Annotated in this window: 203 protein-coding genes, 5 pseudogenes and 1 riboswitch (2 of these 209 cut by a window edge); of the genes and pseudogenes, 121 read left to right on the forward strand and 87 right to left on the reverse strand. The window is 64.6% G+C overall.

Annotated features, from left to right (window positions below):
- From NXY83_RS18240 to NXY83_RS18265, 6 genes are all read right to left on the reverse strand, one after another.
- Window positions 1-118, reverse strand: the 5' end (the start) of a protein-coding gene (locus NXY83_RS18240; RefSeq protein WP_258803624.1) for a methylenetetrahydrofolate reductase. Its footprint begins 719 nt before the window's first position; the window shows 118 of its 837 coding nt (coding positions 1-118); its start codon is at window positions 116-118; its stop codon lies beyond the left edge, outside the window.
- A gap of 343 nt (window positions 119-461) precedes the next feature.
- Window positions 462-956, reverse strand: coding sequence for a MarR family winged helix-turn-helix transcriptional regulator (locus tag NXY83_RS18245; protein ID WP_258803625.1), 495 nt, complete (start codon window positions 954-956; stop codon window positions 462-464).
- Window positions 957-1263: 307 nt separating this feature from the next.
- Window positions 1264-1860 carry a DUF1990 family protein gene (locus NXY83_RS18250; protein ID WP_309484099.1) on the reverse strand — a complete coding sequence of 199 codons (597 nt, stop codon included), beginning with the start codon at window positions 1858-1860 and terminating at the stop codon, window positions 1264-1266.
- Between the two features lie 152 nt (window positions 1861-2012).
- On the reverse strand, window positions 2013-2828 hold the full coding sequence (locus NXY83_RS18255) for a thymidylate synthase (RefSeq protein ID WP_258803626.1): 816 nt from the start codon (window positions 2826-2828) through the stop codon (window positions 2013-2015).
- 150 nt (window positions 2829-2978) lie between these two features.
- The gene (locus NXY83_RS18260) at window positions 2979-3611 is read right to left on the reverse strand and encodes a DsbA family protein (RefSeq protein ID WP_258803627.1); all 633 of its coding nucleotides are present in this window, start codon (window positions 3609-3611) and stop codon (window positions 2979-2981) included.
- A 120-nt stretch (window positions 3612-3731) separates the two neighbouring features.
- A complete protein-coding gene (locus NXY83_RS18265) occupies window positions 3732-4337 on the reverse strand; it encodes an NAD(P)-dependent oxidoreductase (protein ID WP_258803628.1) in 606 nt (201 codons plus the stop codon).
- A gap of 86 nt (window positions 4338-4423) precedes the next feature.
- Here NXY83_RS18265 and NXY83_RS18270 point away from each other — a divergent pair, with 86 nt between their 5' ends.
- Window positions 4424-4819 (forward strand): winged helix-turn-helix transcriptional regulator, encoded by a 396-nt coding sequence (locus NXY83_RS18270; RefSeq protein WP_258803629.1) that lies wholly within the window; start codon window positions 4424-4426, stop codon window positions 4817-4819.
- A gap of 147 nt (window positions 4820-4966) precedes the next feature.
- On the opposite strand, the gene NXY83_RS18275 is transcribed toward NXY83_RS18270, so the two are convergent.
- Entirely contained in the window at window positions 4967-5446 is a 480-nt protein-coding gene (locus NXY83_RS18275) for a MarR family winged helix-turn-helix transcriptional regulator (RefSeq protein ID WP_258803630.1), read from the reverse strand.
- A 103-nt stretch (window positions 5447-5549) separates the two neighbouring features.
- Between NXY83_RS18275 and NXY83_RS18280 the strand changes: the two genes are divergently transcribed.
- Complete coding sequence (locus tag NXY83_RS18280; RefSeq protein WP_397427607.1) at window positions 5550-5744, forward strand: hypothetical protein; 195 nt, start codon at window positions 5550-5552, stop codon at window positions 5742-5744.
- A gap of 77 nt (window positions 5745-5821) precedes the next feature.
- Window positions 5822-5959: pseudogene (locus NXY83_RS18285) on the forward strand (cysteine desulfurase); the annotation flags it as partial.
- A gap of 259 nt (window positions 5960-6218) precedes the next feature.
- On the opposite strand, the gene NXY83_RS18290 reads toward NXY83_RS18285, so the two are convergent.
- Window positions 6219-7169 (reverse strand): helix-turn-helix transcriptional regulator, encoded by a 951-nt coding sequence (locus tag NXY83_RS18290; RefSeq protein WP_258803632.1) that lies wholly within the window; start codon window positions 7167-7169, stop codon window positions 6219-6221.
- A gap of 174 nt (window positions 7170-7343) precedes the next feature.
- Between NXY83_RS18290 and NXY83_RS18295 the strand changes: the two genes are divergently transcribed.
- From NXY83_RS18295 to NXY83_RS18305, 3 genes are read left to right on the forward strand one after another with little or no spacing between them, the layout of a single operon-like run.
- On the forward strand, window positions 7344-8387 hold the full coding sequence (locus NXY83_RS18295) for a carbon-nitrogen hydrolase family protein (protein WP_258803633.1): 1044 nt from the start codon (window positions 7344-7346) through the stop codon (window positions 8385-8387).
- The gene (locus NXY83_RS18300; RefSeq protein ID WP_258803634.1) at window positions 8380-9129 is read left to right on the forward strand and encodes an MBL fold metallo-hydrolase; all 750 of its coding nucleotides are present in this window, start codon (window positions 8380-8382) and stop codon (window positions 9127-9129) included. Before NXY83_RS18295 ends, NXY83_RS18300 begins: the two co-directional genes overlap by 8 nt.
- The gene (locus tag NXY83_RS18305; RefSeq protein WP_258806328.1) at window positions 9083-9499 is read left to right on the forward strand and encodes an MBL fold metallo-hydrolase; all 417 of its coding nucleotides are present in this window, start codon (window positions 9083-9085) and stop codon (window positions 9497-9499) included. The genes NXY83_RS18300 and NXY83_RS18305 overlap by 47 nt, the downstream gene beginning before the upstream one ends.
- Window positions 9500-10513: 1014 nt before the next feature.
- Here NXY83_RS18305 and NXY83_RS18310 read toward each other — a convergent pair.
- From NXY83_RS18310 to NXY83_RS18345, 8 genes are all read right to left on the reverse strand, one after another.
- Entirely contained in the window at window positions 10514-10972 is a 459-nt protein-coding gene (locus NXY83_RS18310) for a MarR family winged helix-turn-helix transcriptional regulator (protein ID WP_258803635.1), read from the reverse strand.
- A 157-nt stretch (window positions 10973-11129) separates the two neighbouring features.
- Window positions 11130-11657, reverse strand: a complete 528-nt coding sequence (locus NXY83_RS18315) for a gluconokinase (RefSeq protein ID WP_309484100.1) — start codon at window positions 11655-11657, stop codon at window positions 11130-11132.
- Window positions 11654-12883, reverse strand: coding sequence for a D-mannonate dehydratase ManD (manD, locus tag NXY83_RS18320; RefSeq protein WP_258803636.1), 1230 nt, complete (start codon window positions 12881-12883; stop codon window positions 11654-11656). Before manD ends, NXY83_RS18315 begins: the two co-directional genes overlap by 4 nt.
- Window positions 12880-14340 (reverse strand): mannitol dehydrogenase family protein, encoded by a 1461-nt coding sequence (locus NXY83_RS18325; protein WP_258803637.1) that lies wholly within the window; start codon window positions 14338-14340, stop codon window positions 12880-12882. The genes manD and NXY83_RS18325 overlap by 4 nt, the downstream gene beginning before the upstream one ends.
- Window positions 14337-15743, reverse strand: coding sequence for a glucuronate isomerase (gene uxaC, locus NXY83_RS18330; RefSeq protein WP_258803638.1), 1407 nt, complete (start codon window positions 15741-15743; stop codon window positions 14337-14339). The genes NXY83_RS18325 and uxaC overlap by 4 nt, the downstream gene beginning before the upstream one ends.
- 9 nt (window positions 15744-15752) lie before the next feature.
- Complete coding sequence (locus NXY83_RS18335; RefSeq protein ID WP_258803639.1) at window positions 15753-18197, reverse strand: beta-glucosidase family protein; 2445 nt, start codon at window positions 18195-18197, stop codon at window positions 15753-15755.
- 451 nt (window positions 18198-18648) lie between these two features.
- Window positions 18649-20295, reverse strand: coding sequence for an FAD-dependent oxidoreductase (locus NXY83_RS18340; RefSeq protein ID WP_258803640.1), 1647 nt, complete (start codon window positions 20293-20295; stop codon window positions 18649-18651).
- 98 nt (window positions 20296-20393) lie between these two features.
- On the reverse strand, window positions 20394-21173 hold the full coding sequence (locus NXY83_RS18345) for an SDR family NAD(P)-dependent oxidoreductase (RefSeq protein ID WP_258803641.1): 780 nt from the start codon (window positions 21171-21173) through the stop codon (window positions 20394-20396).
- A gap of 100 nt (window positions 21174-21273) precedes the next feature.
- Here NXY83_RS18345 and NXY83_RS18350 point away from each other — a divergent pair, with 100 nt between their 5' ends.
- From NXY83_RS18350 to NXY83_RS18375, 6 genes are all read left to right on the forward strand, one after another.
- Entirely contained in the window at window positions 21274-21876 is a 603-nt protein-coding gene (locus tag NXY83_RS18350; RefSeq protein WP_258803642.1) for a TetR/AcrR family transcriptional regulator, read from the forward strand.
- 338 nt (window positions 21877-22214) lie between these two features.
- Complete coding sequence (locus tag NXY83_RS18355) at window positions 22215-23783, forward strand: ABC transporter substrate-binding protein (RefSeq protein WP_258803643.1); 1569 nt, start codon at window positions 22215-22217, stop codon at window positions 23781-23783.
- A 67-nt stretch (window positions 23784-23850) separates the two neighbouring features.
- Entirely contained in the window at window positions 23851-24792 is a 942-nt protein-coding gene (locus NXY83_RS18360) for an ABC transporter permease (RefSeq protein ID WP_258803644.1), read from the forward strand.
- Complete coding sequence (locus tag NXY83_RS18365; RefSeq protein ID WP_258803645.1) at window positions 24789-26576, forward strand: dipeptide/oligopeptide/nickel ABC transporter permease/ATP-binding protein; 1788 nt, start codon at window positions 24789-24791, stop codon at window positions 26574-26576. The genes NXY83_RS18360 and NXY83_RS18365 overlap by 4 nt, the downstream gene beginning before the upstream one ends.
- Entirely contained in the window at window positions 26576-27439 is an 864-nt protein-coding gene (locus NXY83_RS18370) for an ATP-binding cassette domain-containing protein (protein ID WP_258803646.1), read from the forward strand. Before NXY83_RS18365 ends, NXY83_RS18370 begins: the two co-directional genes overlap by 1 nt.
- Window positions 27436-28947 (forward strand): glycoside hydrolase family 43 protein, encoded by a 1512-nt coding sequence (locus tag NXY83_RS18375; RefSeq protein ID WP_258803647.1) that lies wholly within the window; start codon window positions 27436-27438, stop codon window positions 28945-28947. The genes NXY83_RS18370 and NXY83_RS18375 overlap by 4 nt, the downstream gene beginning before the upstream one ends.
- On the opposite strand, the gene NXY83_RS18380 is transcribed toward NXY83_RS18375, so the two are convergent.
- Window positions 28944-29570 carry a TetR/AcrR family transcriptional regulator gene (locus tag NXY83_RS18380; RefSeq protein WP_258803648.1) on the reverse strand — a complete coding sequence of 209 codons (627 nt, stop codon included), beginning with the start codon at window positions 29568-29570 and terminating at the stop codon, window positions 28944-28946. The genes NXY83_RS18375 and NXY83_RS18380 overlap by 4 nt on opposite strands.
- On the opposite strand from NXY83_RS18380, the gene NXY83_RS18385 reads away from it, so the two are divergent.
- A complete protein-coding gene (locus NXY83_RS18385; protein WP_258803649.1) occupies window positions 29569-29973 on the forward strand; it encodes a hypothetical protein in 405 nt (134 codons plus the stop codon). The two genes, NXY83_RS18380 and NXY83_RS18385, sit on opposite strands and share 2 nt — an antisense overlap.
- On the forward strand, window positions 29966-31009 hold the full coding sequence (locus tag NXY83_RS18390) for a LacI family DNA-binding transcriptional regulator (protein WP_258803650.1): 1044 nt from the start codon (window positions 29966-29968) through the stop codon (window positions 31007-31009). Before NXY83_RS18385 ends, NXY83_RS18390 begins: the two co-directional genes overlap by 8 nt.
- Before the next feature lie 89 nt (window positions 31010-31098).
- On the opposite strand, the gene NXY83_RS18395 is transcribed toward NXY83_RS18390, so the two are convergent.
- The 5 genes from NXY83_RS18395 to NXY83_RS18415 all read right to left on the reverse strand — a co-directional run bounded on the left by NXY83_RS18395 (window position 31099) and on the right by NXY83_RS18415 (window position 39693).
- A complete protein-coding gene (locus NXY83_RS18395) occupies window positions 31099-32313 on the reverse strand; it encodes an MFS transporter (protein ID WP_258803651.1) in 1215 nt (404 codons plus the stop codon).
- A 247-nt stretch (window positions 32314-32560) separates the two neighbouring features.
- Window positions 32561-34354: a beta-glucuronidase gene (uidA, locus tag NXY83_RS18400; RefSeq protein ID WP_258803652.1), complete on the reverse strand. Its 1794-nt coding sequence runs from the start codon at window positions 34352-34354 to the stop codon at window positions 32561-32563.
- Window positions 34355-34358: 4 nt separating this feature from the next.
- A complete protein-coding gene (locus NXY83_RS18405; RefSeq protein WP_258803653.1) occupies window positions 34359-37424 on the reverse strand; it encodes a glycoside hydrolase family 2 TIM barrel-domain containing protein in 3066 nt (1021 codons plus the stop codon).
- The gene (locus tag NXY83_RS18410) at window positions 37421-38458 is read right to left on the reverse strand and encodes a Gfo/Idh/MocA family protein (protein WP_258803654.1); all 1038 of its coding nucleotides are present in this window, start codon (window positions 38456-38458) and stop codon (window positions 37421-37423) included. The genes NXY83_RS18405 and NXY83_RS18410 overlap by 4 nt, the downstream gene beginning before the upstream one ends.
- Window positions 38455-39693, reverse strand: a complete 1239-nt coding sequence (locus tag NXY83_RS18415) for a family 1 glycosylhydrolase (RefSeq protein ID WP_258803655.1) — start codon at window positions 39691-39693, stop codon at window positions 38455-38457. Before NXY83_RS18415 ends, NXY83_RS18410 begins: the two co-directional genes overlap by 4 nt.
- Window positions 39694-39882: 189 nt before the next feature.
- Between NXY83_RS18415 and NXY83_RS18420 the strand changes: the two genes are divergently transcribed.
- The gene (locus NXY83_RS18420; protein WP_258803656.1) at window positions 39883-41886 is read left to right on the forward strand and encodes a hypothetical protein; all 2004 of its coding nucleotides are present in this window, start codon (window positions 39883-39885) and stop codon (window positions 41884-41886) included.
- A gap of 318 nt (window positions 41887-42204) precedes the next feature.
- Here the strand turns inward: NXY83_RS18420 and NXY83_RS18425 are convergent, their stop codons facing one another.
- A complete protein-coding gene (locus NXY83_RS18425) occupies window positions 42205-42783 on the reverse strand; it encodes a TetR family transcriptional regulator (protein ID WP_258806332.1) in 579 nt (192 codons plus the stop codon).
- A 53-nt stretch (window positions 42784-42836) separates the two neighbouring features.
- Between NXY83_RS18425 and NXY83_RS18430 the strand changes: the two genes are divergently transcribed.
- From NXY83_RS18430 to NXY83_RS18445, 4 genes are read left to right on the forward strand one after another with little or no spacing between them, the layout of a single operon-like run.
- A complete protein-coding gene (locus NXY83_RS18430; RefSeq protein WP_258803657.1) occupies window positions 42837-43184 on the forward strand; it encodes an SDR family NAD(P)-dependent oxidoreductase in 348 nt (115 codons plus the stop codon).
- Window positions 43185-43240: 56 nt separating this feature from the next.
- A complete protein-coding gene (locus tag NXY83_RS18435) occupies window positions 43241-43420 on the forward strand; it encodes a hypothetical protein (protein WP_258803658.1) in 180 nt (59 codons plus the stop codon).
- Window positions 43369-45225, forward strand: a complete 1857-nt coding sequence (locus NXY83_RS18440) for a flavin-containing monooxygenase (RefSeq protein WP_258803659.1) — start codon at window positions 43369-43371, stop codon at window positions 45223-45225. The genes NXY83_RS18435 and NXY83_RS18440 overlap by 52 nt, the downstream gene beginning before the upstream one ends.
- Window positions 45222-46259 carry an SMP-30/gluconolactonase/LRE family protein gene (locus NXY83_RS18445; RefSeq protein WP_258803660.1) on the forward strand — a complete coding sequence of 346 codons (1038 nt, stop codon included), beginning with the start codon at window positions 45222-45224 and terminating at the stop codon, window positions 46257-46259. The genes NXY83_RS18440 and NXY83_RS18445 overlap by 4 nt, the downstream gene beginning before the upstream one ends.
- 400 nt (window positions 46260-46659) lie before the next feature.
- Here the strand turns inward: NXY83_RS18445 and NXY83_RS18450 are convergent, their stop codons facing one another.
- Window positions 46660-47490, reverse strand: a complete 831-nt coding sequence (locus NXY83_RS18450) for a hypothetical protein (RefSeq protein ID WP_258803661.1) — start codon at window positions 47488-47490, stop codon at window positions 46660-46662.
- 266 nt (window positions 47491-47756) lie between these two features.
- On the opposite strand from NXY83_RS18450, the pseudogene NXY83_RS21120 reads away from it, so the two are divergent.
- Window positions 47757-47888: pseudogene (locus NXY83_RS21120) on the forward strand (IS630 family transposase); the annotation flags it as partial.
- A 214-nt stretch (window positions 47889-48102) separates the two neighbouring features.
- Here NXY83_RS21120 and NXY83_RS18455 read toward each other — a convergent pair.
- A complete protein-coding gene (locus NXY83_RS18455) occupies window positions 48103-50118 on the reverse strand; it encodes a PKD domain-containing protein (protein ID WP_258803662.1) in 2016 nt (671 codons plus the stop codon).
- Window positions 50119-50439: 321 nt separating this feature from the next.
- On the opposite strand from NXY83_RS18455, the gene NXY83_RS18460 reads away from it, so the two are divergent.
- The 5 genes and pseudogenes from NXY83_RS18460 (at window position 50440) to NXY83_RS18475 (ending at window position 56089) form a co-directional block, all read left to right on the forward strand.
- Window positions 50440-51045, forward strand: a complete 606-nt coding sequence (locus NXY83_RS18460) for a TetR/AcrR family transcriptional regulator (RefSeq protein WP_258803663.1) — start codon at window positions 50440-50442, stop codon at window positions 51043-51045.
- A 786-nt stretch (window positions 51046-51831) separates the two neighbouring features.
- Window positions 51832-51969: pseudogene (locus NXY83_RS21125) on the forward strand (TetR family transcriptional regulator); the annotation flags it as partial.
- A 15-nt stretch (window positions 51970-51984) separates the two neighbouring features.
- Entirely contained in the window at window positions 51985-52431 is a 447-nt protein-coding gene (locus tag NXY83_RS18465) for a TetR family transcriptional regulator C-terminal domain-containing protein (RefSeq protein WP_258803664.1), read from the forward strand.
- Between the two features lie 570 nt (window positions 52432-53001).
- On the forward strand, window positions 53002-55698 hold the full coding sequence (locus tag NXY83_RS18470) for a glycoside hydrolase family 3 C-terminal domain-containing protein (RefSeq protein WP_258803665.1): 2697 nt from the start codon (window positions 53002-53004) through the stop codon (window positions 55696-55698).
- A 175-nt stretch (window positions 55699-55873) separates the two neighbouring features.
- A complete protein-coding gene (locus tag NXY83_RS18475) occupies window positions 55874-56089 on the forward strand; it encodes a hypothetical protein (protein ID WP_258803666.1) in 216 nt (71 codons plus the stop codon).
- 451 nt (window positions 56090-56540) lie between these two features.
- Here the strand turns inward: NXY83_RS18475 and NXY83_RS18480 are convergent, their stop codons facing one another.
- The 3 genes from NXY83_RS18480 to NXY83_RS18495 form a co-directional block, all read right to left on the reverse strand.
- A complete protein-coding gene (locus tag NXY83_RS18480) occupies window positions 56541-56966 on the reverse strand; it encodes a PDDEXK nuclease domain-containing protein (RefSeq protein ID WP_309484101.1) in 426 nt (141 codons plus the stop codon).
- 631 nt (window positions 56967-57597) lie between these two features.
- A complete protein-coding gene (locus tag NXY83_RS18490; protein WP_258803667.1) occupies window positions 57598-58923 on the reverse strand; it encodes an MFS transporter in 1326 nt (441 codons plus the stop codon).
- A 256-nt stretch (window positions 58924-59179) separates the two neighbouring features.
- Complete coding sequence (locus tag NXY83_RS18495) at window positions 59180-60130, reverse strand: GlxA family transcriptional regulator (RefSeq protein ID WP_258803668.1); 951 nt, start codon at window positions 60128-60130, stop codon at window positions 59180-59182.
- A 134-nt stretch (window positions 60131-60264) separates the two neighbouring features.
- Between NXY83_RS18495 and NXY83_RS18500 the strand changes: the two genes are divergently transcribed.
- From NXY83_RS18500 to NXY83_RS18510, 3 genes are all read left to right on the forward strand, one after another.
- Complete coding sequence (locus NXY83_RS18500) at window positions 60265-60903, forward strand: isochorismatase family protein (protein WP_258803669.1); 639 nt, start codon at window positions 60265-60267, stop codon at window positions 60901-60903.
- Window positions 60904-61019: 116 nt separating this feature from the next.
- Entirely contained in the window at window positions 61020-61376 is a 357-nt protein-coding gene (locus NXY83_RS18505; protein ID WP_258803670.1) for a DMT family transporter, read from the forward strand.
- The gene (locus NXY83_RS18510) at window positions 61373-61693 is read left to right on the forward strand and encodes a DMT family transporter (protein WP_258803671.1); all 321 of its coding nucleotides are present in this window, start codon (window positions 61373-61375) and stop codon (window positions 61691-61693) included. Before NXY83_RS18505 ends, NXY83_RS18510 begins: the two co-directional genes overlap by 4 nt.
- Window positions 61694-61925: 232 nt before the next feature.
- Here NXY83_RS18510 and NXY83_RS18515 read toward each other — a convergent pair whose 3' ends face one another.
- A complete protein-coding gene (locus NXY83_RS18515; protein WP_258803672.1) occupies window positions 61926-62111 on the reverse strand; it encodes a hypothetical protein in 186 nt (61 codons plus the stop codon).
- A 413-nt stretch (window positions 62112-62524) separates the two neighbouring features.
- On the opposite strand from NXY83_RS18515, the gene NXY83_RS18520 reads away from it, so the two are divergent.
- Window positions 62525-63715, forward strand: a complete 1191-nt coding sequence (locus NXY83_RS18520) for a rhamnogalacturonan acetylesterase (protein ID WP_258803673.1) — start codon at window positions 62525-62527, stop codon at window positions 63713-63715.
- Window positions 63716-63821: 106 nt separating this feature from the next.
- Here NXY83_RS18520 and NXY83_RS18525 read toward each other — a convergent pair whose 3' ends face one another.
- On the reverse strand, window positions 63822-64601 hold the full coding sequence (locus NXY83_RS18525) for an SDR family NAD(P)-dependent oxidoreductase (protein ID WP_258806340.1): 780 nt from the start codon (window positions 64599-64601) through the stop codon (window positions 63822-63824).
- Between the two features lie 83 nt (window positions 64602-64684).
- On the opposite strand from NXY83_RS18525, the gene NXY83_RS18530 reads away from it, so the two are divergent.
- Window positions 64685-65278 (forward strand): TetR/AcrR family transcriptional regulator, encoded by a 594-nt coding sequence (locus tag NXY83_RS18530; protein ID WP_258803674.1) that lies wholly within the window; start codon window positions 64685-64687, stop codon window positions 65276-65278.
- A 135-nt stretch (window positions 65279-65413) separates the two neighbouring features.
- A complete protein-coding gene (locus NXY83_RS18535) occupies window positions 65414-65890 on the forward strand; it encodes a sensor histidine kinase (RefSeq protein ID WP_258803675.1) in 477 nt (158 codons plus the stop codon).
- Between the two features lie 79 nt (window positions 65891-65969).
- Here NXY83_RS18535 and NXY83_RS18540 read toward each other — a convergent pair whose 3' ends face one another.
- Complete coding sequence (locus NXY83_RS18540) at window positions 65970-66581, reverse strand: NADPH-dependent FMN reductase (protein WP_258803676.1); 612 nt, start codon at window positions 66579-66581, stop codon at window positions 65970-65972.
- 228 nt (window positions 66582-66809) lie between these two features.
- Here NXY83_RS18540 and NXY83_RS18545 point away from each other — a divergent pair, with 228 nt between their 5' ends.
- Complete coding sequence (locus NXY83_RS18545; RefSeq protein ID WP_258803677.1) at window positions 66810-66965, forward strand: hypothetical protein; 156 nt, start codon at window positions 66810-66812, stop codon at window positions 66963-66965.
- Between the two features lie 133 nt (window positions 66966-67098).
- Window positions 67099-69762 (forward strand): Tat pathway signal sequence domain protein, encoded by a 2664-nt coding sequence (locus tag NXY83_RS18550; protein ID WP_258803678.1) that lies wholly within the window; start codon window positions 67099-67101, stop codon window positions 69760-69762.
- A gap of 89 nt (window positions 69763-69851) precedes the next feature.
- Here the strand turns inward: NXY83_RS18550 and NXY83_RS18555 are convergent, their stop codons facing one another.
- A complete protein-coding gene (locus tag NXY83_RS18555; protein ID WP_258802807.1) occupies window positions 69852-71120 on the reverse strand; it encodes an IS110 family transposase in 1269 nt (422 codons plus the stop codon).
- Window positions 71121-71524: 404 nt separating this feature from the next.
- Between NXY83_RS18555 and NXY83_RS18560 the strand changes: the two genes are divergently transcribed.
- Complete coding sequence (locus NXY83_RS18560) at window positions 71525-72160, forward strand: SRPBCC family protein (protein ID WP_258803679.1); 636 nt, start codon at window positions 71525-71527, stop codon at window positions 72158-72160.
- 169 nt (window positions 72161-72329) lie between these two features.
- On the forward strand, window positions 72330-73292 hold the full coding sequence (locus NXY83_RS18565; protein ID WP_258803680.1) for an SRPBCC family protein: 963 nt from the start codon (window positions 72330-72332) through the stop codon (window positions 73290-73292).
- A 103-nt stretch (window positions 73293-73395) separates the two neighbouring features.
- Here the strand turns inward: NXY83_RS18565 and NXY83_RS18570 are convergent, their stop codons facing one another.
- Together NXY83_RS18570 and NXY83_RS18575 are read right to left on the reverse strand one after the other, a co-directional pair.
- Window positions 73396-75390, reverse strand: a complete 1995-nt coding sequence (locus tag NXY83_RS18570; protein WP_309484102.1) for a rhamnogalacturonan lyase — start codon at window positions 75388-75390, stop codon at window positions 73396-73398.
- Between the two features lie 181 nt (window positions 75391-75571).
- On the reverse strand, window positions 75572-76078 hold the full coding sequence (locus NXY83_RS18575) for an Lrp/AsnC family transcriptional regulator (RefSeq protein ID WP_258803681.1): 507 nt from the start codon (window positions 76076-76078) through the stop codon (window positions 75572-75574).
- Between the two features lie 91 nt (window positions 76079-76169).
- On the opposite strand from NXY83_RS18575, the gene hisC reads away from it, so the two are divergent.
- The 3 genes from hisC (at window position 76170) to NXY83_RS18590 (ending at window position 78502) form a co-directional block, all read left to right on the forward strand.
- Window positions 76170-77264 carry a histidinol-phosphate transaminase gene (gene hisC / locus NXY83_RS18580; protein WP_258803682.1) on the forward strand — a complete coding sequence of 365 codons (1095 nt, stop codon included), beginning with the start codon at window positions 76170-76172 and terminating at the stop codon, window positions 77262-77264.
- Window positions 77261-77935 (forward strand): YitT family protein, encoded by a 675-nt coding sequence (locus NXY83_RS18585; protein ID WP_397427526.1) that lies wholly within the window; start codon window positions 77261-77263, stop codon window positions 77933-77935. The genes hisC and NXY83_RS18585 overlap by 4 nt, the downstream gene beginning before the upstream one ends.
- A gap of 228 nt (window positions 77936-78163) precedes the next feature.
- Entirely contained in the window at window positions 78164-78502 is a 339-nt protein-coding gene (locus NXY83_RS18590) for a YgdI/YgdR family lipoprotein (protein WP_258803683.1), read from the forward strand.
- Between the two features lie 34 nt (window positions 78503-78536).
- On the opposite strand, the pseudogene NXY83_RS18595 reads toward NXY83_RS18590, so the two are convergent.
- Both NXY83_RS18595 and NXY83_RS18600 read right to left on the reverse strand, forming a co-directional pair.
- Window positions 78537-79471: pseudogene (locus NXY83_RS18595) on the reverse strand (threonine/serine dehydratase).
- 1 nt (window position 79472) lies between these two features.
- Window positions 79473-79742 carry a hypothetical protein gene (locus NXY83_RS18600; protein WP_258803684.1) on the reverse strand — a complete coding sequence of 90 codons (270 nt, stop codon included), beginning with the start codon at window positions 79740-79742 and terminating at the stop codon, window positions 79473-79475.
- Window positions 79743-79963: 221 nt separating this feature from the next.
- Here NXY83_RS18600 and NXY83_RS18605 point away from each other — a divergent pair, with 221 nt between their 5' ends.
- Entirely contained in the window at window positions 79964-80578 is a 615-nt protein-coding gene (locus NXY83_RS18605) for a thymidylate kinase (protein ID WP_258803685.1), read from the forward strand.
- Window positions 80579-80654: 76 nt separating this feature from the next.
- Here NXY83_RS18605 and NXY83_RS18610 read toward each other — a convergent pair whose 3' ends face one another.
- Both NXY83_RS18610 and NXY83_RS18615 read right to left on the reverse strand, forming a co-directional pair.
- On the reverse strand, window positions 80655-81488 hold the full coding sequence (locus NXY83_RS18610; RefSeq protein WP_258803686.1) for a hypothetical protein: 834 nt from the start codon (window positions 81486-81488) through the stop codon (window positions 80655-80657).
- 104 nt (window positions 81489-81592) lie between these two features.
- The gene (locus tag NXY83_RS18615; RefSeq protein WP_258803687.1) at window positions 81593-82432 is read right to left on the reverse strand and encodes an IclR family transcriptional regulator; all 840 of its coding nucleotides are present in this window, start codon (window positions 82430-82432) and stop codon (window positions 81593-81595) included.
- A 175-nt stretch (window positions 82433-82607) separates the two neighbouring features.
- Here NXY83_RS18615 and NXY83_RS18620 point away from each other — a divergent pair, with 175 nt between their 5' ends.
- Both NXY83_RS18620 and NXY83_RS18625 read left to right on the forward strand, forming a co-directional pair.
- On the forward strand, window positions 82608-83906 hold the full coding sequence (locus tag NXY83_RS18620; RefSeq protein WP_258803688.1) for an MFS transporter: 1299 nt from the start codon (window positions 82608-82610) through the stop codon (window positions 83904-83906).
- Window positions 83907-84194: 288 nt separating this feature from the next.
- Entirely contained in the window at window positions 84195-85415 is a 1221-nt protein-coding gene (locus NXY83_RS18625; protein WP_258806344.1) for an N-acetylglucosamine-6-phosphate deacetylase, read from the forward strand.
- Between the two features lie 86 nt (window positions 85416-85501).
- On the opposite strand, the gene NXY83_RS18630 is transcribed toward NXY83_RS18625, so the two are convergent.
- Window positions 85502-86077 (reverse strand): TetR/AcrR family transcriptional regulator, encoded by a 576-nt coding sequence (locus NXY83_RS18630; RefSeq protein ID WP_258803689.1) that lies wholly within the window; start codon window positions 86075-86077, stop codon window positions 85502-85504.
- 22 nt (window positions 86078-86099) lie between these two features.
- Between NXY83_RS18630 and NXY83_RS18635 the strand changes: the two genes are divergently transcribed.
- The gene (locus NXY83_RS18635) at window positions 86100-87263 is read left to right on the forward strand and encodes an MFS transporter (protein WP_258803690.1); all 1164 of its coding nucleotides are present in this window, start codon (window positions 86100-86102) and stop codon (window positions 87261-87263) included.
- Window positions 87264-87361: 98 nt separating this feature from the next.
- A pseudogene (locus NXY83_RS18640) lies at window positions 87362-89025 on the forward strand (DUF222 domain-containing protein).
- 59 nt (window positions 89026-89084) lie between these two features.
- On the opposite strand, the gene NXY83_RS18645 reads toward NXY83_RS18640, so the two are convergent.
- Window positions 89085-89963 (reverse strand): Rieske 2Fe-2S domain-containing protein, encoded by an 879-nt coding sequence (locus tag NXY83_RS18645; protein ID WP_258803691.1) that lies wholly within the window; start codon window positions 89961-89963, stop codon window positions 89085-89087.
- Window positions 89964-90117: 154 nt separating this feature from the next.
- Window positions 90118-90417, reverse strand: coding sequence for a putative quinol monooxygenase (locus NXY83_RS18650; RefSeq protein WP_258803692.1), 300 nt, complete (start codon window positions 90415-90417; stop codon window positions 90118-90120).
- Window positions 90418-90939: 522 nt separating this feature from the next.
- On the opposite strand from NXY83_RS18650, the gene NXY83_RS18655 reads away from it, so the two are divergent.
- A complete protein-coding gene (locus NXY83_RS18655) occupies window positions 90940-91350 on the forward strand; it encodes an Hsp20/alpha crystallin family protein (protein ID WP_258803693.1) in 411 nt (136 codons plus the stop codon).
- A 136-nt stretch (window positions 91351-91486) separates the two neighbouring features.
- Window positions 91487-93670, forward strand: coding sequence for a glycogen debranching protein GlgX (gene glgX, locus NXY83_RS18660; protein ID WP_258803694.1), 2184 nt, complete (start codon window positions 91487-91489; stop codon window positions 93668-93670).
- Between the two features lie 28 nt (window positions 93671-93698).
- Here glgX and NXY83_RS18665 read toward each other — a convergent pair whose 3' ends face one another.
- The gene (locus tag NXY83_RS18665) at window positions 93699-94730 is read right to left on the reverse strand and encodes an Lrp/AsnC family transcriptional regulator (protein WP_258803695.1); all 1032 of its coding nucleotides are present in this window, start codon (window positions 94728-94730) and stop codon (window positions 93699-93701) included.
- A 139-nt stretch (window positions 94731-94869) separates the two neighbouring features.
- Between NXY83_RS18665 and NXY83_RS18670 the strand changes: the two genes are divergently transcribed.
- From NXY83_RS18670 to NXY83_RS18715, 10 genes are all read left to right on the forward strand, one after another.
- Complete coding sequence (locus tag NXY83_RS18670) at window positions 94870-96102, forward strand: M20 metallopeptidase family protein (protein WP_258803696.1); 1233 nt, start codon at window positions 94870-94872, stop codon at window positions 96100-96102.
- A 60-nt stretch (window positions 96103-96162) separates the two neighbouring features.
- The gene (locus NXY83_RS18675; RefSeq protein WP_258803697.1) at window positions 96163-97452 is read left to right on the forward strand and encodes an MFS transporter; all 1290 of its coding nucleotides are present in this window, start codon (window positions 96163-96165) and stop codon (window positions 97450-97452) included.
- A 244-nt stretch (window positions 97453-97696) separates the two neighbouring features.
- Window positions 97697-98497: a hydroxypyruvate isomerase family protein gene (locus tag NXY83_RS18680; RefSeq protein ID WP_258803698.1), complete on the forward strand. Its 801-nt coding sequence runs from the start codon at window positions 97697-97699 to the stop codon at window positions 98495-98497.
- Window positions 98498-98542: 45 nt separating this feature from the next.
- The gene (locus NXY83_RS18685; protein ID WP_258803699.1) at window positions 98543-99421 is read left to right on the forward strand and encodes a 2-hydroxy-3-oxopropionate reductase; all 879 of its coding nucleotides are present in this window, start codon (window positions 98543-98545) and stop codon (window positions 99419-99421) included.
- A gap of 172 nt (window positions 99422-99593) precedes the next feature.
- Window positions 99594-101372: a glyoxylate carboligase gene (gene gcl / locus NXY83_RS18690; protein ID WP_258803700.1), complete on the forward strand. Its 1779-nt coding sequence runs from the start codon at window positions 99594-99596 to the stop codon at window positions 101370-101372.
- A 2-nt stretch (window positions 101373-101374) separates the two neighbouring features.
- Window positions 101375-102571: a glycerate kinase gene (locus NXY83_RS18695; protein ID WP_258803701.1), complete on the forward strand. Its 1197-nt coding sequence runs from the start codon at window positions 101375-101377 to the stop codon at window positions 102569-102571.
- Window positions 102564-103907: an allantoinase AllB gene (gene allB / locus NXY83_RS18700; RefSeq protein WP_258803702.1), complete on the forward strand. Its 1344-nt coding sequence runs from the start codon at window positions 102564-102566 to the stop codon at window positions 103905-103907. Before NXY83_RS18695 ends, allB begins: the two co-directional genes overlap by 8 nt.
- Before the next feature lie 9 nt (window positions 103908-103916).
- The gene (locus tag NXY83_RS18705; protein ID WP_258803703.1) at window positions 103917-104597 is read left to right on the forward strand and encodes a winged helix-turn-helix domain-containing protein; all 681 of its coding nucleotides are present in this window, start codon (window positions 103917-103919) and stop codon (window positions 104595-104597) included.
- A gap of 81 nt (window positions 104598-104678) precedes the next feature.
- Entirely contained in the window at window positions 104679-105158 is a 480-nt protein-coding gene (gene bcp, locus NXY83_RS18710; RefSeq protein ID WP_258803704.1) for a thioredoxin-dependent thiol peroxidase, read from the forward strand.
- Between the two features lie 80 nt (window positions 105159-105238).
- Window positions 105239-105811: a GNAT family N-acetyltransferase gene (locus NXY83_RS18715; RefSeq protein WP_258803705.1), complete on the forward strand. Its 573-nt coding sequence runs from the start codon at window positions 105239-105241 to the stop codon at window positions 105809-105811.
- A gap of 50 nt (window positions 105812-105861) precedes the next feature.
- Here the strand turns inward: NXY83_RS18715 and katG are convergent, their stop codons facing one another.
- The gene (gene katG, locus NXY83_RS18720) at window positions 105862-108156 is read right to left on the reverse strand and encodes a catalase/peroxidase HPI (protein ID WP_258803706.1); all 2295 of its coding nucleotides are present in this window, start codon (window positions 108154-108156) and stop codon (window positions 105862-105864) included.
- Between the two features lie 403 nt (window positions 108157-108559).
- The gene (locus NXY83_RS18725; RefSeq protein WP_258803707.1) at window positions 108560-108988 is read right to left on the reverse strand and encodes a hypothetical protein; all 429 of its coding nucleotides are present in this window, start codon (window positions 108986-108988) and stop codon (window positions 108560-108562) included.
- Between the two features lie 298 nt (window positions 108989-109286).
- On the opposite strand from NXY83_RS18725, the gene NXY83_RS18730 reads away from it, so the two are divergent.
- The 7 genes from NXY83_RS18730 (at window position 109287) to NXY83_RS18760 (ending at window position 115251) form a co-directional block, all read left to right on the forward strand.
- On the forward strand, window positions 109287-110396 hold the full coding sequence (locus NXY83_RS18730; RefSeq protein ID WP_258803708.1) for a PP2C family protein-serine/threonine phosphatase: 1110 nt from the start codon (window positions 109287-109289) through the stop codon (window positions 110394-110396).
- Window positions 110393-112360 (forward strand): glycosyltransferase family 2 protein, encoded by a 1968-nt coding sequence (locus tag NXY83_RS18735; RefSeq protein WP_258803709.1) that lies wholly within the window; start codon window positions 110393-110395, stop codon window positions 112358-112360. The genes NXY83_RS18730 and NXY83_RS18735 overlap by 4 nt, the downstream gene beginning before the upstream one ends.
- Window positions 112350-112682 (forward strand): STAS domain-containing protein, encoded by a 333-nt coding sequence (locus NXY83_RS18740; RefSeq protein ID WP_258803710.1) that lies wholly within the window; start codon window positions 112350-112352, stop codon window positions 112680-112682. Before NXY83_RS18735 ends, NXY83_RS18740 begins: the two co-directional genes overlap by 11 nt.
- Window positions 112675-113100, forward strand: a complete 426-nt coding sequence (locus tag NXY83_RS18745; protein ID WP_258803711.1) for an ATP-binding protein — start codon at window positions 112675-112677, stop codon at window positions 113098-113100. The genes NXY83_RS18740 and NXY83_RS18745 overlap by 8 nt, the downstream gene beginning before the upstream one ends.
- A 367-nt stretch (window positions 113101-113467) precedes the next feature.
- A complete protein-coding gene (uraD, locus tag NXY83_RS18750) occupies window positions 113468-113965 on the forward strand; it encodes a 2-oxo-4-hydroxy-4-carboxy-5-ureidoimidazoline decarboxylase (RefSeq protein ID WP_258803712.1) in 498 nt (165 codons plus the stop codon).
- Window positions 113962-114300: a hydroxyisourate hydrolase gene (uraH, locus tag NXY83_RS18755; protein WP_258803713.1), complete on the forward strand. Its 339-nt coding sequence runs from the start codon at window positions 113962-113964 to the stop codon at window positions 114298-114300. Before uraD ends, uraH begins: the two co-directional genes overlap by 4 nt.
- Before the next feature lie 141 nt (window positions 114301-114441).
- Window positions 114442-115251 carry an IclR family transcriptional regulator gene (locus NXY83_RS18760; RefSeq protein ID WP_258803714.1) on the forward strand — a complete coding sequence of 270 codons (810 nt, stop codon included), beginning with the start codon at window positions 114442-114444 and terminating at the stop codon, window positions 115249-115251.
- Between the two features lie 125 nt (window positions 115252-115376).
- Here the strand turns inward: NXY83_RS18760 and NXY83_RS18765 are convergent, their stop codons facing one another.
- Window positions 115377-116606 carry an aromatic ring-hydroxylating oxygenase subunit alpha gene (locus NXY83_RS18765; RefSeq protein WP_258803715.1) on the reverse strand — a complete coding sequence of 410 codons (1230 nt, stop codon included), beginning with the start codon at window positions 116604-116606 and terminating at the stop codon, window positions 115377-115379.
- A gap of 283 nt (window positions 116607-116889) precedes the next feature.
- Here NXY83_RS18765 and NXY83_RS18770 point away from each other — a divergent pair, with 283 nt between their 5' ends.
- From NXY83_RS18770 to NXY83_RS21130, 3 genes are all read left to right on the forward strand, one after another.
- Window positions 116890-117246: a bifunctional 3-phenylpropionate/cinnamic acid dioxygenase ferredoxin subunit gene (locus tag NXY83_RS18770; protein WP_258803716.1), complete on the forward strand. Its 357-nt coding sequence runs from the start codon at window positions 116890-116892 to the stop codon at window positions 117244-117246.
- A gap of 57 nt (window positions 117247-117303) precedes the next feature.
- Window positions 117304-119811: a GcvT family protein gene (locus tag NXY83_RS18775; protein WP_258803717.1), complete on the forward strand. Its 2508-nt coding sequence runs from the start codon at window positions 117304-117306 to the stop codon at window positions 119809-119811.
- 116 nt (window positions 119812-119927) lie between these two features.
- The gene (locus NXY83_RS21130) at window positions 119928-120272 is read left to right on the forward strand and encodes an IS3 family transposase (RefSeq protein WP_397427527.1); all 345 of its coding nucleotides are present in this window, start codon (window positions 119928-119930) and stop codon (window positions 120270-120272) included.
- Here NXY83_RS21130 and NXY83_RS18785 read toward each other — a convergent pair.
- The 3 genes from NXY83_RS18785 to NXY83_RS18795 form a co-directional block, all read right to left on the reverse strand.
- Complete coding sequence (locus NXY83_RS18785) at window positions 120181-122535, reverse strand: FdhF/YdeP family oxidoreductase (protein ID WP_258803718.1); 2355 nt, start codon at window positions 122533-122535, stop codon at window positions 120181-120183. The two genes, NXY83_RS21130 and NXY83_RS18785, sit on opposite strands and share 92 nt — an antisense overlap.
- A 154-nt stretch (window positions 122536-122689) precedes the next feature.
- Window positions 122690-123310 carry an MBL fold metallo-hydrolase gene (locus tag NXY83_RS18790; protein WP_258803719.1) on the reverse strand — a complete coding sequence of 207 codons (621 nt, stop codon included), beginning with the start codon at window positions 123308-123310 and terminating at the stop codon, window positions 122690-122692.
- The gene (locus NXY83_RS18795) at window positions 123307-124413 is read right to left on the reverse strand and encodes an S-(hydroxymethyl)mycothiol dehydrogenase (protein ID WP_258803720.1); all 1107 of its coding nucleotides are present in this window, start codon (window positions 124411-124413) and stop codon (window positions 123307-123309) included. Before NXY83_RS18795 ends, NXY83_RS18790 begins: the two co-directional genes overlap by 4 nt.
- Window positions 124414-124725: 312 nt before the next feature.
- Here NXY83_RS18795 and NXY83_RS18800 point away from each other — a divergent pair, with 312 nt between their 5' ends.
- From NXY83_RS18800 to NXY83_RS21145, 8 genes are all read left to right on the forward strand, one after another.
- On the forward strand, window positions 124726-125040 hold the full coding sequence (locus tag NXY83_RS18800) for a hypothetical protein (protein WP_258803721.1): 315 nt from the start codon (window positions 124726-124728) through the stop codon (window positions 125038-125040).
- A 58-nt stretch (window positions 125041-125098) separates the two neighbouring features.
- Window positions 125099-126769 (forward strand): amidophosphoribosyltransferase, encoded by a 1671-nt coding sequence (gene purF / locus NXY83_RS18805; protein WP_258803722.1) that lies wholly within the window; start codon window positions 125099-125101, stop codon window positions 126767-126769.
- Window positions 126766-127923 carry a phosphoribosylformylglycinamidine cyclo-ligase gene (gene purM / locus NXY83_RS18810; RefSeq protein WP_258803723.1) on the forward strand — a complete coding sequence of 386 codons (1158 nt, stop codon included), beginning with the start codon at window positions 126766-126768 and terminating at the stop codon, window positions 127921-127923. The genes purF and purM overlap by 4 nt, the downstream gene beginning before the upstream one ends.
- Before the next feature lie 142 nt (window positions 127924-128065).
- Complete coding sequence (locus NXY83_RS18815) at window positions 128066-129316, forward strand: MFS transporter (protein ID WP_258803724.1); 1251 nt, start codon at window positions 128066-128068, stop codon at window positions 129314-129316.
- 253 nt (window positions 129317-129569) lie between these two features.
- A complete protein-coding gene (locus tag NXY83_RS21135; protein ID WP_397427609.1) occupies window positions 129570-130100 on the forward strand; it encodes a YsnF/AvaK domain-containing protein in 531 nt (176 codons plus the stop codon).
- 691 nt (window positions 130101-130791) lie between these two features.
- Window positions 130792-131073, forward strand: a complete 282-nt coding sequence (locus tag NXY83_RS18825; protein WP_258803725.1) for a hypothetical protein — start codon at window positions 130792-130794, stop codon at window positions 131071-131073.
- A 175-nt stretch (window positions 131074-131248) separates the two neighbouring features.
- The gene (locus tag NXY83_RS21140) at window positions 131249-131626 is read left to right on the forward strand and encodes a helicase associated domain-containing protein (RefSeq protein ID WP_397427528.1); all 378 of its coding nucleotides are present in this window, start codon (window positions 131249-131251) and stop codon (window positions 131624-131626) included.
- Between the two features lie 156 nt (window positions 131627-131782).
- Entirely contained in the window at window positions 131783-132100 is a 318-nt protein-coding gene (locus NXY83_RS21145) for a helicase associated domain-containing protein (RefSeq protein ID WP_397427610.1), read from the forward strand.
- A gap of 465 nt (window positions 132101-132565) precedes the next feature.
- Here the strand turns inward: NXY83_RS21145 and NXY83_RS18830 are convergent, their stop codons facing one another.
- Window positions 132566-132799 (reverse strand): DUF3073 domain-containing protein, encoded by a 234-nt coding sequence (locus NXY83_RS18830; RefSeq protein WP_050053419.1) that lies wholly within the window; start codon window positions 132797-132799, stop codon window positions 132566-132568.
- Window positions 132800-133074: 275 nt separating this feature from the next.
- On the opposite strand from NXY83_RS18830, the gene NXY83_RS18835 reads away from it, so the two are divergent.
- Window positions 133075-133719 carry a septum formation family protein gene (locus tag NXY83_RS18835; RefSeq protein WP_258803726.1) on the forward strand — a complete coding sequence of 215 codons (645 nt, stop codon included), beginning with the start codon at window positions 133075-133077 and terminating at the stop codon, window positions 133717-133719.
- A 31-nt stretch (window positions 133720-133750) separates the two neighbouring features.
- Here the strand turns inward: NXY83_RS18835 and clpB are convergent, their stop codons facing one another.
- The gene (gene clpB, locus NXY83_RS18840; protein WP_258803727.1) at window positions 133751-136393 is read right to left on the reverse strand and encodes an ATP-dependent chaperone ClpB; all 2643 of its coding nucleotides are present in this window, start codon (window positions 136391-136393) and stop codon (window positions 133751-133753) included.
- Between the two features lie 235 nt (window positions 136394-136628).
- Between clpB and NXY83_RS18845 the strand changes: the two genes are divergently transcribed.
- Window positions 136629-136964, forward strand: coding sequence for a YciI family protein (locus NXY83_RS18845; protein ID WP_258803728.1), 336 nt, complete (start codon window positions 136629-136631; stop codon window positions 136962-136964).
- Between the two features lie 9 nt (window positions 136965-136973).
- On the opposite strand, the gene NXY83_RS18850 is transcribed toward NXY83_RS18845, so the two are convergent.
- Genes NXY83_RS18850 through NXY83_RS18865 form a run of 4 tightly spaced genes read right to left on the reverse strand, consistent with a single transcriptional unit; the run spans window position 136974 to window position 140128 of the window.
- Complete coding sequence (locus tag NXY83_RS18850; RefSeq protein WP_258803729.1) at window positions 136974-138032, reverse strand: sulfate/molybdate ABC transporter ATP-binding protein; 1059 nt, start codon at window positions 138030-138032, stop codon at window positions 136974-136976.
- Window positions 138029-138895 carry an ABC transporter permease gene (locus NXY83_RS18855; protein ID WP_258803730.1) on the reverse strand — a complete coding sequence of 289 codons (867 nt, stop codon included), beginning with the start codon at window positions 138893-138895 and terminating at the stop codon, window positions 138029-138031. Before NXY83_RS18855 ends, NXY83_RS18850 begins: the two co-directional genes overlap by 4 nt.
- Before the next feature lie 37 nt (window positions 138896-138932).
- A complete protein-coding gene (gene modA / locus NXY83_RS18860) occupies window positions 138933-139721 on the reverse strand; it encodes a molybdate ABC transporter substrate-binding protein (protein ID WP_258803731.1) in 789 nt (262 codons plus the stop codon).
- The gene (locus NXY83_RS18865; protein WP_258803732.1) at window positions 139718-140128 is read right to left on the reverse strand and encodes a TOBE domain-containing protein; all 411 of its coding nucleotides are present in this window, start codon (window positions 140126-140128) and stop codon (window positions 139718-139720) included. The genes modA and NXY83_RS18865 overlap by 4 nt, the downstream gene beginning before the upstream one ends.
- Window positions 140129-140244: 116 nt before the next feature.
- Between NXY83_RS18865 and NXY83_RS18870 the strand changes: the two genes are divergently transcribed.
- From NXY83_RS18870 to NXY83_RS18880, 3 genes are read left to right on the forward strand one after another with little or no spacing between them, the layout of a single operon-like run.
- Window positions 140245-141114 (forward strand): DUF4031 domain-containing protein, encoded by an 870-nt coding sequence (locus tag NXY83_RS18870; RefSeq protein WP_258803733.1) that lies wholly within the window; start codon window positions 140245-140247, stop codon window positions 141112-141114.
- Complete coding sequence (locus NXY83_RS18875; protein ID WP_258803734.1) at window positions 141111-141932, forward strand: 2-phosphosulfolactate phosphatase; 822 nt, start codon at window positions 141111-141113, stop codon at window positions 141930-141932. Before NXY83_RS18870 ends, NXY83_RS18875 begins: the two co-directional genes overlap by 4 nt.
- Window positions 141933-141980: 48 nt before the next feature.
- Window positions 141981-142367 (forward strand): VOC family protein, encoded by a 387-nt coding sequence (locus tag NXY83_RS18880; protein WP_258803735.1) that lies wholly within the window; start codon window positions 141981-141983, stop codon window positions 142365-142367.
- A 22-nt stretch (window positions 142368-142389) separates the two neighbouring features.
- Here NXY83_RS18880 and NXY83_RS18885 read toward each other — a convergent pair whose 3' ends face one another.
- Together NXY83_RS18885 and NXY83_RS18890 are read right to left on the reverse strand one after the other, a co-directional pair.
- Window positions 142390-142791: a YccF domain-containing protein gene (locus tag NXY83_RS18885; RefSeq protein WP_258803736.1), complete on the reverse strand. Its 402-nt coding sequence runs from the start codon at window positions 142789-142791 to the stop codon at window positions 142390-142392.
- Window positions 142792-142887: 96 nt separating this feature from the next.
- Entirely contained in the window at window positions 142888-143499 is a 612-nt protein-coding gene (locus tag NXY83_RS18890) for a phosphoribosylanthranilate isomerase (RefSeq protein ID WP_258803737.1), read from the reverse strand.
- A gap of 102 nt (window positions 143500-143601) precedes the next feature.
- Between NXY83_RS18890 and NXY83_RS18895 the strand changes: the two genes are divergently transcribed.
- From NXY83_RS18895 to NXY83_RS18925, 7 genes are all read left to right on the forward strand, one after another.
- A complete protein-coding gene (locus NXY83_RS18895; RefSeq protein ID WP_258803738.1) occupies window positions 143602-144213 on the forward strand; it encodes a HutD/Ves family protein in 612 nt (203 codons plus the stop codon).
- 88 nt (window positions 144214-144301) lie between these two features.
- Window positions 144302-144832 carry a ferritin gene (locus NXY83_RS18900; RefSeq protein WP_258803739.1) on the forward strand — a complete coding sequence of 177 codons (531 nt, stop codon included), beginning with the start codon at window positions 144302-144304 and terminating at the stop codon, window positions 144830-144832.
- A 101-nt stretch (window positions 144833-144933) separates the two neighbouring features.
- A riboswitch (guanidine-III (ykkC-III) riboswitch) is annotated at window positions 144934-144999 on the forward strand.
- Window positions 145000-145008: 9 nt separating this feature from the next.
- Window positions 145009-145332, forward strand: coding sequence for a DMT family transporter (locus NXY83_RS18905; RefSeq protein ID WP_258803740.1), 324 nt, complete (start codon window positions 145009-145011; stop codon window positions 145330-145332).
- The gene (locus NXY83_RS18910) at window positions 145332-145736 is read left to right on the forward strand and encodes a DMT family transporter (RefSeq protein WP_258806345.1); all 405 of its coding nucleotides are present in this window, start codon (window positions 145332-145334) and stop codon (window positions 145734-145736) included. The genes NXY83_RS18905 and NXY83_RS18910 overlap by 1 nt, the downstream gene beginning before the upstream one ends.
- 9 nt (window positions 145737-145745) lie before the next feature.
- Complete coding sequence (locus NXY83_RS18915) at window positions 145746-146384, forward strand: nucleoside/nucleotide kinase family protein (protein WP_258803741.1); 639 nt, start codon at window positions 145746-145748, stop codon at window positions 146382-146384.
- 53 nt (window positions 146385-146437) lie between these two features.
- Window positions 146438-147433, forward strand: coding sequence for an aldo/keto reductase (locus NXY83_RS18920; protein ID WP_258803742.1), 996 nt, complete (start codon window positions 146438-146440; stop codon window positions 147431-147433).
- A gap of 36 nt (window positions 147434-147469) precedes the next feature.
- Window positions 147470-148120 carry an MBL fold metallo-hydrolase gene (locus NXY83_RS18925; protein ID WP_258803743.1) on the forward strand — a complete coding sequence of 217 codons (651 nt, stop codon included), beginning with the start codon at window positions 147470-147472 and terminating at the stop codon, window positions 148118-148120.
- Between the two features lie 69 nt (window positions 148121-148189).
- Here NXY83_RS18925 and NXY83_RS18930 read toward each other — a convergent pair whose 3' ends face one another.
- A complete protein-coding gene (locus NXY83_RS18930; RefSeq protein WP_258803744.1) occupies window positions 148190-150097 on the reverse strand; it encodes a DEAD/DEAH box helicase in 1908 nt (635 codons plus the stop codon).
- Between the two features lie 376 nt (window positions 150098-150473).
- On the opposite strand from NXY83_RS18930, the gene NXY83_RS18935 reads away from it, so the two are divergent.
- The gene (locus NXY83_RS18935) at window positions 150474-151220 is read left to right on the forward strand and encodes a class I SAM-dependent methyltransferase (protein ID WP_258803745.1); all 747 of its coding nucleotides are present in this window, start codon (window positions 150474-150476) and stop codon (window positions 151218-151220) included.
- A gap of 5 nt (window positions 151221-151225) precedes the next feature.
- Here the strand turns inward: NXY83_RS18935 and NXY83_RS18940 are convergent, their stop codons facing one another.
- Window positions 151226-152611, reverse strand: a complete 1386-nt coding sequence (locus NXY83_RS18940; RefSeq protein ID WP_258803746.1) for an MFS transporter — start codon at window positions 152609-152611, stop codon at window positions 151226-151228.
- 13 nt (window positions 152612-152624) lie between these two features.
- The gene (locus NXY83_RS18945; RefSeq protein WP_258803747.1) at window positions 152625-153959 is read right to left on the reverse strand and encodes an MFS transporter; all 1335 of its coding nucleotides are present in this window, start codon (window positions 153957-153959) and stop codon (window positions 152625-152627) included.
- Between the two features lie 414 nt (window positions 153960-154373).
- On the opposite strand from NXY83_RS18945, the gene NXY83_RS18950 reads away from it, so the two are divergent.
- Both NXY83_RS18950 and trmB read left to right on the forward strand, forming a co-directional pair.
- Window positions 154374-154574: a hypothetical protein gene (locus NXY83_RS18950; protein WP_258803748.1), complete on the forward strand. Its 201-nt coding sequence runs from the start codon at window positions 154374-154376 to the stop codon at window positions 154572-154574.
- Window positions 154575-154610: 36 nt separating this feature from the next.
- The gene (gene trmB, locus NXY83_RS18955) at window positions 154611-155534 is read left to right on the forward strand and encodes a tRNA (guanosine(46)-N7)-methyltransferase TrmB (RefSeq protein WP_258803749.1); all 924 of its coding nucleotides are present in this window, start codon (window positions 154611-154613) and stop codon (window positions 155532-155534) included.
- Window positions 155535-155651: 117 nt separating this feature from the next.
- On the opposite strand, the gene NXY83_RS18960 is transcribed toward trmB, so the two are convergent.
- Together NXY83_RS18960 and NXY83_RS18965 are read right to left on the reverse strand one after the other, a co-directional pair.
- Entirely contained in the window at window positions 155652-156119 is a 468-nt protein-coding gene (locus NXY83_RS18960) for a hypothetical protein (protein ID WP_258803750.1), read from the reverse strand.
- Window positions 156120-156121: 2 nt separating this feature from the next.
- Window positions 156122-157699, reverse strand: a complete 1578-nt coding sequence (locus tag NXY83_RS18965; RefSeq protein ID WP_258803751.1) for a hypothetical protein — start codon at window positions 157697-157699, stop codon at window positions 156122-156124.
- Window positions 157700-157937: 238 nt separating this feature from the next.
- On the opposite strand from NXY83_RS18965, the gene NXY83_RS18970 reads away from it, so the two are divergent.
- Window positions 157938-158744: a DUF1206 domain-containing protein gene (locus NXY83_RS18970; RefSeq protein ID WP_397427529.1), complete on the forward strand. Its 807-nt coding sequence runs from the start codon at window positions 157938-157940 to the stop codon at window positions 158742-158744.
- A 54-nt stretch (window positions 158745-158798) separates the two neighbouring features.
- Here NXY83_RS18970 and NXY83_RS18975 read toward each other — a convergent pair whose 3' ends face one another.
- Window positions 158799-159458, reverse strand: coding sequence for an anti-sigma factor family protein (locus NXY83_RS18975; protein WP_258803752.1), 660 nt, complete (start codon window positions 159456-159458; stop codon window positions 158799-158801).
- Window positions 159455-159952: a sigma-70 family RNA polymerase sigma factor gene (locus NXY83_RS18980; RefSeq protein ID WP_258803753.1), complete on the reverse strand. Its 498-nt coding sequence runs from the start codon at window positions 159950-159952 to the stop codon at window positions 159455-159457. The genes NXY83_RS18975 and NXY83_RS18980 overlap by 4 nt, the downstream gene beginning before the upstream one ends.
- 173 nt (window positions 159953-160125) lie before the next feature.
- Here NXY83_RS18980 and NXY83_RS18985 point away from each other — a divergent pair, with 173 nt between their 5' ends.
- Window positions 160126-160686, forward strand: a complete 561-nt coding sequence (locus NXY83_RS18985; RefSeq protein WP_258803754.1) for a COG4315 family predicted lipoprotein — start codon at window positions 160126-160128, stop codon at window positions 160684-160686.
- Window positions 160687-160742: 56 nt separating this feature from the next.
- Here the strand turns inward: NXY83_RS18985 and NXY83_RS18990 are convergent, their stop codons facing one another.
- The 3 genes from NXY83_RS18990 to NXY83_RS19000 all read right to left on the reverse strand — a co-directional run bounded on the left by NXY83_RS18990 (window position 160743) and on the right by NXY83_RS19000 (window position 163032).
- Window positions 160743-161555, reverse strand: a complete 813-nt coding sequence (locus tag NXY83_RS18990; RefSeq protein WP_258803755.1) for a hypothetical protein — start codon at window positions 161553-161555, stop codon at window positions 160743-160745.
- Window positions 161548-162126 carry an RNA polymerase sigma factor gene (locus NXY83_RS18995; protein WP_258806348.1) on the reverse strand — a complete coding sequence of 193 codons (579 nt, stop codon included), beginning with the start codon at window positions 162124-162126 and terminating at the stop codon, window positions 161548-161550. The genes NXY83_RS18990 and NXY83_RS18995 overlap by 8 nt, the downstream gene beginning before the upstream one ends.
- Before the next feature lie 216 nt (window positions 162127-162342).
- The gene (locus NXY83_RS19000; RefSeq protein ID WP_258803756.1) at window positions 162343-163032 is read right to left on the reverse strand and encodes a protein tyrosine phosphatase; all 690 of its coding nucleotides are present in this window, start codon (window positions 163030-163032) and stop codon (window positions 162343-162345) included.
- Between the two features lie 148 nt (window positions 163033-163180).
- Here NXY83_RS19000 and NXY83_RS19005 point away from each other — a divergent pair, with 148 nt between their 5' ends.
- Window positions 163181-163804 carry a DUF5655 domain-containing protein gene (locus NXY83_RS19005; protein ID WP_258803757.1) on the forward strand — a complete coding sequence of 208 codons (624 nt, stop codon included), beginning with the start codon at window positions 163181-163183 and terminating at the stop codon, window positions 163802-163804.
- A gap of 173 nt (window positions 163805-163977) precedes the next feature.
- Here the strand turns inward: NXY83_RS19005 and NXY83_RS19010 are convergent, their stop codons facing one another.
- Window positions 163978-164838: a DMP19 family protein gene (locus NXY83_RS19010; protein WP_258803758.1), complete on the reverse strand. Its 861-nt coding sequence runs from the start codon at window positions 164836-164838 to the stop codon at window positions 163978-163980.
- A 225-nt stretch (window positions 164839-165063) separates the two neighbouring features.
- Here NXY83_RS19010 and NXY83_RS19015 point away from each other — a divergent pair, with 225 nt between their 5' ends.
- The 4 genes from NXY83_RS19015 to NXY83_RS19030 all read left to right on the forward strand — a co-directional run bounded on the left by NXY83_RS19015 (window position 165064) and on the right by NXY83_RS19030 (window position 174511).
- Window positions 165064-168621 (forward strand): DEAD/DEAH box helicase, encoded by a 3558-nt coding sequence (locus tag NXY83_RS19015; RefSeq protein WP_258806349.1) that lies wholly within the window; start codon window positions 165064-165066, stop codon window positions 168619-168621.
- A 202-nt stretch (window positions 168622-168823) separates the two neighbouring features.
- A complete protein-coding gene (locus NXY83_RS19020) occupies window positions 168824-169813 on the forward strand; it encodes a family 43 glycosylhydrolase (RefSeq protein ID WP_258803759.1) in 990 nt (329 codons plus the stop codon).
- A gap of 229 nt (window positions 169814-170042) precedes the next feature.
- Complete coding sequence (locus tag NXY83_RS19025) at window positions 170043-173591, forward strand: discoidin domain-containing protein (RefSeq protein WP_258803760.1); 3549 nt, start codon at window positions 170043-170045, stop codon at window positions 173589-173591.
- A gap of 278 nt (window positions 173592-173869) precedes the next feature.
- The gene (locus NXY83_RS19030; RefSeq protein ID WP_258803761.1) at window positions 173870-174511 is read left to right on the forward strand and encodes a class I SAM-dependent methyltransferase; all 642 of its coding nucleotides are present in this window, start codon (window positions 173870-173872) and stop codon (window positions 174509-174511) included.
- 74 nt (window positions 174512-174585) lie between these two features.
- Here the strand turns inward: NXY83_RS19030 and NXY83_RS19035 are convergent, their stop codons facing one another.
- Entirely contained in the window at window positions 174586-175050 is a 465-nt protein-coding gene (locus NXY83_RS19035; protein WP_258803762.1) for a hypothetical protein, read from the reverse strand.
- Window positions 175051-175280: 230 nt separating this feature from the next.
- On the opposite strand from NXY83_RS19035, the gene NXY83_RS19040 reads away from it, so the two are divergent.
- Window positions 175281-175481, forward strand: coding sequence for a hypothetical protein (locus NXY83_RS19040; RefSeq protein ID WP_258803763.1), 201 nt, complete (start codon window positions 175281-175283; stop codon window positions 175479-175481).
- Between the two features lie 9 nt (window positions 175482-175490).
- Here the strand turns inward: NXY83_RS19040 and NXY83_RS19045 are convergent, their stop codons facing one another.
- Window positions 175491-175700 (reverse strand): hypothetical protein, encoded by a 210-nt coding sequence (locus NXY83_RS19045; RefSeq protein WP_258803764.1) that lies wholly within the window; start codon window positions 175698-175700, stop codon window positions 175491-175493.
- Window positions 175701-175904: 204 nt separating this feature from the next.
- Between NXY83_RS19045 and NXY83_RS19050 the strand changes: the two genes are divergently transcribed.
- The 3 genes from NXY83_RS19050 to NXY83_RS19060 all read left to right on the forward strand — a co-directional run bounded on the left by NXY83_RS19050 (window position 175905) and on the right by NXY83_RS19060 (window position 178931).
- Window positions 175905-176915: a LacI family DNA-binding transcriptional regulator gene (locus NXY83_RS19050; protein ID WP_258803765.1), complete on the forward strand. Its 1011-nt coding sequence runs from the start codon at window positions 175905-175907 to the stop codon at window positions 176913-176915.
- A 133-nt stretch (window positions 176916-177048) separates the two neighbouring features.
- On the forward strand, window positions 177049-178182 hold the full coding sequence (locus NXY83_RS19055; protein WP_258803766.1) for a Gfo/Idh/MocA family protein: 1134 nt from the start codon (window positions 177049-177051) through the stop codon (window positions 178180-178182).
- Complete coding sequence (locus NXY83_RS19060) at window positions 178182-178931, forward strand: ThuA domain-containing protein (protein ID WP_258803767.1); 750 nt, start codon at window positions 178182-178184, stop codon at window positions 178929-178931. The genes NXY83_RS19055 and NXY83_RS19060 overlap by 1 nt, the downstream gene beginning before the upstream one ends.
- Before the next feature lie 60 nt (window positions 178932-178991).
- Here the strand turns inward: NXY83_RS19060 and NXY83_RS19065 are convergent, their stop codons facing one another.
- Genes NXY83_RS19065 through NXY83_RS19080 form a run of 4 tightly spaced genes read right to left on the reverse strand, consistent with a single transcriptional unit; the run spans window position 178992 to window position 184780 of the window.
- Window positions 178992-180902 carry a DUF2264 domain-containing protein gene (locus NXY83_RS19065; protein ID WP_258803768.1) on the reverse strand — a complete coding sequence of 637 codons (1911 nt, stop codon included), beginning with the start codon at window positions 180900-180902 and terminating at the stop codon, window positions 178992-178994.
- Between the two features lie 16 nt (window positions 180903-180918).
- A complete protein-coding gene (locus NXY83_RS19070) occupies window positions 180919-181635 on the reverse strand; it encodes a ThuA domain-containing protein (RefSeq protein WP_258803769.1) in 717 nt (238 codons plus the stop codon).
- A complete protein-coding gene (locus NXY83_RS19075) occupies window positions 181632-182783 on the reverse strand; it encodes a LacI family DNA-binding transcriptional regulator (RefSeq protein WP_258803770.1) in 1152 nt (383 codons plus the stop codon). The genes NXY83_RS19070 and NXY83_RS19075 overlap by 4 nt, the downstream gene beginning before the upstream one ends.
- The gene (locus NXY83_RS19080; protein WP_258803771.1) at window positions 182780-184780 is read right to left on the reverse strand and encodes a heparinase II/III-family protein; all 2001 of its coding nucleotides are present in this window, start codon (window positions 184778-184780) and stop codon (window positions 182780-182782) included. The genes NXY83_RS19075 and NXY83_RS19080 overlap by 4 nt, the downstream gene beginning before the upstream one ends.
- Before the next feature lie 157 nt (window positions 184781-184937).
- Between NXY83_RS19080 and NXY83_RS19085 the strand changes: the two genes are divergently transcribed.
- The 8 genes from NXY83_RS19085 (at window position 184938) to NXY83_RS19120 (ending at window position 194029) form a co-directional block, all read left to right on the forward strand.
- The gene (locus tag NXY83_RS19085) at window positions 184938-185951 is read left to right on the forward strand and encodes a hydroxyacid dehydrogenase (protein ID WP_258803772.1); all 1014 of its coding nucleotides are present in this window, start codon (window positions 184938-184940) and stop codon (window positions 185949-185951) included.
- A 52-nt stretch (window positions 185952-186003) separates the two neighbouring features.
- Window positions 186004-187284, forward strand: coding sequence for an ABC transporter substrate-binding protein (locus NXY83_RS19090; RefSeq protein WP_258803773.1), 1281 nt, complete (start codon window positions 186004-186006; stop codon window positions 187282-187284).
- A gap of 9 nt (window positions 187285-187293) precedes the next feature.
- Window positions 187294-188217, forward strand: a complete 924-nt coding sequence (locus NXY83_RS19095; RefSeq protein ID WP_258803774.1) for a carbohydrate ABC transporter permease — start codon at window positions 187294-187296, stop codon at window positions 188215-188217.
- The gene (locus NXY83_RS19100) at window positions 188217-189149 is read left to right on the forward strand and encodes a carbohydrate ABC transporter permease (protein ID WP_258803775.1); all 933 of its coding nucleotides are present in this window, start codon (window positions 188217-188219) and stop codon (window positions 189147-189149) included. Before NXY83_RS19095 ends, NXY83_RS19100 begins: the two co-directional genes overlap by 1 nt.
- A 26-nt stretch (window positions 189150-189175) precedes the next feature.
- A complete protein-coding gene (locus tag NXY83_RS19105; RefSeq protein WP_258803776.1) occupies window positions 189176-189868 on the forward strand; it encodes a hypothetical protein in 693 nt (230 codons plus the stop codon).
- Between the two features lie 19 nt (window positions 189869-189887).
- On the forward strand, window positions 189888-191639 hold the full coding sequence (locus NXY83_RS19110; RefSeq protein ID WP_258803777.1) for a glycoside hydrolase family 35 protein: 1752 nt from the start codon (window positions 189888-189890) through the stop codon (window positions 191637-191639).
- Between the two features lie 61 nt (window positions 191640-191700).
- Window positions 191701-193461 (forward strand): alkaline phosphatase D family protein, encoded by a 1761-nt coding sequence (locus NXY83_RS19115; protein ID WP_258803778.1) that lies wholly within the window; start codon window positions 191701-191703, stop codon window positions 193459-193461.
- A 193-nt stretch (window positions 193462-193654) separates the two neighbouring features.
- A complete protein-coding gene (locus tag NXY83_RS19120) occupies window positions 193655-194029 on the forward strand; it encodes a cupin domain-containing protein (protein WP_258803779.1) in 375 nt (124 codons plus the stop codon).
- On the opposite strand, the gene NXY83_RS19125 is transcribed toward NXY83_RS19120, so the two are convergent.
- Window positions 193995-194483 (reverse strand): hypothetical protein, encoded by a 489-nt coding sequence (locus tag NXY83_RS19125; protein WP_258803780.1) that lies wholly within the window; start codon window positions 194481-194483, stop codon window positions 193995-193997. The genes NXY83_RS19120 and NXY83_RS19125 overlap by 35 nt on opposite strands.
- A gap of 22 nt (window positions 194484-194505) precedes the next feature.
- Window positions 194506-196455, reverse strand: coding sequence for a primary-amine oxidase (locus NXY83_RS19130; RefSeq protein ID WP_258803781.1), 1950 nt, complete (start codon window positions 196453-196455; stop codon window positions 194506-194508).
- Window positions 196456-196577: 122 nt separating this feature from the next.
- Between NXY83_RS19130 and NXY83_RS19135 the strand changes: the two genes are divergently transcribed.
- The 3 genes from NXY83_RS19135 to NXY83_RS19145 all read left to right on the forward strand — a co-directional run bounded on the left by NXY83_RS19135 (window position 196578) and on the right by NXY83_RS19145 (window position 199343).
- Window positions 196578-197162, forward strand: a complete 585-nt coding sequence (locus NXY83_RS19135) for a TetR/AcrR family transcriptional regulator (RefSeq protein ID WP_258803782.1) — start codon at window positions 196578-196580, stop codon at window positions 197160-197162.
- On the forward strand, window positions 197159-198256 hold the full coding sequence (locus NXY83_RS19140) for an alanine racemase (RefSeq protein ID WP_258803783.1): 1098 nt from the start codon (window positions 197159-197161) through the stop codon (window positions 198254-198256). Before NXY83_RS19135 ends, NXY83_RS19140 begins: the two co-directional genes overlap by 4 nt.
- Before the next feature lie 124 nt (window positions 198257-198380).
- Window positions 198381-199343: a helix-turn-helix domain-containing protein gene (locus tag NXY83_RS19145; RefSeq protein ID WP_258803784.1), complete on the forward strand. Its 963-nt coding sequence runs from the start codon at window positions 198381-198383 to the stop codon at window positions 199341-199343.
- 6 nt (window positions 199344-199349) lie between these two features.
- Here the strand turns inward: NXY83_RS19145 and gdhA are convergent, their stop codons facing one another.
- Window positions 199350-200687 (reverse strand): NADP-specific glutamate dehydrogenase, encoded by a 1338-nt coding sequence (gene gdhA, locus NXY83_RS19150; RefSeq protein ID WP_258803785.1) that lies wholly within the window; start codon window positions 200685-200687, stop codon window positions 199350-199352.
- A 171-nt stretch (window positions 200688-200858) separates the two neighbouring features.
- On the opposite strand from gdhA, the gene NXY83_RS19155 reads away from it, so the two are divergent.
- Window positions 200859-201548: an AmiS/UreI family transporter gene (locus tag NXY83_RS19155; protein WP_397427530.1), complete on the forward strand. Its 690-nt coding sequence runs from the start codon at window positions 200859-200861 to the stop codon at window positions 201546-201548.
- On the opposite strand, the gene NXY83_RS19160 is transcribed toward NXY83_RS19155, so the two are convergent.
- From NXY83_RS19160 to glyA, 8 genes are all read right to left on the reverse strand, one after another.
- Complete coding sequence (locus NXY83_RS19160; protein ID WP_258806352.1) at window positions 201545-203020, reverse strand: APC family permease; 1476 nt, start codon at window positions 203018-203020, stop codon at window positions 201545-201547. The genes NXY83_RS19155 and NXY83_RS19160 overlap by 4 nt on opposite strands.
- A gap of 294 nt (window positions 203021-203314) precedes the next feature.
- Entirely contained in the window at window positions 203315-204211 is an 897-nt protein-coding gene (gene purU, locus NXY83_RS19165; RefSeq protein WP_258803786.1) for a formyltetrahydrofolate deformylase, read from the reverse strand.
- Window positions 204212-204214: 3 nt separating this feature from the next.
- Entirely contained in the window at window positions 204215-205630 is a 1416-nt protein-coding gene (locus NXY83_RS19170; RefSeq protein WP_258803787.1) for an L-serine ammonia-lyase, read from the reverse strand.
- Complete coding sequence (locus NXY83_RS19175) at window positions 205630-206280, reverse strand: sarcosine oxidase subunit gamma (protein ID WP_258803788.1); 651 nt, start codon at window positions 206278-206280, stop codon at window positions 205630-205632. Before NXY83_RS19175 ends, NXY83_RS19170 begins: the two co-directional genes overlap by 1 nt.
- Window positions 206273-209218: a sarcosine oxidase subunit alpha family protein gene (locus NXY83_RS19180; RefSeq protein WP_258803789.1), complete on the reverse strand. Its 2946-nt coding sequence runs from the start codon at window positions 209216-209218 to the stop codon at window positions 206273-206275. Before NXY83_RS19180 ends, NXY83_RS19175 begins: the two co-directional genes overlap by 8 nt.
- Entirely contained in the window at window positions 209215-209625 is a 411-nt protein-coding gene (locus tag NXY83_RS19185; protein WP_258803790.1) for a sarcosine oxidase subunit delta, read from the reverse strand. Before NXY83_RS19185 ends, NXY83_RS19180 begins: the two co-directional genes overlap by 4 nt.
- A 28-nt stretch (window positions 209626-209653) precedes the next feature.
- Window positions 209654-210874, reverse strand: coding sequence for a sarcosine oxidase subunit beta family protein (locus NXY83_RS19190; RefSeq protein ID WP_258803791.1), 1221 nt, complete (start codon window positions 210872-210874; stop codon window positions 209654-209656).
- Window positions 210871-212211: a serine hydroxymethyltransferase gene (gene glyA, locus NXY83_RS19195; RefSeq protein ID WP_258803792.1), complete on the reverse strand. Its 1341-nt coding sequence runs from the start codon at window positions 212209-212211 to the stop codon at window positions 210871-210873. Before glyA ends, NXY83_RS19190 begins: the two co-directional genes overlap by 4 nt.
- Before the next feature lie 124 nt (window positions 212212-212335).
- On the opposite strand from glyA, the gene NXY83_RS19200 reads away from it, so the two are divergent.
- Window positions 212336-213004, forward strand: a complete 669-nt coding sequence (locus tag NXY83_RS19200; protein ID WP_258803793.1) for a GntR family transcriptional regulator — start codon at window positions 212336-212338, stop codon at window positions 213002-213004.
- 37 nt (window positions 213005-213041) lie between these two features.
- On the opposite strand, the gene NXY83_RS19205 is transcribed toward NXY83_RS19200, so the two are convergent.
- Window positions 213042-213419 carry a VOC family protein gene (locus NXY83_RS19205; protein ID WP_258803794.1) on the reverse strand — a complete coding sequence of 126 codons (378 nt, stop codon included), beginning with the start codon at window positions 213417-213419 and terminating at the stop codon, window positions 213042-213044.
- A gap of 81 nt (window positions 213420-213500) precedes the next feature.
- Entirely contained in the window at window positions 213501-214601 is a 1101-nt protein-coding gene (locus tag NXY83_RS19210; protein ID WP_309484103.1) for an ROK family protein, read from the reverse strand.
- A gap of 196 nt (window positions 214602-214797) precedes the next feature.
- Between NXY83_RS19210 and NXY83_RS19215 the strand changes: the two genes are divergently transcribed.
- From NXY83_RS19215 to NXY83_RS19245, 7 genes are read left to right on the forward strand one after another with little or no spacing between them, the layout of a single operon-like run.
- Complete coding sequence (locus NXY83_RS19215) at window positions 214798-216075, forward strand: ABC transporter substrate-binding protein (protein WP_258803796.1); 1278 nt, start codon at window positions 214798-214800, stop codon at window positions 216073-216075.
- Between the two features lie 39 nt (window positions 216076-216114).
- Window positions 216115-217053 carry a carbohydrate ABC transporter permease gene (locus NXY83_RS19220; protein ID WP_397427531.1) on the forward strand — a complete coding sequence of 313 codons (939 nt, stop codon included), beginning with the start codon at window positions 216115-216117 and terminating at the stop codon, window positions 217051-217053.
- Window positions 217050-217940 carry a carbohydrate ABC transporter permease gene (locus NXY83_RS19225; protein WP_258803797.1) on the forward strand — a complete coding sequence of 297 codons (891 nt, stop codon included), beginning with the start codon at window positions 217050-217052 and terminating at the stop codon, window positions 217938-217940. Before NXY83_RS19220 ends, NXY83_RS19225 begins: the two co-directional genes overlap by 4 nt.
- A 47-nt stretch (window positions 217941-217987) precedes the next feature.
- Window positions 217988-219706 (forward strand): glycoside hydrolase family 13 protein, encoded by a 1719-nt coding sequence (locus NXY83_RS19230; RefSeq protein ID WP_397427532.1) that lies wholly within the window; start codon window positions 217988-217990, stop codon window positions 219704-219706.
- A 48-nt stretch (window positions 219707-219754) separates the two neighbouring features.
- Window positions 219755-220663, forward strand: coding sequence for a polyphosphate--glucose phosphotransferase (ppgK, locus tag NXY83_RS19235; protein ID WP_258803798.1), 909 nt, complete (start codon window positions 219755-219757; stop codon window positions 220661-220663).
- Window positions 220647-222566 carry an alpha-amylase family glycosyl hydrolase gene (locus NXY83_RS19240; RefSeq protein ID WP_258803799.1) on the forward strand — a complete coding sequence of 640 codons (1920 nt, stop codon included), beginning with the start codon at window positions 220647-220649 and terminating at the stop codon, window positions 222564-222566. Before ppgK ends, NXY83_RS19240 begins: the two co-directional genes overlap by 17 nt.
- A 38-nt stretch (window positions 222567-222604) precedes the next feature.
- Window positions 222605-223462 carry a prephenate dehydratase gene (locus NXY83_RS19245; protein WP_258803800.1) on the forward strand — a complete coding sequence of 286 codons (858 nt, stop codon included), beginning with the start codon at window positions 222605-222607 and terminating at the stop codon, window positions 223460-223462.
- Here NXY83_RS19245 and NXY83_RS19250 read toward each other — a convergent pair.
- Window positions 223444-225351, reverse strand: a complete 1908-nt coding sequence (locus NXY83_RS19250; protein ID WP_258803801.1) for an FAD-binding monooxygenase — start codon at window positions 225349-225351, stop codon at window positions 223444-223446. The two genes, NXY83_RS19245 and NXY83_RS19250, sit on opposite strands and share 19 nt — an antisense overlap.
- 257 nt (window positions 225352-225608) lie before the next feature.
- Here NXY83_RS19250 and NXY83_RS19255 point away from each other — a divergent pair, with 257 nt between their 5' ends.
- Together NXY83_RS19255 and NXY83_RS19260 are read left to right on the forward strand one after the other, a co-directional pair.
- Window positions 225609-227072, forward strand: coding sequence for a fumarylacetoacetate hydrolase family protein (locus tag NXY83_RS19255; RefSeq protein WP_258806358.1), 1464 nt, complete (start codon window positions 225609-225611; stop codon window positions 227070-227072).
- Window positions 227065-227415: the 5' portion of a GntR family transcriptional regulator gene (locus NXY83_RS19260; protein ID WP_258803802.1), read on the forward strand. Its footprint extends 336 nt past the window's final position; the window shows 351 of its 687 coding nt (coding positions 1-351); its start codon is at window positions 227065-227067; its stop codon lies beyond the right edge, outside the window. Before NXY83_RS19255 ends, NXY83_RS19260 begins: the two co-directional genes overlap by 8 nt.

Here is a 227415-nt window from a genome sequence, read left to right on the forward strand (position 1 = left end):
CTTTGATGCGCTGGGCATGATCCTCATTTCCGAGGAACGCGATGTTGATCGGTGTTCCCGGTGGAATGTCAGCCTTGGCGGCCTCGACTTGCGCGATGTCTTTGGCCGCAACTTCCAAGGCGTAAGGTCCATCGGACTGGGTGGCGGATCGGCAGTGGCTGTCGAGGCTAGACATCCCCCTCACCTGGCTTTTCTGAGAAGAAGCAGTTCAGCTTGACAGAGCAGAATCCGACGGCAGCCTGGGCCATGAGGATGACCGCACAAGTGGACATAAGAGCAGGGAAGCTCGCCCTATCAACAATCTCCAAATTGGCTCCTCTCAGGGATGTCTTTGCCATGGGTGTCTTCTCCTGAAATGTTGGGTGGGCAAGGAGTACCTGCCCGTCGCCGGTTAAGACGACAGGCTGAAAGTGAAAGGAGGCCACGGCCCTCACCGCAACCAGCGGCCCGGACCTGTTCGGTCAGGACGAACTGACCGCGCCTGCGGCCGGCTGCTGTCCCTTTGTGGCAGCGATAAGACGCGTCATCGCTTCATGCAGCTGAACCACATCTTCGCGTTCCAGCCCCAGTTTCCGCATCATCGTCTCGGGAACGGACAAGGCCTCAGCCCTGAGCGCGGCCCCCGCGGCAGTCAGTTCGACCGCGAGGGATCGCTCGTTACCTGCGGCCCTGCGACGGGAGATGAAGCCGGCGGACTCCAGCCGGCGAAGCAGCGGGGAGATCGTCGCCGGTTCGAGGTCGAGTTCGTCGCTGATTTCGCGTACGGACCTGGGACTTTTTTCCCACAGCGCCAGCATCACCAAGTACTGCGGGTGGGTCAGCCCCATACGTTCAAGCACGGGCTTATAGGCGGCTACCACGCTCCGGGAAGCCACTGTCAGGGCGAAGCACAGTTGCCTCTCCAGCAGCAGGTCCTCCTCGGCAGCGGGCGCCGCAGCCGGTTTGATGGTCGTCATGGTCATCACGTCTCCATAGGTTAGAACCCTAACTGTTAGCCTACACGAGGACGTCATGCGTGGTGTTGGACTCTTGAGAGCTCACTCGCCTCGGAGGTCCTCCTCATCTCACCAGACCACCCCGAACCTGGTTTAAGGTCGGTGGTTAGTACATTCAGGCCGGGGCCAGCCGGTGTAGGTCTCGGCGAGATAGGCCTGGCCGTGGCGCGGGGACACCGACGGAGTTGAGTTCGCCGAGAAGCATGGCCACCTATGAAATACGCTCCGCCCGGTTCTTTTTCGGGGAACGGATGCAGTTTCTTTGGGTTCAGGAGATTGGTCCGGCAAGGGCCTTGATATAGGAGTTCCGGATTCCTGTGCGTAGCAGGAGCACCATGGGGTGGGCGAAGAGCCAGAGGCCCTTTCCGGGACCGCTGAGTGAGCGCAGGGTGAACCAAACCGAGTCGTCAGGATTTCGTTTGACGATGAACGCCGCTTCGCCGCTGACCGGGTGTCCTTTCTGGGTTCCGAACGCGAATCCCTTACGGGCAGGTTCGTCGATCGTGTAGACGACACGGACGGGCATCTTCAATCGAAGCGGGCCGAAGCGCTTTTGAAGCAGGACTTCCATTCCTTCCCGGGCCAATTCAGGAGTAGGTTCTGCAGCATGCGGAGCTGGGTGGGCTCCGGGGTGCGGCTGCGGAGGATGAAAGGGTAGGACTGTATAGCCGGATTTGCGTTGGATGCCCCAGGAAAGTGTTTCCTTCCATGCGTGCTCCCACCGCCGTTGGCCGGATCCGATCTGAATCCGTTCTTCATTGGCCCGGTAGCCGCGGCGCATGGGACTGGGTGCGTCCGTTCTCTTCGTGGCACCAATTTCGGTGTAGTTGTATGGGCGGACTTGTTTTTTACTCGTTGTTGACATCCTGTTCCAGGGTCGGGGCCAACCAGCCAGGTTGTGACCCGATTTCGTTTGTTCCTCTTCAGGGCTTTCCGGGCCCGGCGGTGCTGGCTTCGCTGTAGTGGCCGTGCCCCCGGTTCACCCAGTCCGTGCAACGGTTTCTGGTGGAGGGGTGTTCACACTGCCACCGGCGCGGCTATGGCTGGGTGATGGCGGTAGCCCAGAAGCTGGAGGTCCTCCCAGGTGTAGTCAAAAAGGGTGTCCGGACGGCGGCGGAAGGACAATCGAGGCGATGGGAACGGGGCACGCAGGATTTGCTCCCGGACCTGATCGATGTGGTTGTCATAGATGTGGCAGTCCCCGCCGGTCCAGATGAATTCTCCGGCGGCAAGGCCGAGTTGATGGGCGATCATCTCGGTAAGCAGGGAGTAGGCGCCGATGTTGAACGGCACTCCGAGGAACAGGTCTGCGCTGCGTTGGTAGAGCTGGCAGCTGAGCCTGTCGGGGCCGGAGGGCGCTGGCTCTACGTGGAACTGGAAGAGGGTGTGGCATGGGGGTAGGGCCATGCCGGGGATTTCAGCGACGTTCCACGCGGAGACGATGTGCCGGCGGGAGTAGGGATCGGCTTTGAGGGAGTCCATTACTGCTGCGATTTGATCGATGTGCTGGCCGTCCGGGGCGGGCCAGGACCGCCATTGCACCCCGTAGACGGGGCCGAGCTCACCGTGTGGGTCTGCCCATTCGTCCCAGATGCTTACCCCTTGGTTCTGCATCCACTGGATGTTCGAATCCCCACGGAGGAACCACAGCAGTTCCACGGCAACGGATTTGAAATGCACCCGCTTGGTAGTGACCAGGGGAAAGCCCTGGGTGAGATCGAACCGCAACTGTCGTCCGAACACGCTGCGCGTGCCGGTGCCGGTGCGGTCCGATTTGTGGGTGCCCTGGGCGAGTACCTCTCGGAGCAGATCCTCATAAGGGGTGGGGATCATCGGCACTTCCCTCCATCGGAAGTTGTACAGGCGAGAGGCTGCCCGCCTGTGAGCGGGATCGGAAATAAAAGCACGGTTGTGGACTGATGCAACTGCTGATGCCTGATACCGGAACCCAGTTACCGTCGTCCTTCCAAGAACGGTGGGAGCTCAGCTGGGCTGGGCTTCCTGCAGGTCTTTTAGTGCCTTGCGCAGTTGCTGGGCCGAGTAGACCGGGCTACCTATTTTCACCGGACCTGCAGCTGTGTGCATGAGGAGGGTGGGGTAGCTGTGGATTCCGAGATCTGCAACGCGTTCCTGTTCCGATAATGCCTTTTCCCGGGTGCCGGGATCGGTGTAGAGCTTTTCCACAAGGTCCGGATCCAGGCCTTCACGGGTTGCGATGGTGCGGTATGTTCCTGTTTCGGAGAGGCTGAGTCCGTCGATGTAGAACGCGTGCTGCATGGCTGCTGCCATGTCCAGGTCTTTGCCGCCCGATGCTTCTTTCAGCGCGACCAGCCCTGTCCCGGCGTCGTCGGAATCCATGTGCAGGGTTCCGTCTGAGAGAACTGTTCCGTAGGCTTCACCGAAGCGGACTCCGGTGAGGGCTGCAATCCGCGCATTGGCCCCGGGGATGTGCGGCAGCGCACCGATGGGGCCGGCGTGGTGGCCGCTGAAGAGGCCGCCGCTGATGACCTCAATGTCGATGCCTTCGTCCTGGGCCAGTTCGTGCAGTGCCGGGGCGAAGCCGTAGCACCAGCCGCAGTAGGCATCGAAGACGTAGGTCAGTTTGGTGGAAGTCATGGTGGTCCTTTGCATAGGTGTTGAGGTTTACCGCGCGGCGTACCGTGCGGCCAGAACGTGCGGCCAGAAGATGATCTGCCCGCACGGCACTGCTTAGCTGTGGGTGTTTAGTAAGCCGCTTCAGTTGGCGGCGGTGAACCGGGCGTTGCGGTAGGCCGGGCGCTCAATTTCGTCGAGCATGGCCACCGCGTAGTCCTGGGTGGAGATGCTGTCCCCGGCCGGGGAGTCCTTGGCAGTGTTGTACGTACCGGTGCGTTCGCCGGGCTGGATGACAGGGGCCGGTGCGAGCATGGTCCAGTCCAGGTCTGCCGGGGCTTCCCTGATGGCGTCGTAGGCTGCACCGAGGGTGAGGGCCTCGGCCTTGTAGGCTTCGGGGAACTCAGGGGTGTCAACTAGCCGGGTACCGTTGATTTCCAGGGCACCTGCGCCGCCCACGACCAGCAGGCGGGTGCCGCTGGCGTTGGAGTAGGCGGTCTTCATCGCGGTGAGCCATTCCCCGTGGTCTCCGCCGGTGCGGCTGGGGCCAGTGGCCAGGACGACAGCGTCGTGTTCTTCTGCGACAGCGGCAAAGGTTGCCGCGTCTGCCAGGTCAGCTGCCTGGACCTGGGTGCCGGCAACTTCTGCCCCGCGGCGGGAAACGGCCGTCACCTCGTGGCCTCGGGTCAGCGCTTCGCTGACAATCTGGCTGCCGACCATGCCGGTGGCTCCGTAGACTGCGATCTTCACGTGTTCTCCTCGTGGTTGATGTCTTGGTGATACCCCTTTATAGTATTTATTAGATACTGATAGCTTCAAAGGAACTGAGTACCCAAATGGATACCAATAGCAGGACAACCAACATCCTTGATCCTGACTGCCCCTCCCGGGTGATTTTCCAACGCATCGGTGATAAGTGGGCGTCACTGATCATCCAGGTCCTCGCCGATGGCCCCGTGCGGTTCACTGCGTTGAAGAACATGGTCAACACCGTGACGCCGAAGGTGCTGACGCAGAGCCTGCGTGCACTGGAGCGCGATGGGCTCGTCACCCGCACCGTGCATCCCACGGTTCCGCCAAGGGTCGATTATGAGTTGACCGAAACGGGCCGGTCCCTGCTGGTGCCGTTGGCCCAATTACGTGCCTGGGCTGAGAGCCACGTGCCCGAAATCCTCAAGGCACGGGACGAGTATGACGACTCCCGCGACGAGGAACTCCTGGCCGGCCGCTGACAACAGCAGCCTCCCCTGCCCACGGGCAGAAACCAAGTAGTATCTGAATTCCGACGTTTGATAGGTGCACGCCACTGCCCCGGCCAGGCCACCTTGCGTGCCGTTAGACGGCGAACGCCGCCGCCGGGGGTAGCTGAAACTATCCAGCTAGTCTGCAGTGCCTTGGCCGCGGCTCGCCTTTGTAGCGTCGATGAGCCGCGTCATCGCCGCGTGGAGTTGCATGACATCCTCCCGGTTGAGGCCGAGCCTTTGCATCATGGTCTCCGGCACGGACAGCGATTCGGCCCGCAGGGCAGAACCTGCTGCTGTCAGCTCGACGGCCAGTGCGCGTTCGTTTCCCGGTACCCTCCGGCGTGTTATCAGGCCGGCGGTCTCGAGGCGGCGAAGGAGCGGCGACAGCGTCGCCGGCTCGAGATCCAGCGCACCGCTGATCTCCCGAAGCGATTGCGGGCTTCTCTCCCACAGGGAGAGCATCACCAGATATTGCGGATGGGTCAGGTTGAGCCTTTCCAGGACGGGCTTGTAGGCGCCAACCACGCTCCTGGCCGCGACGCTTATGGCGAAACACAGTTGCTTCTCAAGCAGAAGGTCGTTCTCAGTCCCCTGCCGACTTGCTACCTCAGTCATCATTGCTCCAATCATTAGCCCTCTAACAATTAGTGTACTATTGATGTATTCGACAGGCACACGGAAGTCAGGTGAAAGAACAGTGAGTTTCGTACACAAGTTCATGAACGCCACAGGCAAACTGCGGGCAGTCTTCGGTCCCGCCAACAAGAGCGCGATCGACCACGACATGACCGAAGAGAACCAGGAACTGCTCGAGAAGCGCCAGGCTGAAACCCAGCAGTGGGAGACCCTCCGCCGTCCGGACGGCAGCACCTACGTCGTGCCCAAGAACCCTGACGATAAGTCGCTGAGGTGACGTTAGCAGCGACCCCATCCCTGCAGGCAGGAGCGCGTGAGGCAGCCGATGCGACGGCCGCAATAAATGCCGGAGGCATCGATAACGCCGAAGTGCTGCGCATCCGCGGCCAGTTTCCTGCTCTGGACCAGGAGGTCAACGGCAAACCCCTGATCTACCTGGATTCCGGCGCCACCTCCCAGAACCCCTTCCCGGTCATTGAAGCTGAGCGGGCGTAATACCAGGAACGCAACGCCGCCGTCCACCGTGGGGCGGCCTATCGAGTACCAGCGACCGGCGGTGGCTGAGACTGAACAGGTTCTCGGACCGTAGACGTTCTATGCCAATTCCCCGGCTGTTGGAGCCGAACCCGTTACGGCGCTGCGGCAGGTCCGAGCATCAACTGTTATGCCCACGTCATCCAAGATGACGTTGGCATGACCATAGACGGCACCAACACCCGCTTCTTGCCGCTGGAAGGCTTCTCGTCCGAGCCTAGTCTGCAGATGCCACGGGGGCGGCTGCCCGTGCGGCCGTAAGTGGCCATTGTGTGGGAGTGCACTGGTAGACGCGTGTAAAAGCCCGGACAAAGGTGGATGTGTCGCGGAATCCACACGCGATCGCAATGGATCCCACGCTCTGGCGGGTTTGTGCCCTCGCAGCGAGGAGGGCGGTAGCGCGTTCCATGCGCCGGCGCCGTACGTACGCCGCCGGCGTTTCCCCAATCGCCGCGAAGACTTCGTGGAGCTTGCGGACGGAGACGTTCTCTGCGCTGGCCAGTCGTTCAACCGAAAGATCCGGGTCAGCGAGACAGCGCCTGATGTACCCCTTCGCGGATTCCAACAAGGTCTCATCATCGCTCCACGAGGTCCGCTGGAGTCCCGCGAAAGAGCGCAGGGCGAGCGAGAGTAAATCAGTACTGATGTGCCCTAACTCAACTCGTGCACGGTCATCCATCTGGCCGCGGCCAGCCATCAATCCAGCGGCATAACCGCTGAAAGCAGCCATGCCGGGGACGGATTGGTCGATTGTCCGCCCGCAAAGGTCCGTGACAAACCGGTCCTTTAGCCCCAGAAGCCGGCGTGGAACGCGAAGGACGATCAGGTCCTGCCCTGATTGCGGCTGGTCCAACAGATAAGGATGGTTGATTTCGTAAAGGGCTGCCGTTCCAGGAACCAGAACAGCAGTCCGCCCGTGCTGCTGGACAGCCCCGGTCGACTGCAGCTGCAGCGACATGAGAATGTCGTCACCATCATTCCGGCGGGCCAAACGTTCGGGACGCTCCACCCGCAGAGGCCCCGACTGGACCCGCGCCAGAGATACCCCGCCGGAGAGGGCAACGGACTCAAGATGTGCGACGAAACCGGGTCCGGGGGCCGTGCACAGCAGCGGTACGAATGCCCGGCTCGCTGCATCCTGCCAAGCCAGAACATCAGTAACGGTCACGTCCGTCATTGCGTCCCTCCGACTACCCAGCACGAGCACGACACGAGCACCTGTTTCAGCAGGGGAAGTCTGAACCTGCAGGAATAGTAGATGGGCCTGCAGAAATTGCCAACGTTTTTAAGTGATCCCCATCATAAATTTGGAAGCACCATCTAAGCATAACGAGGAGTATTGATGAGCGAGAAGGTGCGGGTTGCTGCCGTTCAGGCCGAACCGGTTTGGCTGGACATTGACGGGACGGCGGAAAAGACCGTCCACCTGATTGCCGAGGCCGCAGCCGGGGGAGCCGACTTGGTCGCGTTCCCGGAAACGTGGATCCCCGGCTACCCCGTGTTCCTCTGGTCCTACCCGGTGTACGAGCAGATGGAGTTCGTCGCCCGTTACCACGCCAATTCACCCACCATAGACGGGCCTCAGCTAGCCAAGATCCGCGAAGCGGCTCAGCGGCACTCCATCACCGTCATCGTGGGTTTCAGCGAAAAAGACGGTGGCTCGCTCTACATGGCCCAGGCCCTGATCGGCCCCGACGGGGAGATCATCCAGCACCGCCGGAAGCTCAAGCCCACGCACGCCGAGCGGACCCTCTTCGGGGAAGGCGACGGCAGCAGCATCAAGGTCATCGACACGCCATTGGGCCGCCTCGGGGCGCTGCAGTGCTTCGAGCACCTCCAGCCGCTGACGAAATACGCCATGTACGCGCAGAACGAACAGATCCACGTCGCCGGCTGGCCCTGCCTCGGGATCCTGGGCAACGTGCCGGCCCTGAGCCCCGAATCCCTCATGGCCTGCTCCCAGACGTACGCCCTCGAAGGCAGCGCCTTCGTCATCACCGCCACCCAGATCATGTCCGATGACGGGGCCCGCAAATTCCCGACAGCAGACGGAGGACCCACGCCCGTCTACACAGGCGGCGGAGGCTACGCACGTGTCTACGGCCCGCACTCGGGCCTCATCACTGAACCCCTGGACCCCACCCAGGAAGGCATCGTCTACGCTGACATTGATCTGGCGGACATCGACCTGGCCAAGAACACCGTCGACCCCGCAGGCCACTACGCCCGCGCGGACGTCACGCGGCTGATCTTTGACGACACCCCCCGCACCCCGGTCATCCGCCGCAGCACCATGCCCAAGACGCCTGCTCAAACCGAGCCGGCATCCGACGCGGACATTCAGTGGGACGGAGCCTCAGAGACAGACAGGCCAACGCATGTGTGAGGCCCGAAGCACCGACAGAAGGGCGTTCCTGGGAGCGGCCGCAGCCACCAGCGCCCTGGCTCTCACTGTCGCCGCCGCTCCAGCGGCGACAGCCTCCGCACCTGCGGGGCAGTCAGCGCACCGGAACACGCGCTTCGCGGTGGTCCCCCTCGGGATTCAGGGTGGACCCCCGCCGGCCCCGGACCGGTCCGGGATCTCCACAGCACTGGTCGTTAACGGCAGAACATACCTGATGGACTGCGGGCGCGCTTCTCTCACCCAATTCGTACGCGCAGGGCTGGACGTGGCGTCGCTCAAGGCGATTTTCCTGAGCCACCTGCACGCCGACCACTGCATGGACCTCGGCAGCTACGCCGTCTCGGCCGCACAGTTTCCCACGCAGTACACGTACAAGGAACCGATCGACCTTTACGGGCCGGGCAGTGCCGGCACCCCGGCCGCTGACCTTGGTCCCGGTCCAAAGTGGGCGAATCCGGACCAGCAGACGCCAGGTACGGCAGAGCTTCTGCGCCTGGTCACCCAAGCATTCAACGGCTCGGCAAACTTCTTTATCGCTGAGCGGTTCATTGGGAACCCCGCGGAAATGATCCGTGCACATGAGGTCCATGTCCCCGAAGCGGCCGGCGCATCCTGGTCCAACCCGCACCCGGACACCGCGCCCTTCCCCGTGATGGAGGACGAAAACGTACGGGTCACTGGTTCCGCATGGAGCGGCCTATCCAGCACTTGCCTACCGGTTTGATACCGACCACGGCAGCGTCGTCTTCTCCGGCGATACGGCCGTCTCAAGCAACCTCATACGGTTGGCGCAGGGAGCTGACCTGCTGGTACACGAAGCTGTTGAGCTTGAATCCTCCGCCGCCCGCATGGGATGGAACGAGACCACTATGAAGCACATGCGCGAAGTCCACACCGACGTCGCCGAGATCGGCCGGATCGCCCGGGACTCCGGCGTACGCGCAGTGGCCCTGACCCACTTGGTGCCAGACGCCTTCGCGCACCGCGAATGGGAACAGGCCCTGAAGAACTCAGCCCGTAATGCCGGGTTCACCGGAGGGACACACGTATGCCAGGAGCTCCAGGACGTACCGTTGAGCCGCCTCCTGCGCTGACGACGCAGGCAGGATTTCCCAGCGCCATACGTCAGCGTTTCGTGCCGAGCTCACACCATTCCGGCGCGGGACCTAACGTGCCTTTCCGACCCGGCCGTTACAGACAATTTAGGGAGGACGATCATGGCCCGAGGGCGACCCCTGCTACGTCCACCGCGTACTGCGGAAGGTCGAAAGACAACATTCTTACCCCCCGGTGATGCCGGCTACATTCGGGACTGGACCATGCTCGCATCCGGAGAAAAGGTTGCCATCGTCCAAGATGAAGGACCTGAATTATCCGGTCGTGTTGATGCTGTAACTGAGGACGGACTAATCCTCTGGCTGCACCTGGATTCCGGCGCCGGACGCAAACTGTTTACGCGTACAGCGGGCGCACTCGTCTGGCGCCTACGGGAAAGCAGATAGCAACGGGCACGCAGAAAGTTAATGGCTCGGCCTGTCTACGCTGGCCTGTATCGCAGAGCGCGGCGTGTCCATCTTTTTGGCCTCGTGTGTACCCGGGCCCGGACTTCCGAAAATCTGGAGAATCGGGCACGGGTGTGCCCGTCCAGCTAGGGCACACCCCAACCTGACACACGGCTCCTTGCCTGGCCCTCCGAACAACCGAAATTGATCTACGTTTGAACGAGGAGTCCGGTCCCCCCGCCCACAGCCGGGGACAATTCTCATAGGTTATCCACCGCTACTGCTACCAGGGAGCTACCCCAACGGCTCCCACTTCCAGCCGGGGACAACCTGAATTGACCCCAGCCATGGACGGATCAGAGTCGCCACCAGTTCCGTCCGCGTGATCAGCAAGTACGGTTTGCCCTGCCGAGGCAGGTTGACGGAGTATCCGTTATCGGCTCTTAAAGTACGGGAGTAGAAGTAGCTGCTATAACTCCCGTTCCGCGGCGAATCTAGTGTTTCCCGGGTTAAAGGCTGACACTTGATGTGAGTGCAGATGGCTGTAGTCATGTCGACGTGCAGCAGTGAGCGGTGAGGCTGGGGTTTGCATTTTGGCTAAGGGCATTAGGCAGTGTCTTCCTGACGCCCGGGATCACTTCTTAGCGACTTAGTGAGTTGACGAAGGACGTCTGCCGCTCTCGTAGCATCGCCCTCGGTCCAGTCCAATAGATACTCCTGGAACATGGCTGACCGCTTGCCTTCCAGGTGCTCAAGCTTGTCCGCGCCCAGCGGTGTTAGGGCTACGACGTGGGCCCGGCGGTCATCAGGATCCTTCCTCCGGACCACCAAACCCTGTTCCTCCAACTCCGCGATTTGGCGGCTGAGAACTGGAGTACCAACACCAAGTCGCTCGGCGAGCCTGGTGGCCCGGCACTCCCCCTCATTTACGAGCCGAAGTACGAAGTGCAGTGCTGGGCCAATTCCTTCCCCTCGCGAGCTGGCGGAAGCGATGCAACGCACTGCCCGTTGGAGATCAAATATCTCGGACACCAGATTCGCTGCCGTGCCGGGGTTCAGTGTCATTTCGGTATTCCCGGAGGGCCGGGAAGAAGTCCGCGGACTCAATGGTTTAGTGTTTCGTGCTCAGCCGTTGAGTTGGAGGACCTGCTTGAAGAGTTCAGCGTGGTCTTCTGAAGCGGCCTTGGCTTCGCTGGTTTCTTCATGATCTGCTGTTGGGAGCTTATGCGGTCCCGCGAATCGATAAAGCCGCGGATACTACTTGCTGGATGGGTGCTGCGATGTCCACCACAACGCCAGCTTCGTCGGCCGCGAGTGGTTCCAGCGTGGCGAGCTGGGACTCAAGCAGCGCCGGCGGCATGAAATGCCCCGACCGGCCCTCAAGGCGCTGGCTGAGCACTTCCTTGCTGCCGTGCAGATGCAGGAAGACAGCGTCCGGAGCCTGCTGCCGGACGGCATCGCGGTAGCAGCGGCGCAGCGCGGAGCACGCCAGGACCATGCCGCCGTCGCCCGCGGTGGCCAACTGGGTGCCCACGGTGGCGAGCCACGGCCAGCGGTCCTCGTCCGTCAGTGGTACGCCGGCTGCCATCTTGGCGACGTTCTCCACCGGGTGGAGGGAATCGCCGTCAAGGAACGGGACGCCAAGCTCCCGTGCGACGAGGTCGCCGATGGTGGTCTTGCCGCAGCCGGAGACTCCCATCACGATGACGCGGAGCTTGGGCTGGCCGGTGTTGGGGTTGGAAGCGTTCACCAGTCGTGGACCGTTCCGTCGATGAGGCGGTTGTAGGGCAGGTAGGCCTGCTGGTAGGGGTAGGCCGCCGCGGCTTCCTCGTTGAATTCCACACCGATGCCGGGCTTGTCCCCGGGGTGCAGGTAGCCGTCCACGAAGGTCATGGACTGCTCGAAGACCTCGTTGGTCTTCTCCGAGTGCTGCATGTATTCCTGGATGCCGTAGTTGTGGATGGCCAGGCCCACGTGCAGCTGCGCGGCGAAGCCCACCGGGGAGATGTCGGTGGGGCCGTGGAAGCCGGACTTGATTTGGTACTGCGCGGCGAAGTCCATCACCTTCTTCAGGGGGGAGATCCCGCCGAAGTGGGTCGAGGCCGCGCGGACGTAGTCGATCAGTTGTTCCTTGATGAGGGTCTGGTAGTCCCAGACGGTGTTGAAGATTTCACCGATGGCCAGCGGGGTGGTGGTGTGCTGGCGGACCAGGCGCAGGCCCTCCTGATTTTCGGCCGGGGTGCAGTCCTCGAGCCAGAACAGGTCGTAGGGTTCTAGGGCCTTGCCGAGCTTGGCGGCCTGGATGGGCGTCATCCGGTGGTGGCCGTCGTGCAGCAGCGGGATCTCGGGGCCGAACTCGTTCCGGACGGCTTCGAACACGGTGGGCAGGTGCCGAAGGTAGGCGCGGGTGTCCCAGTCCTCCTCCAGCGGGAAAGTGCCCCGGCCGGCGGGTTCGTAATCGTAGCGTTCGCCGGAGGCCTGTGCCTGCGCGGCCACGCCGTAGACCGCTTTAATGCCGGGGACGGCGGTCTGGATGCGGATGGACTTGTACCCCAGTTCCAGGTGCTCGCGCACAGAATCAAAGAGGGAAGGTAGGTCCGCGCCGGAGGCATGGCCGTAGGCGCGCAGCCCGTTGCGGGACGCCCCGCCCAACAGCTGGTAGACCGGCATGCCGGCCATTTTGCCCTTGATGTCCCACAGCGCCATGTCGACGGCGGCGATCGCAGCCATCGTCACCGGTCCGCGGCGCCAGTAGGAGCTGCGGTAGAGGAACTGCCAGGTGTCCTCGATCCGGTGCGGGTCCTTGCCGATCAGCAGCTGCGCAACGTGTTCCTTTAGGTACGCGGCGACGGCGAGCTCCCGGCCGTTCAGGGTGGCGTCACCGATGCCGGTGACACCGTCCTCGGTGGTGATCCGGAGGGTCACGAAGTTCCGGGACGGACTGGTTACGAAGACGTCGGCGGCAATGATTTTCACAGCGAATCCTTTCGAGGGGAGGCAAGTGCCTCAGTTGAAGTGGAAGCGGGCTTGTCGAAGCTTTCCTGCAAGCTCTCGATGAGTTGGACCACGGCGTCGTTAGCGGCCAATGTGGGGTCCGCCAGGGCCAGCAGGGCACGGGTCCGGTTAGTGTCGGTGAGCAGGTTTGCGGCGTCCACGGCGTCAGCCAGCGGGTCTTGAAAGGATGTGCTTGCAGCGGTGTAGTCCATCCAGGCCGCGATCATGGACGCAGCGGCAGCACCGGACCTGCCGGCGGCGCGTTCCGCCTGGAGGGCCGGAACGGCGCGCATCCGCAGCTTGGTGCTGCCATCCATGGCGATCTGTGAGAGGTTGTGGGCAATCCTGGCGTTACTTAACCGCGCGAGCAACGCGGCACGGTAGGCGGGGATCTGCAGCTCCCCGGCGGGAAGGTTGGCCTCGGCCTCGTCCCAGAAAGCTTCCACCGCCTGGCGGCACACCGGGTCCGCCAGCGCCTCCGCTACTGTGCTGTGGCCGCGCAGTTGCCCGGCGTAGGCCAGCATGGAATGCGCGCCGTTGAGCAACCACAGTTTTCGGTTCTCATAGGGCTCGATGTCTGCCACGAAGAGGGCACCGGCGTCTTCCCAGCGGGGACGGCCGGCGGGAAACTGACCGCTCAGCACCCAGCTGGAGAAGGGTTCTGCCACTACGGGTGACGTATCGCGGTAGCCGCACGCGGCCTGGACGTCAGCCACATCCTCATCGGTGGTCCGCGGGGTGATGCGGTCAACGGAGGTGCTGACGAAGCTGACGTTGCTGTCGATCCAGGCGGCGAGCCCGGCATCCAGCGCACCGGCGAATCCGGCCACCGCCTGCCGTGCAACGGCGCCGTTATTGGAAAGGTTGTCGCAGCAGACCACGGCGATGGGCCCGGACCCGGCGTCGCGGCGGGCGGCGAGTGCCAGCACCAGCCTTCCCAGCGGCGTGGCCGCGGTTCCGTTGCCGGAACCCAGCAGCGCAAGGTCGGTGGCGACGTCGGGCGCTGCCGTGTCGAGCTTTCCGTCAGTGCCCAGGCCGTAGGCGGCCTCGGTGATGGTCAGCATGACCACGGCAGTGCCGGGCGCAGCGACGAGTTCGGCAAGCCGCTTTACGTCTGCGCCGTCCACCGCCTCGACGATGCTGCCAACCACCGTGAAGGAGTCGCCGGTCTCTGCCCGTTCCACCAGGGTGTACAGCCCGTCCTGGTCAGCCAGCGCGGCGGCGGCGTCGGGACGGCGGCCGGTGAAGGCGGCAATCCCCCACTCCGCGGCGTCCCCTGCCTGCTGGGTGTACCAGGCCTGGTGTGAACGATGGAAGGCCCCCAAGCCCAGGTGGACAATGCGGACCGGGGCTTTCGGGGCAGGGCGGAGTGCACGGCTCAGCCGCGGAAGTTCCGCGGCTGCAGCGGGCCGGGCAGGGGTTCGAAGTTCAGTGTTCACAGCTTGAACACCCGCCGGGGGGAGGCATCGACGATGTCGATAATGAGTTCGTGCGCGCGGTCCTCGCTGACCCGGTGTTCCGCTACGAGCCGGGCCAGGAACGATGCCTCGATCCGGCGGGAGGCGTCGTGCCGGGCCGGAATGGAGCAGAAGGCCCGGGTGTCGTCGATGAATCCGGAGGAACGCGAGAAGCCGGCCGTCTCGGTAACGGCGGAGCGGAACCGCAGCATCGCATCGGGGGCGTCCAGGAACCACCACGGCGCGCCCAGGTAGACGGACGGGTAGAACCCGGCCAACGGGGCGAGTTCGCGGGAGAACACGGTCTCGTCCAGCGTGAAGAGCACCAGGTGGAAGTCCTTCGCGGTGCCGAAGTCCTGCAGCACGGGGCGGATGGCCTCTGTGTAGTTGACCGCGAACGGAATGTCGTGCCCGGTGTCCGCGCCGAAGGCGTTGAACGTGGGCTCGTGGTGGTTGCGGTACGAACCTGGGTGGATGGTCATCACCAGGCCGTCCTCCACGGACATCCGGGCCATCTGGTACATCATGTGGGCTTCGAAGTCATTACGGTCCTGGGCGGTTGCCTTGCCGGAGCGGGCACGGTCGAACAGTTTCGCCGCAGCAGCAGGGTCCAGCTTGAGCGTCGCCGGGGTCAGCACGCCATGGTCCGCCGAGACGGCACCGTGCTCCACAAAATAGCGGCGCCGGTTTTCCAGCGCGGTGAGGTAGGCGCCATAGCCCGTGCCGCCGTCGCCCGCTGCCGCGATGAGCCGGTCCACGTTCTCCAACCACGACGGGTGGGCAATGTTCAGGTAGGCATCGGGGCGGAAGGTGGGCAGGACACGCCCATGAAAGCTCGGGTCCTGGGCGATGGCCTCGTGGCTTTCCAGCGTGTCCAAGGGATCATCCGTGGTGGCCAGGACTTCAATGTTGAAGTCCTTGAACAGCTCCCGCGGCCGGAAGCCCGGCTCCTGGAGCTTGGCGGCAAGGGCGTCATAACTGGCATCAGCCGACATCTCCCCCAGGTCTGTACCCAGCTTGAACACGGAATCGAGCTGGGTGCGCAGCCAGTAGCCCGAGGCCGTGCCTTCAAACAGCGGCCAGGATTCCACAAACGTCCGCCAGACCTCACGCGATGTGGGTGCCGACGTCGCTCCGTCGCGCAACCGGTCCATGGGGACCCCGCTGGCATGGATCAGCCGGGTGACGTAGTGGTCCGGACTGACCAGGAGGGCGGCAGGATCGGGGAACGGCGTGTTCTGCTCGATGACTGCGGCGTCAACGTGGCCGTGCGGGGAAATGATGGGCAGGTCCTGCACACGCTCCAGCAAGGAACGCGCGATGCTGCGCGTCCCGGGATCTGCGGGCAGGAGCCTGTCGGGGTGGGCGGCAATCGACTGTGACATTTCGTCAGCTCACTCAGCTCTCATTGCTTGAAGAACCCTAACCTCAGGAAAGTAACTACGGGTCGCAGAGACGTCTACAGGTTGGTCACCAAGAACCGTAAAGGAGCCATGAGCCCGGAGGTCGTCTGAGGCTGAGCCCACCCAAACTGAAACCTCTCCTGGCTCGACGACGAATCGGCCGTCGTGAGCAGTATGTCCCAGCTGCGAGCCCCGGACTTTATAACTGACTTCTGCCTCGTCGCCGCTTTCAAGTTCTATTCGCGCGAATCCTGCCAACTGTTGTGCAGGCCGGGTGATTCCCGTTCCCAGCAGGCCGACGTACAGCTGGGAAACTTCTGCACTGCGGATCGTTCCTATGTTCCTGACAGGGACAGTTATCGTAACTTCCTGCTCTGCAGTGATGGCCGCCGGCTCAATCCGCAGTTCACCGTATTCGAACTCCGAGTAGCTCAGCCCGTGCCCGAAAGCATACAGGGGGGTGCTTGGCATGTCGGCGTAGGCCTTGGCCATGTCGATACTTTCGCGACGGTAGCCACTGCCTCTTTTCTGCGCCTGATAGATCGGTACCTGCCCTGAGTGCCGGGGAATCGAAAATGGCAGCTTCCCTGAAGGAGCAGCAAGGCCAAAGAGTACGCGGGCGAGGGCCGTGGCGCCTTCCGGCCCTGGATAGTAGGCGGTCACCAGGGCGGGCAGGGCCTCATCCACGCCGGAGAGCCCGTAGGGGCGCCCCATATAGAGGACCGCTGCGGTAGGCTTCCCGACTGCGGTCACTTCCTTTACAAGCTGTACCTGCCGTGCGGGCAGGTCGATATTGGCGGAGTCCGTGCCCTCACCTTCCGTGGTTGTTCCGGAGAAAGCGCCCGCCCTGCCGCCAATGGCGAGGATGACCACGTCAGCTGTCGAGGCGGCAGCCACCGCCGCCTCAATGTCATGCGGATCTGAATCAAGAACACCTGTACCGGAAACGGCGACGACCTCCGCTTCTGGCATAAGCTGCCTCACTGCCTCAGCCAGGCTCTGGCTCCCATACTCTTCGCGAACAACCTTCTCCAGATCGAGGTTCTCCATGGCACTGACGCGCTCCTCGGCAGCTTTTCTCATTGCCTCGGGCATGCCATCGAGCGCCCCTTCCATCCCGACCATCCGTGACCGGCCGGTCATCATCCCCTTGATCATTTCCAAAGCCGTGGGATACGTGTAATTGGCGAAGTTGACCATCACAGAGTCCGCGTGCGGGCCAATGACCGCGATGCGGCGAACACCGCGGTCAAACGGCAACAGATTGTTTTCGTTCTTCAACAGGGTTACGGATTGGGCGGCCAGTTCCTCCGACAATTCACGGCCCTCCTTAGCCACCGCCCTCAGCCGGATTGGATCCTCATTCACAAAAGGATCCTCGAACAGTCCGAGTTCGAATTTATGGGTAAGAACCCTCAGAACAGCCCGGTCGACCAAAGTTTCATCGACCATCCCCTTTTCCACGGCCGCAGCCAGTGCCGGTCCGTAGCCGTAAGCACTCGGCAGTTCGACATCCAGGCCTGCGGTCAGTGACATCGCACCCGCCTCCTCCGGAGTTCGGGCCACCCGCTGCCGTTCAACCAGATACTGAATGGTGCGGTAATCAGCCACCACGGTCCCTTCAAAACCCAGCTTCTTTCGAAGCAGGTCCGTGAGCACGGCCGACGATGCTGCTACCGGAACACCATCAATCTCGGAATAGCTGTTCATGACGCTGCGAAGGCCAGCCAGGCGGATGGCAGCTTCAAAGGGCGTTGCGTAGACGTCGTAAAGTTCCCGCATGCCAAGTTGCGTGGCAGCAAGGTTCTGGCCTGCCTCCGTCATCGCATACCCCAGGAAATGTTTGGCTGTGGCCAGAACACCTTGGCGGAGATCCTCCCCCTGCAGGCCCTGCACAAAAGCCACGCCCATCGCCGAGACGAGCAGGACTTCTTCGCCATACGTTTCATGCACCCGGCCCCAGCGGGCGTCCCGCGCTACGTCCAGAACGGGTGCCAACCCCTGACGGATACCGAGTGACAGCATCTGCCGCCTGGTCAACTCTGCCATTTCACGGACTTTGGCCGGATTCCAGGTCGCAGCCAGACCGATAGCCGTAGGGAAAGAGGAGTGGCCTTCTGCAACAACACCATTGAGCGCTTCGTTGTGGAGGATGGCGGGAATTGCCAGGCGGGTGGAGTCGCGCAAAAACGACTGGATGTCATTGTTCATCTTGGCCAAACGCTCAGGTCCACCGCCTGCCATGCCTACACCGGAGATGTGGCCGATGCCCTGGCTGAGGTGCCGGCTCAGTTGCTCTTTGGCAATTCCGTCGGCTCCGAGAAGCGGCTGCGGCAGGATTCCTACGAGCTGCATGGATTTCTCCGCCAGAGTCATGCGGCCCAACAGATCCGCCGCGCGGTCGGCTACAGGGAGAGAGGGGTTCTGGTAAGTCATCGGGGACCTTTCGTTTGGCTCGCATATCCTCAGCGCGGCCATCAACGGGACCCGCCACCGAATATAGTATTGCGTTTCGAATTTCATCGTAGCATCTTATTGGCAATCGGTTTCCAGTTTCGCGGCCCTAATTTTGTCCCGCTTCTACAGGAGCCCTCCGGTCCCGCTCGCACGCCATGGGTGCCCGCGGGATGCCCGAGACGGTGAACCTGCCCGCAGTCGATGAACATCCCCAGGTAGGCACAAATCGCACTGCCTCAGGCGCAGCCGTCACAGGGCACGGCAGGAGCGCCCGAAGAGGGCGCCCTGACGTGGCTGGAGTTTCATCATGCCGTTCCCGAAAGCAGGGGCACGCCTTAGTGCACCGGGGCTGAACCAGGGCCCTGCACGCTGCGTCGAATTCGGTTGCTACAAACGAGAAGCCAGTCCCCTGGGTTGGTTCCCTCCCATTTCAGCCGGCTTGGCGGGCCATGTGGCGGGCCCCGCGGAGACCGAACACGACGGCGGGTCCGATGGTGGAGCCCGGGCCGGGGTACGTCCGCCCCATGACAGAGGCGGAGTTGTTGCCAGCGGAGTAGAGACCCTTAATGACCGTGCCGTCTTCGCGCAACGCGCGTGCATCACCGTCGGTGACAACGCCACCCTTGGTGCCGAGGTCTCCGATCACCACTTTGAAGGCGGTGAAAGGGCCCTTTTCGAGCGGGCCGAGGCAGGGGTTCGGATGAACTGTAGGGTCGCCATAGTAGCGGTCGTAGGCCGAGTTACCGCGGCCGAAGTCACCGTCAACACCGGCGCGAGCAAAGCCGTTAAACCGGTGAATGCTCGCCTCCAATCGAGTTGGATCCATGTCGAGCTTGGCGGCGAGCCCGGTGATTGTGTCCGCCTTGACCATGATCCCTGCATCCTTCATGGCCTTGTTGTTCTTCGGCTCGATCGCGAAAGTGCGCAGGTAGCGCCGGGCATGCCGCACATCGCCGACCAGCCAGTACGGGCCGTCCTTGTCGTGCACGAGCATGTGGTGTCCGAGGTCGACGTAGGACTCGGACTCGTTCACGAACCGGTCACCCCTGGCATCGAGGATGACTGAGTAAGGCAGTGCACGTTCACCGACTATGAAGGCGGGGCCGTGGCCGGGCGCTGCGGCGATTGATCCGCCCCACCATGCGTCGTCCATGAGCTCAAGTGCTGCGCCGTTGTCCTGCGCGATTTCGATGGGGCGCCCCAGGTTGCCGGGAGCGCCCGATGGGGCGCCGTCGATCCCGTGGTGCTTTTGGCGGAGGTCCTTATTGTGGTCAAAGCCACCGCCGGCCAGCATCACGCCGCGTGTAGCGCCGATGGTCAGGGGCTTGCCGTCCCGGGTGATCCGCACCCCTGCGACACGGCCGTCCTCGACGATGAGTTCCTGCAGCGGGGCATTCAGCCACAGGTCGGTACCTTGCTTCTGCACAACGACGTCAAGGAACGCACCAGCGAATCCTGCGCCGATGCCGGCAAGCTTTTTGCCGGTGGCCAGGCCGCCGAGGGCGCGGAAGACGAGCTGCGCCCCGCGGATGAAGCCGGAGGGTGTGGACCAGGCACGGCCCAGGAGCCATATGTCGTCGGTTTTAATCGGCAGCGCGGCGGGCGCCTGGCAGGTTTTCCACCAGTGGCCGATCTTTTTGATGTCGAACGGCTTCACCTCCAGGCCACGGCCGACCTTGCCGCCCGGGAGCTCGGGGTAGTAGTCGGGGTAGTCCGCCGCACGTTCGAACCTCACCCCGTACTTCTCCGCCGTGGTGACGAAGTCGGCGACGCCGTCGACGAACGCCTCCTTCCGGAGCCGTGTGGTGGCGCGCCCCTCCTCGCCGACCGTCGTCTCGAGGTAGGTCAGCGCCTCGTCGCGGGAGTCGCCGGCATGGTCCCGCTGCATGAGCGGGTTGTTCGGCAGCCACATGCCGCCCCCGGACATGGCCGTGTTGCCACCCCACTTGCCGGTGCTCTCCAGCAGGAGGACCCGCAGGCCCTCGTCCGCGGCACCCATTGCTGTCGCCAGTCCTGCGGCACCCGTGCCGACGATAATGACGTCATAGCTGTGGTCAAAAAGCGTTGACTCCGACATGCTTCTGCTCCTTCACTTGCTGGGCGCCGGTCTCGACTTGGGACTGGCTTTGGACACGGACGACGACGGAACCTCCCGCCGTCGTGCGCTTCAGTTCATTACAGGGCTGACCAGCCGCCGTCGGAGGCGAGGATGGCGCCGTTGACGTTGGTGCCGTCGTCGCTGAGCAGGAAGGTGATCGAGGCAGCCAACTGCGCGGCAGTGGCGGGGGTGGGGATGTTGGCCTGCATGAGCGGACCGAGGCGTTCGGCGGCCATCCGGGAACCAAAGTTCGCCACGATGCCGGTGATGGTGGGTCCGGGTGCCACTGCGTTGAAGCGGAGCCCCTTCGGGCCATAGATCACGGCAGAGTTCTTGGTAAGGCCAACGACAGCATGCTTGGAGGCAGTGTAGGCGGCGCCGGCGGCCGAGCCGCGGATGCCGGCCTCCGAAGAGACGTTCACCACAGAGCCCGAGCCTGCCTCAAGCATCAGCGGTGTCACCGCGCGGGTGAGGCGCATCAGGGCCGTGACGTTGATGCGGAAGACACGGTCCCAGAGTTCGTCATCCACCTCATGGATGGGGGCAAAGTTGTCCATGATCCCGGCCACGTTGGCCAGGGCATCCACTCGTCCTCCGGCGGCAGCAACGACGGCGGCAACGGTTTCCTCGGTGGAAATGTCACCGGCCACGGGCGTAAGGTCCAGGCCGCTGTTCTCTTCAACCAGTGCATCCAGGCGTTCCTTGCTGATGTCCGCGGCGATGACCCTGCCGCCCTCCTTCGCGACGCGCAGGGCAGTTGCCTGCCCGATCCCGGAGGCTGCACCGGTGACAATGACGGTTTTCCCTGCAAAACGGTTGCTGGTGATGGCTTCTTGCCACGTGACTTCGTTGCCCATGATGTCCTTCCAGACGGCTGATGTTGTGGATTTCGGCGATAGCCCGTGCAACCCACCTTATGACACGCTGTGTCACTATGGAAGGGTGAATACTGGTGGGATGCATTCGGATAACCTGATCACCCCCTCTCGCCCCCCGGGGCGGCCGGTGAGCGTTGATCCGGACGCTGTAGCAGCCCTTGCCCTGAAAATGTTTTCTGAACGCGGGTATGAGCAAACCTCCATGGAAGACATCGCCCGTGAGGCCGGGGTGGGGCGAAAAACCCTCTACCGCCATTTCGCGAACAAGGCGGAGTTGGTGTGGGGCGGAATGGGACCGGCGATCCAAGCCTCCGCACCCCTAATGGCTGCGTCTCCAGCCCCTAACATGACAGCCGAAGAGATCCTGGGGGGTCTTCGTGATGCGCTGATTGCCGGCGTGGACGCCCTTCCCGACCTAGCCGTCACGCGAGGACGGCTGCGGCTGATCTCGGAGCATCCGGAACTGATGAGCCGAAGCTACGAATTCCTCGCGGCACAACGCGACAGGACGCGCTCCTATCTGACCGCCCGCGGCATTCCGGAAACTACAGCACGATATTTGTGCGCCGCACTTATAGGCGCCTCATTTGAAGCCTGGCTGCAATGGGCCGCCGGCGACGATCCCGTACCTACAACCCATCTCCAGGCAGCACTGTCAGTCCTGCATCTGGACCCGGCCTGACTCATTCTCTCGGCCCAATCCCCCGCCTTCGAGCCGGGTTCCGAAGTCGAACCCGCATCCAGTGCCCCCTCATCACCCGCTCCACGGCTGACGCATGTACGCACTGACACTGGGTCCGGAACGAAAGCATGGCCGCAGGTACCAGAGCCGCACTTCCCCTTGAGCAAGCCGTTCAGTCGCCTCCAAAAAAAATTACAGCAATCGGTTGTCAGCACCCCGAAAGGATGTTTCACTAGTTCCAGTACGAAATTAGAAATACGTTACTAATTTCCGCGAGGCCCACTGCAGGCTGACACTTTGCGGTGCAGGCAACTCATTCCATGACCAAAGGAGTTCTTGTGAACACCCGTGTGATCCGACCTCGATTCCGTTCCGGGATCGCTACTTCAGTTGCAGCAGCTGTTTTGCTGGCGATGACTGCCTGCTCTGGCAGTCCCGCCCAGGAAGAGGCCGATTCCGGTTCGACCGGCGCCAACTCCAATGCCACTATGGCTCTGGCAGTCGCTGCGGCTCCGGCTTCTCTTGATCCCGCCCAGCTCCAGGAGGGTCAGCAGACCTATGTCTGGGGGTCAGTTTTTGACACGCTCCTTTACGTTGACAACGCGGGCAAACTTCAGCCCAACGCCGCGGAAAGCTGGAAGCTTTCCGAGGACGGCCTGACATTGTCCCTGACCTTGCGGGACGGGCTGACGTTCAGCAACGGTGATGCCGTGACCGCTAAAGACGTCGCGGGGACATTGGAGCGGACCCGGACCACGCCTGGCCAGCAGCAGGGCAAGCTGGCTTCCGTCGAGTCCATTGAAGCCCCGGACGAGAAGACCGTCGTCCTTAAGTTAAAGCAGCAGGACCCCTCGCTTCTTCACAACATGGCGCTGGCCGCGGGCGTCATCGGTGACCCCGAGACCCTCGACGACAAGACCAGCGCATTGAACCCGACGGGATCGGGCCCGTACACGCTTGATCAGAGCGCAACTGTCGCAGGCACCACCTACGTTTTGAACCGCCGCGACGACTACTGGAACGCCAAGGCGTACCCCTTCAAGACCCTGACTGTCCGGGTCATCCAGGACCGCACCGCTGTTTTCAACGCCTTGCAGGCCGGGGAACTTGATGCCGGAAACGTTGAAGCCCAGCAGGTCCAGCAGATTGAAGCCGCGGGCTTCAAAACCAAAAAGGTGGAAGCCACTGCGGTAGCCAACCTCGTTCTTGCTGACCGCGAGGGCACCATTTTGGAGCCCCTGGCCGACGAACGCGTGCGAAAAGCCATCAACATGGCTTTTGATCGGGAGAAGCTGGTCCAGCAGGTCCTGCGCGGATCCGGCAAGGCAACAGTGCAAATCTTCAACCCGAAGGGTGTAGCCTATGACGCCTCGCTGGAGGACACCTACAAGTTCGATCCGGCAGGTGCTAAGAAGCTGCTTGCGGAGGCGGGATACGCGGACGGGTTCGAAGTCACCATGCCGAGTACCGTGATTTCGAAGTCCTTCGAACCCCTTATCACTCAGCCGCTGGCTGACATTGGCATCAAGGTGAACTGGGAGCCGGTTCCGCCGCAGAATGCCGCCGCAGCTGTTTCCTCGAAGAAGTACCCGATGGTGTTCTTCATTGACGGACTCAACGTGGCACCGCGGGAACTTCAGAACAACTTTGGTGAGAACGGGTTCCTCAACCCCTTCGGCACCGAAGACCCCGAACTGACGGAGCTCATTTCCCAGGTCTCCCTTGAGTCCGATGAAGCCAAGGCCGCAGAGCTCTATAAGAAAATCAACGCACACATCGTAGAGAATGCCTTGACCTCGCCATTGTTCTACCTCGGCACCATCTGGGCGACCAAGGATGGCATCGAGTACCTCGGTGATGGCTCAAACACCATGAGCACTATCCGGGCGTTCGACACCACGAAGTGATAACGGAGAGCCCCGGGCGTAGTCGTCCGGGGCTCTTCTCCCCTGCTTACTCCTTTGAAGGACCGTCATGACCACCTATATTCTGCGTCGGCTTGGGACAGGACTCCTGCTCGCAATGCTGGTGACGCTGATCACCTTTTTCCTGCTTAGCCTCTCATTCGACGCGGTCGTCCGTGCCCGACTCGGAAGCGTCGCCACCCCCGAGTCCGTGGCTGCAATGACGGCCGAACTAGGCTTCGACCGTCCGGTACTGGTCCAGTACTTTGAATGGCTCGGCGGAGTTCTACGCGGTGACTTTGGTACATCGTTGTTCACCAGCGAACCCGTCGGTCCAGCGGTTGCTTCGCGGCTGGCCGTCACGTTGTCCATCGTGCTCGTGGCCCTGGCTATCACCGTCTTGATCAGTGTCACTCTCGGAGTCGTCGCAGCTACCCGAGGCGGCCTGGTGGACCGCCTGGCGCAGGCAGCGTCCCTGGTGGGTTACATCATTCCGGGTCTGCTCATTGCGATTGTGCTGGTTGTGGTTTTCGCTATCAACCTCCGAATGTTGCCTGCGACCGGGTATACCCCCTTCGATGTGAATCCGGGCAGATGGGCTGCCACCATCACCATTCCCGTCATCGTGCTCGTCATCGGCGGCGCCGCGAATATCACGGCCCAGGTCCGCGGCACGATGATCGACGAGTTGCGAAAGGACTATGTCCGGACCCTGCGTACCCGGGGAATCTCCACGCGGTCCATCGTTCTCAAGCATGCCCTGCGCAACGCCGCCGGGCCTGCTTTGACCGTGCTGTCCTTCGAGTTCATCGCCATGCTCGGTGGGGCGCTGATCATTGAGAAGGTATTCGCGCTGCCCGGGTTTGGCACGTTTGCGTTCAATTCCTCCTTGCAGGGGGACATCACCGTGATTATGGGCATCACGCTGTTCAGCGTTTTGCTCGTGGTCTGCATCAATCTCCTAGTCGACCTTGTGAACGGGTGGCTCAATCCGAAAGCGAGAATCTTTTGAGCGTCGAAGAACTCATCGTCGAACCGGTCCATACAGCTGCCCCCCGTAAGTCAGCCTGGCGGAAACTGCTCAAGGACCCCCAGGCTGTCATCACAGCAGGTCTGCTGCTGGTCATCACCCTGCTCGGAATCCTGACCCCGCTCCTGACCCAGCATGGGCCCAACGAGGCTTCGCTGGATGCCATCAACGCCCCCATGGGGACTGCCGGATACCCGTTGGGCGGGGACCAGAATGGGCAGGACATCTTTACGCGCCTGCTCCACTCCATCAACACCAGCATGATCTCCGGGCTGATCGGAACGAGCGTTGCCCTCGCAATCGGCGTGACCTTCGGTTTGATCGGTGGCTACTACGGGCGCAAGCTCCAAGGCGTCACCGAGTGGGTCTTCAGCCTCATCATGACGTTCCCCGGCATCCTCTTGCTGATCATTCTCATGCCTGTCACCAAAGGCGACTACCGCTCCACAATGCTCATTTACGGTGTCCTGCTGTCCCCCGGAATTTACCGGATCGTCAGGAACCAGGTCGTGGGGGTCAAGAACGAACTGTTTGTAGACGCTGCCAAGGTATCGGGCCTTTCAGATCTTAGAATCCTTGGCCGTCATGTCCTCTTCGTTGTCCGCGGACCCATCATTATCGCCGCAGCTTTCCTGGCCGGCTCAGCCATCACGTTGCAGTCGGGCCTGGCGTTCCTTGGCGTCGGTTCCAACACCATCCCAAGCTTTGGTGCGATGATCGCGGACGGATTCCTGAACCTGTATGAAGAGCCCACCCAGTTCCTCTGGCCAAGCCTGCTTCTGGGCGTGATCACCGCGTCAATGGTGCTGCTCGGGAACGCACTGCGTGACGCCTTCGAAGGCGTCCGGCCCAAAGCCGCAAAGCGTCTGACGGCGAAGGTCCAGGCAACACCATCGGTGCAGCAGGAGGCGGCCATCGACGAACCCCTGCTGCTGACCGTCAGGGACCTCGCAATCGCTTATCCCACACCTACAGGGGAACTCCGCGAAGTGGTCAACGGCGTTAACCTGGAGTTGGCTGCCGGCCAGACCTTGGGTTTGGTTGGTGAGTCCGGCTCAGGAAAGACGCAGACAGCCTTTGCCGTCCTCGGCGTCCTGCCTCCTGAGGCCGTTATCACCCGCGGATCAATAAAGTTGGATGGCCGTGAGCTTCTTGGCCTCAGCGAAGGGGAACTTCGCTCCCTCCGTGGTCGGTCCATCGCCTACATTCCCCAGGAACCGATGTCGAACCTGGATCCGTCCTTTTCGGTGGGGGCCCAGCTGGTCGAAGGTATCCGTGCATCCTCTGAGATGTCGGCCAAGGAAGCGAAGGAACGCGTGTTCGCGCTCCTGAAGCGTGTCGGCATCACGGACCCTGATCGGACCTTTCATTCCTACCCGCATCAGATTTCCGGAGGTATGGCCCAGCGGGTTCTGATTGCCGGAGCCGTGGCAAGCCGGCCGAAGCTGCTCATCGCCGACGAACCGACCACCGCTCTTGACGTCACCGTTCAGGCCGAAATCCTGGACCTCCTGCGTGACCTGCAGGCAGAACTGAACATGGCTGTACTCCTGGTCACTCACAATTTCGGTGTTGTAGCGGACATTTGTGACCGAATTGCGGTGATGCAGTACGGACAGATTGTGGAATCGGGAACTGCATTGGATATCTTCCACAATCCTCAGCACGCCTACACCACCATGCTTCTAGACTCCATTCTCGACGAGACCACGGTGCGTAAGGATGGCCCCATGGCCTTCCACAACCCGGTCGGAAAGCAGCACTGATGAGCACCCTGCTCGATGTAAACCAGCTGAGGGTTGCCTACCCGGGGCGCGGTTTCCGCGCCAAGCCACATGAGGTCCTGCACGGGGTTTCCCTGACGATCGGCGAAGGTGAGACTCTTGGCGTCGTTGGTGAATCCGGTTCAGGAAAAACCACCATCGGCCGCGCAGTACTGGGACTGGTCAAACCCAGCGGCGGCAAGATCACCTTCAGGGACCGGGACATCACCCATGTCAGCCCCAAGGAGCGCCGGGAGCTGTCCAAGGACATACAGGTAGTCTTCCAGGACCCCTACACCTCCCTTAACCCGTCCATGACCATCGGCGACATCCTCAGCGAGCCGCTCATTATTCAGGGCCGTACCCGGGTTGATGCGAGGACGCGTGTCAGGCTGCTCCTTGACCAGGTGGGGCTGCCAGCTGATGCCATCGAACGGCTCCCACGTGAGTTCAGCGGTGGCCAGCGCCAACGGGTTGCAATTGCCCGCGCCCTGGCGCCGGAGCCCAAGCTCATTGTATGCGACGAGCCGGTTTCAGCGCTTGACCTCTCCACCCAGGCGCGGGTCCTGGACCTTTTTATCGATATTCAGCGTCAAACCGGGGTGGCCTACCTGTTCGTCTCCCATGACCTTGCCGTGGTGAGGCATGTCAGTCACAGGGTCAGCGTCGTCTATAAGGGAGATATCGTCGAGACCGGGTCAGCTGAAGTGGTGACATCGGACCCTGAGCACCCCTACACACAGCGGCTCTTGCTCGCTGCTCCGATTGCCGATCCTGTGGCTCAGGAGAAAAGACGGGCTGAACGGCGCCGGCTCCTGGAGCTCCACCGCGAACAGGACCTGCAGGCAGGTGTTGTCCGCGCATGACCACAGAGCCGATTCTTCCCGGCTTCCACCCGGACCCGTCCATCTGCAGGCTAGGCGACGACTACTTTCTGGTGAACTCCAGCTTTGAATATTTTCCAGGCGTGCCCATCTTCCACAGCAAGAATCTGCTCGACTGGACGCAGATCGGCAACGTTCTGGATCGGGAGACCCAGCTGAATGTGCGCCCGGGCATCACGGGCGCCGGGGGAGGCATCTACGCACCAACGCTCCGGTACCACGACGGCGAGTTCTGGCTGGCCACAACCAACATCACGGACATCCGCCGCGGGCACCTTATTGTCCGCGCCAAGGACCCGGCGGGTCCATGGACTGAACCGGTATACACCACCGGCGCCGTGGGGGTTGATCCCGATTTGTCCTGGGACGGCGAGGGAACCTGCCACCTCACCTGGTCACACCCCATGGCCGGCATCTTCCATGCAACCGTAGACCCGGCCACCGGTGAGCTCCAGTCGACTCCACACGAATTGTGGAAAGGTACCGGCCTTGCCCATCCCGAGGGGCCGCACCTTTTCCAACGCAACGGCTGGTGGTACCTACTGGTCGCTGAAGGCGGCACCCACCACGGGCATTCGGTCTCAATCGCCCGCTCCCGCACCATCGAAGGCCCGTTCCAAGGACATCCGCAGAACCCAATTTTTTCTCATCGGAGCACCCCGCACGCTATTCAAAACACCGGCCACGCGGACCTGGTTGAGCGCACCGATGGCACTTGGGCGATGGTTTACCTAGGCGTGCGTCCGCGCGGTTCGTTCCCGAAATACCACGTCAATGGGCGGGAAACTTTTCTTGCCGGTGTGGACTGGGTGGAGGACTGGCCCGTGGTGAGGCCTGAAGCATTTGACCCACCGAGAGTCGAAACGTCGTTTCGCGACAATTTCTCCACGAATGAATTGCACCCTCGATGGATTTCTCCAGGTGTCAATCCTCGTTCTTTCACTACCCGGGACGGCGAATCCGGGCTGATTCTCTCCGAGGGCCGAGGGGTTGAGGAGACAGAGGCGGTCAAACTGCTGGCTGTAAGAGCCCGCGATCCGGAATGGACCGCCGTTGCGACAATTCCTGACGGTGATGCCGCCCTCGTGGTGCGCATCGATGATCAACATTGGGCCGGCGTTGAAAGATGCGGAAATCACCTAAAGGTGCGTCTGGTAGTGGGGCCACTCGATCAGGAACTGGCTGTCCAGGACGGCGTCTTTCCTGAGTCGCCGCTCGCCATCCGGTCCGTGGGACCGGAGGCCGGGCACCGGTTCCGCAGCGGCCCGGACACACTCGAGCTGGGGTACCTCAGAAACAACCAATTCTGCCGGCTTGCAAGTGTTGACGGCCGCTATCTCTCAACAGAGGTCGCCGGCGGCTTCACCGGGCGGGTCATCGGCGTTGAGGCGCTGGGTTCGCCCGCAAAAATCAGCAGCTTCGAGTATCAGGGGTTTCCCGCATCGGAAATCCGCGAAACCAGCCTTGAAACAACCGCAGCAACACCTTAGTCAATGCCAGGAATGAACGAACGGAGGAACAGGCGCACATGTCGTTTAATCCGTTCCGTGTCCCGGTCATACAGCCATTGAATTTGCAGTCCGTCAGTCAATGCAACGAACATAGCCGCCAGGTCTTCGGGGGCGATGTCGCTTTTCAGCTCACCACGTTCTGCCAATGCCGCGAACGCTCGGGTGTAGAGGCCTATGGAGCTGGCATAGCGTTGCCGATAGTAGTCATGGGCTGGATGGTCAGGAGAAGTGGCCTCCGTGGAGAGCGTACTGTGCAACTCGATCAGACCCGGCTGCAGGTCATTTGCAGCTACGGTCTTCAGCATTGCCTTTATGGCCGCGGTACTTGCCGGTACCGTCAGCACGTCCACCCCGCGCTCCAGAAAGAATTCCTTCCTTTTCTGGTCCCTGAGCTTCAGAACCCCGGAGAGCAGCTCGTCCTTATTGGCGAAGTGATGGAGGAGCCCGGTATGACTTATGCCGGCGCGCTGCGCCACTTCTTTCATGGTCAGGTTGTGGAAGCCCGTCTGCCCAAAGAGCTCGATGCACGTTTCAAGAATGCGCGACTGCAGAGCTGCGGTCTTCGCATACGGTCCGCGTTGTTTGGCCGTGGCCGTGGGCATGGTGATTCCTATCGTCGCCGTTTCTAACACCAAAATAGCATCAGGATTGAAATTTCAGTGGTACGCACTCGGTGGGATTGACAAACAAGCAACATCAAACGAAGCCGTTGCCTGGGGGCCGGCAAGGGAGGAAATGATGTGCACCAAAGAAAGCCCTGTAAAGAGTCCGGGCCAGCTGGATGGCTACTGGCAGCCCGTCGATGATTGGACACAGCTCCAGGACCGGTTCGTGGAAATCCACCGACGTGGCACCATCCTTGACCGCGGCCTAGTTGATGCCGTGACGAATGACGGCTCCATTCTGTGGCTCGCCCACGACGGGGCAGCCACCCGGCGTTTGATCCTTAAGCAGGATGGCGTTAACGCAAAGCTCCATGGGCCAGGGAGACTTTCGGGTGAGTGAAAAGATTGCGGCCGGTGAGAAGGCAATACGTCCCGCCCGTAAAGCCCAGCCCACAATTTACGACATCGCCCGCGCGACGGGCGTCAATCCGTCCACAGTGTCCAGAGCGTTAAGCAATCCTGGTCGGGTCAATGCCAAGACGGCTCAACGCATCAGGGATGCGGCGACCGCCATGGATTACAGGATCAATCCGATGGCCAGGGCGCTGCCCACGGGGATGACCAATACGGTAGGCCTCGTTATGTCCGACATTACGAATCCTGTCTACTTTGACCTTATTCGAGGCGCGGGGCGTGCCACAGAAGCCGAAGGCTACACCCTTGTCCTCGCCGAGTCGCAGGAATCCCCGGAGTTGGAAGCGCAAACCGTCCAGCGGCTTCTGGCCTCCGTTGACGGGCTGGTTCTGGTGGGTACCCGATTGCCGGAGAGCGATATCCGTGCCTCCGCAGGCCGCAAACCCGTCGTCCTGGTTAACCGTGCGGTGCCCGGGCTGCCCAGTGTCATTCCCGACGTTGTCCCGGGAATCAAACACGCGCTTGACCATCTTCACGGACTCGGCCATCGTTCTGTCGCCTTCCTGTCAGGCCCGGCCAACTCCTGGATGAACTCGCTGCGCTGGGAAGTGATCCTTGAAGAAGCCCTGGGCCGAGGCATGTCGATTGTTGAGATAGGTCCAGGCCAGCCCACTGTGGAAGGTGGCCACAAGGGACTGCGCCGAATCCGGGCAGCCGGCGCCACAGCGGTCCTTGCCTATAATGACCTTATGGCTCTTGGTCTGCTCACAGCCTGCCAGGAAGCGAACATCGCAGTACCGGAAGAGCTAAGCATCGTTGGATTCGATGACATCTTCGGTTCCGCGTTCACTTCTCCCCAATTGACCACAATCCGCACGCCTCTCGGCACAGCCGGCGAATACGCGGTCCGTCGCCTCGTAGAGAGCGTGCGGGGTAATGAGGAGCCTGCGCCCGTGGAACTGATGACGGAACTCGTGGCTCGCGGATCAACAGGCCGGATCCCGCCAGGGGCAAGGACCTAGCCCGGGGCTGGAGTGCTGCTTTGTTCTGGTTTAGGGGAGTCGGGGCGCCGGCATGAACGGCAACCGGTGAGTTGGTGGGTCCCGTGCTGTCAGCTATTAGTTTCGCGGACGCCGAGCACTGTTATCAGTCCGCCGACAAGGGCAAGGGCACCGGCGGCCAGGAACAGTAAGGTGTAATTCCTGTCGGTCCCCGTCGCCCCAATGGAGAGCAGGACGGGGGCCAGCCCGGGGGCCAGCGCGGCTGGAATCTTCTGTGAGAAGCTCGTTATCGCCATGAACTTTCCTGCTTGTGTTTCCCGGTGTGGGAGGACATCAAGGACGAGTGCCTGTCCTACCGAGATGAAGACTGCAATGCCCAGGGATGAGATCAAGGATCCTGCGATAAGGGTGATGAAGTCGTGCGAGAAGGCCGACACCACCGTGCCTGCCGCGTAAATTACGGCACCCACCAGAATAAAGGGTTGGCGGCGGTTGGCACGGTCGGAGAACCACCCGCCGCCTAATGCGCCGGCGGTCGAGCTGACGATGCTTGCAGCTGAGATCACCGCGATGACAGTCGTGACCTCCGCGACGCTGATGCCCAGCCGTTGGGCGTAGAAGAAAGTGGCGTAGCTGGTGGTGAAGGTCAGTCCGAGGAAGAACACGAAACGCCCCGCCCATGTCCAGGCAAACGCCGGATGCTCCTTGGGGTTGAAAACGAAACTTCTGAACACGCTTCCAATTGAAAGTGGGCCGGCTGAGGCGGCGCCGCGGGTGTCCTTTTCCGGAGCAAGGACGACGAAGGCGCCGACCAGAAGTGTTCCGATGGCAGCCGGGAGCAGGAACACCCATAATGCGTCAGCAGTAACCCGTCCGACGAGGATGATTCCGATGACAGGGGAAATCTGCATCGTTAGGCCCGTCAGGCCGGACACCTTGCCCCGCTGGACCCCAGGCAGGTTGTCAGCCTGGTAATTGCCTATGGACCCCACAGCTGTACCCCATCCGACTGTGGACAGGACCCAACCGGCACCAAGTACAACAACGTTCGGAGCGAACGCCATGAGCGGTATCGCGGCCAGCCCAAGTACTGTACCGATCACGGTAAACGGCCGTCGCCTGCCCCATCGGGACCGCATTCTGTCACTGAGGATGCCTGTGAGTGGTGCAGCGATCAGGGAGCACAGCGAACCAATGCCGAGCATGTATCCCAGGAACTCTTCCCGTCCCGGGGCAAGTTCGTTGAGCCTGAGGGCCAGGGAAAAGGCCATCGGCACGATCATCGCCATGCCACCGCCGAAGGTGGCCAGGACGAGCAAGGTCACCGTCGCCCGGCTTACAGGCTTCTGCGGATTTCCGGCAATGTCAGGTGTCGGTGCATCGGTGTCGGGAGGCGACGGCAACGCGACGTTCGATTTCGGAATCCGCCCTATTTCGGTCTCGAACGGCTCCGAACCTCCTGCCGCTTCCTCCTTAGGGACCAACGCGTTTACCCCCTCCCGTAAATGCGGCGACCTGACACGGGCGGACGACCACGCCCCGATTTTTTTCCACCCGTGTCCTGACGTCGTTCTAGTTGCTGGTTCCTGGCTTTTGGTTTTCGAGGCCCCGCCAGCGGGTCCGCAGTGCATGGGCCGCCGACTTGGGCTTACGGTCCCGGGTGAAGACGCCCTTCCTGTTCCCGTCAACGCGGTGGATGCCGTTGGACGTTTGGAAGTCTGCGAAGTTCCAGACCTGCTCCCCCACGAAGGACGGGATGCTGTCGAAGACCCGGTGGTTCATGTCCAGATAGTCGGCCTGGTACTCCTCCGTCCACGGCATGTCCCAGACAGAGTGGAGGCCCGGCAGGGTATCCGCGCCGTACTCCGCCATCATGATGGGCTTTCCAAACTTGTCAACCCACCCCTGCAGTTCGCCCTTGAGGTAGGTTTCGGCTGTTGCCAGGTCTCCGGTGGCTACGTACCAGCCGTAGTAGCGGTTGAGGCACATGACATCGAAGAGGTCTGCGATCCTGTCATTCTTGAATGTGGCGAACATGACAACTGCGTAGGTGACCGGGCGGGTTGGATCAAGCGTCCGGGTCAGTTCCACGAGCGGTGCGAAGTACTCCCTGGCGCCTTCTTCGTTGGACGATGGCTCATTTGCAATGCACCACATGACGACGCTGGGGTGGTTCTTGTCCCGGGCGATCAACTCGCGGATCGCCTGGGCGTGGGCGGCCTGGGTGTCGTCGTTGAAGGTTTCGGGGGAGAACGTAGGTGTTGTTGCTCCACCGGCAAGTCCTCCCTGCACGGCGAGGTTGAGCCCGACTGCGGCGGTCTCGTCGATGACGACGATGCCGTGGCGGTCTGCGAAGTCCATGACCTCCTCGGCGTAGGGGTAGTGGGAGGTCCGGAACGAGTTGGCGCCGACCCACTCCAGCAGTTGGAAGTCATGCACCAGGTACGCGTCATCATGGCCCTTGCCGCGCACGGGTGAGTCCTCATGCTTGCCAAAGCCTGTGAAGTAGAACGGCTCGCCGTTGATAAGGAACTCGGCGCCGCGCACTTCGACCGTTCGGACGCCAAAGGTTTGTGTGTAGCTGTCGATGACTTCGCCGTTGTCGACGATCTCCGCGACCAGGTTGTACAGGTAGGCGGCCCCGGGCTTCCAGAGGTTTGCGGCTTCGATGCGCAGGGTTCCGGCTGCTCCTTCAGCTTCCGCAACCTGGGTACCGGAGGCATCCAGCGCGCGGACCCGCACTGTCGAAGGGGCGGATGCTTGGACGTCGTACGTCACGACGCCGGTGGTGCCCTCAATATCGGTGACGACGGTGATGTCTTCAACCCGTTGCTGGGGCGCGCTGTAGAGCCAGACGGAGCGGGAAAGCCCGGCGTAGTTGTAGAAGTCGTGCAGGTATTTCTGCTGCCGCCGGCCATCCTGGGCTACCGTGATGGACCCTGGGGGGATGGTGATGTTTGTCAGTTCATTATTTACGCCGATGGTCAGACGGAACTCTTCCCCCGGAGCGACCAGGTCCGTGATGTCCATCTCGAATGGCGTGTAACCCCCAATGTGTTGTCCCACGAAAGAGTCGTTGACGTAAACACGGCCTTCATGGGTGGCGGCATCCACGCGCAGGAAGATCCGGTCTGAAGTCCATCTGCGGGGGACGCAGACTTTGCGCTGGTACCAGGCCCAACCGACGTGGTCGCGGATGGCGGAGTCAACGAAGAGATCGTTGTAGCTGGCAGGGACTGCGGCTTCAAGTCCGCTGTCAAGGGTGCCGGTCCAGGCCTGGGGCCTTGAGTCGCGTTCGATGTCGAACGCCCAGAGTCCGTCAAGCGAAATGAGTTCACGGGTGGGCGACATTTGCGGTTTAAGCATGAGGTTAGTCCTTCGAATTCTTGGCGGTTGTTGCGCCGGCCGGGTTGTCGAGCTTGAGCCGCCATTGCCAGGCGTAATCCTGCCCGTCGAGGCGGTGCTTGGGCAGGGTGTCGGGTCCGAGGAACACAGTCCCTACGCCCCGGTGAGCTGTATCGAGGTTGACGATGGTCTTCCCAGAGCGGGGCAGCTGCCAGTAATGGGTTGCTGATTCGAGTTCTTCGGTCGAATAACGGGATACGGTCATGTGTAAGTCAGTGGCGTGTTCCGTCTTTACGGTGCCTGCCGGACCCTTGAGCTGGAGTTCGCGCACTCCCCCGCGCGTGCCGTTGGATTGCGGGACGATGTAGGGCACAGCCAAGTCATCGATGCTGCTTTCCCAGGTTCCCAGAAGCGCAGATTGCGCTCGGTCGGGGTAGTTTTCCCACGGCCCGAGTCCCACCCAGCGTCCGTCCTCGAAGCCGTCGATAAGTTCGAACTCGATGCCGACGCGTAGACCGTCCCCTGTGGATTCCGGCAGGATGACGTGCTCATCGATGATCCAGTCGCCCTCGGCTGCTGCCGTGATGCTGCGGCGGTGGGTGACAACGTCATCACCAAAGGCAGTGCGATAGGTCCGGGTAACCACGGCACCCGCTCCCTGAAGCTTTACCTCTGTATCAACAAGGTCCAGGCGGAAGAAGCCGGAACGTACGAAGCGGTTATCGAGGGCAAAGGATCGGTCGTTGTCCGTGAGCGGGCGCCAGAGGCACAGCTCGGGGGCGCGGGTCAGCAGCGGATGTGAAAGTGACCCGTCGTCGTCGAGCTCAAGCTCGATCGGGTCGGCGAACGCCAGCTGGTGATGTTCGGCTTCCAGGATTACCTGGAGTACCGCTATTTCGGTGCCGGCCGGCGCCCAGAGTGTGCGCTCCTGCGTCCGGAGTGTCAACGTCACCGCCAATGCACCGGGCTCCCGTGCTGCTGCGCGTACGGGGGGCGGAAGTTCCAGTGCCGCGGTGGTGCCCGGAGCGGCGTCAGGGAGGTCGACGGCGGTTACGACGACGGGGCCGTCCGCCGTTTCGATCCGCACCTCGCCCCTTAGCCCGCGGAGGTCCGCGAACGCTTGGCGGTTGAGGATCTCCAGCCGCCCGTCACGGGCCGTTGCAGCGTCTGAGATGATCCTTACCGGGGCGAAAATGCCCCGCGCTTCGAAGAGGGCCGGCTTCGGAGTGAGGTCAGGAAAGACGATGCCATAGTTGAGGATCGCTCCGCTGTTGGGTTCGTCGCCGAAGTCGCCGCCGTAGCGGTAGTGGCCGTCGCCGTCGGGGTCCAATGAGTGGTCACGCCATCCCCAGATGAAACCGCCCTGCAGCCCCGGCAGTGATTCAAAGAGCCGCCAGTACTCGTCCAGCCCGCCCGTGGAGTTGCCCAGGGAAAAAGCGTACTCACACAGAATCAGTGGGCGGTCCGCCCGGGTGTCGTTGGCGTATGCCTCCAGGGCAGGGAATGAGCCGTACATTGGGCAGACAATGTCAGTTGCGGCGTGGCCGCCATGCCAATCGTTGGCTATGGCGCCTTCGTAGTGGACTGGACGGGTGGGGTCGGTCTTGCGGGACCAGGCAGCCATGGCGTCGTGGGCCGCGCCGTACCCTGTCTCGTTTCCCAAGGACCAGATGATGACGCTGGGGTGGTTGCGGTCGCGCAGCACCATCCGTGAGTAGCGGCGCATGAAGCTTGGGAGGAACAACGGATCGTCGGCGATCCCTCCGGCGAAGGCGTGTCCTTCGATGTCTGCCTCGTCTACGACGTAGAAGCCGATTTCATCGCACAGGTCGAGGAAGACCGGATCGTTCGGGTAGTGCGCTGTCCGCACAGCGTTGATGTTGTTGCGCTTCATCAACGAAAGCTCTGTCAGGAGGGACTCCCTTGTCATCACCCGCCCTGTGCGGGGGTCGACGTCGTGGCGGGCCACCCCTTGGATGAGGATGCGCTGGCCGTTGACGAGAAGATCGCGGCCCCGGATTTCGACGCGGCGGAAGCCGATACGGAGGCTTACCTCATCGGCAATCTTTCCCTCTGCATCAAGGAGGCGGACGACGAGATTTTCCAGGTGTGGTGTTTCAGCCGTCCAGGGTGCAACGTCCAGCCCCTTCCGCTCGAAGCGCGCCTTTCCGGCGGCCGTCTCGTGGGTGACTGTCTGGGCGAAGTTCCCCGCGATCGCGGCGAACCGTTCGGGCACTTCCGCGCCTGCAGCCCGGATGCTCAGCAGGTCCATAAAGTCGGACGGGAACCGGGGACTTGGTTTGCTGCCGCGTTCATCGGTGGGCTTGGGGAGGGTCATTGTCGCCCGCCGCGGGGCGATGGGCCGGGTATCCTCCCGGCCCAGGACTGCTATCTGCACAGACCAGTCGACTTTTGTCAGGTGGGCCAGTCCCGCGGTCTCGACATCAACCGTCAGCGACCCTTCGGCTGAGTCTGTGTCGTAGTCGGCGACCGCCACAACATCGGTGATGCGCACATCCGGCACCGTGTAGACAAAAACCGGCCGGGTGATGCCGGCCTGCCACCAGTGGTCCTGATCCTCGAGGTAGCTCTCGGCCGAAAACTTGGTGACCACGAGCACAAGCTCGTTCATGCCGTGGGTGACGTGTTCGGTGATATCGAATTCGGCCGCGAGGTGGGAGTCCGTGCTCAGTCCCACGGGGACGCCGTTAATCAGCACGCGAAGGGCTGACTCCGCTGCACCGACGTGCAGGACCGCCCGGCGTCCGGGCTCCGGGGACAATTTGAAGGTCCGTCGGTAGAGGCCGGTGGGGTTGCGCTTGGGAAGCTGCGGCGGGATCTCATCGAAAGGCATCGGCACGTTGGTGTAGTGCGGCGGGTCACTGGCCTCGGACATCGTCCAAAGGCCGGGCACCGTCGTCGTTCCCCACGTATCGCTGACCGGGGCGTCCGGCCGTTCCAGCAACTGGAAGTCCCATGTTCCATTGAGGTCAACATCAGCGGGACGTCGAAGCGAGCCCATCGGCAGCCGACCCACCGGATGCAGCCCCGAGAAATCAGCGGGGGCCGCTGTGAAGCCAGTGCTGGTCATTGCTTGTTGCTCTCCAGGGTTGGTGTGCCTGCTCCGATGGCGGCGCGGATCTTGTCCAGTGTGCGGAACACGGCGACCGTGTCCGCGGCCGTGTGTACCGGATGCTCTGTGAGTCCCGCAGCGATAGCATCGCTGACCCCCCGCAGCATGGGGATATAGCCATTGCCTTCACGGTCAAGGTCGATAGCCTCAGGCGCGTGGATAATGTTCTGCCAGGATCCGGTGTGCATCCTCAATGACGTGGTTGCCCAAAACGGGCCGGGGAGGACCATCCATCCTTTGGTTCCGCTGACCGAGCCGGCAAGGTCTGCGAACTCCAGGGTGGAGGCCGCGCACTGGGCGAAGCGCCCGTCGCTGTACTCAAGAGTGAAGTGCCCGGCGAGGTCCAGGCCATCGCTGCGGACCGTGCCTGCGGCGTGGACTGATTCCGGCGCACCGAAGACCATATGGGCCAGGGTCACGGGGTATATTCCCTGGTCCAGCAGGGTGCTCCCGCTGCGTTTGACGTCCCAGCGGCTGCCGCCGTCCTGTGGAAACGGCATGCCGAACATTGCCCGCAGGCTGCGGGGCTCACCGATGCTGCCCGCTGCAATTTCTTCCTGGAGCCGATTGAAGGCGGGGTTGAACTTCATCCACATGCCCTCCATGAGGAAGAGGTTCCGTTCCGCCGCGAGCTGGAACAGGTCCTCCACCTCGTTAGCGGTCATTGCCATCGGTTTCTCGACCAGGACGTGTTTGCCTGCAAGCAGCGCCTGACGTGTCATCTCATGATGAGTGGCGAAGGGCGTGGCGATGTACACGACATCAATCCCGGTATCAGCCAACAGCTCGTCATAGCTGTCCGCGGAGCGTGGGGCGCCGAACTGCTCGGCGAAGGCAGCAGCCTTGGACGCGTCCCGGCTGTGCACGGACAGGATCTCCGCGCCTGCACATTGCGTCAGGTCCGCGACCACGCTCGTTGAGATTCGTCCTGTGCCCACAATCCCCCAGCCCAGTGTGGCCTGCACGGTATCGGGGCTCTGGAGAGTCGTCATGACGCCACCGTCCCCGTGCTGACCTGCTGGTCCTGCGAGGAAATGGACCCGCTCTTGGCGACGTTCCCAAGCCATGCCAGGCTCGGTTTGGGGTGCCGCTCGAAGGTTGTCCGGTCCACGGCAATCAGCCCAAATGTTGGTTCCCAGTGGCCCCATTCATAGTTGTCCAGGGCACTCCAGTGCAGGTAGCCCCGGACGTCGACCCCGTCGTCCATCGCCGCGGACAGGTGCTGCAATGCCGTTTCCGTGTACGCGATGCGCCGCTCGTCATCAGCCGTTGCGATGCCGTTTTCGGTGACGAGGATCTGCACTCCACCGGTGACTTCCCAGGTGTGGCGCACGGCAATGCCAAGCGCGTCAGGCCGGTAAGCGTTGCCGACGATCGTGTTGTCAGGATGGGGCGGGTGGGGCACGATGCCGTCGGCGGTGACGTTCTGGCTGCTGTAGGACTGGACGCCGATGAAATCATCGCCACGGGCGCCTTCAAGGTAGAGGTCTTCGCGGACAAACTGCTTGGTGCGCAACATGTCCTCCCCGCCAGGCAAGGCTACCAGTGCCTGGTTCGCCACGGTCCATCCCACCGCGGCGCCGGTCCGCTCCCGCAGCAGGTCCCGGACGGCGTGATGGGCCTCGACAAGCCGGTACCCGACCTCAGGGTCAGGGTCTGGCAGGACCGGGCGGGCATCGCCGTCCACGGTTGGGCTTTGCCAATTTTTGTCCTTTTGCTGTTCCGCTGCCCGGCTCATCGTGGTCATCAGCGCGAGCATGTTGGGTTCGTTCATGGTGCAGATCCACTCAACGCCGTCGAGTATGCCGGCAGCGGTTTCGGCATATGCCGCGAACCGCTCGACCGCCCGCGGGCCCATCCACCCGCCTTCCTCGGCAAACCACCGGGGATTTGTGAAGTGGTGCAGCGTGATGACGGGCTTCAGGCCCATCCTGAGTGCTGTGTCGATCATGCGGCGGTAGTGGGCCAGTTCGGCGCTGGAAAAGTGGCCGGGAGAAGGCTCGATGCGCGCCCACTCGATTCCGAATCTGTAAGAGTTGAGGCCGGCATCAGACAGGAGTTGCATGTCTTCGGCGTACCGGTGATAGCTGTCAACAGCATCACCACTGCGCTCCATGCCAGCCCGTAGCTGCTCCCGCGCCCAGAAGTCACTGTTGACGTTGTTTCCCTCAATCTGGTGAGGGGCGGTGGAGGCTCCCCAAAGGAAGCCGTTCGGAAAGTTCGTCATTGTACGCACCGATCTGTCGGAATTGGGGTTCCAGACTTGGAAACCGATTGCCACTTGAAGAATGCTAGCATGAATATAGAAACGCGTCACTAGTTTCGAGGCGCCGTCCCAAAGCACTGCAGCGCAAAGGGAAAACCTGGCGGTTCGGCCCCAGCCGCAGGAACCCGACACCACGGAGGATTGACCGCAATGGAGCAAACCCAATCTGGCCACTTGTTGGCCCATCCCGGATTTGAAGCCCCGTACGTGGACATCGACGAGGAGCGTGAGCTGCCAGTACGGCACAGATACGTCCATGGCGGCTTCGAAGGGACTGGCACACGCTTCTCGGTCTACTTCCCGCCAGCACATGACTACGACGGTCGCTTTTTCCAACACATCACGCCCGTTCCCGACAGCGAGAACCTGGCCCAGACAGCGGTTGGGCGCGAAGACAAGATCAGTTTTGCTTTCTCCAGCGGCGCCTACTTCGTTGAGACCAATGGGGGCGGTCAAGACTCTTCACGTCCTGAACAGGACCGCGACCCAAGCATCTCCGCCTATCGCGCCAACGCCGCAGCGGCAGACTACTCCCGCATCCTGGCCGCCGAAATCTATGGGAGACACCGGCCGTTCGGTTATGCCTACGGCGGGAGCGGCGGAGGCTTCCGCACCATCGGCGGAGCGGAAAACACTACCGGAGTATGGGACGGTTTCGTTCCCTACGTCATCGGAAGCCCCATGGCCTTGCCCAACGTCTTCACCGTCCGCATGCATGCCCAACGCGTCCTTCGTCAGAAATTTGAGGTCATTGATGACGCCTATGATGCGGGCGGAAGCGGTGAGCCGGCGCTGGAGCTGACTCGTGAGGAACAGGACGCCCTTACGGAGGTCACCAAGATGGGCTTCCCCCCACGATCGTGGTTCGGCCACCGCACTATGGGTACCCACGCCTTCGGGGCCCTATTTGCCGGGCTACTAACCATGGATCCTGAATACTTCACCAAGTTCTGGACGACACCTGGCTATCTGGGCGCCGATCCTGAGGCCTCTGTCCACGGTGACAGATTGCAGTGGCAGGCTGAGGTCGCTGAACTTATCCGAGGGGGGACAACCTTGCGGAATCACGGACCACGGGGCGGCGTGGACCAGGCGTTCCGAGGTACGCAAACGACGCATGAGCAGGTCACTGCTGTTCGCCTGTCCTCGAACGCGCCTATCAACACTCAAAATGCCGAGCTGGTGGTCACTTCCGGGCAGGCAAAAGGCACTCGGATTTTCCTCGACCACGTTGAAGCTGATCTTGCCACGATCGGCAACCCAGAGGCAGGGTTGTTACTGGATGTTCTCAAGCGAGGCGACACCGTCCAGATCGACAACAGCAATATTCTTGCCGCACAGACTTACCACCGGCACCAGGTACCGGGCCCGGAGTACACCGTGTGGGACCAGTACCGCAAACCGGACGGCTCCCCAATCTATCCACAGCGTCCATTTCTTATCGGACCAGTGCTGGCCAAGGGGGCGTCCGGAACGCTCCAGACGGGGAAGTTCGAAGGCAAAATGATTGTCGTCGCCTGCTTGCTGGACCGTGAGGCGTTCCCTTGGCAGGCCGACTGGTATGCAAGCAAGGTTCGTGAACATCTGGGCGAGCAGTTCGATGGCCGTTTCCGCCTGTGGTACGTGGACCATGGCCTCCACGGGGATGGCGGAACTGAGGAAGAACACCCCACCCGCTCCATCCCCTACATTGGTGTCCTGCAGGAGGCTTTGCGGCAGCTCGCCGCGTGGGTTGAAAAGGATGAAGCCCCCGCAGCAGGTACGTCCTATGAAGTTGTGGACGGACAAGTAAGCGTGCCGCTTACTGCTGCCGAAAGAGGCAGTGTGCAGCCGGTTGCGGGGCTAACCGCGAATTCGCGCTCTCGCGCTGAAGTTTCTCCAGGGGCACCAGTTCTGCTGAGACTAACAGCAGACACGCCGCCCCGCTCGGGGGAGATCGTCGCAGTCGAGTGGGACCTTAACGGCGACGGCATTTACGACACTGTAGAAACAATCCAGCCGGCGACCCGGGTTGACCTCACCCGCACAGTTCGCTTCGAAGAACCTGGGACCTACTTCATGACTGCCCGCGTCACGTCGCAAGGCGAGGGACATCCCGACACCCTGTGGGCTAGGGTCGAGAACCTCGCACGAGCCCGCATCATCGTCAGCTGACCCAGCGCTTATTCTGCGGGGCCGTGCGGTTCCGGCTTCCTGCGTAGGCCGGGACTGCCTCCACTCAGTACTGACTACTAACGTCCCGCTCGGACCTTGGCTCGAGAGTGCCGTTGGAGGGCCCTCGTACGGGGTTGTCTCGCGCAGACCAGTGCCGGTGAGGAATCCCTTACCCCGATCCGAAACCCCGAGCTCCAGTCCCGTCAGCCTCATGCCGTAGAGGCTTGGCACCGGGGAGTCTCCTAACGGGTGCCCCGCGAGGAGGCATTAAGGTCTGGCGAACCAGGAAGCCTGGAAGCAGGCAAGCGGCTAGTTTTGCTACCTTTTTGCGGCAGCTTCAAGGCGTTCGAAAATGTTGTCGACGATGGCACGGAAATCGGCCTCTTCCCGCGGGGCCCAGTCCTCCCAGGCAACATCGACTGCAGCCAGGCCAGCGGCGGCGAGGACGCGGGCTGAAACGGTGTCACCCAGGTGCTCATCGAGCGCGGCAACCAACGCTTCAGTATTGGCGGCGCGTCGCTCCAGCAGACGCCGCTTCAAAGCCGGTTCACTGGCAATCAGCCGAAGCCGGGCGCGCAGGCGCTCTGGCTCGCTTGTTGCGGTGAGGACAACTGGTTCGATTGCAGCCCGGACCAGGTGCCAACCACTGAGACGCCTGCCTTCGGGCAGGTCCCGGAGAGCTGCAAGATAATCGATCTTTGCGCTCTCAACCGATGCGATCACCACATCTTCTTTGCTGCCGAAGTAGCGAAAGAATGTGGCCCGGGAAATTCCGGCTTCTCGGGCAGCGTCGTCAACCGTCACGGCCGCGTACCCGCGCTTGAGGAACACCTCAAGAACTGCCTTCGCCAGTTCCGCCCGAACCGCCTCGCGGGTTCTGTCCCGAATGCTTACCATCACGGTCCTAGTATAGAATGTGAGACGCAGTATCAATATAGATACCCCATCTCATGCCTCAGTTCCGTCTAGGGAGATTTACGAGTGCAGTCGCAGCCACTCTTGAAACGCCGCCCGTCCGTAAGCCCGTCCGACCGAAATCTGGTCATTGCTTCCCTCCGGGGCCAGGCCGCAGGACCGCCTATACCGCGTCCGAACACGCCGTCGCCGGCATTACCAAAAACTCCGCATTCGTCTACGGACCGTCCGGTATCCGCACCAACGCTGTCACCCCCGGCCTCACCGCAACCGGAATCGAGGGCACCATGTCCTCACCGTTTGCCCGCGAACGCCTTAGCCCCTTCATGACCCTTATCCCGCCCGTCGTGGACGCCGACCAGATGGCCGCCTCAATCACCTGACTTCTCAGCGACGACGCCGCGAACATCAACGGAATCGTCCTTACCTCCGACGGCGGTTGGTCAGTGCAGTAACCGCCGAAAATTCCACCACCCCTGACATCCACGACATCCACGACATCCACGACATCCACGACATCCACGACATCCACGACATCCACGACATCCACGACAGGAGAACACCACTATGGCCGCCAACCGCCAAACGAGTTCAGCCCGGGATTCCGCAGAGGACCTGAACGTCGAAGCCCTTCGCGCGAAGTACCGCCACGAGCGTGACCGCCGCATCCACCCTGACGGAGCAAGGCAGTACCGACGGGCAGCCGGCGAGTTCGGCTACTACGCCAAGGACCCCTACACACCGCGGACTGAACGCGAACCCAAGACAGACAGGGGCGAAGTCCTGGTCATCGGTGCCGGGTTTGGTGGTCTGCTCACCGCGTCACGCCTCCGCGAGCAGGGCGTGGACTCCGTGCGGTTGATGGACGAGGCGGGCGACGTGGGAGGTACCTGGTACTGGAACCGTTACCCCGGAATCCACTGCGACATCGAGTCATACGTCTACCTCCCGCTGCTCGAAGAGGTCGGATACATCCCGAAGTGGCGCTATGCGCCCGGGGAGGAGATCCGCCAGCACGCGATCGCCATCGCCGAGAAGTTCGACCTCTACCAGGACAGCCTTTTCCAGACTCGTGCCACCCGGTTGGAATGGCATCAAGAGGCAGAAGAGTGGATTGTTGAGACCGACCGCGGTGACCACTTCCGTGCACGGTTCGTTGTCACCTCCTCGGGGACCCTGACGCAGCCGAAGCTGCCGGGTATCCCCGGTATTGAGTCCTTCCGCGGGCACACTTTCCACACCAGCCGCTGGGATTACACCTACACGGGAGGCACACCTGACGGTTGCCTGACGGGCTTGGCAGACAAGCGCGTAGCGGTGGTTGGCACCGGGGCAACGGGCCTTCAGGTTATCCCGCATGTCGGGGCGGACGCGCAGGAATTGATCGTCTTCCAACGCACCCCCTCCACTGTGGATGTGAGGGACAACCGCCCCACCGACCCTGAATGGGCGGCATCCCTGAAACCAGGATGGCAGCGTGAGCGGATGGAGAATTTCCTCGCCGTCCTTGCCGGTGAGCCGGTCACAGAAAGCCTGGTCAAGGACGGCTGGACCGCCACCGCCAACCTGCAGCGAAAGATCCTTTCCGGCTCTGTGGACACCACCCTCCCGGCCGAGGAGCGGGAACGACGCGACGAAATTGATGACTTCCTCACGATGAACCGCCTTCGCGCCCGGGTGGAAAGCGTCGTCGAGGACCCCGCAACAGCCGAAGCCCTCAAACCTTGGTACCGGTACATGTGTAAGCGCCCCGGTTTCAGCGACACATACCTGCAGACCTTTAATCGGCCTAACGTCACGCTTGTCGACACTGCCGACACTGGCGGCATCACCCGCATGACCGAGAACACAGTCGTCGTCGGCGACACCGAATACGAAGTCGACTGCGTCATCTTCGCCACGGGCTTCGAGGTCGGCATATCGGGAGTCATGTCGGGGACCCTGCCCGTGATCGGCCGTGACGGGAGAACCTTGCTCGAAGCCTGGGCAAAGGGTCCACGCACGCTTCATGGCTTTTCATCGCATGGCTTCCCGAACCTGTTCCACCTCAGCGGCATCCAAAACGCCAACTCGGTTAACTTCGCCCACATACTCCTCGAACAGGCCGAACACATCGCAGCAGTCATCGGGCGGGGACGTGCCGTCGGGGCACGCTTCATCGAGCCCACCGCGGCAGCCGAGGAAGCGTGGGTGCGAACGGTTCAAGAAACCGCGATCGATAACAGGGCCTTCCAGGCCGAATGCACCCCCGGGTATTACAACGGAGAAGGCACCCGCTCCATCGCCGGCGCCTCATATAGTCCAGGACCAGTAGCGTTTCACCGACTCCTGCGCGAATGGCGCGAAGGTGACATGGCAGAGATCCTGTCCTTGGGGCAGGACGACTGCGTGCGGGTGAGCGAGACCGCAGGTGCCTCCCGGTGAGCCGCTTCCTACCCAAGGCGCGGACCCTGGCGCCCGCGGCCGCCCTCCTCCTGACAATGACCCTCGCCGCCTGCAGCGCCCCGCCCCCATCAATGGAGGCGGCGTCAAACAAAGAGGACACCTCCGTTCAACAAGCAAAACGCGTCATGCAGGTGACATCCGTCCACAAGGTGACCGGAATGACGCTGCTTGAGGGACCAACTTTCGGCCCCGACGGCAACCTCTACCTCGTTGACGTGACAGCGCCGCCCGGTGCGCCCAAGGTACTGAGAGTAGACACAACAGCGAAAACGGTAAGCACCGCCTACACGGACGACCGAAGCGCGCTCACATCCGCCCAGTTCAATCCCCGGAACGGGCGCCTGTACGTCACTGACTTCCTAAGCGGAGCAGTCCGAAGCATGACCGCGGACGGCGAGGACGTTCAAGAAATTTTCGTGGGACCTGTCGCAGGAATTCCAATGCAGCCCGACGACATCTCCTTCGATGCAGAGGGCAACCTCTACATCACCGACGCAACTGGTGCCCGTTCGCCGTACTGGGAAGCGAAGGGACGCCTTGTACGCATCGACGGCACTACGGCCGAGCCCGCAGTCCTGGCGGATAACCTCGAATCGCCGAACGGCATCAGCTTCTCTCCAGATGAAGCCTCCCTCTGGGTGAGCCTGAACACCGGCAACCGCATCGACCACCTCACCCTTACGGAAGGGGGCACAGCAGTCGCCACAGCCCACCCTGCCATCTATGCCTCCGCGGGAGCCTCCCAGGTGGACTCAATCGCTGTGGATGCAGAAGGCAACCTCTACGTGGGGCTGCACAACCGGCCGGCAGTACTCGTCTACGACGTCAACGGTCAGCTCTTGAAGACAATCTCCATGCCTGCGGAAGACACAGCTGGCCTCAGCTCAGCGACGAACATCGCCATCAAACCCGGTACAACCGAGGCCTACGTCACGGTCAGTGGCAGCGACGGCGGTTTCCTTTACTCCTTCAAAGCGCTTGCGAAAGGGACCCGCCAGTCGAACGGAGGTTGACCAAACAGAGCGCGCACACAAAGAGAAGGTATATGTAGCGGTGCTGCTCGACGGAAACCTGGAGGGGCTGGACTAAGAGGAAGACGCACATCAAGCAGCAGCTGCCCGGTTCTGACGCGCGACGTTCCGAAATGAATGCGGAGGCGCGGCTGGAACCACGCCCCTTGAAGTAGCCAATCGCTTCTTGGCTAACTAAAACCGTCCTAAGTGAGTGCCCGCTGCGGATTGTGCAGTGCAACCCACGGCGGGCTCCTCATTTTGGGCCTCATGTGGCTCAGCCCAACATGAGATTGAGGTACACCCCAAACTGACAGCGGGAATTGATTCTCCGCCCCGCTGGCGATCTACCTACAAGAAGGGGGAGACTGCTGACTGTTTCTCCCCAAGTCCGCACAAGAACTTAAAATCCGGCCGCCACCCGATTTAGGGCGATTAAGGATTGATCGCGCCGTACTGACGATTGGAAGATTCTGTCACTGACTTCGTCGCGGAGGATGCGGAACTGCGGGCCCTTGCCTTCGACGCTTCCGTCCAGGACATAGAAGACCGGGCCGGCGCCGGGACTTCCGGTTGGTCCGCAGTGGGTAACTGCGCCTGCGAAGGGGGACGTGGGCAGGTCGCTAGGGCTCAGGAGGTTGATTATGGCATCGCGCTCTGCCCAATTGACCGCCGCTGCCTGCACGCGAAGTGCGGTGGTCCGCCTGGATTGCCTGTGCAGTTTGCAGGCATCGCCGGAGCCACCTCCAGATCGGGCCACCGACGGCAGCTCCGGCACTTCAGACGTGGGGGTGAAGGACCACAAACGCTGCATGTCGCACGGGTGCCCTTCGCCTATACGGCCTCCCGGGCTGCAGACGACAACTCCGGCGCCGCCCGGCGCGATGACTTGGCCGAATTCTTCAAGGATCACTGTGGTGCCGAGAAGGTCCCCGTGCAGGATTGCCTCCCTTGACGTGAGAATCGATGAGAGATCGGTTGTGTGTACGACGCGGGTCACGGGTCCGAGTGCCGCGGCTGTTTTGGCGAGAGAGGCGACGGTGCCATGGTCGGAGACGCTGGTAACCTGCGTGATAACGTGAAAACCTTCTACAGCCAGCTCCACGGCACTGGCCTTCAGTCGCCTCTCGTTGTCGTCGGCGAGCAGGATGGTGCGGCCGATGCCGACGCGGCGGATAATTGCCGCCCCGATATTGTTTCTGCTGCCGATTAGGACCGCAACTTCCTTGTCCAACTCTCGTATTTCCTTTCTCAGGAACGCCTGTGCGTCCTCCCACATCTACGTTCCTGAAACGCTCAAGGCTCCCTTCCCGACCTTGAGCATCTCAGGCACTGAGGGCTGCTGAGGTGTGCCCTCGTGTCTAAAAAGCCGCCCGGCGGCCGGGTAGGGCCCGCATTTACGCCGGCCACCTGAGCTGATTGGGCGCCAAGCAGAGCCGGGCACAGCCAGTGGTTGTGCCCGGCTCCACGTCATGCGGATGGCTTTAGTCGTGGAATTGTCTGGCCAAGGTTGGTGACCAAGCCCCCTACGGTCTGGACGACAACTACCAAACCCACAAAGCCCCTGCTGTCAGGAACTGGCTTGCGGTCCACGGCCGCTTCCACATACACTTCACCCCGACCCATTCCTCCTGACCTGACCAAGTCGACGCTTCTTCGGCTTCGTCAGTCACGGAAGACGTCCTGCGACGCAGCGACCACCGCAGCGTCCAAGCGCTCGGGTCCGACATCCGCCACTGGGTCAAGGCATGAAACGAGAACCCGGAGTCCTTCATCTGGGCCAAGACAGCAAACAGATCCTGGAATCAATCGGACGACTGCTAAACCGAATTTCAGGCGCGGGACGCTAGTGGACTACGACGCGTATCCGGTCCAGGTTTTGGATCTGGGCGAATCCGCTGCTGGTGTCCCCGTTGCGTTCGGACTTCGCACGCAGTCCTGGGTAGTAGGTGCCGGGTTTCGTGTACGTGAAGGTGCCTTGGACCTCTGCTGCCTGTCCGGCCTTCCCGAGGGAGGCCGGTGCGAAGTCGCCTGTGCCCATGTAGTCCCAGTCGGCCGCGACGATCTTCCCGGTCTTGGGCGGGGCCTGGATCTTGGCGGTAAATGTGACGGGCTGGCCGGCTTTCACCTCGATGCGGGTCTGTCCTCCGGCTGTCAGGTCGACCACTGGCTGGATGCCGCCTCGGATGGCGGCGTTGGCCGGGACGCTGACCTGCCCGTCGTTTACCTCGTACTTGGTGGACTTGGGCGGCTCGATGCCCTTCTCGGCCCAAGCGCTCACGTCCCGCAGCGCCTGCTGAAGGCTGGGCCTGAAATCGATGATGCGTGCCGTGTAGTTTGGCCCCGACAAACCGGAGCCAACGACGGTATCGTCAAGGTGGTCGGCGTTGTCGTTGAACCACTGCCGAACGTTACTGTCATAGTTTTCGCCAAGCGCTTCCTTCATCCGCTGGGCGTACCAATCCCCGTGCCAGCTGAACGCGTCGGAATCGATGAGGCTGTTGACCATGATTACTTTACCGTTGACCTTGCCGGTGTGCGTTCCGCCGCCGGTGACACTACGGGTGACGAGAGGCCCGATTTCACGCGCCCGTTGAGGGTAGATGGGCGTTCCGTCCGCGGACCGGAATTGATCCCAGGCGTCGTAACCTGGCTCTGTGGGAACCTGATGGCGGTGGTAGGAGGACAGCGCGATAAACCAGCGGTTGTCCATCCTCAGGCTGTCGCCGGCGTCGATGCTGTTCAGGACCTTGGCGGGGGTCTCCTTGGCGATAGTAAAGATCTTGGTTGCAGGGTCCAGGGACCCGGAGACCCGCCCGATGACCGTGCCATCAGCGTCGTGAACTGTGTAGTCGAAACCAACAGGATCCTTGATGACGGGTACATTGTCCAGAACAAGGCTAGTCGGCACGTTCTGAGCGTCCCGGTTCACCTGGACGATGGTGGACGTGTGATCGGTCTTCGCTTCACGAATGACTTGGCCAAGAGCTGATTGTTCGGTCCCAAGATAGCCTGGCTTGCTCCAGAAATCGTCCGCATACGTTGGGTCAATGCCCCGTACCGTTGGCGCGAAGTGCTGCAGGCCCTGCGGGTGGGTCAAGCCGATGGCGTACCCGTAGTCTTCCCAAGCGCGCAGGGGCAGTCCCAATTTGCTCACTTCGTCAAGCGCCTGCCGCTCCGCGTCGTTCAAACCCGCATAGGGATCTCCGCTTCCGCCCGGGCTGACGGCATCGGCGATCTGGGGAGCCTTGTCCTTCAGCACAATCCGGGCGAATGATCTGCTGAAGTAGTTGTTGGTGATGGAAGTGGGCAGTCCGACAACGTACGGTACAGCACCGTCCCAGACGCCCACGGAGTTCTCGATCGCGCCGATGGTCTGGAGCGAGCCGCCGCTGCCCCCGTAGGCGTAACCGTAAATCTTCCCGTCGGATTTTCCGTAGTATTCAGCAGCCACGGTCTCGGAAAACTTGGCCGCCGCGGCGTCAATCCGGTATCCGGCACTGTTGCTGGTTTGAACGGCGTACCCGCCGCTGGAAGCGGCGAACGCGATTGTCTCAGCTGAAGCTTCCGGGCCTTGAAGGGGGTAGAGCTTCTGGAAGAACCTGCCCTCCCAGCTCTCCTTGGAGGGCAAGTAGATGTTGAACTTGGCATCCGTTCCCTCGAAGTGCCCGGACACCTTCCGATGCGGCACGGGAGTAGCGACGTCGGTTTCACTGTCGATGACCGGGCGGTTGAACTTGGGATCCACGCAATCCGCGGTGACCCACAATGGTCCGCCCCCGGCTGGTGATGCGCACTGTGGCGGGGTTACGGCTGCGGCGCCGGTCGCCGGCGCCAGCGAAACCGCTAGTGCAACGACCATGCCTGCCGCCGCCTGTTTCACATACCGCGCTGACTGCAGCTGTGGGCGGATAGCCGGGGAGGTAGTCCTGAGATGACAGTCAAAAACCATTGATACTCCTTATAAATGATGAACTGCGCTGTTCGATCCGAAGGTTGCGATACGCCAAGGGTCGTCGGTACAGAAACGGGCCGAGAGTGGCGCCATAGGCAGTAGCTAATGAAGCTGTTCAAGGAACACTTTGTCCGCTTTTGAGGTCATCCCTCATAGGGCGCTTGAAGCGACCAATAACAAGAAACTGTACGTCATGCAGTTTTTTGTGGCAAGGGCTAGACTTCCCACATGACTCGGCAAGGTTCATATCCAAAAGGCGTGGCGAAACGCGAAGAAATTATTGAAAAAGCATTGGAAGTCGTGGCCCGGGTTGGGTATAGCGGGGCCACGGTCCGGCACCTAGCCGATGCCGTCGGCCTGACGCAAAACGGCCTCCTGTACTACTTCGGCAGCAAGGAAAACCTCTTTGTCGAGATCCTCAGGCACCGGGACCGGCTCGATGAGGTAACGTACGGCAGCGGCGACAGCAATGTTGATATGGGCGGATCTGTAGCGCGGTTGATTCGGCACAGCAGTGACGTTCCCGGACTTGTGCAGTTGTATGCTGGGCTGGTCGCGGAGGCAACTTCGCCGGAGCACCCCGCGCATTCCTATTTACAGGAGCGCCATGATGCCTTCCGTGCTCGCGTCGCGGATGCAGTGCGGACGCTTCAGGACGCAGGAAACATGCCCCGTCACGTCGAACCTGAGAGCCTGGCCGTGGTGATGCTCGCGGTCATGGACGGCCTGCAGACCCAGTGGTTATATGACCCGAGCATCGACATGGCCGCGCAATTCCTTCGTTTCTGGAACCAGGTCAGCAGCCTTCCGGCCCCCGCCGATCGGAACCAGTAAGCCCCGGACGTAGCAGGCCTGAAATTTTATTTCGGGAATGCTACCGGCACCAGGGCTTGAGCACCTCCGCGGTCCGCGGGTCCTCCACTACGACATCTATCCCCACGCGGGATTCGGTTCATCGTGTCTCGGTCGGCCAGCTCGTCCTCCAGTTCGCGCTCTTAGGGGGACGGGCTTTCATCCACTGCACCGGAAGATTCTTTTTTTGGAGTTGGGTCGTCGCAGTCCAGCTGTCGTTCACAAGGCTCTCCTCCATCGGTTCCCCAGCCAGGACCGACCAAAAAGGTGCCCATCCGCTCCCGCTGCCACCCTGGCTGGAGTGACGCCGCGCAATTCGGCTCGGTGAGGCGGCAGCGGTGTTCCGGAAGCCGTACTTGCCGTCCTTGCCCATGTTTGCGGGATCAGCCGGGAGAGGGTCTACCAGTACCTGCGCCAAGCCACGTCCGAGTCGGTTCCTCCCCTGCCGGCACGGTTGTTACTGCTTAGCGGGCGTCGCCTAACTGACGGAAGATAAACCCCGGCCCTCGAAGAACGGACAGGTCCTGATGCCAGGGACTATCTGACTTCGCAAGCCATGGTGGTGTGAAAACCTTCGCTTGCCAAGGCTCGAAAAACTGTAGGGGAGGGCAAAGAAAAGGTCCTGGGAACGTGGAAGACTTGAATCTTCAAGCGGACAGGCAGGATGCGAAGCTCGCCGACGGCTCTCAGCAGGCATTCGGGGCCTGAATGGGCTTAGGCATTTAGCTCCGGCAAGAATGGGCATCATCGTGACGAGGGGAGCGACCGGTGGAAGCGGATAGGAAAAGAGGCAGGTATGCGAAGACAGTTGAGCGGCAAAAGGCGATCATACGGGCAGCGCGGGACAGCTTTGCCCAACACGGCGTCACTGGGTCGTCACTGCGAGACGTAGCGGAGCGGGCTGGAATTGCACACGCCAGCGTGCTTTATCACTTCCCCAGCAAGGACGAGTTGCTCCTGGCGGTACTCGCATCCAGCGATGAGGAAGAGTTGCAGCACAGCGCTTACACGGAGGACAACGCGGCGGGCGGCAAGACTTTCTTGCGCGACCTATTGCTCCGTCATCAGCAAAGGCCGGAGTTGATTCGTTTTTGGGCGGAACTCACAAGTGCTGCCTCTCGCACCGACCATGCCGCGCATGAATATTTCGTTACCCGCTATGAGGAAGGGCGCGCCAGGACGGTGGCTTTCCTGCAACGACTGCAAGATCAAGGTCGACTACGCAAGGGATTGGACCCCGAACATGCGGCAGTGCTTTTTTTGGCGATGCTTGACGGGATGCAGACTCAGTGGCTCCTCGATACCGGTCTGGACATCCTCAGCCCCCTCGATCAGTTCTTTGACCTCATCCTGGAGCCCGAGACGTAGCGGCAGAGCTCCGAGTTCACTCAGCAGCTGCATCTGACCAGTTCGAGAGCTCAAGGTAGCCAAAGCCCCGCACCCAGAGCCGAAGGCGGCATCAGCATCACGCACTCTCTGGCTTGTGGCCTAACCTGTTCTGCTAGTAAGCCCGGTGCCAATATTGACCAAGTGGTTGAATTTCGCGTCCGGGCGCTTTAGGATCGTCAACATTGTTCGACGTTGCACAACCACCCTGGAGCCCACATGTCTGTTGCTTGGTCTATTCGATTGGCCTCGGCTGCCACGTCGGCCCTTGTGCTGGCCGCCACCCTTCCTTTCGTGACATCCTCTGCTTCTGCCAGCACCAGCCCCTGCGGGGATGTTCTTCAACGGCCCTGGTGTGATGACTCCCTGTCGCCCGATGCACGCGCGGATCTGCTGCTGGCAGCTATGACCCAGGAGGAAAAAATTTCACTCCTGGCCGGTGACGCCATTACTCCCAGCGGCGCTCTCGGGGATACCCCGTTGGGGCAGATAGCTGGCGAGAGTGGTCACGCAGGCCAGAGCAACGGTGTGCCCAGACTCGGGATCCCTCCGATGTACTACACCGACGGACCAGCAGGCGTCAGGCAGGGAGAAGCAACTGCGCTGCCCAGCCCGCTCGGCCTCGCCGCTACCTGGGACCCCGGCCTGGCCAGCGCTTACGGAGCCGTGATAGGTGACGAGGCAAAGCACAAGGGCAACGACGTCGTTTTTGGTCCGACCGTAAATATTATGCGGACGCCCTTAAACTCGCGAACCTTTGAGTCATATGGAGAGGACCCAACCTTGTCCGGCCGGACAGCCGTGGGCTTCATCAACGGCTTGCAGGATCAGGGCGTGATGGCCAACCTCAAACATATGGCCGTTTACAACCAAGAGGGTTCCACCGGCGGTACGAGGTTCTCCTACAACGCCATAGTCGATGAGCGCACACTGCGCGAAATCTATTTGCCGCAATTCGAAGCAGCCGTGAAAGAGGCGAATCCTGCCTCCATCATGTGCTCGTATAACCGGGTTAACTATCAGTTTGCATGCGAAAACGAGCACCTGCTGAAAGACATCCTCAAGGGCGAGTGGGGCTTTCCCGGATACGTTTTGACCGATTACCTCGCCGCGAAAAGCACCGATGGCGGCCTGAACAACGGGCTGGACTTCGAACCGTATCCGGGTGTTTCCTACGGCCCTGCCGCCGTGAACGCAACTCTCGCCGCGGGTCTGTCCACCGTGGAAATCATGGAAGAGCATGTAAAGCGCATCCTGCGCACCATGTTCGATCATGGGATGTTCGACCGTCCTGCTTACGTGCAGGACGAGTCAAAGATCGATAAAGTAGCCCACGCCCAGGTGGCCGCCGAGGTTGAGGAAAACGCGCTTACCCTTTTGAGCAATAAGGGGGTACTGCCACTCAAGACGGCAGGGCTAGCGTCCGTAGCCGTCATTGGGCCAGGTGCCGATTCTGTCCCGGGCGGGGGCGGGTCAGCTACCACTGTCCCGTATTCCGTTGTGACACCTTTGGAGGGCATCACAAAAAGGGCCGGCTCCGATGTAGACGTCCGGCACGACGACGGCAGCGACCAGGCACGAGCGGCAAATGTGGCAAAGGAATCGGATGTAGCCGTCGTTGTGGTGACCAAAAAAACACGGGGATCACTGACCGATGACGCTTGCATTAGCCTGCAATGTTCCGCCACGGAGCCAGACCAGGACGCGCTGATCCGCGCAGTCGCCGCTGCCAATCCGAACACAATCGTTGTGCTCGAGACCCCCGGACCGGTACTCACTCCGTGGCGCAATGATGTTGCAGCGGTGCTTGAGGCATGGTACCCGGGCGGGGAGGCCGGAACAGCCCTTGCCCGCGTATTGTTCGGCGATGTCGATCCGGGAGGTCGGCTGCCAGTCACATTCCCGCAGAACGTGGATCAACTTCCAACGGCAGGCGACATCGAGAAGTACCCGGGCGTGGCTGAAAACGTGCACTACAAGGAGGGGGTGCTGGTCGGGCATCGCTGGTACGACGAAAACGGCTTCGAACCTGCCTTTGCCTTCGGCCACGGCTTGTCCTACACCACCTTCGACTACCGGGACCTTCAAATCACTCCGGCGAAGCCGAACACCGATTCGGTGGCTACCGTATCGGTCACAGTCACCAACACCGGCGACCGCCCAGGTATCGCGGTTCCCCAGCTCTACCTCGGCCTGCCCGATCCGAGTGCTGACTTGAAGCAACCGCCAAAGCAGCTCAAAGGCTTTGAAAAAATCGCTCTCACTCCCGGGGAGGCACGGCAGGTGAGCTTTCCGCTCAATGATCGTGCTTTCTCCTACTGGAGCACCGACCATGATGATTGGAAAGTTGCGCCCGGCTGCTACGCAGTAATGGCAGGCAACTCGTCCCGGGACCTCCAAGCGATCGGTGCTGCTGCACGCGGCGTCGGCACCGATTGCGGGCCTCACGTAATCAACCTTGATGCGCAGGCGGATCTCTCAGTAACGAATTTGGTTGCAGCTCAACACCGGCCGAAGGAGACTGTGCTTACCGCGACTTTAACCAACTCAGGTCCGTCGGACCTCAGCGGTGTTGTCGTGGAGTTCCGGGATGGTGACATGCTGATCGGGCGGACCACTCCGACTTCCGTGACCGGTGGTGCTACGCGGGACGTGTCTCTGGCCTGGGACAGTCGCAGCGCCAAGGGCGACCACGTAATTACGGCAACCGTGGATCCGGACGGGGACATCCCTGAATTCGATGAAAGCAACAACCAATTGGTGCGAACCATCACGATTCGCGGCAACAAGGTCACCAACGGCTCTTTCGAGCAATCGTCGAGTGGGAGCGCCCCTGACGGCTGGACTGGGACCGGATCAGGTGCCAGCTATAACCAGACCGGAGAGCACTCCACTGACGGAACGGACGCAGTGGGTATTACCAGCAGCCTGACAACAGGCGGAACCTGGAGCTCTGACCCTATCGAGGTAACTGCCGGTGAAAGCTACAGCCTGGCCATGAATACGAAGTCTGCGGCAACCGATCTGGTGCCACAGCTGAACGTGACATACCTTGATTCAACCGGATCCGTAGTGGGTGCGCCGCTGACAATAGCCCCAGATGGCGCAACCACAACAACATTTGGGGCCATCGGCCGCCTCACCGTCCCCAAGGGTGTCTCCCAGCTACGGCTCAGCCTGGGGACGGCCACTCCCAGCACTCTTGCTTCGCCGCAAACGGCTTGGGTAGATGAGATATGGATGTGGTGATGAATACACAACGGGGGTGATTTAAGCCGTAATCACCCCCCAAACTAAAGCACTTTCAGCCGTCAGCAGGATACGCCCGAGCGTGATCCTGCTGACGGCTCACCGTGCTATTGAGCTAATGGAAAGCCCCGGCAGCAAAACATTCCCCAACATCTAAGCCTAGGAAAGGTTTGATATGCCCAAGCACGCTATGGAACGCCGCGAAATAGTCGTCACCGATCCTGAGCTGTTGCACGAGATGCTCGAAGACGCAGAAGCCGCTCTCCGCCTCATCTCAAAGACTGAGAGAGCAGTTGGCATCCTGGTTACGCGTCACGACTCTTGTCGGTTCACTCTTGCACTCGATGAAGCGGTGCCATACGGCGAGACCCGCGAACTATCGCTTGTCTAGCTGACCACTTACAAGGCATGACCAAACCGGGTTGCCTCATGCCTGTTCGTCCAGTTGAGCACACCCCAACTTGTCGTCAGGCAGCAAGAAATGGAGCGTCAGAATAGGATCAGAAAGGCAGTTCCTGTATATGCCGAGCGCACGGTCTTAGGTTCAAACCTGACAGCCGACCCGCTGATGAACTTGCGCCCACGGGCGCTCGGCAACCTATTGCGCAAATTTCCATGACCGTCTGGACAGTTGGTTCGGCTGACCAGGGGACAATCCTGGTGGGTTATCCACCGCTACTGCTGCTGAGGGAGCTACCCCTAGGCTCCGCATTCCAGGCGTGGATAAACCGGATTGACCCCAACTGTGGACAGCTTGAAGTCACCGGGTTTAGGCGCACAGTCAGGAAGCGAAGGCCAGCCTTTGCGCATGCCCGGTCTACTTGTGGCTGCGTCAGGCTGGTTCAGTCCAGGGCAGCGGTTAGTGACTCTGGGTCGGGTAGCTCGTGTTGCAGGTCTGGTGGAAGCGCATCGTAGGTATATGAGGCTACGGCCATTGGTGGGGTGGCCCGACCGACGCTGTAGCGGAAGGTGTGGTCGTTCTTGCTGCCGCAGATGAGGATTCCGACGGTTTCGGCGTGGGCCTCGCGGCGTAGACGATCATCGACGAGGGCGATATAGAAGTTGAGTTTGCCGGTGTACTCTGGCTGGAATTTCTTGAGTTCGAGACGATGTAGCCGAGTTGTTCGACGTGGAAGAAGAGCAGGTCTATGTACAAGTCGTCGCCTCCGAAATCGAAGTGTGCTTGTCGGCCGAGGAACTCGAATCTGTAGGGTCTTTGGCGATCTGTTGTGCGAGCTCGGAGTCGTGCGCAACAAGCTGTTGCGCAAAGTTGGAGGGGACGGCTCCTGAACGTTCGAGGGTCTTGTTCACGATCATGTTCAGCAAATGTTTGGGGACCAGCCGTATTCGACGGCAGACAAGGCGTACCAGTCCGGGTGGCCGGGTCGAGTTGCTTATCAACGGAGATGTGGTCCCAGGGCAATTGGGCACCAGGCTGTTGCGCAATTGGTCCTCCGCTCCATGCATGGGACTCCCCTATGGCCAACCTCATGCTCTCCGTCATAGGGCCTTTCGCTGAACTCGAGCGCTCCATCACTAGGGATCACCAGCGGGAAGGCATCCCCTTTGCCAAGCGGGACGCCTGCAAGGGGCGGAGGCATGCGATGCGACGAAGATGACCACTTTGAGCCCAAGGCTAAATCTGCCCGCGGAGCCGTTGTCGCTTGGGCCGTGCCAGGTAAGACCAAAGGGCGACGCACGGATGCGGATCAGGTGATCCTGATCCGCATCCGTGCGTCGGTGTGCAATGCGTTCTCTCGGTGGATTCTATGGGGGCGCGCGCTTGTCAGCACGTTCTCCGGCTTCGGATCGTGCCCGTCGACTCCACGAGATGGGTCCGGCTTCGCGATGGCTTAGGGCCGGTCAGTTTACTTCCTTCCCGGGCTCCGGCTCTCCGCCTCAGCGCAGGGTCTTTTCCTTGGTCTCCGGTGCCCAGAGGACGGAGAGGATAAGTCCGAGCAGGGGGAAGGCCGATACCAGGAGCAGCGTGGCAGAGGTGCCCAGTTCTGCCAGGAGGAGCGGGAACAGGTAGGTGGCCCCAGCCGCGGAGATGCGGGAGAACGCTGCGGAGAAGCCCACGCCGGTCCCCCGGACACGGGTATCAAAAATTTCGCTGGGGTAGACGTACTGGATGTTGTTCGCTGCCGGGGCCATAAACAGGTAGAACGCGAAGAGGCCGACGGTCAGCCATAGTGGAGCGTTGCCGAACAGCCCGAGGGACAGCAGGGTCAGGAACATCAGGGCGAAGGTCCAGTTCACGAAGCCGCGCCTGGTGAGCTTGTGCAGCAGGTACAAACCGAAGACGGCACCGGCGAGTTGGACCACGTTGAGCCAGATTTCGACGGTTACGGCGTCGGTGACGCCCAGGCCGTTGAACACCGGGGTGAGGAAGGTGAAGATCGCAAAGAAGGGGCCGACCTGGCAGAACCAGAACAGTCCAGAGTACAGGTGGGGGCGCCAGGTCTGCCGGGTGAACAGGTCCGAGACCTTCGCATGCTTCTGTTCCAGCTTGACCTGGGGAACGACGTATCCCTCTCCGTAATGCTTAAGCACGACAGCTTCCGCCTCGTTGTCGCGGCCGCGGGCCTTCAGCCACATCGGGGACTCGGGCAAGCGGGAGCGCAGCACGAACACGATGAAGGCGGGGACTGCGCTGGTCGCCAGCAGCAGGCGCCAGTTGTCCCCCGACCAGAGCAGCCCGACCATGAAGGCGGCGACGAAACCGACCATCCAAAAGACGGCAAAGTTGCCCAGCAGCACGCCGCGGCCCTTTTTACGGGAAAACTCAGCCAGCACCGCGGTGCCGACGGCATACTCCACGCCGATGGCGAGGCCGAGCGCGAGGCGCAGGGCGACTAGATCCCAGACGCCGACCGCGAACAGCTGGAGCAGGGACAGCACCACGAAGGCGATCAGGTTCCAAGTGAACACCGGGCGGCGCCCGTACCGGTCGGCCAGGGAGCCGAAGATCAGCCCGCCGATGAAGACACCGATCAAGGCGCTGGAGGCGATCAGCCCCTGGCTCAAGGCGGTGAGGGCAAGTTCATTCTTCGCCAAGGCGATGCCGGAACCGATGATGCCGAGGACATAACCGTCGACTGCCGCGCCTCCCAACACGCAGGCCGTGGCCAGTGCATGGATTGGCTTGAAGGGAGCATCATCGAGCGGGACCTGCGCGCGCGCACTGGCCGACGCGGCGGTCGAAAGGGGCTGTGGGTGGGACATAAAGCGTCTCCTGGGGCGTTCGGGTGCGACACTGCACACTGAAATATCGGCAAAGCAACGACTAATATATCTGTTGGCGTTATGCAGGTCACAAGTGACCTTAATAGTGTCGACACATCGCAGTACTCTTCCGGCGACACGTCTCAGGATGCCCGTCGGAAACCGACTGCCAAAGTCGAGGTCAGCGTTCGCGGAGGGAAAAGAAGAAGCTGCCCATGGCTGCCATAGCCACGGGGCCGCGGGAACACGCCGCGCATTAGCCAAGCCGGGCGTCAAAGCGCCGCCTGTACTCCGTTGGCGTCGTGGAAAAGGCGGAAGCGAAGTTTTGCCGGAGTGTGACGGCGTTGCCGAATCCACAGTCCGCCGAGATCTGGTCTATCGACAGGTCCGTGGTCTCGAGCAGGCGCCGGGCTGCGTCAAGACGGCGGGCGCGTATCCATGCGGCCGGCGTTGTCCCCGTTGCTGTCCGGAAGGCGCGGACAAATGTACGACGGCTCAGGTGTGCCTGCGCGGCAAGACGGTCGATGGTCAGGGGTTCCCCCAGGCGGCCCAGTGCCCACTCGAGCAGCCGTGAGATCGGATCGTCGGTGGAGCGCTCCGGCACCGGCTGCTCAATGTACTGCGCCTGCCCACCCTCCCGGTGCGGCGCGATGACGAGGCTGCGTGCCACCTGATTTGCCGCCTCCGCTCCAAGTTTTGCGCGGACCAGGTGCAGGCAGGCATCGAGGGCGGAGGCGGTGCCGGCCGAGGTCAGCACATCACCGTGGTCGATATAGAGCACAGACTGGTCGAGCGGGACATCGGGGTGCCGCGCAGCAAGGGAATCGAAAGCCTGCCAATGCGTGACTGCACGACGCCCTGCAAGCAGCCCCGCGTCTGCCAGCGGAATCGCGCCGAGGCATAACCCTAGAACTGGCACCCCGCGACCATGCGCCCCTTGAAGCACCTGCCGCAGCGAATCGCTGGGGACGCGCCCGTCGTCGAACCATGAGGGCACCACCACCACGTCCGCTTCTTCCGCAGCCTCCGGGCCTTTTATCTCACCCAGCCGATAGCCCTCTGCGGTGGTGATCCCGCCTTCCCGATCAGAAAAGAGGACCGTCTTCCACCCGGCAAGACCTTGGCGGGCCACCTCGTCAAAAACCATCTGCGGCACGGCGAGGTGAAACATCGTCGCCCCATCGAAGGCGTACACCGCGATCCGCATGTTGCTCCTTCCGACGATCTTGGCCCGAATCCATCGTATATGCGCCTTCGTGCCACTGTTAGCAACCAATGGCAACGGGAAGACTGGAAAAGCGCCAAAAGACAGTCCAGCAACCATCAGGGAGAACCAAGAACATGAGCACCCTCCGCCGCGCCCTTATCCTCATTGACGTGCAGCAGCAGTACTTCAGCGGCCCCCTCGAAATCCAGTACCCGCCGCACCAGGAGTCCCTGCCCATGATTGCGGGAGCAGCTGACGCCGCCATCGCCGCCGGCATTCCCATTGCCGTGATCCAGCACTCGGCAGGTGAAGGTGCGCCGGTCTTTGCGCCCGGCACACCAGGCTTCGACCTGCACCCCGAGGTTGAACGCCGCAAAACCGCCGAATGGAAGTCGCTGGTCAAGCAGTATGGGTCCGTCTACGCCGGCACGGACCTCGCCGAATGGCTGCGGAAGCACGACGTCGACACGGTCACCCTGGCCGGCTACATGATCAACAACTGCGTGCTCGCCTCCGCCGTGGAGGCAGAGTTCCTCGGCTTCACCACCGAAGTCCTCTCAGACGCCACAGGCGCCATCAACCTCGCCAATGACGCCGGCTTCGCCGACGCAAACACCGTGCACACGACACTCCTCGCACTGCTGAACTCGAACTGGGCAGCGGTGGCCGATACTGATACATGGACCAACGCCCTGGACACCCGGCAGGCCCTCTCAAGGAGTGACCTCGGCAGCTCCGCGGTCGCGGGCTCCGAACTGGTCCTCCAGGCGTAGCCGGCCGCCCTGGCTTCCCGCCTGCTGTGCCGGGTGGGAAGCCGGGGAACACCACCGGCATTCGCGCTGTTCCATACAGGGGACCAAGACCGAAACGAATTTCAAGGACTGTTTACATGAAGTGGATTCTTCTCGCCGGCGCGATCCTGAGTGAGGTGACTGCTTCCCTTTACCTGAAAGCGGCCCTGGACAATCCTGCCTTCTTTGTGGTGGTTGTCGTCGGTTACTCCGCGTCCTTCGGCTTCCTCGCAGCGGTCCTCCGTAAAGGCCTGGGCCTCGGCGTTGCCTACGGCATCTGGGCTGCGCTGGGGGTAACACTCACCGTGCTGCTGGCCGCCCTCATCTTTGGTGAAGCGCTGACCCCCGTGATGATGATCGGAGTCGCCATGGTCATCGGCGGGGTGCTCTGCGTGGAACTCGGGTCCCATAAATCGCCGGAAGAAGAACCGATAAAAGAAATGGTTCGCTCATGATGTGGCTGTTGCTGGCAGGGGCAATCGTCACCGAGGTGACCGCCACCCTCTTCCTGCGCGTCGCTTCCACCGGCAAACGCCGCTGGTACATACCTGTCGGCGTCGGATACTTCCTGGCATTCACGCTCCTCACTCTGACCCTGAAACAGGGAATGAGCCTCGGAGTGGCGTACGGCATCTGGGCCGCCGCCGGCGTCGCACTCACCGCCCTTGCCAGCCGCGTCTTCTTTAAGGAGATGATCACCCCCGTGATGATGCTCGGACTCGGCCTCATCATCGGCGGCGTCCTGCTCATCGAGCTCGGCGCAGCGCACTAGAGGCGACGGCGGCAGGATCAGACCCGGATCCAGAGGTGGCGAGCGCCGGCTGGGCGGGACTTGAGTGGAAGCCCCCGCGCGAGTCAGGCTCCAGCGCGGGGGCTTCCTTTGCTTCCGTGTTGGGGTACTGGAAACAGCTAGAAATCTACCCGGCAGTAGGTCGGGTAGATTTCCATATCAGGCGACTTTGGTGAATCTTGATTCAACCTTGAGCGACGCCTGACACAGTTCCCTAATGGCTCGGCTCCTCGGTGGCGTCCGGGTCCTCCTCGGGCTCGAACGTGTTCGGCTCCGCATCGGCAGAGATGCCGATGCCATCGCCGCCCTTGGGGATCCCGCCGTCGTTCTTGCCTGGACTACCTGCAGCGCCCTCCTGAGGTTCGTCCTCGGGCAGGGAATCGGGTGAGTTGACAGTCATCGCTCCTCCTTCATTGGCCGGGCCTCTACGCTAACAGCCCGTAGCCGGAAAGGCGCCGGAAGAGCGCGATTTATTTACTGCGCGTCCCGGGCCGGCCCTGCCGCCTTCAGGACGACGTCCGGCGACAGTCCGGCCCGCGGCCAGCCTGCGGATGAGGCCGCAACAGGCCTGGAAGATTCCGGCTTCCGTAGAGGCTACAGGACAACTTCGGCTCACCTCCCCGTCATCCGGCTGCCGATACCAAGTCACCCAGCGTCGCAAACGATGACAGCAGCAAACAAAAGCAAACAAGAAACGAACAAAAAGTCTTGACTCCCAATGACACCCGCTGTTACAAATGCTGTAACGCTTTGCGATGAATCGATACAAAATCTCTTCGCCCCCCGAGAAGCGCCCCATCAAAGGAGATGACCATGCTCAGCAGCGCCCTAACCCCCGCCAGACCTGGCAAGACCGCCAAACGGACTGTCGCCGTCGGGCTGGCCGCCGCCGTCCTGCTCAGCGGCGCTGGACTGACCCTGGCCGCAGCCCCCGAAGCCAGCGCCGAACCCAGCAACTATCGCTTTGATTTCGGTAACGGGCCTGTAGAGGACGGCTACACCGGTGTCAGCGCAACGGATGCCTACAGCCCCGAAGCACGCTACGGGTTCAACACCCCCGGGCACATGGTGAACGTTCCCGCCAAGGGAACCGGCGCGGGAAGCGACGCCGTGCGCTTCCTCCAGTTCGGCACCAGGAGCAGCAACACATTCAACGTGGACCTCAAGGAAGGCCTCTACAAGGTGACCGTCACTCTGGGCGACACATCCAGGGCCAGCATCGCCGCCGAAGGGGTCTTCCAGGAGATGAACCTGACCGGAAACGGCGCCACGGCCTCCTTTGAAATGCCCGTCCTGGACGGCCAGCTCAACCTCCTGGTCACCGAGGGCAAGGTGGGAACCGCGTTCACGCTCAGTTCGCTGGTTATCGAGAAGGTGTCCCGCCATCCCGAAATGGACCCGACCATCTGGGTGGGCGGGGATTCCACGGTTGCCAGTTACTACCCCCTGGATTCCAGTGTGCAGGGCGGGTGGGGCCAGATGCTGCCGCAGTTCGTGGATCCGGAGGAGTTCGGTGTCCGGAACATCGCCACGGGCGGCCAAATTGCCCGCGGCTTCCGCAATGGCGGCCAGCTCGAAGCCATCCTGCAATACATCAAGCCCGGCGACCTGTTTCTGCTGGAAATGGGCATCAACGACACTGCCGCAAAGAACGCCACCACCGAGGCGGAGTTCAAGGAGATCATGCGGGACATGGTCCGGCAGGTAGCCGCGACCGGAGCCACGCCGGTACTGGTGACCCCGCAGGGCCGCGCCACCGACTTTGTGGACGGCGTCCACACCTCGGTGAACCGCTGGTACCGGAACTCCACGGTGGCCCTGGCCCAGGAGGAAGGCGTGCACCTGGTGGACCTGAACGTGCTGGCGTCCCGGTACTTCACGGAAATTGGTCCGGAAGCAACGCTTGCCCTGTTCATGACCGGCGACACCCTCCACCCGAACCGCGCCGGCGCCATTGAACTCGCGCGCCTGTTGGCTGAGGACCTGGCCCGGCAGGGCCTGTAACCGGGCAGCGCTTAACAGAGCAAAGGGCGACGGCGGGGTGCGGCAGAGTGCCGCATCCCGCCGTCGTTTTATCCCCTGCAGGGTTGGCCACGGCCGCCGGGCGATATTACAGGGCGGACCAGCCGCCGTCGGAGGCGAGGATGGCGCCGTTGATGTTGGTGCCGTCGTCGCTGAGCAGGAAGGTGATGGAGGCGGCCAGCTGCGCGGCGGTGGCGGGGGTGGGGATGTTGGCCTGCATGAGCGGGCCGAGGCGTTCGGCGGCCATCTGCGATCCGAAGTTCGCCACGATCCCGGTGATGGTGGGCCCGGGGGCGACCGCGTTGAAGCGCAGCCCCTTGGGTCCGTAGATCACGGCCGAGTTCTTGGTCAGGCCGACGACGGCGTGCTTGGACGCGGTGTAGGCGGCGCCAGCGGCCGAGCCGCGGATCCCGGCCTCGGAGGAGACGTTCACCACCGAACCTGCGCCGGCGTCGAGCATCAGCGGGGTGACGGCGCGGGTCAGGCGCATCAGCGCGGTGACGTTGATCCGGAAGACGCGGTCCCAGAGTTCGTCATCCACCTCATGGATGGGGGCGAAGTTGTCCATGATCCCGGCCACGTTGGCCAAGGCATCAACCCGCCCGCCGGCGGCAGCGACGACGGCGGCGACGGTTTCTTCGGTGGATATGTCGCCGGCAACGGGTACCAGGTCCAAACCTTTGTTCTCTTCCACCAGCGCATCCAGGCGCTCCTTGCTGATGTCCGCGGCGATAACCCTGCCGCCCTCCTTCGCGACGCGCAGGGCCGTCGCCTGCCCAATGCCGGACGCGGCACCGGTAACAATGACGGTTTTTTCGGCAAAACGGTTAGGGGTGATGGCTTCCTGCCATGCGGGTTCGTTGCCCATGATGTCCTTCCAGACAGTGATAAGGGTGATGCCAACCACCTTATGACACCCTGTGTCATTATGGAAGGGTGAATACTGGTGGGATGCCTTCGGATGACCTGATCACAGCCACACGTACGGGACGACCTGTCAGCATCGACCCTGACGCGATCGCCGCATTGGCCCTCAAGATGTTTGCCGAGCGCGGTTACGAGCAGACCTCAATGGAGGACATTGCCCGCCAGGCAGGCGTCGGGCGCAAGAGCCTCTATCGCCATTTCGCCAACAAAGCCGACCTGGTCTGGGGCGGTATGGGACCGGTGGTTGAGGCGTCGGAACATGCACTTGAATCAGCGCCTGCAGCTTCCACGTCCCGGCGCGAGGCCCTGGACGGACTTCGCGAGGCTGTTATCGCCAGCGTAGCCGTCCTCCCGGATCTGGCAGTGACCCGCGGGCGTCTCCGGCTGATCGCCGAACACCCGGAACTGATGGGCCGAAGCTACGATTTCCTGGGCTCCCGTCGCGAGCAGGCCGCGTCCTACCTCACCCAAAGGGGCATCCCCGCGGAAACTGCCCGCTACCTGTGCGCCGCCCTCATCGGCGCGTCATTCGAAGCCTGGCTGCACTGGGCGGCAAGTGATGATCCCGACCCGGTCCCCTATCTTCGGCGGGCCCTGTCGGTGCTGAGCGTGGGCTAACCGCTTGGCAAAAGCCCCCACCAAAACAGCCGCGCAGAATTGATGTGATCTTGCGTCAAACCTTGCCGTCCCCTGAAGTTGCGGGTCCACGCTGGAGGCATGAAGGACCGGCCAGCTTGTGGGGAGCAGGACATCATGGCAAACAAAGCAGCACTCGACGAAGAAATCACCACTGTGGGAGGGGTGCTGACAGATCAGCATCCCCTCGACTTCCACACCCTGGGGCTGGCCGGCTGCATCGACCGGCTTACGGCACCCCTCCGCCGGCGGGGGACCGTGGTCCGCTGGGATACTCCGCACTGGGGCATCGAGATTCCGGCGGCCTGCGCATCCCTGCTGTACCAGGCGGCGCGCGAGGCGCTCAGCAACGCGTACAAGTACTCGGAGGCGTCCCGGCTGACGGTCCAACTGGCGGCCGTGGGCCACGGCATCCGCCTGGTAGTGGCCGACGACGGCTCGGGGTTTGACAGCAATCTCGCCGCGTCCGGGCGTCACCACGGATACGGGCTGCGGCTCATGTCCGTAGCTGTACAGGAAGCCGGAGGCTCCGTGGATATCAGCTCGCGCCCGGGCTACGGCACCAGCGTAACGGTGACGCTGCCGCTGGACTAACGGCTCCTGATATTGGCCTATAGACCCGGATGCCCGCCGTGCGGGGACGGCGGGCATCCGCATGCCCGGGCGCTGGCGGCTAGCGCGTCAGCTTCGCGCTATCGTGCTCAAGGTCGCCGATGTGGCCGGGGGCATTGGCGGCCAGGACCCTGGCAACGAAGGCTCCGTATTCATCCATGAAGTGCCGAAGGAACTTGGCGGTGTCCTCGTTCCTGACCTCGCCATCTTCACCGAACACCGCAGCGTCGTAGTGGATGTAGGCCTCGGGGGAGTTCAGCTGCGGCGCATCCAGGAAGCTCAGGACGCTGCGGAAGGAGGACTGCATCACCGCGGTGCCGATGCTGCCCACGGAGGCGCCGATGATGCCGGTGGGCTTGCGGGCGAAGGAGTTGTTCCCCCATGGGCGGGATCCCCAGTCGATGGCGTTCTTGAGTGCGCCCGGAATGGATCGGTTGTACTCGGGGGACACGAACAGGATGCCATCCGACGCTTCGATGGCCTCCTTGAGGGCGCGCCCCTCCGGCGGGAAGTCGGCATCATAGTCGTAGCTGTACAGGGGAAGGTCCTTGATGGGGATCTCGGTGAACTCCAGGTCCTCCGGTGCGAGTTTGATGAGGGCGTTGGCGAGGACCCGGTTGATGGAGCCGGTGGCCAGGCTCCCCACGAAGTATCCGATCTTGAATGGTGCCATGAGTGTTCCTTCCAATGGCCGGTCCGCGCCGGCCGTCCATGTTCTGTAGGGAAATGGTGCCGTCCGCAGACGGCGGTTGGTGCTCACTGCAGCACCAGTCCAGCACAGAAGACCGGCCGCGGCCAGAGCGGAGATGGTCCTTGACAGGCCGTTGCGGGGAGCGCTCAATGATCAGGTAGCGCAGTCCCCCGGTGTCCAGCGCATCCCATCCGTCCCAGAGGAGCAGCCATGACCGAAAACCCATTGCAGGACCAGCGCGTCCACAATGAGGCCCCTGCCGAGGGGGATCCGGACGCGGATCCCACGGACATCCGGGTCCACACCCAGGATCCGGCCGAAGGCCCCGACGTCCCCGAAACGCCTGCGCCCGGGAAGACCCCGTAAATTCCTGCCGTAATCCGGCCACCCCTTGCAGCCCGCCCGTCAGCCGCACTAGGTTTAACCGCGACCCAGAAAGCGCTTTCCCGCCGGGTTGCGGGAAATCCCGGCGCGACAATCACCAGCGGAATTGGACGACATGACGGACAGCACCCTCATCAGGTGGATCGACGGCGACGCGCCGGCGGAAACCAGCGGCGGAACCACGTGGGGCATGCCCTTCGCCAGGGGAACGGTGGCGGGGGCAGGGTCCTTGGCAGTGGCAGATGCCAACGGAACACCCGTCCCCAGCCAGGCCTGGCCCCTGGCCACCTGGCCCGACGGGTCATTAAAGTGGGCGGGGATCGCGATCCCGGCAACGGATGCGCCGTCGTCGTCTTACCAGGTAGCGTCCGACGGCGCCGCGTCGCCTCAGGCAGCCAGCCTCCCGCCGTCGGACGGTACGGCCGGCCAGGGCCGCACCCGGGTCAGCGTCACTGAAACGGCAGACGCAATCACTGTGGACACCGGCGCCCTGCAAATGGCGATCAACCGAAGCGGCTCAAGGCTGTTCAGCAGCCTGTCACGGGACGGCCGCCCGGTTGCCCGGGACGCACGCCTGGTCAGCCTCCTGCAGGACGGCATCCCCGAGGGCGCCGGAACAGCTGCCCGGGAGTCATTCACCGGCGAAGTCACCGCCGTCGTGCTTGAACAGGGCGGCCCCGTCCGTGCCGTAGTGCGGCTGGAGGGCTCGCACCGGCCGGACGTCCGAGGCGGCTCTGGACGAAACTGGCTGCCGTTCGTCATCCGTTTCTACTTCTACGCAAACGCCCGCAGCGTGCGGATGGTGCATTCGTTCATCTGGGACGGCGATGCAAACCGCGACTTCCTGGCCGGCCTGGGCGTCCGCTTCACGGTGCCGCTGGAGGCCGGACTCCACGACCGGCACATCCGCATTGCCGGTGCCGACGGCGGATTCCTCACCGAAGCGGTGCGCGGCCTCACCGGCCTGCGGCGTGACCCCGGCGACGACGTGCGCGATGCCCAGATCGCCGGCCGCCCCACCCCGCCGCCGGCAACCTGGAACCCCGAAGTCTCCGAGCGCCTCCACCTCATTCCGGCCTGGAGCGATTACACGCTCAGCCAGCTCAGCGCGGACGGCTTCGAACTGCGCAAGCGCACTGCGGCAGGCCACGGCTGGGTGGGGATCTCAAGTGGAACACGCTCAGCGGGCTTCTGCTCCCTGAGCGACACCCGCGGCGGGCTGGGCGTTGGAATCAAGGACTTCTGGCAGTCCCACCCCGGGCAGTTGGACATCCGCGGCGCGGCCACCGGCGAGGCTTCCCTGACCGCCTGGCTCTACTCCCCTCAAGCACAGCCGATGGATCTGCGGTTCTACCACGACGGCCTGGGCCAGGACACGTTCGAGGAGCAGCTCGAGGGACTCGAGATCACCTATGAGGACTACGAACCCGGCTTTGGCAATCCCACCGGGATTGCCCGCACACATGAGTTAACTCTCTTCGCATACGACGCCACTCCTTCAACGGAAAGCCTCGCCGCGGACGCGGCGGCCGCGTCAACCCCCGCGCTCCTCCAGGCTACCCCTGGGTACCTCCACTCCGTGGGCGTCTTTGGCGACTGGGACCCGGTGGACCGCAGCACCCCGGCCCGCGCCCGGCTGGAGGACCGGCTGGACTTCCTCTTCGACTTCTACACCGGCCAGGTGGAGCAGCGCCGCTGGTACGGCTTCTGGAACTACGGCGACGTGATGCACACCTACGACTTTGACCGGCACGTCTGGCGGTATGACGTTGGCGGCTACGCGTGGGACAACTCCGAGCTCTCCCCCGACCTCTGGCTCTGGTACTCCTACCTGCGCTCGGGCCGGGCGGACATTTTCCGGTTCGCCGAGGCCATGACCCGCCACACCGGAGAGGTGGACGTCTACCACCTGGGGCCGTGGAAGGGACTGGGTTCGCGGCACAACGTCCAGCACTGGGGGTGCAGTGCCAAGCAGTTGCGCATCAGCACGCCCGCGTACCGCCGCTTCTACTACTACCTGACGGCGGACGAGCGCACCGGTGACCTGCTGACGGAGCTGGTGGACAGCGACCAGAACTTCCTGGGCCTGGACCCGGTCCGCAAGGTCCGTCCGGACGCTGACACATACCGGCCCAACCGCGGAGCCCTGGGCGTGGGCCTCGGAACAGACTGGGGTTCCCTCGCCGCCACCTGGCTCACGGACTGGGAGCGCACCGGCAACCCGCGTTCACGCGACCGCCTCCTGGGCACCATGGCGGATATTGGCGCCCTCAAGTACGGCTTCCTCACCGGCGAAGCGCTGTACGACCTGGACAAGGGACGGTTCGACACCGGCCGGGAGCTTCTCCAGGTATCGCACCTCAGCGCGGTGTTCGGGCTGGTTGAGATCTGCAGTGAACTGGTGGACCTGGTCCCGGATCCGGACTTTGAGCGGGCCTGGCTGCAGTACTGCCGGCTGTTCCTGGCCACGAAAGAGGAGCAGGTGGAGGCCGTGGGTGAGCCGCTGGCGGGCATCTACCTCACCCAGGCCCACAGCCGGCTTACCGCCTACGCTGCGGCGCGGCTGGATGATGCGGACCTGGCGGCCCGGGCCTGGGAAAGCTTTGCCGAGGGCGGCGAGCACCTGAACCACGAATCGGCCTTCACCCTGCGCAGGATCGAGCCCCCGCATGTGCTGTTGCCGGTGGACGAGGCGCCCACCGTTTCCACGAACGACACCGCCCAGTTCGGCCTCGCGGCCATCCAGAACCTGGCGCTGATCGGCAAGCACCTGCGCTAGTCCGAAAATGAGATGCGGCGCCTGTGGTTGGCGCGGGTGTGGGTGTCCGGGGCAAAGTAGAGCCGTCGGCGAGTCCTGAAGATTGGAACTTAGGCTGCCCGGGTCAGGGTGACGGTGTAGCCGAGGGCTTCGAGTTGGCGGACGTGGTTGCGTTTGCTGGTATCGGGGTTGGTGTGGCGGCTGAAGTGATCGGCGCCGAGGTCGCGGAAACGTACATTGGGATCCTGCAGCAGGTGCCAGACGATGACGAGGATGGAACGTCCGATGGCGACTATGGCGCGTTTCCTGCCTCGTCGCCGGGCGATCCTTCGGTAGCGTTCGCCCAGGAACGTATCTGTCTTTCCGGCCACGACGGCTGCCTCTCCCAGGACCCGGGCGAGATAGCGGTTGCCATGCCCGGTCGAGCCGTTGCCCTTAGTCTTCCCGGCGGAGGAATTGATGCCTGGAGAGAACTTCGACCAGGAACAGAGGTGCCCCGCGGTTGGGAACCGGGTCATGTCGGCCCCGATTTCGGCCAGGATAATGGCGGCGGCGACGGGGCCGATGCCCGGGATCTCATCCAGATGCTCCGCCGCCCCCGCGAAAGGGGCCAGTTGCACCTCGATCTGTTCATCGACCGCCGTGATATCGGCATCGATCCCGTCGATCCTGGCCAGCATCCGTGCCAGCAGGAAGCGGTGGTGGTCATCAAAGTGGCCGCTGAACGCCTCCTCGAGTTCGCTGATCTTCTTCCGCATGCTTGCCCGCGCCAACTGGGCGAGCACTTTCGGATTCCGTTCGCCGGCGATGAGCGCCGCCATCATCTCCCGGCCGGACACCCCGAAAATATCCGAAGCCACGACGGAGAGTTTGATGCACGCGTCCTCAAGGAGTTTTTCGACCCGGTTCTTTTCTGCCGTCCGCGCCCCGACGAGGTCAATCCGGTACCGGGTCAGGTCCCGCAGCCGCCGGATCGGGGCGGGCGGGACAAAACTGGGCCGCAGCATCTGCCGTTCGGCGACTTTGCACAGCCAGACCGAGTCGAGCACGTCGGTTTTGGGACGTCCCGGCAGATGCCTAACGTCGCGCGCGTTGACCAGCCACGGTTCGAGCCCGTGAGCCTCGAGGAGATAGAACACCGGCTTCCAGTAATCGGAGGTTGCCTCCATCACCACCCGCTCGATCCGGAGATCGACCAGATGGTTGGCCAGTTCCCCCAGGGATCGGCTCATGGTCGAATGCGTGGACACCTCCTGTAACCGCTTCTGCGGGTTCCCGACCGCCGGGACCCGGACACAACACACGAGTTCGGCTTTGCCTATATCCAGGGCCGCGACCCTGGCAATGATCTGCTCCTCATCCTGGGATTCGGCCAGCATGGCCTACTCATCTCCTCACCCGACGCCCCGCTGAATGGATAAGCGGCCGCCCGTGGGATCACCGGGAAAATCGGAATCTAGTCCTCGTTCTCGGCTAACGAAACAGTGAAGGGCCCACAGCGTGATCCCCAGCGCCCGGCTAGCTGACGGCCTGAATGAACCATAGAACCACGGCGTCGGCAGGCGACCACAAGGACATTTTCAGCCCGGAACGGGCGTCCCGCAAGGGACACAAAGGCTAGCTGCCTCCATCCCAACTGGGTAGCAGTAAGTGTCGTTTTGGACCCTAGAAACGACACCTGCTGCTACCTGGTTGGGGGTGTTTTCGGTGCCGCGGGGGTTTATCGTGAAATTACTGATGACCTCAGTTCTTCATCGGATTCGGTTCAGTCGAAGGAGACGCGATGAGCACGAAAGTTGAGAAACGGATTGTGGTCGATGTCCCGGTGAGTACCGCCTACAACCAGTGGACCCGGTTCGAGGAGTTTCCGCGCTTCATGAGTGGCGTGGAGAGCGTGACCCGGCTTGGCGATGATCGCCTGAAGTGGGTGGCGCACATTGCCGGCGTCCACCGGCGGTGGGAAGCGAAGATCATCGAGCAGGTTCCGGACCGGAAGGTGGCCTGGGCATCAATCGAAGGTGCCACCAACTCCGGCACTATCGAATTCAGGGATGCCGGCGCAAACAGGACCGAACTGGCGCTGACGCTGGAGTACCAGCCCGCGGGCATGGTGGAGAAGGTGGGAGACCTGCTCCATGTTGTGGGCCGCCAGGCGGACCACGACCTGAAGAAGTTCAAGGAATTCATCGAACACGAGGGCCGCGCCGGCGCGCCCACCACCGCTGCGGCATCCACTACCGAACGGCCGCCCTACAACAGGTTCGAGCACCCCTTCGACCAGACGAACGGCCTGGTCGATTTCGAGGGTGAATCGGATGAGACGGCAGAAGGTGAAAACTACAGTTCCGGTGAACGCCGGAACCGCCGGCACGATGAAGGCAATATTCCACCCTTCAGCGGCACCTTGGGACAGCACTGACTCTCCTTCCTTCGTTGAGGCCCGACGGCGGTATTGCCTGCCCATTCGGCGCCAACGCCGCCGTCGTACTTCCCGCTCTGGAAACCCACCCGCCCAAAAGGTATGTTGGTAAGCATGCTGATGATTTTTACCGGGTCATCAGTTTCCGGTGACAAGCGAAGGAGACGTTATGAGCACGAAGGTGGAAAAACGCATTCTGGTGAACGTACCGGTGAGCACGGCCTACAACCAGTGGACCCAGTTCGAGGACTTCCCGCACTTCATGGGCGGTGTCAAGACTGTCACGCAGCTCAGTGACGATCGGCTGGAGTGGGTAGCCGAGATCGGCGGCGTCCGCCGGCAGTGGGAAGCAAAGATTCTGGAGCAGGTACCGGACCGCAAGATCGCCTGGGCCGCTACGGAAGGCGCTACAAACGCGGGCGTTGTGGAATTTGAGGACATCGGCGGCGGACAGACGTCCGTGCAGCTGACGCTCGAATACGAGCCCGAAGGACTTATTGAGAAGGTGGGCGACAAGCTCAACGTGGTGGACCGGCAGGCCGAAGCAGACCTGCAGCGGTTCAAGGAATTCATTGAGGATGAAGGTTACGCCAGCGGCGCCTGGCGCGGCGCCGTCAACCCCGGTGCCACCGTGGGCACGCCCGGCGTGGAAGACGCCGCCGGGTCCCGCGGCGACTCCGGCAAGGCAGGCGTCTCAGGCAAGGTCGCCGCTGGACTCGGCGTAGCCGCAGCCGCCGGCGCAGCAGCTGCCATGGCGGCCGGCACCAACAAGGAGACAACTGCGGCTGCCGATGAAACGGTAACTCCAGCGACTACCGGGGAACCGGCCACCGTTACGCCGATCACGTCTGACACCACGACAGACACCACAACAACGGGGACGGCGGGCACGACTGGCACCACGGGTACCGCGGGTACGGCTGCGGCAGCCGGCTCCACCGGTTCGCTCGCCGATCTGGGCGATGACAGGATCGGGCACTCCTTCGACCAGACCAACGGCCTGGTGGACACCACCGGCGAATCCGACGAGACGGTGGAAGGTGAGAACCTGAGCGCCGCTGAACGTGAAGGTGACGACCGCCGCCCCGATGGCGGCCTGCCGCCCATCGGCGGCAACCTCGGCCAGCACTGACCCGGACTGACCGCACGCCAAAGCGCCGCCCGCCTCTCCCCCGAGGCGGGCGGCGCTTTGCCGTTCCTGGCGGCTTGCGTATTCCGGTGCTACTTGCCCGGTGCTACTTGTCCGTGCCCGTGTAGGTCACGGACGGCATGGCAGGGGTTTCCATGCCTTCACCGATGAAGAAGCTCGGGTGCGGCGGCTGGTTGTAGGACACGTTCTGGTTGGCCACCCCCGTCCGGTACATGGGGTCGTGCATCAGGGTGCGGAGCCGCACCTCGGTGGGTGAGGTGCTGGTGTAGATCCGCAGTTCGGTGCTGTCAGACGACGGGAACACCAGTTCCTCGCGCCAGTCACCCAGCAGGTCTGCCTGCAGGGACGGGTTGCCCTTGGTGTGGTTGTTGGTGCGGGCGCCGGTCGCGGTCAGCAGCCGGTCGCTGGATTCGGTTTCCCAGTTCCACTTCGAGATGGTGGGCACACCGACGCCGGCAGCGGCGTCAAAGTCGTGGTCCACGATCTCGCGGAGCAGGTCGCCGTCCCACCAGGCCATGAAGTTGGCCGCCGGGATCTTATTCGCGATCAGTTCGCCCTTGGCCGAGCGCAGCTCGCCAACCGGTGAGTTCCAGGCGCCGCCGCCGCCCACAGCCCAGCTCTCTGAGCCCGGGAAACGGGGGTCGATGTCGCCGGTGGCGCCGCGCCCGGTGTCCCGCGTGGCGGGAATGTTCCAAAGAATTTCACCGGTGGCAGCGTCACGGAAGGTGGCTCCCCGGTTGCCGCTCTGGCCCATGCTCTCGTGTACGGCGAATGTCTCAAGGCCCGGACGGGACGGATCGAGATTGCCGGTGTGGATAGCATCGCCGTGGCCCAGCTTGGTGTTGTAGAGCGGTTTGCCGTCATCGTCGATGGTCATGGAGCCGAAGACGAACTCGTCCTTGCCGTCCTGGTCCACGTCCGCCACGGAGAGGTTGTGGTTGCCCTGTCCCCTGTACTCTGCGCCGGCGATGTCCGAATCAAAGGTCCAGCGCTTCACCAGCTTGCCGTCCACCAGGTCATAGGTGACCAGGACGGTGCGGGTGTAGTAGCCGCGGCTGAACATCAGGGACGGCTTCTCTCCATCAAGGTAGGCGACGCCGGCCAGGAACCGGTCCACGCGGTTGCCGTAGCCGTCACCCCAGGCGGAGACGTTGCCGCGGGGCGGGTCGTAGGGCACGGTGTCCATGATGGTGCCTGTGGCCCCGTTGAACACGGTGAGGAATTCCGGGCCGGACAGGATGTAGCCGCCGCTGTTGCGGTGATCGGCTGCGGGGTCACCGATAACGGTGCCCGCGGCGTCCTTGGTGCCGTCAGCGGTCTTGAAGGAGACCTCTGCCTTGCCGTCGCCATCGAAGTCGTAAGCCATCAGCTGGGTGTAGTGGGCGCCGGCGCGGATGTTGTGGCCGAGGTCGATGCGCCAGAGCTTGGTGCCGTCCATCTTGTACGCGTCCACGTACACGTTGCCAGTGAAGCCGGACCTGGAGTTGTCCTGGGCGTTGGACGGGTTCCACAGTTGGATGATCTCGTGGCTGCCGTCGCCGTCCAGGTCCGCCACCGTGGCGTCATTGGCAGTATAGGTGTAGGGCTTGCCGTCCTTGCTGACGCCGTCGGCCGGTTTGTCCAGCTTGATGGACAGGTAGTCCTGCGCCAGCGGGATGAATTCCGCGCTGAGCTTGTCCTGGCCGTTGCCATTGCCCACGGCCTTGATGACGTACTTGGAGGCTGCCGTTCCGGCCGGATCAACATAGGTAGTGGTGTCCCGGATGGGCTCTTCGGTGAGCTGGACGCCGTCGCGGATCACGTGGAACCCGATGCTGTCCTTGTCCAGGCCAAGCATGCGCCAGCCGAGCGTGACGCCCTGGTCAGTGAGTACGGCCACCGGCGCCCGGTCCAGGTTCTCCACCTGGCGCTTGAGCGCCGACTTGCCGGATGCTTCCGGAAGCGCGGGGTTGGCCTGTGCCAGGGGAACCCCGGTAAAGGCGAGCGCTGCCGCGGTCAGTGAGGCAGCAGCAGCCAGGGGCGCCGCTTTCCAGGCCCTGCCGGCCCGGAACTTTGGGGAACATTTTGAGGGATAGAGCAAGGGAACATCTCCTTTGATGCGGCGGCAGCTGAGTCTGCCGGGCCAACAGTTGGAACGTTTCACTTAGACCGCCGGATGGTCTCCGAGAAGATGACTCAAGGGGGTTCCGGCGCGATGGAAAACGCTTTCTGCCCTTTAGGTTTATCAGTGCCCCGCGAGTGGGGTCAAGGTTTTTTCGGTACTAAATGGGAGAATTTGTTCTCTTGCTGTTCCTTGCTGCGACTGCCTCCAGTAGCGGCAGGGTGCGGGAAGGCATAACTTCCACCAGTGACATGGCCGTGCTGGTGCGTACGACGCCGGCAGCCGCCAACATCCTGTTGGTCACCCTGTGCAGGTCCGCCGGGTCCTTCGCCGCCACTTTGGCGAGCAGGTCGGCGTCACCCGTGGTGGCATGCATTTCGATGATTTCCGGAATGGTCCGCAGGGCCGCCATCGCCTCGTCGCTGGCGGACTGGCTGATCGAAATCGAGATGAAGCCAATCAGAGGGAGGCCCAGCGCCCCGGTCCGGACCCGCTGGCTGAACGGAGCCAGGGTGCCGTCACTGACCAGGCGCCGGAGCCGGGCATGGACAGTGTTGCGTGCCACGCCGAGTGTCCGGGACAGGGACAGGACCGTGGCCTGTGGATCCTGGTCAAGCGTGAGGAGGATCTCGGCATCAAGAGCGTCGATAAGGTGCATAGTGAGCATTTTGCCACCTTGGGCAGGTCCCCGGCCCCGATCTGTCCTGCACAAGACAGCTGTGTTGCGCACACTTCCCGGAATATCCCACGATGCCTGCATGACCAGCACCCTCCCCGAATCGGCAGCACCCGGGCTTCGCGCCGCCGTCGCAAAACTTCCCGCTTATGTCGCCGGCAAGAGCGCAGAGTCGGAACTGACTGCTGCCCTGGCTTCGAACGAAAGCCACTTCGCTCCCCTGCCATCCGTCGTCGACATGATCTCGGCAGAGGCCGGCAGGATCCACCGCTACCCGTCCATGGGTGCCGTTGACGCCCGGGAAGCGCTCGCCCGGCACCACTCGGTGTCAGCCGATGAAGTCGCCGCCGGACCGGGAAGCTCGGGGGTGCTGCAGCAGATCATCTCTGCTGTCTGCGATCCGGGCGACGAGGTTGTTTTTGCCTGGCGGTCCTTTGCGGCGTATCCGATCCTGGTCACGGTAGCCGGCGCGGTGCCTGTCCCCGTACCCCTGCTGGAGAACGAACACCACGACCTTGCAGCCATGGCCGCTGCCATCACCGGCCGTACCCGTCTGGTGATCCTCTGCTCCCCCAACAACCCCACGGGCGTGTCCATTGCAGCGGAGCAGCTGGAGGAGTTCCTGCGGGCCGTCCCGCCGCGGGTCCTGGTGGTGCTGGACGAGGCCTATATCGAATACCGGCGCGGTCCCGGTCTGGACTCCCTCGAGTTCTACCGGCGGTACCCCAACCTGTGCATCCTGAGGACCTTTTCCAAGGCTTATGGGCTGGCCGGCCTGCGGATCGGTTATGCCATCGCCCGGCCTTCCGTGGCTGACGGCCTCCGCCGCACAGCGATCCCTTTTGGCGTCAACCGGATGGCGCAGGCTGCAGCCATGGCGTCCCTGGCAGCCGGGGATGAAATCCTGGCACGGACCAATGCAGTTGCCGGGGAACGCACCCGTGTCATCGCGGCACTCCGCAGCCTCGGTTGGAAGGTCCCGGACAGCCAGGCCAACTTCTACTGGCTCCGTGCCTCGGATGAGCTGCGCGGGCAGCTGCTGGGCGCCCTCGCCGAGGCGGACATCCTGGCCCGCGGATACGTCGGAGACGGAGTCCGGATCACCCTGGCCAACAGGGAAACGAATGACCGCGTGCTGGCGGTTCTTTCCAACCGCGGGCGGTTTGCGGACCAGTGAGCACCACGACTGCCACCACCACTGTCCCTGCCACCGCGGAAAAACGGACGACGGCGCTGCCCGCCACGCCGCCGTCGGCCGTCCGCCATTCCCTGGCTGAAGACATCCTGGGCATCCTCACCGGCACGTTCGCCGCGTCCCTGGGCCTGTACCTGCTCAAATCCAGTGAAGCCGTCACCGGTGGAACGGCCGGGCTGGCGCTGCTGCTCAGCTACTCCATTCAACTGCCGTTCGGCGTCATCTTCATGGCAGTGAACCTGCCCTTCTTTGGCCTGGCGGTCTGGAAGAAAGGCTGGAACTTTGCCTTGCGCACAGGCGCAGCGATTGCCCTGGTCTCCGCCATGGCCAGCCTGCATCCGGCCGTGCTCGGGGCATTGGCTATCAACCCGGTGTACGGCGTGCTGGGCGGGAACCTGCTTGCCGGCGTCGGACTGCTGATCCTGTTCCGGCACAAATCCAGCCTCGGCGGCTTCAATATCCTGGCCCTGCTCCTGCAGGAGAAATTGAAGTGGCGTGCCGGTTATGTGCAGATGGTGCTGGACGTGACCATCGTGCTCGCGGCGCTGGCGCTGGTGTCACCTTTGATGGTTCTCCTCTCCGCAGTGGGCGCCACCCTCCTGAACCTCATCCTCGCCCTGAACCACCGCCCCGGCCGCTACCTGGGAAAGTAGCCGCCGCCGGGCCCCGGGGAAGCTCCTACCTCCAGGCTTCTTCAGGAACAGCGCGGCGCGGACCCAGCTACCTCACAAAAGCTGGTTGGCAGCTGGCGTCGTGACGACGTTGGCTGCCAGCCGGTTTTTCGTTGGGGGTTCAATTTCAAGAGCGTAAGAAAGGCCCGGCACGGCATCGATGCCCCATTCTGCTTACAATCGAAACCTCAATCGACTACTGAGGGACCCATGAAGAAATTCGCTACAGCCCTGTTCGCCGCCGGTCTCGTTCTCTCCGCCACGGCCTGCTCCACCTCGCAACAACTGTCCACCGCTGAAACCTGCGAGCGGATCCAGACCGTCGTGTCGAACCCTGCCAACAGCGCCGGCAAGACGGGCATGAACCGTCTTGCGAACCAGATCCGCCCCATTCACGCGGTGGCATCTGATGATCTCAAGCCCGCCCTCGAGTCGATCCTCGAATACACGGACGAGCAGGCGAAAGAGACCCCGGACGAAGCCAAGCTCGCCGAACTCCAGGCAGACTACGAGCAGGCCGGCAACACCTACAGCCGGTTCTGCAGCTAGGCATTACCTCGCTGAGCGGACCCGGCTGCCCCGGCTACAGGCTGGCCGGGTCCGTATTGGCGCCGCACAGGATTACGGCCACGCGCTCATACGGGCGCGGCACATAGGCGCCGGAGGCCAGGGCCGCGTATGCCGCCGCGGCACCATGCTCCACCACCATGCGGTAGCCGTCCCACAGCGCCGAGCGCGCGGCAACAATGTCGTCGTCGCTCACCAGGACGCTTTCGACGGCGGTGCGGACGGCCACGGAGAAGCCGATGTCTCCGATGCTGCGGGCACCCAGGGAGTCCGCGGCGACGCCGGACACCGCCACGTCCACAGGTTTTCCGGCGGACAGCGCTGCGTGCAAAGTCGGCGCTGTTTCCGGTTCCACGGCCACCACCTTTGCATGGCCTTCCACGGCAGCGGCGACTCCTGCCATCAGGCCGCCACCACCCACGGCGACCAGCACGGTATCCACACTTCGGAGCTGGTCCAGCAGTTCGGACCCTACGGTTCCTGCGCCGGCGGCGATCTCCGGCTGGTCGTAGGCGTGGCAGTACACGGCCCCGGTTTCCCGGGCGTGCGCCACGGCCGCCTGATAGGCCACTGCGTATTCCGTTCCGCCCTGCACCACCGTCGCACCAATGGCTACAAGCTTCCGGACCTTGACGGCCGGTGCCGCTGCAGGAACAAACACACTGTGGCCGGCACACCCAGCTGCGCCGCTGCGTAAGCATTGGCGAGGCCGGCGTTTCCACCGGAAGCGACCACCACTCCCACCTCCGTACGCAGTTCGCCGCGTTCCTTGCTGGCCAGGATCCGGTTGAGGGCTCCCCGGGCCTTGAAGGTCCCGGTGTGCTGCATGAATTCGCATTTGAACCACACCGGACCTGGAAAAGCGTCCCGGTCAGCTTCCATCACCGGGGTGAGCCGGGTGAGGCCGGCGGTCCGGCGCGCGGCCTGGTCCACGTCGCCGCGGGTAATCACGTCAGACCTCGTCGTCCCAGGTTCCCGGTTCCTCCAGCGCTTCCTCGGGCTTGTGGTCCTGGGCAGGGGCGCCGCTACCGGTATACGATGCCGGAACGGTGCCGGCCGCGTGCGCCTGCTGCTCTTCGCGGATGTTGGCCGCGTGGGGAAGCTCAGGGTGCTGCCCGCTTTGCGGGGCCTTCGTCACTTCAGGGCTGCTGTTGGGCTCGTCGGGATCGCCGGGCCCCCGAAGGTCAGCGGTGTTCTGGGGCTCGTCGTTCGAAGTTGTCATGGTCCTGCCTTTCACCCTGGGGAATTCTGGCTGTTCGGGGCCGGGCTGGAACCCGGCGCCGGTTTCAGCCTACTTCTGACCGCTGTGGTTCGCTGGTATCGGGACCGAACCTGTGAATTGCCTGGCGGAGCCTGTGAAAACCGGTCCGTTACCTGTGATCGCGACTCAGCAGGGACTTCGACGGAGTCCCCGGCGTTAACCCCATGGCGGAAGGAGGCCACATGATTATTGTTCTTACCGGAATAGACGGTTCCGGCAAGTCCACGGCAGCCCACGCCCTGGTGTCGGCCGTTCAGGCCAAGGGCGGGAAAGCCCTGCTGTTGAACAACCACGCGGGCAGGCGGAGCATGTCGGTCCTGCAGGCCAGATGGGGGGTTCGGCTGCCGGAACGCCTCGCTGACACGGTCGAAACCACCTTCCGGGTGTGGAACGTCCTGGTCTCCCACCTGCAGGCCAGCCGGTTCAACGGGCTGGTAGTGATGGACCGACACCTGTACTGCCAGCTGGCCCTGCGTGGTACGAACGGCATTCCCCGCGGCCGTCTCCTGCCGTGGCTTTTGGCGGTACTGCCCAGCCCGGCTGCCGTGATCCACCTCGAAATTGAACCCGATGAGGCACACCGGCGGATTGTCGCCCGCGGAACTGATGCGGAGACCCTCGAGGACCTGGTTGCCTTCCGCGACGCCTACTCGGCGCTGCCGGAATACGGAAGCTTCATCAAGGTGGACGCGGCCCTTCCCGCCCCGGAACTGGCAGAACGCCTTGAGCGCGTGATGAGCGGAGTCACCGCCAGCGAACACATTCCGTCAAGGGAAGCAGCCACAAAACGACACTAAAGGTGGACAGGACAAAAAGGTGGGCGGGACCAGCCGGTCCCGCCCACCTTTTGTTGTTACAGCCAGGGCGTTGCGGCTAGGGCGAGGGCGTCGGCGAAGCCGTGGACGTCTCGCCCTCTACGGTCTCGGTGACCGTTGCCGTCGGTGACGCTGTATCATCGGGCGAAGCCGTGCTGGTGGTGGTCGACGTCGGGCTGGACGTTGCGCCGCCTTCGGCGTCCTCAAGGACTTCGTTAATGAGGTCCTCAAGTTCCTTCTGGTCCGCGTCGCCCAGGTCCGCGCCGCTCTTGGTGGCCACAACCAGCAGCCGGCCCTCAGCCGCGGAAACCTGCATCAGCTCCTGGTTCTCCCCGCTGCGGGTGCTGAGGGTTGCGAAAGTTTCAGCCGCGTCCGTTTCAGCCTGCACTTCCTCGCTGGAGACTTCGTAGCTCTGGCCCAGGGCTTCAACCGTGAAGGTGGAGCACTGGCTCATCTTGCCTTTGATCTCCGTGAGGACTTCCTCGGCGTCAGGACCTTCGCTGCCGGACTGGGCGGAGAGGGTGCGGGGCTGGTCGCCTTCGGATAGCGCGACGGCCACCTCGCCTTCTTCCACGGTGTCCAGCAGGCCTGCGGTGGCGATGTCCTTGCAGTCCTCAGGGTCAACGGTTGCCGTGCTCAGGAGCAGGTTGGCGATGTTCCCGCCCTGGTCCACCTGCTCCTTGGAGTAGAGCTTGAGTTCGTTGCCGTCGGCGTCCGTCTTGCCGGAGATGAGATCGCGCAGCTCATCCTCGGTATACACCTTGTCAGCCGCGGCGGTTTCGGTGGCAGTGGCCGTTGCGGTGGGGCTGGCTGCCCCGTCTCCGCCACCGGTGCAGCCGGCCAGTGCCAGCATTGCCGCAGTCATCAATCCAAGCGCAGGTACTTTTCGCATCAGGTGAACCCCTTCGAAATAGGAAGCATGCTTAGTGTTTCCTACTGTAAAGGGTTTGGGCCCAAGTGTGAAATACCGACTTGGTAACGGTCCAAAGCTCCAGGTCAGGCCGGCTGTTTCCCCTGCTCCGGCAACGGCGAATGCCGCCACGCACCACTTGCCTTCGCCTGGTGTCCCAGGTTACGGGAGATGGCGCGGGCGGCGGCACGTACCAGCGGCACCAGTTCATGGGCGGGCGTGGCAGCGTCAGGAACCACGATTGACAGCGCCGCCACAACGTCGCCGTCGGCTCCACGGATGGGAGCGGCAACGGATACAGTGCGGGACGGACGGCTTCTTCGGACCACCGCGGCGCCGGAATGTTTGACCCCGGCGAGCGCGGCCCGCAGCCCGGGGCCCGGGATGCTTTCGGAACCCGGTTCGGCTTCCGCTGGCTGCGCGAGCAACTCCGCCTGGAATTCAGGAGCGGCGTGGGCCAGCAGGACCTGCCCGACGGCGGTGGTGCGCAATGGCATCCGGCCTCCCACCCGGTAGGCGACTTCGGTCGCGGTGCGGGAGGAGAGCCTGTCGATAAGCACAGCGTCCCTGCCTTCACGGACGGCGAGGAGTACGTGGTGCCGCGTGACCTCATACAGGTCCTCGAGATACGGGAGCGCGATCTGGCGCACCCCATGGCCGCGGGGCGCCAACGATGCGATTTCCCAGAGCCGGACACCCACCACGTAACGCCCGTCCTCCAACCTCTCCAGGGCACCCCACTCCGTTAGGTGCCGCACCAGGCGAAGGGCGGTGGCGGGGGCAAGGCCGGCAAGCCGGGACAACTCGGACAGGTTCAGGGCCCGGCGCTGCTCACTGAATTGCGCCAGCAGGCTGAGGGCACGCACCACCACGGGGTCTGCGGGGCCTTCCTGAACCGGCCTGGCCCCGCGGCCTGCTCCCGCCATGATGCCTCCAGTTCCTTACGCGCCGAGTAGTTCAAGCCTTCCGCTTGTGGCCTCCGTCACAAAGTGTATTTTCACTGAGTGAAAAGTACGATTTCGAAGGCTTGGGTTCGGGGACAGGCTGATGGACGTCCCGCCGGCGAAATTTGCCTGCCACCCTTACCGATTGGAATCAACGATGAACTCCAACGCCCCCAGGAAATCCCTGGTTGGAATTTTTGTCTTGTGCTGGCTTGGCCTGCTCGCCGACGGTTACGACCTCTACGTCTACGGCGCCACCCTTCCCGGGCTGATCGGCCAGCCGCCCTTCAACGTAACGCCTGCCGCCGCAGGCGCCGTGGGCTCCATCGCGCTGGTGGGGATGCTGCTCGGCTCCCTCATCGTCGGCACCCTGACGGACCGGCTGGGCCGGCGCCGCATCTTCGTCAGCGCCCTGGCGCTGTTTTCGCTGGCCATGTTGGCATGCGCCGCGGCGCCCAGCTGGGAGTCGTTTGCGTTCTACCGCTTCATCGCGTGCTTCGGCGTGGGCGGCTTGCTTCCGACGGCGGTGGCGCTCACCAACGAGTTCGCACCGCCCGGCCGGAAATCACTGATCCTCGGGGCCGTCCTGACCGGACCGGCCACGGGCACGGTGGCGGCTTCCCTGACCTCGCTGGCGCTGCTGGAATCCAGCGGTTTCCGCCCGGTGTACGCCATCGGCGCAGGAGGCTTGCTGCTGGTTCCGTTCGCGTGGTTCCTGCTGCCCGAGTCGCCGTCATTCCTGCGGACCCAGCTCCGTAATGCCGAGGCAGATCGCATTGAGGCACTGTATGGCCTGCCCCGCACCACGGAAGTCCCCGCCACGGGCATTCGCGTTTCGCCCACCCGCGCGTTGTTCGCCAACGGCACCGCCCACACCACCTTCCTGCTGTGGGCCATCACGGTGCTGAGCCTGCTGACAATCTTCGGCGTCAGCACGTGGCTCCCCCAGATCATGCGGACCGCAGGGTTCGGTGTCGGTTCCTCCGTGTCGTTCCTGCTGGCCTACTCAGTGGGCGCCGTTGTGGGTACGGTCCTGGCGTCCGTGGCCAGCCAGAAGTTCGGACCGCGGCCGCTGGTGATCGTGGGCTTCATCAGTGCCGCCATCGCCCTGCTCCTGATGTCCTTCAACCCGCCGGCCGCGCTCATGACGGTGCTCGCCGGCGTCGCAGGCTTTGGTGGGCTGGGCACACAGAACATGATCAACGACTACATCGCGCAGTTCTACCCTGCGGCCACCCGCGCCACGGGGCTGGGTTGGGCACTCGCGGTGGGCCGTATCGGAGCCATCGCCGGCCCCACCTACGGGGCACTGCTGGTGAGCTTCGGCGGCGGGGTGCCGGCGGCCGCAATGGCCTTTGCGGCACCTGCCCTGCTGGGCGCGGTCCTCATGCTGGCTCTCCGGACCCGGACCGCGAAGCGTTCCATCGTGGCTCCCGACGCCGAACTGGTGGCCTGACCGCGCCAACCCTAAGGCGGGCCGGCAGAACCGCTGCCGCCCCGCCGCCCGCGCTGGACCCTGTCGAGGCACTGGCCGCTCCAACAGGCAGAGATGAACCGCGTTCTGACCAGCGGCGGCAGGCTTGCGCTTGAGCTGGTAGCGTCGCTTCTCGAGAGCGGGTCAATGCCGTCCACATCCGCCAAGGCAAGTCTGCAGGGCCATTCCGGCGCATGGCGGGCCGACGCTGCCGACCCTGCCCTCGCAGCCCGCATGACCCGCAGCACTGACAACCGGAGGCGTGTAACCATCAGCAGCGAACTGATACTTCGCGGACGCATCGTTACCGGAAGCATGGACGTTACCGACGGCGCCGTAGCGGTCGACGGCGGCCGCATCACCTTCGCGGGGCCGGCGTCGGAATTTCCCGGCTCGAATTCTGCCCGCGAGGCACTTCCCGCTGCTGCTGACCGCATTCTTTTGCCCGGCCTGGTGGACCTGCACTGCCACGGCGCGCAAGGCTGTGACTTCTCCGAGGGATCCGTCGACGGCGCCCGGTCCGCCGCCAGGTACCTGCACAGCCGGGGAACCACCACGCTGCTGGCGAGCCTGGTGACGGGATCGCCGGAGCACCTGGTCCGGAACCTCAAGGCGCTGCGGACACTCGCCGAGGAGGGGCTGATAGCCGGTTCCCATCTGGAGGGACCCTTCCTCGCGTCCGGTCAGTGCGGCGCACACGACCCCGGGCTGCTGCTGGAACCGGACGCCCGCCTGGTGGGCGAACTGCTGGAAGCGGCCGGTCCCACTTTGGCCTCCATGACCCTGGCCGCCGAACTTCCCGGCGCCGCGGTGCTTGTGGACCTGCTCGCACCCCAGGGGATCATCCCGTCCCTGGGACACACGGCCGCCGACCACCACGCTGCCGCAGAATTCCTGGATCGCGCAGCCGCCGGACTCGGCGATCCAGCAAACCCGACCGGACGGTTCCGTCCCACCGTTACCCATCTCTTCAATGCCATGCCCAGCCTGCACCACCGCTCCCCCGGCCCCGTTTCAGCCAGCCTTCGAGCGGCACATGCCGGGAACGCCGTCGTGGAGCTGATCGCCGACGGCGTCCACCTGGCTCCCGAGACCGTCAAGCTGGTATTCGATCTGGTAGGGGCAGAAAACATTGCCCTGGTCACGGATTCCATGGCGGCCACCGGCCTGCAGGACGGGCAATACCGGCTGGGCACGGTCGCCGTAACGGTGGGCCAGGGCGTGGCACGGGTGGACAGCACCGGTGCCATCGCCGGCGGAACCGCCACTTTGCTGGATGTTGTCCGTACAACCGTCGCCGCGGGAGTCGCATTGCAGGATGCCGTCCTGGCGGCCAGCGCCGTTCCGGCTGCGGTCCTGGGAATCTCCTCGCAGGCAGGCGACCTGCGCGCGGAGATGCCGGCCGACGTCGTCGTCGTTGATTCAGACCTGAACCTGGGCGGGGTGCTGCGACGGGGTGAGTGGGTCACTGCGCTGGAACGGTCCGCGTAACGGGCACGTGGGGTCCCGTGGCCTAGCTGATCAGCAGCCAATCTTCAGTCATTCCCAGCATGCGGACGCGAACCACAGTTCACGTCCTATTCCGTTGAGCCGACCTTGGTGTCTATGAGAAAGCTGGCAACCCTGCGTGCAGTTGTTGTTCCCTGTCCAGCTTCACGCAGTCGCATCGCCAAGACGCCGGTGACCACGAGCAGCAGTTCCTCGGCCAGCGCCTGGGCTTGGCGCCCGACAACGGGAACGGCGAATTCTGCAAGCCGGGTTTGAAACGAATTAGTGTCTGCCCGCACAGCCTCGAGGATTCCGGCAGGCGCGTCGGCATACTCAGCGGCAGAACCCAGGAATGCGCACCAGCGCGCACCGCCAGGGCTTGCCATGAACTCGTCCAGCGCATCGAAGACCGCCAGCAGCTTTCCCCGGGCTGTTGCCTGGCGCTCGATGGCCCGGTCCCACGCAGCAAGCCATGCCTTATGACGTCTGTTCAGGGCGGCTGCAACCAGCGCTTCCTTACTCGGGTAACCGCGGTAAAGCGTGGCCGCCGATACCCCCGCCCTGTCAAGGATTACGTCAACCGGTGTAGCGGCGATTCCGTGGGTGAAGAAGAGCTCATCCGCGGCATCGAGCAGCTTTTCCTCAGTTTTTGAACGAATTCCCATAGAAATAGCCTAGGCTATAAAAATGAAACGTACGTTTTCGTTTTCGCCTGCCAGGGATGGCATGTTGCTTGCCGCGGGCACTAGCTTCATCGCGATGACCTATGGCCTGATCCGAATGGCGTACGGCCTCTTTCTTCCGGACGTGCAAGCCGAACTTTCCTTCAGCGCAGCCGCGGCGGGCCTGATTTCATCCGGCGCGTCTCTGTCCTACTGCATGGGTGCATTGATTGGTTTACGGGCGGGTGCGGCTCACCCGCGCCGGCTGGTCATTGGGGCGGCCCTCTGTGCCGGCATTGGATCCGCGGGCATGGCCGCAGCGATGCAGCCGGGCGTCTTTGCCCCTTTCGCGATCCTCAGTTCCACCGGCGCCGGTCTTGCATCCCCTGCCCTCGTGTCCATCATCGGACGCAACGTCGAAAGAAGGGACAACAATCGCGCACAATCGATTGTGAACGCAGGTACCGGGCCCGGACTGATCGTCGCCGGGGTGCTGGCGCTGGTACTTCTCCCTAACTGGCGGCTCCCCTGGTTCGTCGTAGCCGGCTTCACAATCATCATTGCCGCCCTGGTTCTACGGCTTGACAGAGCAGGCACCCACCGCTCAGTTGACGAGAACAGGCTTCCGCCCAAATCCTGGTTCGGCGCACACGGCCACATCATCGCCGCTGCACTCTTGGTGGGTGCGGGCTCGGCTGCCGTATGGACCTTTGGACGAGCCCACCTGGTGGAATCCGGCGCCAGTGAGCCGGTGTCGATAGGAGCCTGGATAGCCCTCGGCATCGGCGGAACAGCAGTAATCGCCACTGCCGGATGGATGAGCCATTTCCGGCCACCGGGCGCGTGGGCACTCAGTGCCTCCGTGGTTGCCGGCGCTACTGTGATGCTGGGAATGGCTCCCGGCTTTACCGCCCTGGCACTACTCGCCTGCGTTGCTTTCGGGTGGGGCTATACCGCCGCCACAGGAGCGCTTATCGCATGGACGCAGGAACGCGACTTCGATCGTGCTGCAACGGGCACATCCCTTCTTTTTGTCGCCCTCGTCCTGGGGCAGGCCCTCGGCGCCACGGCCGCAGGTGCAGTTGCCGCTGTCTGGGGGCTCGCTGCCGCTTTCGTACTGGCAGCCGTAGTCACCGGAGCGGCAGTGGCTGTCCCGCATCGGCACAAAACCCTAACGGCGGTGCCTTAACGCGAGCGACAGTCCTGGCAATGGGACGCTCTCCTCAAAATGTCGGTGCCTCCTTGGATGATGTTCGTATGGGTTACAGCGTGGATGGAGCAGCGGTGATGGAGGGCATTCATGCCTCCGCTGCCGCCCTTGGTGCGTTGTTCCTTGAGGATGCGTCGCTGCGGACTGACGCTGCTGCCGGTATTGATGTGTTGCAGCGGCAGTACGAGCTCCGGCTGGACCGGATGACGCTGGTGTCCCGGCTGGAAGCGCAGCTGGCCGCGCTCAAGGCCCGGGACGCGGCGGAGAGCATCGAACTGCACCAGGCCATGACCCCGCCCGAGGCCTCCCCGCAGGACCGGGCCTACGGCGAAATGTCAGCGGTTGAGGAGATCGCCGGCGTCCTGACCATCAGCTCAGGAGCCGCGGCGGCGTTCGTCCACCAGTCACGCCGGCTGTGCTCGCTGCCGCCAGCCCTGGACGCACTCGCCGCCGGTGCCATGTCATGGCAGCATGCGAGGATCATCGCCGACGAGACCGAGGGCCTCGGTCCCGCCGGCGCGGCCGCCCTGGTGGCGCATTTCCTGGACCCGGACGCACCCAACCCGGCACGCTGGTGCCCTCACGGTTCCGGGCAAAGGTGCGGACCTGGCGCGAACGCCACCACCCCGAATCCCTCGAAAAACGCCACACCAAGGCCGTCACCGACCGGCGGGTCGAACACTACCCGGACCGTGACGGAATGGCCTGGATCTCCGCCTACCTCCCGGCCGACACCGCATCGGCCATCTGGAACCGCACCAACGCCCTCGCCCGCGGCAAGCAGGGCCCGGACGAAACCCGCACCCTCACCCAGTTGCGCGCCGACGAGTTCGCCACCATGCTCCTCCGGCCAGGACCCACACTCAACGCCCGGGCAGGGGAAAGCGGCCCCCGGGGCGGGGAGCGCGGATCCGACGACATGATCGGGCTGGCCTCACTGGCAGGAGCCGGGGACGTACATGAGAACCCGGGCGCTGATTGCGCCGCGGGCACTGCAGGCAACGGCGCGCGTCCGAATCCCGGAAAGGTCCCCGCACCAAGGGCGGACGTGCTGGTCACCGTTCCGGTGTTTTCCCTGCTCGGCCTCACCGACGAACCCGCCATACTCGACGGGCACGGACCCATCCCCGCCTCCATGGCCCGGAAACTGGTCACGGACGGAACCAACTCCTTCTACCGGGTCCTGGTTGACCCGAGAGACGGGGCGCCGCTGGAGATCGGCCACAAGAACTACCGGCTGCCCGAAGCGGTGAAGCGCTGGCTGCGGATGCGGGACGGAAAATGCACCTTCCCCGGCTGCACCAACCACACCCTGGACAACGAAACCGACCACCTCCTCGCCTGGCACCACGGCGGGACCACCGGGGTCAGCAACCTCGGCCAGGCCTGCCCCAAACACCACCGGCTCAAACACGCCAGCACCTGGACATCCACCCAAGCCACCAAAAACGAACCACCAGGCTGGACCTCACCCACAGGCCGGCACTACAAAAGCGAACACCAGGACCGGGAACCACCACACTGGCCCGAGATCCTAGGCGTGCCGGAGATGCTCAATGCTGACGCCTGCCCTCCCAAGGCCATCCTGTCGTGGGAGCCGCCACTGGAGGAACCTCCGGGTGACAATTTGCTGGACGTGGACGACATTCCAGCCGATGACCCCATTTGGGAGGACTTCTATGCCCTGCCGAATGTCTTGCCCCAGGATCCCTTGAGGGACTGGAAACTGGCACTAACTTAGTTGCTGCTGCTACGGCGCATCTAATCCGCGCCCTGGCAGGCAGGCAGACTTCCACAAAGCTAGTCAGCGCCCGGAAGGCAGACTTCCACGAGCCCGTCGGTAACACGCGTTTCAAACCGTGGCTGCCGGGAGGTGGCTGGTCCGGCCTGCACTTCACCGGTGCGCAGCGAGAAGGTGCTCCGGTGCCAGGGGCAGACGACGCATGGTTCGCCGTCGCCCCCGCCTTTGAGCTTGCCTTCGTGCAACGGCCCCGACAGGTGGCTGCAGACGTCGGACAGAACGTTGACGGTGTTCCCTTCACGGTGGACGAGGAGCGGCAACCCTGCAACCTCGCGCTTGTGGAGCTTTCCTTCGGGCAGGTCCGCAAGCTGCGCCAGGGGATGCCAGCCGGACGGGAAACGGTGCGGGATCTCCTCGCTGTGGTTCACGCCCGCGGCCTGCCGGTACGTGAGGTGGCCACCAAGGAAACCGCTGGCACTGACCGTGGCAAGTCCAAGGTACGCGAGCACCTTCCCGCTGCCCTGGCTGCCCCTCGCACGCTGCACCAGCGACGCGATGTAGAGACTTGTTGCCGCGATATTGGCGCCTGCGTGGACCAGGCCCACCCTCTGCTGCTGGCTGTGCAGCTGCGACCAGTCGGTGAACCCGGCCAGCGCAGACGGTAAAACGCTGATGGTTCCCACGCCGATGAGCACCTTGGCGGCTTTCTCACTGCCCGGGATCGCATCCAGGACCCCGGCCGAGATCCACGCACCGATGGGTACCTGGACGGCAAGCGGGTGAACCGGGTGGCCGATAGGCACCCCGTGCAGGATGTCCCGGGCCCAACGTGGGCCAATGACCTTCTTCACGGCTTTCCGGACAGTCTTGGCCAGCGGGTCAAGCCATTCGGCGTCCTCAAGGCGGGTAACAAGCTCAAGTGCAGGCAGTGGCTTCATGTGATTCCCCTTACCCGGTTTCCCGGTATCCAGTCGTTGCCCGAGAGCTTAGCCGCTGGGCGCAGGTGCCAACAGGGCGTGGCATCGGGATCAGGGCTCCGGGCTCCGGGCTCCGGGCCAGGCTGAGGGGCCAGGCTGAGGGGCCAGGCGCAGACTAGCGGAGCGGTGATCCCAGCACCGTGAACTGGTTGCCGCCCATCTCGCCGGACAGCAGGGGCACGGCCTCAGCGATCGCGGCCCGCACGCTGTCCAGCTGCAGCGAAGCCTGGTGCGCCTCCGGCGACTTCCACAGTTCACAAACAAAAACGGTGTCCGGGGCATCGGCACTGACGCCGACTTCATAGAGCAGGCAGCCGGCCTCCTTCAGCCCGGCCATGGGCCGGAGCAGGATGGATACGACGGCGTCGCGCTGGCCAGGCTTGGTTCCGAGGCTTCCCACATTTGCAAAGGTCATGGGGACAGTCTGCCGGAAGGTGTGGCAGAACCACCCAGCTAAAACAACAGAAATTTGCCGGCTACCTGTGATCCAAGCGCCATTTTTGGGTAATAACACAACTGGCTAAAGCAGTCGGCCAACTGGCAGTCATCGGGAGCAGGAGCCATGAAAGCCAACGCCACCTCCCCTGCTCATATCCAGCTGGGGACCACCCCCTCCGGCGGGGTATTCCACGCTTTCCACCGCTTGCAGCTGGTGCCCACGGCAGATCTCCTTCGGTTGAGACGCGCACTTCAACAGGCCAAGGGCGTCACCGCGTCCGGTGCCGCAGAGAGCCTCCTCCACCAAGTGCATGGGAAGCTGTCCCGGCGCCAGGACCAGAGCCCGCAAGCGGGTTAAGACCATCCGCACCGCAGGTTCGGCATGCGGAACGGATGAGGGCGGACCTTGGCAACAAGGGGCCGCCGCCGCGGGCCGGTGCCTTTAATGCCCTGGGCCGGCCCGCGGCCTTATCCACATCGATCGAAAGGAGCAGTCGCAATGAACAACATCCTCCGGCGCACCGGAACGGACATCACCGAACCCCTCCGGCGCTTATTCGAAGGAGACCTCGATACCTGGCTGCGGACCGAGGAGTACAAGGAAAACGGCACCCTGGTCATCAAGGCTGAAGTTCCCGGCATTGATCCGGAAAAGGACGTGGACATCACCATGACCGGTGACCAGCTCCGGATCACCGTCCGGCACGAGGAAAAATCGGAGCACACGGGCAAGGAGGGGTACCGCTCAGAGTTCCGCTACGGCACCTTCTCCCGGGCGGTCACCCTCCCCGGCGCCGCGGACCAGAGCGACGTGAAGGCCACCTACATCGACGGCATTCTGGAGGTCCGCGTTCCCCTGCCCGAGCAGGAAGACACGGGGAAGCGGAAGATTCCCATCGTCCGCGGCTAGCGTTACGACGGCGGTGCACGGCCGCCGTCGTAATTCCCGCCTTTGCGCTCCCTGGACCAGTGCTGCCCAGGTCCCTCCCGGCAGATGTCGCACCCCTGTGGTTGGATGATGCTCTATTTCGGGGATGGAGGCGGAGATGGAAGTCTGGACGGGGAGCCCGTATCCGTTGGGCGCCACTTATGACGGCAGCGGCACGAACTTCGCCCTGTTCAGTGAGGCCGCGAGCGCAGTCCATCTGTGCCTGTTCGACGAAGACGGCAGCGAACAACGCATCCGGCTTGAAGCCGTGGATGGCTTCGTCTGGCACTGCTACCTGCCGCATGTCCTCCCCGGCCAGCTGTACGGCTACCGGGTGGACGGCCCCTACACTCCGGCGCAGGGCCTTCGCTGCAACCCGAACAAGCTGCTGATGGACCCGTATGCCAAAGCCATGAGCGGTGACATCACCTGGGGCCAGCCGATGTTCTCCTACCACTTCGGCGACCCCGCGTCCTTCAACACTGACGACTCCGCACCCAGCACCATGAGGTCCGTGGTCATCAGCCCATTCTTCGACTGGCAGCACGACCGCCCGCCGCGGATCCCCTACAACGACACCCTGATCTACGAGGCACACGTCAAGGGCCTGACCATGACCCATCCCGAGGTGCCGGAGAAGGAACGCGGCACCTATGCGGGAATTGCGCACCCCGCGGTGATCGAGCATCTGCAGAAGCTGGGCGTCACGGCCATCGAACTGATGCCGGTGCACCAGTTCGTCCAGGACAGCGTGCTGCAGGAGAAGGGCCTCAGCAACTACTGGGGCTACAACACCCTTGGCTTCTTCGCCCCGCACGCGAGCTACAGTTCCAGCACCAGGCCCGGGCAGCAGGTGCAGGAATTCAAGGCGATGGTCCGCTCACTGCACGCCGCGGACATCGAGGTGATTCTCGACGTCGTTTATAACCACACAGCGGAGGGGAACCACCTGGGCCCAACGTTGTCGTTCAAGGGGATCGACAACCAGGCGTACTACCGGCTGGTTGACCACGAGAAGCAGCACTACCTGGACTACACGGGCACCGGCAACACCATCAATGTCCGGCACCCGCATGCCCTGCAGCTGCTGATGGACTCGCTGCGGTACTGGGTGCTGGAGATGCATGTGGACGGTTTCCGCTTTGACCTTGCGTCAGCCCTCGCCCGCGAATTTTATGAGGTGGACCGGCTGTCCAGCTTCTTTGACCTGGTGCAGCAGGATCCTGTGGTGTCGCAGGTGAAACTCATCGCCGAGCCCTGGGACGTCGGCCCCGGCGGCTACCAGGTGGGCAACTTTCCTCCGCTGTGGACGGAGTGGAACGGAAAGTACCGCGACGCCGTCCGCGACTTCTGGCGCGGCGCTCCCGCCACCCTGGGGGAGTTCGCGTCCCGGCTTGCCGGCTCGTCCGACCTCTATGAAAGCTCGGGACGCCGGCCGGTGGCGTCCATCAACTTCGTCACGGCCCACGACGGCTTTACCCTGCGCGATCTTGTCTCGTACAACTCCAAGCACAACGGGGCCAACGGCGAAAACAACAATGACGGCGAGTCCCATAACCGGTCCTGGAACTGCGGCACAGAGGGGCCGACGGACGATCCTGAAATCCTGGCCTTACGTGCACGGCAGCAACGTAATTTCCTGGCTACACTGCTCCTCTCTCAGGGTGTGCCGATGGTGCTCCACGGTGATGAGCTGGGCCGAACCCAGCTGGGAAACAACAACGCTTACTGCCAGGACTCACCCGTGTCCTGGATCAACTGGGATATGGCGGACCAGCCCCTGACGGAATTCCTGGCCGCTGTCAGCACCCTGCGCCGCGAGCATCCGACATTCCGCCGCAACAGGTTCTTTGAAGGACGGCCTGTCCGGCGCAGCGCCGGGCAACCCCTGCCGGATATCGTCTGGCTCAACACGGATGCGTCCGAAATGGTTCCCGAGGACTGGGGCAACCCGCTCGCAAGGGCCCTGGGTGTGTTCTACAACGGCGAAGCAGTGGGTAAGGACCACCGCGGAAGGGTCATCCGGGACCACAACTTCCTGCTCTACTGCAATTCCGGAGACGAACCCGTGGACTTCACGCTCCCGGGTACGGAGTACTCGCCAGCCTGGGAGCAGCTGATCGATACCGCGGGGGAACATGCTGACCAAGGCTTCCTTGAGGCGAACGGAACCGTGAAACTTGCCGCCAAGTCCCTGCTCGCACTGCGGGCCTACGCCAAACCTCCGGAAAAACCGGACCACTCCGTGGCAGCCTCCCTGGCCCTGCTCGCGGCACCCGAAGGTGCGCGGCCGCCGTCGTAATTTTTTCCTCCTGAGCTTCCGGGCGGTCTCAGTCTGCGGCACCCAGGCTTCCGGCATGCACGACGGCGCCACTCGCCGTCGTATCTTCGTTCAGCATCCAGCCCACGCGCTTGACGGTGGTCAGCATAACTACGCTTTCCACCAGATCGATGCCGGGGACTTTTTGCTGCAGGGCAAGTTCCGCTGTCATCACGTCCGCCAGGGACTGCAGCCACATAATGATCACGAAATTGGTGGGCCCGGTGGTGGATGCGCTCAGCCGGACGTTGCTGATGGTGCGGATCGCGGCGGCAGCCTCCTCATGCCGGCCCGCGGGGACATTGGCGAACCATTGGCAGGTGACGGGGTAGGAGGAGTAACCCTGGGCAATCTCGCAGCGGAACAAAAGGATGCCGCTGGCCAGCACCCGGTTGAGCTGCCGCTGCACAGTTGCCGGATGCCGGCCCAATTCGCGGGCTATCTCCGCCGCGGTTGCCCTGCCGTCGCGGGCCAGGAACGGCAGCAGCTCCAGGTGGCTTTCGGGGAGTTGGGCGGCCTCTGCGGAATCATGTTTGCCGTGGTGCTTGCCGTGGTGCCCCAGTGTCCGCAGCGTTGCGAGCTGGGCAGGGTCCAGGATGTTCAGTCGCCATTCATCCGCACTGGCGTGCAGCCTGGTACACAGGGCTGTCTGGTACTTGGTGAGCCCTTCAATGGTCTTGAATCGGGAAACGACGTTGGAGCTGAAATCCTCCAGCGACTTTGTGATCACGGTCAGCATGAGGTCCCGGTTGCTCGCCGCCTCCTCGACCGTGACGATGTGCGGGATGGCGGCCAACTGCGCGGTAACGCTGTCCCGCAGGTTCATGTCGCAGTCCACTGCCACGAACGCGAGGAGCATCTGCTGCGGGTCCCCCGCCAGGTGCGCGGTCACCCATGCAGCGCCGCTGGATTTCAACCGGTCCCACCGTGCGGCAAGCGTGGTGGCATGGACGCCGAGCACCTTCGCGGCATCCGCCCAACCCAGCCTCGGCGAGGTCTGCAGGACCTGGATCAGGGCGAGGTCTTCTTCATTGAGCTCCATGCCCCATTCTTCCTGTCTTGTGACTGAATCCTGCAGAAAAGCAGTAGAAGCAGCATATTTCCTGCGCTTTCCAGGAATGTGAACCACGCCACTTCAGAATAGTCCACGGGAAGGACCGCCGATGCCGAGGAGTTACGAAGTGACGATTACCGCCGATGCCCGCGACCTGCACGATGACCTGGTCCGCCTGCGCCATGACCTGCACCGGCAGCCGGAAATCGGCCTGGAGCTTCCCCGGACGCAGGAACGCGTTCTTCAAGCCCTGGACGGCCTGCCGCTCGAGATCACCCTGGGCAAGGAGACGACGTCGGTCACCGCAGTTCTCCGCGGCGGCATCCCCTCCCCCGCGGGTGAGGACGGAAGGCAGCGGCCCGCGGTGCTCCTCCGTGCCGACATGGACGCGCTCCCGGTCCAGGAAAAGACCGGCGTCGACTACACGTCCCGTACCAATGGCGCCATGCACGCCTGCGGCCACGACCTGCACACCTCGATGCTCGCCGGAGCCGCCACCCTCCTGGCCGGGAAACGGCACCAACTGGCCGGCGACGTCGTCCTCATGTTCCAGCCCGGCGAGGAAGGGTTCGACGGCGCCAGCTACATGATCCGGGAAGGCGTCCTGGACGCAGCCGGAACCCGGGTCCAGGCGGCCTACGGCATGCACGTGTTCTCCTCGCTTGAGCCGCACGGCACCTTTTGCACCAAATCGGGCGTCATGCTCAGCTCATCGGACGGGCTCGAAGTCACTGTGCTGGGTGCGGGCGGCCATGGTTCCGCCCCGCACGCGGCCAAGGATCCGGTGACGGTCGCTGCCGAAATGGTGACCGCCCTGCAGGTGATGGTCACCCGGCAGTTCAACATGTTCGATCCCGTGGTCCTGTCCGTGGGAGTGCTCCACGCCGGCACCAAACGGAACGTGATCCCCGAATCAGCCCGCATCGAGGCCACCGTCCGGACCTTCTCCGAGGCGTCGCGCCTGAAGATGATGGAGGCGGTCCCGCGCCTGCTCAAGGGCATCGCCGCCGCGCACGGGGTGGAGGTCCACGTGGACTACCAGGAGGAATATCCGCTCACCATCACGGACGAAGACGAAACCTTTACCGCGGAGAAGGTCATCTCCGGGCTCTTCGGCGAGAGCCGCCTTTCGCGCTGGGCCACTCCACTCAGCGGCTCCGAGGACTTCTCCAGGGTGCTTGCCGAGGTGCCCGGCACCTTCGTAGGACTCAGCGCCGTGGCTCCGGGCGGTGATCCGGCAACGTCCCCCTTCAACCACTCCCCTTATGCGACGTTCGACGACGGCGTGCTGGCTGACGGAGCCGCGCTCTACGCCCAGCTCGCCATCTCGCGGCTTGCCGCGCTTTCAGCGGCGTCGTAACTGCCGGCAGCAGCGCCGCTGCCCGGCACCTCCCTTCGGACCGACCACCAGGAAGTCACCATGTCCATCACAGTGAACAAACAGCAGTCTGGACGCGCGTCCACCGCGAAGACCATCGTCGGAACAGGCATCGGCAACGCCGTTGAATGGTACGACTGGGCCATCTACGCCACCTTCACGCCGTTCATCGCCAGCCAGCTCTTCAGCAAGGCAGATCCGGCGTCGGCCGTCCTGTCCACCTTGGCGATCTTCGCCGTCGGCTTCGTGGCGCGGCCCTTCGGCGGCTTCCTCTTTGGCTGGATCGGCGACCGGGTGGGCCGCAAGACGTCGATGACGCTCGCCGTCGGCCTGGCATCGCTGGGCAGCCTGATGATCGGCATCGCCCCCACATTCGCAAGTGTCGGCGCATGGGCCTCGCTCATGCTGCTGGTGGCGCGGCTCATCCAGGGCCTGGCGCACGGCGGTGAGCTGCCGTCGTCGCAGACGTACCTTTCGGAGATGGCACCCAAGGAACACCGCGGGTTCTGGGCAACACTGATCTACACCTCCGGGACTGTGGGGATCCTGTTCGGCACCCTGCTCGGCGCTGTCCTGAACATGACACTGACCATCGAAGCCATGAATGCCTGGGGCTGGCGCATCCCGTTCCTGCTGGGCGCCGTGATGGGCCTGTACGCGCTGATCATGAGGTCACGGCTTCATGAGACCGAGGCCTTTGAGGGTGAATCCACGTCACAGAAGAGGGCACCTATCTGGCCGCAGATTGTCCGCCACCGCAAGCAGGCGCTGCAGGTCATCGGCCTGACGGTTGGCCTCACAGTGATCTACTACATCTGGGGTGTTGTGGCGCCGAGCTATGCGACGACGGCGCTGAAGATCGACCGCGGCGAAGCCCTGTGGGCCGGCGTGATTGCCAACATCGTGTTCATCGCCGCGCTGCCCGTGTGGGGCAAGCTGTCCGACCGGATCGGGCGTAAAAAGGTGCTGTGGTCCGGCGCGATCGGCTCTGCTTTATTCCACTTCCCGATGACCTGGCTACTGAAGGACTCGGCCTGGCAGCTGGCGGTGGGCATGTCCGTGATGCTGATCTTCATCGCCGCGAGTGCCGCCATCGTTCCCGCCGTCTACGCCGAACTGTTCCCGACGTCCATCCGCACCGTGGGTGTTGGCGTCCCGTACTCCATCTGCGTGGCCGTGTTCGGCGGCACCGCCCCCTACCTGCAGCAGTGGCTGGGAACCACCCTTGGCGTGCCGCAGGTGTTCAACGTCTACGCTGTGGTGCTGCTGGTCATCAGCGCAGCCTTCGTCTTCACCATCCCGGAGACGAAGGGCAAGGACCTGACGCACTAGGATTTCCGGCAGCCATTTTAGAGGAGCCTCGGCGCATTGCGCCGAGGCTCCTTTTGGCTATACCGCAAGGACAGGGCTGCTATCGATGGCCTGCGCGCATACCGTAAACGTCCGCCCTTGACTCCCTACCCCACCTTTCCCTACACTTTTCATAAAGCAGAATCTAAATTCCACAAAGCGGAAACGGTAGAAGTGCCGGGAAGCGCGGGAAGATAGATCAAAGCCCTCCTCGGAAGGACCTACGATGACGTACACAGTGAACTGCTCCATCCTCCTCACGGAGCTGCCCCTGCTCGAGCGCCCTGCAGCCGCAAAGGCAGCCGGTTTTGACGCTGTTGAGTTCTGGTGGCCCTTCGATAGCTCCGTCCCCTCCGACTCCCAGGTCACCGAATTCGAGAACGCCATCAAGGACGCCGGCGTTCAGCTCACCGGCCTGAACTTCAACGCCGGCAACATGCCCGGAGGTGACCGCGGCCTCGTCTCCTGGAAGGGACGCTGCTCCGAGTTCAAGGACAACATCGATGTGGTGGCCGGCATCGGCGAGCGCCTGGGCTGCAAGGCCTTCAACGCCCTCTACGGCAACCGGCAGGACGAATTCACCCCCGAAGAGCAGGATGAGCTGGCTGCCAGGAACCTGGCAGCAGCAGCCGAAGGCGTCGCCCGCATCGGCGGCACCGTCCTCCTCGAACCCGTCAGCGGCGCACCCAAGTATCCGCTCCTCACCGCCGCAGACGCACTCAAGGTCATTGCCCGCGTCAAGGCCGAGTCCGGCGCCACCAACATCAAGCTTCTCGCCGACTTCTACCACCTCGCAGTCAACGGCGACGACGTCGAATCCGTCATCGAAAACCACGCCAGGGACTTCGGCCACATCCAGATTGCCGACAACCCAGGGCGAGGCGCACCCGGCACCGGCACCCTCCCGCTTGGCGAATGGATCGCCCGCAGCCGCGAACTCGGCTACGAGGGCTACATCGGCCTTGAATACAAGGAACCGCAGGAAACCGCCTTCAGCTGGGCCATCCGCCAGCGCGTTTCCCAGTAACGGTCCCCACCCGCTCCCCCACAGACTTTCAGAAAGAGAACCATCATGAGCAACGTTGCAGTTATCGGACTCGGAATCATGGGCCTGCCCATGGCCATCAACCTGGTCAAGGCCGGCCACACCGTCACCGGCTTCAACCGCAGCCAGGACAAGATCGACAAGCTCGTCTCCGAAGGCGGCAAGGGCGCCACCAGCATCACTGACGCCGTCAAGGACGCCGACGTCGTCATCACCATGGTCCCGGACTCCCCCGACGTCGAGGGCGTCGTCAGCGGCAAGGACGGCGTCTTCGCCAACGCTAAGCAGGGCACCCTCTGGATCGACGCGTCCAGCATCCGCCCCGATGTCGCCAAACGCCTCGCCGACGACGCCCGCGACGCCGGCATCCGCCCCCTCGACGCACCGGTAAGCGGCGGCGAACAGGGCGCCATCGACGCCGCACTCTCCATCATGGTCGGCGGCGAGAAGGAAGACTTCGACGCAGCACAGGATGTCCTGAACGCCGTCGGCAAGACCATCGTCCACGTGGGCCCCTCCGGCTCCGGCCAGACCGTCAAGGCAGCCAACCAGCTGATCGTTGCCGTCAACATCGAAGTCCTGGGTGAAGCCATCGCCTTCCTGGAGGCCTATGGCGTGGACACCGACGCCGCCCTCAAGGTCCTTGGCGGCGGCCTGGCCGGCTCCAAGGTCCTGGACCAGAAGGGCCAGAAGATGCTGGACCGCAACTTCGAGCCCGGCTTCCGCCTCGCCCTGCACCACAAGGACCTGGGCATCGTTACCTCCGCCGCCCGCGAAGCCAACGTCGCCGTCCCCCTCGGTGCCGTCGTCGCACAGCTCGTCGCCGCCACCGTCAACCAGGGCGACGGCGCACTGGACCACTCCGGACTCTTCAAGCAGGTCCTCCAGCTCAGCGGCCGGAAGTAACCCCGGCCGACAGTAAGGCGACCGCCCCGAAACGGGGCACTTCGACACGGACACGCCGGCCGCCGTCGTACATCACGACGGCGGCTCCCCCAAAGCGCCCCGCGACAGTTCGCAGGGCTGCTTCAGCACACCCAAAACAGGCTTTCCCACCAGACTTAAGTAGGAGCACACCATGAGCAAGATGCGTACCGTTGATGCAGCGGTTGCCATCCTGGAAAAGGAAGGCGCCATCGAGGCGTTCGGCCTGCCAGGCGCGGCAATCAACCCTTTCTACTCCGCCATGCGCGCCCACGGCGGCATCCGCCACACCCTGGCCCGCCACGTTGAAGGCGCCAGCCACATGGCCGACGGCTACAGCCGGGCCAAGGACGGCAACATTGGCATCTGCATCGGCACCTCCGGCCCCGCCGGCACCGACATGATCACCGGCCTGTACGCCGCCTGGGCCGACTCCATCCCCATGCTCTGCATCACCGGCCAGGCCCCCGTGGCCAAGCTGCACAAGGAAGACTTCCAGGCCGTGGACATCGAGTCCATCGCCAAGCCCGTCACCAAGATGGCCATGACCGTCCTGGAGCCCGGCCAGGTTCCCGGCGCCTTCCAGAAGGCCTTCCAGCTGATGCGCTCCGGCCGCCCCGGCCCCGTCCTGCTGGACCTGCCCATCGACGTGCAGCAGGCCGAGATCGAATTCGACATCGACACCTACGAGCCCCTGCCCGTCGAGAAGCCCAAGGCCTCCCGCAAGCAGCTGGAAAAGGCCCTGGACATGCTCACCGCTGCGCAGCACCCGCTGATCGTGGCCGGCGGCGGCATCATCAACGCCGGCGCCTCCGCGCAACTGGTGGAACTGGCCGAAATCCTCAACGTTCCGGTCATCCCCACGCTGATGGGCTGGGGCACCATCCCGGACGACCACCAGCTGATGGCCGGCATGGTGGGCCTGCAGACCTCGCACCGCTACGGCAACGAGAACTACCTGCAGAGCGACTTCGTGATCGGCATCGGCAACCGCTGGGCCAACCGCCACACCGGCGGCCTGGAGACCTACACGGCAGGCCGGAAGTTCGTGCACATCGACATTGAGCCCACCCAGATCGGCCGCGTGTTCTCACCGGACCTGGGCATCGCGTCCGACGCCGGCGCGGCGCTGGCCGGGCTGGTTGAGCTCGCCAAAGAGCGCAAGGCTGCAGGGTCCCTGCCGGACTACACGGCGTGGGTTGCCGAATGCCAGGACCGCAAGGCCTCCCTGCACCGGAAGACCCACTTCGAGAACATCCCCATCAAGCCGCAGCGCGTGTACGAGGAGATGAACAAGTCCTTCGGCCGCGACACCATCTACGTGTCCACCATCGGCCTGTCCCAGATCGCCGGCGCCCAGATGCTGCACGTGTTCGGCCCGCGCAAGTGGATCAACGCCGGCCAGGCAGGCCCCCTGGGCTGGACCGCGCCCGCTGCCCTCGGCGTCGTGCGCGGCAAGCCGGATGAGACCGTTGTAGCCCTGTCCGGCGACTACGACTTCCAGTTCATGATCGAGGAACTCGCTGTGGGCGCGCAGTTCAACCTCCCCTACATCCACGTGGTGGTGAACAACTCCTACCTGGGCCTGATCCGCCAGTCCCAGCGCGGCTTCAACATGGAGCAGAACGTGTCCCTGGCGTTCGACAACATCAACTCCCCGGAGACCAACGGTTACGGCGTGGACCACCTCAAGGTGGCCGAGGGCCTGGGCTGCAAGGCCGTGCGCGTGGAGGACCCCAACGACCTCGCCGCCGCCTTCGACAAGGCCAAGGCACTGATGGGCGAGTTCCAGGTTCCCGTGGTGGTTGAAGTGATCCTGGAAAAGATCACCAACATCTCCATGGGCGTGGAAATCAACGCCGTGAACGAGTTCGAGGAACTGGCTGAAACCGCGGCGGACGCCCCCACCTCCATCCTGGCGCTGCAGGCCTAACCATGCGCATCGTCATCGCTCCGGACAAGTTCAAGGGATCGCTCTCCGCCCCGGACGTCTGCCTGCACCTGGAAAAGGGGCTGCAGCGCGGCGCCGGCGGCAACCTTGACATCATCCGGATTCCGGTAGCCGACGGTGGCGAGGGCACCCTCGACGCCGCCGTCGGCTCCGGCTTCACCCGCCGCACCGCAACGGTAAGCGGCCCTACGGGGCAGCCCGTGGCGGCGGACTTCGCCGTCCGCGGCCACGAGGCCGTCATCGAGATGGCCACAGCCTCCGGGCTGGCGCTGGTCCCGCAGGTCCTGCGGGGCGGTAAACCGGACTCCACCTCGGCTGCCACGGCCACCAGCCTGGGCACCGGGCAGCTGATTCGTGCCGCCCTGGACGCCGGGTGCCGCCGGATCATGCTGGGGGTGGGCGGCAGCGCCAGTACCGACGGCGGCGCGGGGCTCCTGCAGGGCCTCGGCGCGAGGTTCCTGGATGCAAGGAACAACGAACTCCCCCTCGGCGGTGCCGCGCTTGCCAACCTGCACAGCATCGACTTCACCCACTTTGAACCCCGCCTGGTGGACACACGCTTTGTGTTGGCGTCCGACGTCGACAATCCCCTGCTGGGCGCCCAGGGCGCCGCGGCGATTTTCGGCCCGCAGAAGGGCGCAACACAACAGGACGTCGGCATGCTCGACGCCGCCCTGGCCAGGTTTGTCGAAGTCCTGGCCAGGGAAATCGGATTCCGCGCCATCAAGGCAGCGGAGGCTCCCGGAGCCGGGGCGGCCGGCGGTGTTGGCTTCACCGCCATCGCCGCCCTGGCCGCCAGCCGCCGCCCTGGAATCGACGTCGTCCTCGAATTCACGGGGCTCACCGAACGCCTGGCCGGCGCTGACCTGGTGATCACCGGGGAAGGCAGCCTCGATGAACAGAGCCTGCTCGGCAAGACACCCATGGGCGTGGCCAGGGCAGCCGCAGCGCAGGGCGTTCCCGTGGTCGCCGTTTGCGGCCGGACCACCCTGGCCGACGGCCAGGGAGCGGCCGCCGGATTCAAGGAGATTTTCGCTTTGACGGAACTCGAAAGCAATGTAGACAGGTGCATAGCAGAGGCTGGACAGCTTCTGGAGCAGCTGGGCACCCAGATCAGCGGGAGGTTGGCGGCCGAGAGGCCCGCCCGCACCCCAAGTACCAAGGAGGACCTCCATGTCTGAAGACCGTTACGACCTGGTCATCCGGGGCCAGCGCGTTCTGACCACCGCCGGGATCGCCCCGCGTGAGGTAGGCGTCCGCGGCGGAAAGATCGTTGCCCTCGAACCGCTGGGCAACGGCCTGGCCGGCACCGAGATCATTGAACTCGCCGACGACGAGACGCTGCTCCCCGGCCTGGTGGACACCCACGTCCACGTCAACGAGCCCGGCCGCACCGAGTGGGAGGGCTTTGCCTCCGCCACCCGTGCCGCCGCAGCCGGCGGCGTGACCACCATCATCGACATGCCGCTGAACTCCGTCCCGCCCACCACCACCGTGGCAAACCTCAAGCTCAAGCGCGAGGTGGCCGAGGACCAGGCGTTCATCGACGTCGGGTTCTGGGGCGGCGCCATCCCCGGCAACAAGGCCCACCTCCGGCCCCTGCACGATGAGGGCGTGTTCGGTTTCAAGTGCTTCCTCCTGCACTCGGGCGTGGACGAGTTCCCGCACCTGGACGCGGACGAGATGGAGGAGGATATGGCCGAGCTGAAGTCCTTCGACTCCCTCATGATCGTCCACGCCGAAGACTCGCACGCCATCGACCGCGCACCACACCCCGGCGGCGACCACTACGAAACCTTTCTGGCCTCCCGGCCCCGCGGCGCGGAGAACAAGGCCATCGCCGAGGTCATCGAACGGGCCCGCTGGACCGGTGCGCGTGCGCACATCCTGCACCTGTCCTCGTCGGACGCCCTGCCCATGATCGCCTCCGCCAAGCGCGACGGCGTCAAGCTCACCGTGGAGACGTGCCCGCACTACCTCACGCTGATGGCCGAGGAGATCCCGGACGGCGCCACCGCCTACAAGTGTTGCCCGCCCATCCGCGAGGCCTCCAACCGGGAGCTGCTGTGGCAGGGTCTGCAGGACGGCACCATCGACTGCATCGTCTCGGACCACTCCCCCTCCACCCTGGACCTGAAGGACCTGGAAAACGGGGACTTCGCGGTGGCCTGGGGAGGCGTCTCGTCACTGCAGCTGGGACTGTCCCTGATCTGGAGCGAAGCGCGGCACCGCGGCATCCCCCTGGAGCAGGTTGTCAGCTGGATGGCGGAGAAGCCCGCGGGCCTCGCCCGGCTCACCAACAAGGGCCAACTGGCGCTGGGTTACGACGCCGACTTCGCCGTCTTCGCCCCCGATGAAGCCTTCGTGGTGGACGTCTCCAAGCTCAAGCACAAAAACCCCATCACCCCGTACGACGGCAGAACCCTCTCCGGAGTGGTCCGCAAGACCTTCCTGCGTGGCACCGTGGTGGACGGCCAGACCCCCACGGGCAAGCTGATCCGCCGCGGCGGAGTGTAAGGACGCGCCATGGCAGTGGAAGTCCACCATCCGCGGACGGTGGCCCGGCCGCGGCTTGCCGTCGCGGGTGCGGCCACATCGCCGGCGGCAGCCCGCGGGCTGGCTGTCTGGGTGGTCCCGGCGGAAGGCACCAGCCCCGAACTGCTGGCCCGTGCCGCCCAGCTGGTCCTTGCCAGGGCCCTTCAGACTGCTCCGGAGGCGGAAGTCCATTGGCCCGCCGCCGGAGCTGCCACGTCCGCCGTGGGAGGAGCCGCAGACCACTCCTCCCGCACTCCTTCCGCGGCGGAGGCACCTTCCGCCGGCGAACCTGCCCGGACCCACACGGAGGACGACGGCGGCAGCCGGCTGCCGCCGTCGGCCGGCCCCGTCAGCCGCATGGCGGTGGACCTCGCCGCCGATACCGTCCTGCTGGACGGCAAGGCCGTGCCGCTCACCGGCGTCGAATTCAAGGTGCTCCGCTACCTGGTCACCCACCTGTCCCGCACAGTGGGCCGGGAGGAGCTGCAGGAATTCCTGGACTCGTTCGAAACGCCCGGCGCCTCGGCCAGATCCATCGATGTTTACGTCGGCCGGATCCGCCGGAAGCTCGGCAACGCACGCCATGCCGTTGCCACTGTGCGGGGCGGCGGATACCAGTTCGTACCGGGAAAATGCGCCACCGTTCGCGGCCCGGCGGAATACTGCATATGACGCCGGAGTTGTATCACTGAGCGGGAAGCCGCTTCACTTGATGTCTTGCCAGTAAATGACAAAGTCTTCCAAAGGAACGCCATGAGCCACACCCTGACCACCAAGCTTCAGCCCGGAACCCAGGCGCCTGATTTCACCCTCAAGGACGCCCAGGGCCGCGAGACTGCCTTGGCCGACTACCGTGGCAAGAGCGTCATCGTGTACTTCTACCCGAAGGCCGCCACCCCCGGCTGCACCACCGAGGCCTGCGACTTCCGCGACAGCCTGGCCTCCCTGCAGGGCAAGGGGTACCAGGTTATTGGCATCTCCCCCGACGCACCTGAGGCCCTGGCCGGCTTCACCGGCGACTTTTCCCTGACCTTCCCGCTGCTCTCCGACGAGGACCACTCAGTTGCCCTGGCCTACGGCGCCTGGGGCGAAAAGCTGGTCAACGGCGAAATCGTCGAGGGAATCGTTCGCTCCACCGTTGTGGTGGACCCCGAAGGCAACGTCACCCTCGCGCAGTACCAGGTGCAGGCCGACGGCCACGTTGCAGCCCTGAAGGACGCCCTGGGGATCTGACCCTCTCCAGGCCGGACAATGGCCCTGTTGCCCTCTGGAGACGGTTGCCGCTCCCACAGGCCGGTGACAGGATGGCGGGCATGGTGATCGAGGTCCGGCCCGCAACCGAGTTCGAGGACGTCAGGGCAATCGTGGGGCCCAAGCGGGCTGACGCCAACGTCTGCTGGTGCCTGAGTTACCGCATCCCTTCCAAACAGAACCTGGCGCTGCACGGTACCGAGCGCGGTGAGCTGGTGAAGCAGCTGGTGGCGCAGGATCCCCCGCCCGGAGTGTTGGCGTACGACGGCGGCGAGCCAGTGGGGTGGGCAGCGGTCCACCCCCGCGGGGACACAAGTTTTGCCACCAACCGCCGAATTCCGCACGTGGACGACCTGGACGTATGGTCCGTGTGGTGCATCCGGGTCCGGCCAGGGCACCGCGGCAAGGGGATTTCACATTCCCTGTTGACGGGCGCCGTGGAGCTGGCCCGCTCGTACGGGGCACCCGCCGTCGAGGGCTACCCGGTGGACAACGGCGGGAAGAAAGTGGACCTCACCATGGCCTACGTGGGCACCCGCAAACTTTTCGAGGACGCAGGCTTCACCAAGGCCGCGGACACGGGCTCGGTACTCAACGGCTTCCCGCGTGTGCTGATGCGGCTGGCGCTGGCGTAAGGGGCCGGCCGGGCCTGCCACATCAGCAGCAGGCCCGGACGGCGTCCCGGTCAGCGCAGGTCGAAGCGGTCCAGCTCCATGACCTTCACCCAGGCCGCCACGAAGTCGTTAACGAACTTCTCCTTGCCGTCCTCGCTCGCGTAGACCTCGGACAGGGCGCGGAGCTGGGAGTTGGAACCGAAGACCAGGTCCACCGGTGTTGCGGTCCACTTCAGCTCGCCGGTGGCAACGTCGCTGATTTCGTAGACGTTCTCTTCCCCCTCCGAAACCTTCCACTTGGTGCCTGGCGAGAGCAGGTTGACGAAGAAGTCGTTCGTCAGGACCTGGGGCCTGTCGGTGAGGACGCCGTGCGTGGAACCGCCCACGTTGGTGCCGAGGGCGCGCATGCCGCCGACGAGCGCTGTCATCTCCGGCGCGGAGAGGTCCAGCAGGTACGCCTTGTCCAGCAGGAGAGTCTCCGGCTGCAGCTTCTCGCCAGGGCGAACGTAGTTCCGGAACCCGTCCGCCCGCGGCTTCAGGTACTGGAACTGCTCTACGTCGGTCTGGTCCTGGGCGGCGTCGGTGCGGCCGGGCCGGAACGGCACGGTGACGGCGAAGCCCGCATCCCGGGCTGCCTTCTCCACTGCCGCGCAACCGCCGAGGACGATCAGGTCCGCCAACGAGACCTTCTTGCCCCCGCTCTGGGCGTCGTTGAACTGCTGCTGCACCGTCTCAAGCGCCTGCAACGCCGTCGAAAGCTGCTCGGGCTCGTTGACCTCCCAGCCGCGCTGCGGCTCCAGCCGGAGCCGCGCACCGTTGGCGCCGCCGCGCCTGTCGGTCTTGCGGAAGGTGGACGCCGCTGCCCATGCCGTACCGGCGAGCTGTGAGACGGACAGGCCAGAGTCAAGGAGCCGGGCCTTCAGCGAGGCGATGTCCTCCTCACCGATCAGGTCGTGGTCCACCGCGGGAACAGGGTCCTGCCAGAGCTGCGCTTCCGGGACCCACGGCCCGAGCATGTGCGGGCCCACAGGTCCCATGTCGCGGTGCAGGAGCTTGTACCAGGCCTTGGCGAACGCCAGCTGGAATTCATCCGGGTTCTTCAGGAAGCGCCGCCCTATTTCCTCATAGGTCGGGTCGAAGCGCAGCGACAGGTCCGTCGTCAGCATGGTGGGCCGGTGCTTTTTCGCCGGGTCGTGGGCGTCCGGGATGATCTCCGGGGCATCCTTGGCGACCCACTGGTGGGCGCCGGCGGGGCTCTTGACCAGCTCCCACTCGTACTCGAACAGGATCTCCAGGAAGCGGTTGCTCCACTGGGTGGGCCGGTCCGTCCAGGTGACTTCCAGGCCGGAGGTGATGGTGTCCGCCCCCTTGCCGCTGCCGTAGGTGCTGAGCCAGCCCAGCCCCTGCGCCTCGAGGTCAGCAGCCTCCGGTTCGGGACCTACGTGCGCGTCGGCGTCGCCGGCGCCGTGGGTCTTGCCGAACGTGTGGCCGCCGGCGATCAGAGCGAAGGTCTCTTCGTCGTTCATTGCCATGCGCTTGAAAGTTTCGCGGATGAACGCAGCGGCGAGTTTGGGATCCGGGTTGCCCATGGGCCCCTCGGGGTTGACGTAGATCAGGCCCATCTCCGTGGCGCCAACGTCCTCCGCCATCTGGCCTTCGCCAACGTAGCGTTCATCGCCCAGCCAGGTGTCCTCGGGTCCCCAGAAAATCTCCTCGGGCTCCCACACGTCCTCACGGCCGAAGGCGAAGCCAAAGGTCTTGAAGCCCATCGACTCGAGGGCCACGTTGCCTGCGAGGACGAGAAGGTCTGCCCAGGAGAGTTTCTGGCCGTATTTCTGCTTGACCGGCCACAGCAGCCGCCGGGCTTTGTCCAGGTTGGCGTTGTCCGGCCAGCTGTTCAGCGGCGCGAACCGCTGGCTGCCGTCGCCTGCACCGCCACGGCCGTCGTGGACGCGGTAGGTGCCGGCGGCGTGCCAGCTCAACCGGATCATCAGGCCGCCGTAGTGGCCGAAGTCCGCGGGCCACCAGTCCTGGGAGGTGGTGAGGACCTCGGTAATGTCCTGCTTGAGCGCTTCGACGTCGAGCTTCTGGAATTCCTCGCGGTAGCTGAAGCCAGGGCCGAGCGGGTTGCCCTTGGGGTGGTTGGCGTGAAGCACCGAGAGGTCCAGCTGGTTGGGCCACCAATCCGCGACGGTCCGCGGCCGGTGCCCCTTTGGCTGCGGCGAATCGATCGCCGGGTTTTCACTCTCGCTGCCGTGCGAGGTCACGCTGTCATGCGCAACCGGGCACCCGCCCTCAACCTTGCTGTCCAGGCCCTGGGCACTTCCGGGTGTGGGGACTGGAGGGTGTTCCTGAGGATCGGTCATTTGCTTCCTTCCATATGGCCGAGGCCGTGGTCGGACTCGGGCAGCCGGTTCAACCCTCCTATTTGATCATGAGAGGACGCCTTGGGGAGAGCCCCCAAGCCCGGCCACGTCCGATTGACTGGAGCACGGGAAACACCTGGGCGCGGTGCTTGGACGTTGTCCGCGGGCCCGGAAGGAATCATTGTGGGCCGGCGGATTGGCTGAGGCCCTATGGCCGCAGGAAACGGGCTATGGCTTCTTCCACCATTTGCGGGGCCAGTCTTCGTCGATGGCCCATAACGCCAATAGCAGGGCGTCCACCGTCATGAGTCCAGCGATGAGGTACGCCCAACCTGTCCACCAACCCATAGCAATCTCCTGACCCGGTAACCCCCAGCCACTCGATTGCTCATAAGTGTGACACCTAAACCGTCACTACGGAACGCCCTCCGTCAGAAGTCCTGAAAAGTGCCTCGAGCCTGTTGTGCGCCTCGGTCTCGAGCTTCAGGCGGCGGGTCAGCCTCTCCACCTGCTGGGACATTTCGGCGCCCACTGGAAGCCGGTCCCCAGGCCAGCTCCATACCTCCCTCGATTCGGCCAAAGCCTGCGCCAAAGCCTGGGCCGCAGCACGCACCTCCCGTGAATGGACGTAAAGACGAAGCAGCCCCCGGGCTTTGCCCGCGCCCGTGGTGGCCAGTTTGCGAATGGTGGCATCCAATCCGGCACCCTGCCGGGCGGCCGGTACAACCACGGCGGCTCCAGCAACGGCCGGTGCGGCCCCGGCCACTCCAGCAACGACTGGTCCAGCAAAGGCCGATATATCAATGGCCAGCGCGGCAACCATCGCCTTCACAGCGGCAGGCTTCGAACAAGCAGCCCCGCGGGCCGTCTTGTGGTTCTTGAACCTGATGTGTCCCATGGGCTGCCCCGCCTCTCGCAAGCCGTCCAGCTTCCGCCCGGTTCGTCGTTGAACCCGGTGCCAAGAAAGCTGTTTCCTTCGAGTGTCCCGGCACATCCTCAAGGTCCGGGCAAGCAGGTCCCAAGATTTCCACAAGATCCTCCCGGGGCAGGCCAAAGCGCCCTGAAGGCAAAAGGAAGCCTGCTTTGTACCGCGACATGCCCCATGGGGGTAAATACTGTAGAAAGTAGGAATGGTCTCTCCCCCCGAACTCCGCCGTGCCGTCGTCATCGAGGATGACCCGGACATCCGCGGCCTGCTGGTCCGCGTCCTGACCAAGCAGGGTTTCGAGGTTACCCACGCGGGTGCGGGCCTGCCGGGAGTGGAGGAAGTGCGCCGACGCCAGCCGGACCTGGTGACGCTGGACCTGAACCTGCCGGACCTGGACGGCCTGGAAGTGTGCAAGCTGCTCCGCGAATTTTCGGACGCCTTCATCATCATGCTGACTGCCCGCGCCGACGAGCTGGACAAGCTCACCGGCTTGGACAACGGTGCGGACGAGTACATCAGCAAGCCGTTCAGCCCGCGCGAACTCCAGTCACGGATCAATGCCCTGTTCCGCCGCCGGCCATCCGCTGCCGCTGATTCGGCCGCCCGCAGCGAACTGAAGCGCGCCACTGAGGTGCAGCAGAGCCTGCTCCCCAAGGAAGGCGTCCGGGTGGAAGGCTACGATGTGGCCGGCATGTTCCGTCCCTCCAGGAGTGTCGGCGGCGACTTTTACGACTGGTACCAGACTCCGGAGGGGCTGCACCTGACCTTCGCCGATGCCATGGGCAAGGGCATGGGTGCAGCGCTGATCGCAGCGACAGTCCGGGCCGTCATGCGGTCCACCGGGCACCGGCAGGACCTTGATGCCGCCTTCGCATCCGCCAGCAAAGCCATCGCCGCCGACCTCGATTTATCCAACTCCTTCGTCACCCTCTTCCACGCCCGCCTGGACGCCGCCTCGGGGAAAGTCAGCTACGTCGACGCCGGGCACGGGCTTGCGCTGCATGTCCAGGCGGGCGGGGCTGTTGAGCGGCTCCCCTCCGGCGGCCCGCCCGTCGGTGCCTGGCCGGGAACGCAGTGGCCGCAGTCCAGCTTGGAGCTTTCCCCCGGAGACTCCCTGGTGGTGGTCAGCGACGGCGTGCTGGACGTGTTCGACTCCGTGGAAGCATTCACCGCGGCAGTACAGCAGGTAACACAAAATCTGGAATCCGCCCAGGCCAGCAGCGCAATCCTCGCTCTTGCCCCGGCCGGGACCGCCGAGGACGACGTCACGGTCGTCGTCGTCCGGCGCCTCCCGGAGGAGATGGCGGCGTGACCCGTTTCTGGACCCGGCTGGTGGTGGTACTGACTGTCCTCACCGGCCTCAACTACATTGCCTGGCGCTGGGCCGCCTCCCTCAACTGGGAGGCGTGGTGGATTGCCCTGCCCCTGGTGATCGCGGAAACCTACAGCCTGATCGACGTGATGCTCTTCGGCCTGACCGTCTGGAAACTGAAAATCCGCAAGGGCGCCCCGCCGCCTCCCGCGGACGCTACCGTGGACGTCTTCATCACCACCTACAACGAAGACCTGGACATGGTGATGACCACCGCGCTGGCAGCGCAGAAGATCCGGCACCCGCACAGCACCTGGATCCTGGACGACGGCGCCCGCCCTGAGCTTCAGGCCCTCGCCGAACAGCACGGGCTGGGCTACGTCACCCGCAGTGATGACTGGGCCCCGGACCTTCCCCGGCACGCAAAGGCCGGCAACCTGAACAACGCGCTGATGCAGACGCACGGCGAGTTCCTCCTGATCCTGGACGCGGACCAGATCCCCGAGCCGGACATCCTGGAAAAGACTCTCGGCTACTTCAACAACCGTCGGGTGGCCCTGGTCCAGACCCCGCAGTACTTCAGCAACGTCCCCGCCGACGATCCCCTGGGCAGCCAGGCACCCCTCTTCTACGGCCCCATCCAACAGGGTAAGGACGGCTGGAACGCCGCCTTCTTCTGTGGCTCCAACGCCATCCTACGCCGCGAAGCCCTGATGCAGCTGGGACTGGTGGGCTACGTCAAGGAAACCGAAAAGAGCATCCGCCGGGCACTGGCGGCCTCCCAGTCCGCCATCAAAAAGGCCCGAAAATCGGCCGACATTGAGACACCCCTGGTGGCTGAGGTGCTGGACCAAGTGGAGGCCGCCACCCGCGAGGCCCAGCAGGAGCTCGGCGCCGGCCAGCCGCTCAGCGAGATCACCTACCGGGTCCGCCGCCGCGTCGACGCCGCCGTGCAGACCCTGGTGATGGCCGACGTCGAAGCCCTGCAGGCCGATCTCGAAGAAATCGCCGCGATGGAACTGGCCCATGTGGGCGAGTCCGGAGTTCCGGTGGTTGCGGACGACGCCGTGCAGCGCATGTCCGCCCGCGACTGGTCCCCGCTGGGCGCCCTGGAGTCCGTCCAGGCGGTCCTGGACGCACTGTCCGTGGAACGCAACGACGAAGCCCAGCCGGTTATGCCGCTGGCCACCATCTCCGTCACCGAGGACATGGCCACCGCCATGCGCATGCACGCCATGGGCTGGCAGAGCGTTTACCACCACGAGGTCCTGGCCTACGGGCTGGCTCCGGAGGACCTGAAGACCATGCTTACCCAGCGCCTCCGCTGGGCGCAGGGCACGATCCAGGTGCTGCTGCGCGAGAATCCGCTGGTGCAGAAGGGCCTCAAGCCCGGCCAGCGGCTCATGTACTTCGCCACCATGTGGACCTACTTGAGCGGCTATGCGGCGGTCATCTACTTCGCCGCCCCCATCATCTACCTGCTGCTGGGGATCCTGCCGGTCACCAGTTTGAGCTGGGACTTCTTTGTCCGGTTCATTCCCTTCATGGTGGTCAACCAGGTGCTGTTTGCCGTTGCCGGCCGGGGCATCCCCACCTGGCGCGGCCAGCAGTACAGCCTGGCGCTGTTCCCCACCTGGATCAAGGCGTGCTCGACGGCGGCACGGAACGTTTGGTTCGGCCGTCCCCTCGGGTTCGCCGTCACCCCCAAGGCCCGCCAGAGCGGGGGACCCAGCTGGAGCCTGATCCGGCCGCAGATTGTGGTGTCCGCCCTGCTGGCGGTGGCCGCCGTCGTCGGAATTTTCCGCCTGGCCGCCGGGCTGGCCGAACCGCTCGGCACCCTGGTCAACGTCGCCTGGGTCATTTTTGACCTGGTGGTCATGAGCATCCTGGTCCGGGCCGTGCTCTACAAGGGCTACGAACCGGCCGCAGAACCCGCAAATGAAAGGAATCCCGATGGAGTTTAGCTATGAGGTCAAGGACTCATACGCGGAGGTCAAGGCGGACGGGCGGCTCAATATGGTGTCCGCGCCCAAGCTTCGCGAGTTTGTCACTGATGTGATCGCCGGTGGATCCAGCCGGATTGTGGTGAACCTGGAAAAGACGGCATTTATGGACTCCTCGGGCCTTGGCGCCCTCATCGGCTGCCTCAAGGCCGCCCGGCAGGCGGGCGGCGACCTTCGGATCGCGGCGGTCCAGCAGCAGGTGAAGATGGTCCTCGAGCTGACCAGCATGGACAAGGTCCTCACGTCCTACGCTTCCCCCGAAGATGCGTTCAGCAATGACTGAAGTGCTCGCCTCGCGCAGCTACCGGGGACTGGCTGCCGGGGAAGCGATCGAATCCGTCCACAATGACCTGGACAGCCTCTGGCTGGACGTCCCGTTCGTGCAGGACATGGACCAGATGACCTTTACGACGGCGGTGATTGAGTCCGCGTCCAACATCGTCCAGCACGCGGAGCCGGCCGGGCAGGAACCGGTGGAGCTGGGCGTGGAAATCGAAGTCCGGCACACCCTGCTGCAGGCTCGTGTCAGCGCCTACCACGCCAAGCCGCCGTTCGGTGCGATGGAACCGGCAACGCCGGGTGAAGATGCCGAGTCCGGCCGCGGCCTGGCGCTGATCCAGGCCCTGGTCACCACCGTCACCTTCGAACGCCAGGACGGAACCAATACCTGGGTGTTGTCCCGCACGTCGTCGCAGGGCTAGGACGGGATGCCGGTCCGGGCAGTGCGGGTTCACAGCCCGGACCGGCGTCTTCCTGCCGCGCCGCATTGCCCGCTCCCGGTCGGCAGGCAGGATGCCCTTGCCGTTGACGGAGACGTGCACGGTGACCCACGCGGGCAGCTGCTGGGCCGTAATGGTCACCTCGAGCTCCAGGACGGGGTCTCAGGATGTGTTGTAGTCTCTTGACACTAAGGGACCGCTACTCTTGAATATTACGTATGCTGAAATAACAGTTCCATGATGCGGAAGCCCAGTGTGGTAGGACCGTACGCACCAGGTGCCGGGAAGTCCGGCGTCCGCATAGCCGTCACCATGGATGCCAGCAATTCGTACCGAGGAACCAGCCAGCATGAAGCTTGCCGAATTCAACACCGCGGATCCCGCCAGGGCCGCGGACACCCTCAGGCCCTGCATCGACGTCACCCGGTGGGTGGACACAGTCACCGCCGCGCGCCCTTTCGCGACCAAGGAGGCCCTGCTGGCCTTCGCGGCCGAAGCCGCCAATCCTTTCACCCCCGCGGAGGTGGAGGCAGCGATGGCACACCATCCCCGGATCGGGGAGCGCCCGACGGCGGGCACCACCGAGGCGTCCATGTCACGTTCGGAGCAGGCCGGCGTCGACCCTGCTGACGCCGCCGTCGCGGAAGCCCTGGCCAGGGGCAACCGTGACTACGAGGAAAAATTTGGCCGGGTCTTCCTGATCCGCGCCGCCGGACGGACCGCCCCGGAGATCCTGCAGTCCCTCAATGAACGCCTCACCAACACCCCCGCCCAGGAAGACACCATCGTGGCGCAGCAACTGCGCGAAATCGCCGTACTGCGGCTGGAAGGACTGATCTCCGAATGACCGTCTCCCACGTCACCACCCACATCCTGGACACCGGCGCCGGACGCCCGGCGGTGGGGGTCGCCGTCGTCCTTTCCAGGAATGACGGCGGCACCTGGCAGAAGCTGGCAGCGTCCAGCACCGATGCGGACGGCCGGGCGAAGGACTTGGGCCCGGAGCAGCTCGAACCCGGTAACTACAAGCTCAACTTCGCCACCGGTGATTACTACGCCGGACTGCAGACGGCCACGTTCTTCCCGGAGGTGGACCTGGTCTTTGAAGTGACGGGACCGGAGCACTACCACGTTCCGCTGCTCCTGAGCCCGTTTGCATACTCCACCTACCGCGGCAGCTAGCGGCAGCGCGGGCGTCAAGGGCGTTACCGCAATGTCCGCCCCGCGCCATTCCCGGCATAGGATCAGAAAGGAGACTAACCGAGAGGCCGCTTCGCGGCCTTGTGGCGGACCATAAGCGCAGAAACAACTTGAGAGTGGATCATGGCTTTGAACAATGACCTTGAATCCGATGCCGACACCGAGGGCGCCCAGCATGGCGGGGTCCAGTCCGTGGAACGGGCCCTGACAGTCCTGGAAATCCTGGCCCGGGAGGGCAACGCCGGCGTGAGCGAAATCGCCGAGGAGATGGGGATCCACAAATCCACGGTTTCCCGACTGATGGGCTCCCTGGTGAGCCGGGACATAGTCCACCAGAACAGCGAACGCGGAAAGTACCAGCTGGGGTTCGGCATCCTGCGGCTGGCCAGCACCATTCCGGGCCGGCTGAGCCTGGTCCACGAGGCCCGTCCCGTCCTGGAGAGCCTGGCCCTGGAATTCAAGGAAACCGTCAACCTGGCTGTCCTGCGCTCCAACTACGCCGTCAACGTGGACCAAGCCATGGGGCCCTCCACGCTCGCCACCTACGACTGGGTGGGCAGCCTGACGCCCCTGCACGCGACGTCCAGCGGGAAGGTCCTGCTGGCCGCCCTGAGCGCCGATGAACGCGACCGCATCCTGAAGGAGACCGGACTTCCCGCCCGGACGTCCCGCACCGTCACCACCCGCAAGGAGCTGGACAGGCAACTCCTGGAGGCATCCCGCAAGGGGTACGCGGTGGTGCGCGAGGAGTTCGAAATCGGCCTGAACGCGGTGGCCGTGCCTGTGTTCAATCATCAAGGGGTGGTTGCCGGTGCACTCAGCATCTCCGGCCCTGCCTTCCGCTTTGACCCCGAGAAGGCGCCGGGGCTGCTGGAGACCTTGAAGGAGGCCGGCCTGAAGGTCAGCGCCAACATGGGGTACACCGGGCAATAGAGCACATGGGCAGCGGTTGGACGCGGCCCTGCGGGCTGGTCCACCCGGCTGCAACACAGTGATGGCCCCGGACCTTGGTCCGGGGCCATCACTATGTTTGGTTGTGCTTGTTTTGTTGCGGGGTTTTAGGAGGCCGGGGCTGTGTGGGCTTCGTTGCGTTCGAGGGTTTGGGCCCGTTCGATCAGCGGCGGGGTGTCCGCGGTGATGCCCATGCGGACGTCCCCTGAGTGCTGCACGTCGCCGACTTTTTCCTGGATCCAGTCGTGGAACGCGCCGATGTGGTGCTCGCTGGGGACCAGCACGCCGCCCTTGGCGTAGGTCTTGGAGGCCATGCCGGGCTGGCAGCGCTCGCACGCGTCGAAGTCCTGCATGTTCACCCGGTGGAACAGCTCCACGGACGCCGAGACGTCCTTGCCGGACTCGACCACCGAGGGCAGGTAGAGCCAGTCGCATTCGACGATGGTGTGGTCAGCGGCCAGCGGGAACATCCGGTGGATGATCACATGGTCCGGGACCAGGTTCACGAACACGGTGGGCTTGATGGTGATCGCGTAGTAGCGACGGTCCTGGTCCTCGCCCACCCCGGGAATCACGTCCAGGCCCTCGGAGCCGTCCACGGTGAAGCCCTTGACGTCCTCACCGAACTCCGCACCGTGGCCCACAAAGTACTGCGCGGCCAGCCCGTCGGCGAACTCCGGCAGCACCTCGGTCAGTTCCGGGTGGATGGTGGCACAGTGGTAACACTCCATGAAGTTCTCAATGATGAGCTTCCAGTTCGCCTTCACGTCGTACCTGATCCGCCGGCCCAGGGCCAGGTTCGCCACGTCGTAGCCCTCGATCGCCTTCAGGTCACCCAGGCGCTCCTCGATGGCGCCCATGACGTCCTCTTCGAACGACGGCGGCTCATCAGCCAGGCACACCCACACATAACCCAGGTACTCGCGGATGTGGACCTTCACCAGGCCGTACTCGTCCCGGTCGATGTCCGGCATCTTGGTCAGGTTCGGCGCGGCGATGAGCTTGCCCTCAAAGTCATACGTCCAGGCGTGGTACGGGCACTGGAACGAACGGGCAGCTTCGCCCTGCTCCTCCATGCACAGCTTCACACCACGGTGCCGGCAGACATTGTAGAAAGCGCGGATAGCGCCCTTGCGGGTACGGCTGATCAACACCGACTCCCGGCCGATCTGAACCGTTTTCCACGCACCGGCCTTGTCCAGGTCCGCAGAACGGATGGCACAGAACCACATCTGCTCAAAAATCCGCTCCTGCTCCGCACGGAACACCGCCTCATCCACATATGTCAAACCCGACAACGTAGGAATCAAACTCGGGGTGGTCACTTCAACAGACAAGGGGGTTCCTCCTTACAACGGCAACGGCAGGGCGACCACGGTTGCACGAGCATCTTCGCTCTTTAAGCAACGGCTATCGCTATACGCAACAGAGTTGTCGAGCGCACCCCTCCTGTCAAGGAGGCAGAAATAGAGGCCAAAGGGCCTGCAATATACGAAAAACCCCTTGACATCCAGTGTGGGCTGGGTCACCGTGTTGCATATGGCGACGAGTGTTGCTCATAGCGAGTTTCACGGGCCGTCGACAGATGCACGCTCTGCCAAAGGAAAAAGAGGTACCCCCATGCACAAGGCATGCCCGCTCAGCGAACTTGCACCCGGTGAGGCACTGCGGCTCAACACGTCGCCGCCCATCGCCGTGTTCCACACGGAGGAGGGCGAGCTCTTCGCCCTCGATGACACCTGCACCCACCAGGACGCTTCGCTTGCCGACGGCTGGGTGGAGGACTGCTGGGTGGAGTGCCCCCTGCATGCCTCCAGGTTCAACCTGAAGGACGGAAGCGTGGACGCCCCGCCGGCCAAGCTGCCGGTCCGCTCCCACGAAGTGTCCGTCATCGACGGCGTCATCATGGTCAAAGAGTCCGCCGATGCCCCCAACCTGCCGCCCGGCCTGACGGTGGACGGACACATTTCCCAGTAGCAGCCGGTCCGCCGGATTCCGCCAACGCCAACGCCCAACCAGGAGAAACCACAGACTATGAGCGCATCACCACGCGTCGTCATCATCGGAGCCGGCATCGTCGGCACCAACCTTGCCGACGAACTCACCGGCCGCGGCTGGACCAACATCACGGTTGTCGAACAGGGCCCCCTTGAACTTGCGGGCGGGTCCACTTCGCACGCCCCGGGCCTGGTGTTCCAGACCAACCCGTCCAAGACCATGACCGAGTTCGCCACCTACACGGTGAACAAACTGCTCTCGCTCAGCGCGGACGGGGTCTCCTGCTTTAACCAGTTGGGCGGGCTTGAACTGGCCACCACCGAGGCGCGGCTCGAGGACCTGAAGCGCAAGGTTGGCTATGCCACCTCCTGGGGCGTCGATGGCCGCCTGATCGACGCCGACGAGTGCGAGAAGCACTGGCCGCTGTTGAACGGCGGAGCCCTCGCGGACGGACGCCGCGTCCTGGGCGGACTCTACGTCCCCTCGGACGGCCTGGCATCCGCGGCCCGCGCGGTCCAGCTCCTGATCGCCAAGGCACGCTCGGCAGGCGTCACGTTCCTCGGCTCGACACCCGTGACGGGCATTGAGCAGGCGGGCGGGAAGGTCACCGGCGTCCAAACCCCCGACGGCGTGATCCCGGCTGACATCGTGGTGTCCTGCGCCGGATTCTGGGGGCGCGAGCTCGGCAAGATGGTGGGCATGCAGGTGCCGTTGCTCCCGCTTGCGCACCAGTACGTCAAGACCACCCCGGTGGAGGGGCTGCACGGCGTCAACGAGCTTCCCAACGGTGCCAGCAAGCCCATCCTCCGCTACCAGGACCGCGACCTGTACTTCCGCGAGCACGGCAACCGGATCGGCATCGGCAGCTATGCCCACAGGCCGATGCCCGTTGACATGGACCGGCTGCCGCGCGTCGGCGCCGAAGAGATGTCTGACCACAACATGCCCTCCCGCCTGGACTTCACGCTCGAAGACTTCGCCCCGGCCTGGGAAGACTGCCAGGACCTGCTGCCTGCCCTGCACTCAACACAGATCGACGACGGCTTCAACGGCATCTTCTCCTTCACCCCGGACGGCGGCCCGCTCATGGGCGAATCCCCCGACGTCGAAGGCTTCTTCGTGGCGGAGGCCGTCTGGGTCACCCACTCCGCCGGCGTGGCCAAGGCCATGGCCGAGATGCTCGTGGAGGGCGAGTCCCGCACCGACCTGCACGGCTGTGAAATCACCCGCTTCGAGAAGGTGCAGACCTCCGACGAGTACGTCAGCGATACGTCCCAGCAGAACTTCGTGGAGATCTACGACATCCTGCACCCGCTGCAGCCCAGGGAATCTCCGCGCGACGTTCGCGTGAGCCCCTTCAATGTGCGGCAGAAGGAACTCGGGGCGTTCTTCCTGGAGTCTGCGGCCTGGGAACGTCCGCACTGGTTCGAAGCCAACCGGGCCCTGCTGGAAGAGCTGCCCGCCGAGTGGCAGGCACCGGAGCGTGACGAGTGGGCGGGCATGTTCCACTCCCCCATCTCCGCAGCCGAAGCGTGGAAGACGCGTACCGCCGTCGCGCTTTTCGACATGACGCCGCTCAAGCGGCTCGCCGTCACCGGGCCCGGCGCGCTGGACCTGCTCCAGCGCCTCAGCACCGGCAACATCGCCAAGAAGCCCGGAGCGGTTACCTACTGCCTGCTGCTGGCGGACGACGGCGGCATCCGCAGTGACGTCACGGTGGCACGGCTTGGGGAGCAGGACTTCCAGCTGGGCGTGAACAGCAACGTGGACTTCGACTACCTGCGCGTGGAGGCGCGGAAGCAGTCCGCAGGGGATCCGTCCCGGTGGGCGCACGTCACCGACATCACCGGCAGCACCTGCTGCATCGGCCTCTGGGGACCGCTGGCCCGCGAGGTGATGAGCAAAGTCAGCACCGACGACCTTAGCAACGACGGCCTCCGCTACTTCCGCACCAAGGAAATCAGCATCGGCGGCATCCCCGTCACGGCCATGCGGCTCTCCTACGTGGGCGAGCTCGGCTGGGAGCTGTACACCACCGCCGAATATGGCCTGAAGCTGTGGGACCTGCTCTTCGAAGCAGGCCAGGAGCACGGTATCATCGCCGCCGGCCGCGGCGCCTTCAACAGCATGCGGCTGGAGAAGGGCTACCGGCTGTGGGGCACGGACATGACCACGGAGCACCACCCCTACCAGTCCGGCCTGGGCTTCTCCGTGGCCAAGGACAAGGAAGGCTACGTGGGCTGGGAGGCGCTGGCTGCCCGCAAGGAGCAGCAGGCTGCCCAGACCCTGCGCTGCCTGACTGTCGACGACGGCACGTCAGTGGTGCTGGGCAAGGAACCCGTCTACGTCAACGGCGTGGCTTCGGGTTACGTCACCAGCGCCGCTTACGGCTTCTCCATCCGCAAGCCGATCGCCTACGCCTGGCTGCCGTCTGCAGTGGACGTGGGGGATGCCGTGGAGATCGAATACTTCGGCAGGCGGGTGGCCGCCACCGTCACCGCCGACCCGCTGTTTGACCCCGGAATGGAACGCCTGCGCGGCTGACTCCTTTCTGAGCTGCTCCCCGGAAGTTGGACTGAGAGATTCAGTTCCGACTCCCGGGGAGCAGTTTTTTTGCGTGCGCGCAGTTCGTTATCCGAGGATCAAAGCGGGGCCGCGCTGTGGGCGACGCTACAAGCAATTCTTCAGCCACCCCCAGGAAGGACTTATTCCACCACGTCCGATTCATCAGTGCCGCCGCACTGCCGGCGCAGCTGACCGGATACATTCACGGGTACACCACCGAAAGAATCCCAGCAAAGCAAGAGGGCCTGAGCCCGGTGCAATACCGTGCTCAGGCCCTCGCAGCCCCGGCCTGTTCAGCCAGTCAAACTTGGGGCCCGCTTCACTTCGGAGGCGGGTCCCTTTCGCGTCCTAGACCACTGTGGCGGCCTCGAGCGAGGCCGATGCGGTGGCCTCTGCTGATTCGCCCTTGTGCGGCTCGAAGCGGACGAACATGGCTTTGAAGCCTGGGGTGTTGGATTCGCGGGCGACGTTTTCCTTGTGGACCAGGGCGTTCGCTTCGGGGAAGTACGCCGCGGCGCAGCCCTTTGCGGTGGGGTAGGCCACCAGGCGGAACTTTTCGGCGTGGCGGTCAATGCCCTGGAAGGTGCTCACCACGTCCACGAGGTCACGGTCGTTGTACCCCAGCTCGGCGAGGTCTTCGGGGTGGATCAGGATGACCCTGCGGCCGCCGGAGATGCCCCGGTAGCGGTCGTCCAGGCCGTAGTACGTGGTGTTGTACTGGTCGTGGCTGCGGATGGTCTGCAGCACCAGGTGCCCGTCCGGCGGGGTGAGGTATTCGAGCGGGCTGACGGTGAAGCGGCCGCGGCCGATGTCCGTGGCGAACGAGCGGGTATCGCGGGGCGGGTTGGGCAGCACGAACCCGTTCTTGGTCCGGACGCGGGCGTTGAAGTCCTCAAACCCGGGCAGGACGCGTTCGATGTGGTCGCGGATCACGTCGTAGTCCTCGGCCATGGCCTTCCAGTCCACGGAGTGGTCCGGGCCGAAGGTCGCCTCGGCCATCCGGGCCACGATGACGGGCTCGGCGAGCAGGTGCTCGGAGACCGGGGTCAGCCGGCCCTGGGTGGAGTGGACCACGGACATGGAGTCTTCCACGGACAGGAACTGGGCTCCCTTGGGGTGCTTGTCGTCCTTGTCCGTCCGGCCCAGGGTGGGCAGGATCAACGAGGTGCGGCCGTGCACAATGTGGGAGCGGTTGGGCTTGGTGGAGATGTGCACGGTCAGGCCGATCCGCTGCATCCCTGCCTCCAGCATCTCCGTGTCGGAGCAGGCCAGCGAGAAGTTGCCGCCCATCGAGACGAAGACGTCCACCTCGTTGCGTTCGAACGCCTCCATCGACTCCACCGCGTCGTAGCCGTGGTGCCGCGGGGAGGCGATGCCGAACTCCTTGTCGAGGGACTCAAGGAGCCATTCCTTCGGCTTTTCCCAGATACCCATGGTCCGGTCGCCCTGGACGTTGGAGTGCCCGCGCACCGGGCAGGCCCCGGCGCCGGTCTTGCCGAAGTTGCCCTGCAGCAGCAGGACGTTGACCATTTCCTTGATGGTGTCCACCGAGTGCGGCTGCTGGGTCACGCCCAGGGCCCAGCAGAAGATCGTGGCCTTGGACCGGATCAGCATCCCGGCCACGGTCTCGATCTGTTCCCGGGACAGCCCGGTGGCTTTCTCGGTCTCGTCCCAGTCCAGGTCCTTGCGGGCCTGCCGGTAGGCCTCGAACCCATCGGTCTGGGCGTTGATGAAGGAATGGTCGACGACGGTCCCCGGGTTCCGCTCCTCCTCTGCCAGCAGCAGGTGGCCCAGCGCCTGGAACAGGGCCAGGTCCCCGCCGACCTTGATCTGCAGGTATTCATCGGCCAGCGGCGTGCCGCCGCCCACCACACCGGAGACCGTCTGCGGGTCCTTGAAGTTGAACAGGCCGGCCTCGGGCAACGGGTTGACCGCCACCACCTTGCCGCCCTTGTCCTTGCATTCCTTCAGCGCGGAGAGCATGCGGGGATGGTTCGTGCCGGGGTTCTGTCCCACCACGAAGATCAGCTCGGAATCGTGGATGTCATCCAGGGACACCGTGCCCTTGCCGATCCCGATCGTCGGGTTCAGGGCCGAGCCCGAGGACTCGTGGCACATGTTGGAACAGTCCGGCAGGTTGTTCGTGCCCAGGGCCCGGGCGAACAGCTGGTACATAAACGCCGTCTCGTTCGCGGTGCGCCCGGAGGTGTAGAACACGCACCGGTCCGGCGTGGAAGCACGCACATGCTCACCGATCAGCTCGAACGCGTCAGCCCAGGAAATCGGCGAATAGTGCGTCTCCCCCTCCCGGATCACCACAGGTTCACTGAGCCGGCCCTGGTTCCCCAGCCAGTACTCCGTCTTCGTCGAAAGCTCCGCGATGGAGTGCTTGGCCCAGAACTCTGCCCCGACGGTGCGGAGGGTGTTTTCCTCGGCCACCGCTTTGGCACCGTTCTCGCAGAACTCGGCGGCCTTGCGTTTCTTGTCTGTTTCCGGCCAGGCGCAGCCCGGGCAGTCGAACCCGCCGCGCTGGTTCAACCGCAGCAGCGACTGGGCCGTGCGGGTCACACCGGCCTGGGCCACCGCGCGTTCCAGGGCAACCATGACGGCCTTGACCCCGGCCGCCTCGGTCTTGGGCTTATGGACGGAGAGATCGTCCTCGTTGATGTCCGCGACGGGTGCGGGCTGCTTACCGAACTTCATTGTTCCAACTTTCTTACCGGCATACGTCCTGCGTGTGCTGTTGCCTGCTTGTGCTGTTGCCTGCTGGCGCTGTTACTTGCTGGTTTGAGCGCCACTAAGGCGCGCCGGGCATTCCCGGCGCGCCTCACTGGCACACTCCTGTTGAATTTGCTGGCTACTCCGAAACCTTCGCCAGTGTTTCCCGCTCGGCCCCGATGGTGGTGCTGTCACCGTGCCCGGTGCGGACCACAGTCTCCGCCGGCAGCGTCAGGAGCCGTTCCCGGATCGAGGCCAGGATGGTCGGGTAGTCACTGTAGGAGCGGCCCGTTGCGCCGGGGCCGCCGTTGAACAGCGTGTCACCGGTGAAGACCGTTCCTTCGCTTTCGAGGTAGAAGCAGGTGGACCCCGGGGAGTGACCGGGCGTGTGGATGGCCCGCAGGACAGCCCCTCCCACCTCGAACACATCACCGTCGCCGTGCTCCCGGTCCGGCTTCGTGTCCGGGTAGACCTGCTCCCACAGGACCAAATCCTCGGGGTTCAGCCAGATCGGGGCGCCCACGGCGTCCGCGAGCTCACGTGCCGCATCGATATGGTCGTTGTGCGCGTGGGTGAGGAGGATGGCTTTGACCTTCCGGCCGCGCACCTGGTTGATGATCGCCGCGGCGTCGTGCGGCGAGTCAATGATGACGCATTCCTCGTCGTTGCCCACGATCCAGACGTTGTTGTCCACATCCCAGGTGCCGCCATCGAGCGAGAACGTGCCCGAGGTGACCAGGTTTTCAATCTTGACGCTCATGCCGAAGCTCCCGTCTGCTCAATTTCGACGACGGAGCGGAGGACCTTGCCTTCGTGCATCTTGTCGAAGGCCTCCTCCACCTGGTCGATGGTGATCCGTTCAGAGACGAAGGCGTCCAGGTCCAGGTTGCCTTGCTTGTAGTGCTCCACCAGCATGGGGAAGTCGCGGGAGGGCAGGCAGTCGCCGTACCAGGAGGACTTCAGGGACCCGCCGCGGCCGAAGACGTCCAGCAGCGGCAGTTCCAGCTTCATCTCCGGGGTCGGTACGCCCACCAGCACCACACGGCCGGCGAGGTCGCGGGCGTAGAACGCCTGCTTGTATGTTTCGGGACGGCCGACGGCGTCAATCACCACGTCCGCCCCGTTGCCGCCAGTGAGGGCACGGATGGCTTCCACGGCGTCTTCCTGCCGGGAGTTCACCCCGTGGGTGGCGCCCAGGGACTTGGCCATCTCAATCTTGTTCTCGTCGATGTCAACGGCGATGATCGTGGTGGCACCGGCCAGCTTCGCGCCGGCAATCGCGGCGATGCCAACGCCGCCGCAACCGATCACGGCCACGGACTCGCCACGCTTGACTTCACCGGTGTTGATCGCGGCACCAATGCCGGCCATCACACCACAGCCCAGCAGGCCCACGGCGGCAGCATCAGCCTCGGGATCAACCTTGGTGCACTGTCCGGCCGCTACCAGCGTCTTCTCGGCGAACGCGCCGATACCCAGCGCGGGCGAGAGCTCCGTGCCATCTTCAAGGGTCATCTTCTGGGTGGCGTTGGCAGTGTTGAAGCAGTACTGCGACTGGCCCTTGGCGCACGCACGGCACTGGCCGCACACCGCACGCCAGTTCAGGATCACCCGGTCACCCGGAGCTACAGAAGTGACGTCCGGGCCCACCGCGCTGACCACGCCGGTAGCCTCATGGCCCAGCAGGTACGGAAACTCATCACCAATACCGCCCAGCTTATAGTGCAGGTCCGTGTGGCAGACACCGCAGGTAAGGATATCCACCAGCGCCTCCCCGGGACCCGGATCCGGCACCAGGATGGTCTCCAGCGACACCGGGGCATTCTTCTCCCTGGCAACGACTGCTTGAACTTTATGGACCATTTCTTGTGTTCCTTTCCTGGATCCGGCCGGATCCGTGAGTCGGCACCAGGTGCCAATCTAGCTGACGCACTTGGGCTGGAAGTCGCCCCCGCCATGCTGCAACGCTCTCACGGGCAATGGATCAGCACCCCTGCCCAGCGTCGGCGAGCTTGCCACAGAGCCTCAGCCAATTGCGTAATACACAACAAGATGCACATAGCGCCTACTGGAAAATATGACAGTGGCCCCACTCCATGTCAATAGAGCCGGGCTTGATGACGGCGGCCTGCCCGCCGGGCGTCCTTGGCAAAAACCGGCAGTAGGCTGGATGGCATGGCTTTTGAAGAACCCCCTGCCGAGCGGCGTGAAGTTACTGTCCGCCGGGCCCCCAAGTACGTGCCCTTCCTGATCCTGGGCGCGCTGGTGGGCATTGTGGCCGCGGCTGTGGTGGCATACGGACTTCCCGGAAGCGCCACTTTCGACGACGGCGCCGTTTTCGGGTTCTTCATGGTGATGTTCGCCGGCGGCGGCGCCGTCCTGGGAGCTGTGCTGGCCCTGGTCCTGGACCGCCGGAGCATTAAGCGGCAGCAGCGGGCAGTGGTGGAGTCCGTGCCTGATTCGGAGCCGGACACGGATCCCCAGACCTAGTCCGGTCATAAACAGGGGGACGGAAAAGTCATACCCCATGTCGTGAGATAATCGACCAGTGGCACGCGGCGATGGAAAACTTTCCCATGATCTTCTCCCTGGCGAAAAAGGCCCTCAGGACGCTTGTGGCGTCTTCGGCGTCTGGGCACCAGGTGAGGAAGTAGCAAAACTTACCTATTACGGGCTGTATGCACTGCAGCACCGCGGTCAGGAGTCGGCTGGTATAGCCACCAGCGACGGCAAGCGGATCAACGTTTACAAGGACATGGGACTTGTCTCCCAGGTCTTCGACGAGACCACGCTGAACACCCTGACCGGGCACCTGGCCGTCGGCCACTGCCGTTATTCCACCACCGGTGCAAGCCATTGGGCCAACGCCCAGCCCACCCTCGGCGCCACCAGCACCGGCACCGTTGCCCTGGCGCACAACGGCAACCTGACCAACACGGCTGAGCTGAACGCCATGATCCAGGAACGCAACGGCGGCCAGCTCACCGGCGAGATGAAGCAGGGCAACACTTCGGACACCGCCCTGGTCACCGCCCTGCTGGAGGGCGAAGAGGGCAAGACCCTTGAACAGACCGCCACCGAACTGCTGCCCAAGATCAAGGGCGGCTTCTGCTTCGTTTTCATGGATGAAGGCACCCTTTACGCAGCCCGGGACACTTTCGGAATCCGCCCGCTGGTCCTCGGCCGCCTTGAGCGCGGCTGGGTGGTGGCCTCCGAGCAGTCCGCCCTTGCCACCGTGGGCGCCAGCTTCATCCGCGAGATCGAGCCGGGCGAGTTCATCGCCATCGACGAAGAGGGCGTCCGGTCCAAGCGCTTCGCCGAGCCGACGCCGGCCGGCTGCGTTTTCGAGTACGTCTACCTTGCCCGCCCGGACGCCGCCATCGCCGGCCGCTCAGTGTATGAATCCCGGGTGGAGATGGGCCGCCAGCTGGCGCGCGAAAACACGCAGGCGGCAGACATTGTCATCCCCGTCCCGGAATCCGGCACCCCTGCCGCGGTGGGTTACGCCGAGGAATCAGGCATCCCGTTCGCCCACGGATTCGTCAAGAACTCCTATGTGGGCCGTACCTTCATCCAGCCCTCGCAGACCCTGCGCCAACTGGGTATCCGGCTCAAGCTCAACGCCCTCGAGTCGGTGATCCGCGGCAAGCGCGTGGTGGTGGTGGATGATTCGATCGTCCGCGGCAACACCCAGCGCGCCATTGTCCGGATGCTCCGCGAAGCCGGCGCTGCCGCCGTCCACGTCAAGATCTCCTCCCCGCCCGTGCAGTGGCCCTGCTTCTACGGCATCGACTTCGCCTCCCGGGCGGAACTCATCGCCAACGGCGCCACCATCGAGGAGATTTCACAGGCCATCGGTGCGGACTCGCTGGCCTACATCTCCGAGGACGGCATGATCGGCGCCACCATGCAGCCGCGGGAACGCCTCTGCACCGCCTGCTTCACCGGGAAGTACCCCATCGAGCTTCCGGGTTCGGACAAGCTGGGCAAGAACCTCCTGGAGCGGACGGACCTCGGTGGCCTGCAGCCTTCCCCCTCCGCGCTGCCAGGCCAGACCGCCGCCCTTGCCGTGGACCCCGAGGCGGATCCGGCAGAGAAGTCCGGCGCCACCGGATGCGACCCGGGACCTGACTCCGAGTTTGAAAACCTGCTGACTGACGCCGACCTCGTGCCAGACGTACATGCCGCCGCCGGCGCTGACAAGAAAGAGTCCGTATGACTTCCGCTAGCCCCGCCGCAGACAACGCCGGCATCACCTACGCCTCCGCAGGCGTCGATGTTGAAGCCGGCGACCGTGCCGTCGAGCTCATGAAGGGTGCCATCAAGGCAACCCACAACTCCTCGGTGATCGGCGGGGTGGGCGGCTTTGCCGGCCTCTACGACGTCTCGAAACTGCTGACGTACAAGAGGCCTCTGCTGGCCACCTCCACCGACGGCGTGGGCACAAAGGTTGCCATCGCGCAAGCCATGGACATCCACGACACCATCGGCTTCGACCTGGTGGGCATGGTGGTGGACGACATCGTAGTGGTGGGCGCCGAGCCTCTGTACATGACCGACTACATCGCCTGCGGCAAGGTGGTGCCCGAGCGCATCGCTGACATCGTGCGCGGCATCGCAGCGGCCTGCTCCGTGGCCGGCACCGCACTGGTAGGCGGCGAGACCGCCGAGCACCCGGGCCTGCTGGGCGAGCACGAGTACGACGTCGCCGGTGCCGCCACCGGTGTCATCGAAGCCGACCACCTGCTGGGCCCGGAGCGCGTCCGTGCAGGCGACGTGGTGATCGGCATGGCCTCCTCCGGCCTGCACTCCAATGGCTACTCCCTGGTGCGCCGCGTCATCAACCACGCCGGCTGGGCCCTGGACCGCCAGGTCTCCGAACTCGGCCGCACCCTCGGCGAGGAACTCCTGGAGCCCACCCGTGTTTACGCTGCCGACTGCCTGGACCTGGCGCGCACCTTCCCCGTCAGCGCATCTGCCGGCGGCGGCGCAGCCGTGCACGGTTTCAGCCACGTCACCGGCGGCGGCCTGGCCGCCAACCTGGCGCGTGTCCTCCCGCAGGGCCTCGTCGCCACGGTGGACCGCGCCACCTGGGAACTGCCGGCCATCTTCAAACTGGTGTCCGAGCTGGGCAACGTCCCGCTGGCAGACCTGGAGCGGACGCTGAACCTTGGCGTGGGGATGGTCGCCATCGTTTCGCCGGAAGCTGCGGACGCCGCCGTCGCCCGCCTGAACGACCGCGGCCTGCCGTCCTGGGTCATGGGTACCGTCACCAAGGATTCGGACTCGATCCTGAAGTCCGGCCCGGACTACGTCCAGGGCGCCAAGGGCGTGGACGGCGGCGCAGTCCGCCTGGTCAACGCCTACGCCTAGCATTCCAACCGAGGCTCAGCAGCAGGGGAACCTGAAAAGTCACGCCTGCGAAAATGATGTCCCTTGCCTGCTCCTGCCCTGACGGTCGGGAACCTGTCACTCTCCGTTGGGGGCCAGCAGTGATTCACCCGGTGGCCGCCACGTGACTACCCTGACAACGGCGTCTCCGGCAACCGCCCGCCGGCCGGCCCCCGGGCTGCTCCTCACCAGCCAGCTCATCTTCAATGTGGGCTTCTATGCCGTGGTACCGTTCCTGGCCCTGGTCATGACGCGGGACTTTGGAATGACGGCCACGGCGGTGGGCGTGGTCCTCGGTGCCCGGGTCTTCAGCCAGCAGGGGTTGTTCCTGGTGGGCGGGATGATCACGGACCGCTGGGGCCCGCGCAGGGCCATGCTGGCGGGCTGCCTTGTCCGGGTATCGGGCTACATCACCCTGGCGCTTGCCAGTAATTTCCAGCTGTTCCTGCTCGGCGCCGTCCTCACCGGGATGGGCGGTGCCCTCTTCTCCCCCGCCCTGGAGTCAATGGTGGGGCGGGCGGAAGAACGACGGCGAGGCACCGGCGGGAAGGCACCGACGCTTTTCGCACTGCTCACCATCTGCGGTGAAATGGGTGCAGTTGCAGGTCCGCTGGTGGGCGCCCTGCTGCTGGGGACATCCTTCAGTACAGCGGCATTGGCCGGGGCAGCAGTGTTCGCCATCATGACTGGAGTCCTGTGGACCTTCCTGCCTGCCGAAGCAGGCCATAAGGCGTCGTCCTCGACTCAACCTTCGCCGGCCAACCGGCAGGGCATTCCGGCCATGCTCCGGAACAAACGGTTTGTCGGATTTACTGCCCTCTACAGCGTGAATCTGCTGGCCTACAACCAGCTGTACTTTGGCCTGCCGATAGAACTGTCCCGGAGCGGCGCCGGCCCGGAAGCACTGGCGGGCCTGTTCGCCGTCGCCTCCGTCCTGACTGTGGCACTGCAATGGCCCATTTCCCGGCTGATGCACCGGATCGGCGCCGGCCGCGCACTGACCGTGGGCTTCACCATGAAAGGCCTGGCATTTGCCACTATGGCCATCCTGGCCCAGTACCCGGCCTCCGGTGCCCTGCAACTGCTGCCGTCCCTGCTGCTCGTCGTGGGGCTCTGCCTTGGCCACATGTGCATCGTCCCGATGGCCATGTCACTGGTCCTGGATTTTGCCCGTGGGCGGCCATCCGGAATCTATTACGGCCTGCTGGCCAGCATAGGTGGCTGCGCCGTCCTGCTGGGCAACACCCTGCTGGGCCCCCTCTACTCGGAAGCCGGCCAACCGGGTCCGGATGCCGCCTGGCCCTGGGCGGTGATGGCCGTGCTCGCGGCCGCACCCGCCGTCGGACTTTCCAGGTTCCTGCCCCGGAAGTCCTAAGCCGCGGGCTGGCTCCCCACCCCTAACTTCACCTCCAACAGAAGGGACAGGTTAATTCCGTGGCTAGGCTGCGACCAAAAACAGGGGTCATCACGCTCTCAGCGGAGCTGGCAGCAAGCAGGACCGGGTGCTTCCCGGCCGGCGCCGAGCTGGCCGCAGGAAGTGGCGATGATGGCTGGCATCCAGCTGGTCATGATGCAGCTACCCGGTCCGGCCTCACGCCATTGAGCGACGACGTGTTCAAACATGCGCGCTGGAAGACGGCCGAGACGCTAGTGGTGCTGGACGCACTCGGCGACGCTCCGGCCGGGCCTGGCTTCGCAAGTACGTCACCACCGAGAACGTCATCAAGGCCGTCCCGGTGCAGAGTGAAGAAGTCCGCATTGAACGCAAACCCATCACCGACGCGAACCGCGGCGCCCTGATGGACGGATCGGCGATCAGCGAAGAAGAACACGAAGTCACCCTCCACGAAGAACGCCCCGTGGTGGAAAAGAAAACCGTCCTTGTCGAACGAGTCCGCGTGGACAAGGACACCGTGACCGAAAACGTCACCGCCAACGAGGAAGTCCGCAAGGAAACATCGACACCGACGGAATCGACGACACCCGACGCTAAACCAAGCTCTGCACAAGGGCCCGGGCACCAACCCCGGGCCCTTGGCATGCCAGTTAGCACCAAAGGAATAGGCATACCCAAACCATTCACAAGCAGGGATCACTTCAATCGACAGCACGATCTGGTGCCCGAGATGGCAGACAAAGAACTGTTCTCAATGAGATGACCCGGCCTCACCGCGTTCACGTTGATCTGTGGCGGAACGTTGATCGTGGCGCTGCTGATGTTTCTCGGGCAGCCGGCCGCGGCCGGCATCCTCCTGGTTTGTGCCGGAATTATCTGGCTGACGATATACCCCGTTCAGGCCTTAGCACGGTCGATCAACAGACCAGACGACCCATGAGTTTGGCCAAGGCCTGGCCTATCACGGAGTCACAGTAAGGGGTTAGGTAGTCCCTCCCGATGACAGCGGAAACGAGGTCCGCTTTAATTTCGTTTAGCAGGAAGCTAGTAATTCCATCCAGAACAGGAGCGGTAGTAGCCGGGCCGGCGACGAAAATGGAGCCCTCCGCGAACAGGGTTCGTCCCCTTTCGCCGTCGGCCCTTACGTGGCCCCGCCCGACTGGAGCGCGGCGAGGATACGCCGTCGTGTTCATTGATTCGTTTGGGAGGGCCCTTGTGTCTATCGATGGATTGATTTACGAGACGCCGAGGAAGGGCCCTGCCTAACATGGAATAACAGCATTCAGTTCGGCTTCCATCGCCGGGTTCAGCCTGCCCGTGCGGTAGCTGATGTGCTGGATCTGGAGCCAACCGAGTGCAGGCATGCAGAGGCTGGCTGCTCTTTACTGCTAAGTATGCTTATTGTTACGCTTACATGACCTGCAACACACAGTTCTAAACTAGGGAGCAGAGCCATGAATGGTATTAAGAAGTCCGCGGCTGGAGCCGTTCTCGCAGGGGCATTGATGTTCGCAGGCGGAGTCGCCCCGGCCAGCGCCGTGACGCAGGACGGTTTGGTGAACATCAACATTGGGGACGTGACGGTCCTGGAAAACGTTCGCGTCGCTGTCGCTGCTAACATCCTCGCCAATGTCTGCGTCAACGATGTGAATGTTCTTGCGATTGACGCCGGAGCAAGTGCCCAGGAATGCGTTAACAGGGGCGGTAGGACGATTGCCACCGTCACCAATAACTAGGGGTACGTAACCGTATCCATCTGCTGAACCGAAGTCCTGGCTTGTCACTACGACCGGCCAGGACTTTCTTTTGTTTTCAGGACTAACCTGTGAGGTATCGGAGGACTCGGCTTGGCGCGCTGAACCTCCTTGGATTACCGATCGGAAGGGTCGTCGAAAGACAGGAGCTAAGGGAGTGGAGACATCGCGGGCAGTACGGCGTTCCGGTCAAACTTTTTCGGAGCTTCCTCGGCGTGATTGGGACGAGCAGCTGCAAGACTATGTTCGCTTTATCGAGAAGCACAACAGGGTTCCTTCCCAGTATCCCGAAGACTCGGAGGAGCGAATGCTCACTTTCTGGCTACGGCATCAGAAGGCCAGCCTCCGGAACGGGCTGCTCCTGCCGGAGAGGGTTGAAAAGTTGGAAAAGCTGATGCCCGGCTGGAGTTCCCCCCACCGGGTACGTCCCAGCTGGGATCAAATGCTGGCCCGCGCAGTTCAATTCAAAAGCGACCGCGGCAGATGGCCATCAGCCGTGTCGCCCGACGATGACGAGCGGAGTCTCGCCAACTAGTTATACCGCCAAGCTGCAACCCGCACGGCGCACCGAGACCGCAAACATGCAGAACGAATAGTGAAGCTGAAAGAGGCTTTGCCCGGCTGGCCCAGCCATCGTTCCCCTGGCGATGATGAATGTTGGACCAGCCGCCTTGATCAACTCTTGGAGCATGTGCGGGCGCACGACCGGATATCTACTATGGGGCCACCCAGCTCCCCGGAAGAGTACTCGCTGGGCAAATGGATCTCAGTTCAACGGCTCGCCCATAAGAAAGGCCAGTTGTATCCAGAACGCTTGGCGAAACTTGGCGAACTCCTTCCTGACTGGGGGGTGGTTAAGAAACCAGCTATGAAGAGTGGTTCCGCCTCGGGCCCGAACGGAAACCAACACCCCAGAGGAGTGGACGGCCCAACCAGAGGTATCCTTCCTCCACCTGACAGATCACTGAGGGTCTTACGAATTTGTAGGTGCGAAGAAACATCGGCCTAGCGAACGTCCGAGCCCCCGGGTCATTCCGAGGACCGGCTTACAGGTGCAAAGGCTCAGGGCGTGAGGGGGATGTGGCGCTCAACGCGGGCGACTTGAAATTTGTTGGGTTCCACATCGATGTAAGGGTTCCCTCCCGAGTGTGCGTCCTCTGAAGGATCGTCTGCCGGGCATCGGGCGCCATCTACCGCTCCAGAAGACCTCCAAAGAGCGATCAAATCCTCGTACTAATTGCTGAACCTCTCTGACGTTTCATCGCAGGGGCACCGCAGAAAGCCCGTTGCCTGCGCCGGAGTTCCGGTACAGACGACGGGCTTAGTAACTGAAGTAGGTCCCTTGATTTGCCGATCCGGGTACCAAAAAAGAAGCGCTGCACAATTAGCTGGAGCCGCAGAATTCACCTGCTGCATCCGTTCGTGCTGCGGCGTCACAGGGCTGCCTTATTGAGACTTTGGCAGCTTGCGACAACTAGCCGATCCGACGGGTGTCTACCTCGTCGTCGTCTTCTTCCAAATCATCCGCGTACTTATCCACATAAGCCGAATAGTCAGGTTCGACTGGCTCATTCGCATAATGGCTCGTGGCACGACTGCCTGGACCCGTCAGCTCACGCTGAAGTGCCGAGTAGTCAGTGTTCGGGGAGTAGTACTTGATATCCCGAGCCTGCTTGGTAGCTTTTGCCTTTTGACGGCCGCGCCCCATGGCGTGACCCCCTTTTGTACTTGGACCGGAGGTGGTCACCTTGGCGTAGGTGAGGCCCCGGAATGTTTGGTCAATTTGTCGTACACCTAGATTACATGCTTTCGGCGCCCCCTGCTTGCCAGACGCGGCGCCGGGGGGTGCTTTGCGCTACCATCCCCGGCGTCACCCGCGAGTTTCCAGCTTTTTTCTTCGGTAGAGTCGCTTAAAACAACTGCCCAAAACTGGACGGCTGAACTGCTGCCCACCGCGGATAGAACGCAGGAGGATGCACCCACGTGAACAACCAGGACGTCCCGCCCAAGCCCGGCTCGCCGCCCCCTGCTCCCGCCCCGGAGTCCGTCAGCTGGTCCCAGCCACAAACGGAAACGGAAGGGGCGCGAAGGAAACCCGTAACGAAAAAGAGGGCGTTCTGGATAGCGTTGTTCGTCGTCGTACTTCTGGCTGTGATCGGGGGCCTGGTGTGGCTTGCCCTGTGGTTGAACTCCGGCCAGGGAGCCCCCGAGGCCGGCGAGGAAACCCCCGGCGTGCTCGAAACAACCATCACGCCGCCGGCATCACCGCTGCCCCTGCCGCGCGAAGGAGTGACGCCTGCCGAGTACGCGCTGGGTGACTGTTTTGCCGACTTCGATCCTGAAGCGCTGGCATCCAAGGTGGTACCCTGCGATGCGCCCCATTCGGCACAGCTCGTAGCCGTGTTCCGTTACCCGGAGGACGGGGCCTACCCCGGGGCCGAGGAGCTCAAGGCCAAAGCGCTTGAGGCCTGCCAGGCTGCCAAGCTGGGCCCGGCAGCCAACGAGTACCAGCTCAATTACCAGCGCAGCTTCCCCAGCGATAGCAGCTGGGACTCAGGGGACCGCAGGGTGGACTGCTACGTGACCGCCCCCGGCGGCAACGTCATCAACGCGAGCGTGCTGCCCTAGCGGCCGGGCCGCCAGGGCAGCACTCCTGCATTTAGTCCTTCCGGCGGACGGAAAGTCCGGAACTGGGTGCACCGGTCAGGGCATCCACGTCGCCACTTGCCAGCTCACCGAGGTCGGCCGCGGTGTCCACCAGGACGGTGTCGCTGTCGCTGATGTCACCGGACAGGATTGCCTTGGCGAGCCGGTCCCCGATCTCCCGCTGCACCAGCCGGCGAAGCGGCCGGGCGCCGTACGCGGGGTCGAAGCCGGAGATGGCGAGCCAGGCCTTTGCGCCGTCTGTGACCTCCAGGCTGAGCCGGCGTTCGTGCAGGCGCCGCCCCAGTTCGCCCACGTGCAGTTCCACGATCCGCGACAGTTCCTCCACGGTCAGCGCGTCGAACAGCACCACTTCGTCCAGCCGGTTCAGGAACTCCGGCTTGAAGGACGCGTTCACGGTGGCCATGACGGCGTTCCGCTTGGCTTCGGCGTCCAGGTTCTGGTCCACCAGGAACTGGCTGCCCAGGTTGGACGTCAGCACCAGGATGACGTTGCGGAAGTCCACGGTGCGGCCCTGGCCGTCGGTGAGCCGGCCGTCGTCGAGTACCTGCAGGAGGATGTCGAAGACCTCGGGGTGGGCCTTCTCCACTTCGTCGAGCAGCACTACGGAGTACGGACGGCGGCGGACGGCTTCAGTCAGCTGGCCGCCCTCCTCGTAACCCACGTAGCCCGGAGGTGCGCCCACCAACCGCGCGACCGAGTGCTTCTCGCCGTACTCGGACATGTCGATCCGCACCATGGCGCGCTCGTCGTCGAACAGGAAGTCCGCCAGCGCCTTGGCCAGCTCGGTCTTACCCACGCCGGTGGGGCCCAGGAAGAGGAATGAACCGGTGGGCCGGTTCGGGTCGCTGATGCCTGCCCGTGCACGGCGGACGGCGTCGGACACTGCCGTGACAGCCTTGCCCTGTCCGATGAGCCGCTTGCCCAGCTCCTCCTCCATGTGCAGCAGCTTCTGGCTTTCGCCCTGCAGCATGCGGCCCGCCGGAATGCCCGTCCAGGCAGAAATGACCTCGGCGATGTCGTCGGCAGTCACCTGCTCCGCCACCATCTGCGCGGACTTGTCCGTGACGGCCGCTTCCGCCTCCGCAGCGGCATTCAGCTCGCGCTCCAGGGCAGGGATTTCGCCGTAGAGAACGCGGGATGCGGTCTCCAGGTCGCCTTCGCGGGCCGCTTTTTCATAGGCGCTGCGCAGCTCGTCCAGCTTTGCCTTGAGGTCGCCCACCCGGTTGAGGCCGGCTTTTTCAGCCTCCCAGCGGGCCTTGAGCGCGCTCAGTTCCTCTTCCTTGTCCGCCTTGTCCGCCCGCAGGGCAGCAAGGCGCTCCACGGAGGCCTCGTCCTTTTCACCCTGCAGGGCCAGCTCTTCCATGGTGAGCCGGTCCACAACGCGCTGCAGCTGGTCAACTTCCTCCGGCGCGGAGTCAATCTCCATGCGAAGCCGGGACGCGGCCTCGTCCACCAGGTCGATGGCCTTGTCCGGGAGCTGGCGGCCGGAGATGTAGCGGTTGGAGAGCGTCGCGGCCGCCACGAGGGCCGAGTCCGCGATGGTGACCTTATGGTGCGCCTCGTAGCGCTCCTTGAGGCCCCGAAGGATACCGATGGTGTCCTCCACGCTGGGCTCGCCCACGTACACCTGCTGGAAACGGCGTTCGAGCGCAGGATCCTTTTCGATGTTTTCACGGTATTCGTCCAGCGTGGTGGCGCCGATCAGCCGCAGCTCGCCGCGGGCCAGCATGGGCTTGAGCATGTTGCCCGCGTCCATGGAGGAGTCGCCGGTTGCACCTGCACCCACCACGGTGTGGATCTCGTCGATGAAGGTGACGATCTGGCCTTCGGAGTTCTTGATCTCCTCCAGCACAGCCTTCAGCCGCTCTTCGAACTCACCGCGGTACTTGGCGCCGGCCACCATGGACGCGAGGTCCAGGGCGATCAGGGTCTTGCCGCGGAGGCTTTCCGGCACGTCCCCGGCCACGATGCGCTGCGCCAGTCCTTCGACGACGGCGGTCTTGCCCACGCCGGGCTCGCCGATGATCACGGGGTTGTTCTTGGTGCGGCGGCTCAGGACCTGCACGATGCGCCGGATTTCAGTGTCGCGGCCAATCACCGGGTCCAGCTTTCCGGACCGCGCCATGGCGGTGAGGTCCGTGCCGAACTTCTCCAGGGACTGGAAGGTGTTCTCCGGGTCCGGACTGGTGACCTTCCGGTCGCCGCGGACACCCGGCAGGGCGGCGAGCAGCGCCTCATGGGAGGCACCGGCGTCGCGCAGTGAACGGCCGGCGGCGTCGCTTCCGGAGGAGAGCCCCAGGAGCAGGACCTCGGTGGAGACGAAGGTGTCACCCAGCCTGTCGGCCTCTTCCTTGGCGTTCTGGATGGCCTGCAGGGCGGGGCGGGAGAGCTGGGCCTGCTGGCTGGACCCGCCGGAGGTGGCGGGAAGTGCCTTGATGGCGCTGCTCGCCTGGACACTGACGGCGTCCGGGTCGGCTCCGGTGGCCCGCAGCAGTGCCACGGCAACGCCTTCTCGCTGGTCCATCAGCGCCTTGAGCAGGTGGGCGGGTTCCACCTGCGGGTTACCGGCCGTGGAGGCGTTCATGGCCGCAGCCGAAAGAGCCTCCTGGCTCTTGGTAGTGAATTTGACGTCCAAAGGGAGCTCCTTTCAGGGGCAGTTTGTCTAAGTTGAGTCTACTACGCTCAACTTTGGATTGGGACGGTTTATTTCCCGATTCGGGCACCTGTTTGCCCACGGCGAACGGTCCCCCACGTCCTGCGATGTTTCCCAGGGGCGGCGCGGGGCTGTTCCCTTGGCTGCACAATGCCTTTAGGATCAGGCGTGTGACCGGGGAGGACGGCTCCTCCTGCAGACTCGAGACAGGACAGGCATGAAAAAGTTTGTTGTTCTCTACATCGCACCGCAGTCCGCCCAGGAACAGATGCAGGAAAGCACGCCCGAAGCTGCCCAGGAGGGCATGAAGGCCTGGATGGAGTGGGCCGGCCGTGCGGGTGACGGGCTTGTGGACATGGGCAAGCCGCTGGGCGCCGGCCGGGAAATCACAGCCACAGGAACCTCGGATGCCACCAACGGAGTTGCCGGCTACGCCCTCGTCCAGGCGGAGGATCTTGAGGCCGCCCAGGCCCTGTTCGACGGCCACCCGCATCTCATGATGCCGGGCGCCACCATCCAGGTGTACGAATCCCTGGATTTGCCGGGGATGTAGCCCAGGACCTCAGCTCCCGTAAACCGACACCGCGGCGGCTTTGACCACAAAGTGCACCGTCATGCCGGGTACCAGGCCCAGGTCCGCCGAGGCTGCGGGCGTGATGTCCGCGGCGAGCCCGTCCGCCCGGACCCGGATCAGGTCACCGTGGGGTTCCAGTTCGGTGATGCACACCGGGAAGGAGTTGCGGGGACTGCCGTGCGCATCGCTGAGAAACACTGAAACGGCCGACGGCGGGAACACCGCCACGCCTGGCAGGCTGTCCCCGCCAGATTCGCCGGGGTCCTCGAAATGGCCCGCAATCTCCCGGCCCCGGCTTGTCAGGATCCCGTTTCCAGTCAACGTTCCCGGGACGAAGTTCAGCCCGGCCAGCCCGGCAGCAAAAGAGCTCCTGGGCCGCTGCAGTACTGCACGGGTGGTGCCTTCCTCCACAATCCGGCCTCCCTCCAGGATGGCCACCCTGTCCGCAAGCATCAGCGCATCGAGCACGTCGTGGGTGATGATGATGGCCTGCCGCCCGGCGAGGACCCGCTTAAGCAGCCGCCGGAGCAGCGGTGCGGAGTGGATGTCCAGTGCGGCCAGGGGTTCATCCAGCAGGAGCAGATCCGGTTCGGCCGCGAGCGCGCGTGCCACCGCAACCCGCTGCGCCTGCCCGCCGGAGAGCTCTGCAGGACGCCGTGCCGCCAGGTCACCGGCTTCCACTTCCGCAAGCCAATGCATGGCCCGGCTGTCCGCAAGGCGCTTGGGGGTCCCTGTGCTGCGCGGCCCAAAGGCCACATTTTCCAAGGCGCTAAGGTGGGGAAACAGCAGGGGTTCCTGGGCGAGCAGGGCCGTGCCCCGGCGGTGCGGGGGTACCCATGTATGCCTGGCTGTGTGCAACTGGAAGAGCGTGCGGCCGTTGAGTTCCGCCCGGCCACTGTCCGGTTTGAGCAGTCCGGCGATGCTGGACAGCAGCGTGGATTTGCCCGCCCCGTTCGGCCCCATGACTGCGACGGTCTCCGCGGGTCCCACGGTGAGGGCCACGTCGAAACCCCGCTCAGCCACGGCCGCCTGGAAGGAAAATGTCACGGGACGTTCGCTCCTGCCGCCGCTGCCGCCGTCGTCCGCTTCCCGGAGGCCTGGCGGCCAGACCGGCCGCCGCCGGGACGCCGGTAGGCGAGTGCTACCACGGCAACGGCCACGGCAACCAGGACCAGGGACAGCGCGACGGCGGCGTCCGGGTCCGTTTCCCGCTGCAGGTAGATTTCCAGCGGCAGGGTCCGGGTCACCCCCTGCAGGCTGCCCGCGAAGGTGAGTGTGGCGCCGAACTCGCCCAGGCTGCGGGCAAAGGCCAGGACCGCTCCGGACGCCAATCCCGGGAGCATCAGCGGCAGGGTAACGCGGCGGAAGACGACCCCCGGTGGTGCGCCGAGCGTGGCCGCTACTGCCTCGTACCGGGAGCCGCCCGTCCGCAGCGCGCCCTCCAGGCTGACGACAAGGAACGGCAGCGCCACGAATGTCTGGGCCAGGACCACAGCCGTGGTGGAGAAGGCGATCTGCAGTCCCAGCACCTCCATGGCCCCGCCCAGCAGGCCCTGCCGGCCAAAGGTATAGAGCAGCGCGATGCCGCCCACCACTGGCGGCAGCACCAGCGGGAGCAGCACCAATGAGCGCAGGAGCCCCTGCAGCGGAAACCTTCCGCGCGCCAGGACCAGGGCGAGCGGCACACCCAGCACGATGCACAGCACCGTACTGGCGGCCGATGTGCGGAGGCTCAGGCCGAGGGCCGAAAGCGCCGATTCTGAGGTAACCAATGGAAGGAAGTTGGCCCAGTTGACCCTGGCCACAATGGCCAGCAGCGGGAGGACAACCACCAGGGCGGCCAGGACTGCCAGGGCGTAGAGCCAGCCCGGAACCCCGGTGTAAGCCTCGCGTGCCCTTGTTCCGTTCATCGCTTGCACGCACCGCGCGGGGGCACTGCGGCGCCTGTCACTTCGTGCCCGGCCCGAAGCCGGCCCGTGCCAGCACCTGCCGGCCTTCGTGGCTGCTCACCAGGTCCAGGAAGGCCCCGGTCGCAGCGTTGTTCCTGCTGCCCGCCAGCGCCGCGATGGGATAGCTGTTCACCGCTTCGGCCGCTTCCGGGAACGGGATGTTTTCCACCTTGTCCCCGGCGGACCGCACATCCGTCACGTAGACCAGCCCGGCGTCGGCTTCTCCGGAGATGACCTTGCCCAGCACGTCGGTGACCGAGTTCTCCTCGCTGACGGGGCTGAGGACAGTGCCCTGCCTTTCCGCGACGGTGGCGGCCGCCGCGCCGCAGGGGACCTGCCTGGCGCACGTCACCAGGCGCGTCCCGGCCCTGGTGAGGTCGGCGAAGGAGCCGATGCGGGCAGGATTGCCCTGCGGGACCGCGATGGCCAGTGTGTTGGTGGCGAAAGTCCGGGGTTCGCCCGCCAGCAGGCCCGCGTCCTCAAGCTTGGCCATGTTCCTGGTGTCGGCGGAGGCGAAGACATCTGCGGGGGCGCCCTGGCTGATCTGGCTCGCCAAATCCGACGAGCCCGCGAAGCTCACAGTGACCTCCGTTCCCGGGTGCTGCGCCTCGAATATGTCAGCCAGTTCCGTGAAGCTGGACTTAAGCGATGCGGCTGCGAAGACCGTGAGGCTGCTCTCCCCGGCAGCACCGTAGCCACCGGCCGGGGCGGCGTTGCTGCCCGCGCAGCCCGCGAGGCTTACCGCGAGCGTTGCCGCTGCCAGCCCTGCCGCAACGTTGACCCTCACAGCACGCCCTTCCCCTGCGGGGTTTCGATAATGACGGTGGTGGCTTTGACTACCGCGGTGGCTATGGACCCAAGCTCCAGCCCCATCTCCCGGACAGCCTCGCTGCTCATCAGGGACACCACGCGGAAGGGCCCGCACTGCAGTTCAACCTGGGCCATCACCTTGTCCGCCGTGATGCCCGTGACCAGGCCGGTAAACCTGTTCCGGGCCGAGCTTCCGGTGCGGTGCGGATCGTCGGGGAGCTGCGCCAGCTTTTGGGCATGCAGGGCGAGTTCAAGGCCGTCCACGGCGAGCCTGCCGGACTCGTCCCTGAGCGGAGTGAGGAAGCCGTTGTCAGTCCAGCGCCGGATGGTATCGTCACTGACACCGAGCAAGCGGGCTGCTTCCGCCACGCGGATGATGGTCATTTCATCACTATAGGGCGCAGGTGCGGCGGAAAGGACACTGTTTGTTCCGCTTTTTCGTTTATGACCGCTTCGGCCTCCGCCGTTGTCGCGGCGCCGGGCAGCACTAGACTTCCTCCATGGCCATCTACATCGACCCGCCACTGTGGCCTGCGCACGGAACGCATTTCTCCCACCTGGTCTCGGATTTATCGCTGGCTGAGTTGCACGCCTTCGCCCAGGAGGCCGGCATTCCGGAGCGGGCTTTCGATGGTGACCACTACGACGTCCCTGAACGCCGCTTGGACGATTTGGTGGCGGCCGGAGCCATTCCGGTGGAAGCGCGGATCCTGGTCCGCAAACTGATCTCCAGCGGCCTGCGGATCCCCGCCCGGCAGCGGAACAAGTCGCTCAAAGTGCCGCTTCAGCTCCGCTGGGATGGCGTTATGCCCGGCCATGACGCGCTGTTCCTCGATCTCCTGGACCGCTGGAGCGAACCGCACCGCCGCTATCACGGCTGCACGCACCTCCTCTCGGTGCTGGAGTCCCTGGACCTGCTGACTGATCCTGCCGACCCGCCGCGCACGGTGCTCCTGGCGGCCTGGTTCCATGATGCTGTCTACCGCGGGATCCCCCGCCAGGATGAGGAGGAGTCCGCACGCTTGGCCGAGGACCGCCTCGCCGCTGCCGGCCTGCCGGACGCTGAAGTGGCTGAGGTTGCCAGGCTGGTCCGATTGACCAGCGACCACCGCCCAGGGGCAGGGGACGACGGCGGCGCCCTCCTTTGCGACGCCGACCTTTCCGTTCTCGGCGGGGAAAGGGACGAATATGTCCGCTACGTCGCGGCCGTCCGGCAGGAATACGCGCACGTCGGCGACGCCGACTTTGCGGCGGGGCGTGCCGCCGTCGTACGCCATCTGCTGGAACTTGACCCGCTCTTCCATAATGAGCGGGCGAAGGAGCTGTGGCTGGATGCCGCGCACCTGAACCTGAAGGGTGAACTGACATGAACGCTCCGCATTCGAACGCCCTGCATGTGTATACCGCGAGCGCGGCGCACCGGCAGCTCCCCTATACGGTGCGCCTGGAGTGGGGGCTCGACGGCGCCAGGACAGTCACGTCGGGCGTTGACCTCGCCGTGGTGGTGGACGTCCTGTCCTTCAGCACGTGCGTCAGCGTTGCCCTGGACCGCGGTGCCCAGGTATTTCCGTATCCATGGAAGGACCCCAGCGCGGAGGACTTTGCCGCCCACGTCCACGCCGAACTCGCCGGTCCCCGCAACGGCGGCGGGCTCAGCCTGTCCCCGGCAAGCCTCCGGGCGGCGGATTCGCTGAAGCGCGTGGTCCTGCCTTCCCCCAATGGTTCCGCGCTGTGCCATCTGCTGGCCGGCGAGGTGCCGCTGGTAGCCGCAGTCTGCCTCCGCAACGCCGCAGCGACGGCGGACTGGGTGGCAGCAAACCTGCCCGAGGACGCGGTGATCGCAGTAGTGGCCGCCGGTGAACGCTGGCCTGACGGCACCCTCCGTCCCGCCGTGGAGGACCAGATCGGAGCAGGCGCTTTCATCGCCGGGCTGGTGGCTGCCGGCAAAGGTGGTTACGAGGCCGGGGACGGCAGGCACGGCTACTCACCGGAGGCCGTCGCGGCGGCCGCCGTCTTCGAAGCCGCGGAGCCGCGCCTCCGCGAGATGCTGCACGGCTGCTCCAGCGGGCGGGAGCTGGCGGGCTCAGGCTATGCGGGCGACATCGATATCGCCGCCGAGCTGGACGACAGCGACGCGGTCGCCATCCTTGTGGACGGCGCCTTCAGCAGCAGCCCGGCACACAGCTGACCTGCGGTTCCTCTTTACGCCCGCGCCCGGCGGTGCAACACTGCTCGGATGAGCCTGCGTATCCAAGCCGTCTGCATCGACTCGACCGAGCCCCGCGTTGCCGCGGACTTCTGGGAGAAGGCACTGGGCTGGCGCCGTACCTTCGACGAGGACGATGAGATTGTGCTGGAGCCGCCGGCCGGCAGCCCGGAGGACGGGGTCTCACCGGATTTGTTGTTCCTCAAGGTGCCGGAACGCAAGGGAGTCAAGAACAGGCTGCACCTGGACCTCCGGCCCCAGGACCAGGACGCCGAGGTGGCCCGGCTCGAGGGACTCGGCGCCAGGCGTGTCTCGGTGGGCCAGGGTCCGGAGGTCACCTGGTTGGTGCTGGCCGATCCGGACGGCAACGAGTTCTGCGTCCTGCGCGCGCTGCGGCCGGACCAACAGGCTGGCTGAAACCTGTCCGGCTACGAATCCGTCAGCGGTATGCGGTGACGAACGGCGCGTTGGTGGGCACGATCTGCTTACCCAGCGGCATCAGGGATACCGGGATCAGCTTCAGGTTGGCGATGGCCAGCGGGATCCCAATGATGGTGAGGGCCATGGCGAATGCCGTGACCACGTGGCCGATGGCGATCCAGACGCCCGCCACCAGCAGCCAGATCACATTGCCCAGCAGCGGGAAGACCCCTGTGCCTCCGGGCTTGTCCACCACCATGCGTCCAAACGGCCACAGCGTGTAGGCGGCAATCCGGAAGGACGCGATGCCCCACGGGATGGTGACGATCAGCAGGCAGCAGATGACCCCGGCCAGGAAGTAGCCAAGCGCTAGCCAAAGCCCGCCGAAAACCAGCCAGATGATGTTGAGCAGTGTCTTCATCCCTCCATTGTGCCCCCAGGCACGGCAATAGAAGGTAGGGGAAGCCCCTGACCAGACCCTGAAACGCTGAAACTCCGGGCCGTAAGCCCTGAGCCGTCAGACTGTGGCGTCCGACTTTGCGGCGTGCACAAAGGCACGGATCCGGGCCAGGTCCTTGACCCCGCGTGATGCTTCCACACCCGAGGACACGTCCACACCCCACGCGTGCGCCACCGCGGTTGCCTGGCCCACGTTCTTCGGGTCCAGTCCGCCGGCGAGCAGCCAGTGGCGTCCCTGGAGCACCGGCAGGCCGGCCATGGAAGAGTAGTCCCAGGCCTCCCCCGATCCCGGCACCGCCGCGTCAATCAGCAGCAGGTCCTCGCCCCAGTCTTCGAACTCTTCGGGAGCGGCACCCATGGTGACGGCCCTGATCAGTTTCATGCCGGCGTCGTGAACGGTGGCAACGTCCTCCCGCGTGCGCTGGCCGTGCAGCTGGATCCACTCCAGCCCGGCTGCCCGCGCGATGGCCACGGCGTCGGCAACCGGTTCGTGGCGGAAAACGCCGATCGGGGACACTCCTGCGGGGACCTCGGCCAGCAGCGAGGACACCTGGCCCGGCGACACAACCCGCGGGCTGGCGGTAAGGACGAAACCGACTGCATCCGCCCCTGCCTTGACCGCCTCACGGACGGATTCCGGCGTACTGAGACCACACACTTTGACGAACATTCCCGGCTCCTTCAGGCTGTTTTCGTGTTGACCCCCCGGAGGAGATTAGCAGGCAACGGCGCACCCCGCGATGCCCTGCAGCAGACGAACTAGGCTGGGCGGATGGAAATTATCCGTTTCGCTGACCTCAAGGCCGAACCATGGCGCAACGGCGGCGGGGTGACACGGCAGATCGCGGCCCAGCCTTCGCCCTCAGTGGCATCCGAGGACGCGCCTAACGGGCGCGCCAACGGCGGCCGGGACCCGGGCTGGGACTGGCGGGTCAGCATCGCGGATGTAACCAAAGCCGGCGACTTTTCCCCCTTTCCCGGCATGGAGCGCGTTCTCACGGTGATTGAGGGTGAACTCCTGCTGCTGTCCGTGGACGGGGCCGAACACCCCATGGAGAAGTACCGCCCGTTCCGGTTCGCCGGCGGAGCAGCCACGTCCGGCAAACTGCCGACGGGCGATGTCCGGAACCTCAACGTCATCACCCGGGCAGGGGCATTCAAGGGCTTCACGTCCATTATCGAGTTGTCCAGGAAGCGCGCCCACCCCGTTTTCGATGGGCAACTGGGGGTACTGCTGCAGGGGCAGGCCAAAGTAAGTGCCGGCGAGGGTGGACCTGCAGACCTGGGGCGGTACGACACAGTGGTGGGCTCGGACAGTGAAACCCCTGACGTGCTGGGCCGCGGCTTCCTGGCCGTGGTGTCCATCGACCCGGTTGAGGACTAAACCCGATCTCCGGACAGGCCAGCCTCGCCTTGGGAAGTACAGCCTTTCCACACTGGTCTCTCCCTGCCGCCGTCCCTAGACTCGGGCTATGACCACTTCATCGTTCAATGCGCTTCTGTCCACCCAAATCGGCAACGAATTCGCAGCATCGCAGCAGTACATTGCGGTGGCCACCTGGTTCGCGAACCAGGACCTCCCCCAGCTTGCCCGGTACTTCTTCCGCCAGTCAGTGGAGGAACGGAACCACGCCATGATGATGGTGCAGTACATGCTGGACCGCGATATCCCCTTCACCATCCCCGGCGTCCCCGCCGTCCGCAACGACTTCGCCTCCGTCACCGAGCCGCTGGCCCTTGCCCTGCAGCAGGAGAAGGAAGTTACCCGCAACATCGAGGACCTGTTCCGTGCGGCCCGCGGCGAGAACGACGCCCTGGGCGAGCAGTTCATGCTCTGGTTCCTGAAGGAGCAGGTGGAGGAGGTGGCGTCCATGACCACGCTGCTGAACATTGCCGAGCGTGCGGACAACCTGTTCGACATCGAGAACTTCATCGCCCGGGAAACCATTGGCGACGGCGGCCGCGACAACGCCGCCCCGGAAGCTGCCGGCGGCGTGCTCTAAGCTGCGCCCTTCCCCAACTAAACAGCGCTGCCTGCCTGGCCTGCTGGTGAGGTTGGGCACCATCGTTGGCCACCCGCCGTCGGGCGTTGCTACGCTGGAAACCAAGGCTCCGCACCCGAGCCTCCGGACGACGGTTCAGTACCCGGCACGCGACAAGACTGGCCAAAGGATCTGTCATGTCCTGGTTCATCCTCCTCGTCTCCGGCGCCCTGGAAGCAGTGTGGGCCGCAGCCCTGCACCGGGCATTCCAAAGCACCGGACGCCGCCGCATCACCTCCACCGCCCTGTTCCTGGTGTCCGTCGCGGCCAGCACAGCCGGCCTGGCCATCGCCATGCAGTCCATCCCCACCGGCACCGCCTACGCCGTCTGGGTAGGGGTGGGTGTGGTCCTGACGTCCGCCTACGCCATCGTCACCAAGCTGGAACGCCCGACGGCGGCGCGCCTGCTCCTGCTGTCCGGCATCGCTGCGTGCGTGGTTGGCCTGAAGGTGGTGGCGTGATGCTGCGGCGTTCCTTCTCCTGGCTGGTGCTCCTGGCCTCGGCCGTCCTCGAAGCTGTGTGGGCAACGGCGCTGGGCCTGTCCGACGGCTTCAGCAGGCCCCTGCCCACCCTGGTTTTCGTCGTCACCGCCACGCTGAGCATGCTGGGCCTGGGCATGGCCATCCGCCACATCCCGCTGGGCACCGCCTACGCCATCTGGGTGGGGGTGGGTGCTGCCCTGACGGTGGGCTGGGCCATGGCCACCGGCGTGGAACCCTTCAGCGTGCTGAAGCTGCTGTTCATCGCCGGGATCGTGGGCTGCGCTGCCGGGTTGAAGGCACTGCCGACCGAAAAGGACCAGCCCGGCAGCAAGAAGCAGCCCGCGGACAAGAACCAGCCCGGCGAGATTCAGCGGGCAGTCTAGGCTTTTGCCATGGACTCCCCTGAGATCACTGAGGCGATGGACGCCCTCCGGCGCCGGCTGGTTCCCGGAACGCGGACCATCCTGGGTATTGCGGGCACACCCGGGTCAGGCAAGTCCACCTTCGCGACGTGGATCCAGCAGCAATTTGGCCCGGGTACCGCTGTTGTGGTTCCCATGGACGGCTTCCACCTGGGGAACGCCGTCATCGAGGGCACTCCCCTTCGCCGGCGGAAGGGCGCCATCGACACGTTCGACGCCGGCGGCTACCTTTCGCTGCTGCGGCGCCTCGTCCGGCGGGACGAGCCAGTGGTCTACGCCCCCGAGTTCCGGCGCACCCTGGACGAACCCGTGGCCGCGTCCATCGCCGTCCCGGCCGACATACCGCTGGTCATCACCGAGGGCAACTACCTGCTCGCGGACCAGGAGCCGTGGAAGGAGGTCCGGGCGCAGCTGGACGAAGTGTGGTTTGTGGACACGCCACAGGAGCTACGGCTGCACCGGCTGGTGGCACGGCACGTGTCGTTCGGAATGGACCCGGCGGCAGCTGTTGCGTGGGCGGCCGGGCCTGACGAAGCCAACGCCCTGCTGATCCAGGCGACCCGTCCGGCCGCCGACCGCATCATCCCCTGGGAGCAGGAGCTGGAATAAGGCGCCTCAGTGCGCGGTTTCTGGTGTGGACACGACTGATCGGAGCAAACCCAATGACTGCATCAACTGTCCTGCTTGGCGACGGCCTGGCCGTCAGCCCCCTCGGGTTCGGAGGGATGGCACTCACTCCCGTGTACGGCGAAGTGGACCCGGCCGAAGCCCTCAAGACCCTTCATCACGCCGTGGACGCCGGTGTCAGCTTCATTGACACCGCGGACATCTACGGCGGAGGCAGCAATGAGGAACTGATCGCGCAATTGCTCAAGGAGCGCCGGGACGAGGTCCAGTTGGCCACGAAGTTCGGGCTCGTCGGGACGCCGGCGGATGGTTACACCGACATCCGGAATGACGCGGCCTACATTCGGCAGGCCGTGGACCGGAGCCTGCAGCGGCTCGGCACGGACGTTATCGACCTCTACTACATGCACCGCCGTGACCTCCGCGTTCCGATTGTGGAAACCGTGGAGGCCTTGGCGGAGCTTGCGCAGCAGGGCAAAGTCAGGCACCTTGGCCTGTCTGAAGTGACCGCCCAGGAGCTGGAGGAAGCGACTGCCGTCCACCCCATTGCGGCAGTCCAGAGCGAATGGTCCATCTGGAGCCGGGACGTGGAACGCAACGTTGTTCCTGCCGCAGCCGCCCTCGGGGTGGGGTTTGTACCGTATTCGCCGCTGGGCCGGGGATTCCTCACCGGCACCGTTGACGCCGCCAACCTGGGAAGCAACGACTTCCGGCGGCGGATCCCCAGGTTCGCCCCGGACGCCGCCAGCTCCAACCAGGCAGTGGTGTCCGCCGTCCAGTCAGTGGCCGGCGAACTTGGCGCGACGCCCGCGCAGGTGGCCCTTGCATGGCTCCTCGCCCAGGGCAAGCGGCTGGGCCTGCCGGTGGTTCCCATCCCCGGCACCCGAAAGAGGCACCGGATCGACGAAAACCTGGGCGCGCTGGCCCTGGAGCTGAGCCCGCCGCAACTGGAGGTCCTGGGCGCTGCCTCGGACGCCGTCGTCGGCTCCCGCTCCGCGGATCCCAACTGGGTGTCCCAAGGCCGCGAGTAAACAGCCCCGGAAAGGCGCGTCCCTAGACTGAAGCCTATGGACTCACTTTTGTACGACCTGCCGGCCCTGACCATCCGCCGCATCTCCGTCAGCGGGATGGACAACAACGTGTACCTGCTGACCGCCAAGACCAGCGGCGAGCAGGTGCTGATCGATGCTGCGGACGACGCTCAAGCCATCCAGCAGTTGCTGGCGGACGCCGCCGCGGACACGACGGCCACGCCACGGCTGGCGCTGATCGCCACCACTCACCAGCACTGGGACCATGTCCGCGCGCTCAAGGAGTTGGTGGACGCAACGGGTGTGCGCACCGCCGCAGGAACGGACGACGCCGACGCGCTGCCCGTTCCGGTTGACCGCCGGCTTGGGCACGGGGACAGGATTGCCGTGGACGGCTTTGAGCTGTCGGCTGTCCACCTGCGCGGGCACACGCCGGGCTCGATCGCGTTTGTGTACCAGGATCCGGAAGGCCCGGCGCACATCTTCTCCGGCGACTCGCTGTTTCCCGGCGGTGTTGGAAACACCCAGAACGACCCGGGGCGGTTCAACCAGCTGCTCAGCGACGTGACCGAACGCCTGTTCGGCACCTACCCCGATACCGCCGTCGTCCATCCGGGCCACGGCAAGCCCACCACGCTGGGTGCCGAGCGTCCGCACCTGGAAGAGTGGCGCGCCCGGGGCTGGTGAGCTGGCTGCTTTGCGAAACCGGTGGTTGAGCCCGCCGGGTCCCGGCAAGCCCAACCAGCGAAACTACTCTTAGCGGCTGCGGCGTTCGTTGGACGCAGGCGCGGAAGCGCGGCGGGGACCGCCGCTGCGGGCGGGACGGCCGGAGCCGCCGCCGTTGCTGGAGCCGTAGGATCCGCCGGAGGTGCCCCCAGTGTTGGAGGACCAGACGGCCTTGTTGCCGCCGCCGGCCGGGGCTGCACCAGCGGATCGGCTGCCACCGGTCCGGGCACCTGCGCCTGCACCGGCAGCTGCGCGCTGGCCCGTGGCGGGACGTCCGCTGCGCTGGCCGCCGGAAGCAGCCGGGCGGCCGGAGGAGGCGGGACGCCCGGTTCCGCCGCGGGGAGCGTCACTGCGGGTTACGCGGGATTCTGCACGGCCGTCTGAACCGCGGCCGGCCGATGCACGGCCACCTGCCGCGGGAACGTCATTGCGGTGCGTGGAAGCGGTGCCACGGCCACGCGCGTTGCGGCGGGCGGCCGCCGCTGCAATGGCGCGGTCCTCATTCTGCTCAGCTACACGGTCGAATGCGGCGCGGGCTTCGGTGCGGCCTTCGAAGGCTGCGGCCCGGCGCTCGGCACGCGGAACATCGGTACGGGTCGGTTCGGCCGAAACCTTGCCGCGGCCTCCGCGGCCACCGCGTCCACCGGTAGTGGGGGCAGCCTGGCGGCGGGCCCGCTTGCGCTCGGCGTTGGCGCCCGTGGAGGTGCCGCCGCCCTGCTGTGCGGCGTTCTTGGCCAGCAGCGCTGCGCGGGTGCGCGGATCGATCTTTTCAGCCATGTCGCCCACCAGCCCGGCGACGATCGGGGAGTTGGCCGTCACACGCTCGAAGTTGACCTCCACGCCGGCAGCCTTCATGAGCTTCTTGACGTCGGACTGCTGCTCCGGGAGGGTCAGCGTGACCACGGTGCCGTCGGAACCGGCACGCGCGGTACGGCCGGAGCGGTGCAGGTAGGCCTTGTGCTCGGTGGGCGGGTCGACGTGGATGACCAGCTCGACGTCGTCCACGTGCACGCCGCGGGCGGCGACGTCGGTGGCCACCAGGACGCGCACGTCGCCGCTGGAGAACTCGGCGAGGTTGCGGTCACGGGCGTTCTGCGACAGGTTGCCGTGCAGGTCCACGGCGGGGATCCCGGCGTCGGTGAGGGTCTTGGCCAGCTTGCGGGCGTGGTGCTTGGTCCGCATGAAGAGGACGCGGCGGCCGGCGCCGGAGGCGAGCTCCACGATCAGCTGCTTCTTGACGGTCTGGTCGTTGACCACCAGGACGTGGTGCTCCATGGTGGTGACCGCTGCCTGCGGGTCGTCCACGGAGTGGGTGAGCGGGTTGGACAGGTAGCGTTGGACGATCTTGTCCACGCCGTTGTCCAGGGTGGCGGAGAACAGCAGGCGCTGGCCCTGGGTGGGGGTCATGTCCATGAGCTTCTTCACCACGGGCAGGAAGCCGAGGTCCGCCATGTGGTCGGCCTCGTCAAGGACCGTGATTTCCACGGCTTCGAGGGTGAGGATGCGCTGGCGGATCAGGTCCTCCAGGCGGCCGGGGCAGGCGATGACGATGTCGACGCCGGCACGGAGGGCCTTTTCCTGGCGGGCCTGGGAGATGCCGCCGTAGATCACGGTGGTGTTCAGGCCGGCGGCCTTGGCCAGCGGCTCAATGGTGGCGTTGATCTGGGTTGCCAGTTCGCGGGTGGGTGCAAGCACCAGGCCCATGGGGCGGCCGGGCTTGCGGAAGTGCTTGGCTTCCCGTTCGGCCAGGCGGGCCACCAGCGGGATGGCGAAGGCGATGGTCTTGCCGGAGCCGGTGCGGCCGCGGCCCAGGACGTCGCGTCCTGCCAGGGTGTCTGGGAGGGTCTTCACCTGGATGGGGAACGGGGTTTCGATTCCCTGGGCGGTGAGGGTGTCGGCAAGGGCCTTGGGCGTGCCGAGGGCAGCAAAAGTAGTCAAAGTCAAAGGTCTTTCAGGCGGTATCCGTGCGGATATCGGCCCCCGGTGCCGGTTGGCCCAGGGGTTCGCCGAAGAAAATTCAGGTGATCAACCAGCCTGCTGCCGCTTATACAAAGCGGCGGCCGGGACCAAATGGAACGCGTTCATCGACGCAGGATGTGCCTCTCACATGAAAAAAGCCCACTCCCCGGAAAGGGACTCCAGAAACAGAGCGGGCGGGCATCACTGCACATCAAGTTTCACCAGTCTAGCACCCCGCCTTCCCTTGCTTTCCCAACCAGGTAGCAGCAGGGGTCGTTTTGGGCCCTGATAACGACACCTGCTGCTACCTGGTTGGGGCGTTGCCTAAGCCGGCGGTGCAGGGCAGTGTTGAGCCATGAACGAACACGCGCCCCACCACCAGCACACGCACGACGACGTCGCCTCCCCGGGCGGCAACGGCATAGGCAGCGGGATCCGCGGCAATGACGCAGCATCCATCTGGAACGAACGGTACCGCGCGAAACCGCAGATCTGGAGCGGGAAGCCGAACCCCCAGCTGGTCCGTGAGGCCGGCGGCCTGCGGCCGGGAAAGGCTCTTGACCTGGGCTGCGGCGAAGGAGCGGACGCCATCTGGCTGGCTCAGCAGGGCTGGACCGTGACCGCCGTCGACGTCTCCGCCGTGGCACTGGAGCGGGCCCACTCGCACGAGAAGGCAGCGCTGGCCCGGGAGAGCGTACATGCCGGCGAGGGCGCCATCGCCAGCCGCATCACCTGGCAGCAGGCCGACCTGGAACAGTGGCAGCCCGAGGGGTCCTTCGACCTCGTGACCTCACAGTTCCTGCACTCCCAGGAACTCGCCTGGCAGGGACCGCTTCGGACAGCTGCGTCCGCGGTCAAACCGGGAGGCACCCTGCTGATTGTCGGGCACCATCCGGACCGGCTTCCGCCGTGGGGAGGCGGCGGCGCCCACAACCACCGGGAGATGTTCTACACAGGCGATGAACTCGTCCGCGAACTGGGCCTGGACGCACCTGGCTGGCAGGTCGAGGTCCTCACCAGCCGCGAGCGTCCGGTGACCGGACCCGAGGGCCAGCACGCCACCATCGCGGACGTCGTCCTGCGCGCCACCAGGCTGAACTGACCTTTTCAGGAGCCTTTACCGGTGACCCGCGGCGCAACGAAGGCCGCGGCTACGGCGAGCACGGCGGCAAGGCCGAAGACACCTGAGAAGGATTCCGTCGTCGTCGTAAATGCTGCGAACACGATGCCCGTCGTGGCCAGTGCCAGCGCGCCGCCCAGCGAGTCGGAGATGGACATCGCCGAGCTGTTGAAGCCTTCGTTCTCCTTGGTGGACAACGCGAGGGTCATGACGCTGAGGCGCGGATACAGCAGGCCCATCCCGCCGCCGGCAAAGATCCAGCCGGCAATGGCGACGGCGGCTGGCCAGTGGAGCGCAGTGGTCACCAGCGCGAGCAGCACTGCGGCCAGGACCATCAGCGCCCCGGTCCGGGCCGCGCCGCGGTGGGACAGGCGGGCACCAAGGCGCCCTTGGACTGCTGAAGCCCCTGCCCAGGCCAGGGCCCCGCCGGTGAGGGTAAGGCCGGCGAAGGTGGGCGAAAATGCGTACTGCTCTATCAGCAGGTACGGGAGGTAGACCTCCGCGCCGAAGAACGCCGCCGAGGCCAGCCCGCGGGCCAGGATGACGCTGGGCAGTCCGCGCCGGGAGATGAGGGTGCCCCGGGGCACCAAGGGCCGGACGGCCAGCAGCGCCAGGACGACGGCGGCAACGGCCAGGACCGCGGTGGCCGCAGGGACGCCCGGGATCCGGACCTCGGCGGACAGGTTCAATCCCAGCACTGCGATAGCGGCGAGCGCTGCCCAGGCGAGCCGGCCGACGGCCCACGGGACGGTTGGAGCGCCCACGGGGTGCGGGTCCATCCCCCGCAACACCGGCGCGATCATCAGCAGCGCCGGAATGACCAGTCCCACCACGCCCAGGAACACCCAGTGCCAGCTGAAGACCTGTGCCACGATTCCGGCCGCGAATGGTCCCACCAGCGACGGGATCACCCAGGCCGCGGAGAATGCCGCAAAGATTTTCGGGTGGAGCACTCCGGGGTAGATGCGGGCCACGAGGACATAGAGCGCAACGGTGAGGGCTCCGCCGCCCAGCCCCTGCACCAGCCGGCCGGTGACGAGCATTGGCATGGATGTGGAGGTGCCGGCAATCAGCAGGCCCAGCACAAACAACCCCACGGACGCGTACAGGGGCACCGTTGGCCCGCGCCGGTCCGACCAGTTTCCGGCCGCCACCATGCCGATCACGCCGGTGGCGAGGGGTCCGGCGAAGGCCAGGGCGTAGAGGCCGGCGCCGTTCAGCTCACGGCTGACGAGCGGCATGATGGTGGTCACCGCGAGGGACTCGAACGCTGCGAGGAATACCAGGGCGCACGTGCCGATGGTCACCCACAGGTACGGCCGCTGGAGGATGCCTGCGGCGGGGTGGGTGGCTGGAAGAGTGGAGTCCCGCACCGCCATCCTGCCCTTACCCGACATACCGGTTGCGGCCGGCGTGGTAACCGAAGACCGCCGCCAGCAGGCCGACAACAAGGAACAGGACACCGGCCGCCGTGAAGGAGCCCGTAACCTGGTGCAGCTGGCCCACCATCAAGGTTCCCGTCGAACCGAGCCCGTAGCCCACGCCCTGCATCATCCCGGACAGGTGCGCGGCGGTGTGCCCGTCGCGGGTCCGCAGCATGATCATGGTCAGGGCCACCGCCGTCAGGCTTCCCTGGCCCAGACCCAAGAGGCCTGCCCACACCCACACCAGGTCCAGCGGCCCGAAGATGCTCAGGGCAAAACCGCTCCCGGTCATCAGGGCAACCACAGCGTTGATGGCCCGCTGGTCACGGAACCTTGCAGCAAGCGCCGGGGCGAACAGCGAACCGAGCATCTGCAGCACGATGCTGGCCGACACGATCAGCCCCGCCGTCGCCCCGCCGACACCCCGCTCCCGCAGGATCGGCGCCAGCCACGCGAAAACACTAAAGGACATCATGGCCTGCAGCACCATGAAAATGGTCACCTGCCACGCCACCGGGGAGCGCCACACGTTCACGCCGTCCCTGACGGCCTGGTGCTTGATACGGGGCTGACGGACTGCCACCGGAAGGAACAGGAAAAGCACGACGGCGGCGGGCAGCGCCCAGAACCACAGCGCGAGCGTCCACTCCCCCGTCGCCGCGTAGACCGGGTACGTGAAGCCGGCACCGAGCGCCGCGGACGCGCAGATGGCCGTGGTGTACAGCCCGCCCATCAGGCCCAGGCGGTGCGGGAAGTCGCGCTTCACCAACCCGGGGAGCAGGACGTTGCACAGGGCGATCGCGGCTCCACAGGCCGCCGTCCCGGCAAGGAGGGCAGGAAGATGGCCTGCCGCCTGCCCGGCTGCTCCCCCGGTTTCCGCTCCTGGCAGGCTTATCCCGGCCGGCCGCAGGAGGAGCCCGGCTGTCAGCACGGCCATGGCTCCGAGCAGCACGCGTTCGGCGCCGAACCGGCGGGCCAGGACCGGGGCAAGCGGGGCGAACACTCCCAGCAGCGTCACGGGAACCGTGGTCAGCACCACCACGGCCCATCCCGGCAGCGCCGCCTGCGAGCTCACCTCCGGAAGCACTGCCGAGAAACTGGAAAAGACCGTGCGCAGGTTCAATCCGATCAGGACCAGGCACAAGCCGAGATACGCCAGCTGCCGACGGCTCCCCAAACGGGTGGGCTCCGGTGCGGGCAGCTCATCGATTTCGGCATCCACCAGCGTGCCGGGCTGGGCCCCAGCCGGCTTTCCGGGCCGCTGCTTCTTCGCCGCAGCATTCGTCGCTTCCGTCACCAGCCCATTCTTACAGGCACCAGCGACCGGGAAAGGGGCGCAGGAGTTATCCACATACGGGAGGTGGCGCCTTCTGCGCCTTCCGGCCGCATCCATATCTTGGGATCAGCAGCTGCCGGCAGACCACTCCACCAGATCACCAGGAGCCCCATGGCTATTCCGCCACAAGATGAACACGGACGCGAGCACGGGACGTGGCACGGGCCAGGGCACAGGCACGGGCCAGGGCAGGAGCCGGTGCAGCCAGCGGCATCTGTCGATGCGCTCCATCAGGAACCCCCGAAAGGCAGGAACGCGCGTAAAGCAACGGCCAGCGTGGTGCTGGCGGTTCTTGCGCCGGCCAGCATGATCATCACCGCCCCGATGGCTATGTTTGCCATGCTGGCCACTTATCCTTCTGAAGGACCCTCTCCAATGAGGTGGGTGACGCCCCTGGTGTTCTTCAGCCTCCCCCTCCTTTTTGCCTTGCCCTCCCTGGCGCTGGCAATTTTGGTCATGATGGCGGAACCACGCACATCGCAAAGCCGGTCATCCGCGTCCGCTGCCCTGATCATCTCGGGCCTGGTCTTTGCCCTGGCCCTGGGTCCCGGACTGGACCAACTGGTGGGCTCATGACCCTTGCACCGTACTTCCGCCGGTATTCTGGAAGGGATGAGCGAATCCCCGGAAAACCCCCAGCAGCCGCATGTCCCACGGCCCGTCACGCCCGGTACGCAGGCGTCATTCGGCACCTACGGGGGCCGGCCGGTCAGCTTTGTCCGCCGTGGCACCCGCCTGCAGGGCCGCCGCCAGGCTGCATGGGAAGAGCACGCCGAGCGGTGGGCAGTGGATGTGCCCCGGCATATCGCCAACACGTCCGTACACCCGGACTACACGTTCGACGCAGAGGCGGAATTCGGCCGCAAAGCACCCCTGATCGTGGAGATCGGCTCGGGCCTGGGCGACGCCATCTGCCACGCGGCAGAGCAGAACCCGGATACCGACTTCCTGGCCGTGGAGGTCTACACCCCCGGGCTGGCCAACACCATCATCAAAATCAATAGCCGGGGGCTGCGCAACGTCCGCGTGGTTGAAGCCAACGCGCCCGAGGTCCTGGCCACCATGCTGCCTGAAGGGTCCGTTGACGAGCTCTGGGTCTTCTTCCCCGACCCCTGGCACAAGTCACGGCACCACAAACGCCGTCTGATCCAGCCCGAGTTCGCCGCCCTGGCCGCGCGTGCGCTGAAGCAGGGCGGGCTGTGGCGGATCGCCACCGACTGGTCCAACTACGCAGTCCACGTCCGTGATGTCCTGGCGGACTCGAAGGACTTCGAGAACCTGCACAACGGCGAGCGCCGCGGCCCCGAAAGCCCGCTGACCCAGGTGTGGCAGTCCGGCGTCGAATCCGTGGTGGGCGGCGCCCCGGTGCGTGAGGGCCGCGCCCCCGTCAGCACCGAGCACACCGGCCCCAACGAGGGCGTCGACGAAACGGGCGGCTGGGCACCCCGCTTCGAGGGCAGGATCCGTACCAGCTTCGAGGCGAAGGCCCACGAGGCCGGGCGGCTGATCTTCGATCTTTGCTATCGCCGGCGGTAAGTGCCCTTCCCTGGCACAAAACGCACTTCCCCCGTGAAGCCCGCCGGCCGTGCACGGCATCAGTCCGGCATTAGTCTCCGGCATCCCCGAGCCGGCAACGAAGGTCCGGCAGCCGGTTCAGCGCACGCTGATGGACGCCACGATCTCTCTGAGCATGCCCAGTCGTGGCTCCACGTCGGGATTGAGGTAGGGCCAGATCACCACAACGCCGATAAACCGGCCGCCCTCCCACACGCCGACGGTGGCTGCCACCTTTCCGGTGCCCTCGACGTTGTCGTTTCCCGGGTCCCCGTCGTCGTATCCCACCACGACGGCGTACGCGGCTTTGCCGGGCAGGTTCAGTTCGCCTTCGGCCAGGAGGGTTCCGCCCCGTTCCTCACGGTAGAAGTCCGCCATGAGGTGTGCCCACCCTGTGGCCTGCGGCGCGTCCTGCACTGAGGTGTCGTCTTTGATGACGGTGACCAGGACACCACCCATCAGGCCGTACTGCTCGCTGTTGGGGCCTGCCGTGGAATCGGCGAGGACCTGGGTGTGCTCGGGAAAGTCGGCCGTGAACCCCAGCGGGGATTCGATGTGCACAGACATGGTCACAGCCTCTCGAGCTTGGTGTCGTTGGGGACTTTATAGTATGTGGACACGTTGGTGGTGGCCTGGCTCTCGGTCCTGACCTCCACCTCACCCACCTTCACGTCAAGGCCGGCCTCATTGGAGGCGGTGATCACACTGTTGACCTGCACTGTTGCGGAACCGGCTTCGTAAAGCCGGCCGGCATCCCGCGCCGCGCCGACTTCATTGCCCAGGGCCACGTTGCGGAGGTAGCTGTCGATGATGGGCTTGTTCTCCGGTGAGTACTCCACGTCGATCTTGACAGTGCCCTGCGTGCCGGCAGTAATGGAGGACTCCACCTTCGCGGCCTTCACGTCCGTACCGGCAGCGACACCCTGGGCCACCGTGCCGTCCATGGAAACCGACACGGAGTCGATGTTGCTGTCCTTGTCCATGTTGACCTGCAGTCCGCCCTTCCCCGAAGCCTCGAACACCCGGCCGTCCAGGTTGAGCTTGCCCTGTGCTGAAACCTCTCCGCTGGCCGTGGAGGTGCCGTCCGTGAGGTTCCGCTCGTAGGCCAGGTCCAGCTTTGCTGAGCCCGACGCGGTTCCGCTTTGCCCTTCGGCCTCCAGCGAGAGGGTCCCCTTGGCTTTGTCCGTCTGTCCCGAGGAACCGTTGTCACCGGCAGCATTTTTAATGCTGTCCAGGATGTAGCCCGGCGGGTTGCCGGCCACGTCCTTGATTTCACCCACGCTGTCCGGCGGCAGGTCGCGGTACATCTGCTCGCGGGCAGCCATTGCTTCCTCCACGCTGCCGAAGGTGTACTCCCGGGACACCTCCCCGTTCAGGGTGACCCCCGCGGTGCCGGTGGTGTCATTGACGCCCAGGCCCATGTTTCCGTACACCTTCATGGTGGCGGAACCGTCAGCGTTTTCCACCACTTCGGTGCCCACTTCGGCACCGCCATGGACCCACGCCACCCGCGCTTCGATGGAGGCCTTGCCCGCCTCTGAGTAGACGGGAATATCAGCCTTTGCGAGTTCCTGCAGGTGGTCCTTGGCCTGCTCCTGCGCGGACTTGGGGATGCCGCCGTCCATGCGCATGAGGTCTTCGGCGAAAGGGCCGTCGTCCCCTTCGCCCTCGATCAGGTATTTCCGGTCCGCTGCGGACAGGCTGTCCCACCACATGGCCTGTTCTTCAGGGCTTGCGTCCAGCATGCGTTCCAGGCCGGTTTCGAGTTCCCTGCGGTGTTCCGCCGCCGCGGCGGCTGCCGCGGCGTGTTCCTGCAGCCACTCCCGGGCCTGGTTGGCGAGCGATGTGATCCGGTCCCAGGGACCTGCGCCGCCCCCTCCGGAAGACGACGACGATTTCTCCTGTTCATCCGCGTGCTGCAGCAGAAGCTTTGAGTTCTCACGCAGGCTGGACACGACCCTTTCCAGTCCGGGGCGGTGGCTTCCAGTCCACTCCTGGCGGAACCGTTCGCCGTCCGCGCCCTTCCACGGCGCCGACTGGATCTGGCTCTGCAGCGATACGGCCCGGATGCTCAGCAATGACGCGGCCTGGTCAGCCGCCTTGGCCAACGCCCGCAGCTGGCTGACGTCAGCGCCGTAAAAAGTCATGGTGTTCCCCCGGAGAAGTACGCGGTGTGTGTTCAATCGCTGGTGCTTATGCTTGCACAGCTGCCAGGAGCGTGCGATGGGGATCCCTCCCCATGCGTGTCCTGGATCCCGCCGGCAGCGGTGTACTGTTCCAGACCGTGCCAGCGTGGCACGATTGCCTTTGTGTGGGGCACGCACATCAGTGAACCGCCGCGCAAAGCACAAAGGAACAGCCATCAAAAGAGAACTGAAGCAGGCCGTGGACGCGGCAGAGGACGTCACCAATTCGCGGACGCTGGAACTGCTGGCGAGGGCAGGGTTTGCGGCGAGCGGCATTTTGCACCTGCTGGTGGGTACGATCGCCATCCGCCTGGCTACGGGCGGCACAGGCAACGCGGACTTCAGCGGCGCCGTGGCGGAGCTCGCCACGCAACCGGCCGGGCCCTTCCTGCTGTGGGCGAGTTTCGCAGCCTGCGCGGCGCTGGCCCTGTGGCAGGTCAGCGATGCCATCTTCGACTACAACCAACTGCCGGCCAAGGAAAAAACAAAAAAGAAGGCCAAGGCCGCGGCACAGGTGCTCGTGTTCACCGGCCTGGCACTGACATTACTGTCTTTCGCCATGGGAACGGGCTCGGGCGGGGATAACCAGGAGACTGCCAGCGACCTGACCGCCTCCGTGATCAAGGCGCCCGGCGGCCTTGCACTGTTGGTCCTGTTGGGCGTAGGCGTCGCCGTCACCGGAGTGGTGTATGGCATCCGCGGGCTGAAAAAATCGTTTGAAAAGCATCTGGCCATGCCCTCATCACCCACGGCCAGGACCGCGGTGACGGTGCTGGGCGTGACTGGGTATATGGCCAAAGGCGTGGTGCTGCTGCTGACCGGCCTGCTCATCGCCGTCGCCACCCTGCAGGCCCACCCGGAGGATTCAACCGGCTTGGACGGCGGGCTCCGCGCGCTCCGGGACCAGCCCCTTGGGGTCTACCTTCTGGCAGCCGTGGGTGCCGGGCTCATCTGCTACGGAATGTTTATGATCGTGCGGGCCCGGCTGGGCAAAATGAACCAGTGACCGAAGGCCCCGGAACCGCGCACAGGGTGGCCAGGGCCGGTGCCTGCCAGCCCGTCACGGCACCGTAATCACTGCAACGGCGTGCTGGCTGCCGTCCCGCAGTTCCACGCTCGAAATGCTCCCCAACTGGATGGGCGTGGCGCCGGTGACCTTTACCCTGCCGCTGGGCGTGGCCGACCAGGCGCACGCACGGTCTTCCCCGCCGCCGCGGTCCCTGACCCACAGCGACAGCGTCCCGTCCCGCGGCAGGCTGCTCCCATTCACCGCCAGTTCGGTCCCCCAGGTTTTCCGGGCAAGGTCGATACTGAACTGCAGCCCGGCCCCGGACTGCACGGAATAGGTGGCGTCGGGTTGCGCCGGCCGCGCCAGCAGCGGCCCAGCAGCGATTCCCAGGGCGAGACAGGCGGCGGCGACGGCTGCTGTCAGGGCCGCCCACCGCCGTCGTGATGTCCGACGGCGGCGGGCCAGCTTGCTGAGGAGTCTTGCCGGAGCGGCGGTTTGGGGGCTGACTGTACCGGCGGAAACGACAGTCAGCGCCACGGCGTCCGGCACGGGAAGGGCATCCAACACCACAGGAAGCTTTTCAAGCCCGGCCAACTGCTCGCGGCAGTCAGCACACTGTTGGAGATGGGAATCGAAAGCCGCACGGTCCACCGCATCCAGGCCGCCCAAAAGGTAGGCGCCGAGCAACTGGTGGGGATCAAAAGCACTCACTGTTCCACCCCCATCTCATCGAGGATGGTGCGCAAGGCCCTTACCGCGTAGAAGGCGCGGGATTTCACCGTTCCGCTGGGGATGTTGAGCTGGACGGCGGCTTCGTTGACCGTAAAGCGGCGGTAATGCAGGGCCACCAGGACATCGCGGTGCTCCTTGCTCAGGCGGAGCAGGGCTTCCTCGATCAGCACCCGGTTCAGCAGCTCATCCACCTTTTCCATCGCCCCGGCGGACTCCGTAAGGCTGCCCTCCAGTGATTCCGGACGCCGCTGGGCACGCCGGTAGTTGTCGATCATGATGTTCCTGGCCGTCCGGTAAAGGTAGCTGCGGAGGCTGCCGCTGATGTCCGGTGCGTGCTGCCAGACGCGGAGCACGGTCTCCTGGACCACGTCCTCGGCGAGTTGGGGATCGCGGGAGGCGCTGAGCACGAACCTGCGCAGGGCGGGGCCGTGTTCGCGGTAGATGGACGCCACCACGTCCTCATCCAGCGGCATGCCATCCCTCCTGCCCGCGCCCTGCCGCACACTCTGCTTACGGCCGTAAAGACGCCGGGGGCCGCTGTAAAGTTCAACCGCCGGCATCCCGCTGTGAACCATTCTTCACCCGGATGCGTCGTAGGAGTTAGCGTCCGGTGATCCGACGCCGGGCCCAGCCAAGGAGCAACCCCATGAAACAGCATTCGGGCGCAGGCCTCGCCATCCTGGCCCTTGCCGCGTCACTGACTGCCTGCGGTGGCGGCACCGGCACCGCGCCGGGCAACAGCCCCGAGGTCACCACGGGCACACCCCTCGCGTCTGCAACCGCCCCCGCCGCGTCCGTCTCCCCGCCCTCCGCACCGTCCACCGAAACGGCTGGTGCCGCCGTCGATCTTAAGACGGCTTCCTCAAGCGCCGGGGACATCGTGGTGGACGCCAAGGGAATGAGCGTGTACTTCTTCACGAAAGATGTGAAGGACTCCGGAACAAGCGCGTGCACGGACGCCTGCCTGGAAGCCTGGCCTCCTGTCACCACCACGTCGGCCACACCATCCGCGGAAGGCGTCACGGGTGCGGTGGGAACCATCACCACGCCGGACGGCAAGCAGCAGGTAACCCTTGAGGGCATGCCGCTGTACTACTTTGCCAATGATTCAAAGCCCGGCGACGTCCTGGGCCAGGGCGTCAATGACGTCTGGTACCTGGTTGACCCGTCGGGCAGCATGATCCAGATGGGCGGTGCAGGTTACTGAAGGTGGATTGCCGGCAGCGGTAGCGGCGGCAGCTGAAACAGCGGGCCGCGGGCGCCTTACCGCAGCGGGACTGCGGGGAGTGTCCCGGGCAACGGAAGTTCCGGCACGCCGGGAACGGGCACCTGCGGCGGCTTGCCCACACCGTTGGTGAGATCCTCCGGAACGGTAGTGGGCAGGTCTTTCGCTGCGGGGACGTCAGCCGGTTTCCTGGGGGTGGCAGCGTCCTCTGCGGCCTCTTCCGGCGGTGCCGGAATGTTCGACGACGGCGCCTCCACGGGCGCGGCCGGAGCCGGTGCAGCGGGAACCGTCGAAGGGGTTGCAGGGACGGCGGGAAGCTTCACTGCGGGTTCCTCGGACTGGTTCACTGCAGGCAGGGCGCCGGATCCCGTGACAAACGAGGTAACAGCCTGGCTGAACGAGTCGCGGAAACCCTGGTTGGAAGCCGCCGCGACAGCTCCGCCCGCGGACAGCGAGACCGCCAATGACAGAGCGGTGAGGGTGACGCGGCGCTTCGCCCGGCGGCGTGCAGCGAGCTCGTCGACGGGTGCGGCCGCACTGGGTGCTGTGACTCCGGAGGCTACTGCGGCATCCGCGGCCGGTGTGGGTTCGGCTGGTGCTACGGCTGCAGCGTCCCCGGCCGGTGTGGGTTCGGCTGCTGGGGCCTGTGCCGCTTCAGTGGTGACTGCCGGTGCCGCCGCCTCTGCCCGCTGCAGCAGCGCCGCGATCTCTGCGGACGGTTCCGGCGCCACTGCTCCGAGGGCACGGAGCTGCAGGAGCGCGGGACGGAGCTCGCCGTCGTCGTCCAGTCCTGCCTCCAGCAGCAGCTGGTCAACGAATCCGTCGCTGCGGGATCCTGCGGTGTCACTCATGATTCGCCTGGTTTCTTTTGAGCGTCTGTGCCTTGAGGTTTTGAAGGGCCCTGCGCTGGAGCTGCTTGACGGCCCCGGTGCTTTTGCCCATGATGCCGGCCACTTGTTCGATGGACAGGTCCGCCACTACGCGCAGCGCCAGTACTTCCTGGTGTTCCTCGCTGAGTCCGTCCAGCATGGCCGTGGCGGCGCCGCTCATTTCCATGGCGTGGTCTTCCGCCGACGGCGTGGTCCGGCCGTCATGCTGTGGATCGTAGGGGGTCAGTTGCGGCCTGCGCTCCAGCCGCCGGTAGTGGTCCACCATGCGGGCGTGGGCGATGGAGAAGATCAATGATTTGGCGCCCTGCAGGCCGCCTGTGAGTCCGTCGATTTTGGGATAGAACGCCAGGAACACATCCTGCGCGACCGCTTCAGGGTCATCAACGCCCCGGGCCTTGAGGTAGCCCTGCACCGGGCCTGCGAAGGACCGATAGGCAGCGCCGAACAGCGCAGCGGGATCTGATCCGGCTGCGCCGTCGAATATGTCGATCTCTTCTTGGGCCAAAGTGTCCAGCACCAGCGGCTCCTCCATTCCGGAACGCGGCTTATGCCCGTCCCGGTTTTCCAGTGCGGATTGCCAGTCCCCAGGGTCTTCCGGCTGCCTCAGCAGCTTGCCGGCTACCGCCTTCCGGCAAGCGCCAACCTTCCGGCAGCGCCGGACCGCAGGAACGGCAGCGATGGCCAGGTTCCTGCAGTCCAGGGTGGCCGCAGCCGTCAAACAGCTGCGGTCCACCCTAGCCAAGAGTGCCTAGCGGACGGAAACCGCGGGGGCTTCCACTGCGGCGCTGCCGCCGTCGACTGACGCAGCCGGAACAGCCGGCACGGCAGGAACGGCGGGTGCGCCGTCGACACCGGGGACAGCGGGCACGGCCGGCACAGCGGGAACCTGCGGGCGCTCAACCTCAACGGCGGCGGAACCGGTGGCTGCGGCACCAGCTTCAGCGGCGGCGCCGGCCTCTGCGACAACATCAGCGCAGAAGCTGCCGATGTTGGCTTCGCCCTCAGCGGCGATTACCAGTGAGGAGAAGCCCTCTGCGGAAGCGTTGAGGCCACCGTTGTTGAAGGCGGTGCAGAGACCGAAGGCTGCGGCACCTGCGGCGTCAACGGCAGTACCGGCGGCAGCGGAAACCGAGGCCTGTGCGGCAACATTGTCATCGCCGGCCGTGGCATCTGCATCGGCAGCAGCATCGGCATTGGCGGACGCCTCGGCGCCGGCTGCAGTATCAGTGGTGGACTCCGCGGCGGCCTTGGCCTCGGCTGCTGCTTCGGCTGCCAACTGCGGGGCGGGTGCACCGAAAAGTTCGTGTGCAGTCTGCTGGGCTTCGGTGGGGAGGGCACCGGAAACGGCAGCTGCGCCGGTTCCGCCAACGGCCAGGGTGCCTGCAGCCAGGACTCCGGCGGCGACTTTACTGGTGGCGAGAACGGTGAACAAAGACATGAAGCACTCCAAACTTAGACAACATAAAGGGTTGGGCCCGGCGGGCGGACCCATCACCTCCTACATCGCCGGGAGCCGCGGAAAGGTTACGGTCCCTGGAAATCTTTTTTCTGCGCCTTCGGCCGGGCCGCCCCATTACGATCGATGCATGCCAAACACAGCCCAGCCCCACCAGCCCGAAGCGCAGAGCCCGGGGCCTCATAAAGAGGCCGGCACCTGGCAATCCATGGTGGACAACAACAAGGCGCTGCTCCTGCGAAAGACCGGCAAGGACACCGCCCATTGGGTGGAACAGGCCCGGGCGGCCGGCATCCGCAGCGACCGGGAGCTCCGTGACTGGATGCGTGACGGTTTCGGCGTGACGGGCTATGCCCAGTACGCGGTGTCCTGGGAGATGTTCGGCTATCCCGAGTTCATGCTCCGCGACGCTGACGAACTCATGGACGGCCAATACGCCAACCACCCGCACCTGCGCCCCGTCGCTGATGCCGTCCTGGCCTGGGCGTCATCAACGGAGGGTGTGCAGATCCAGATGCGCAAGGGCTACGTATCCCTGCACAGCCCGCGCCGGAAATTCGCCCAGGTCACCCGCTCCACCAACAGCGCGGTTGACGTAGCCCTGCGCCTTGATACTCCGGCAGAGGGAAGGCTCGAAAAAGTCAGGACGCGGCCGGACGATCCCTTCACACGCCGGGTGCGCCTGGCATCCCCGGAGCAAGTGGACGATGAGCTGCTGGGAATCCTCGCCACGGCCCTGGACCAGAACACCTAGGGAAAGCACGGCTGGTATCGGGCTGCGCCAGTACGGGACGCGCCGCCGTCGTTATTGCTGTATTCGTGACTTCGCGGGACATGCGCCGGGGTCGCTGGATGTTTACAGCGACCCCGGCGCTTTACCCGCGAGCCGGCGCACCAACAGGGTGCGGCGGCTTGATGCTTCTGCTGCTATGCCTCGACGAGATCGGCGTCGGCCTCTTCGAACTCAACGGCAGCCACGATTTCGAGCGTCCCCGGGTTGATCATGAAGGCTTCGTCGCCTTCCTCCACCATGAGGAAATCACCGTGATCAGTGGAAAAATGCCAGGCCAGGGCCTTCGCGCCGTCATGCATGTAGTTGGGGTCGCCCATGGTGATCTTCTGGAGTTCGTGGCCGGCAATGCTGCACAGTTCACGGATGATGAGCTCGAACTCCGGTGCATCCTCCAGGGCTTCCGCCTCAGCCTGGGCCTGGCGTTCGGGCAGGTCCGGGATCAGGGAAGCCAGGCGTTGGATGTAGGGGCCTACCTCTTCATCGTCGAGCACCAGAAGGTCGGCCTGGCCACGCAGCCAGGCGGCGTTGAGTGCAGTGATGTTCTCCCTCTCCAGCAGTTCCTCGAACTCGCCGTCGAGCTCTTCCATCCGGAGGACGGCGTCGGGGGTCTCGTCAGCGTGGTTTAGAACGTCCAGGCCGCCGTCGAGGTAGTGCCCGGCCTCCTCCTCGGAGAGGCCGTCGTACGCCTCAACAGCCCGGTTAAAAAGGTCCAGGTGTGCCGTGGCTCCCATACCGGCCATGCCCTCACGGATCAGCGTGTCCGTTTCGGACCGGTCCACGGCCATGAAGGCGTATTGGGCAAAGCCACCCTCGAGGGACTGTGTGAGATAGAAATCCACGTAGTAGCTGCGGACCGCCACGGGTGACATCTCCCCGGTGTGGAGATGGGCAGTATGCATGGCATCCACCACGCTCACATTGGCCTCGACTGCCTCCTCATCGCTTGCTTCGATGCTGCTGCTGGTCAGGACGACGGGCTGCTGGCTGGTGATCATGGCTTTCCTCACTGCTGTTCGCTGGTGGTGCTCCGGTCGCTTTTCACGCTACGTGCGGGGCACTGCCGGCCCGTTGAGGAGGAAGTGAACGTCAAGCGAAGTTTTCGGTGGCAGGTGCTGTCGAAGGGACGGCGGCACGTGCCTCCCCGCAGGCGAACTAAGATGGATCAGATAACCAACCACCGGACGCGGTTCCGCCGTGTCCTGCTGAAAGTAGCGCGCACCATGCCATCCCAACCGGACGAGAGTGCGGCACTGGCAATACAGACACCCGCCATCAACGACCGCTCCCTGGCCGCCGGACTGGCCTACGCCATGGGCAGCCGCGTCTCGGGGATCTCGTTCGACGCCGGCACCGGGCTCATGCTGGGCAAGGTCCGGGGAGGTGCCGACGTTCCTTACTCCACCACGGCCAAGCTGGTCCGCAAGGCCGGTGGCTGGAGCTGCACGGTGGGCGTGTGCAGCTGCCCGGTCCGGAAAGACTGCAAGCACGTGGCGGCGCTGCTTTTCGCTGCCGAGGACAATCCGGCCATCCGCGTCCAGCTGCTCTCGCCCGCCACCGCCACCGCCACCCAGCTTTCCCGTGAACCGTCCGGCGCGGCCCTGTCCGATTGGGAACAGGCCCTCAGTCCGCTGATCTCCCAGCCCGGAAGCGCCCCCGGCAACGGCGTCCCGTTGGCGCTCCAGTTCGAAATTGAAGAACCGGCCCCCCACTTTTCCTATACGGGCCGCCGGGACCCGCTGCGCAGCGTCCGTCAGCTCAAGGCCCGTCCTGTCATCATGGGCACCAAGGGAAAATGGATCCGGGGCGACGTCTCCTGGAACACCCTCAGCTACCTCAACTTCCGCCGCGAGTGCAACGAGGCGCATGTGGAGTGGATGCAGGAGTTCCTCGCTGCCCACTCCGCCTCGGCCAGCCGGATGCACAATTCCTCCGGGCTGTGGCTCGGCCTGAATTCCTACTCGGGTAAGAACCTGTGGAGCCTGCTGTCCGACGCCCGAAAGATCGGGCTCGCACTGGTCCACTCACGCGGCACTGAGCCGGTCCGGCTCGCGGAGGCCCCCGCCGCCGTCGGGCTTAACTTGGGGAGGTACGGCACGCCTGCCGGCGGGGAGGGTGCCGCAGCTGACGCTGCCGGGAACACGGCCGGCGATGCACCACGGCAGGGTCAGGCGTCCGACGGCGGCCTGGAGCTTTCGCCCACTATCACCGTTGAAGGGGTTGAGGTTGATCCGGCTGCGGTGGGGACGATCGGCCGCCCTGCACACGGCCTGTTTTTCACCTCCGCCAGCGCCCCGGCCCAGGGCAGCGCGCTGCCGGATGGCGGGGACGCGCCTGCCGACGCCGTGATCACCCTGGCGCCGCTGGAGAGCGGCCTAAGCGAGGAGCTGCTGGCGTTCGTCACCGCAGGCAGCACACTTCATATACCCGCCAAGGATGAGTCACGCTTCCTCACCGGCTTTTATCCAAAGCTCAAGCAGGCTGCCCGGGTGACCGCGCGGGACGAGTCCGTGGAGCTTCCGGCGCTCGCGGTTCCCACCCTCTCGCTGCTGGCGAACTACGGCGCGGACCACCGGGTGCGGCTCCATTGGGAGTGGCACTACAAGACAGGGAACCTGGTCACCGCCCAGCCGCTGTGGCGCCACCCCGGCGACCACGGCTACCGCGACGACACCGCAGAAGCCCGCATCCTGGAACGCATCGGACAACCGTGGGACGTGGTTCCCGCCCTGGGCGAATCCGCAACCGGCGGCTGGGGCACTCCCCGGCTGGCGGCGTCGGCCGAGCTCAAGGGCCTGGACACGCTGGCCTTCACCGAGGAAGTCCTCCCCCTGCTGCGCGAAACGCCGGACGTGGACGTGGAGACGGCGGGCGACATCGCCGAGTACCGAGAGGCCGAGGAAGCCCCGGTTGTCTCCATCTCCACCAAGGCGACCGAGCAGCGCGACTGGTTCGACCTGGGCATCCAGATTTCCCTCGAGGGCCAGCCGGTCTCCTTCGCGGCCGTGTTCTCGGCCCTGGCAGCAGGCCAGACCAAGATGCTGCTGCCAAGCGGCGCCTATTTCTCCCTGGACCTGCCGGAACTGCACCAGCTGCGGGCCCTGATCGAGGAAGCCCGGTCCCTGCAGGACAACAAGGATGCGCCGCTGCAGATCAGCCGTTTCCAGGCCGGGCTGTGGGATGAGCTGGCGCAGCTGGGCATTGTGGACGATCAGGCGGCGGCCTGGCGTTCGGCCGTGGGCGGGCTCCTGGAGGGCGGCATGGACGGGCTGCCGCTGCCGTCGTCCCTGAACGCTGAGCTGCGGCCTTATCAGCTGGAAGGCTTCAACTGGCTCACCTTCCTGTACCGGCACAGCCTGGGCGGCGTCCTCGCTGACGACATGGGCCTCGGCAAGACGGTGCAGGCCCTCGCACTGATGTGCGCAGCGAAGGAGCAGGCGCTGGCCGCTGCTGGAAGCAGCAGCACGTCCGACGCCGGCGCTGGTGCCGTTGGGGCTTCCCTCACCGTTGGCGTCCCTGCCGTTACCCGGCCCGACGCCGTCGCACCCTTCCTGGTGGTTGCCCCCACGAGCGTGGTGGGAAACTGGGCGGCAGAAGCCGCGCGCTTCGCGCCCGGTTTGAAGGTGCAGGCAATCGGTGAGACCTTCGCCAAGAATGGGCAGGACGCAGCCAAGGCGCTGGCCGGGGCCGACATCGTGATCACCTCCTACGCCCTGTTCCGCATCGATTACGACGCCTATGCCTCCCTCGAGTGGTCCGGGCTGGTGCTGGACGAGGCTCAGTTCGTGAAGAACCACCAGTCCAAGGCGTACCAGTGCGCGCGCAAGCTGCCCGCGGCCTTCAAGCTGGCCATCACGGGCACGCCGCTGGAGAACAACCTGATGGAGTTCTGGGCGCTGACGTCCATTGTGGCGCCGGGGCTGTTCTCCAGCCCCAAGCGCTTTGCCGAGTATTACCAGAAGCCCGTGGAGAAAAACGGCGACAAGGGGCAGCTGGACAAGCTCCGGCGTCGGGTCCGTCCGTTGATGATGCGCCGCACCAAGGACCAGGTGATCAAGGACCTGCCGCCCAAGCAGGAACAGATTCTGGAAGTGGTGCTGAACCCGCGCCACCAGAAGGTTTACCAGACGCATCTGCAGCGCGAGCGGCAAAAGATCCTGGGGCTGATCGAGGACGTGAACAAGAACCGGTTCACCATCTTCCAGTCCCTGACCTTGCTGCGGCAGCTCAGCCTGGACGCGTCGCTGGTTGACCCGTCGCTTTCGGGGGTCCGGTCGAGCAAGCTGGATGTGCTGTTCGAGCAGCTTGAGGACCTGGTGGCGGAGGGGCACCGGGCACTGATCTTCAGCCAGTTCACCGGCTTCCTGGGAAAGGTGCGGGAGAGGCTTGACGAGGAGAACATTGAGTACTGCTACCTCGACGGCAGCACCCGCAACCGCGCCGACGTTGTCAGCGAGTTCAAGAACGGCAGCGCTCCGGTATTCCTGATCTCGCTGAAGGCCGGCGGCTTTGGCCTGAACCTCACCGAGGCCGACTACGTCTTCCTGCTGGATCCCTGGTGGAACCCGGCATCCGAAGCGCAGGCTGTGGACCGGACCCACCGGATCGGGCAGGCCAGGAACGTGATGGTTTACCGGCTGGTCGCCAAGGACACCATTGAGGAAAAGGTCATGGCGCTGAAGGCCCGGAAGTCGCAGCTGTTCGCCGACGTCATGGAAGGCGATGCCCTTGCCGGCGGTGCCATCACAGCCGAAGACCTGGCGGGGCTGTTCAAGGAGTAGCTCGCGCTGCTGGACGGACTTACACCTTCGGCTTCGACACGAAATCGCAGTGCCGACACGCAAATTCCGTGGCGCAGGTCAAATCTGCGTAGCGACACGGAATTTGGGTAGCGTCAGGGAATTTGCGCCGCACTGCCGCATTAGTGCTTCTCCATACCGCATATGCTGGACGCCATAGCGAAACTACAACGTTGGAGAAGGTGTGTCACAGCAAGGAAATGCCCTGCCTCCACTGCGCCCCGACGCATTCACAGACCCCTACCGGGACCCTGTCTGGGACGGACCCACCGATCCGATCCTGGTGCCCGACCACCTAAACGGCGAGTGGGTGCTGTTCTACACTCAGCGCCGGGCCACGAAACCCGGGCTGACGGGCGTTGAATGGGTGCACGGAACCGCCATCGGCATCGCGCGGTCCTCCGACGGCGGGGCCACCTGGAACTACCAAGGCACCGTGGACGGACTGGTCCCGCCGGAAGCTGAACTGCCCGCAACACTCTGGGCACCCGACGTCGTCCGTATTGGGGACCAGTGGATCATGTACCTGACCGTCCTGGGAGGCGTCCGGACGGACTGGACCGGCAACGCGTCCATTGTGCAATTTGCGAGCCGGGACCTGATGAGCTGGGAGTACCTGGGACAGATAGAGCTGGACTCGCCCCGGGTGATTGACGCCGCAGTGGCCTTCTGCGGCGATGGCCGCTACCGGCTCTGGTACAAGGACGAAGCCCGCGGTTCCAACACAAACAGCGCCGTCAGTGACACCCCGGAAAACCCCGCCTCGTGGGTACTGGAGGGCCTCACCATCCCTGGCCGTCCACATGAAGGACCGAAAGTCTTCCGGCTGGAGGGGACGTACTGGATGATCGTGGACGAATGGCGCGGCCAGGCGGTCTACCGGTCCAACGACGCCGCCGGCAACTGGATCAGGCAGGAACACCTTGGCGGCCTCATCCTCACGGCACCCGAATTAGTTGAGGGGAGGCCCGTCGTCGGACGTCACGCGGATGTGGTTCCCTTGGCACCCACGGAGGACGGCAAGGAACGCGCCCTGCTGGTGTATTTCACCCATCCCTGCTGGGGCGGCGAAGACATCCACACCATGGAGCCGGATCCCAGGACCCGCCTGAGCCACGTCCGGGCAGCTGTGCTGGAAGTCAGCGACGGCAACCTGGCCTGCCGCGAGCACTGAGGCAGGCAGGCGGCGGCACGACGAAGGGCCAAGCGTCCCTACAAGCGGATGCGCGCACAGGAACCTTTCACCAGTGAGCGTGTTTGAACGAGGCCGAACGAACGTGTTCGACTCCCTTGTTCCGCCCCTGACCCGCCCATAGTCTCGCAGTGCCGGTCTGCGCGCTCCTTCCGGTACGGAGGAACGTCCACGGCACATTAACGCACCCCTGAGACAGCGAGGTTCAACAATGACGTTTTCCGCCCCGGGAACACGGAGGCCGGTGGCCGCGTTGGCGGCCGCGGTCACAGCAGCAGCAAGCCTGATCCTGCTGCCGGCCGGAACGGCCGGGCCAGCCGCAGCGGCCGAAGCCACGCCTGTGACCATCACCCCAAATCCGGCGAGCCGCGGAGAGGCTTTCCAGGGGTGGGGCACAAGCCTCGTCTGGTTCGCCAATGCGACGGCAGGCTACTCCCCGGAGCTCCGCGACGAGCTGTACCGGAAAGTGTTCGGCAAGGACGGACTCAACCTCAACATCGCACGGTACAACGTGGGCGGCGGCAACGCATCGGACGTGGCCGGCTACCTCAACGACGGCAGTGCAGTGGAGGGGTGGTGGAAGCCGGTTACTGATCCGGAGCCCGGCCAGGCAGCTTCAGACCTGTACAACCCGGACGGGTCGGTGGACCCGGCCCAGGCCAACAAACTGGCGTTCCTGCAGCAGTGGAACCCGGATGATCCCGCCTCCTACAACCCGGACGCGGACCGGAACCAGCGCTGGTGGGTGGAGAAGCTGGCGGCCGACCAACAGATCACCCATTGGGAGGCCTTCAGCAACTCCCCGCCCTGGTTCATGACCAGGAGTGGTTACGTCTCAGGCCAGGTAAACCCCGCAAGGGGCGAAAACCTGCTGCCCGAAGCGGAAGGCAAGTTCGCCGTCTACATGAAGCACGCCGTCGAACTCCTGGAAGCAGGCAGCGGCATCGAAGTGGACACCATTGACCCCTTCAACGAACCAAACTCCGGGTACTGGGGCACCGACATAGACCGGGCCACCGGCAAACCGCCCACCAGCTACACCCAGAAACAGGAAGGCGCCCTCATCTACCCTGCGGCGCAGGACCGCGTCACCAGGCACCTCGCGGCCGAACTGGCCAAGGAGGGCACCACCACGGATGCCGTCATCTCTGCCATGGACGAGACGGATCCCGCCAAGTTCATGACCAACTGGCACGGCTACAGCCAGCAGGCCAAGGACGCCGTTTCGCAGCTCAACGTGCACACCTACGGCACCAGCGACCGCCGGCGGGTCCGTGACCTGGCCAAGTCCACTGAGAAGCCGCTCTGGATGAGTGAGGTGGGCGGTTTCTGGACCGGCAACCCCGCACTCGGGGATTCCACCAGCGGCTGGGACCGCTCGAACATCACCAACGGCCTGGGCATCGCAGGGCGGATAGTCAACGACCTCCGCGAACTGGAACCGGATGCCTGGGTGTTCTGGCAGCCCGTGGAAGACACCTACAAGCAGGAAAAGGCCGACAAAGGGTGGGGCTCCATCTACATCGACTTCGACTGCAACTACGAGGGCCGCGAGGGCTCCTCCAACCGTCGCATCAATGACGGCGCCAGCCCCGAGAATGCCAAGTGCAAAGTCCTGACCAACCAGAAGTACAACACCACCCGGAACTTCACCCACTACATCAGGCCCGGGGACTTCCTGATCCAAAACGACAATGCCAAGACCGCCAGCGCCTTGGGCGCCGACGGTGATGGCGCCACGCTGGTGCACTTCAATGACACCCCGACGGCGGAGAAGGTCACCATCGACCTCAGCCGCTTCGGCACCATTGCCCCCGGCGCTACCGTCACCCCGGTGGTCACCACCAAATCTCCGCTGGAGGACATTGAGCGGAACGCGCTGGTCAAGGGCGCCCCTGTCACCGTCGACACCGCGGCAAAGTCGGCGACGCTTGAGGTTCCTGCAGCATCCGTGGTGACGTTCGTCGTCGACGGCGTCAGCGGAGTCGCAGCCGACGCCGCACCTGTGAAGGACGGGCACACCTACCACCTGACCGGTGACGCCAGCGGCAAGTACCTCACCGCTCGCGGTGACGGCAGCGCAGCAATCCAGGACCTGGGCACAACGACTGCGGGGGTCGCCTCCCAGCTGTGGACTTTCACCGCAGTTGGGGGTGACGAATTTGCCCACGACCGCCGCTGGGTGGTCACCAGCAAGGACGGCCGCGTCCTGACGGGCAGCGGGGGAGTGCCCTCCGCCAGCCAGTCCGGGGCGGCGGCGCTGAAGACCATGACACTTGACCAAGCCACGGTGACACCGTCGGCGCAGTGGATCCTGACAACCGAAAACGGCAAGCAGTGGTCCCTGGTGAACGCCGGCGCAGCCATCGCACTGCAGGTCACGGGAAACCAGACCGCTGAAGGCACGGGCGTCTCGCTCGCCTCATCCACCGGAACCACGGCAACGGCCACCGGCAGCAGCCACCAGTCCTGGGGCTTCACCGACCTCGCAGACCTGAAGCTGATGGGCACCAGGCCCGTGGAACTCAGCACACCGATCGGGGTGGCGCCATCGCTTCCGGCGACCGTGACACCTATGTATGCAAAGGGTGACGGGCGCCCGGTCGCCGTTCAATGGCAGGCTGTGGATTCCGCCGTCTGGAACAGACGTGGCACGGTAACCATCACCGGAACCGGCACGGACGTGTACGGCCAGACCTTCAGTGACGCCAAGGCCACGGTGACCATCGGCAAGTACACAGCGACGGACCCCGTCTCGGCCACGGTCGGAGTTGGCGCGACGCTCGCCGAGGTACAGTCCGCGGCACCGGCCACCGTCCCCGGCCAGGTGGGCACCTCAACCGCCCGGAACGACCTCACCGTCACCTGGGACTGGAGCACATTCGATCCCGCAGTCCTGCAGACGGCCGGAACCGCTTCCGTTGCCGGCAAGGCCGGCACGGGCGTCGACGGCGGCAAGCCGCTTGACGCCCAACTGACCGTCCTGGTGGTGGACCGCCTGTCCAGCAGCAATATCTGCAAGGACGACCCCACCACCACAGTCAGCGCGAGCTACACCGAGGGCGCGTACGTTGCCCGGAACACCTGCGACGGGAACACCTCCACCCGCTGGTCCAACTGGGTCAGCGGCGGCAGGGCAAGTGACAGCCTGAGCTACGGCTTCACCCGGGACTACACGGTGGATTCGGTGACGGTGACGCCGGCGGAAAAGGCGGCGCACAACCTCAAGGTCCAGTACCAGGACGCCGCGGGCACGTGGCAGGACAGCTCCGCTGGAATTGTCACCGGGTTGACCACCACTGCTCCCGCGAAGGTCAGCTTTACGCCCGTCACCACCCGCGGAGTCCGTATTGTGTTCACCACCACCGGCTCCTACACAAAAGTAGCCGAGGTGGCCATCAACGGGTCACGCCTGGCTGATGCCGGCGTTGCAGATCTTGGGCGTCTGCTGGTGGACCAGAAATCGGTAGTTGGCTTTGCGCCGGGCACCAACGGCTACACCGTCCTGACGGACTCGGCGGCCCTGCCCGCTGTGACTGCCTACCCGGTGGATACGAACGCCGAGGTGGCAGTGGTCCAGGCGACGGCGGAGAAGCCGGCGGCGACGGTAACAGTCACTGCCCCCAACGGCACCACCAGCGAGTACACGGTCACTTTCGCGACAGGCAAGGCGGCATGTGCCAACGGCGGGTGGGCCAACAGCATCGATCCGGGCTTCCGGAACGAAGGTGAGTGCGTGAGCTACTTTTCTTCGAAGTAACCGGTGAATAAGGGGCTTCCCCTTTCCGGGTAAGCCCGGCTGCGGCCGTTGCAGCATCCGCCAGAGAGCTGGTGCTGCAACGGCCGCAGCGTCCCCCTGATGATCCAGGCCACCGGAAGAACTTTGCATCCAGGAACTTACCGATCCGGGATCTTTGGAATGACGCGTATTCTGGCCGTCTCGTAAGTTGTTCCAAAACGCGCGCCGGCATCGCCGTCCCAAGGGCGATTCCGCGACGGGGCCGGGAACGAACATTGCAGTTTTTCCGGGAGGTTCGCGTGCGCCAACCCAGCAACGAAGACATCACGAAGGCATTCGATAAAAATGCCCACCATTATGACCGGTGGATGAACTTCTTCGAGCGCTATATCGCCGATGGAGCGCGGGCCTGGGCCGTCTCAATGGCCCACGGGGCGGTCATCGAGATAGGGGTGGGCTCGGGCCTGAACCTCCCGATGTACGGCCCGAAGGTGAAGCATGTGACCGGGTTTGACCTCTCAGAGGAGATGCTTGCCATAGCCCGGAGACGCGTAGCGGAAAAGCGAATCGACCGGATGGAGTTGCATCACGGCGATGCACAGGCCCTGGACCTGCCATCGGAAAGCGCAGACACCGTCATCTCCACGTTCACGTTCTGCACCATCCCGGACCCCCTGGCCGCCAGCCGTGAGGCCTACCGTGTACTCCGCCCGGGCGGAGTGTTCGTCCTGGCCGAACACGGGCGCTCAACACGCCCCTTCGTCCGCACCGCCATGCGTGCACTTGAACCCCTAAGCATCCGCATCAGCGCCGACCATATCACCCGTGATCCCGTGCCGTACCTGACCAGCGCAGGCTTCACCATTACCGAAGTCCAGCGCGGAGGACCGGGTGGCATCATCTTTCGGGTACTTGCCCGCAAGCACGACACTGCTTCGTAAGGGCATACCCGAATCAGGGCACCTTAAGGCGCCGACGATGGTCCTCCCGGCCTGGAAGCCTCTGGGAGGGTCCTCTAGATCCGGCCCGCGGCAAGGTCCGGGTCGGAGTCGAAATCCGCGCCGCCTGGTTCCTGGAAAGGTGCCGGGGACAGGGCGTCTTCAGGGGATGTCCGCAAGGAGCGCCACAAACCCACCCCGACAATAACCAGCAGACCCGCAATCCACCATGCCTTCCGCGACCGCGGCTGCGCACCTTCAACCTGACCCAAATCCACGATCTCAGCAGCGGCTTTCGGCGCCACCCGCTTCAAACGTTCCTGGACCCGCGGAGTCAGTGTTTCCACCCCGCCCGCCAGCTCGTCGGCCAGCCGCCGCAAAAGCTCCTGCAGGCGCGGGGATGCAGTTTCAATACCTGTATCAAGCCCGGCCACCGCTCTTTGCAGTGCAGCCTGCACCCCGGGCGTGGCCCATTCCCTGCCCTTGGCCAACTGGGTCATGAGGTTCTCAGAAAGACGGTGGACCTGCTCAGTTTCGGTCATAGGACGTTCCTTGCGCATGCTGCCTCCTGGGTGTGATGGATGCCCATAGCCTACGGCGGTCAGCGCCACAGAAACAGGCTCTATCGATACCGTTCCAAAACCTTGGAACCGGGACCGTTCCCTTCCAGGCCCAGCGCCGGCCTCAGTTACCTGTACTTGCCGGATTTCATCTAAAATGCTCCGATCGCGGGTGTCCATTCTCTGGAGTGCCGCCAGTGAAAGGTCATGCCATGTCAGCCAATTTGCGGATTACCCCTGCCGATCCTTTTCCTGAGGACCTGGAGGAGCTGAAAGACGAGAAGCTGCAGGTTCTCGACAGCCAGGTCCAACGGCAGCTGAACCATGAAATCGTCACCGAGGGCGAGTCCCACCCAGAGACGGAGTTTCGCCACCAGGAGCTTGACCTGGAGTTCGAGCAACGCGACAACTAGGACGTCCGCTCAACCGGTGGTCTCCAGGGACAGTTCATCAAGAGCCGAGGCAAGCGCTTCCATATCGAACCCGTGGACAACCAGGACGTCGTAGATAAGCGCGTCAAATACAAAGGGATGACAGCGACCGCCGTGATTCCAATAGGAAATCCAGAGGTCGATCAAGGACACGTCCTCCCGGTTCAGGAGCATCCTGGCTGCGTACCGCAGGTCTCTCATAACCAATGCTTGCTTCTGCTGCCTCGGCTCCACAAGAGCAGCAACAGGAACGCGGAAGTTGGTCCACGCGAATCAAGGCCCGGGCGGCAGCTCCCGCGCCTGTCCGTTCGGCGGACAGTTATGCTGGGGAAAACCCGCCGCAGCAAACGCAGGGCACGGGCATGACAGCAAGGACCTTCGTCCCGGTCGCGGAAGGAACCCCTCATGGCGCGAGCGACAGTCCAGGATGTCGCTAAAACGGCGGGTGTATCCGTCGGGACAGTTTCCCGTGTCCTGAACGGAAGTGCAGCCGTCAGCGCGTCCAGCAAGGAAAAGGTCACCGGAGCCATTCGGCAACTCAACTACCGGCCCCTTGCCTCGGCCCGCGACCTCCGCCGGGACCGGACCATGCGCATTTTGGCACTGGCCAAGAACCTGGACTCGCCCATCATCAGTGAGGCTTTCCGAGGTGTGGGCGACGCCGCGGCACTGTCCGGCTATGTCAGCCTCATTGCCCCGACCGCCGGAGACCTCGAACGCGAACAGCAGCTGGTGGACATCCTGCGCAACGGCTCGGTGGACGGATTGGTGATGTTTTCACCAACAATGCCGGATGACGACATCGAGGCACTGGCGACGCAACTGAGCGTTGTCCAAGTCTGCGAGATCGCCGACTCGGAGGCGGCGTTCGGCGTTTCCATCGATGACCGGCAGGCCGCCTTCGACATCACCCGGCACCTTATTGAAACGGGAAGCCGGCGGTTGGCGATGATCGGCCACAGGGCAGCCCGCTCCGGCCGGCTGCGCGAGGAAGGCTTTCGCGAGGCCACAGCCAAAGCGGCCTTGTTACCGGAACAGACACTGTTCGCAGACGGCGATTTCGACTTTCACGCCGGCCGCCGCCTTACCAGGGAGCTGCTGAAGATGGACCCGCTGCCGGACGCCGTGTTCTGTGGCAGCGACACGGTCGCTGCCGGGTGCGTCCGTGAAATTACCGGCGCGGGGTTCCGGGTGCCGGAGGACATCGCGGTGGCAGGCTTCGACGACTCGATCCAGGCGGAGATGTGCGTCCCTGAACTGACCACCATCAGGCAGCCGGCGTATGAGATGGGCCGCCTGGCATTCGAAGCGCTCTTCGAGCGAATGACGGAACCAGGCGCGTCCCGTCGCGGCCGGACCTTCCTCCCCCACGAACTGGTGGTTCGAGACTCCACTAAGGGTGAAGCAAAGGCTTGACAGTCTCCGGTGGTGGCTGACAGACTTTTTGGAATCGATTCCAAGACCCTGGCACCTGCCCGGCGGGCACTAGTGTGGAATCGATTCCAAAAGCTTCGAAAACCATCCGCCCCAATTGCATAAGGAAGCATCAGTGAACAACGAGCAGCCGTCAGTACAGCACGCAGCTCCCCCGGAAACAGCTCCGGCAGGAGAACTGAGGGTCGGCGTTGTCGGCATCGGATGGGCCGGACAGCAGCACCTCAAGGCCTATGATTCGCTGGACGGCGTCCGCATCGTGTCGCTGGCAGGCATGGAACAGGACCTCCGCGAGTCGCTTGAGGCCGAGTACTCCATCCCCAATGGCTTTGCCGACTGGAAAGAGATGCTGGACCACGGCGGCCTGGACGCGATCAGCGTCGCAGTGCCCACCTTCCTGCACGCACCCATCGCCGTCGCCGCCCTTGAACGGGGCCTGCATGTACTGAGCGAGAAACCCATCGCCCGCAACGCCGTCGAAGGCCAGGCCATGGTCGACGCGGCCCGCAAGGCCGGGCGCGTCCTGGACGTCGCCTTCAACCACCGACGCCGCGGCGACATCCAGGCACTCAAGGGCGTCATTGATGACGGCGGGCTGGGCCGGCCGTACTACGCCAAGGCATCCTGGCTGCGACGCTCCGGCATCCCGACACTGGGCAGCTGGTTCACCAATCCCGAGCTGGCAGGCGGCGGACCGCTGGCCGACATCGGCGTTCACGCCCTGGACTACGCCCTGCATCTGCTTGGCGAACCCAAAGTGGTGGCTGTCTCCGCAGCCACCCACTCCGAGCTGGGCCCCCAGGGGCGCGGTGGCGGAAGCGCGTACTCCGCATTGGCGTCCAGCCACGCATTCAAGGTGGAGGACTTCGCTTCCGCGTTCCTCCGGCTTGAGGGCGGCGGAACGCTGCTGATCGAGGCGAGCTGGGCGACGTACCGGGAAACAGACGACCTGCTGGACTTCACGGTTTACGGCACCGAGGGCGGCGCGGAGCTCAAGGTCCAGGGGGCACCCTTCCCGCCCGTAGGCCAGCTTCGGGTGTTCACGGAAAAGGACGGCGAAAGCGCCGACTACGTGCCGCCGGTGGTGCCGGGCCGGGCGCATGACGGAGTGGTGGAGGATTTTGTGACAGCAGTGCGCGGTGGTGAACAGGTCTGGGGTGAGCACGATGGATCCCTGGCGCTTTACCGGGCACACATCATCGACGCGTGCTACCAGTCAGCACGGGAGCAGAGGGAGGTTCGTCTCTAATGAACGGCAAATTGCGGATCCGGGTCTGGAACGAGGGTGTCCACGAGGCCATCAACGAACCGTCCCACATCGGGGAGATCTACCCCGACGGCATCCATGGCGCCATCGCGGCAGGCCTCCGCTCCTACTACCCCGAGGCCGAGATCACGACGGCGGTCCTGGCCACCGACGATGACCACGGCCTCGACGAGGAGATCCTCGCAGAGACGGACGTCCTGCTGTGGTGGGGCCACATGGCCCACGGTGAGGTGAGCGACGCCGTCGTGGAACGCGTCCACCGCCACGTCCTGGGCGGAATGGGACTCATCGTGCTCCATTCCGGGCACTTCGCCAAGGTATTCACCAAGCTGCTGGGCACCAGTTGCTCGCTGGCGTGGCGGAACGATGGCGAGCGCGAGCTGGTGTGGACCGTGAAGCCGTCACACCCCATCGCCGAAGGCGTGGACAGCCCCATCGTCATCCCCGAGCAGGAAATGTACGGCGAGCTGTTCGACATCCCGGACCCTGACGACCTGATCTTCATCAGCTCCTTCACCGGCGGCGAGGTGTTCCGTTCGGGCGTCACCTTCACCCGGGGTAAAGGGCGCATCTTCTACTTCAGCCCAGGCGACCAGGAATACCCGGTGTACCACCACCCGCAGATCCAGCGGGTGCTGGCAAACGGGGTGCGCTGGGCTGCCCAGCCCGGGCTGCACCGTTCGGTCCCGGAGGTCACCAACCCGCAGCGGGGCTGGTTCGAGAACGCGTAGCGCGCGCCTGGACGCGGGAGTTTTGTCCGGGTGATGCCTGTTGGAAGCGTTGTGGGGGCATTACCTGGACAAAATCCCGAGTATCCCGGCGGGATTCACGGCCGTTCCATCGGCGAATTCGAACTTGCCGTCCGCCGTGAAGCGGGCGCCTTCCAGTTCCGCGTGCAGGCCTTCACCGCCAAGGCCCACGACGGCGGCGTAGTCGCCGTCAGCGGCGGCACCGGAGGTGCCGATCCAGGGAATGGCCAGGTGCTCCCCCATCGGGTGCGGGGCCTGCCGTTCCCAGGTGCCGGCGTCGTCCAGCATCTCTCCCCAGGGGACAGGGCGCACCTCACTGACCAGTGCAGAAGACGTATCCAAGGGCCAGCCGCCAATCCGCAACCGCGCCCCGCCGCCGGCGCCGCGCACGCGCACCACCCGCAACTCCACGGCGCCGCGGGTCAGCGACACCACCGTGACTTCGGGTCCGGGCGTCGCGGTACCCCTGGCGCCACTGCCGTGGTCCGGCCCGCCGTCAGGGTCGATTGTGATCCAGTTCGTTGAGGCACGCGAAGCCCCGGCCTGCACACCGCCAAGCTCAAACTGCCCCAGGAATTCAAAACCGGTGCGGTGCGTGAGCCGTCCGTCCGGGTCAACCAGCACCACGGAGTTGTCCAGGGATTCCGGCTCCAGATCCGGGAAGGTGGAGGTGGAGTAGCCCAGCCGGGCGTAGAGCGGGGAATCCGCCGCCTTCACTCCCGCGTTGGCGTGATCCGTGCCGTGGTTGCGCACCCGAACCACTCCGTCGGCAACCGTTCCGTCAACCTGCCAGCCGGGGGCCCCGATGAACCGCCGGGTGTCCGCAATCTCGACAGGCAGGGGCTCCTCAACGGCGGTCCATACGGGATGCTCCGCCGGCAGGGCGAGGCCCATCATGCCCTTGGCCGCCCAGTACGGTGAACCCGCCCCGGAGTACGACTGCTTCATGCCGGGGAACTCGCCATGCCAGCCAATGGACAGCAGGCCGTCACTGGTGATTGCGCCGCGCCGGACAAAGTAGTCCAGGATGCCCGACGCAGCCCGTCGCGAAACGCCCGGGCTCAACCGCGTCTGGCCCGACAGCTGACCGGCCCAGAAGGGGGCGGCCGCGGCGAAGCGGTAGATGAGGCTGCGGCCCTGTATCAGCGGGGCGCCGTTGGCCCCCACCAGGTGCACCGCGTCATCCAGGAAATCGGCGAGCCGTTCGCCGTCGCGCCGGGCTCGTGCCTGGACCCGCGGATCCTCCGGCGCCATCAGCTGCAGCAACTGCGGGTAGACCTGGAAGGCCCAGCCGACGTAGTGGTCATAGGCGCGTTCGGGGCCGTCCGCGAACCAGCCATGCCCACGGTGGAGGGAGTCATGGATGGCAAGGCCGGCGTCGATGTCCCCATCGGAGTACCGGCCGCCAACGCTGGCCAGGAACACCTCAACCACGATCTGGAACCAGACCCAGTTGATGGGCGGATACTCTTCGCCGATCACGGTCTCAAACCACGCGATCAGCTGTTCCTGCACCCGCCCGGGCAGCTTGTCCCAGAGCACCTCCCGGGTCAGGGCAAGCCCCACCGCCAGGGAGGCCGCTTCCACCTTTGCCTGGCCCAACTCGCCGGGAGTTGGCCAGCGGTCCGGATTGGCCGGGTCAGTGCCGGCATCCAGCCCCTGCGCATACCAGTCAGCGATCCAGCCGGTGCCGTCCGGGTCCCCGGCCATCCGGAAGGATGCCAGCAGGAACGTGCGGGCAAAGGCCTCCAGCGAGTCGCTTCGCGGGCCGTACGCGCTGTTGGCGCCGGGCAGGTGCAGGTTGGCGTGGTCATCGGTGGCGTAGCGGTGGGCTGAGCGCAGCAGGTGGTCGGCGTAGGCGCACCAGTGCTCCCGCGTCAGTCCGGTGTAGGGGGAGAGCTTCCGGTCCAGCGGCGGCAGGGCAAGCGCAAGCGGTGGAGCTGTGGAGGGCATAATTTCCTCAGTTGTGTCAGCCGGCGGTGAGCCAGGAAATGGCGTGCAGGAGCAGTTGGCGGTGTTCTGGCGATTGGTAGGAGGCGGCGTCGTGGCCCAGGGCGTCATAAAACGTCCGGCCGGCAGGGAGTGTCCCCTTCGAGAGCCGCTCAAGCGACCACATCACGGGGTGCTCAACATCCTCGTGGGTGTGGGTGGCGTGGATGGTGATGCGGGGTGAGGTCCGGAGATAGCTGTACCGCTCATCAAACAGCTCAAAGTCCGGGATGCCGTCCGCGACAGGCCCCGACCCTTCCAGGACAGAGATCGATGCCGGACCGTACTCAGGGTGCATGGACGTACCGCGGATCCAGCGTCCCCCCAGCCCTTCCTCCCATTCCGGGAGGTCAGTGAAGCTGGTGGAGCTGACGTGGCTGACCAGCAGCGGACGCCCGGAGTCCAGCCAGCGGATCATTCCTGCAGCGGCGTCCGGGGTTCCGGGCGATGGCTGCCCGTCCCGCGGCAACCCCACGTTCACGGCCAGGAGCGCCGGCAGGCCGGCCTCATCAGCCCGTGCAAGGTCTGCCAGGGCGGCATCGACGTCGCCGGGGATGTGGACGTCATACCCCGCTTCCCGGAGCAGGCCGGCAAGCGCCGCGGAGGTTTCCGGAAACGGGTGCCAGGGGTCCGCATACCGCCCCACGCCGCTCAGCAGCAGGACCTTGGGGACAGGCTTCGGGTGCCCCGCCGTCACAGCGATTCCTGCAGTCCGCCGTTGGCAGGCACGCGCGGGGCGCCCAGCGAGGACTCCCGCAATATCAGTTCGGGGTTCAGTTCAATCCGGTGGACCGGCCGCATCCTGCCCTCCGCGAGACGGGCGGCCATCAGCTGCACCGCCACCTTGCCCACGTACTGCTTGGGCGGCCGGACGGCGGAAATCGCCGGCTCGGCGAGGTAGGCCACTTCGTCGTCGTAACCCACAATCGCCATGTCCCCGGGAACCGCCAGCCCGCGGTCCACGCAATGCTGCACGAATGCCACGGCCTGGGTGTCCGAGTGGACCAGCACGGCCGTGGTTCCGGTCTTCCCGCACAGCTCCAGGACGTGGTCGAAGTGTCCGGCGCGGTCACCGTTCTCCTGCCTGGCGGAGTCCTCGTGGACCGAGCCCTCCAGTGGAATCTTCAGGGCGTCCAGGGCCTGGTGCCAGCCGCGCACCACGTGCGGGCTGGTGGGGCTGGAGGAGTCCGTAAGGCAGCCGATCCGCCGGTGCCCCTCCTGCCACAGGTGCCGCACTGCCATGCCGGCGCCGAAGGCATGGTCCGTTGCCACCCATTCCAGCCGGTGCGCGGGGATCTCGGCGGGCGAGCGCCGTTCGGCCAGCACCACCGGGATGGGCAGCGCGTTGAGCCAGCGCAGCAGTTCCTGGCCACGCTCACCGCCCATGTCCGGCGCCACGATCAGCCCGTCAATGTTCTGGGTATCCAGCAAAGCCTGCACCTGCCGGCGGTTGTCCGCGGCGTCATAGGCGGAACCTCGGACCAGGATCCGCAGGTTCTGTTCCTCCGCTTCGGCCCGCGCCCCGCTGATGACCTGGGGCCAGTAGTAATCCAGCGACGGCACCACCATGCCAATCGAGTAGCTGTGCGGGGACTGCCGGCCCGCGGCGGCGGAACGGTCCAGTGGGCTGGGCAGCGTGGCGCCGCCATGCACCCGGGATACCAGGCCTGCGTCCGCCAGGATGTTTACGTCCCGACGGATGGTCAGCTCACTGACCCCCAGTTTGGCCGCGATGCCGCGGACGGTGATGGCACCGTGGGCCCGGAGTTCCTCCATGAGCCGCTCCCTCCGCTGCAGCGAAAACAGCGACTTGCCGGCCGGTTCGGACGGTTGGTCAGCGCTCATGGTGTTGCCTCCACAGTGAGGGTGAATGCGCCGGCGGCGCCGTGTTTTCCTGCCCCGGCCCCTGCGGGCAGGCGGAAACGCAGCCGGGTGAGTTTGGCACCCCACACGTCCGCGAGGAGGGGATCGTCCAGATGCCATTCATCCATCAGTACGACGGCGGAAGCGGGCTCCCAGCGCAGGGCGGCTTCCCTGCCGGTCCCTGCACCCGGGATACCACCCGGCATGATGGTTGCGGTGCCGGCGCCAAGCGTTACTGTGCCGGCAGCCAGGTAGGTGATGTCGACGTCGGGCGTTCCTCCTTCCGGTACCTGCGGCAGGTCCCAGCGGTCTCCGATCGAGATCCGGCCGGCGTCGCGGTCCAGTCCCGAGCTGCGTATCCACTGGTCCGGCCGCAGCCCGTACGCTCCTCCGAGTGCGAGCTCGAGGCGGGGGCTGCCGGCGGCAGGGGCGGTGAGGACCTCAGCGGCATACTCCTTACCGGTGCCCTGCTCGAGCCCGAAGGGCGCCGGAACACTGTGCCAGGCACTCTGCATGGCCCGGATCCCATAACGGTTGGGGCCGAAGGTCCTGGCCGTATAAGTGGGCTGCCCGGCGTCCACCAGCAAGGGAACACCGTCCACGGCAACCACCACCGAGCCCAGGTCACGGTGGTTGTGGTGCTCCCCGTTGTGTCCGCCCTTTGCTGCCAGGAACAGGCCGCGGGGACTTCCCGCCGCTTGCCGGGCCGTCATGATCTGCACGGAGGGAAGGTAGGTGAAGGGTGGCAGCGGTGGTTCCATCGGGTTGGTGGGATCGGTGCTGTTGAGCAGGGAGTGCAGGATCCGGCCCAGGCCGGCGGCGGCCTGCGGCGGGCCGGGGATCATCCCCGCTGCAAGTGAGGCGGCATCCTTGTCACCAAGGCGCACGGCCCAGCGGTGGAGCATGTCCCAGGGCAGGCTTTGTGCTGCACGGGCAGGACCGTCTGCCACATTCAGGAACCACGTGCCGCCGATATGCATCCGGTGCGGAAAGGCCACCAGTTCGCGGACCACCGGCAGGTTGGCGTCAAGCACTCCCCCGGTGGCTTGCTCAAGCAGGGCAAGTCCTTCCAGTGCCCGTCCCGCGCCGTTCCACCAGTAGGCGAAGCCCTCGTCGATGGCACCGTCTGCAGGGATGGAGGCAAGGAACCGGTCAAGGCCTTCGATGCACCGCCCAACGATCTGCGCCTGGGTCCGGGGGTCGTCCTCCAGGAACAGTGCCGCGGCTATCAGATTGGAATGGATCCACGGATTCCAGTTGTGGACGTCCCCGTCCAGGCCCAGCCAGTGCCAGTCCAGCCGTTCAAGGAACGGCCTGATGACCCGCCGGGATGTCTCCTCCCGGATCCGCTTCCGCACTCCAGGTGCCCTTGCATCAAGCTGATCCCCGAGGACGTGATCGATCCAGGCCAGCTGTGCCGCCACTTCCCCGGCGCCAAGGTCCAGGCAGGGCCGGGACATGTCCGGCACAACTTCTCCTGCACGGGAGAAGACGTCGTCATGGGCAGCCCAGCTCCACGAGCTTTGCTCGCACAGCAGATGCGCGCCGTCGGCCACCTCATCCAGCCATCCGCCGGACAAAGCGTTCACGTCCGAACACCCACCGCCCCGCTCCGGCCCCTGTTCCGCATCCGGAACCAGGGCCATCACCACCGCACGGGTCAGCCGCTGCTGGCGGGCGGCCACCAGCCCCTCGTACTCAGTCCGGTTTCCGTCACGGAAATAGCGGGCGTAATGGGACACCAGCGGCTGCGGCCACGGCGTCCCCTTCTCTTCACGGGCCTGCTGCTCCAGGACTCCGGGCATGGACCCGTCCAGCAAACGCCATGCCGCCCCGCCGGCAGGAGGGACGGTGATTCGCGAGCGGGAACCGTTCAGCAGACTGCCCAGGCCTGAAGCCGCGGCAGCAGGCCCCCAAGCCGCTGCCAGCGGTTGGGCCGGCGGTGCTTGGGCACGGGCAGAGGAAGAGGGCGGGATCATCAGCGTCTTTTCTTTGTTCGAATGTGATCGTATTGGAGCGATCACGAACAGCTTGGTCGAGCTGCCTTGTTTATGAGTATCTACTGATTGTTAGATGTGATGCAAGACATAAATTCGCCGCAGAGGCGTTCGTATCCGAAGAAGAAAGGAGGCCCGAATGTCTCCTAAACCCAAGGCCCTGCTGGTCATGAACCGCGGAACATTTACGGATCAGTTCGACTCCACGCGGCTGGAGCGGCTTGCGGGACTGGTGGACCTTGGCGGAGAGCCCTGGACGGATTCCCTCGAGCAGCCCGGGCTTGCCGGGCGCCTGGAACAGGTGGAAATCCTCCTCACCAGCTGGGGCGTGCCGCGCCTCGATGCACAAATCCTGCAACGCATGCCGAATCTCCGGGCCGTATTCCACTGCGCCGGGACAGTCCGCAGCTTCGTCAGCCAGGAACTGTGGGACCGGGGCATCCTTGTGACCAACGGCGCCGATGCCAACGCCATCCCGGTGGCAGAGTTCACGTTCGCCTCCATCGTGCTCGCCGGGAAGAAGGCCCACGTACTGGCCAATGACGCCCGCACCTGCCGCGAGGACTGGAGCTACACCACCAGGCGCGGGGAGCTCGGCAACATCGGCCGCGTGATCGGAGTGATTGGCTTCTCGCGAATCGGGCGCAGGGTGGTCCAGCTGGTCCAGCAACTGCAGGACGTGACCTGCCTGGTAGCCGATCCCCATGCAGACCCCGCAGCCGTGGCCGCGGCCGGGGGCCGGCTGGTTTCCCTGCCCAGGCTGCTGGCTGCCTCGGACGTTGTTACGGTGCACGCACCGGCCCTTCCCGAGACCCGGCACATGATCGGCGCGGCGGAACTCCGGGCGATGAAGGACCACGCCACCCTGATCAACACGGCACGGGGATCGCTCGTGGACACCAAAGCCCTCGAAACCGAATGCGCTGCCGGACGCATCCAGGCCCTCCTGGACGTCACCGAGCCCGAACCGCTTCCGGCGGACTCGGTGCTCTACGACCTGCCCAACGTGGTCATCACCCCCCACATTGCCGGTTCCCTGGGCACCGAAACCCGGCGGATGTCCGACGCCGCCCTGAACGACCTGGAACGCTACCTGACCGGACAGAAACTCGTGGCGCAGGTGGTCTCCGAAGACCTCTCCCTCAGCGCCTGACAACACCTTGGCCGCAGCCGCGGCAACTTCAAACCCTAGTAAGGAGAACGCAATGAAGCGCACAACCCTCGCCGCCATCGCCCTGGCAGTGACCGCCGGCCTTGGCCTGACCGGTTGCGCCGGCGCAGCCGGCCCCGCCGAGCCCCAGGGCCAGGAAGGCAAGACCCGCCTGACCGTATCGGTATGGAACTACGAAGGCACCCCCGAGTTCAAAGCCCTGTTCGACGGCTACGAGGCAGCCAACCCGGACATCGACATTGAGCCGGTGGACATCCTGGCGGATGACTACTCGCAGAAGGTCACCACCATGCTGGCCGGCGGAGACACTACCGACGTCCTCACCATGAAGAACGTCACCGAGTATGCCCGCTATGCCAACAACGGCCAGCTCCAGGAAATCAACGGCGTGGTGGACAGCGTGGGCAAGGAGGACCTCGCCGGCCTGGACGCCTTCGACATTGGCGGCAAGTACTACGCGGCGCCGTACCGGCAGGACTTCTGGCTGCTGTACTACAACAAGGAGCTGCTCAAGGCGGCAGGCGTGGAAAACCCGGCGGACCTGACCTGGGACGAGTACAGCGAGCTTGCTAAAAAGTTGACCACCACGGCTGACGGCAAGACTGTCTACGGCACTTACCACCACATCTGGCGCTCGGTAGTGCAGGCCATCGCGGCCGCACAGAACAACGGCGACCAGATCAGTGGCGAGTACAGCTTCTTTGAAGATCAGTACGCCACCGCCCTGGAGCTGCAGAAGAGCGGTGCCACCCTGGACTTTAGTACCGCCAAGAGCCAGAAGATGAGCTACCGCACCATGTTCGAAACCGGCCAGACCGCCATGATGCCGATGGGAACCTGGTACATCGCGGGGGTCCTGCAGGCAAAGAAGGACGGCAAGACCAACGTGGACTGGGGCCTGGCCCCGTTGCCGCAGAAGGAGTCCAACGGCAAGGTCAGCACCTTCGGTTCCCCCACCGCCTTCGCCGTCAACAAGAACGCCGCGAACTCCGAGGAAGCCCGGAAGTTCATCGAATGGGCAGCCGGTGAAGAAGGGGCCAAGGCCATCTCCAAAATTGGTGTGGTCCCTGCGCTGCAGAACGACGCCGTGACGGAGACCTACTTCCAGCTCGAGGGCCTGCCCTCCGACGAACTGTCAAAGAAGGCCTTCACGCCGGATGAAACCGCCCTCGAAATGCCGGTGAGCGACAAGTCCGCAGCCACGGACAAGATCCTCAGCCAGGAGCATGACCTCATCATGGTGGGCGAACGCTCCGTCAGTGACGGCATCACCGAGATGGGCAAGCGCGTCAAGAGCGAAGTCCTCGGTCAGTAAAAACCCATCATGGCGACCAAAACAATCACTCCGGCCCCGGCTGTCATCAGCCGGGGCAACCGGAAGCAGGCCCGGCACAACACGCTGATCGGCTGGACCTTCATCCTGCCGAACTTCCTGGGGTTCCTGGCCTTCACCCTCATTCCCGTCCTCGCCGCATTCGCCCTCTCCTTCATGGAGTGGACCTCGTTCACGGCGCCCCGCTGGGTTGGCCTGGAGAACTTCCAGCGGATGTTCCAGAGCGACACCTTCTGGGTGGCGCTGCGGAATACCGTGGCTTACGCCCTGGGGCACGTTCCGCTCACCATGGCCCTGGCACTCGTCCTGGCCATGCTGCTGAACCGGAAGCTTAAGGGCATCGGCTTCTTCCGGGTAGCCATCTTCTTCCCGTACATCACCTCCCTGGTGGCGGTGGCCGTCGTCTGGAACATGCTTTTCAGCCCGGACAACGGCCCCATCAACCAGTTCCTCAACGCCATCGGCATCGCCGAAACCCCGGGCTGGACCTCCAGCTCCGACTGGGCAATGCCTGCCGTTATCATCACCAGCGTCTGGCGGGACATGGGCTACTACATGGTGCTCTACCTGGCCGGCCTGCAGGCCATCCCCAGCGAGCTCTATGAAGCGGCGGAAGTGGACGGTGCCAGCGCCTGGCAGCGCTTCTGGAATGTCACCATCCCTTCCCTGCGGCCCACCACGTTCTTTGTTGTGGTCATGCTGACGGTCTCCAGCTTCAAGGTGTTCGACCTGATCGTGGTGATGACCAACGGCGGCCCGGGGCGCTCCACCACGGTGCTGTCCCAGCTCATCTACCAGGAGGGCATCGGCGAAGGGAAGTTCGGCTATTCGTCGGCCATCTCCCTGGTGCTGTTCCTCATCGTGCTGACGGTTACCGTCCTCCAGTTCAAGATCCAACAGCGGAGGGAACGCTGATGACCAACATGGCCGAAGACCTTAAGGCCGAGGCACCGTTCATCGGGGCCGGCCTGGCACCCGCTCCGGAAGACCGCCGCCGTACGGAGCGCAGCCGCTCCCCACGGGAACGGAAGAAGCGCACCACCGACGTGGTGATCTATGCCGTGCTGGTTGTACTGGTGGTGGGGCTTATGGTGCCGTTCATCTGGATGGTGTCCTCCTCGCTGAAGGAGAACAACCAGGTCCTCACGGTGCCCATCCAGTGGATCCCCAGCGAGTTCGTCTGGAGCAACTACACGGACATCTGGACCCGCATCCCGATGATGGGGTACCTGCAGAACTCGCTGTACCTGGCCGTGATCATCACCTGCCTGCAGGTGCTCACCGGCTCCCTGGCCGCCTACGGCTTCTCCAAGGTCCGGTTCCCGGGCCGGGACGTGCTGTTCCTGGCCTACATCGGCACCATCGCCGTGCCGTGGCAGGCCTACATGGTGCCGCAGTACATCATGATGCAGAATCTGGGCCTGACCAACAGCTTCAACGCCCTGATCCTGCTCCAGGCCTTCGGTGCGTTCGGCGTGTTCCTGATGCGCCAGTACTACATGACCATCCCCGATGAGCTGTGCGAAGCCGCCCGGATCGACGGCCTGAGCGAGTACGGCATCTGGGCGCGGGTGATCCTGCCCCTGTCCAAGCCCGCCCTCGCCAGCCTGGCGCTGCTGACGTTCGTGAATACGTGGAACGACTACATGGGCCCGTTCATCTACCTCACCAGCAACAGGCTGTGGACGGTCCAGCTTGGCCTTCGCTCCTTTGTGGGGCAGTTCGACGCCGAGTACGCCATGATCATGACCGGCTCGGTGATCTCCGTGATCCCGATCCTCGCCATCTTCCTGGTCGGGCAGCGGTACTTCATCCAGGGCATCGCCACGAGCGGCATGAAAGGGTGACAACGGTGCGTGGGCAGGCATCGCCGATGAAGCAGCGCCGTGTGGCGGGGCGCATTCCCAGCCCCGGTTTCGAAACCTTCGGCAGCATCTTCGGCTTCATCTACACCTTCCTGGCCGGGAACGTCCTGCTGGCCCTGGCGAACGCGCCGCTGGTGCTGTGCCTTGCCCTGGTGGCCGATCCCATCGCGGCGTGGCCGTTCTTCCTGGCCCTCTCGGTGACCGTGCCGCCGTCGCTCGCCGGCCTGTTTGCCTCCTTCCAGGCATTGAACGACGACGGCGCCGCAGTCAAGCCGGTCGCCGCGTTCCGTCGGGGCTACCGGCGCGGCTTCCGGCGGGCCGCCCCGCTGGGGCTGGCCGCCGTGGCGGCACTTCTGTTCCTCGGCGTGGACCTGGTGATCGTCCAGTCCATGCAGGCCGCAGCCGTGCTCATACCTGTGATTGTGGTGGCCGCGGTGGTCACGGTGAGCGTGGCCATGATGGCGGTTGCCGGCGTCGTACTGCTGCCCGGGGCCGGGCTGAAAAGCCTGCTGAAGGCGTCCCTTTACCTGAGCGTCCAGCGGTGGTACCTGAGCCTGGCCATGTTGGTGCTGCTCTGCATCATCGCCTCAGCCGCGCTGCTCCAGCCGGTGCTGGGGGTGGCCCTGGCGCCGGCTCCGCTGCTGTTCGTCGTCTGGAGCAACGCCGCCTACGCTATCCATACCGCGCTCCGCACCCCCTGACCGGCTACCCGAGGAATCCATGGACACCTTCGCCATCGGCGACAAGGACTTTCTGCTCAACGGCGAACCTTTCCGCATCCTTTCCGGCGCTATCCACTATTTCCGGGTCCACCCGGACCAGTGGGCGGACCGGATCAACAAAGCCCGGCTGATGGGCTTGAACACCATCGAAACCTATGTCCCGTGGAATGAGCACTCCCCCGCCCCGGGCACTTTCCTGGCCGACGGCGGGCTGGACCTGGCCCGCTTCCTCGACCTGGTGCAGGCGGCGGGACTGCGGGCCATCGTCCGGCCCGGGCCCTACATTTGCGCCGAATGGGACAACGGCGGCCTCCCTGCATGGCTGTTCACCGACCCCACCATCGGGGTCCGCAGCAGCGAGCCCGGCTACCTCGCCGCCGTCGACTCCTTTATGGACCACGTGCTGCCCATCGTGGTGGAGCGGCAGGTCATGCGCGGCGGTCCGGTCATCCTGCTGCAGATCGAAAACGAGTACGGCGCCTACGGAAACGACAAGGCATACCTGCAACACCTCGTGGACGGCGCGAAGCGTGCGGGCGTCGATGTTCCCCTGTTCACGTGCGACCAGCCTTGTGGGACCATGATCGAGGACGGGTCCCTGCCGGGGCTGCATAAGACGGGTACGTTCGGGTCACGGGCCGCCGAGCGGCTTGCGTTCCTCCGGGAACGGCAGCCGACAGGCCCGCTGATGTGCGCCGAATTCTGGAACGGCTGGTTCGACAACTGGGGAACCCACCACCACACCACCGACGCAGCTGCATCGGCAGCCGAGCTGGACACGCTGCTCTCCGCGGGGGCGTCCGTGAACATCTATATGTTCCACGGCGGAACCAATTTCGGCTTTACCAGCGGCGCAAATGACAAGGGCATCTACGAGCCCACCGTCACCTCCTATGACTACGACGCACCGCTGGGCGAGGACGGCCACCCCACGGACAAGTACTTCGCCTTCCGGGACGTCATTGCACGCCACTTCCCCGTTCCCGGGGAAGTTCCCGCTGGCCGAACGGACGCGCCCGCGTCCGTGGTGGCAGTGGATTCGATCGCGCCCCTGCTGGCGGCGCTGGATGTCCCGCCCGGGCAGCCTGCGGTTGCAGGGTCCGTTCCCGCCAGTGAAACCACCGGACAGTTCCGCGGTTTCCACCTGTATGAACGGCAGGTGCCCGACGGCGGCGTCCTCGCCTTCGATGAGGTCCGGGACCGTGCGCAGTTCTTCCTGGACGGATTCCCGCTCGGCACCTTGAGCCGCGAACTGGGCGAACGCTCGGTCTTCCTTCCGGGGGGCGGACTGCTGCAGGTCCTGGTGGAGGACCAGGGCCGGGTTAACTACGGGCCACGGATCGGCGAGGCGAAGGGTCTGATTGGGCCGGCGCTGCTGGACGGCAGAGAGCTGCTGGACTGGATGGTCCGGCAGGTGGATGTGGCTTCGCTGGGCGCCTTCCGGGCTGCAGCCCGCCCACTCCAGGGCGACGGCGGGGTGGCCGGCCCCTCGGTCTCCTTCGCCTCCTTCAACGCTGAGGGACCTGGTGACCGGTACCTGCGGCTGGACGGCTGGACCAAGGGCAATGCCTTTGTCAACGGCTTCAACCTGGGCCGTTACTGGAGCCGCGGACCCCAGCGAACGCTCTACATCCCCGGCCCGCTGATCCGCGCCGGCGCCAATGAAATCGTCATCCTCGAACTGCAGGGCAGCTCGACCCGCCAGGTGAGGTTCGTTGCCGGGCCGGACCTGGGCCCGGACGGGAAATAGGCCGAGGATCTGTCCCCTTCTACCCATAGCCGGTGCGCCTTCCAGCAGGTACAACTGATAGATGAGTACCCCAGCGCTGGTGCTAGGCCCCATGATGCGGTATGTGGATGAGACGTCGGCGAGCATTTGGGTGGAGACCCGGAACACTTCCCTGGTCACCGTCAAAACAAGTGCCGGGGACTGGAAAGCGCCCACCTTCGCAGTGCACGGCCACCACTACGCATTGGTTGAAGTGGAGGGACTGGAACCCGGAACGGTAACGCCCTACACCGTGGAGGTCAACGGAGCGCACGTCTGGCCCGGGACGGATGAACACGGATTGGCGCCCGGTTCAGACGGCGAATTTCCGCCGCCGGTGATTGCCACCCTCAAGCCCGGCAAGCCCCTGCGGCTGGCGTACGGTTCCTGCCGCACCAGCGTCCCCCACGATGCGTCCGGCAACCGGAGCCATGGGGTGGACTCCCTGCGGGCCTATGCGCTGAGAATGATGTCCGGCGGGGAGGAGCGATGGCCGGACCTGGTGGCCTTCCTGGGAGACCAGGTCTACGCGGACGCCACCAGCGACCAGATGCAGGAATTCATCAAGGCCCGCCGGGACATTAAGGCACCACCAGGCGAGGAACTCCAGGACTACGAGGAATACGCCTACCTCTACTACCTTGCCTGGTCCGACCCCGCCAACCGGTGGCTGATGTCCACCCTGCCCAGCGCCATGATCTTTGACGACCATGACATCCGGGACGACTGGAACGCTTCACACAGCTGGCGGGAGGCGATGCAGGATGTTTCGTGGTGGCGTGGGCGGATCAAGGCCGGGCTGGCGTCCTACTGGGTGTACCAGCACCTGGGGAACCTTTCACCACGTGAGCGCGCCGAGGACATCATCTGGCAGCGGATCGCCGCGCACCGGCGTGGGCAGGATTTAGACGCCGGGCCCGATCCAAGTGCGGACCCCGATCCCAGTGCGGAGCTTGACCTGAGTGCGGAACTGGACAGCTTTGCGGAACGGGCAAACCAGGAACCGGAATCCTATCGCTGGAGCTTCTGCCGGGATTTCGGCGATACTCGGCTAATCGTGGTGGACTCCCGTGCCGCCCGGGACCTCGCGCCCGACCACCGAGCCCTGCTGGACAAGGCCGAGATGGCCTGGCTGGACGAGCGGATGCAGGGCGGCTTCCGCCATCTCCTGGTGGCGACGTCCCTGCCGTTCCTGCTGCCGATGGGCCTGCACCACCTGGAATCCTGGGACGAAGCCGTGTCCCAGGGGGCATGGGGAAAGCTCGCTGCCTGGGTAGGCGAAAAGCTGCGCCAGGCAGCGGACCTTGAACATTGGGGAGCGTTCCAGGACAGCTTCCACCGCCTGGCGGCCATGGCCGTGGAGGTGGCTGACGGCAAACGGGGGCCGGCACCGGAAACCGTCGCCTTCCTGTCCGGGGACGTGCACTTCTCCTACGTCTCGGAGGTGGACAGGTCCTCGGGCAGCCGGATCATCCAGGCGGTGTGCTCGCCCATCCGGAATCCGCTGCCGCGGCTGCTGCGGTCCTTCGGGGCTGTTATGTCCTACGGTATTGCCACGCCAATCGGAGCCCTGGCAGCACGTTCAGCCAAGGTACCGGACCCGCCATTCCATTGGTCCGGCACCGCGGGTCCATGGTTCGACAACAACCTGGCCTGCCTGGAAGTAGTGCCTGACGGGCTGAGGCTGTGGTGGCAAAAAGGCGTGGTGGACGGCGGGGACAACCTTCATCCGCGGCTGGAACGCGTCGCGGACATCACCGTCGCTTCCCGCAAAACCGGGGCACCTGCCAGGGAGCGGCTGTAACAGCTCCGGGGGACATGAAGCCCCCAACCGGTTATTGACATCGACTTCGGCCGGGAGCACGCTGAAGGCATCGCATGCAGGGTTTGGCAGGAAAAGGCGGGCACACTCTACCTGCCGGGCTCTCCTCTATTCCGGAGCACCTCATCGCGCGTCCGGTTGAACCTTTATAACCACTCTTGTCCAGGAGATCGACATGCCCGCAGTAACCGTCAAGGACCTTGAATCAAAATCCTTCAACGAACCTGATGAAAAGCGCCGCCCGCCCAAAACCGAAGTTGACGTGGTCACCCTGGCTGACACCACGCTGGGCAGGTTCACGTTCCAGCCCGGCTGGCGCTGGTCGGAGACCGTCAAAACGGTAGTCAATACGGACAGCTGCCAGAACAACCATCTGGGTTTCTGCACGTCGGGCACCCTGACAGTGCAAATGGATGATGGAACCCGGAAGACCATCCACGCCGGTGACGCTTACTCGATTCCGGCCGGCCATGATGCCTGGGTGGAAAACGATGAGACGTTTGTTGGCTACGAAGTTATGAGTGCAGCGAGCTACGCCAAACCTGCCTAGGTGAGGTGCCTTGGGCGGCTGCCGTTGGGCCGGCTCCATCGCGCAGCCGCGCCACCAGCGTGGCGGCGAGCAACGCCGTCGCCATCTCCAGGGCGATGACCAGCAACAGCTGGGCGTCACCGGACGTATCGGCCGGGTACGACGCCGGTCCCCCGCCGTGGGCGTGTCCCGCGCCGCCCGTTCCCAGCAGCAGCACGGTATGCAGGGCGGCCATTGCCACGGCCGACGCCGTCACCTGGTGGAGTGCGGCCACCCTGCTGTGCCGCCAGATGTGCAGGGCGCACGGCACGCACACGGCGGCCACAGCAACCATCAGGACGGCGAGCCAGGCGCCGTGGTGGCCGGACACCGCCACCCACACGTGCACCGCGCAGGAAACCGAGGTGACCGCCGCGCACACCCGGGGATGCAGGACGGGCCCGGCAACCCGGACCCGTCCCGCCGTCGTCGTCATCTCCTGAATCCCGTAGCCGCTATTAGTGGCAGCCGCCGGAGCCGGCATCGCTGTGGCAGCTGCCTGCGGACTGCTTGGAGCTGGCAGGCACGTCCAGGACGGGGCTGCGGTCGAAGAAGCCCTCGGGGCGGAGTTTGAAGCCCACGGTGTCCACGGGCATGATGGGCCAGTCCTCCACCCGCGGGAAATGGGTCAGGCCGAAGGTGTGCCAGAGGACGATGTCCTGGCCGTCGATGTCCCGGTCCTGTGCCACGTAGGCGGGCAGCCCTGCACCGCCGGCGTGCTGGTTCACGAAGTCGCCCGTGGGGTAGCGCTCCTCCTCGGCGTAGCGGGTGACCCAGAGGTCCTTGGTGGCGAACGCGGCGCGGGCGGCGATGGAGGATCCGGGGTCGGCCAGCAGCGTGGGCTGGTTTTGGGAGTGGAGCTTGTAGCCCACCGGCTCCCCAAGCCGGTTGCGGGATTCGGGGTTGGAGATGATCCACGTCCGGCCCGTGCCGGCGTCAGCCTCACGGACACCCTCGGATTCACGTGTCAGCACGGTGCGCTTGCGGGAGAACGCGTTGCCCCGCTCGTTGCCCTGCCCCATGGCCTGGCGGACCACGTCTTCCTCTTCCACCCGGTTGGTGAACCCGTCAATGGCCATGTCCAGCCGGGCGCTGAACAGGTGCTGGTGGTAGGGGGCACCCAGGCCCGGTGCCAGCTGGGAGATGTTCTCCGAGCCGCCCTCCGGGAAGGCGGAAGTGAACACCACGCCGGTGGCCTTGGCTTCGAACTCGATGGTGCCGTCCAGGTAGAGATACCAGTAGAAGCCGTAGTCGTAGTTGCCGATGGTGGTGAAGAAGGAGATCACCAGGCGGCGGTTCCGGCGGGTGTAGTTGACCCCGGACCACAAGTCGCTGTGCTTGGCCAGGATCCCCCAGTCCTCCTCATGCATGCAGATGCCGTTCCGGATTTCCCGGGGGTTGCCGAAGGCGTCCGAGATGACCGGGCTCAGGTAGGTGATCTCGCCCAGGCAGTCACAGCCGAGCTCCAGGGAGTTGGCGTACTGGCCCACCAGGTACTCGCCGGTGTCGAAGTAGTTCTGCCAGGACCGGACGGGCGAGGGGTCGCCGTACGGGACCACCATCTCGGCGATGGAGGCGCGGTTGATGATGGGACGTATACGGTCGCCATCCTGGAAGGCGAGGTTGTGCAGGACCACGCCTTCGCGGACGTCAAAGCCGACGTCGACGCTCCACTTTTCCCATTCCACGTGGTTGCCGCCGCTGACCGTGAAGCTGGGGCCTTCGGGCTGGGTGATGCTGATCGGTTTCTGGGTGGTGCGCAGCGGGCCGGTCAGTTCCGGATCGGTGTAGTTGCCGTGCCCGGCCGGGATCGGCATGGGACCGAGGTCCAGCACCTGGGTGACTTCCTTGTTGACCACGTCCACGTAGGCCACGAGCCCATCCACCGGATGCGCCCAGGCGCTGTCCTCCGGAAACTCCTGGACGAACGCCAGGCCACGCAGGATCCGGCGCCCCTTTTCTTCGGCGTACTCGAACACGCCCGCGGAAAGCGGGGCCACGCGTACCTTGGAGACGTCCAGGTCACGTGCCGCCAGCGCGGCCAGCCAGCGCTCATCACCGGCCAGCAGCGCCTCCACCACCTCAAACTCCTCCTCCAGGACTGGAAGCTCACCCGCCACCGCAGTGTCGAGTTCGACGGCGGAGACCACCTTTTGGTGCGTGACGGAGACGATGACGTCATGCGGTGCACCACCGGAGACATCGTGGACGAAGACCCGGAAGCGCCGGTCGGCCGGCTCATCGGTAAGTGCCGAAGCTTCCCGTGGCGGCTCCAGGAGGCCGAGGTAGGCGATCCGGTACTGGGGGCCCAGATGGCCCCCGGACCGCAGGATGGACCGGACCTCGAGGATCTCCTCGCCGGTGGCAAGGCGGAATGGGGAGGCGGTGCTGGTTGGAGCAAGTGTCATGGGGGAACCTTTGTCCTGGCCGTTTCCGGTCGGCGGGTTTATTTTCTATAGTTGTAGAGAATAAACCTCCGTAACATGGCTCACAAGAGTCTGAGCGAAATATTTCCTGGGAGTGGCCCGCGGTGCCGAAGATAGTTGACCATGACGAGCGCCGCCTGGAACTGGTGGATGCCACCTGGCGCATCATCGCCCGCCAGGGCCTGGAAGGGGCCACCATGCGGGAGATCGCGATGGAGGCCGGCTTCGCCAACGGGGCGCTCAAACCATACTTCCCCACCAAGGACACGCTCCTGGAATTCGCGTTCGGCCACGTCTTCAACCGCACCAACCAGCGGATCGCGGACGTCACCAACGGCAAGTCGGGCCTGGCCGCCCTGCGGGCCTTCTGCCTTGAAGTCCTCCCCCTGGACGAGGAGCGCATCAACGAAGCGCGGATCGTCATCCCGTTCTGGCAGAAGGCAGCCAACGACCCGCAGAAGGCCGGGATACACCAGCAGTCCATGAACGAGTGGGCAGCCACCATCCGGCGCTTCCTGGCGGAGGCGCGGGACAGCGGCGACATCCGCGCCGCCGTCGACGATTCCATCCTGGCCGGCCAGCTCCTGAACATGCTGCTCGGCGCACAGATCGAGGCGGCACTCGCACCGGAGGGCCGAAAGGACTTCGGGCATGCAGCCCAGCTCGAGGCATACCTGGCCCTGCTATGACCATTCCCCTGGACATTGACACTCCTGACATCCTGGTGGACCTTGACATCCTGGAGCGGAACATCGCCCGGATGGCGGACACCGTCCGGTCGAAAGGCCTCGCCCTTCGCCCGCATGCCAAGACGCACAAGATCCCGGAGATCGCCGCACGCCAGCTGGCCGCGGGAGCCACCGGACTTACGGTGGCAACCATCGGCGAGGCGGAAGCCTTCGCAGCCGCCGGAGTGGACAACCTCTTCATTGCCTACCCCCTGTGGGTCTCGCACCGGAAGGCTGAACGGCTCCGGCGCCTGGCGGAAAACGCCACGGTCGCCGTCGGCGTGGACTCGGCAGAGGGCGCAACAATGCTCGGAACAGGCCTGGGGCCGGCAGCCGGGAAGGTGAGTGTGCTCGTTGAAATCGACAGCGGGCACCACCGCAGCGGGGTCCGGCCGCGGGCAGCGGCGGACATAGCAAAAGCAGCGTCCGACGCCGGCCTGAACGTCGCGGGGATCTTCACCTTCCCCGGCCACAGCTACGCCCCCGGCATGTCGGCGGAGGCAGCTGCACAGGAGCAGGACGCGCTTAGCCTGGCCGCGGAATCGCTCGCCGCAGCCGGGTTCCACGCGGCGGTGCGAAGCGGAGGGTCCACACCCACCGCACTGCTGACCGAAAGCTCGACAGCAACGGAGGTGCGGCCGGGCGTCTACGTATTCGGCGACGCCCAGCAGCTTGAGCTTGCCCGGTGCGACCTGGCGGACATCGCCCTGACCGTGGCAGCCACAGTGGTAAGCCACCACGAGGCCCCGGCCGAAGTACCCGAACGCTTCATCATCGACGCCGGCAGCAAGATCCTGGGCAGTGACCGGCCAGCCTGGGCCAGCGGCTTCGGGCGCCTGATGGATTACCCGGACGCGCGAATCACCGCCCTTTCGGAACACCACGCCACGGTCGAGTGGCACGGACCCGGAGGCCGGCCTGCCTTGGGCGACCGCTTGCGCATCATCCCGAACCACGTCTGCCTGGCCATCAACCTTGTGGACGACATTGCCGTCACCAGCGCCGGGAAGCTCGTGGACCGCTGGACGGTGGCGGCGCGGGGCAGGAACGCGTAGTAGCGTTAGGTTCTTTTTTCGCCCACTGTTGAAAAAAGAACCGGCTGGCCCTAACCTGAATGAACTGTGTCGCAGGGCACAGCTCCCGGGGAACTCAGATGGCCATCCATCGTCAGGAACATCCATGCCAGCGCCAGCAACAGCCCAGCCTGCAAACCAAAACCTCAAGGCCAGCGTCGCCACGTCCTTTGACCACTGGAAGCACCTCGTGGCCGAGTCCTTCGTGCCGCTCGCCGCCAGGACGGCAGACGTGGACGGTTTCAGTGGACGGATGCGCTCACGGGTGCTGGACCGGATGTCCATCGTGGAAGTCACTGCCACGTCGCATGAAGTGCACCGCACCCCGGCCCTGATTGCCCAGGCCCACGAGCGGTATTTCAAGCTCAATCTGCAACTGGAGGGCACAGGCCTGCTGATCCAGGACAGCCGCGAGGCCGTCCTCCTGCCCGGCGACCTGGCCATCTACGACACCAACCGGCCCTACACCCTCACATTCGAGGAGCAGGCGCGGATCATGGTGGTGATGTTCCCGTGCGACGCGCTGTCCCTGCCCACGGACTACGTGGGCCAGCTCGCCGCCGTGCGCATGGCGGGCGGCACCGGCCTCAGTGGAATCGTGGGGCAGTTCATCCGCCAGCTGTCCGAAAACCTCGAAGTCCTGAGCGGTCCCAGCGGCTCGAGGCTGGCAACGAACGCGCTGGACCTGGTGTCCACCATGCTGCATGCCGAAATGGACATTACACCGGACCGGATGAGGCCCCAGGCCCTCCTGGCAGTGTCCGTCCGTGAGTACATCGAGGCCAACCTGTCTGACCCCCTGCTGTCACCGGCCAGCATCGCCGCCGCACACTTCATCTCCACGCGGCACCTGCACAACATCTTCCAGGAGTCCGGGACCACCGTGTCCAGCTGGATTCGAAGCCAGCGCCTGGCCGGTGCCCGCCGTGACCTGCGCGACCCCCTGCATGCCGGCAAATCCGTGGGCGCCGTCGCGGCCCGCTGGGGATTCCTCGACGCCGCGCACTTCAGCCGCACGTTCCGGGACGCTTTTGGCGTCCCGCCCAGCGACTGGCGCCGGGGCGGGTAGCACCTGCTAGATGAGCCCCTGCGCGAGCATCGCGTCCGCCACCTTCACGAAGCCGCCGATGTTGGCACCCAGGACATAGTTCCCGGGGTCCCCGTACTCGTCGGCAGTGGAGGCGCACCGGTGGTGGATGCCCACCATGATCTCCGTCAGCCGCTCTTCCGTGTGCTCGAAGGACCAGGAATCACGGCTGGCGTTCTGCTGCATCTCAAGGGCGGACGTCGCAACACCGCCGGCGTTGGCTGCCTTGCCCGGGCCGAACAGCACGCCTGCCTCCTGGAACACCGCCACGGCCTCCCGGGTGGATGGCATGTTGGCGCCTTCACCGACCGCAAGGAGCCCGCCGCGCACCAGCCTGGCGGCAGCATCGCCGTCGAGCTCGTTCTGCGTGGCGCAGGGCAGCGCCACGGTCGCGTCGACGTCCCATACCGTGCCGCCGCCCACATACGCGACCCCGCCGCGGCGGCCCGCGTAGTCCTTGAGCCGTCCGCGTTCCACCTCCTTGACTTCGCGCAGGAGCCCGACGTCGATCCCCGCCTCATCCACGATGTAGCCGGAGGAGTCGGAGCAGGCCACCACGGTGGCGCCGAGGGCCTGGGCCTTGGCGATTGCGTGGATGGCGACATTGCCGGAGCCCGACACCACCACGCGCTGGCCTTCAAAGGATGTTCCGCGGGTTTTCAGCATTTCCTGGGTGAAGATCACCGTCCCGAAGCCGGTGGCCTCGGGGCGGACCAGGGAGCCGCCCCATGAAATGCCCTTGCCGGTGAGCACCCCGGATTCATACCGGTTGGTGATGCGCTTGTACTGGCCAAAAAGGTAGCCGATCTCGCGTCCGCCCACGCCGATGTCTCCGGCCGGAACATCCGTGTATTCGCCGATGTGCCGGTAGAGCTCGGTCATAAAGGACTGGCAGAAGCGCATGACCTCCGCGTCGCTCCGGCCGCGGGGATCGAAATCGGAGCCACCCTTGCCGCCACCGATGGGCATGCCGGTGAGGGCGTTCTTGAAGATTTGCTCGAAGCCCAGGAACTTGACGATGCCCAGGTATACGGACGGGTGGAACCGCAGGCCGCCCTTGTAGGGACCCAGGGCGGAGTTGAATTCCACCCGGAAGCCGCGGTTGATCTGCACGCGTCCGGCGTCGTCCGTCCAGGGGACGCGGAAGATAATCTGCCGCTCAGGCTCGCAAAGCCGTTCCAGGATGGCCGCTTCGAGGAATTCGGGGTGCCTGTCGTGGACAGGGCCGAGGCTTTCGAAAACCTCGGTCACCGCCTGGTGGAACTCTGCTTCACCCGGGTTCCTTGCCAGGACCGTATCCCTGATGGCTTCCAGCCGTGCATCCATGGATTTTTTCCTCACCTAGAGCCAAATGCAGGACGACCGCCAGGCAATAGGGGCACTCCCGCGGGTCCGCAATCCAAACTAACGGATTACGACCGGGCTGCTGTAGGCGGCAGGACGACCTTCCACTAATCTCCGTAATGTGACATCTCAATTCCACCAAACGAAAAAAGTATGCACACGATCCCAGCCGCGGGCAGGTGCCTGATGGCCTACATCTGCCTGCTGCTCTCCGGTGCAGCCCTGCTCGTCAACGGGCTGGCCACGCTCGGGGTCCTTCCCCGCCGCGACGCCGGCGTCCTCAACCTGGTGGTCGGCTCCGTCCAGCTGGTGCTGGGCGTGGCGTACCTGGCCTCGGATGCATCGCCGGGCGGGGCGGCCGCAGGGGCGTTGCTGACTGCCGCCGGAATGTTCCTCTTCGGCCTGACCTACGTGTATGTGGGGCTGGATGTCCTGCTGGGCCTCGGGTCCCGGGGACTGGGGTGGTTCTGCGGCATGGTGGGAGTCTTTGGCCTGCTGCTTTGCGCCATCTGGCTGGGGACCGACCCCCTGCTGGCAGTCCTGTGGCTGTGCTGGTCGGCGTTGTGGGGCCTGCTCTTCGCTTCCATGGCACTGGGCCTGGAACACCTGGACCCTTTTATCGGCTGGGCGCTGGTATTGACAAGCCAGGTGACTGCCACCGTTCCTGCATTCCTCGGCCTGGCCGGGATCTGGCCGGGTGGGCCTGTTGCGGGGTGGCTGGCGGCAGCATTCCTGGCCGCGCTTTTTGCCCTGGCACGCCTGCTGGCCCGGCGCGGAGCCGCTCCGCGCCGGCCCGGCTCAGCGCCGCTTCCCGGTTCCGTTGCCCGGGACGCAGCCAGCTAGTTCACCCGGTGGCCCAGGTCCGCCGCCTGGTGCCTTCGCTGCACCCGGGATTCCACCAGCATCCCGGCCACAAAGACCGCGGGAACAATCACCAGGAGTGCTGTTGCCGTCCCGGCACTGCCACCAATTAGTGCCGTGAAGTTGCTGACCACCAGGAACAGGATCCATCCCAGCAGCAGGGCTGCGAGCGCGGGTGCAATCAGTGTCTGCCACAGCTGGGCGCCTCCGCTTTCACGGCGGAAGTAGCCGACGACGGCGACAGAGCAGAGCATGTACAGCACCAGGAGTCCCGCTACGGCCAGTCCGCTGAACCAGGAAAACAGGGTCAGGACGGGGTCCAGGGCCAGGATGGCGAACGGCACCACCAGGACGACGGCGGCGGCGGTCTGGATCCTGGCAGCCACGGCGGGCGCTCCGTGCCGGTTGGTCCGTGCCACGACGGCGGGCATGGAGCCGCGCAGGGCAAGGGAGTGCAGGTAGCGGTTGATGCCGTTGTGGAAGGCGATGATTCCTGCGAGCAGCGAGGTGACCAGCAGGACGCCTGTGGCCACGCCGGCCCAGGGACCGAAAAGCTCCACCATGGGTTCGAGGACGAAGGAGGTGGCGTCGCCGGATTCGAGGGCGGCCCCGGCCGCGTCCATTACCCGGGACGGCCCGTAGAAGCTGACCAGCATCCAGGAGATGAAGGAGAAGAAGACAGCGATGACACCCACGGACAGGTACGTTGCCCGCGCCACGGTGCGGTGCGGGTCCTTTGCCTCCGCCGAATAGATGGCGGTGGACTCGAAGCCGAACATGGAGGCGACGGCAAACATGATCGCCACGCCGGGGGCGCCGGTGGCGATGGCTTCCGGTGAGAAGGAGGCCGCCACGCTGATGCCTTCCGGCCCTCCGCCGCGGGACAGCACGGTGAGGCCGAACAGCAGCAGCACGGCCACCTCGAGCCCCACCAGCAGGGCAAGTACGCGGGCACCGAGTTCGATGTTCAGCGAACCGAGCACCTGCACGCCGGCCATGGTCGCCAGGGCCAGGAGCCACCACGGCACCTCCAGGCCCATCGAGGCGAGCAGGCCGGAGAACGCTGCTCCGTACAGGCCGTACATGGCAGCCTGGACGGTGTTGTAGGCAAGCAGTGCAAGCCAGGCGGCGCCCGCGCCGGTCTTCCTGCCGAAGGCGGCGGTGATATAGGCGTAGAAGGCGCCGTTGGCCTGGATCCTGCGGCTCATGGCCACGAAGCCCACCGCAAAGATGACGATGACAATGCCGACGATCAGGTACGCGCCGGGGGCACCGGCACCGTTGCCAAGTGCTGCGGCCAGCGGTGAAGCGCCCACGATGCCGGTCAGGGGCGCCTGGGCGGACAGGACAAAGAACAGAATGCCCAGGACGCCGACGCTCCCGGCGCGGAGGGCTGTGGAATGCTCCTTGGCCGGAACTTCGGTGGTCCGGGACTCGGGATTCGAAATACTCATTGGATCCTTCTTAACGGTCATGAGTGCTGGGGAAAGTACTGTGAAATCCAGCCTGGCAGCGGGCGGTTGAACCGCTTTGTCCGCCAGCGACCAGTTCTTGTCAGTCAGCGCAGTGCCCTGCGCTCCTGCCGGAAGTGATGCGTCGTCCAGCACTGCCTCCATGCCGCTCCCGATGGTGCCGTCGATCCAGCCACTTAACAGGAAAAGCCCCTGCCACCGCGCAATCCGCGCGGCGGCAGGGGCCTGTAACCCGTTGCTGTTCAGTTGGTTCAAACGGTGGCGTCCACCGAAAGGCTAGCGAAGCACCACGGTCCTGTTTCCCTGCAGGATGACCCTGCCCTCGCAGTGCCAGCGCACCGCGTTGGAGAGGGCCTTGCATTCCGTGTCGCGGCCGGCAGCCACCAGGTCTTCGGGGCCGTAGGTGTGGTCCACTTCCACCACCTGCTGGGCGATGATGGGTCCCTCGTCCAGTTCTGCGTTGACGTAGTGTGCGGTGGCCCCGACGGTTTTGACGCCGCGGGCGTAGGCCTGGTGGTACGGCTTGGCACCCTTGAAGCTGGGCAGGAACGAGTGGTGGATGTTGATGGCCCGGCCGTCCAGCTTCCGCGTCAGATCGTCGCTGAGCACCTGCATGTAGCGGGCCAGCACCACGAGTTCCACACCGAGTTCGTCCACCAGTTCCATAAGCCTGGCCTCGGCCTGGGGCTTGGTATCGGCTGTGACAGGGATGTGGTGGAACGGGATCCCGTGCCACTCTGCCAGCCCCTGGTGGTCGCGGTGGTTGGACACCACGGCAACCACTTCCATGGGCAGCTCGCCGATCCTGGCGCGGAACAGCAGGTCATTGAGGCAGTGGCCGAACTTGGACACCATGATCAGGACCTTGCGCTTTGCCCCCTGGCGTTCCAGCTGCCAGTGCATGCCGAACTTTTCGCCCACCGGGGCGAAGGCGGCCCGCAGCGTATCCACGGTGGAGGCATCGCCCTCGGACGCAAAGTGCACGCGCATGAAGAAGTGGCCTTCGGACCGCTCGCCGAACTGCTTGTTGTCGATGATGTCGCAGCCGTGCTCCAGCAGGAAGCTTGAGACGGCGTGCACGATGCCCGGCGACTCAGGGCAGTCGAGGGTCAGTACGTGTTCCACGGTGGTGGCCTGCTGCGGGGCGGAGGTCTGGGTTTCGATGGTAGTCATGGTTCAGCACTCGATCACATTCACGGCCAGGCCGCCTCGGGAGGTTTCCTTGTACTTGGTTTTCATGTCAGCTCCTGTATCACGCATGGTTTTGATGGCCTTGTCCAGGGAGACCTTGTGGCTGCCGTCCCCGTGCAGGGCGAGACGGGCCGCGTTGATGGCCTTTACGCTGGCGATGGCGTTCCGTTCGATGCAGGGAATCTGCACCAGGCCGCCCACGGGGTCGCAGGTGAGCCCGAGGTTGTGTTCGATTCCCACCTCCGCGGCGTTCTCCACCTGCGCCGGTGTTCCGCCCAGCACCTCGCAGAGGCCGGCGGCGGCCATCGAGCAGGCCGAACCCACCTCGCCCTGACACCCAACTTCGGCGCCGGAAATGGAGGCGTTCGTCTTGAAAAGTATCCCGACGGCGGCCGCCGCCAGAAGGAAGCGGACCACACCGTCGTCGTCGGCTCCCGGAACAAACTTCACGTAGTAGTGCAGGACGGCCGGCACGATCCCGGCGGCCCCGTTGGTGGGGGCTGTGACGATCCGCCCGCCCGCCGCATTTTCTTCATTCACCGCAAGGGCAAACAGGTTCACCCATTCCATCGCCAGCAGCGGATCCGCCGGGGCCTGGACCGGCGACCGCGTTGCTGCCGCGGCTTCGGCGGTGGCGGCCGAAGCCGTCAACGTCCGGAACAGCGACGGCGCCCGGCGCTTCACATTCAGGCCTCCCGGCAGGATGCCCTCGGCAGCGCAACCATTCTGCACGCACTCGCGCATGACGGCCCACAGCCCCAGCAACTTCTCCCGGAGTTCGGCCTCACTGTGCCAGACCGACTCGTTGGCCAGCATGACGTCCGAAATGGACATGCCCTCCCGGCTGCAGATCTCCAGCAGTTCATCGGCGGTGGTGAAGGGATGGGGCAGAACGGTATCGTCCGCCACTACCCTGTCCGCGCCCGCGGCGTCTCCGTCAACGACGAAGCCGCCCCCAATCGAATAGAAGCTCCGTTCGCTGAGCACAGTACCCGCGTGGTCCAGCGCACGGAACGTCATACCGTTGGGATGGGCGGGGAGGGACTTGCGGCGGTGCAGCACCACATCCTCGTCCCAGTTGAAATCGACCCGGTGGGTGCCCGCGAGCTGCAGTTCGGCATCCAGCGCAGCAGCAGCCACCTGGTCGTCGGCGGTGAAGGTGTTGACGGTTTCCGGATCGAGGCCTTGCAGTCCCAGGACCACCGCCTTATCCGAGCCGTGGCCCCGCCCCGTAGCGCCCAGGGAACCGAACAGTTCCGCCTGGACGCGCGTGGTGGAACTCAGCTGCCCGTCGCACTTCAGCCCGTCCGCGAACTGCTTTGCTGCCCGCATCGGGCCCACCGTGTGTGAAGACGAGGGCCCGATGCCAACCGAAAACAGGTCAAGGACGCTGAGTGCCATCAGGGGACCTCTGGCGAGGCATACTCCCGCATCGCGTCCAGGAGCCAGCGGCCCAGGAACTCGGCGAAGGATGCCCGGGGGAAGATCCGGAAGGACTCCTCGCCGGTCTTCCAGAGGATTGCGGGGATGTTGGCGATCTCCGTGGAGTAGGCGGTTCCGGCCTTGAACACCCGCGGGTGCAGATCCAGGGCGCAGCTTTTCTCCAGCACTGCCCGCCCCTGCGGACCGGTCAGTTCGAAGGTGGTGCGGTTGGCGGACAGGTCAACCACTTGGCCTTCACCGTCTGCCAACGCGTCCTGAAGGGCACGGATCAAGTCCCCGCCCAAGGACTGGTGTGCCGCGGCGGGTGCCACCACCAGGAACTCGCCGGGTCCCAGCCACAGGACTGAGGTGTCACCGCTGCCGGCCACGGCGCCGGACCCTGCGGGCAGGCCGCCGATGACGGAAGCCAGCCGCTGTGCCGTTTCGGTGCCGGCGGCCGCCCGAAGTCCCACCATGGTGAGGAAGGGCAGTTCGGACACTTCCACGATGCCCGGCAGCGAGCCGGCGGCGAAAGCCTCCTTCAGCTGCCACGCCGGGCTGGTGCGGACGGAGAGGTCCTTATCCGCGGAATTGCGGGCGGCGGTGGGGGATGCTGCTGTTTCAGCCATCTTTACGGGTCCCTTCGGGGTCAAAAAGCACTGTTTCTGCGACAACCACGTCCACGAGCTGGTCGCCGGCGGCGGCCACCAGCGTTTCGCCAATGCGGTTGCGGCCATTCTTGATCAGGGCCAGGCCAAATGACCTGCCGAGGGCTGCGCTGTGGTAGCTGGAAGTGACGAAGCCTTCCATGGGGACCGGTCCGTAGGCGGGGTTGGTGGAGCGGCCCTTTTCCACCAGCTGGGTGCCTTCCGGCAGCCGGAGCGTGCCGTCCACCGGAAGGACGCTGACCAGGTGCTTGCGGTCCTCGCGCCGGGCGTCAACCCGGGAGTAGGAGCGCTTGCCGATGAAGTCCTTGGCCTTGGAAATGATCCACTCCATGCCGGCGTCCTGGGGGGTGACGGTACCGTCCGTGTCCTGCCCGACGATCGGGTAGCCCTTCTCGGCGCGCAGGACGTGCATGGTCTCGGTGCCGTAGGGGGTGATGTTGAACTCGGCACCGGCAGCCGCCACGGCTTCCCAAGTGTTGAGCCCGTACCAGGCGGGAACGTTGATTTCGTAAGCCAGTTCACCGGAGAACGAGATACGGCAGACCCGGGCACGGACGCCGGAGGCCAGGGTGGTCTCACGGAAGGTCATAAACGGGAAAGCTTCAGTTTCCAGGCCACCGTTCGCAGCCAGCTCGGGTGCCACCTTGGCGATGACCTCACGGGACTTGGGTCCGACGACGGCGATGGTGTTCCACTGTTCGGTCACCGAGGTGCAGTGCACGTCCAGCTCCGGCCATTCGGTCTGGAGCCATTCCTCCAGCCAGTCCAGCACCTTCGCGGCGCCGCCGGTGGTGGTGGTCATGAAGTAGCGGTCCTCATCGAGGCGAAGGGTCACGCCGTCGTCGAAGATCATGCCGTCCGGCAGGCACATGACGCCGTAGCGTGCGGACCCCGGAGCGAGCTTCTTGAACGCGTTGGTGTAGACCCGGTTCAGGAACTCCCCCGCGTCCTTGCCGCGGATCTCGATCTTGCCCAGGGTGGTTGCGTCCATAAAGCCCACGGAATCGCGCACGGCAGCGCACTCGCGCAGTACGGCTGCGTCCATGTCCTCCCCGTCCTGCGGGTAGTACCAGGGCCGCTTCCACTGCCCCACGTCCTCGAACAGGGCACCCTTGGCGACGTGCCAGGGGTGGATGGACGTGATGCGTGCGGGGTCGAAGAGTTCGCCGCGCTGGCGCCCTGCCAGTGCCGCGAAGGCTACCGGCGTGAACGGTGCCCGGTACGTGGTCGTGCCGATCTCGCCGATGCCGCGGGACGCTTCACCGGCCTGCCGGAGGGCGGCTGCGATCACGCCGATGGCGTTGACGCCGGAGGTCTTGCCCTGGTCGTTGGCCGTGCTGATGGAGGTGTACCGCTTGATGTGCTCCACCGAGCGCATGCCGGCGCCGGTGGAACGGAGAACGTCCGCCACCGACTGGTCACGCTGGAAATCCACGAAGTGGTGGTGCCAGCCGTCCGGCGTGCCGGTCTCGCCCGGCACCAGCCAGAGCTGGCGGGTGGGGGCTGAAGCCTTCGGGTCGCCCAGCGGGGAAGGATCGACGGCGGTGCTGAAGCCGGCGGCGACGGCTGCCGACGCACCGGCCGAGATGCCTTCGGCGAGGCAGTCTGCGGTGGCGAAGGAACCGCGGCCGGAACCGACAATCTGCTGGTTCGGGACAACGGTGCTGGGCACGAAGGCGGCCAGGTCGTCATCCCAGCGCAGCTTTCCCTGCCGCTGGGAGTGCAGGTGCACCAGCGGGCTCCAGCCGCCGGAAACGGCAAGGAGGTCGCAGTCGATCTGTTCGATGCCCGAGGTGAGTTCGCCGTCGTCGTTGATGCTGCGGACGGTCACGCCGGACAGGCGGCCGTCGGCTGACCCGGAGGAGGTGTTGGACACCGTGCTGCCGATCAGCACCCGGGTGCCGGCCTCGGCGGCGGCCGCAGCCACCGGGGTGAGACTGGAACGGGCGTCCACTACGGCTGCGATCTTCACGCCGGCGGCCTGGAGGTCTGCGGCCAGGGCGTAGGCGCTGTCGTTGGTGGTGCTGATGACCACGCGCTGGCCGGGGGCTACGGCGTAGCGGTTGAGGTAGCTGCGGACGGCCGAGGCGAGCATGATGCCGGGGCGGTCGTTGTTCTCAAAGACCAGGGGGCGTTCGTGGGCGCCGGGGGCCACAACCACCTGCTTGGCACGGATGTGCCAAATACGCTGGCGGGACACGCCGGGAGCAGCGGGGCTGGAGAGGTGGTCGGTGCGGTTCTGCACTGCAAGGACGTAGTTGGCGTCGTAGGCACCGAATGCCGTGGTGCGGTTCAGGACGGTGGACTCGGCGCCGGAGACCAGCTCGGCTTCAACGTCCGCCACCCATTCCAGGGCAGGTTTGCCTTCGATGGTCTCGCCAAGTCCCGCAGCCGTGGAGCCGGACAGCAGTGCGCCGCCCAGTTCGGGCTGGTCATCCAGCAGCATGACGCGGGCACCGGCGCGGACGGCTTCACGGGCTGCGGCCAGGCCTGCAGGGCCGCCGCCGATCACCAGGACGTCGGTGTGGACATACTTCTTGTCGTACTCGGCGTGGTCCTCATCGGGATCCAGCCGGCCCAGGCCGTTCAGCAGTTCGGCCTTCAGTCCGTCCACCAGCGAAACGGCGGTGGCGGGGAGCATTGATTCGGCGACGTGGCCGGGGAAGCGGGGCGCCACCTTGACCAGGGCGTTGGGTTCCTCCACGCCGGCTGCCACGATGCCGCGGGGCCGGTCCTCGTACAGCGAGTTGCCGACGGCGACCCGGCCGTTGGCGAGCAGCGCCGAGGCGAGCGTGTCCCCGGGGTGGCCGGTGAATTCTTCGCCGTCCACGGTGAAACGCCAGGAGATGGTGCGGTCGATGCGGCCGCCGGTGCTGAGGCGGGCGTTCTGGGAAGTCACTTGGTTGCTCCTTCCGGGGCAGTGGTGCTGGCAGGCGTTGTGCTTGTGCCGGAGATGTCAGGCGCTGCGGTCCCGGTGGTGGTGCTGTCCGGGGCGGTGCTGGCGGTGCCGGATTCAGCTGCCGGCGGGATGGCCAGGTCCGGCCGGGGCGCGCCCATGGGGTAGACGGCGTGGATGTCGTAGCTCACGGTGTCCCGCACCATGTTGAACCACTGGCGGCAGCCAGTGCTGTGGACCCAGCGCTCGGCGAATGTGCCCTTGGTGTTCGCGCGGTAGAAGAGGTACCGGGACCACTCCGTGTCGCTCAGCTCGTTCGGGTTTTCCGGGTAGGCAACATGGGCCTGGCCGCCGTAGTGGAATTCGGTTTCATCCCGGGGGCCGCAGTTGGGGCATGAGATCAGCAGCATGTGCGTTGTCTTTCTGTGGAGGCGGCGGCTAGTGGGCCACGGCGGCGGCGCCGTGTTCGTCGATCAGGGCGCCGGTTTCGAAGCGTTCCAGGGAGAACGGCTCGTTCAGCTTGTGCGGGACCCCGGTGGCGATGGTGTGCGCGAAGGTGAGTCCGGCAGCTGGGGTTCCCTTGAACCCGCCGGTACCCCAGCCGCAGTTCACGAACATGTTCTCCACGGGGGTGGTGCCCACGATCGGGGAGGCATCCAGCGTGGTGTCCACGATTCCGCCCCAGGTCCGGAGCACGTGGGCCCGGGCGAAGATGGGGAAGAGTTCGACGGCGGCTGCCATCTGCTGCTCGATCACGTGGAAGGAGCCGCGCTGGCCGTAGCCGTTGTAAGAGTCGACGCCGGCACCCATCACCAGTTCGCCCTTGTGGGCCTGGGAGACGTAGACGTGCACGTGGTTGGACATAACCACGGTGGGGTGGACCGGTTCGTGCAGTTCGGAGACCAGGGCCTGCAGCGGGTGGGACTGGATGGGCAGCTCGAATCCCGCCATTTCGGCCAGGACCGAGCTGTGGCCGGCGGCGCAAAGGCCCACCTTTTCGGTGTTGATGGTGCCGCGGTTGGTCTTGACGCCCACTACGCGCCCGCCATCCTTCAGGAAGCCGGTGACTTCGCAGTTCTGGATGATGTCCACGCCCAGCTCGTCGCACTTGCGTGCGAAGGCCCAGGCCACGTGGTCGTGCTTGGCGATGCCCGCACGGGGCTGGTACGTGGCGCCCATAACGGGGTAGCGGATGTTGTCGTTGATGTTCAGGATGGGGCAGAGTTCCTTGACCTGCTGCGGGTCCAGCCATTCGGCGTCAACACCGTTGAGCTTGTTGGCACCCACCCGGCGCATGCTCTCGCGGACGTCGCCCAGGGTGTGGGCCAGGTTCATCACGCCGCGCTGGCTGAAGAGGAAGTCGTATTCGAGTTCCTCCGGCAGGATCTCCCAGAGCTTGAGGGCCTGCTCGTACATCGCGGCACTCTCGTCCCACAGGTAGTTGGAGCGGATGATGGTGGTGTTCCGGGCCATGTTGCCGCCGGCCAGCCAGCCCTTTTCCAGGACGGCAATGTTGGTCATGCCGTGGTTCTTCGCCAGGAAGTATGCGGTGGCAAGGCCGTGCCCGCCGCCGCCAACGATCACGGCGTCATAAGAGGACTTGGGCTCGGGGTTCCGCCAGAGGAAGTCCGGGTGTTCCGGAAGCTGCTGGGTGCTCACTGGGCGGCTCCAATCAGGTCTGCCTCAACACCGGCCACGGCGGCGTCTTCGTTGAGGTGCGGGTAAAGGGGGAACTGGTCGGCCAGGGCGGTCACGCGGGTGCGGAGTCCGGCGGCGGCGTCCTCGTCCAGGGTGCCGGTGCCGGCTGCGGCGATCAGCGCTGTGGCGATGATGTCGGCCACCTCGGTGAATTCGGCGGCACCGAAGCCGCGGGTGGCGAGGGCCGGGGTGCCGATCCGGAGGCCGGAGGAAACCATCGGCGGGCGGGGGTCGAAGGGTACTGCGTTGCGGTTGACGGTGATGCCGATGCGGTGCAGTGCGTCTTCGGCCTGCTGGCCGTCGAGTTCGGAGTTCCGCAGGTCCACGAGGACCAGGTGGACATCCGTGCCGCCGTTGACAACCGAGATACCTGCGGCTTCGACGTCGGACTGGAGGAACCGGTCAGCCAGCAGCTTGGCGCCTTCGAGGACCCGCTCCTGGCGTTCCTTGAACTCGGGCGAAGCAGCCAGTTTGAAGGCCACGGCCTTGGCGGCAATGACGTGCTCCAGCGGGCCGCCCTGCTGGCCGGGGAAGACGGCGCTGTTGATCTTCTTGGCGTACTCCTCCTTGGCCAGGATGACGCCGCCGCGGGGTCCGCCCAGGGTCTTGTGCGTGGTGGTGGTGACCACGTCCGCGAAGGGGACCGGGTTGGGGTGCAGCCCTGCGGCCACGAGGCCGGCGAAATGGGCCATGTCCACCATCAGGTAGGCGCCCACAAGATCGGCGATGCGGCGGAACTCGGCGAAGTCCAGCTGCCGGGAGTAGGCGGACCAGCCAGCCACGATCAGCTTGGGCTTGTGCTCCAGAGCCAGCGCTTCCACCTCTGCCATGTCAACGCGAAGGTCGGATTCGCGGACGTGGTACGGAACCACGTTGTAGAGTTTGCCGGAGAAGTTGATCTTCATGCCGTGGGTGAGGTGGCCGCCGTGGGCCAGGGACAGGCCCAGGATGGTGTCGCCGGGGTTCAGCAGGGCGAACATCGCTGCGGCGTTCGCCTGTGCACCGGAGTGCGGCTGCACGTTGGCGAATTCTGCGCCGAACAGTGCCTTGACCCGGTCGATGGCGAGCTGCTCCACAACGTCCACGTGCTCGCAGCCGCCGTAGTAGCGCTTGCCGGGGTATCCCTCCGCGTACTTGTTGGTCAGGACGGAGCCCTGCGCCTCCATGACCGAAGCCGGAGCGAAGTTCTCCGACGCGATCATCTCGAGGGTGTTCTGCTGCCGTTCCAGCTCCTTTGCCACGGCGGCAGCAACATCGGAATCAACCTGGGCGAGCGAGGCGTTCAGTACGTTCTGCATGTTTCTCCTTCAAGGGCCCTGCGGGTTACTGATCAACAACTGACCTGCAACTGATATATTAGAACTGACGTAATAGTATGTTGCACATCACGCCGGAGTCAATAGGAACCATGGAGAGCCCCCAATGAGCCTGACGCTAGAGAACCATCTGGAGACCGACGGGGATCTCTCGCTGGCAGAGCGGGCGTACCGGCATCTCCGGGACCGGTTGATCATGCTGGATATCCGGCCCGGCGAAGCCATCAATGACGGAAAGCTCGCCGCCGAGATGGGCGTCGGCCGGACCCCCGTCCGGGAAGCGCTGAAGCGCCTCGAAAGCGACCACCTGGTGATCTCCTATCCCCGCCGGGGTACGTTTGCCACCGTCGTGGACATCACGGAACTCGCCGACGTTTCGGAACTCCGCGAATCCCTGGAGCCCCTCGCCGCCCGGCGCGCCGCAAAGCTCGCAACGCCCGCCCTGCGCACGGAGCTGCGGGAGACGGCGGCCGCCATCGCCCGGATGGCCGCCACCGAGGATCCCTATGAACTCATGCGGTACGACATCACGGTCCACCGCCTCATCTACCGTGCGGCGGGCAACGCCCACCTTGAAGATGTCCTGATCCGCTACGACAACCTGGCCACCCGCATCTGGTGCATGGTGCTGGAGAAGGTACCGGCCGTGGCCGAGCACATCTCCGAGCACGTGGAACTGCTGGAAGCCATCGCCGACGGCGACTCGGACCGGGCCGGCAAGCTCGCCCTGGAACACGTCACCAGCTTCGAGCAGGCCATCCGCAGCGTGCTCTGAGTTCCCCTCCGGCTGCTCAACCGCAGGCCGTTCCGGATCAGGGATCAAGCCGCTTGCGCAGAAGGCAGAACTCGTTACCCTCGGGGTCGGCCAGGACGTGCCATTGCTCGTCACCGGTCTGGCCGACATCGGCGGGACGGGCGCCGAGGGCGAGCAGCCGTTCCAGCTCAGCGTCCTGGTCCCGGTCGACCGGGTTGACGTCGATGTGCAGGGGGAGCCGTCCGGTCCGCGCGTTGTTGCCGGGGCTCAGGATAATGGTGGGCTGCAGGCCGCCGAACCCGGCGACGGGCGGACCGATCTCGATCGCGCCGTCCTCCCGGTCGAGCTCGACGTAGCCGAGGACCGCGCTCCAGAACTCCGCGAGCTTGTCGGGTTCGCTGCAGTTAAGGACCAGTTCACTGATACGGCATGCCATGATGCCCAGTGTACGCAGGCTGCCGCTTGCGCAACCTCCCTTAGGCGGCCGCGAAGCGGGACGAATCGAAGAAGCCGCGGGTCAGGTTCGGGTGACCCGTGGGAGGAACGCGTTAGGTTCGCGCTTGACCCGTGTCAGGGCGGACTCAATGGCACCTTTGACCACTACCTCTGCTCCGAGCCTGCTTGCAACCAGGTCCGGCAGGGGTGCGCCGGAATCGGTGGGCAGCAGGCTGCGTGCGTGTTCGAGGACAGGTTCGATGGCCCGTGAGATTCCGCCCGCGATGACCACCCGCTCAGTGTCCAGGAGGCTGGAAAGCACAACCGCTATTCGCGCCAGTCTGGCGCCGAGCCGGGCGATGATGTCCTCTGCGAACGGATCTCCCTCCCCGGCTGCCTGGAACACGTCCTCGGCGTTGATCTCCCCCCGGGGTACGTGGCGCAGCGTGGTTTCTCCGCCATATGAGTGAATTCGAGAGCGTGCCCACTTCCGGGCAAGTGCCCCGAACCCATCCGTGCTTCCTTCATCGGGCACGAACTTGCTGGCGGTCAGCGTATCGAGGAATCGCATCTCCCCTGCCCCGCCTCGAGGCCCCCGAAGCAAGCGCCCATCGACAATCAGGCCCGCCCCGAAACGCTCCCCTGTCAACAACGTTGCCTGGTTGGCTGACGGCTCGTGTGCGCGTTCGGCAACAGCGGCAAGGTTGGCGTCATTCTCGACGACGACCATGCCGTGAAGGTGCGAGGCGAAGCCGGAATTCATCAAGTGCCAGAACTCTCCTTCCGGAGACACACCGTTGGCGTCGACCGGTGCGGGAACGCCGACGACTGTCAGCAAGACGTCGTCGAGGGCGCGCCCGACGTCGTGGAGGGTCAGACGGATCAGCTCACGTGCGCTGACACCGCGGCCCGCGCGGCCCAGCGCATGCGAGTCAATGCTCTGGCGGCGCACGGCCAGCTCACGGCCGCGTAGATCGGCGACGATGGTGGTGAAGTAGCTCTCCCCCGCGTCCAGCCCAACAACAACACCGGCAGCCTCGCGCAGTTGGTAGCGGCGCGCCGGCCGGCCTTTGTGCGTGCGGCCTGCGGAATGGCTGTCATCCACTTCCTCCAGCCAGCCGGCGTTGACCAGATCGCCGCAGACGCCGAGCACCGTCGCGCGGGTCAGCCCCGTCACAGCCATGGCCTCTCCAGCTGTAAAAACTTGCTCCTGAAGAGCGAAGCGCAGCAAAGCATCGGAGTTGATCTGCCGCAATAGCTGCGTTGAGCTCGCAGTGGTCCCATTCATCCCTTGACGATATCGCCATCATCCCTCATCCTCGTATAGGACCTAAATATAAGATCCATATAAAGCTTGCCGCGAGACCCCATAGGAGCCGATGTTGCCACCTTTGACGTCCATTGGGACACAAGTCTCCCGACGCACTTTCCTTGCTGCTGCCGGGGGCGCATTGACCGCTTTCGGCTTGGCTGGGTGTGCTCCGGGAGGTGCCCGTCCCACCGTCACGTTCCACCAGTCAAAACCGGAAGCAGTGCCATACTTCCGCGACCTGACGGCGAAATTTACCGCGTCGCAGGACCGCGTCCGCGTTCTGCACGATATGGCGACCAACCTTTCCGCCAGCTTTGTCCGCAGCAGTCCGCCGGATCTCGGTTGCCTCAACTACAACCTTGAAATGGCCCGGTTCATGGAGCGCGGGGCACTCTCGGACCTTTCCGACCTCCCGGCAGCAGCTTCCATCCGGGACGATGTTCTGGACCTCACGAACTGGTACCCCACCTACCCGGGACGTACGAGCGTCATCCCCTACTCGGTCATGGCCGCCTCGGTCATCTACAACCGCCGCATCTTCGAGCAGAACGGCCTGGCCGTCCCGACCACCTGGGACGAACTGATCGAAGTATGTGAGGTGCTCAAAGCAGCCGGCACCACTCCCATCTACGGCACCTTCCGCGACCCCTGGACGATCGCGCAGGGCCTGTTCGACTACACGGTGGGCGGCATGGTCAACGTCCGCGACTTCTACAAGAAAATGCACGAGCTCGGCGAGAACGTCGGACCGGATTCCGAAGTGTCGTTCCAGAAAACGATGCTGGAACCAGTGAAGCGCATGCTCCAGCTGACGACGTACACCAACCCCGATGCACCCAGCCGCGGCTACGGAGACGGCAACACTGCCATGGCGCAGGGCCAGGCGGCAATGTACTTCCAGGGGCCGTGGGCCTTCGGAGAGATTCAAAAGGCCGGCACGGATGTGGAGCTCGGCACCTTCCCGCTGCCAATGACCAGCAACCCGGCCGATCTGAAAGTCCGCGTCAACATCGACCTTTCGCTCTGGGTTCCCGAAGTCGCCAACGCCCAGGAGGGTGCCCGCGACTTCCTTCAATACCTCATGCAGCCGGAGATCCAGAACTCCTACAACGCCGAATTCCTGGGATTCGGCACGAGCAAGGACGCACCAGCGGTCACAGACCCCCGAATAGTTGAGATGCAGAAGTACTACGACGAGGGCCGCTTCTACATGGGTGCCTCACAGTTCATACCGAACTCGATTCCCGCCGCCAACTACCTCCAGTCGATCATTGGTGGCGCCGACGCGGAGAGCACGTTGCGCCGGATGGACGCCGATTGGGCGCGCTTGGCTTTCCGCGCGTGATCACACTTCCCGTTCCAATGCACGAAACGAGGACCATTCATGTCATCGATGACCAAGCCTTCCACTAGAGCGGTGGTGACGGCCCCGGCAGCGACTCAAGCGACAAGTGCGCGCAAGAGCCGAATCGATCCGCTCTACTACTTTTTCCTGTTCCCCGCGCTTGCGGTTTTTACCCTCGCCGTCACACTGCCGGCAGTACTCGGATTCGTCTACAGCTTCACAAACTCCGTTGGCTTCGGCGACTTCGACTTCATCGGCATCCGAAACTTCATAGCGGTCTTCCAGGATGAAGGAATCCTCAGCGCCTACGGCTTCACGCTCGCCTTTGCGCTCGTGACCGTCATCATCGTCAACGCCGTGGCCTTCCTGCTGGCTCTGGGACTCACGTCCCGTGTCCGCTTCCGTGCTGCACTGCGCACGGTATTCGTTATTCCCATGGTGATTTCGGGCATCGTCATCGCGTTCGTCTTCCAATACCTCTTCTCCAACTCGCTGCCGCTCGTCGGCCAAGGCATGGGAATCGGACCGCTGGCCACGAGCATCCTCGCCAACCCTGAGCTGGCATGGCTGGCGATCGTCTTCGTCACGGCGTGGCAGTCGATTCCGAGTGCGATGCTGATTTACATCGCCGGGCTCCTCACGGTTCCCGCCGAGGTTTACGAGGCAAGCTCCATTGACGGAGCATCGCCCTGGCACAACCTGCGGCACATCACGCTGCCGCTCGTTGCCGGGTATGCAGTGATCAATATGGTCCTTGGCTTCAAGAACTACCTCAACGCCTACGACATCATCGTCGGCCTTACCGACGGCGGCCCCGGCGTCGCCACACGCAGCGTTGCGATGTCGATTTTCCGTGGCTTCGAAGGCGGCGACTACGCGTACCAGATGGCCAATGCCGTGATCTTCTTCCTCATCAGCATCGTCATCGCACTCATCCAGCTTCGCTTCACACGTGGCAAAGGAGGGATCGCAGCATGAGCAGCGCATCCAGCACCATCCCGGCAGGACCCGCGGCCGCGGGGACGAAGCATCGGGTCCGCGCCGGCCAGGAACGCAGTAACTGGCCTGCCACCATCGTCCTCATCGTCTGCACGCTCAGCGTGCTCGTCCCGCTGTACGTCACCATCAGCATGGCGTTCAAAACCACCGGCCAGGCGGTGGATGGCAACGCCTTCTCGCTGCCCAGTCCCCTGACCTTCGATAGTTTCGTCCAGGCATGGACGCTCACCAACTTCCCCCGCGGCTTCGCGATCTCCGTGTTCGTGTCCGTGACCGCCGTGGCGGGGGAAATCATAGTGTCGGCGCTGGCCGCCTACGCGATCGTCCGCAATTGGGACCGCCGGCTCTTCCGCTGGTCCTTCTTCTACCTGCTCGCGGCGATGTTCATCCCGTTCCCCGTGGTCGCGCTGCCGCAGATCCAGCTCACCGGCCTCGTCGGCCTGGACAACCCGCTCGGCGTCGCGATCCTGCACATCGTGTTTGCCCTGGCGTTCAACACGATGCTTTTTACCGCGTTCCTGCGCTCCATCCCGCTGGAGCTGGAGGAAAGCATGCGCATCGACGGCGCCGGCACGTGGCAGGTGTTTTGGAAGCTCATCTTCCCCTTGCTCGGACCCATGAGCGCTACGGTGGGCATCTTCGCTTTCATCGCATCCTGGAACGACTTCATGATGCCGTCACTGATCATCTCCGACCCGGAACTGCAGACGATCCCGGTGCTGCAGAAGATCTTCCAGACACAGTTCAGCAACAGCTACAACGTCGCCTTCGCCTCGTACCTGATGGCGATGGCGCCCGCGATCGTCGTCTACCTGTTCACCCAGCGCTGGGTAATGTCCGGCCTGACCCAGGGCGCCGTGAAGTGACCCCGGCCGCGAAACCGACCACTCAGAAAAAAGTAAAGGACCCAGCCTTGCCCTCCATCGCCACCACGGCAACCAGCACCGAGCCCAGGCCCATGGCCGATCCCAACTGGTGGCGCCAGGCCTCGGTCTACCAGATCTACCCCCGCAGTTTCGCTGACTCCAACGGTGACGGCATCGGTGACATCAACGGCATCACTGCCAAGGTCCCGTACCTGAAGGAGCTTGGAATCGACGCGGTCTGGCTGAGCCCGTTTTACCCCTCAGCCCTCGCCGACGGCGGCTATGACGTGGACGACTACCGCAACGTGGACCCGCGGCTCGGCACGCTGGAGGACTTCGACGCCATGGCTTCGGCCCTGCAGGACGCCGGCATCAAGCTGATTGTGGACATCGTTCCCAACCACTCCTCGAACCGCCACGAGTGGTTCCAGGAAGCCCTCGCCTCGCCCAAGGGGTCCCCGGCCCGCGACCGCTACATCTTCCGCGACGGCCTGGGCGAAAACGGTGAACTGCCGCCGTCGGACTGGGACTCCGTGTTCGGCGGCCCGGCGTGGGAACGCATCACAGAACCGGACGGAAGCCCAGGGCAGTGGTACATGCACATCTTCGCCAAGGAACAGCCGGACTTTAACTGGGACAACCCCGAGGTCCGCGAAGACTTCCTGAAGACCCTGCGCTTCTGGTCCGACCGGGGAGTGGACGGTTTCCGCATTGACGTCGCCCATGCCCTGACCAAGAACCTCGAAGAGACCCTGCCCACCAAGGCCGACCTCGAAGCCCAGGGCGAGGCGCTTTACCTTGCCGGCTCGCATCCGTACTGGGACCGCGACGAAGTCCACGAAATCTACGCCGAGTGGCGCAAACTCTTCAACGAATACAACCCGCCGCGCACCGCCGTCGCCGAAGCCTGGGTCCACGCAGACCGCCGTGCCCGCTACGCCAGCCCGGAAGGCCTTGGCCAGGCGTTCAACTTCGACCTGCTGCAAGCGGACTTTGACGCCACCCAGTTCCGGAAAATCATCACCAGGAACCTGGCCGAAGCTGAGGCTTCCGGCGCTTCCTCCACCTGGGTGTTCTCCAACCACGACGTCGTCCGGCACGCAACCCGTTACGGGCTTCCCGTGTCCGGGCCTTCGGCCGAGGACGGGATCATGGCCGGCGAGGCCGGCAAGCAGTGGCTGCTCGCCGGCGGCAAGCAGGAAGACATCGACGTTGAACTCGGCCTGCGCCGCGCCCGCGCCGCATCATTGCTGATGTTCGCCCTCCCGGGCTCCGCATACCTCTACCAAGGCGAGGAACTGGGCCTGCAGGAAGTCGGCAGCGAAATCCCCGACGCCGAGCGCCAGGACCCGGCCTTCTTCCGCAATAACGGCGTGGACATCGGCCGCGACGGCTGCCGCGTCCCGCTGCCCTGGACAGCCACGGGCAACTCGTTCGGTTTCGGGACGGGCGGCGCCCACCTGCCGCAGCCAGAATGGTTCGCCGGCCATTCAGTGGAAGCCCAGGAAGGGCAGGAGGACTCAACCCTGTCCCTCTACTGCCGGGCGCTGGCCCTGCGGTCACAGCTGCAGACCGCCGAAGTGCTGGAATGGCTGGAGACCGGCCGGTCTGACGTCGTGGCCTTCCGGCGCCCCAACGGCTGGACTTCAGTAACGAACTTCGGCACGGAAGCCTTCAAACTGCCCGCCGGCAAACTGCTGGTGTCCAGTTCGCCTTTCAAGGCAGATTCACTGCCCGGGGCCACCACTGCCTGGCTCCAGGCGTAGCTGCATCAGGCACTGATGCGCTCCTCCCGGCAAGCATCCAAAGGACTCATGGTGAAACCTCCCGCGACCGCGGCCGCCGAACCGGATCTCTGGATAGGAATTGATGTCGGCGGCACCTGGTTCAAGGGCGCAGTCATCAACTTGAACAGCGGTACCCCGATCAGCGGCGTCCGTCATCTCGCAACGCCTTCCGGCGGCACAGCGGGTGCGGTCGCGAACGTGCTGAACCGCCTCATCGATGACCTGTGCTCCGAAGACCCCGCCCAAACCCCAGGTGCTGTCGGTGTGGCTATTCCCTCAATAGTCCAACGCGGAGTGGCCCGATCGGCGGCGAACATGGACGACAGCTGGATTGGACTTGACGTTCAGTCTTACCTTCGGGCACGGCTTGGACTCCCGGCGTGCGTCCTGAACGATGCTGATGCAGCGGGCCTGGCAGAAGCCCGTTACGGCGCCGGTCAGGACAAGCACGGGGTAGTCCTTGTCCTGACCCTGGGAACAGGCATTGGGTCAGCGCTCATAGTTGATGGAAGACTGGTCCCAAATTTCGAGCTGGGGCACCTGCAAATCGATGGCTCCAAGGCAGAATCCCGGGCATCAGCGGTTGCCCGGGAAAAAGAAGGCCTTAACTGGGTGGAATACTCCGCCCGGTTGCAACGGTATCTGTCACATGTGGAGTTTCTCCTTTCACCCGACCTGATCATCATCGGCGGCGGGATTTCTGCGTGCAGCGACGAATACCTGCCGCGCCTGTCACTACGCACGCCGATCATGCCCGCCCGTCTGGAGAACTCCGCGGGTGTCGTGGGTGCCGCTCTGCAAGCGAAGGCAAACTTTCCCGCTCCCACGCGCTCCAAGGCAACCTCCGAAAGTATGACGTGGAATACTTCCCTACAGGTGCCGCCGGACACTCCGGCGGGAGTCGGAAGGGGCTTGGGGCATGCAGGAATCCGTTAGTGCGGACGAACCGACCCGGCAGCATGTCCTCTCGGCGCTGTCCCGCGAACGGAAGGCCGGACTCCGTCCCGACCCGGACTTTGACCGGAGGCTGGACCAGTACCTCCCGCTCCTGGCGGGACTCTTCAGTTCCCTTTACGGATCGCGGCCCGGCTGGCAGGACCAACTGGCAGCACTGATTGTCCAGAGCGCCCGGTCCTGGCAGGAGCGGCCCGTGGAGCTGAAGGCCCTGGATGCGGAGCGGGAAGGCAACAGCGGCTGGTTCCGGTCCCACACGATGCTGGGCGGCGTCTGCTACGTGGACCGCTATGCCAAAAGCCTGGAGGGAGTGCGGGCCCGCATCCCGTATTTCAAGGAGCTCGGCCTCACCTACCTGCATCTCATGCCGCTGTTCCTGGCACCAGAGCCGCACTCCGACGGCGGCTACGCGGTGTCCAGTTATCGTGAGGTCAACCCGAAGCTCGGCACCATGGAGCAGTTGCGCTCGCTGTCGGCGGAGCTCCGGAGCAACGGGATCAGCCTGGTGGTGGACTTCATCTTCAACCACACCTCGGACGAGCACGAGTGGGCCCGGAAGGCGGCCGCAGGGGACCCGGAGTACGGCGGCTATTACTGGATCTTTCCGGACCGGACCATGCCGGACGCCTTTGAACAGAACGTCCGGGAGATCTTCCCCGAGAATCATTCCGGATCCTTCATCCAGATGGAGGACGGGCGCTGGGTCTGGGCAACCTTCCACACGTACCAATGGGACCTGAACTACGCCAATCCCGATGTTTTCCGTGCCATGGCCGGCGAGATGCTGTTCCTGGCGAACCAGGGCGTGGACATCCTGCGCATGGACGCCCTGGCCTTCATCTGGAAACAGCTGGGGACGTCCTGCGAAAACCTCCCCGAAGCGCACACCCTGCTCCGGGCTTTCAACGCGGTGTGCCGGCTGGCCGCGCCGTCGCTGCTGTTCAAGTCCGAGGCCATCGTGCATCCGGACGACGTGGCGCTCTACATCGATCCGGCCGAATGCCAGATTTCCTACAACCCCCTGCAAATGGCGCTCATCTGGGAGTCCCTGGCCACCCGCGACGTCTCGCTCCTGGCACAGGCCCTGGGGCGGCGGCACAACATTCCGGAGGGCACCTCCTGGGTGAACTACGTCCGCAGCCACGACGACATCGGCTGGACCTTCGCGGACGAGGACGCCGCGGAGCTGGGGATCAACGGCTTCGACCACCGCCGTTTCCTTAACTCCTTCTACGTCAACCGGTTCCCCGGCAGCTTTGCCCGCGGCGTCCCCTTCCAGGACAACCCCCGCACCGGTGATTGCCGGATTTCAGGCACGACGGCGTCACTGTGCGGCATGGAGGTGAATCCGGCTGAGGCGGTGGAACGGATCCTCCTTGCCCACTCGGTTGCCTTCAGCACAGGCGGCATCCCGCTCCTGTACCTGGGCGACGAGGTGGGCCAGGTCAACGACTACGCCTACGCGCAGGAGCCCGGCCACGAGGATGACAGCCGGTGGGTCCACCGGCCGCAGTTCCCGGCGGAGCAATACGCCCGCCGCACCGATCCCGGCACCCCGGAAGGTGCCGTTTATACAGGCCTGCAGCGGATGGTCGAGGTCAGGGCCAACGCTCCTGAACTCGCCGGGAGCACCCTGATCGACTTCGAGACCGGCAACCGGGGAGTCCTCGCGTACCAGCGTCCCGGCGAAGCCACAGCCCGCGGAACCCGGGTCCTGGTCCTCGCCAACTTCAGCGACTCCCCGCAGTCCCTGCCGGCGGATACCTTCGGCGGATTCGCAGCCGCCGCCGTCGACCTCCTCTCGGAAGCACGGCTGCAACTGGACGAAGGCGTCACGCTCCTCCCCCGGCAATACATCTGGCTGCGCGTCACCCCCAAGCCTTGATTGGGCCTGTGGGGGCGGGCCGTGAAACCATACGGATCATGGCCCAGAAGATTGCGTACCAGGGTGAGCCCGGCGCCAACTCCAATATTGCGTGCAAGCAGATGTTCCCCGAACTGGAAAGCGTCCCGTGCGCCAGCTTCGAGGACGCCTTCGAACTGGTGTCCAGCGGCGAAGCGGACCTGGCCATGATTCCCATCGAGAACTCCATCGCCGGCCGGGTGGCTGACATCCACATCCTGCTGCCGCAGTCGAAGCTCCAGATCGTGGGCGAGTTCTTCCTGCCCATCCACTTCGACCTGCTGGGCATCCCGGGCAGCACCATCGAGGACGCCACCGAGGTGCACAGCCACATCCACGCCCTGGGCCAGTGCCGCCGGCTGATCCGCGACCACGGACTCAAGCCCGTCATCGCCGGTGACACCGCCGGCTCCGCCCGTGAAGTCAGCGAATGGAACGATCCCCGCAAGCTCTCCCTCGCGCCCCCGCTGGCCGCCCGGATCTACGGCCTTGAAGTGCTCGCGTCACGGGTTGAGGACGACCCCTCCAACACCACCCGCTTCGTGGTCCTGGCCCGCGAAAAGGAACTGCCGGCCCGGAATGAACTTCCCGGACCGGCAGTCACCAGCTTTGTGTTCCGCGTCCGCAACGTCCCCTCGGCCCTGTACAAGGCGCTGGGCGGCTTCGCCACCAACGGCGTGAACATGACGCGGCTGGAGAGCTACATGGTGGGCAACGAGTTTGCCGCCACGATGTTCATGGCCGACGTCGAAGGCCACCCCGGGGACCTGCCGCTGAAGCTGGCCTTCGAGGAACTGGACTTCTTCACCACCGAGGTGCGGATCCTCGGCGTGTATGCCGCGGCGGATTACCGGACAGCTCAGACCCCGGCTGCCTGACGCGGCTTCCGGGCGGTCAGGAGCGGCGCGAAGAAAGCGCCGAGTTCCGCCGTCGCCGTCAGCGGCAGGACGTTGGCAACGTACTGGTCCGGGCGGACCACCACCACCACGCCGTTGCGGTCCAGCCCGCGCAGGTCGAAGATGTCCGCGGTGGGATCGGTGGCATAGGCCTTTTCGTAATCGGTCAGCTTGAACGGGCCCACCTGCGGCTTGAACACAGCCGGCACAGCGCCGATGTCGATTGCTGTATGCGGCTGCTGGTAGATCACCTTGACGTCGAACCAGGCATCCGGATCGGCGTCCGCCGGGGTGGCGGCCAGCGGAGACTCAGGCGAGGCGGTGAACCACTCCGCGAGCTTGTCAGTGGGCGAACCCGTTCCGGGCAGGGCAGGATCGGCGAAGACGTAGATCCGCCAGCGGCCGTCCGCCGTAGCGTGGTGGCCCAGGTGCAGGGGGTTGGTGTCGCCCACCCGCACCACAGGGGCGGACTTGAAGCGCTTGCCTACCGTAAAGCCGGTGGCCAGGTCCTGGTGGTCGTCGGTGCCCACCAGCATGGACGGGGCGTACTGGGTCATAAAGCCGGCCGGGAATTCGGCGGTGCGGACGTAGAAATCCTCCAGCTCCGAGGGGTCCTCGAACTCCTCGGGCTTTTTCGCCATCATGGCCGACCACTGTTTGTCGAAGTCGATCAGGTTCCTGGCCACCACCTGGCGCTCCTCTGAATACGTGGACAGCAGGCCTTCAGGGCTGCGGCCCTCCAGGACGTGCCCCAGCTTCCAGGCAATATTGAAGCCGTCCTGCATGGACACGTTCATGCCTTGGCCCGCCTTGGCGCTGTGCGTGTGGCAGGCGTCGCCTGTAATGAACACCCGCGGTGTGCGGGTGCCGCGGTCCTCCGGCAGGACGTCGTCGAACCGGTCCGTGAGGCGGTGCCCCACCTCATACACGCTGTGCCATGCGATGTTCCGCACATCCAGCGTGTAGGGGTGCAGGATGGCATTCGCCTTCGCAATGATCTGCTCGATGCTGGTGTTGCGCACTGCGTGGTGGGTGCTGGGGTCCACCTCGCCCAGGTCCACGTACATACGGAACAGGTGGCCGCCTTCGCGCGGGATCAGCAGGATGCTGCCCTCGGCGCCCTGGATGGCGCACTTGGTCCGGATGTCCGGGAAGTCCGTGACGGCGAGCGCATCCATGACGCCCCACGCGTGGTTCGCCTGGTCCCCGGCAAGGGTGCAGCCAATGGCCTGGCGCACCTTGCTCCTGGCGCCGTCGGCTCCCACCACGTACTTGGCGCGGACGGTGCGCTCCTGGCCTTCGTTCGGACCCGAGGTATGGAGGAGTGTCACGGTGACCGGGTAATCGCCCTCGTCCGCAACCTCCAGGCCCTGGAATTCGTAGCCATAGTCCGGCGACATGCGGGTGGGTGCGTTGGCCATGTATTCGGCGAAGTAGTCCAGCACCCGGGCCTGGTTGACGATGAGGTGCGGGAACTCGCTGATGCCCATCTCGTCGTCGACGGCGCGGGCTGTCCTGATGATGTTGGCGTGGTTTCCGGGATCCGGCTTCCAGAACGCCATCTCCGTGATGCGGTACGCCTCGGCGGTGATCCTTTCGGCGAAGCCGAAGGCCTGGAAGGTTTCGACGCTGCGCGCCTGGATGCCGTCCGCCTGGCCGATCGCAAGCCTGCCCGGGCGGCGTTCCACAATGCGGGTGGTGACATTGGGGAACCGGGACAGCTGGGCTGCTGCGAGCATTCCGGCAGGTCCCGTGCCCACGATGAGCACGTCGACTTCCTCGGGGAGCTCCTTGGGGCGGTTAAGGCCGACGCCGGCCGCTGGCTGGACCCGGGGGTCACCGGATACGTAACCGTGGTGGTGGAACTGCACGGGATTCCCTCACTTCTTTGTGGTTGATCATCGCTGCTGCCTGGTTCGGCTACCGCTTCAGCTTGTGTTCTATATGAGAACAGACCATTCGATAATTGAAACTTTGAACCTGGCTTCCACTGTACGCCGGATGTGACGCGGGCGACAAGTGGTTCAGATCGGGGCGTCCAGGAGCGCCGGAAAAAGGGGGTTGACGGACCGGGGCTGGATGGGTGATAGTAATCGTATACGATTTCGTACCTGATGAGGAGACACTTTTGGAGCAGGTCAACGGCGGCACTTTGGCTGCGGCACGCAAGGTGATTGCGGTCCACATCAACTACCCCAGCCGGGCTGCCCAGCGCGGCCGGACACCGGCGCAGCCTTCCTACTTCCTGAAGCCCTCGAGTTCCCTGGCGATGACGGGCGGCAGCGTGGAGCGCCCCGCCGGCTGCGAGCTGCTCGGCTACGAAGGCGAGATCGCATTGATCATTGGCAAGGCCGCCCGCCGGGTTGGGCTCGAGGACGCGTGGAGCCATGTGGCCGCCGTGACCGGCAGCAACGACCTGGGCGTCTACGACCTGCGCTACGCGGACAAGGGTTCCAACCTCCGGTCCAAGGGCGGCGACGGTTTCACCCCGGTGGGTCCGGCACTGATTCCGGCGGACGCCGTCGACCCCGGCAAACTGCGCATCCGCACCTGGCACAACGGCGAACTGGTGCAGGACGACACCACGGAGGACCTGCTCTTCCCGTTCGCCCGGCTGGTGGCGGACCTGTCCCAGCTGCTCACCCTCGAAGAGGGCGACATCGTCCTCACCGGCACCCCGGCCGGCGCCTCCGTGGCCAAGCCGGGTGACGTCCTGGAGGTGGAGGTCTCCGCCGGGGACCTCACCACAGGCCGCCTGGTCACCCGGGTGGAGGAAGGCACGACGCCGTTCGCGGACTTTGGTGCCGGACCCAAGGTTGATGACCTGCAGCGGGAAGAAGCGTACGGATCCCGCGAAGCCGCCGGGCTGCCGGCGGAGGAGGGTTACGCCCTCTCCCCCGAGCTGAAGGGCAAGCTGGAAAGCGTCGCCACGGCAACCCTGTCTTCCCAGCTGCGCAAGCGCGGACTGAACAACGTGAGCATCGACGGTCTCCAGGCCACCCGGCCGGACCGGCGCGTGGTGGGCCTGGCCCGGACCCTGCGCTACGTGCCCAACCGCGAGGACCTCTTCAAGACCCACGGCGGCGGGTTCAATGCCCAAAAACGCGCCATTGACTCCGTGAACGAGGGCGAAATCCTGGTCATGGAGGCCCGCGGCGAAAAGGGAACCGGAACCGTGGGTGACATCCTCGCCCTGCGCGCCCAGGTCCGCGGTGCCGCTGCCATCATCACCGACGGCGGCGTCCGCGACTTCACCGCCGTGGCAGGCCTCGACATGCCCACCTACTTCGCCAACCCGCACCCCGCGGTGTTGGGCCGCCGCCACATCCCATGGGACACAGACATCACCATCGCCTGCGGCGGCGCCACCGTCCAGCCCGGCGACATCATCGTGGCGGACTCCGACGGCATCCTGGTCATCCCGCCGGCCATCGCCGGGGAACTGGTGGATGACTGCATCCAGCAGGAGAAGGAGGAAACCTTCATTTTCGAAATGGTCAAGCAGGGGAACAGCGTGGACGGGCTCTACCCGATGAATGCCGAGTGGCAGGCCCGGTACGAGGAATGGAAGTCAGGCAAGGCAGATGACTGAAACCGTTTTTACTGACGTTTCCGTCGTGGCCCCCGCCGGCAGCAAGTCCGAACAGGCATACCAGGCCGTCAAGGCACGCATCGTGGAAGGTACCTACACCCCCGGGTACCGCCTGGTCCTCGGCACCATCGCCAAGGACCTGGGGTTCAGCGTGGTTCCCGTCCGGGAAGCCATCCGCCGCCTCGAGGCAGAGGGCCTGGTGAAGTTCGAACGCAATGTCGGCGCCACCGTGGCCGGGATCGACCCCACCGAGTACCTCTACACCATGCAGACCCTGAGCATCGTCGAAGGTGCCGCCACTGCTTTGTCCGCTCCCCTGATCGATTCGGTGGCAATTGCCCGG

The sequence above is a fragment of the Pseudarthrobacter sp. NS4 genome, from assembly GCF_024758005.1.
GTDB lineage: Bacteria > Actinomycetota > Actinomycetes > Actinomycetales > Micrococcaceae > Arthrobacter.

What these genes read in the sequence shown, in the direction of transcription:
- NXY83_RS18245 (WP_258803625.1), bottom strand. Translation starts at nt 956, where the DNA reads ATGACGACCATCAAACCGGCTGCGGCGCCCGCTGCCGAGGAGGACCTG.
- NXY83_RS18250 (WP_309484099.1), bottom strand. Translation starts at nt 1,860, where the DNA reads ATGTCAACAACGAGTAAAAAACAAGTCCGCCCATACAACTACACCGAA.
- NXY83_RS18255 (WP_258803626.1), bottom strand. Translation starts at nt 2,828, where the DNA reads ATGATCCCCACCCCTTATGAGGATCTGCTCCGAGAGGTACTCGCCCAG.
- NXY83_RS18260 (WP_258803627.1), bottom strand. Translation starts at nt 3,611, where the DNA reads ATGACTTCCACCAAACTGACCTACGTCTTCGATGCCTACTGCGGCTGG.
- NXY83_RS18270 (WP_258803629.1), top strand. Translation starts at nt 4,424, where the DNA reads ATGGATACCAATAGCAGGACAACCAACATCCTTGATCCTGACTGCCCC.
- NXY83_RS18275 (WP_258803630.1), bottom strand. Translation starts at nt 5,446, where the DNA reads ATGACTGAGGTAGCAAGTCGGCAGGGGACTGAGAACGACCTTCTGCTT.
- NXY83_RS18280 (WP_397427607.1), top strand. Translation starts at nt 5,550, where the DNA reads ATGAACGCCACAGGCAAACTGCGGGCAGTCTTCGGTCCCGCCAACAAG.
- NXY83_RS18295 (WP_258803633.1), top strand. Translation starts at nt 7,344, where the DNA reads ATGAGCGAGAAGGTGCGGGTTGCTGCCGTTCAGGCCGAACCGGTTTGG.
- NXY83_RS18300 (WP_258803634.1), top strand. Translation starts at nt 8,380, where the DNA reads ATGTGTGAGGCCCGAAGCACCGACAGAAGGGCGTTCCTGGGAGCGGCC.
- NXY83_RS18310 (WP_258803635.1), bottom strand. Translation starts at nt 10,972, where the DNA reads ATGACACTGAACCCCGGCACGGCAGCGAATCTGGTGTCCGAGATATTT.
- uxaC (WP_258803638.1), bottom strand. Translation starts at nt 15,743, where the DNA reads ATGTCACAGTCGATTGCCGCCCACCCCGACAGGCTCCTGCCCGCAGAT.
- NXY83_RS18335 (WP_258803639.1), bottom strand. Translation starts at nt 18,197, where the DNA reads ATGACTTACCAGAACCCCTCTCTCCCTGTAGCCGACCGCGCGGCGGAT.
- NXY83_RS18340 (WP_258803640.1), bottom strand. Translation starts at nt 20,295, where the DNA reads ATGTCGGAGTCAACGCTTTTTGACCACAGCTATGACGTCATTATCGTC.
- NXY83_RS18345 (WP_258803641.1), bottom strand. Translation starts at nt 21,173, where the DNA reads ATGGGCAACGAAGTCACGTGGCAAGAAGCCATCACCAGCAACCGTTTT.
- NXY83_RS18350 (WP_258803642.1), top strand. Translation starts at nt 21,274, where the DNA reads ATGCATTCGGATAACCTGATCACCCCCTCTCGCCCCCCGGGGCGGCCG.
- NXY83_RS18360 (WP_258803644.1), top strand. Translation starts at nt 23,851, where the DNA reads ATGACCACCTATATTCTGCGTCGGCTTGGGACAGGACTCCTGCTCGCA.
- NXY83_RS18370 (WP_258803646.1), top strand. Translation starts at nt 26,576, where the DNA reads ATGAGCACCCTGCTCGATGTAAACCAGCTGAGGGTTGCCTACCCGGGG.
- NXY83_RS18375 (WP_258803647.1), top strand. Translation starts at nt 27,436, where the DNA reads ATGACCACAGAGCCGATTCTTCCCGGCTTCCACCCGGACCCGTCCATC.
- NXY83_RS18385 (WP_258803649.1), top strand. Translation starts at nt 29,569, where the DNA reads ATGGTGATTCCTATCGTCGCCGTTTCTAACACCAAAATAGCATCAGGA.
- NXY83_RS18380 (WP_258803648.1), bottom strand. Translation starts at nt 29,570, where the DNA reads ATGCCCACGGCCACGGCCAAACAACGCGGACCGTATGCGAAGACCGCA.
- uidA (WP_258803652.1), bottom strand. Translation starts at nt 34,354, where the DNA reads ATGCTTAAACCGCAAATGTCGCCCACCCGTGAACTCATTTCGCTTGAC.
- NXY83_RS18405 (WP_258803653.1), bottom strand. Translation starts at nt 37,424, where the DNA reads ATGACCAGCACTGGCTTCACAGCGGCCCCCGCTGATTTCTCGGGGCTG.
- NXY83_RS18410 (WP_258803654.1), bottom strand. Translation starts at nt 38,458, where the DNA reads ATGACGACTCTCCAGAGCCCCGATACCGTGCAGGCCACACTGGGCTGG.
- NXY83_RS18415 (WP_258803655.1), bottom strand. Translation starts at nt 39,693, where the DNA reads ATGACGAACTTTCCGAACGGCTTCCTTTGGGGAGCCTCCACCGCCCCT.
- NXY83_RS18420 (WP_258803656.1), top strand. Translation starts at nt 39,883, where the DNA reads ATGGAGCAAACCCAATCTGGCCACTTGTTGGCCCATCCCGGATTTGAA.
- NXY83_RS18425 (WP_258806332.1), bottom strand. Translation starts at nt 42,783, where the DNA reads ATGGTAAGCATTCGGGACAGAACCCGCGAGGCGGTTCGGGCGGAACTG.
- NXY83_RS18430 (WP_258803657.1), top strand. Translation starts at nt 42,837, where the DNA reads ATGCCTCAGTTCCGTCTAGGGAGATTTACGAGTGCAGTCGCAGCCACT.
- NXY83_RS18440 (WP_258803659.1), top strand. Translation starts at nt 43,369, where the DNA reads ATGGCCGCCAACCGCCAAACGAGTTCAGCCCGGGATTCCGCAGAGGAC.
- NXY83_RS18455 (WP_258803662.1), bottom strand. Translation starts at nt 50,118, where the DNA reads ATGGTCGTTGCACTAGCGGTTTCGCTGGCGCCGGCGACCGGCGCCGCA.
- NXY83_RS18460 (WP_258803663.1), top strand. Translation starts at nt 50,440, where the DNA reads ATGACTCGGCAAGGTTCATATCCAAAAGGCGTGGCGAAACGCGAAGAA.
- NXY83_RS18470 (WP_258803665.1), top strand. Translation starts at nt 53,002, where the DNA reads ATGTACTACACCGACGGACCAGCAGGCGTCAGGCAGGGAGAAGCAACT.
- NXY83_RS18475 (WP_258803666.1), top strand. Translation starts at nt 55,874, where the DNA reads ATGCCCAAGCACGCTATGGAACGCCGCGAAATAGTCGTCACCGATCCT.
- NXY83_RS18490 (WP_258803667.1), bottom strand. Translation starts at nt 58,923, where the DNA reads ATGTCCCACCCACAGCCCCTTTCGACCGCCGCGTCGGCCAGTGCGCGC.
- NXY83_RS18495 (WP_258803668.1), bottom strand. Translation starts at nt 60,130, where the DNA reads ATGCGGATCGCGGTGTACGCCTTCGATGGGGCGACGATGTTTCACCTC.
- NXY83_RS18500 (WP_258803669.1), top strand. Translation starts at nt 60,265, where the DNA reads ATGAGCACCCTCCGCCGCGCCCTTATCCTCATTGACGTGCAGCAGCAG.
- NXY83_RS18505 (WP_258803670.1), top strand. Translation starts at nt 61,020, where the DNA reads ATGAAGTGGATTCTTCTCGCCGGCGCGATCCTGAGTGAGGTGACTGCT.
- NXY83_RS18510 (WP_258803671.1), top strand. Translation starts at nt 61,373, where the DNA reads ATGATGTGGCTGTTGCTGGCAGGGGCAATCGTCACCGAGGTGACCGCC.
- NXY83_RS18515 (WP_258803672.1), bottom strand. Translation starts at nt 62,111, where the DNA reads ATGACTGTCAACTCACCCGATTCCCTGCCCGAGGACGAACCTCAGGAG.
- NXY83_RS18520 (WP_258803673.1), top strand. Translation starts at nt 62,525, where the DNA reads ATGCTCAGCAGCGCCCTAACCCCCGCCAGACCTGGCAAGACCGCCAAA.
- NXY83_RS18525 (WP_258806340.1), bottom strand. Translation starts at nt 64,601, where the DNA reads ATGGGCAACGAACCCGCATGGCAGGAAGCCATCACCCCTAACCGTTTT.
- NXY83_RS18530 (WP_258803674.1), top strand. Translation starts at nt 64,685, where the DNA reads ATGCCTTCGGATGACCTGATCACAGCCACACGTACGGGACGACCTGTC.
- NXY83_RS18535 (WP_258803675.1), top strand. Translation starts at nt 65,414, where the DNA reads ATGGCAAACAAAGCAGCACTCGACGAAGAAATCACCACTGTGGGAGGG.
- NXY83_RS18540 (WP_258803676.1), bottom strand. Translation starts at nt 66,581, where the DNA reads ATGGCACCATTCAAGATCGGATACTTCGTGGGGAGCCTGGCCACCGGC.
- NXY83_RS18545 (WP_258803677.1), top strand. Translation starts at nt 66,810, where the DNA reads ATGACCGAAAACCCATTGCAGGACCAGCGCGTCCACAATGAGGCCCCT.
- NXY83_RS18550 (WP_258803678.1), top strand. Translation starts at nt 67,099, where the DNA reads ATGACGGACAGCACCCTCATCAGGTGGATCGACGGCGACGCGCCGGCG.
- NXY83_RS18555 (WP_258802807.1), bottom strand. Translation starts at nt 71,120, where the DNA reads ATGCTGGCCGAATCCCAGGATGAGGAGCAGATCATTGCCAGGGTCGCG.
- NXY83_RS18560 (WP_258803679.1), top strand. Translation starts at nt 71,525, where the DNA reads ATGAGCACGAAAGTTGAGAAACGGATTGTGGTCGATGTCCCGGTGAGT.
- NXY83_RS18565 (WP_258803680.1), top strand. Translation starts at nt 72,330, where the DNA reads ATGAGCACGAAGGTGGAAAAACGCATTCTGGTGAACGTACCGGTGAGC.
- NXY83_RS18575 (WP_258803681.1), bottom strand. Translation starts at nt 76,078, where the DNA reads ATGCTCACTATGCACCTTATCGACGCTCTTGATGCCGAGATCCTCCTC.
- hisC (WP_258803682.1), top strand. Translation starts at nt 76,170, where the DNA reads ATGACCAGCACCCTCCCCGAATCGGCAGCACCCGGGCTTCGCGCCGCC.
- NXY83_RS18590 (WP_258803683.1), top strand. Translation starts at nt 78,164, where the DNA reads ATGAAGAAATTCGCTACAGCCCTGTTCGCCGCCGGTCTCGTTCTCTCC.
- NXY83_RS18600 (WP_258803684.1), bottom strand. Translation starts at nt 79,742, where the DNA reads ATGACAACTTCGAACGACGAGCCCCAGAACACCGCTGACCTTCGGGGG.
- NXY83_RS18605 (WP_258803685.1), top strand. Translation starts at nt 79,964, where the DNA reads ATGATTATTGTTCTTACCGGAATAGACGGTTCCGGCAAGTCCACGGCA.
- NXY83_RS18610 (WP_258803686.1), bottom strand. Translation starts at nt 81,488, where the DNA reads ATGCGAAAAGTACCTGCGCTTGGATTGATGACTGCGGCAATGCTGGCA.
- NXY83_RS18615 (WP_258803687.1), bottom strand. Translation starts at nt 82,432, where the DNA reads ATGGCGGGAGCAGGCCGCGGGGCCAGGCCGGTTCAGGAAGGCCCCGCA.
- NXY83_RS18620 (WP_258803688.1), top strand. Translation starts at nt 82,608, where the DNA reads ATGAACTCCAACGCCCCCAGGAAATCCCTGGTTGGAATTTTTGTCTTG.
- NXY83_RS18630 (WP_258803689.1), bottom strand. Translation starts at nt 86,077, where the DNA reads ATGGGAATTCGTTCAAAAACTGAGGAAAAGCTGCTCGATGCCGCGGAT.
- NXY83_RS18635 (WP_258803690.1), top strand. Translation starts at nt 86,100, where the DNA reads ATGAAACGTACGTTTTCGTTTTCGCCTGCCAGGGATGGCATGTTGCTT.
- NXY83_RS18645 (WP_258803691.1), bottom strand. Translation starts at nt 89,963, where the DNA reads ATGAAGCCACTGCCTGCACTTGAGCTTGTTACCCGCCTTGAGGACGCC.
- NXY83_RS18650 (WP_258803692.1), bottom strand. Translation starts at nt 90,417, where the DNA reads ATGACCTTTGCAAATGTGGGAAGCCTCGGAACCAAGCCTGGCCAGCGC.
- NXY83_RS18655 (WP_258803693.1), top strand. Translation starts at nt 90,940, where the DNA reads ATGAACAACATCCTCCGGCGCACCGGAACGGACATCACCGAACCCCTC.
- glgX (WP_258803694.1), top strand. Translation starts at nt 91,487, where the DNA reads ATGGAAGTCTGGACGGGGAGCCCGTATCCGTTGGGCGCCACTTATGAC.
- NXY83_RS18665 (WP_258803695.1), bottom strand. Translation starts at nt 94,730, where the DNA reads ATGGAGCTCAATGAAGAAGACCTCGCCCTGATCCAGGTCCTGCAGACC.
- NXY83_RS18675 (WP_258803697.1), top strand. Translation starts at nt 96,163, where the DNA reads ATGTCCATCACAGTGAACAAACAGCAGTCTGGACGCGCGTCCACCGCG.
- NXY83_RS18680 (WP_258803698.1), top strand. Translation starts at nt 97,697, where the DNA reads ATGACGTACACAGTGAACTGCTCCATCCTCCTCACGGAGCTGCCCCTG.
- NXY83_RS18685 (WP_258803699.1), top strand. Translation starts at nt 98,543, where the DNA reads ATGAGCAACGTTGCAGTTATCGGACTCGGAATCATGGGCCTGCCCATG.
- gcl (WP_258803700.1), top strand. Translation starts at nt 99,594, where the DNA reads ATGAGCAAGATGCGTACCGTTGATGCAGCGGTTGCCATCCTGGAAAAG.
- NXY83_RS18695 (WP_258803701.1), top strand. Translation starts at nt 101,375, where the DNA reads ATGCGCATCGTCATCGCTCCGGACAAGTTCAAGGGATCGCTCTCCGCC.
- allB (WP_258803702.1), top strand. Translation starts at nt 102,564, where the DNA reads ATGTCTGAAGACCGTTACGACCTGGTCATCCGGGGCCAGCGCGTTCTG.
- NXY83_RS18705 (WP_258803703.1), top strand. Translation starts at nt 103,917, where the DNA reads ATGGCAGTGGAAGTCCACCATCCGCGGACGGTGGCCCGGCCGCGGCTT.
- bcp (WP_258803704.1), top strand. Translation starts at nt 104,679, where the DNA reads ATGAGCCACACCCTGACCACCAAGCTTCAGCCCGGAACCCAGGCGCCT.
- NXY83_RS18715 (WP_258803705.1), top strand. Translation starts at nt 105,239, where the DNA reads ATGGTGATCGAGGTCCGGCCCGCAACCGAGTTCGAGGACGTCAGGGCA.
- katG (WP_258803706.1), bottom strand. Translation starts at nt 108,156, where the DNA reads ATGACCGATCCTCAGGAACACCCTCCAGTCCCCACACCCGGAAGTGCC.
- NXY83_RS18730 (WP_258803708.1), top strand. Translation starts at nt 109,287, where the DNA reads ATGGTCTCTCCCCCCGAACTCCGCCGTGCCGTCGTCATCGAGGATGAC.
- NXY83_RS18740 (WP_258803710.1), top strand. Translation starts at nt 112,350, where the DNA reads ATGGAGTTTAGCTATGAGGTCAAGGACTCATACGCGGAGGTCAAGGCG.
- NXY83_RS18745 (WP_258803711.1), top strand. Translation starts at nt 112,675, where the DNA reads ATGACTGAAGTGCTCGCCTCGCGCAGCTACCGGGGACTGGCTGCCGGG.
- uraD (WP_258803712.1), top strand. Translation starts at nt 113,468, where the DNA reads ATGAAGCTTGCCGAATTCAACACCGCGGATCCCGCCAGGGCCGCGGAC.
- uraH (WP_258803713.1), top strand. Translation starts at nt 113,962, where the DNA reads ATGACCGTCTCCCACGTCACCACCCACATCCTGGACACCGGCGCCGGA.
- NXY83_RS18760 (WP_258803714.1), top strand. Translation starts at nt 114,442, where the DNA reads ATGGCTTTGAACAATGACCTTGAATCCGATGCCGACACCGAGGGCGCC.
- NXY83_RS18770 (WP_258803716.1), top strand. Translation starts at nt 116,890, where the DNA reads ATGCACAAGGCATGCCCGCTCAGCGAACTTGCACCCGGTGAGGCACTG.
- NXY83_RS18775 (WP_258803717.1), top strand. Translation starts at nt 117,304, where the DNA reads ATGAGCGCATCACCACGCGTCGTCATCATCGGAGCCGGCATCGTCGGC.
- NXY83_RS18785 (WP_258803718.1), bottom strand. Translation starts at nt 122,535, where the DNA reads ATGAAGTTCGGTAAGCAGCCCGCACCCGTCGCGGACATCAACGAGGAC.
- NXY83_RS18790 (WP_258803719.1), bottom strand. Translation starts at nt 123,310, where the DNA reads ATGAGCGTCAAGATTGAAAACCTGGTCACCTCGGGCACGTTCTCGCTC.
- NXY83_RS18795 (WP_258803720.1), bottom strand. Translation starts at nt 124,413, where the DNA reads ATGGTCCATAAAGTTCAAGCAGTCGTTGCCAGGGAGAAGAATGCCCCG.
- NXY83_RS18800 (WP_258803721.1), top strand. Translation starts at nt 124,726, where the DNA reads ATGGCTTTTGAAGAACCCCCTGCCGAGCGGCGTGAAGTTACTGTCCGC.
- purM (WP_258803723.1), top strand. Translation starts at nt 126,766, where the DNA reads ATGACTTCCGCTAGCCCCGCCGCAGACAACGCCGGCATCACCTACGCC.
- NXY83_RS18825 (WP_258803725.1), top strand. Translation starts at nt 130,792, where the DNA reads ATGAATGGTATTAAGAAGTCCGCGGCTGGAGCCGTTCTCGCAGGGGCA.
- NXY83_RS18830 (WP_050053419.1), bottom strand. Translation starts at nt 132,799, where the DNA reads ATGGGGCGCGGCCGTCAAAAGGCAAAAGCTACCAAGCAGGCTCGGGAT.
- NXY83_RS18845 (WP_258803728.1), top strand. Translation starts at nt 136,629, where the DNA reads ATGAAAAAGTTTGTTGTTCTCTACATCGCACCGCAGTCCGCCCAGGAA.
- NXY83_RS18855 (WP_258803730.1), bottom strand. Translation starts at nt 138,895, where the DNA reads ATGAACGGAACAAGGGCACGCGAGGCTTACACCGGGGTTCCGGGCTGG.
- NXY83_RS18865 (WP_258803732.1), bottom strand. Translation starts at nt 140,128, where the DNA reads ATGACCATCATCCGCGTGGCGGAAGCAGCCCGCTTGCTCGGTGTCAGT.
- NXY83_RS18870 (WP_258803733.1), top strand. Translation starts at nt 140,245, where the DNA reads ATGGCCATCTACATCGACCCGCCACTGTGGCCTGCGCACGGAACGCAT.
- NXY83_RS18875 (WP_258803734.1), top strand. Translation starts at nt 141,111, where the DNA reads ATGAACGCTCCGCATTCGAACGCCCTGCATGTGTATACCGCGAGCGCG.
- NXY83_RS18880 (WP_258803735.1), top strand. Translation starts at nt 141,981, where the DNA reads ATGAGCCTGCGTATCCAAGCCGTCTGCATCGACTCGACCGAGCCCCGC.
- NXY83_RS18885 (WP_258803736.1), bottom strand. Translation starts at nt 142,791, where the DNA reads ATGAAGACACTGCTCAACATCATCTGGCTGGTTTTCGGCGGGCTTTGG.
- NXY83_RS18890 (WP_258803737.1), bottom strand. Translation starts at nt 143,499, where the DNA reads ATGTTCGTCAAAGTGTGTGGTCTCAGTACGCCGGAATCCGTCCGTGAG.
- NXY83_RS18895 (WP_258803738.1), top strand. Translation starts at nt 143,602, where the DNA reads ATGGAAATTATCCGTTTCGCTGACCTCAAGGCCGAACCATGGCGCAAC.
- NXY83_RS18900 (WP_258803739.1), top strand. Translation starts at nt 144,302, where the DNA reads ATGACCACTTCATCGTTCAATGCGCTTCTGTCCACCCAAATCGGCAAC.
- NXY83_RS18905 (WP_258803740.1), top strand. Translation starts at nt 145,009, where the DNA reads ATGTCCTGGTTCATCCTCCTCGTCTCCGGCGCCCTGGAAGCAGTGTGG.
- NXY83_RS18910 (WP_258806345.1), top strand. Translation starts at nt 145,332, where the DNA reads ATGCTGCGGCGTTCCTTCTCCTGGCTGGTGCTCCTGGCCTCGGCCGTC.
- NXY83_RS18915 (WP_258803741.1), top strand. Translation starts at nt 145,746, where the DNA reads ATGGACTCCCCTGAGATCACTGAGGCGATGGACGCCCTCCGGCGCCGG.
- NXY83_RS18920 (WP_258803742.1), top strand. Translation starts at nt 146,438, where the DNA reads ATGACTGCATCAACTGTCCTGCTTGGCGACGGCCTGGCCGTCAGCCCC.
- NXY83_RS18925 (WP_258803743.1), top strand. Translation starts at nt 147,470, where the DNA reads ATGGACTCACTTTTGTACGACCTGCCGGCCCTGACCATCCGCCGCATC.
- NXY83_RS18935 (WP_258803745.1), top strand. Translation starts at nt 150,474, where the DNA reads ATGAACGAACACGCGCCCCACCACCAGCACACGCACGACGACGTCGCC.
- NXY83_RS18950 (WP_258803748.1), top strand. Translation starts at nt 154,374, where the DNA reads ATGAGGTGGGTGACGCCCCTGGTGTTCTTCAGCCTCCCCCTCCTTTTT.
- trmB (WP_258803749.1), top strand. Translation starts at nt 154,611, where the DNA reads ATGAGCGAATCCCCGGAAAACCCCCAGCAGCCGCATGTCCCACGGCCC.
- NXY83_RS18960 (WP_258803750.1), bottom strand. Translation starts at nt 156,119, where the DNA reads ATGTCTGTGCACATCGAATCCCCGCTGGGGTTCACGGCCGACTTTCCC.
- NXY83_RS18965 (WP_258803751.1), bottom strand. Translation starts at nt 157,699, where the DNA reads ATGACTTTTTACGGCGCTGACGTCAGCCAGCTGCGGGCGTTGGCCAAG.
- NXY83_RS18980 (WP_258803753.1), bottom strand. Translation starts at nt 159,952, where the DNA reads ATGCCGCTGGATGAGGACGTGGTGGCGTCCATCTACCGCGAACACGGC.
- NXY83_RS18985 (WP_258803754.1), top strand. Translation starts at nt 160,126, where the DNA reads ATGAAACAGCATTCGGGCGCAGGCCTCGCCATCCTGGCCCTTGCCGCG.
- NXY83_RS18990 (WP_258803755.1), bottom strand. Translation starts at nt 161,555, where the DNA reads ATGAGTGACACCGCAGGATCCCGCAGCGACGGATTCGTTGACCAGCTG.
- NXY83_RS18995 (WP_258806348.1), bottom strand. Translation starts at nt 162,126, where the DNA reads ATGGAGGAGCCGCTGGTGCTGGACACTTTGGCCCAAGAAGAGATCGAC.
- NXY83_RS19000 (WP_258803756.1), bottom strand. Translation starts at nt 163,032, where the DNA reads ATGTCTTTGTTCACCGTTCTCGCCACCAGTAAAGTCGCCGCCGGAGTC.
- NXY83_RS19005 (WP_258803757.1), top strand. Translation starts at nt 163,181, where the DNA reads ATGCCAAACACAGCCCAGCCCCACCAGCCCGAAGCGCAGAGCCCGGGG.
- NXY83_RS19010 (WP_258803758.1), bottom strand. Translation starts at nt 164,838, where the DNA reads ATGATCACCAGCCAGCAGCCCGTCGTCCTGACCAGCAGCAGCATCGAA.
- NXY83_RS19015 (WP_258806349.1), top strand. Translation starts at nt 165,064, where the DNA reads ATGCCATCCCAACCGGACGAGAGTGCGGCACTGGCAATACAGACACCC.
- NXY83_RS19025 (WP_258803760.1), top strand. Translation starts at nt 170,043, where the DNA reads ATGACGTTTTCCGCCCCGGGAACACGGAGGCCGGTGGCCGCGTTGGCG.
- NXY83_RS19035 (WP_258803762.1), bottom strand. Translation starts at nt 175,050, where the DNA reads ATGACCGAAACTGAGCAGGTCCACCGTCTTTCTGAGAACCTCATGACC.
- NXY83_RS19040 (WP_258803763.1), top strand. Translation starts at nt 175,281, where the DNA reads ATGTCAGCCAATTTGCGGATTACCCCTGCCGATCCTTTTCCTGAGGAC.
- NXY83_RS19045 (WP_258803764.1), bottom strand. Translation starts at nt 175,700, where the DNA reads ATGAGAGACCTGCGGTACGCAGCCAGGATGCTCCTGAACCGGGAGGAC.
- NXY83_RS19050 (WP_258803765.1), top strand. Translation starts at nt 175,905, where the DNA reads ATGGCGCGAGCGACAGTCCAGGATGTCGCTAAAACGGCGGGTGTATCC.
- NXY83_RS19060 (WP_258803767.1), top strand. Translation starts at nt 178,182, where the DNA reads ATGAACGGCAAATTGCGGATCCGGGTCTGGAACGAGGGTGTCCACGAG.
- NXY83_RS19065 (WP_258803768.1), bottom strand. Translation starts at nt 180,902, where the DNA reads ATGCCCTCCACAGCTCCACCGCTTGCGCTTGCCCTGCCGCCGCTGGAC.
- NXY83_RS19075 (WP_258803770.1), bottom strand. Translation starts at nt 182,783, where the DNA reads ATGAGCGCTGACCAACCGTCCGAACCGGCCGGCAAGTCGCTGTTTTCG.
- NXY83_RS19080 (WP_258803771.1), bottom strand. Translation starts at nt 184,780, where the DNA reads ATGATCCCGCCCTCTTCCTCTGCCCGTGCCCAAGCACCGCCGGCCCAA.
- NXY83_RS19085 (WP_258803772.1), top strand. Translation starts at nt 184,938, where the DNA reads ATGTCTCCTAAACCCAAGGCCCTGCTGGTCATGAACCGCGGAACATTT.
- NXY83_RS19090 (WP_258803773.1), top strand. Translation starts at nt 186,004, where the DNA reads ATGAAGCGCACAACCCTCGCCGCCATCGCCCTGGCAGTGACCGCCGGC.
- NXY83_RS19095 (WP_258803774.1), top strand. Translation starts at nt 187,294, where the DNA reads ATGGCGACCAAAACAATCACTCCGGCCCCGGCTGTCATCAGCCGGGGC.
- NXY83_RS19100 (WP_258803775.1), top strand. Translation starts at nt 188,217, where the DNA reads ATGACCAACATGGCCGAAGACCTTAAGGCCGAGGCACCGTTCATCGGG.
- NXY83_RS19105 (WP_258803776.1), top strand. Translation starts at nt 189,176, where the DNA reads ATGAAGCAGCGCCGTGTGGCGGGGCGCATTCCCAGCCCCGGTTTCGAA.
- NXY83_RS19110 (WP_258803777.1), top strand. Translation starts at nt 189,888, where the DNA reads ATGGACACCTTCGCCATCGGCGACAAGGACTTTCTGCTCAACGGCGAA.
- NXY83_RS19115 (WP_258803778.1), top strand. Translation starts at nt 191,701, where the DNA reads ATGAGTACCCCAGCGCTGGTGCTAGGCCCCATGATGCGGTATGTGGAT.
- NXY83_RS19120 (WP_258803779.1), top strand. Translation starts at nt 193,655, where the DNA reads ATGCCCGCAGTAACCGTCAAGGACCTTGAATCAAAATCCTTCAACGAA.
- NXY83_RS19125 (WP_258803780.1), bottom strand. Translation starts at nt 194,483, where the DNA reads ATGACGACGACGGCGGGACGGGTCCGGGTTGCCGGGCCCGTCCTGCAT.
- NXY83_RS19130 (WP_258803781.1), bottom strand. Translation starts at nt 196,455, where the DNA reads ATGACACTTGCTCCAACCAGCACCGCCTCCCCATTCCGCCTTGCCACC.
- NXY83_RS19140 (WP_258803783.1), top strand. Translation starts at nt 197,159, where the DNA reads ATGACCATTCCCCTGGACATTGACACTCCTGACATCCTGGTGGACCTT.
- NXY83_RS19145 (WP_258803784.1), top strand. Translation starts at nt 198,381, where the DNA reads ATGCCAGCGCCAGCAACAGCCCAGCCTGCAAACCAAAACCTCAAGGCC.
- gdhA (WP_258803785.1), bottom strand. Translation starts at nt 200,687, where the DNA reads ATGGATGCACGGCTGGAAGCCATCAGGGATACGGTCCTGGCAAGGAAC.
- NXY83_RS19155 (WP_397427530.1), top strand. Translation starts at nt 200,859, where the DNA reads ATGCACACGATCCCAGCCGCGGGCAGGTGCCTGATGGCCTACATCTGC.
- NXY83_RS19160 (WP_258806352.1), bottom strand. Translation starts at nt 203,020, where the DNA reads ATGAGTATTTCGAATCCCGAGTCCCGGACCACCGAAGTTCCGGCCAAG.
- purU (WP_258803786.1), bottom strand. Translation starts at nt 204,211, where the DNA reads ATGACTACCATCGAAACCCAGACCTCCGCCCCGCAGCAGGCCACCACC.
- NXY83_RS19170 (WP_258803787.1), bottom strand. Translation starts at nt 205,630, where the DNA reads ATGGCACTCAGCGTCCTTGACCTGTTTTCGGTTGGCATCGGGCCCTCG.
- NXY83_RS19175 (WP_258803788.1), bottom strand. Translation starts at nt 206,280, where the DNA reads ATGGCTGAAACAGCAGCATCCCCCACCGCCGCCCGCAATTCCGCGGAT.
- NXY83_RS19185 (WP_258803790.1), bottom strand. Translation starts at nt 209,625, where the DNA reads ATGCTGCTGATCTCATGCCCCAACTGCGGCCCCCGGGATGAAACCGAA.
- glyA (WP_258803792.1), bottom strand. Translation starts at nt 212,211, where the DNA reads ATGCAGAACGTACTGAACGCCTCGCTCGCCCAGGTTGATTCCGATGTT.
- NXY83_RS19200 (WP_258803793.1), top strand. Translation starts at nt 212,336, where the DNA reads ATGAGCCTGACGCTAGAGAACCATCTGGAGACCGACGGGGATCTCTCG.
- NXY83_RS19205 (WP_258803794.1), bottom strand. Translation starts at nt 213,419, where the DNA reads ATGGCATGCCGTATCAGTGAACTGGTCCTTAACTGCAGCGAACCCGAC.
- NXY83_RS19210 (WP_309484103.1), bottom strand. Translation starts at nt 214,601, where the DNA reads ATGGCTGTGACGGGGCTGACCCGCGCGACGGTGCTCGGCGTCTGCGGC.
- NXY83_RS19215 (WP_258803796.1), top strand. Translation starts at nt 214,798, where the DNA reads ATGTTGCCACCTTTGACGTCCATTGGGACACAAGTCTCCCGACGCACT.
- NXY83_RS19220 (WP_397427531.1), top strand. Translation starts at nt 216,115, where the DNA reads ATGTCATCGATGACCAAGCCTTCCACTAGAGCGGTGGTGACGGCCCCG.
- NXY83_RS19225 (WP_258803797.1), top strand. Translation starts at nt 217,050, where the DNA reads ATGAGCAGCGCATCCAGCACCATCCCGGCAGGACCCGCGGCCGCGGGG.
- ppgK (WP_258803798.1), top strand. Translation starts at nt 219,755, where the DNA reads ATGGTGAAACCTCCCGCGACCGCGGCCGCCGAACCGGATCTCTGGATA.
- NXY83_RS19240 (WP_258803799.1), top strand. Translation starts at nt 220,647, where the DNA reads ATGCAGGAATCCGTTAGTGCGGACGAACCGACCCGGCAGCATGTCCTC.
- NXY83_RS19245 (WP_258803800.1), top strand. Translation starts at nt 222,605, where the DNA reads ATGGCCCAGAAGATTGCGTACCAGGGTGAGCCCGGCGCCAACTCCAAT.